At 34.2% G+C, this 230,686-nt stretch carries 193 protein-coding genes, 6 tRNA genes, 6 rRNA genes and 3 pseudogenes (2 of these 208 only partly in view); 52 read left to right on the top strand and 156 right to left on the bottom strand.

The annotated features are described in order from the left end of the window. From lipB to ABZP37_RS00300, 9 genes are all read right to left on the bottom strand, one after another. Positions 1–503: the 5' portion of a lipoyl(octanoyl) transferase LipB gene (gene lipB / locus ABZP37_RS00260; protein WP_366184679.1), read on the bottom strand. Its footprint begins 196 nt before the window's first position; 503 of the gene's 699 nt are visible here — the first part of the coding sequence; it begins with the start codon at positions 501–503; its stop codon lies beyond the left edge, outside the window. Next, positions 503–1,261 carry a hypothetical protein gene (locus ABZP37_RS00265; protein WP_366184680.1) on the bottom strand — a complete coding sequence of 253 codons (759 nt, stop codon included), beginning with the start codon at positions 1,259–1,261 and terminating at the stop codon, positions 503–505. Before ABZP37_RS00265 ends, lipB begins: the two co-directional genes overlap by 1 nt. A gap of 39 nt (positions 1,262–1,300) precedes the next feature. Beyond that, the gene (locus ABZP37_RS00270) at positions 1,301–1,963 is read right to left on the bottom strand and encodes an SCO family protein (RefSeq protein WP_366184682.1); all 663 of its coding nucleotides are present in this window, start codon (positions 1,961–1,963) and stop codon (positions 1,301–1,303) included. Continuing rightward, positions 1,941–2,555, bottom strand: a complete 615-nt coding sequence (locus ABZP37_RS00275; protein ID WP_366184683.1) for a toxin-antitoxin system YwqK family antitoxin — start codon at positions 2,553–2,555, stop codon at positions 1,941–1,943. The genes ABZP37_RS00270 and ABZP37_RS00275 overlap by 23 nt, the downstream gene beginning before the upstream one ends. Before the next feature lie 105 nt (positions 2,556–2,660). Beyond that, entirely contained in the window at positions 2,661–3,413 is a 753-nt protein-coding gene (locus tag ABZP37_RS00280; RefSeq protein WP_366184685.1) for a YHYH protein, read from the bottom strand. Between the two features lie 84 nt (positions 3,414–3,497). Next, entirely contained in the window at positions 3,498–3,980 is a 483-nt protein-coding gene (locus ABZP37_RS00285) for a hypothetical protein (protein WP_366184686.1), read from the bottom strand. A 3-nt stretch (positions 3,981–3,983) separates the two neighbouring features. Beyond that, positions 3,984–4,259 (bottom strand): hypothetical protein, encoded by a 276-nt coding sequence (locus ABZP37_RS00290; RefSeq protein WP_366184688.1) that lies wholly within the window; start codon positions 4,257–4,259, stop codon positions 3,984–3,986. 20 nt (positions 4,260–4,279) lie between these two features. Continuing rightward, on the bottom strand, positions 4,280–4,828 hold the full coding sequence (locus ABZP37_RS00295) for an RNA polymerase sigma factor (RefSeq protein WP_366184690.1): 549 nt from the start codon (positions 4,826–4,828) through the stop codon (positions 4,280–4,282). Between the two features lie 186 nt (positions 4,829–5,014). Then, positions 5,015–5,770 (bottom strand): hypothetical protein, encoded by a 756-nt coding sequence (locus ABZP37_RS00300; RefSeq protein WP_366184691.1) that lies wholly within the window; start codon positions 5,768–5,770, stop codon positions 5,015–5,017. A 344-nt stretch (positions 5,771–6,114) separates the two neighbouring features. Here ABZP37_RS00300 and lysS point away from each other — a divergent pair, with 344 nt between their 5' ends. After that, positions 6,115–7,818, top strand: coding sequence for a lysine--tRNA ligase (lysS, locus tag ABZP37_RS00305; RefSeq protein WP_366184693.1), 1,704 nt, complete (start codon positions 6,115–6,117; stop codon positions 7,816–7,818). A gap of 235 nt (positions 7,819–8,053) precedes the next feature. Here lysS and ABZP37_RS00310 read toward each other — a convergent pair whose 3' ends face one another. Further along, positions 8,054–9,502 carry an IS1182 family transposase gene (locus tag ABZP37_RS00310; RefSeq protein ID WP_366183768.1) on the bottom strand — a complete coding sequence of 483 codons (1,449 nt, stop codon included), beginning with the start codon at positions 9,500–9,502 and terminating at the stop codon, positions 8,054–8,056. Between the two features lie 169 nt (positions 9,503–9,671). On the opposite strand from ABZP37_RS00310, the gene ABZP37_RS00315 reads away from it, so the two are divergent. From ABZP37_RS00315 to ABZP37_RS00360, 10 genes and pseudogenes are all read left to right on the top strand, one after another. After that, on the top strand, positions 9,672–9,884 hold the full coding sequence (locus tag ABZP37_RS00315) for a hypothetical protein (RefSeq protein WP_366184695.1): 213 nt from the start codon (positions 9,672–9,674) through the stop codon (positions 9,882–9,884). 196 nt (positions 9,885–10,080) lie between these two features. Next, positions 10,081–10,947 (top strand): annotated as a pseudogene (locus tag ABZP37_RS00320) (transposase). A gap of 126 nt (positions 10,948–11,073) precedes the next feature. Continuing rightward, a complete protein-coding gene (locus ABZP37_RS00325; protein ID WP_366184697.1) occupies positions 11,074–13,446 on the top strand; it encodes a PAS domain S-box protein in 2,373 nt (790 codons plus the stop codon). A gap of 28 nt (positions 13,447–13,474) precedes the next feature. Further along, positions 13,475–14,458 (top strand): response regulator, encoded by a 984-nt coding sequence (locus tag ABZP37_RS00330; RefSeq protein ID WP_366184699.1) that lies wholly within the window; start codon positions 13,475–13,477, stop codon positions 14,456–14,458. Positions 14,459–14,922: 464 nt separating this feature from the next. Next, positions 14,923–15,165: a hypothetical protein gene (locus ABZP37_RS00335; protein ID WP_366184701.1), complete on the top strand. Its 243-nt coding sequence runs from the start codon at positions 14,923–14,925 to the stop codon at positions 15,163–15,165. Between the two features lie 83 nt (positions 15,166–15,248). After that, the gene (locus ABZP37_RS00340; RefSeq protein ID WP_366184703.1) at positions 15,249–19,520 is read left to right on the top strand and encodes an ice-binding family protein; all 4,272 of its coding nucleotides are present in this window, start codon (positions 15,249–15,251) and stop codon (positions 19,518–19,520) included. Between the two features lie 50 nt (positions 19,521–19,570). Beyond that, entirely contained in the window at positions 19,571–27,214 is a 7,644-nt protein-coding gene (locus ABZP37_RS00345) for a gliding motility-associated C-terminal domain-containing protein (RefSeq protein WP_366184705.1), read from the top strand. A 62-nt stretch (positions 27,215–27,276) separates the two neighbouring features. After that, entirely contained in the window at positions 27,277–28,185 is a 909-nt protein-coding gene (locus tag ABZP37_RS00350) for a type IX secretion system membrane protein PorP/SprF (protein ID WP_366184707.1), read from the top strand. Positions 28,186–28,196: 11 nt separating this feature from the next. After that, positions 28,197–30,134: an OmpA family protein gene (locus tag ABZP37_RS00355; RefSeq protein WP_366184709.1), complete on the top strand. Its 1,938-nt coding sequence runs from the start codon at positions 28,197–28,199 to the stop codon at positions 30,132–30,134. A gap of 301 nt (positions 30,135–30,435) precedes the next feature. Beyond that, entirely contained in the window at positions 30,436–35,352 is a 4,917-nt protein-coding gene (locus ABZP37_RS00360) for an ice-binding family protein (RefSeq protein ID WP_366184711.1), read from the top strand. Between the two features lie 136 nt (positions 35,353–35,488). Here ABZP37_RS00360 and ABZP37_RS00365 read toward each other — a convergent pair. Beyond that, a pseudogene (locus tag ABZP37_RS00365) lies at positions 35,489–36,289 on the bottom strand (IS1595 family transposase). Between the two features lie 348 nt (positions 36,290–36,637). Here ABZP37_RS00365 and ABZP37_RS00370 point away from each other — a divergent pair. The 11 genes from ABZP37_RS00370 (at position 36,638) to ABZP37_RS00420 (ending at position 54,936) form a co-directional block, all read left to right on the top strand. Then, entirely contained in the window at positions 36,638–40,417 is a 3,780-nt protein-coding gene (locus ABZP37_RS00370; RefSeq protein ID WP_366184713.1) for an ice-binding family protein, read from the top strand. A gap of 711 nt (positions 40,418–41,128) precedes the next feature. Beyond that, positions 41,129–46,609 (top strand): ice-binding family protein, encoded by a 5,481-nt coding sequence (locus tag ABZP37_RS00375; RefSeq protein WP_366184715.1) that lies wholly within the window; start codon positions 41,129–41,131, stop codon positions 46,607–46,609. Positions 46,610–46,663: 54 nt separating this feature from the next. Then, positions 46,664–47,197 carry a hypothetical protein gene (locus ABZP37_RS00380; RefSeq protein WP_366184717.1) on the top strand — a complete coding sequence of 178 codons (534 nt, stop codon included), beginning with the start codon at positions 46,664–46,666 and terminating at the stop codon, positions 47,195–47,197. 138 nt (positions 47,198–47,335) lie between these two features. Continuing rightward, on the top strand, positions 47,336–47,593 hold the full coding sequence (locus ABZP37_RS00385; protein WP_366184719.1) for a T9SS sorting signal type C domain-containing protein: 258 nt from the start codon (positions 47,336–47,338) through the stop codon (positions 47,591–47,593). A gap of 135 nt (positions 47,594–47,728) precedes the next feature. Continuing rightward, the gene (locus ABZP37_RS00390; protein WP_366184721.1) at positions 47,729–48,133 is read left to right on the top strand and encodes a DUF2721 domain-containing protein; all 405 of its coding nucleotides are present in this window, start codon (positions 47,729–47,731) and stop codon (positions 48,131–48,133) included. 117 nt (positions 48,134–48,250) lie between these two features. Continuing rightward, a complete protein-coding gene (locus tag ABZP37_RS00395; RefSeq protein ID WP_366184722.1) occupies positions 48,251–49,636 on the top strand; it encodes a DUF1800 domain-containing protein in 1,386 nt (461 codons plus the stop codon). 10 nt (positions 49,637–49,646) lie between these two features. Beyond that, complete coding sequence (locus ABZP37_RS00400; protein WP_366184723.1) at positions 49,647–50,813, top strand: DUF1501 domain-containing protein; 1,167 nt, start codon at positions 49,647–49,649, stop codon at positions 50,811–50,813. A gap of 62 nt (positions 50,814–50,875) precedes the next feature. After that, a complete protein-coding gene (locus ABZP37_RS00405; protein WP_366184725.1) occupies positions 50,876–51,766 on the top strand; it encodes a DMT family transporter in 891 nt (296 codons plus the stop codon). Positions 51,767–51,944: 178 nt separating this feature from the next. Beyond that, positions 51,945–52,223: a DUF2805 domain-containing protein gene (locus ABZP37_RS00410; protein WP_366184727.1), complete on the top strand. Its 279-nt coding sequence runs from the start codon at positions 51,945–51,947 to the stop codon at positions 52,221–52,223. Between the two features lie 94 nt (positions 52,224–52,317). Continuing rightward, positions 52,318–54,174 (top strand): peptidase M61, encoded by a 1,857-nt coding sequence (locus ABZP37_RS00415; RefSeq protein WP_366184729.1) that lies wholly within the window; start codon positions 52,318–52,320, stop codon positions 54,172–54,174. Positions 54,175–54,222: 48 nt separating this feature from the next. Beyond that, positions 54,223–54,936 (top strand): DUF4369 domain-containing protein, encoded by a 714-nt coding sequence (locus ABZP37_RS00420; protein WP_366184730.1) that lies wholly within the window; start codon positions 54,223–54,225, stop codon positions 54,934–54,936. A 156-nt stretch (positions 54,937–55,092) separates the two neighbouring features. Here the strand turns inward: ABZP37_RS00420 and ABZP37_RS00425 are convergent, their stop codons facing one another. Continuing rightward, positions 55,093–56,448, bottom strand: coding sequence for an NAD-dependent succinate-semialdehyde dehydrogenase (locus ABZP37_RS00425; RefSeq protein WP_366184732.1), 1,356 nt, complete (start codon positions 56,446–56,448; stop codon positions 55,093–55,095). Between the two features lie 181 nt (positions 56,449–56,629). Here ABZP37_RS00425 and ABZP37_RS00430 point away from each other — a divergent pair, with 181 nt between their 5' ends. Further along, the gene (locus ABZP37_RS00430) at positions 56,630–56,986 is read left to right on the top strand and encodes a transposase (protein WP_366182372.1); all 357 of its coding nucleotides are present in this window, start codon (positions 56,630–56,632) and stop codon (positions 56,984–56,986) included. Positions 56,987–57,005: 19 nt separating this feature from the next. Beyond that, positions 57,006–57,950: pseudogene (locus ABZP37_RS00435) on the top strand (transposase); the annotation flags it as partial. 205 nt (positions 57,951–58,155) lie between these two features. On the opposite strand, the gene rrf (ABZP37_RS00440) reads toward ABZP37_RS00435, so the two are convergent. From rrf (ABZP37_RS00440) to ABZP37_RS00460, 5 genes are all read right to left on the bottom strand, one after another. Further along, a 5S ribosomal RNA gene (gene rrf, locus ABZP37_RS00440) occupies positions 58,156–58,265 on the bottom strand. A gap of 129 nt (positions 58,266–58,394) precedes the next feature. Then, positions 58,395–61,280: ribosomal RNA gene (locus tag ABZP37_RS00445) — 23S ribosomal RNA — on the bottom strand. Between the two features lie 136 nt (positions 61,281–61,416). After that, positions 61,417–61,490, bottom strand: a tRNA-Ala gene (locus ABZP37_RS00450). Positions 61,491–61,618: 128 nt separating this feature from the next. Further along, positions 61,619–61,692: transfer RNA gene (locus ABZP37_RS00455), tRNA-Ile, on the bottom strand. A gap of 221 nt (positions 61,693–61,913) precedes the next feature. Then, positions 61,914–63,427: ribosomal RNA gene (locus ABZP37_RS00460) — 16S ribosomal RNA — on the bottom strand. Together the 16S, 23S and 5S rRNA genes with 2 tRNA genes alongside form the textbook arrangement of a ribosomal RNA operon. Positions 63,428–64,681: 1,254 nt before the next feature. Between ABZP37_RS00460 and ABZP37_RS00465 the strand changes: the two genes are divergently transcribed. The 6 genes from ABZP37_RS00465 (at position 64,682) to ABZP37_RS00490 (ending at position 67,762) form a co-directional block, all read left to right on the top strand. Next, positions 64,682–65,023 (top strand): transposase, encoded by a 342-nt coding sequence (locus ABZP37_RS00465; RefSeq protein WP_366184734.1) that lies wholly within the window; start codon positions 64,682–64,684, stop codon positions 65,021–65,023. Further along, positions 65,016–65,372, top strand: a complete 357-nt coding sequence (locus tag ABZP37_RS00470; RefSeq protein ID WP_366184736.1) for a transposase DNA-binding-containing protein — start codon at positions 65,016–65,018, stop codon at positions 65,370–65,372. Before ABZP37_RS00465 ends, ABZP37_RS00470 begins: the two co-directional genes overlap by 8 nt. Before the next feature lie 41 nt (positions 65,373–65,413). Then, a complete protein-coding gene (locus ABZP37_RS00475; RefSeq protein WP_366187444.1) occupies positions 65,414–66,409 on the top strand; it encodes an IS4 family transposase in 996 nt (331 codons plus the stop codon). Positions 66,410–66,696: 287 nt separating this feature from the next. Continuing rightward, on the top strand, positions 66,697–67,059 hold the full coding sequence (locus ABZP37_RS00480) for a transposase (protein WP_366187446.1): 363 nt from the start codon (positions 66,697–66,699) through the stop codon (positions 67,057–67,059). Then, positions 66,986–67,231 carry a transposase gene (locus ABZP37_RS00485; protein WP_366187448.1) on the top strand — a complete coding sequence of 82 codons (246 nt, stop codon included), beginning with the start codon at positions 66,986–66,988 and terminating at the stop codon, positions 67,229–67,231. Before ABZP37_RS00480 ends, ABZP37_RS00485 begins: the two co-directional genes overlap by 74 nt. A gap of 18 nt (positions 67,232–67,249) precedes the next feature. Further along, complete coding sequence (locus tag ABZP37_RS00490) at positions 67,250–67,762, top strand: transposase (RefSeq protein ID WP_366184737.1); 513 nt, start codon at positions 67,250–67,252, stop codon at positions 67,760–67,762. A 166-nt stretch (positions 67,763–67,928) separates the two neighbouring features. Here the strand turns inward: ABZP37_RS00490 and rrf (ABZP37_RS00495) are convergent. From rrf (ABZP37_RS00495) to ABZP37_RS00515, 5 genes are all read right to left on the bottom strand, one after another. Next, positions 67,929–68,038: ribosomal RNA gene (rrf, locus tag ABZP37_RS00495) — 5S ribosomal RNA — on the bottom strand. Positions 68,039–68,167: 129 nt separating this feature from the next. Next, a 23S ribosomal RNA gene (locus tag ABZP37_RS00500) occupies positions 68,168–71,053 on the bottom strand. Between the two features lie 136 nt (positions 71,054–71,189). Beyond that, positions 71,190–71,263, bottom strand: a tRNA-Ala gene (locus ABZP37_RS00505). 128 nt (positions 71,264–71,391) lie between these two features. Further along, positions 71,392–71,465 (bottom strand) — tRNA-Ile (locus tag ABZP37_RS00510). Between the two features lie 221 nt (positions 71,466–71,686). Then, positions 71,687–73,200: ribosomal RNA gene (locus ABZP37_RS00515) — 16S ribosomal RNA — on the bottom strand. A gap of 1,288 nt (positions 73,201–74,488) precedes the next feature. On the opposite strand from ABZP37_RS00515, the gene ABZP37_RS00520 reads away from it, so the two are divergent. Both ABZP37_RS00520 and ABZP37_RS00525 read left to right on the top strand, forming a co-directional pair. Then, a complete protein-coding gene (locus tag ABZP37_RS00520) occupies positions 74,489–74,845 on the top strand; it encodes a transposase (protein ID WP_366182372.1) in 357 nt (118 codons plus the stop codon). A 19-nt stretch (positions 74,846–74,864) separates the two neighbouring features. After that, on the top strand, positions 74,865–75,818 hold the full coding sequence (locus ABZP37_RS00525; RefSeq protein ID WP_366187450.1) for a transposase: 954 nt from the start codon (positions 74,865–74,867) through the stop codon (positions 75,816–75,818). Positions 75,819–75,965: 147 nt separating this feature from the next. Here the strand turns inward: ABZP37_RS00525 and ABZP37_RS00530 are convergent. The 8 genes from ABZP37_RS00530 to ABZP37_RS00565 all read right to left on the bottom strand — a co-directional run bounded on the left by ABZP37_RS00530 (position 75,966) and on the right by ABZP37_RS00565 (position 80,804). After that, a tRNA-Thr gene (locus ABZP37_RS00530) sits at positions 75,966–76,039 on the bottom strand. 187 nt (positions 76,040–76,226) lie between these two features. Then, a tRNA-Thr gene (locus tag ABZP37_RS00535) sits at positions 76,227–76,300 on the bottom strand. Between the two features lie 77 nt (positions 76,301–76,377). Continuing rightward, on the bottom strand, positions 76,378–76,644 hold the full coding sequence (locus ABZP37_RS00540; protein ID WP_239867941.1) for a hypothetical protein: 267 nt from the start codon (positions 76,642–76,644) through the stop codon (positions 76,378–76,380). Between the two features lie 56 nt (positions 76,645–76,700). Beyond that, the gene (locus ABZP37_RS00545; protein WP_366184740.1) at positions 76,701–77,663 is read right to left on the bottom strand and encodes a type I phosphomannose isomerase catalytic subunit; all 963 of its coding nucleotides are present in this window, start codon (positions 77,661–77,663) and stop codon (positions 76,701–76,703) included. 16 nt (positions 77,664–77,679) lie between these two features. Then, a complete protein-coding gene (locus ABZP37_RS00550) occupies positions 77,680–78,138 on the bottom strand; it encodes a peroxiredoxin (protein ID WP_366184742.1) in 459 nt (152 codons plus the stop codon). Next, positions 78,138–78,548, bottom strand: coding sequence for a 6-carboxytetrahydropterin synthase (locus tag ABZP37_RS00555; RefSeq protein ID WP_366184744.1), 411 nt, complete (start codon positions 78,546–78,548; stop codon positions 78,138–78,140). The genes ABZP37_RS00550 and ABZP37_RS00555 overlap by 1 nt, the downstream gene beginning before the upstream one ends. An 86-nt stretch (positions 78,549–78,634) precedes the next feature. Beyond that, on the bottom strand, positions 78,635–79,162 hold the full coding sequence (gene idi, locus ABZP37_RS00560; protein WP_366184745.1) for an isopentenyl-diphosphate Delta-isomerase: 528 nt from the start codon (positions 79,160–79,162) through the stop codon (positions 78,635–78,637). A 79-nt stretch (positions 79,163–79,241) separates the two neighbouring features. Beyond that, on the bottom strand, positions 79,242–80,804 hold the full coding sequence (locus ABZP37_RS00565) for an FAD-dependent protein (RefSeq protein WP_366184747.1): 1,563 nt from the start codon (positions 80,802–80,804) through the stop codon (positions 79,242–79,244). A 175-nt stretch (positions 80,805–80,979) separates the two neighbouring features. Here ABZP37_RS00565 and ABZP37_RS00570 point away from each other — a divergent pair, with 175 nt between their 5' ends. Next, positions 80,980–81,219, top strand: coding sequence for a hypothetical protein (locus ABZP37_RS00570; RefSeq protein ID WP_366184749.1), 240 nt, complete (start codon positions 80,980–80,982; stop codon positions 81,217–81,219). A gap of 112 nt (positions 81,220–81,331) precedes the next feature. Here ABZP37_RS00570 and ABZP37_RS00575 read toward each other — a convergent pair whose 3' ends face one another. Then, complete coding sequence (locus ABZP37_RS00575) at positions 81,332–83,527, bottom strand: RecQ family ATP-dependent DNA helicase (protein ID WP_366184751.1); 2,196 nt, start codon at positions 83,525–83,527, stop codon at positions 81,332–81,334. Between the two features lie 85 nt (positions 83,528–83,612). On the opposite strand from ABZP37_RS00575, the gene ABZP37_RS00580 reads away from it, so the two are divergent. From ABZP37_RS00580 to lptB, 3 genes are all read left to right on the top strand, one after another. Continuing rightward, positions 83,613–84,578, top strand: a complete 966-nt coding sequence (locus tag ABZP37_RS00580) for a KpsF/GutQ family sugar-phosphate isomerase (RefSeq protein ID WP_366184752.1) — start codon at positions 83,613–83,615, stop codon at positions 84,576–84,578. Then, positions 84,578–85,381, top strand: a complete 804-nt coding sequence (tatC, locus tag ABZP37_RS00585; RefSeq protein ID WP_366184754.1) for a twin-arginine translocase subunit TatC — start codon at positions 84,578–84,580, stop codon at positions 85,379–85,381. Before ABZP37_RS00580 ends, tatC begins: the two co-directional genes overlap by 1 nt. 91 nt (positions 85,382–85,472) lie before the next feature. Continuing rightward, complete coding sequence (gene lptB / locus ABZP37_RS00590; RefSeq protein ID WP_366184756.1) at positions 85,473–86,213, top strand: LPS export ABC transporter ATP-binding protein; 741 nt, start codon at positions 85,473–85,475, stop codon at positions 86,211–86,213. 290 nt (positions 86,214–86,503) lie between these two features. On the opposite strand, the gene ABZP37_RS00595 is transcribed toward lptB, so the two are convergent. Continuing rightward, positions 86,504–87,361, bottom strand: a complete 858-nt coding sequence (locus ABZP37_RS00595) for a glycoside hydrolase family 25 protein (protein ID WP_366184758.1) — start codon at positions 87,359–87,361, stop codon at positions 86,504–86,506. Between the two features lie 5 nt (positions 87,362–87,366). Next, entirely contained in the window at positions 87,367–88,080 is a 714-nt protein-coding gene (locus ABZP37_RS00600; protein ID WP_366187451.1) for a CDP-alcohol phosphatidyltransferase family protein, read from the bottom strand. A gap of 221 nt (positions 88,081–88,301) precedes the next feature. Here ABZP37_RS00600 and ABZP37_RS00605 point away from each other — a divergent pair, with 221 nt between their 5' ends. Together ABZP37_RS00605 and ABZP37_RS00610 are read left to right on the top strand one after the other, a co-directional pair. After that, on the top strand, positions 88,302–89,339 hold the full coding sequence (locus tag ABZP37_RS00605) for a PorV/PorQ family protein (RefSeq protein WP_366187453.1): 1,038 nt from the start codon (positions 88,302–88,304) through the stop codon (positions 89,337–89,339). A 41-nt stretch (positions 89,340–89,380) separates the two neighbouring features. Beyond that, entirely contained in the window at positions 89,381–90,526 is a 1,146-nt protein-coding gene (locus ABZP37_RS00610) for a DUF4105 domain-containing protein (protein ID WP_366184760.1), read from the top strand. A 7-nt stretch (positions 90,527–90,533) separates the two neighbouring features. On the opposite strand, the gene ABZP37_RS00615 is transcribed toward ABZP37_RS00610, so the two are convergent. From ABZP37_RS00615 to ABZP37_RS00800, 38 genes are all read right to left on the bottom strand, one after another. Then, on the bottom strand, positions 90,534–91,928 hold the full coding sequence (locus tag ABZP37_RS00615; protein ID WP_366184762.1) for an exopolysaccharide biosynthesis polyprenyl glycosylphosphotransferase: 1,395 nt from the start codon (positions 91,926–91,928) through the stop codon (positions 90,534–90,536). An 85-nt stretch (positions 91,929–92,013) separates the two neighbouring features. Next, positions 92,014–93,357, bottom strand: a complete 1,344-nt coding sequence (locus ABZP37_RS00620) for an O-antigen ligase family protein (RefSeq protein ID WP_366184764.1) — start codon at positions 93,355–93,357, stop codon at positions 92,014–92,016. Continuing rightward, the gene (locus ABZP37_RS00625; RefSeq protein WP_366184765.1) at positions 93,354–94,433 is read right to left on the bottom strand and encodes a glycosyltransferase; all 1,080 of its coding nucleotides are present in this window, start codon (positions 94,431–94,433) and stop codon (positions 93,354–93,356) included. The genes ABZP37_RS00620 and ABZP37_RS00625 overlap by 4 nt, the downstream gene beginning before the upstream one ends. After that, a complete protein-coding gene (locus tag ABZP37_RS00630; RefSeq protein ID WP_366184767.1) occupies positions 94,411–95,544 on the bottom strand; it encodes a glycosyltransferase in 1,134 nt (377 codons plus the stop codon). The genes ABZP37_RS00625 and ABZP37_RS00630 overlap by 23 nt, the downstream gene beginning before the upstream one ends. A gap of 14 nt (positions 95,545–95,558) precedes the next feature. Continuing rightward, positions 95,559–96,512, bottom strand: a complete 954-nt coding sequence (locus ABZP37_RS00635; RefSeq protein WP_366184769.1) for a hypothetical protein — start codon at positions 96,510–96,512, stop codon at positions 95,559–95,561. Positions 96,513–96,533: 21 nt separating this feature from the next. Next, entirely contained in the window at positions 96,534–97,541 is a 1,008-nt protein-coding gene (locus ABZP37_RS00640; protein ID WP_366184771.1) for a glycosyltransferase, read from the bottom strand. Beyond that, a complete protein-coding gene (locus ABZP37_RS00645; protein WP_366184773.1) occupies positions 97,538–99,079 on the bottom strand; it encodes a glycosyltransferase in 1,542 nt (513 codons plus the stop codon). The genes ABZP37_RS00640 and ABZP37_RS00645 overlap by 4 nt, the downstream gene beginning before the upstream one ends. A gap of 3 nt (positions 99,080–99,082) precedes the next feature. Beyond that, positions 99,083–100,225 carry a glycosyltransferase family 4 protein gene (locus tag ABZP37_RS00650; RefSeq protein ID WP_366184774.1) on the bottom strand — a complete coding sequence of 381 codons (1,143 nt, stop codon included), beginning with the start codon at positions 100,223–100,225 and terminating at the stop codon, positions 99,083–99,085. A gap of 696 nt (positions 100,226–100,921) precedes the next feature. Continuing rightward, on the bottom strand, positions 100,922–101,797 hold the full coding sequence (locus ABZP37_RS00655; RefSeq protein ID WP_366184776.1) for a hypothetical protein: 876 nt from the start codon (positions 101,795–101,797) through the stop codon (positions 100,922–100,924). Continuing rightward, positions 101,794–102,687 carry a hypothetical protein gene (locus ABZP37_RS00660; RefSeq protein ID WP_366184778.1) on the bottom strand — a complete coding sequence of 298 codons (894 nt, stop codon included), beginning with the start codon at positions 102,685–102,687 and terminating at the stop codon, positions 101,794–101,796. The genes ABZP37_RS00655 and ABZP37_RS00660 overlap by 4 nt, the downstream gene beginning before the upstream one ends. A 9-nt stretch (positions 102,688–102,696) precedes the next feature. Continuing rightward, positions 102,697–104,130 (bottom strand): MBOAT family O-acyltransferase, encoded by a 1,434-nt coding sequence (locus tag ABZP37_RS00665; protein ID WP_366184780.1) that lies wholly within the window; start codon positions 104,128–104,130, stop codon positions 102,697–102,699. Positions 104,131–104,161: 31 nt separating this feature from the next. Beyond that, entirely contained in the window at positions 104,162–105,244 is a 1,083-nt protein-coding gene (locus tag ABZP37_RS00670) for a glycosyltransferase family 4 protein (RefSeq protein ID WP_366184781.1), read from the bottom strand. Further along, positions 105,237–106,631: a hypothetical protein gene (locus ABZP37_RS00675; protein WP_366184783.1), complete on the bottom strand. Its 1,395-nt coding sequence runs from the start codon at positions 106,629–106,631 to the stop codon at positions 105,237–105,239. The genes ABZP37_RS00670 and ABZP37_RS00675 overlap by 8 nt, the downstream gene beginning before the upstream one ends. Continuing rightward, on the bottom strand, positions 106,632–107,753 hold the full coding sequence (gene neuC / locus ABZP37_RS00680) for a UDP-N-acetylglucosamine 2-epimerase (RefSeq protein ID WP_366184785.1): 1,122 nt from the start codon (positions 107,751–107,753) through the stop codon (positions 106,632–106,634). Positions 107,754–108,013: 260 nt separating this feature from the next. Continuing rightward, positions 108,014–108,418: an endonuclease domain-containing protein gene (locus ABZP37_RS00685; RefSeq protein ID WP_366184787.1), complete on the bottom strand. Its 405-nt coding sequence runs from the start codon at positions 108,416–108,418 to the stop codon at positions 108,014–108,016. A 261-nt stretch (positions 108,419–108,679) separates the two neighbouring features. Beyond that, on the bottom strand, positions 108,680–109,723 hold the full coding sequence (locus tag ABZP37_RS00690) for an N-acetylneuraminate synthase family protein (protein WP_366184789.1): 1,044 nt from the start codon (positions 109,721–109,723) through the stop codon (positions 108,680–108,682). A gap of 238 nt (positions 109,724–109,961) precedes the next feature. Further along, positions 109,962–110,654, bottom strand: coding sequence for an acylneuraminate cytidylyltransferase family protein (locus ABZP37_RS00695; protein WP_366184791.1), 693 nt, complete (start codon positions 110,652–110,654; stop codon positions 109,962–109,964). A gap of 26 nt (positions 110,655–110,680) precedes the next feature. Continuing rightward, positions 110,681–111,580: a glycosyltransferase gene (locus tag ABZP37_RS00700; RefSeq protein ID WP_366184792.1), complete on the bottom strand. Its 900-nt coding sequence runs from the start codon at positions 111,578–111,580 to the stop codon at positions 110,681–110,683. Between the two features lie 4 nt (positions 111,581–111,584). After that, a complete protein-coding gene (locus ABZP37_RS00705; RefSeq protein WP_366184793.1) occupies positions 111,585–112,595 on the bottom strand; it encodes a glycosyltransferase family A protein in 1,011 nt (336 codons plus the stop codon). Positions 112,596–112,766: 171 nt separating this feature from the next. Beyond that, on the bottom strand, positions 112,767–113,990 hold the full coding sequence (locus ABZP37_RS00710) for a hypothetical protein (protein WP_366184794.1): 1,224 nt from the start codon (positions 113,988–113,990) through the stop codon (positions 112,767–112,769). Beyond that, positions 113,987–115,099, bottom strand: a complete 1,113-nt coding sequence (wecB, locus tag ABZP37_RS00715) for a UDP-N-acetylglucosamine 2-epimerase (non-hydrolyzing) (RefSeq protein WP_366184796.1) — start codon at positions 115,097–115,099, stop codon at positions 113,987–113,989. The genes ABZP37_RS00710 and wecB overlap by 4 nt, the downstream gene beginning before the upstream one ends. Continuing rightward, positions 115,096–116,034: a glycosyltransferase family 2 protein gene (locus tag ABZP37_RS00720; protein WP_366184797.1), complete on the bottom strand. Its 939-nt coding sequence runs from the start codon at positions 116,032–116,034 to the stop codon at positions 115,096–115,098. Before ABZP37_RS00720 ends, wecB begins: the two co-directional genes overlap by 4 nt. Continuing rightward, complete coding sequence (locus tag ABZP37_RS00725) at positions 116,034–117,053, bottom strand: glycosyltransferase family A protein (RefSeq protein ID WP_366184798.1); 1,020 nt, start codon at positions 117,051–117,053, stop codon at positions 116,034–116,036. The genes ABZP37_RS00720 and ABZP37_RS00725 overlap by 1 nt, the downstream gene beginning before the upstream one ends. Further along, complete coding sequence (locus ABZP37_RS00730; protein ID WP_366184800.1) at positions 117,043–118,290, bottom strand: glycosyltransferase; 1,248 nt, start codon at positions 118,288–118,290, stop codon at positions 117,043–117,045. The genes ABZP37_RS00725 and ABZP37_RS00730 overlap by 11 nt, the downstream gene beginning before the upstream one ends. Then, positions 118,287–119,303 carry a glycosyltransferase family 2 protein gene (locus tag ABZP37_RS00735; protein ID WP_366184802.1) on the bottom strand — a complete coding sequence of 339 codons (1,017 nt, stop codon included), beginning with the start codon at positions 119,301–119,303 and terminating at the stop codon, positions 118,287–118,289. Before ABZP37_RS00735 ends, ABZP37_RS00730 begins: the two co-directional genes overlap by 4 nt. Continuing rightward, positions 119,293–120,198 carry a glycosyltransferase family 2 protein gene (locus ABZP37_RS00740; protein WP_366184804.1) on the bottom strand — a complete coding sequence of 302 codons (906 nt, stop codon included), beginning with the start codon at positions 120,196–120,198 and terminating at the stop codon, positions 119,293–119,295. The genes ABZP37_RS00735 and ABZP37_RS00740 overlap by 11 nt, the downstream gene beginning before the upstream one ends. Before the next feature lie 22 nt (positions 120,199–120,220). Further along, positions 120,221–121,042, bottom strand: a complete 822-nt coding sequence (locus tag ABZP37_RS00745; protein WP_366184806.1) for a hypothetical protein — start codon at positions 121,040–121,042, stop codon at positions 120,221–120,223. Between the two features lie 141 nt (positions 121,043–121,183). Continuing rightward, entirely contained in the window at positions 121,184–122,299 is a 1,116-nt protein-coding gene (locus tag ABZP37_RS00750) for a glycosyltransferase (RefSeq protein ID WP_366184807.1), read from the bottom strand. Beyond that, positions 122,280–122,987: a class I SAM-dependent methyltransferase gene (locus ABZP37_RS00755; protein WP_366184809.1), complete on the bottom strand. Its 708-nt coding sequence runs from the start codon at positions 122,985–122,987 to the stop codon at positions 122,280–122,282. The genes ABZP37_RS00750 and ABZP37_RS00755 overlap by 20 nt, the downstream gene beginning before the upstream one ends. Continuing rightward, the gene (locus ABZP37_RS00760) at positions 122,977–124,146 is read right to left on the bottom strand and encodes a hypothetical protein (protein WP_366184811.1); all 1,170 of its coding nucleotides are present in this window, start codon (positions 124,144–124,146) and stop codon (positions 122,977–122,979) included. The genes ABZP37_RS00755 and ABZP37_RS00760 overlap by 11 nt, the downstream gene beginning before the upstream one ends. Then, entirely contained in the window at positions 124,139–125,263 is a 1,125-nt protein-coding gene (rffA, locus tag ABZP37_RS00765; protein ID WP_366184812.1) for a dTDP-4-amino-4,6-dideoxygalactose transaminase, read from the bottom strand. The genes ABZP37_RS00760 and rffA overlap by 8 nt, the downstream gene beginning before the upstream one ends. Further along, positions 125,263–125,892: an acetyltransferase gene (locus tag ABZP37_RS00770; protein WP_366184814.1), complete on the bottom strand. Its 630-nt coding sequence runs from the start codon at positions 125,890–125,892 to the stop codon at positions 125,263–125,265. The genes rffA and ABZP37_RS00770 overlap by 1 nt, the downstream gene beginning before the upstream one ends. Further along, on the bottom strand, positions 125,889–126,527 hold the full coding sequence (locus tag ABZP37_RS00775; protein WP_366184815.1) for an HAD family hydrolase: 639 nt from the start codon (positions 126,525–126,527) through the stop codon (positions 125,889–125,891). The genes ABZP37_RS00770 and ABZP37_RS00775 overlap by 4 nt, the downstream gene beginning before the upstream one ends. Next, positions 126,528–127,505, bottom strand: coding sequence for an ATP-grasp domain-containing protein (locus tag ABZP37_RS00780; RefSeq protein ID WP_366184816.1), 978 nt, complete (start codon positions 127,503–127,505; stop codon positions 126,528–126,530). Next, entirely contained in the window at positions 127,487–128,326 is an 840-nt protein-coding gene (locus tag ABZP37_RS00785) for an NAD(P)-dependent oxidoreductase (protein WP_366184818.1), read from the bottom strand. The genes ABZP37_RS00780 and ABZP37_RS00785 overlap by 19 nt, the downstream gene beginning before the upstream one ends. Next, complete coding sequence (locus ABZP37_RS00790; protein ID WP_366184819.1) at positions 128,323–130,197, bottom strand: DCC1-like thiol-disulfide oxidoreductase family protein; 1,875 nt, start codon at positions 130,195–130,197, stop codon at positions 128,323–128,325. Before ABZP37_RS00790 ends, ABZP37_RS00785 begins: the two co-directional genes overlap by 4 nt. Positions 130,198–130,203: 6 nt before the next feature. Beyond that, entirely contained in the window at positions 130,204–131,472 is a 1,269-nt protein-coding gene (locus tag ABZP37_RS00795) for an ABC transporter ATP-binding protein (protein WP_366184821.1), read from the bottom strand. Between the two features lie 81 nt (positions 131,473–131,553). After that, positions 131,554–132,423, bottom strand: a complete 870-nt coding sequence (locus ABZP37_RS00800; RefSeq protein WP_366184822.1) for an ABC transporter permease — start codon at positions 132,421–132,423, stop codon at positions 131,554–131,556. A gap of 169 nt (positions 132,424–132,592) precedes the next feature. On the opposite strand from ABZP37_RS00800, the gene ABZP37_RS00805 reads away from it, so the two are divergent. Further along, entirely contained in the window at positions 132,593–133,336 is a 744-nt protein-coding gene (locus ABZP37_RS00805) for a CpsB/CapC family capsule biosynthesis tyrosine phosphatase (RefSeq protein WP_366184824.1), read from the top strand. Positions 133,337–133,725: 389 nt separating this feature from the next. Here ABZP37_RS00805 and ABZP37_RS00810 read toward each other — a convergent pair whose 3' ends face one another. From ABZP37_RS00810 to rpsL, 73 genes are all read right to left on the bottom strand, one after another. Further along, entirely contained in the window at positions 133,726–136,107 is a 2,382-nt protein-coding gene (locus tag ABZP37_RS00810) for a polysaccharide biosynthesis tyrosine autokinase (protein WP_366184825.1), read from the bottom strand. A gap of 7 nt (positions 136,108–136,114) precedes the next feature. Further along, positions 136,115–136,906: a polysaccharide biosynthesis/export family protein gene (locus ABZP37_RS00815; RefSeq protein WP_366184827.1), complete on the bottom strand. Its 792-nt coding sequence runs from the start codon at positions 136,904–136,906 to the stop codon at positions 136,115–136,117. Positions 136,907–136,989: 83 nt separating this feature from the next. Then, a complete protein-coding gene (locus tag ABZP37_RS00820; RefSeq protein WP_366184828.1) occupies positions 136,990–138,945 on the bottom strand; it encodes a nucleoside-diphosphate sugar epimerase/dehydratase in 1,956 nt (651 codons plus the stop codon). Between the two features lie 158 nt (positions 138,946–139,103). Further along, positions 139,104–139,970, bottom strand: a complete 867-nt coding sequence (gene rfbA, locus ABZP37_RS00825; RefSeq protein ID WP_366184829.1) for a glucose-1-phosphate thymidylyltransferase RfbA — start codon at positions 139,968–139,970, stop codon at positions 139,104–139,106. Between the two features lie 12 nt (positions 139,971–139,982). Continuing rightward, entirely contained in the window at positions 139,983–140,843 is an 861-nt protein-coding gene (gene rfbD / locus ABZP37_RS00830) for a dTDP-4-dehydrorhamnose reductase (RefSeq protein WP_366184831.1), read from the bottom strand. Next, on the bottom strand, positions 140,843–141,391 hold the full coding sequence (gene rfbC, locus ABZP37_RS00835; protein ID WP_366184832.1) for a dTDP-4-dehydrorhamnose 3,5-epimerase: 549 nt from the start codon (positions 141,389–141,391) through the stop codon (positions 140,843–140,845). Before rfbC ends, rfbD begins: the two co-directional genes overlap by 1 nt. A gap of 5 nt (positions 141,392–141,396) precedes the next feature. Further along, complete coding sequence (locus tag ABZP37_RS00840) at positions 141,397–142,536, bottom strand: aminotransferase class I/II-fold pyridoxal phosphate-dependent enzyme (RefSeq protein WP_366184834.1); 1,140 nt, start codon at positions 142,534–142,536, stop codon at positions 141,397–141,399. A 33-nt stretch (positions 142,537–142,569) separates the two neighbouring features. Then, positions 142,570–142,851: a hypothetical protein gene (locus tag ABZP37_RS00845; protein ID WP_366184836.1), complete on the bottom strand. Its 282-nt coding sequence runs from the start codon at positions 142,849–142,851 to the stop codon at positions 142,570–142,572. Next, the gene (locus ABZP37_RS00850; RefSeq protein ID WP_366184838.1) at positions 142,841–143,803 is read right to left on the bottom strand and encodes a glycosyltransferase family 4 protein; all 963 of its coding nucleotides are present in this window, start codon (positions 143,801–143,803) and stop codon (positions 142,841–142,843) included. Before ABZP37_RS00850 ends, ABZP37_RS00845 begins: the two co-directional genes overlap by 11 nt. Before the next feature lie 8 nt (positions 143,804–143,811). After that, positions 143,812–144,921 (bottom strand): glycosyltransferase family 4 protein, encoded by a 1,110-nt coding sequence (locus tag ABZP37_RS00855; protein ID WP_366184840.1) that lies wholly within the window; start codon positions 144,919–144,921, stop codon positions 143,812–143,814. 31 nt (positions 144,922–144,952) lie between these two features. Then, positions 144,953–145,738 carry a hypothetical protein gene (locus ABZP37_RS00860; protein ID WP_366184842.1) on the bottom strand — a complete coding sequence of 262 codons (786 nt, stop codon included), beginning with the start codon at positions 145,736–145,738 and terminating at the stop codon, positions 144,953–144,955. A gap of 349 nt (positions 145,739–146,087) precedes the next feature. After that, the gene (locus tag ABZP37_RS00865; RefSeq protein ID WP_366184844.1) at positions 146,088–147,347 is read right to left on the bottom strand and encodes an oligosaccharide flippase family protein; all 1,260 of its coding nucleotides are present in this window, start codon (positions 147,345–147,347) and stop codon (positions 146,088–146,090) included. Between the two features lie 41 nt (positions 147,348–147,388). Further along, on the bottom strand, positions 147,389–147,682 hold the full coding sequence (locus ABZP37_RS00870; RefSeq protein WP_366184846.1) for a GIY-YIG nuclease family protein: 294 nt from the start codon (positions 147,680–147,682) through the stop codon (positions 147,389–147,391). A gap of 1,172 nt (positions 147,683–148,854) precedes the next feature. Further along, positions 148,855–149,763, bottom strand: coding sequence for an NAD-dependent epimerase/dehydratase family protein (locus ABZP37_RS00875; protein WP_366184848.1), 909 nt, complete (start codon positions 149,761–149,763; stop codon positions 148,855–148,857). Between the two features lie 65 nt (positions 149,764–149,828). Beyond that, positions 149,829–150,911 carry a DUF1972 domain-containing protein gene (locus ABZP37_RS00880; protein WP_366184850.1) on the bottom strand — a complete coding sequence of 361 codons (1,083 nt, stop codon included), beginning with the start codon at positions 150,909–150,911 and terminating at the stop codon, positions 149,829–149,831. 75 nt (positions 150,912–150,986) lie between these two features. Continuing rightward, positions 150,987–152,060, bottom strand: a complete 1,074-nt coding sequence (locus ABZP37_RS00885) for a glycosyltransferase family 4 protein (RefSeq protein WP_366184851.1) — start codon at positions 152,058–152,060, stop codon at positions 150,987–150,989. Next, entirely contained in the window at positions 152,061–153,332 is a 1,272-nt protein-coding gene (locus ABZP37_RS00890) for a glycosyltransferase family 4 protein (RefSeq protein ID WP_366184852.1), read from the bottom strand. It abuts the gene before it with no gap. A gap of 333 nt (positions 153,333–153,665) precedes the next feature. After that, positions 153,666–154,562, bottom strand: coding sequence for a glycosyltransferase family 2 protein (locus tag ABZP37_RS00895; RefSeq protein ID WP_366184854.1), 897 nt, complete (start codon positions 154,560–154,562; stop codon positions 153,666–153,668). Between the two features lie 403 nt (positions 154,563–154,965). Continuing rightward, entirely contained in the window at positions 154,966–156,333 is a 1,368-nt protein-coding gene (locus ABZP37_RS00900) for a hypothetical protein (protein WP_366184855.1), read from the bottom strand. Positions 156,334–156,393: 60 nt separating this feature from the next. Continuing rightward, on the bottom strand, positions 156,394–157,230 hold the full coding sequence (locus tag ABZP37_RS00905) for a DUF4422 domain-containing protein (RefSeq protein ID WP_366184857.1): 837 nt from the start codon (positions 157,228–157,230) through the stop codon (positions 156,394–156,396). Continuing rightward, positions 157,227–158,324: a UDP-galactopyranose mutase gene (glf, locus tag ABZP37_RS00910; protein ID WP_366184859.1), complete on the bottom strand. Its 1,098-nt coding sequence runs from the start codon at positions 158,322–158,324 to the stop codon at positions 157,227–157,229. Before glf ends, ABZP37_RS00905 begins: the two co-directional genes overlap by 4 nt. Further along, positions 158,317–159,732 carry a flippase gene (locus ABZP37_RS00915; protein ID WP_366184861.1) on the bottom strand — a complete coding sequence of 472 codons (1,416 nt, stop codon included), beginning with the start codon at positions 159,730–159,732 and terminating at the stop codon, positions 158,317–158,319. The genes glf and ABZP37_RS00915 overlap by 8 nt, the downstream gene beginning before the upstream one ends. 91 nt (positions 159,733–159,823) lie before the next feature. Next, positions 159,824–160,825: a hypothetical protein gene (locus tag ABZP37_RS00920; RefSeq protein ID WP_366184863.1), complete on the bottom strand. Its 1,002-nt coding sequence runs from the start codon at positions 160,823–160,825 to the stop codon at positions 159,824–159,826. A 2-nt stretch (positions 160,826–160,827) separates the two neighbouring features. Beyond that, positions 160,828–162,075, bottom strand: a complete 1,248-nt coding sequence (locus ABZP37_RS00925) for an NAD(P)-binding protein (protein ID WP_366184865.1) — start codon at positions 162,073–162,075, stop codon at positions 160,828–160,830. Between the two features lie 27 nt (positions 162,076–162,102). Further along, a complete protein-coding gene (gene gmd, locus ABZP37_RS00930) occupies positions 162,103–163,185 on the bottom strand; it encodes a GDP-mannose 4,6-dehydratase (RefSeq protein ID WP_366184867.1) in 1,083 nt (360 codons plus the stop codon). Between the two features lie 130 nt (positions 163,186–163,315). After that, complete coding sequence (locus ABZP37_RS00935) at positions 163,316–164,266, bottom strand: GDP-L-fucose synthase (RefSeq protein ID WP_366184868.1); 951 nt, start codon at positions 164,264–164,266, stop codon at positions 163,316–163,318. Between the two features lie 365 nt (positions 164,267–164,631). Continuing rightward, complete coding sequence (locus ABZP37_RS00940) at positions 164,632–165,639, bottom strand: mannose-1-phosphate guanylyltransferase (RefSeq protein WP_366184870.1); 1,008 nt, start codon at positions 165,637–165,639, stop codon at positions 164,632–164,634. Positions 165,640–165,822: 183 nt separating this feature from the next. Then, complete coding sequence (locus tag ABZP37_RS00945) at positions 165,823–167,112, bottom strand: nucleotide sugar dehydrogenase (RefSeq protein ID WP_366184872.1); 1,290 nt, start codon at positions 167,110–167,112, stop codon at positions 165,823–165,825. Between the two features lie 138 nt (positions 167,113–167,250). After that, entirely contained in the window at positions 167,251–168,297 is a 1,047-nt protein-coding gene (gene rfbB, locus ABZP37_RS00950; RefSeq protein ID WP_366184874.1) for a dTDP-glucose 4,6-dehydratase, read from the bottom strand. 34 nt (positions 168,298–168,331) lie between these two features. Beyond that, positions 168,332–168,805: a UpxY family transcription antiterminator gene (locus ABZP37_RS00955; RefSeq protein ID WP_366184876.1), complete on the bottom strand. Its 474-nt coding sequence runs from the start codon at positions 168,803–168,805 to the stop codon at positions 168,332–168,334. Positions 168,806–168,862: 57 nt separating this feature from the next. Beyond that, complete coding sequence (locus ABZP37_RS00960; protein WP_366184878.1) at positions 168,863–170,254, bottom strand: UDP-glucose 6-dehydrogenase; 1,392 nt, start codon at positions 170,252–170,254, stop codon at positions 168,863–168,865. Positions 170,255–170,315: 61 nt separating this feature from the next. Beyond that, entirely contained in the window at positions 170,316–171,305 is a 990-nt protein-coding gene (locus ABZP37_RS00965; RefSeq protein ID WP_366184880.1) for an SDR family oxidoreductase, read from the bottom strand. A gap of 4 nt (positions 171,306–171,309) precedes the next feature. Then, positions 171,310–173,772: a polysaccharide biosynthesis tyrosine autokinase gene (locus tag ABZP37_RS00970; protein WP_366184881.1), complete on the bottom strand. Its 2,463-nt coding sequence runs from the start codon at positions 173,770–173,772 to the stop codon at positions 171,310–171,312. A gap of 16 nt (positions 173,773–173,788) precedes the next feature. Continuing rightward, the gene (locus tag ABZP37_RS00975; protein WP_366184883.1) at positions 173,789–174,577 is read right to left on the bottom strand and encodes a polysaccharide biosynthesis/export family protein; all 789 of its coding nucleotides are present in this window, start codon (positions 174,575–174,577) and stop codon (positions 173,789–173,791) included. 70 nt (positions 174,578–174,647) lie between these two features. Further along, positions 174,648–175,268 (bottom strand): recombination mediator RecR, encoded by a 621-nt coding sequence (gene recR / locus ABZP37_RS00980; protein ID WP_366184885.1) that lies wholly within the window; start codon positions 175,266–175,268, stop codon positions 174,648–174,650. Between the two features lie 63 nt (positions 175,269–175,331). Then, positions 175,332–175,697: a CoA-binding protein gene (locus ABZP37_RS00985; RefSeq protein ID WP_366184887.1), complete on the bottom strand. Its 366-nt coding sequence runs from the start codon at positions 175,695–175,697 to the stop codon at positions 175,332–175,334. 97 nt (positions 175,698–175,794) lie between these two features. Beyond that, the gene (gene ctlX, locus ABZP37_RS00990) at positions 175,795–176,730 is read right to left on the bottom strand and encodes a citrulline utilization hydrolase CtlX (RefSeq protein ID WP_366184888.1); all 936 of its coding nucleotides are present in this window, start codon (positions 176,728–176,730) and stop codon (positions 175,795–175,797) included. A 13-nt stretch (positions 176,731–176,743) separates the two neighbouring features. After that, positions 176,744–177,658 (bottom strand): arginine deiminase family protein, encoded by a 915-nt coding sequence (locus tag ABZP37_RS00995; protein WP_366184889.1) that lies wholly within the window; start codon positions 177,656–177,658, stop codon positions 176,744–176,746. A gap of 78 nt (positions 177,659–177,736) precedes the next feature. Continuing rightward, positions 177,737–179,005 carry a citrate synthase gene (locus ABZP37_RS01000; protein ID WP_366184890.1) on the bottom strand — a complete coding sequence of 423 codons (1,269 nt, stop codon included), beginning with the start codon at positions 179,003–179,005 and terminating at the stop codon, positions 177,737–177,739. Between the two features lie 151 nt (positions 179,006–179,156). Further along, complete coding sequence (eno, locus tag ABZP37_RS01005; RefSeq protein WP_366184892.1) at positions 179,157–180,449, bottom strand: phosphopyruvate hydratase; 1,293 nt, start codon at positions 180,447–180,449, stop codon at positions 179,157–179,159. A 218-nt stretch (positions 180,450–180,667) separates the two neighbouring features. Continuing rightward, the gene (gene carA, locus ABZP37_RS01010; protein WP_366184894.1) at positions 180,668–181,768 is read right to left on the bottom strand and encodes a glutamine-hydrolyzing carbamoyl-phosphate synthase small subunit; all 1,101 of its coding nucleotides are present in this window, start codon (positions 181,766–181,768) and stop codon (positions 180,668–180,670) included. Positions 181,769–182,007: 239 nt separating this feature from the next. Next, entirely contained in the window at positions 182,008–182,502 is a 495-nt protein-coding gene (gene rplQ / locus ABZP37_RS01015) for a 50S ribosomal protein L17 (RefSeq protein WP_366184896.1), read from the bottom strand. Between the two features lie 62 nt (positions 182,503–182,564). Then, a complete protein-coding gene (locus ABZP37_RS01020) occupies positions 182,565–183,557 on the bottom strand; it encodes a DNA-directed RNA polymerase subunit alpha (protein ID WP_035659211.1) in 993 nt (330 codons plus the stop codon). Positions 183,558–183,578: 21 nt separating this feature from the next. After that, positions 183,579–184,184 carry a 30S ribosomal protein S4 gene (gene rpsD, locus ABZP37_RS01025; protein WP_366184898.1) on the bottom strand — a complete coding sequence of 202 codons (606 nt, stop codon included), beginning with the start codon at positions 184,182–184,184 and terminating at the stop codon, positions 183,579–183,581. 93 nt (positions 184,185–184,277) lie between these two features. After that, positions 184,278–184,661, bottom strand: coding sequence for a 30S ribosomal protein S11 (gene rpsK, locus ABZP37_RS01030; protein WP_007803677.1), 384 nt, complete (start codon positions 184,659–184,661; stop codon positions 184,278–184,280). A gap of 8 nt (positions 184,662–184,669) precedes the next feature. Further along, on the bottom strand, positions 184,670–185,044 hold the full coding sequence (rpsM, locus tag ABZP37_RS01035; protein ID WP_126745301.1) for a 30S ribosomal protein S13: 375 nt from the start codon (positions 185,042–185,044) through the stop codon (positions 184,670–184,672). 2 nt (positions 185,045–185,046) lie between these two features. After that, positions 185,047–185,163 carry a type B 50S ribosomal protein L36 gene (ykgO, locus tag ABZP37_RS01040; protein WP_002987490.1) on the bottom strand — a complete coding sequence of 39 codons (117 nt, stop codon included), beginning with the start codon at positions 185,161–185,163 and terminating at the stop codon, positions 185,047–185,049. An 11-nt stretch (positions 185,164–185,174) separates the two neighbouring features. Beyond that, entirely contained in the window at positions 185,175–185,390 is a 216-nt protein-coding gene (infA, locus tag ABZP37_RS01045) for a translation initiation factor IF-1 (protein ID WP_007136545.1), read from the bottom strand. 4 nt (positions 185,391–185,394) lie between these two features. Next, on the bottom strand, positions 185,395–186,741 hold the full coding sequence (gene secY, locus ABZP37_RS01050; RefSeq protein WP_366184901.1) for a preprotein translocase subunit SecY: 1,347 nt from the start codon (positions 186,739–186,741) through the stop codon (positions 185,395–185,397). 14 nt (positions 186,742–186,755) lie between these two features. Beyond that, entirely contained in the window at positions 186,756–187,208 is a 453-nt protein-coding gene (rplO, locus tag ABZP37_RS01055) for a 50S ribosomal protein L15 (protein WP_264617541.1), read from the bottom strand. A gap of 11 nt (positions 187,209–187,219) precedes the next feature. Further along, the gene (gene rpmD / locus ABZP37_RS01060; protein ID WP_026706255.1) at positions 187,220–187,402 is read right to left on the bottom strand and encodes a 50S ribosomal protein L30; all 183 of its coding nucleotides are present in this window, start codon (positions 187,400–187,402) and stop codon (positions 187,220–187,222) included. A gap of 12 nt (positions 187,403–187,414) precedes the next feature. Beyond that, a complete protein-coding gene (rpsE, locus tag ABZP37_RS01065; RefSeq protein ID WP_264617542.1) occupies positions 187,415–187,939 on the bottom strand; it encodes a 30S ribosomal protein S5 in 525 nt (174 codons plus the stop codon). A gap of 5 nt (positions 187,940–187,944) precedes the next feature. Continuing rightward, positions 187,945–188,295 carry a 50S ribosomal protein L18 gene (gene rplR, locus ABZP37_RS01070; protein WP_366184903.1) on the bottom strand — a complete coding sequence of 117 codons (351 nt, stop codon included), beginning with the start codon at positions 188,293–188,295 and terminating at the stop codon, positions 187,945–187,947. 11 nt (positions 188,296–188,306) lie between these two features. Next, the gene (gene rplF, locus ABZP37_RS01075; RefSeq protein ID WP_366184905.1) at positions 188,307–188,849 is read right to left on the bottom strand and encodes a 50S ribosomal protein L6; all 543 of its coding nucleotides are present in this window, start codon (positions 188,847–188,849) and stop codon (positions 188,307–188,309) included. Positions 188,850–188,867: 18 nt separating this feature from the next. Then, positions 188,868–189,266 carry a 30S ribosomal protein S8 gene (gene rpsH / locus ABZP37_RS01080; RefSeq protein ID WP_264617545.1) on the bottom strand — a complete coding sequence of 133 codons (399 nt, stop codon included), beginning with the start codon at positions 189,264–189,266 and terminating at the stop codon, positions 188,868–188,870. Positions 189,267–189,337: 71 nt separating this feature from the next. Beyond that, positions 189,338–189,607: a 30S ribosomal protein S14 gene (gene rpsN, locus ABZP37_RS01085; protein ID WP_026707007.1), complete on the bottom strand. Its 270-nt coding sequence runs from the start codon at positions 189,605–189,607 to the stop codon at positions 189,338–189,340. 3 nt (positions 189,608–189,610) lie between these two features. Continuing rightward, complete coding sequence (gene rplE, locus ABZP37_RS01090) at positions 189,611–190,162, bottom strand: 50S ribosomal protein L5 (protein ID WP_366184907.1); 552 nt, start codon at positions 190,160–190,162, stop codon at positions 189,611–189,613. A gap of 2 nt (positions 190,163–190,164) precedes the next feature. Beyond that, entirely contained in the window at positions 190,165–190,479 is a 315-nt protein-coding gene (gene rplX / locus ABZP37_RS01095; protein WP_366184909.1) for a 50S ribosomal protein L24, read from the bottom strand. Between the two features lie 11 nt (positions 190,480–190,490). Continuing rightward, complete coding sequence (rplN, locus tag ABZP37_RS01100; RefSeq protein WP_108740334.1) at positions 190,491–190,859, bottom strand: 50S ribosomal protein L14; 369 nt, start codon at positions 190,857–190,859, stop codon at positions 190,491–190,493. A gap of 2 nt (positions 190,860–190,861) precedes the next feature. Further along, positions 190,862–191,122 carry a 30S ribosomal protein S17 gene (gene rpsQ / locus ABZP37_RS01105; RefSeq protein ID WP_366184910.1) on the bottom strand — a complete coding sequence of 87 codons (261 nt, stop codon included), beginning with the start codon at positions 191,120–191,122 and terminating at the stop codon, positions 190,862–190,864. Between the two features lie 17 nt (positions 191,123–191,139). Continuing rightward, the gene (rpmC, locus tag ABZP37_RS01110; RefSeq protein ID WP_366184911.1) at positions 191,140–191,331 is read right to left on the bottom strand and encodes a 50S ribosomal protein L29; all 192 of its coding nucleotides are present in this window, start codon (positions 191,329–191,331) and stop codon (positions 191,140–191,142) included. A 13-nt stretch (positions 191,332–191,344) separates the two neighbouring features. Continuing rightward, positions 191,345–191,770 carry a 50S ribosomal protein L16 gene (gene rplP / locus ABZP37_RS01115; protein ID WP_016989325.1) on the bottom strand — a complete coding sequence of 142 codons (426 nt, stop codon included), beginning with the start codon at positions 191,768–191,770 and terminating at the stop codon, positions 191,345–191,347. An 18-nt stretch (positions 191,771–191,788) separates the two neighbouring features. Further along, positions 191,789–192,538: a 30S ribosomal protein S3 gene (gene rpsC, locus ABZP37_RS01120; protein ID WP_108740331.1), complete on the bottom strand. Its 750-nt coding sequence runs from the start codon at positions 192,536–192,538 to the stop codon at positions 191,789–191,791. 5 nt (positions 192,539–192,543) lie between these two features. Next, entirely contained in the window at positions 192,544–192,954 is a 411-nt protein-coding gene (gene rplV, locus ABZP37_RS01125; protein ID WP_366184912.1) for a 50S ribosomal protein L22, read from the bottom strand. A gap of 6 nt (positions 192,955–192,960) precedes the next feature. Further along, the gene (gene rpsS, locus ABZP37_RS01130) at positions 192,961–193,239 is read right to left on the bottom strand and encodes a 30S ribosomal protein S19 (protein WP_007136562.1); all 279 of its coding nucleotides are present in this window, start codon (positions 193,237–193,239) and stop codon (positions 192,961–192,963) included. A gap of 6 nt (positions 193,240–193,245) precedes the next feature. Continuing rightward, on the bottom strand, positions 193,246–194,070 hold the full coding sequence (gene rplB / locus ABZP37_RS01135; RefSeq protein WP_366184913.1) for a 50S ribosomal protein L2: 825 nt from the start codon (positions 194,068–194,070) through the stop codon (positions 193,246–193,248). A 9-nt stretch (positions 194,071–194,079) separates the two neighbouring features. Beyond that, entirely contained in the window at positions 194,080–194,370 is a 291-nt protein-coding gene (gene rplW / locus ABZP37_RS01140; RefSeq protein ID WP_366184914.1) for a 50S ribosomal protein L23, read from the bottom strand. Between the two features lie 6 nt (positions 194,371–194,376). Further along, positions 194,377–195,006, bottom strand: a complete 630-nt coding sequence (gene rplD / locus ABZP37_RS01145) for a 50S ribosomal protein L4 (RefSeq protein ID WP_366184915.1) — start codon at positions 195,004–195,006, stop codon at positions 194,377–194,379. Continuing rightward, positions 195,006–195,623: a 50S ribosomal protein L3 gene (rplC, locus tag ABZP37_RS01150; RefSeq protein ID WP_366184916.1), complete on the bottom strand. Its 618-nt coding sequence runs from the start codon at positions 195,621–195,623 to the stop codon at positions 195,006–195,008. Before rplC ends, rplD begins: the two co-directional genes overlap by 1 nt. Positions 195,624–195,778: 155 nt before the next feature. Continuing rightward, positions 195,779–196,084 (bottom strand): 30S ribosomal protein S10, encoded by a 306-nt coding sequence (gene rpsJ, locus ABZP37_RS01155; RefSeq protein WP_007803605.1) that lies wholly within the window; start codon positions 196,082–196,084, stop codon positions 195,779–195,781. A gap of 11 nt (positions 196,085–196,095) precedes the next feature. Further along, positions 196,096–198,252, bottom strand: a complete 2,157-nt coding sequence (gene fusA, locus ABZP37_RS01160; protein WP_366184917.1) for an elongation factor G — start codon at positions 198,250–198,252, stop codon at positions 196,096–196,098. A gap of 10 nt (positions 198,253–198,262) precedes the next feature. Continuing rightward, positions 198,263–198,739 (bottom strand): 30S ribosomal protein S7, encoded by a 477-nt coding sequence (gene rpsG, locus ABZP37_RS01165; RefSeq protein ID WP_366184918.1) that lies wholly within the window; start codon positions 198,737–198,739, stop codon positions 198,263–198,265. Positions 198,740–198,835: 96 nt separating this feature from the next. Beyond that, positions 198,836–199,219: a 30S ribosomal protein S12 gene (rpsL, locus tag ABZP37_RS01170; protein ID WP_007136570.1), complete on the bottom strand. Its 384-nt coding sequence runs from the start codon at positions 199,217–199,219 to the stop codon at positions 198,836–198,838. A 226-nt stretch (positions 199,220–199,445) separates the two neighbouring features. On the opposite strand from rpsL, the gene ABZP37_RS01175 reads away from it, so the two are divergent. From ABZP37_RS01175 to rlmB, 5 genes are all read left to right on the top strand, one after another. Continuing rightward, positions 199,446–201,098 carry a hypothetical protein gene (locus ABZP37_RS01175; RefSeq protein WP_366184919.1) on the top strand — a complete coding sequence of 551 codons (1,653 nt, stop codon included), beginning with the start codon at positions 199,446–199,448 and terminating at the stop codon, positions 201,096–201,098. 79 nt (positions 201,099–201,177) lie between these two features. Beyond that, the gene (locus tag ABZP37_RS01180) at positions 201,178–204,333 is read left to right on the top strand and encodes a SusC/RagA family TonB-linked outer membrane protein (protein WP_366184921.1); all 3,156 of its coding nucleotides are present in this window, start codon (positions 201,178–201,180) and stop codon (positions 204,331–204,333) included. 13 nt (positions 204,334–204,346) lie between these two features. Then, positions 204,347–206,056: a SusD/RagB family nutrient-binding outer membrane lipoprotein gene (locus ABZP37_RS01185; protein WP_366184923.1), complete on the top strand. Its 1,710-nt coding sequence runs from the start codon at positions 204,347–204,349 to the stop codon at positions 206,054–206,056. 15 nt (positions 206,057–206,071) lie between these two features. Then, positions 206,072–206,968 carry a hypothetical protein gene (locus ABZP37_RS01190; RefSeq protein WP_366184925.1) on the top strand — a complete coding sequence of 299 codons (897 nt, stop codon included), beginning with the start codon at positions 206,072–206,074 and terminating at the stop codon, positions 206,966–206,968. A gap of 66 nt (positions 206,969–207,034) precedes the next feature. Next, entirely contained in the window at positions 207,035–207,769 is a 735-nt protein-coding gene (rlmB, locus tag ABZP37_RS01195) for a 23S rRNA (guanosine(2251)-2'-O)-methyltransferase RlmB (RefSeq protein WP_366184927.1), read from the top strand. A 135-nt stretch (positions 207,770–207,904) separates the two neighbouring features. Here the strand turns inward: rlmB and ABZP37_RS01200 are convergent, their stop codons facing one another. Beyond that, the gene (locus ABZP37_RS01200; RefSeq protein ID WP_366184928.1) at positions 207,905–208,666 is read right to left on the bottom strand and encodes a rhomboid family intramembrane serine protease; all 762 of its coding nucleotides are present in this window, start codon (positions 208,664–208,666) and stop codon (positions 207,905–207,907) included. 215 nt (positions 208,667–208,881) lie between these two features. Between ABZP37_RS01200 and ABZP37_RS01205 the strand changes: the two genes are divergently transcribed. Then, positions 208,882–210,159, top strand: a complete 1,278-nt coding sequence (locus ABZP37_RS01205; protein WP_366184930.1) for a replication-associated recombination protein A — start codon at positions 208,882–208,884, stop codon at positions 210,157–210,159. A gap of 89 nt (positions 210,160–210,248) precedes the next feature. On the opposite strand, the gene ABZP37_RS01210 is transcribed toward ABZP37_RS01205, so the two are convergent. The 5 genes from ABZP37_RS01210 to ABZP37_RS01230 form a co-directional block, all read right to left on the bottom strand. Next, positions 210,249–210,995 carry a hypothetical protein gene (locus ABZP37_RS01210; protein WP_366184932.1) on the bottom strand — a complete coding sequence of 249 codons (747 nt, stop codon included), beginning with the start codon at positions 210,993–210,995 and terminating at the stop codon, positions 210,249–210,251. Between the two features lie 81 nt (positions 210,996–211,076). Further along, positions 211,077–211,766: a YjjG family noncanonical pyrimidine nucleotidase gene (locus tag ABZP37_RS01215; protein WP_366184934.1), complete on the bottom strand. Its 690-nt coding sequence runs from the start codon at positions 211,764–211,766 to the stop codon at positions 211,077–211,079. Between the two features lie 6 nt (positions 211,767–211,772). Then, a complete protein-coding gene (radC, locus tag ABZP37_RS01220; RefSeq protein ID WP_366184936.1) occupies positions 211,773–212,465 on the bottom strand; it encodes a DNA repair protein RadC in 693 nt (230 codons plus the stop codon). A 191-nt stretch (positions 212,466–212,656) separates the two neighbouring features. Beyond that, positions 212,657–214,012, bottom strand: coding sequence for a Mur ligase family protein (locus ABZP37_RS01225; protein ID WP_366184938.1), 1,356 nt, complete (start codon positions 214,010–214,012; stop codon positions 212,657–212,659). A gap of 44 nt (positions 214,013–214,056) precedes the next feature. Then, complete coding sequence (locus ABZP37_RS01230; protein ID WP_366184940.1) at positions 214,057–214,752, bottom strand: hypothetical protein; 696 nt, start codon at positions 214,750–214,752, stop codon at positions 214,057–214,059. Positions 214,753–214,953: 201 nt separating this feature from the next. Between ABZP37_RS01230 and ABZP37_RS01235 the strand changes: the two genes are divergently transcribed. Continuing rightward, entirely contained in the window at positions 214,954–215,943 is a 990-nt protein-coding gene (locus tag ABZP37_RS01235; RefSeq protein WP_366184941.1) for a glycosyltransferase family protein, read from the top strand. A 74-nt stretch (positions 215,944–216,017) separates the two neighbouring features. Here ABZP37_RS01235 and obgE read toward each other — a convergent pair whose 3' ends face one another. The 4 genes from obgE to hpt all read right to left on the bottom strand — a co-directional run bounded on the left by obgE (position 216,018) and on the right by hpt (position 219,590). Beyond that, positions 216,018–217,019, bottom strand: a complete 1,002-nt coding sequence (obgE, locus tag ABZP37_RS01240; protein WP_366184943.1) for a GTPase ObgE — start codon at positions 217,017–217,019, stop codon at positions 216,018–216,020. An 89-nt stretch (positions 217,020–217,108) separates the two neighbouring features. After that, complete coding sequence (locus ABZP37_RS01245; RefSeq protein ID WP_366184945.1) at positions 217,109–218,383, bottom strand: hemolysin family protein; 1,275 nt, start codon at positions 218,381–218,383, stop codon at positions 217,109–217,111. 76 nt (positions 218,384–218,459) lie between these two features. Next, the gene (locus ABZP37_RS01250) at positions 218,460–219,032 is read right to left on the bottom strand and encodes an adenylate kinase (protein ID WP_366184947.1); all 573 of its coding nucleotides are present in this window, start codon (positions 219,030–219,032) and stop codon (positions 218,460–218,462) included. A gap of 27 nt (positions 219,033–219,059) precedes the next feature. Continuing rightward, positions 219,060–219,590 carry a hypoxanthine phosphoribosyltransferase gene (gene hpt / locus ABZP37_RS01255; protein WP_366184949.1) on the bottom strand — a complete coding sequence of 177 codons (531 nt, stop codon included), beginning with the start codon at positions 219,588–219,590 and terminating at the stop codon, positions 219,060–219,062. Between the two features lie 96 nt (positions 219,591–219,686). Here hpt and ABZP37_RS01260 point away from each other — a divergent pair, with 96 nt between their 5' ends. From ABZP37_RS01260 to ABZP37_RS01280, 5 genes are all read left to right on the top strand, one after another. Next, positions 219,687–220,235: a hypothetical protein gene (locus ABZP37_RS01260; protein ID WP_366184950.1), complete on the top strand. Its 549-nt coding sequence runs from the start codon at positions 219,687–219,689 to the stop codon at positions 220,233–220,235. A gap of 108 nt (positions 220,236–220,343) precedes the next feature. Further along, positions 220,344–221,501, top strand: coding sequence for a 5-(carboxyamino)imidazole ribonucleotide synthase (locus tag ABZP37_RS01265; protein WP_366184952.1), 1,158 nt, complete (start codon positions 220,344–220,346; stop codon positions 221,499–221,501). A gap of 56 nt (positions 221,502–221,557) precedes the next feature. Next, a complete protein-coding gene (purE, locus tag ABZP37_RS01270; RefSeq protein WP_366184954.1) occupies positions 221,558–222,037 on the top strand; it encodes a 5-(carboxyamino)imidazole ribonucleotide mutase in 480 nt (159 codons plus the stop codon). A gap of 161 nt (positions 222,038–222,198) precedes the next feature. Continuing rightward, a complete protein-coding gene (locus tag ABZP37_RS01275) occupies positions 222,199–224,226 on the top strand; it encodes a M3 family metallopeptidase (protein WP_366184956.1) in 2,028 nt (675 codons plus the stop codon). Between the two features lie 12 nt (positions 224,227–224,238). Further along, positions 224,239–225,891, top strand: coding sequence for a hypothetical protein (locus tag ABZP37_RS01280; protein ID WP_366184957.1), 1,653 nt, complete (start codon positions 224,239–224,241; stop codon positions 225,889–225,891). A gap of 52 nt (positions 225,892–225,943) precedes the next feature. Here the strand turns inward: ABZP37_RS01280 and ABZP37_RS01285 are convergent, their stop codons facing one another. Beyond that, on the bottom strand, positions 225,944–227,059 hold the full coding sequence (locus ABZP37_RS01285; protein ID WP_366184959.1) for an ATP-binding protein: 1,116 nt from the start codon (positions 227,057–227,059) through the stop codon (positions 225,944–225,946). 124 nt (positions 227,060–227,183) lie between these two features. Next, on the bottom strand, positions 227,184–227,996 hold the full coding sequence (locus tag ABZP37_RS01290) for a hypothetical protein (RefSeq protein ID WP_366184961.1): 813 nt from the start codon (positions 227,994–227,996) through the stop codon (positions 227,184–227,186). Positions 227,997–228,130: 134 nt separating this feature from the next. Here ABZP37_RS01290 and gcvP point away from each other — a divergent pair, with 134 nt between their 5' ends. Then, positions 228,131–230,686, top strand: the 5' portion of a protein-coding gene (gene gcvP, locus ABZP37_RS01295) for an aminomethyl-transferring glycine dehydrogenase (RefSeq protein ID WP_366184962.1). It continues 294 nt past the right edge of the window; only the first 2,556 of its 2,850 coding nucleotides appear in the window; the start codon lies at positions 228,131–228,133; its stop codon lies off the right edge, out of view.

A 230,686-nucleotide genomic window follows, 5' to 3' on the forward strand; every position in this document is an offset into this window, starting at 1 on the left:
CAACGAGAGGCACGCACGCCCATGGCACAAATTTTACGAGCAAAAGGTGTTCCTACTCCAAGCCAAACACCTGTTTCGCCATCACTTCTCCCACATTCTAAACCGTAATCTTGTAGGGTTAGAATAATCGACTCTTCAAGGAAGCGTAGGTATTTATGGATATCGGTAAAGAAATTTTCTAAGTCTAAAATCGGGTATCCCACAATTTGACCAGGACCATGATAGGTAATATCGCCACCACGATTGATTTTGTAGAAAGTTGCACCTTTGGCTTCGAGTTGTTTTTCGGATAGCAATAGATTTTCTAAATCACCACTTTTCCCCAAGGTATACACATGAGGATGCTCCACCAACAATAAATAATTAGGTGTTGCAATTGTGGTTTCTTCTCTTCTGTTTCGGATTTTCAAATCTACTACTGCTTTAAAAAGCTCCTCTTGGTATTCCCAAGCCGCTTTGTAATCCAGACTTCCTAAATCTTGAAGTTGTACGGTTTTGTTCATTATTCAAAGACTACGTTAAGATTTAGCTTTTCAGGATTCTCCATATATTCAGTGAAAGGATATCGAACAGTAATTGTTTTTCTGTCACCACTAAAAAGTGCTTCTGGATTTGAAGTCGATTTTACTGGTTTTGGAAAATGATATTTCAAGGTATAACTTGAGGATGCAAATAACATTTTGGACATTCCTACAGAATCTACTGCTTTTGTTTTTTCCTTTAATAATGCAACTTTACGACTAAATGTTTTTCCATCATAAGTAAAACTCAATTTCGAATTATTATCTCCAAAACTTCCTCCAAAGGGGCTTTTAGCAGTCTCGCTTGTTTTTGATTTTTTTAAATCTTGTAAAACGGTAAAACCCTCCATTAAATCCTGAAGTTCGGCAACTTTATTAAAAGGAGAATTCATGGTAATTAGAAATTCTTTTTTATCGGGATCCATTTTCATGTGCATTACTGTATTTTCCAAGCCTTTGAGTGCGGCTTGTTTTTCTGGACTTAGTTTCGCTATACTATCTTTTTTCTGTTCGAAAATAGTTTTAAAACTGATAACCGAATCCAGCACTTTTTTATCTCCTTTAAGCCCCATCTTTTCACTCATTTTATCACCACCCATAGCCAACAAACCAGAAGCATCTACTTCAACAGAATATTCTCCTGAACCATTTTCCTGAATATCAATACTTTCTGTAAAATTACAAGAAGCTAACAACAGTATCGCAATGAGTAGAATTGTCTTTTGAAAAAATTGTTTCATTTGATTTTTTTTTTCAAAGATACAAACTCCTAACTAAAACTACTTTTCTTTTTTCAGTGTCGTAATATCCTCAATAATCCGATCCATCTCAATAGGCAATGTACCATTATAAACTCCACGAATTCGACGTTTACCATCTACTAAAATAAAATTTTCAGTGTGCAGAAAGTCATTTAATTTACCATAGAACCCTATCGAATCTCCTGCAAAATAATGTTTTTTGGCCAATGTATAAATGGTGTTTTTATCTCCAGTGAGTAAATGCCATTTACCCGAAATACACCCTTTCAAATCGGCATATTCTTTCAATTTCTTGACATCATCCAGTTCAGGATTTACAGAATGAGATAGCAATAAAATCTGCGAGTCATTTGCATATTTATCTTGAAGGATTTTCATGTTGTCCGTCATTCTAGGGCAAATGCTGCCGCAACTGGTGAACATAAAGTTGGCTACATAAATTTTACCCTCGACTGTTTTTTCAGTTATGGTTTGATCGTCTTGATTGGTCAATGCAAATGCGGGAATCGTATGGATTTTAGAAAACTCAGGACTGTCTTTGGCAATCCATTCTGGAGTAAATTCGGGCGTATTAAAAAAAGGCATGCCTTCCTCGGCTTCTGCTTTACTTTTTTGGCAACCAAAAAATGTTGCAATAACTAAAACCCCAACTATTAATCTATTTTTTAGTGACTTTCTCATTTGGGTTTTTACATAATTTGATTCCGATTAAACCGTATTTCTTACCTTTTTTAATCACATAGTTAGCGCGAACACTTCCATCCTCATACCATAAACGCTCACTTCCTTCTTCGTATCCATTTTCATAATGGAATTTTTTAAACAACTGCCCCGTTACATACCATTCTAGAACTTCACCATGATACTCATCGTTAAAAAATTGGTAGTTGAATTTAGGTTTTCCATTTTCCCACCAGCCTTCATGTTTTCCTTCTTTTTTATTCGAAATATAAAGTCTATTTTCTGCCAAAACACCATTATCATACCATTTTTTTTGGTCCCCTTCCAACATACCAAACAAATAGGATTTGACAAAAGCAGTGTCTTTGGAAGGATATAGCATAAACTGCTTACCCGAATATTTATCTGTTTTAAAATACAAGGTATCTTGGTCAAAATGAAATCTTTCATCTGAACCCAAAGTATAAATGGCAGGTACTTTTTGAGGGTATCTTTGAGGCGCAACTATTTCTTTTTGATTACAACTAACCATCAATAGCGTTGCAAAAAAATAAAACAGTACTTTCTTAAAAGAATAAAATTTTAAAAACATAGTATTACTTATCAACTTTAATAGTTGCCACAAAGGCACGAAGACACAAATTTCAAACAAAATCTGACGTCACAATAACTTAGAACCTTAGCGACTTTAAAAAAACTAATTTGAAACAGTTCCTGGACTTCCATAAAAGCCACTTCCGTTGATGTAGGGATCTGTATTGGTAATATGGTAATGGTAAATTCCGTTTGGATAATCGACAGTTGGGGATGTGTGTCCGTGATATGCATCCAATCCTGTTACTGCCGCCCCATTTTCTTCGGGTCCATAAACAGGAAAACCATCCAATAAAAATCCCATCAAGGCAGACTTTCCTTTGGTTTGTGTTAAATATAGTGGCTCAACATGATAATGGTAAATCATTCGCCCTGTCGGATGTCCCGAATACTGATCAAAAGATTGAATCTCATCTGTCAAAGGTTGATTAGGTCCAGCATATTGATTAAACAAAGGTACTCCGTTTATTGAAACCCCAATAGCACCAAGCGGTGTCGAAGCATGAGAACTGGCAGCAACGGGATTCAGAGGTATTTTAAACGTAAAAGCTAAATTAGTATCGATGACATTAGGATTTTTCTTGAAGGTAGATCCTCCAAAAGTAGTTCCGCTAAAAGCTTCATATTTATCGCTTGTAGTTGCATAATAAACACTTTTATGATCGGGTTGACCGTTTGTTTTTATAGTTAGGTAAGTCCCGTCAGAGGTGATACTAGTTGCTCCATAGATTTTTTTGTAAACCTCAGGTATGTTATTGATATCTTCTGTACTAGATGATGGATTATCCGAATTACTGCAGTTCAAAAACAGCAATATTGCGACTAAGGGAGTGATTAAAAAAATAGATTTCTTCATAGTTCCGAACTTAAAATTAGTGTTATTTGATTTTAGACGAAAAAATATTGTAATACGTGCGAACTATCTATACAAATACACCTTCTACTTAACTTCCTTATTAGCTTGGTGCTGTTGCATTCTACGTCTTGAGAATATTTCGCCCAATTTTTTGACCAATTCTTTATAGTTTTCTTGTTGCTCTGGTGTATTGCAAATCTTTTTAACTTTTAAAAAATGATCAAAATGTGCCTTTTCAATTGTTCTTTGATAATCACTCAAAACAGTAATCAAACTGTCTTTTACTCTGGAATTCACTTCTGGAGCTACTAACTGCTCGTACAAATTTTCTTTAGTCAATTTGATTTCTTGGTTAATACTATCAATTTTCGTCGTATGACGTTCGACCAAGGCTACAAATTGCTCTGTTTGTTTTGCATCCAAATCCAATTTTTCGATAATCATTTTCCGAACCCCAGCTCGATGATCTCTATTTCCTTTTGACTTTATAACAAAAAACACTATCATTCCCAGATTGAGAATTACAAGTGCAATCACCGAAATGGTTAATACTTTTATCTTGCTCATAACTTATCGTAAATAAAATTGATTAGAGTCCGAAACTGCTGCTATAAGCACTGTTTCTTCTATCTCTTTTTCTGTTTGTAATTCTTTATAAATCACCCTGATATTGATACTTAACAAAATAATAATCGAAGCGGCGGCGAGCCACACCCATTCCTTAGCTATTGTTTTCTTCACTTTCAATTTATTTTGAATTTTAAAAAACAAGCCATCATCAGGCAAGACTTTTACGATTTGATTCGTACTGTCCATTACTTCGCTTATCCATTTATCTCTTTCCATACTATCTTAGACTGATTATTTTATTTTTTCTTGCGGTATTCTTCAAATTTATTTCCTAATTTCTTCTTGAGGTTGTCTTTGGCTCTAAAAAGTAAAGACTCTACTGACGAAACCGTTAGCTCCATAATACTGGCAATTTCGGGATTACTCAAACCATCGATTTTGGACAAAATGAAAGCTGTTTTTTGGTTTTCACTCAATTCGTTTATAACACCAAAAAGTAATTTAGACTTTTCTTTATTTTCTAACAAAATCCCAGGATGCTCAAAAGTGGAAATATTTTGAATTTCATATTCATTCTCCGATCGTTTTCCAAAAATAAAAAAGCGTTTTTGACTTTTTTTATGCTTTAAAAAATCCAAACTTTTGTTGATTGTAATCCGGTAAATCCAGGTTTTTAAAGTCGAAAGGTTTTTAAAAGTAGCAATCGACTGGTGTAATTGCATAAAAACATCTTGAGTTATTTCTTCTGCATCTTCTACATTTTGGACATAACTCAGCGCCACGTTGTACACGAGGGATTTGTATTGATGATACATTTCTTGAAAACTGGCGGCGTCAAAACTCATTCCAATCGTAGGTAGTGGTTTTTATGAAATTCAAATATAGACGAAAATTGAGAAGATTTCCCTTTTATAACGCAAGATTCATATCTTTACTATTTCATTAACACGGAGTTTTATGGTCTAATTTATAATAGCAAGGCTTCAGATTGTGGGCACGGATTGCAAATCCGCGCTATCTGGTTGTTACAATTATATTTTTGAAATTGGTTTTAATTCAAAATCATAAATCATAGTCGAAATATCAACTATAAACCACTCTTTAAACATTTTGTAATTTCGTTTTTGAGGCCATGCTTTTTTATTAGTATTCCAGCCTACTAACTCAGCTATGAAAATTTTTTCGCATTTTTTCTTGACCCATGTCTCTATATCTTCAATATCTTCATTAATAAGGTATGTATTTGTTTCAATGGGTTTGTGTATATCCTCAGGATACAAATTATTACGCCAATCAATAAATGGTTGCTGGTGTTTGATAATAATTGCCGTTCTATTTATGAATCCTTCATCAAAATCGTTTTCATCTGTTTCTTCAGTCATCGTATCAAACATATTGGCTAAGTACTGTTCCTGCGCTTGTGTTGTTACATTCAAGATAGGATCGCCATCTGTTTCCTTTAACTCATAATCAACTATAAAGTTGGTATATTCTTTGAAATTAGAAATCTTATAGTCAATCATTCTATTTAGTAAATCAAAATCTATTTCATCGCTCTCTATAGAATTAATTGCTGCATCACTTTCTCCTTCTGGAAGTATTTGTTTCATGTTGGCAAAATTCCAAGCATTTACAGCAAAATCGAAAATATCTTCAAAATATTCAGTGTCTTCAAATTCTTTAATAAAATTTTCCAAGAATTTCTCCATTAATACTGAATATTTTACACCTTCATTCTGTACAATAACTGTTGGCTTATTATGCATATTAATTACTTTATTTTTCATAATATAAATGGGGTTTGAAAGTTTATTTTTTCATTCTAAATAGTACTTACAAGATTACATACTTTTTTTGAATTACAAAAGAAACATTTCAACCCTTTCAGAGTTTGGAACTCATAAGGGTTATTAAAAAAACGTCTTAAAAATAAAAAACGTCCTCGCCTAGCCCCGATAGAAACGGCATCCTTTTTTGCTTTTTTCGGCAAAAAAGATACAGTGTATAGCGGGACCAATCGTGACTGAAACCACAATTTTTCGGCTCCTTAAAAAACTTTTTCTTAGAAACTTAGAAACTTTGCATCTTAGCGACTTAAAAAGTATCTTTGCGCTCTTAAAAATAGCATAAAATGGCACTATCAGAACAAGAAATCATTCGAAGAGAGAAACTTCAAGCCCTACGCAACTTAGGAATCAATCCTTATCCTGCGAATCTTTTTCCTGTAAATCATACTTCGAAACAGGTAAAAGAATCCTTTGAGGAAGGCAAGAAGGTCATTGTTGCTGGACGTTTGATGAGTGTGCGTGACCAAGGTAAAGCCTGTTTTGCTGAGTTGCAAGACAGCGAAGGTCGTATTCAATTGTATGTGAATCGTGATGTTTTGTGTACTGGTGATGATAAAACACTATACAACCAAGTGTTTAAAAAATTGACCGATTTGGGCGATTTTATTGGTATTGAAGGAGAATTGTTTACTACCAAAGTAGGTGCGCAATGTATTCGTGTAGATGGTTTTACGTTTTTAAGTAAAACATTGCGTCCTTTGCCGTTGCCAAAAGTAGATGAGGACGGAAAAGTACACGATGCTTTTAACGATGCCGAATTGCGTTACCGTATGCGTTATGTGGATTTGACGGTGAACCAACATGTGAAAGATACTTTTGTAAAACGTACTAAACTGTTCAACGCCATGCGTGGTTACTTTAACGACGCTGGGTATTTGGAGGTGGAAACTCCCGTTTTACAATCGATTCCGGGTGGTGCTGCGGCGCGTCCGTTTATTACGCACCACAACTCGCTGGATATGCCGTTGTACATGCGTATTGCGAATGAATTGTACTTAAAAAGATTGATTGTTGGTGGATTTGATGGGGTATATGAGTTTTCGAAAAACTTCAGAAACGAAGGAATGGACCGTACGCACAACCCAGAATTTACTGCAATGGAAATATATGTAGCCTACAAAGACTACAACTGGATGATGGATTTTACGGAGAAATTGTTAGAACATTGCGCTATTGGCGTAAATGGAACTAGCGAAGCGACTTTTGGTGATCACCAAATTAGTTTTAAAGCGCCTTACGCTCGTGTGACGATGACTGATTCTATCAAACATTTTACTGGTTTTGATATCTCTGGTAAAAACGAACAAGAATTGTTTGATGCTGCTCGTGGTATGGGAATTGACGTGGATAACACGATGGGGAAAGGGAAATTGATTGATGAAATTTTTGGAGCGAAATGCGAAGGAAATTATATTCAGCCAACTTTCATCACGGATTATCCTAAAGAAATGTCACCGCTTTGTAAAGAGCACCGTGACAATCCTGAGTTGACGGAGCGTTTTGAATTGATGGTTTGTGGTAAAGAAGTAGCGAATGCATACTCGGAACTAAATGACCCAATTGACCAAAGAGAGCGTTTTGAAGACCAAATGCGTCTTGCTGCCAAAGGGGATGATGAAGCGACTGGAATTATCGATGAGGATTTCTTGAGAGCTTTAGAATACGGAATGCCGCCAACGTCTGGATTGGGAATTGGAATGGACCGTTTGATGATGTTCTTGACTAATAATGCATCTATTCAGGAAGTATTGTTATTTCCTCAAATGAGACCGGAGACGAAACTAGTTCAAATTGAATTGTCTGATGAGGAAAAATTAATCATCGATTTACTAAAAGTGAACGAGAACAAAATGGACCTTGGCTTACTAAAAATAAAAACCGATTTAAGTGGTAAAAAATGGGATGCTGCTATGAAAGGTTTATCTAAACATGGACTAACGAAGGTGGAAAAAGTTGGAGAAGCTAAGATTGTGGAATTGATAGAGTAATTAATCTATATTATATATTTTAAAAAAGGAACTTCGTGATGGGAGGGCACTGAAAAACCTCGCTTATTTCGATTTGTGTTATTTTTCAAAGATTAAAAAAACGCTTATAACAGGATTTCAAACATCCGTTATAAGCGTTTTAAATTTTACAACTGTTTTTATTTTAGATTTTAGGAGTCTATTTTTTGGCTTAAAATGAGTGTATTTTAGACAATACGCAAGTAGAACGCATTTCCTACATTAGTTTTATGATTCTTTTTAAATTTACTGTAAAAATAGCCATTGCTCCTTGCATTTGCATATTGTTTATGCCATAAGATATCGCTCTGTCAAAACCATGTGCATTTTTTAACTCACTATTCTTCGCTTCTATTTTGTATCGGTGCTTTGCTTTTTCTTTGTAATAGTCTGTTTCTTGAAAGGATATTTGCTCTTGATGTAAATCTGATTTTATGGATACCGAATATGTTTTTGTTTTTGCTCCCTCTTTATAACAGCCTTCTGTTAAAGGACATGATTTACATTTTTCAACATCAAAATAGTAAGTGTCGACTTGATTTTCCCCGATATCTTTGGTTCCACCTCGTGCTTTTCGTATTGCCATATGACCCGCAGGACATACAAACCTATCGGCATCTTTATTGTAATCAAATTTATCCTCGTCTTTTCTAAATCCTTGTGTTATGGATGGGTTTAGTCTGGCCACTACTTTAATATTTTGCTCACTTGTGATTTTAAGATTTTCTTTCCCCGAATAGGCACCATCGCCAATAATAGTATCTACCTCAATTCCATTTTCTTGACTAATTTCTAAGAGTTTTGGCAACTCCGGTCCATCTCCTTTTTCTCCCGATGTTACTACGGCTGCTGTTATGATGCGCTCTTCGGTCATAGCTAAATGAGTCTTGTAGCCAAAGAAAGAACTCTCGGCAGATTTATGCCCAGTTTTGGCATCGGTATCTTTTGATAAAATTAAATTTTCTTGTGTATCTTCGATGGTTTCTTTTAGCAAGTTGAGTTTTTCTTTTACGGCCGGTATCAAACTCACCGAAGGATCTTCTTCTAGTCTTTTCTCTAACTCTTTGCTATAAGCCAACTCCTTTTCTAAATCATTCTCGTTGTTCTTCTCTGGCATACGTTCTTTCCATTGTTCATCAAATGAATAAACCACTTTACGAAGTTGTTTGGAATGTTCTCTCAGTACGTCTATAGCTAAAAATGGATTTGACCTTGATAAAGTATGTGTGGCATCAACTATTATAGATTTAGAACGAATAACACCTTTTTCAATGGCTAAGGCTACCGTTTTGTTAATCAATAAATTCAATAAATCGGTGTCTTTTAAGCGGAGTTTTCTAAATTTTGTCAATGAACTTGGGTTGATAACATCGGCTTCGGGTGTCATATCCAAAAAATATTTAAAGGACATGTCAAAACGAGAGCGATCAACAACATCAACATCCGAGACCGTATAAATCGTTTTCAAAAGTAGATATTTGAACATACGAATAGGACTTTCTGCCATACGACCATTATTTACACAATAGGTATGTATAAGTTCATCGGTGATAAATGAAAAATCAATTAATTCATTGATTTTTCGAAGAAGATTATCTTTAGGAATGATTAAATCATATAACGAGGAATGCTCGCTGAACTGAATTTGTTGTTGCTGAACTAACATCTAAAAAGCCTTATAATTACAGTTAAATATAACCAAAAAGAAGCAGTAAATAAAATTTTACTGCTCCTTTTTTATGCTGATTTTTTGTAAATGACTTTTTCAGTGCCCTCCGTGATGGAGTTCCTTTTTTTATTTAATTAAATACTAATTATTTTCATATTTCTGAGGAATGGAAAGAGCAAAACTTATTCTTAAATATTTTGAACCTCTAAAAAATACAGATGTTGAAGTAAGAGAGATCGTTACTTTTATTGGAACACAAGCTTCTAGGAAAAGTACATTGGCGAAGTTACTTTCTATTTTTGAAGATGAAAATTTCAGAAGAGATAATTCAATTTATTTTGAAGATGAATTAAAAAAAATAATATCTTTTAATATTTAAGAAGCAATACATTTATCAGCTATTCAAAAGGTAATTGTAATTATTGAACTAATCAATACACTAAAGTAAACCCTAGTTAATTACTAAAAAAGTATGCATAGACATAATAGGAACTGATGAATCAACAAGCGAAAAAAACTTTTATTGAGGTCAGTAGGTAATTTCATCTCTTATAAGTCCATAAAGCAAGGGAATTATGGATATATTTACAGAACAAAATATTTTATAGTTTGCTAAACATTTTAAAACAGATAAAAACTGCAAGAGTATTTAACAAATTTAAAATGAGAACCAGGCTTCATTTGTTTAAATTGTAAGCATATAAAGAGTCAAATCCGTAAATATTTCTCTAAAACTTGATATCTGTAGCCACACAGAAACCGCAGCTGTAAACACTTTATTTCATAAGATTAATTTGGTTTACGAAAAGTTTTTTATATGTTTTGAGAGATCAACGAGTACTAAAAATTTATCTGCAAGTTATATGGGAGTTCGCTTTGGAGTTACAGAAAAAACAGTACGTTTATTTATGTACAAAGCTAGGAAGCGATGAAATCTAGTGAGGGTCACTCAATGGAGGAACCGTTCATATTGATTAATTAGTTATTGGTGAAAAAGGGAAAATAGGAAGGAGTTGTGACAGCAACAATAAAAAGATTGTTACCGCAATAGAATTAACAGATAACAAAAAGTTAAAGAATGTATGTTTTAAAATTGACAATTATTCATCCCAATAATTTGAGTCTACATTTGATAAACACATTGATGAAAGCGCAAAAACAACTACAAATAAATGGAAATGCCATCGTCCTTTATTTGAGCATCACAATATCACACAAATAAAAAGTAACAAAGGGATCTGTTTTAATTGCATACCATGATTGTATTGCCTGTTCGACCAAAGCTCTCGAGTCATCATGTAAAATCATGGATTAGAACAATATTTTCTGCCGTTAGTGATTTTATAAAAATAGGTATATTGATGGATTTCACTATCGAATTAATCGTCCTCAAAGTAAAAAACACACCTAACATCATGACAATCAAAATAGTAGATTCGTAAAAAATATATCAATCTGAAATTACATGCTCGTAACTACTGACCTCAAAAATATTAAATTCAGAATTTTAATTATCCTAAAGCAAAGAGCTACAGATAAAAAACAAAATAGAATATATTAAACGAATTATGATTGAATCCAACTCTAAGAGTCTAATCCAGGAATTAAAAGCATGTAATCTTGAACTCACTTTACAGAACCAAGAGCTACAGTTAGCAAAAGACACAGCGGAAATAGTTTCTCGGAAAGCAAAACTGTTTTGTGAACTTTCCCCTGTTGGCCATTATATTATTGATTGTGATAGTAAAATAGTACAGCTTAACAGTTGTGGTTTAAATATTCTGGAGGAAACACATGATGATTTAATTGATTTCCCTTTCATCCATTTTATATCCAAAAAAAACCTTTCTGATTTCAATACCTTTTTACTTAAAGCCAAAGAAAACAATGTTGAAAATCCCTGTGATCTTGAATTAACTTTAAATAATGATAAACTTATATATGTAAGGTTAAATGCTATCTTTTTAGAAAAGGAGCAACAATATCTTATAACTGCCCTTGATAGAACAAAAAAAGAACTATTAATAAAGAAATTTTCGGAAAACGAGGTTATTTTCAAAAAAATTCTGAGGATTGGGAATATTGGTTCCTATAAATTCGACATGTCAACTCAATTTTTAGAATTATCCGAGGAGCTATCGTTACTATTTGGGATCAAACACCAAAAACTAGTCAGTTTTGAATCCTATTACAATATCATTCATCCTGACGATAGAAAAACAATAGAGCAATATTCAATGGACTGTATTGCAAATCACAAACCATTTCATAAGGAATACAGAATTATCCCTAAGAATGACGGTCAGGTTCGATGGGTAGAAGGATGGGGAGAAATTGTTTTTGATAATAAAATAAATGGACTTACTATGATTGGTATGATCCAGGACATCACGGAACGCAAATTATCACTAGAAAAAACCCAAAATGCAGAAACACGTTCTCACCGGATTTTTGAATCATCAAAAGAAGGGATTTTAATTCTTGATGCAATCACTGGTAAGATTACCGATGCCAATCCGTTCCTGATTGAAATGATTGGATTTAATTACGAAGAATTAGTAGGGAAAGAACTTTGGGAAATTGGTGTTTTTAAAAACATTGCGGCCTCTAAAGAAGCTTTTATTCAATTACAAAACAAAGAATACATTCGATTTGAAGATATGCCATTGGAAACAAAAGCTGGAAATTCAATAGCTGTAGAGTTTGTCAGTAATGTATATATGGTAGAGATGCAAAAAGTTATTTTATGTCACATTCGAGATATCTCCGATCGGAAAAAAGCAGATGAGGCATTACAAGAAAGTAGTCAGTTGTATTTTGCTATGTTCGAAAAAAACCAAGCTGCTCAACTGCTGATAGATCCTGTTGATGGCAATATCATCGATGTTAATTCTGCTGCGGCGCAATTTTATGGCTATTCGTTAGAAGAGTTTAAATCAATGAATCTATCAGACATTAGTACTTTCCCTCCAGAAGAAATATTAGAAGAAATGAAAAAATTTGCTTTGGCGGGGCAATCTTACTTCCAATTTATACATAAGTTAGCTTCCGGTGAAACCTGTGATGTTGAAATTTATACTAGTTCATTATCCATTAGCGGACAAAATTTACTGATTTCAACTATAAACAACATCGCAAAACGTAAGCTTGAAGAGGAGCGGTTAGTACAATTAAATCAACAATTGGAAGAAGTAAACGTCTTAAAATCTCAATTTATATCCACCGTTTCTCATGAATTCAGAACGCCATTAGCGGGAATTCTTTCCAGTGTTCAATTATTAAAAATATACAACGATACTTGGGATAAGGACAAAAAAGAAAAAATGTTTAAACAGATATTTGATGCTGTACAACATACTAAAGCACTCCTTGACGATGTTTCTCTTATTGACCAAGAGCAAACTAGTAAATCTTTTTTTAGACCTACAACCATTCAACTTGTCCCCCTCATAAATGAGATTATTGAAGAAAATATAAATATATCCGGCACAAATCACAAAGTAGTTTTAAAGACAAACTTAGATATCGGAAGCTATTATATGGATGCAATTATGATTCGGCACATTTTTAATAATATCATCTCAAATGCTATAAAATATAGTAGCTACAATAAAAAAATCACGATAACCTTAGATGAAACAAACAACAAAGAGGTGAAATTTACAATTAAGGATAGGGGAATTGGAATACCTCAAGAGGAAATAAAATATTTATTAGAACCTTATTACCGTGCTTCGAATATTGGAACTGTAAAAGGAACTGGTTTTGGTTTATCTATTGTAAAAAGATTCATTGATCTTCATAAAGGGATAATTTTAATTGAATCAGTTGTAGATAAAGGAACCAAAGTAACGATTATATTACCATATTTACAGCAGGAAAATCCTGAAAGTAATCTGATAAATAAAACGGAAACCAATATTGTTAGTTTTAATCCATAAAAAACACTCAATATTTTAATTTTTTAAAATGAAAAAAATTCTTATCATAGAAGACGATACAGTCTTAAGAGAAAATACAGCCGAATTTATTAAGGGAGAAAACTTTGAAGTGTTTGTGGCCGAGGATGGACTTATAGGCGTCCAACAAACCTTAAAACATTTACCTGATCTTATCCTTTGCGATATATCTATGCCTAATATGAATGGATATGATTTTTATAAAACAATTAAGCAAATTGAATCTACCTCCACTATTCCTTTAGTGTTTTTTTCTGCAAGAACTGAAAATGAAGATATCAGAGCAGGAATGCAGTTGGGTGCGGATGATTATATTATAAAACCTTTTGACTTTCATGAATTATTGAAAGTGATTAATACTCGCCTCGCTAAATATGATTCTATTGAACAACTTAACAACGAAAAATTCCATGCTCTTATGGATCATCCGACATTAGGTGTTTTTATTTATCAAAAAGATAATTTTATATTTTATAATGAAACATTATCCACCATTTTCGGCTACGATTATGATGAATTTTCTTCAATAAATTTCAGAAAACTTCTCGATGAAAAACATTGTGATAAAACAAAAATTTTAAACGATTTTGATCGCTGTTTAAAAGATACAAAAGGCTCAATATCTTTAAAATTTGAAGCCGTCCACAAAACTTTGAACACCGTATTTGTTGAATTATTTGGATCTGTAATTACCTACAAAGGTCACACGAGTCTTGCTGGCAATATCATTAAATTAGACATTAAAAACCCTACCCCATCTATATTTAAAGATCCAATAGATAATCCCCTAAAACTTAGCAATCGCGAACTTGAAGTGCTTGAATTAATTTGTAAGGGAAAATCTACTTTAGAGACATCTGAAACCCTTTTTCTCGGGCAGCGAACTATTGAAACATACAGAGCTAATCTTTTGGAAAAAACAGATAGCAAGAACATTGCTGAACTTATTATGTATGCAATACGCAATAAACTGATAACAATAGACTTATATTGATTAGAACTTAATTAGTAATACCTTTTGAAGCTTATCAAATAGCACCAATAACTAATTTACACGTATTTAACTACAAAATAGCACGTCTATTCTCAAGACTTTTAATTTTGTTCCATTTCTATTTCTGTTTATAAAAATTTCAAAAGGTTAAAAAAAATTATATTTTTTTTAACCTTTTGAAATTGCTTAGCACCGTAACTAAAGGCCAATTTCAGTATATCCACACATTATATTCCTCACTTAATGTTTAGCTCTACTTTACACTTTCAAAAATACACCTCCGTATTTTTACTGAGCATTCTTTTTTGTTTTTTTTTAAAGGGTATATATACTGAAGCCTTAGACTATTAAAAAGCAGTAATTTGTACGGGAATTACATCATGTAAAACGTTTTTTAATTAATTACAACCCGTTAGTTGGAATTGTTTTTTTGTCATGATGTTTTCTCAATTAAATTATTTATTATGAAAAAATATTTACTCTTCAGTATAATAACAATTACACTACTACTTTTCTCAAATATAAGTTTTTCTAAAACACTTAATTTAGATCCGTCAACCACTCCTACTGTAACTTTTTCAAACGGAGAAGTATTAATTCCCGCAGTATGCCAAATTTCAATGGTAGTTACCGTAACTCTAAACAGAGGAAAAAATGCCTTTACCGTTTTCCTTTTATCAGTACAAAAAGAGCATAGGCAGAAATAAAGCTGCCTTTAATCGGAAAAAACAATTTAAGCCCTTCATTCATTTCACATCTACCGCTTTACTAAGAATTAATACGAACAATTATGAAAATTAAACTCCATTTTTTAGCCATAAGTTTTTTTGCACTACTGTTACCAAATATAAATTTTAGTCAAACAGTTAATTTAGGGATACTTGAATCTTTTGAAGGTTATACCGGAGCCGGAGCTATTACAAATGGAGCCGGAGCGACCTGGAAAGGCGATGCTGGTACAAATATTGGAATCATTAGCGGATTTGGTGGGCCACCATCTTTTACTGGCAACACCTACAATGCTAATACTGTAACAGCTCAGTGCAGATTCGATTTATTTAGGTTATATATTCACCTTAACGATCTTTTTGTCGACTATCCATCCACCCATGCTCCCGCTTTTGGAGGTGGTGAAACACTTACTCCTGGAGTTTATTCCATACCTGGCGCTGGATCGATAGGAGCAGCTCTTACTCTTGATGGAGGTGGAAATCCTGACGCTTACTTTATAATTAAATTTTACGGAGCCATGACAGTAGGAGCTGGTGCAGTAGTTAATTTAACTAATGGAACAAAATCTTGCAATGTTTTTTTTATTGCAGATGGAGCTATTTCTGTTGCAGCAGATGCTAAAATAAAAGGAACTTTATTTGCAAAGATAGGAGCTGTTGGTCTTGGTGCAAATGCCGTTCTTGAAGGAAGAATGCTTTCCTTGCAAGGAGCACTAGTTACTGGAGTTGGCGCTGTTGTAAGACCACCTGCTTGTAAGAGTACCATTCCAATATTTTGTGAAGCAAATTGTAGTCCAGCTCCTGCTGTTGATGTTTTGGGAGTTCTTTCAAATTATGCCCTTTATACTAATTTAGGTGCTGTGGCGAATACTAGCACATCTGGAATTGATGGTAATATCGGTACCGATTCTGGCTCTGTAAGTGGTTTTGAGGATTCAATTGTTATTGGGGATGTTCATACTGCAAATACTAATACAGCACAAGCTAATAGTGATTTAGATACCGCTTATAATGCACTTATGGCATTGCCTAATACAGTACCTTCAGATGCAGGTGTTTTTCCTGTAGTACTTGTTGCCCACCCGGCAGCTTTTGGAGCTGTTGGAGCTGTTGGAGAAACAGTAAATCCTGGAGTTTATTTTATAGACGGTGCTGGATCTTTAGGGGGAACTCTTACCTTAGACGGTCAAAATGATCCCAATGCAATATTTGTTTTTAAGTTTGCCGGGGCATTTTCAGTAGGAGCACAATCAAAAATAATTTTAATTAATGGAGCGCGTCGTTGCAATATTTTTTGGATTGGAGGAGCTGGAGTTGCCACTGGTGCCATTACTATAGGAGCTGGTTCTGTTTTAAAAGGAACTTTTCTTTCACATGGCGGAGCTTGTGGATCAGGAGCTTCTGTATTTCTCGCAGGACGACAACTTTCTACTGGCGGAGCAGTTAACACCTATTCAGGTATAATTTATAACAATCCAGTTTGTGTCACTTCGACATCTTTGACAGCAATTGATGCGGTGACCGAAACCACTCCAGCAATAAACGGAAACACAGGGGGAACAACAACTTCCTTGACTTCAAATGACATTTTAAAAGGAAACCTCGTAGTTATAGGTACCGCTTCTGGTAATGTAACGATGACAACGGGTGCGCTACCAACAGGGATTACAGTTGATACTGCAACAGGGATTGTAACAGTAGCAGCCAATACTCCTGCAGGTAATTATAACGTTGAGTATACAATTTGTGAGGTAGATGACACGGCTAACTGTGATACAGTAACAAGCATAATAACAGTAACAGCAATTGATGCGGTGACCGAAACCACTCCAGCAATCAATGGAAACACTGGAGGAACCACAACTGCCTTAACGTCTAATGATACGTTAAATGGAGACCTAGTAGTTATAGGAACAGCTTCTGGAAATGTAACGATGACAACAGGAGTACTACCAACAGGAATTACAGTTGATACTGCAACAGGGGTTGTAACCGTTGCAGCGAATACTCCAGCTGGTAATTATAGCGTTGAGTATACAATTTGTGAGGTAGATGACACGGCAAACTGTGATACAGTAACAAGTATTATAACAGTAACAGCAATTGATGCGGTGACCGAAACCACTCCTGCAATCAACGGAAACCTAGGAGGAACTACAACTTCCTTAACTTCTAATGATACGTTAAATGGAAATTCAGTAGTTATAGGAACAAGTCCAGGAAATGTAACGATGACAACAGGAACGCTTCCAACAGGGATTACAGTTGATACTGCAACAGGGATTGTAACAGTCGCTGCGAATACTCCAGCTGGTAATTATAACGTTGAATATACAATTTGTGAGGTAGATGACACGGCAAACTGTGATACAGTAACAAGCATAATAACAGTAACAGCAATTGATGCGGTGACCGAAACCACTCCAGCAATCAATGGAAACACTGGAGGAACCACAACTGCCTTAACTTCTAATGATACGTTAAATGGAAATTCAGTAGTTATAGGAACAAGTCCAGGAAATGTAACTATGACAACAGGAACACTTCCAACAGGAATTACAGTTGATACTGCAACAGGGGTTGTAACCGTTGCCGCGAATACTCCAGCTGGTAATTATAGCGTTGAGTATACAATTTGTGAGGTAGACGACACGGCAAATTGTGACACGGTAACAAGTATTATAACAGTAACAGCAATTGATGCTGTAACCGAAACCACTCCTGCAATCAACGGAAACCTAGGAGGAACTACAACTTCCTTAACTTCTAATGATACGTTAAATGGAAATTCAGTAGTTATAGGAACAAGTCCAGGAAATGTAACTATGACAACAGGAACGCTTCCAACAGGAATCACAGTTGATACTGCAACAGGGGTTGTAACCGTTGCAACGAATACTCCAGCTGGTAATTATAGCGTTGAGTATACAATTTGTGAGGTAGATGACACGGCTAACTGTGATACGGTAACAAGTATTATAACAGTAACAGGGTCAGGAATTGATGCAGTAACCGAAACTACTCCCGCTATTAACGGAAAAACTGGCGGAACTACAACTCCCTTAACTTCAAATGACACTTTACATGGAAGCCAAGTCGTTATAGGTACAGATCCAGGAAATGTAACGATGACAACAGGTGTATTACCAACAGGAATTACAGTTGACACTGCAACAGGGATTGTAACAGTGGCAGCCAATACTCCAGCAGGCAATTATAACGTTGAATATACAATTTGTGAGATAGATAACACGGCAAACTGTGATACGGTAACAAGTATTATAACAGTTGCAGCGCCAGGAATTGATGCGGTGACCGAAACTACTCCAGCAATCAACGGAAACACTGGAGGAACCACAACTGCCTTGACTTCTAATGATACTTTAAATGGAAATTCAGTAGTTATAGGAACAAGTCCAGGAAATGTAACGATGACAACAGGAGTATTACCAACAGGAATCACAGTTAATACTGCAACGGGGATTGTAACAGTTGCAGCCAACACCCCAGCAGGCTACTATCCAATAAGTTATACAATTTGCGAGGTGAACAACACAGGAAACTGTGATACGGTAACCTCTACTATTGTTGTTTCGGCTCCGATTATAGATGCCAATAAAGATACTGCAGGACCTATTAATGGTACAACAGGAGGAACCAACGTTGTTAACGTATTAACAAATGATACTGTAAATGGTTCAGATGTTAGTCTAAGTCAAATTCATTTGACAACTGTAACTTCTAACAATAGTTTAACGTTAAATTCTGACGGTTCTGTAGATATAGCTACAAATACTCCAGCAGGAACTTATACCATGACATATCAAATTTGTGAAAAATCAAATCCAACTAATTGTAGCCAAGCAGACGTAACAATAGAAGTTACAAAAGAACTACCAGACTTTTCTACAACAATAGATATTGAAGCTTTAGTCTTCGTATCTGCAGGTGATAAAAAAGATTTTGTTGTAAATATATCTGAAATTAAAGGCGCACCATCAGATGGACAAGTAGTCTTTAAAATCTCAAAACAGTCTGCATTCCTTATTACCTATGGAGCTACAACTAGTATTTCTGCTGTTAATGGTGACGTTACAGTAAATAATAATGACTGGACAATAACTGAAAGTTCCCTATTTATAACAACTACATTAAAAGCAGGTGTTACAATTGGTGCAAATACATTTTCAGCTATTGGTTTTACCATAGAGCGTCAACTAGATGTACCGACTCAAACTTCGCAACCAATTACAGTTACAATTGTAAATGGATCAGGTTTAGATAGTCAGAATTATAATAACACATATAACACTGTTCTTAATGCTCAGTAATTATGACTTTCGTTACCCTAAAAAAAATATCATCGCTAAACAATAAAAACATGAATACTCTATATAAATTAATATTATTGTTTTTGACTGTTTTTACGTTTATACCGAAAGGATATTCACAAAAGAATGCAGATCCAGCAATTTCAATTTTGATGAGTCCAGCAAGTGTGACGCAAGGCTCTACAGGGACCTTGAGTGCTACCGTTGGTAATTATGGTAATGAAACTATAGTTAGTAATTCATTACGAGTTACTATTAGCGTTGGTACCAATGCTGAAATTACAGGGATTTCGTCAGGAAGTGACGGACGTTGGAGTCAATTGAGTTTAACAACTGGATCTGCAAACACAATAACATTAACGAATTCAGCTGGTGGTTTTGGTTCATTTGATGCTGGGGATATTTTGCTTACTGTAAGAGGAAATGTAGTCAGTAGCGCAAAAAAAATTCTAGGTAACATAGTGTATATTACAGCAAACAATCCTTTATTATGCGGAGGTTGTGCTTCACCTCCACTTAATGCTTCGCAAGGAAATGCAAGTAATTCAAATGATAATTCACAAACAAGTTTGGCTGTAAGCTGCTTTAAACCTACTGAGCCAACGAAAGTAAACTGTTGGGATACTTTTACATTCAATACAGCAACCTGTGAATGGGATAATGATGGGACGGCTAAACCTACTGAACCAACAACAGCATTAGCATGTTGGGAAACTAGAAGCTTTGATACAACATCTTGTACTTGGAAAACAACAGGAACACAGCCAGCAGAACCAACAACAGCATTAGCATGTTGGGAAACTAGAAGCTTTGATACAACATCTTGTACTTGGAAAACAACAGGAACACAGCCAGCAGAACCAACAACAGCATTAGCATGTTGGGAAACTAGAAGCTTTGATACAACATCTTGTACTTGGAAAACAACAGGAACACAGCCAGCAGAACCAACAACAGCATTAGCGTGTTGGGAAACTAGAAGCTTTGATACAACATCTTGTACTTGGAAAACAACAGGAACACAGCCAGCAGAACCAACAACAGCATTAGCGTGTTGGGAAACTAGAAGCTTTGATACAACATCTTGTACTTGGAAAACAACAGGAACACAGCCAGCAGAACCAACAACAGCAGTAGCATGTTGGGAAACTAGAAGCTTTGATACAACATCTTGTACTTGGAAAACAACAGGAACACAGCCAGCAGAACCAACAACAGCATTAGCGTGTTGGGAAACTAGAAGCTTTGATACAACATCTTGTACTTGGAAAACAACAGGAACACAGCCAGCAGAACCAACAACAGCAGTAGCATGTTGGGAAACTAGAAGCTTTGATACAACATCTTGTACTTGGAAAACAACAGGAACACAGCCAGCAGAACCAACAACAGCAGTAGCATGTTGGGAAACTAGAAGCTTTGATACAACATCTTGTACTTGGAAAACAACAGGAACACAGCCAGCAGAACCAACGACAGCATTAGCGTGTTGGGAAACTAGAAGCTTTGATACAACATCTTGTACTTGGAAAACAACAGGAACACAGCCAGCAGAACCAACAACAGCATTAGCATGTTGGGAAACTAGAAGCTTTGATACAACATCTTGTACTTGGAAAACAACAGGAACACAGCCAGCAGAACCAACAACAGCATTAGCATGTTGGGAAACTAGAAGCTTTGATACAACATCTTGTACTTGGAAAACAACAGGAACACAGCCAGCAGAACCAACGACAGCATTAGCATGTTGGGAAACTAGAAGCTTTGATACAACATCTTGTACTTGGAAAACAACAGGAACACAGCCAGCAGAACCAACAACAGCATTAGCGTGTTGGGAAACTAGAAGCTTTGATACAACATCTTGTACTTGGAAAACAACAGGAACACAGCCAGCAGAACCAACGACAGCATTAGCGTGTTGGGAAACTAGAAGCTTTGATACAACATCTTGTACTTGGAAAACAACAGGAACACAGCCAGCAGAACCAACGACAGCATTAGCATGTTGGGAAACTAGAAGCTTTGATACAACATCTTGTACTTGGAAAACAACAGGAACACAGCCAGCAGAACCAACGCCAGCATTAGCATGTTGGGAAACTAGAAGCTTTGATACAACATCTTGTACTTGGAAAACAACAGGAACACAGCCAGCAGAACCAACGACAGCATTAGCATGTTGGGAAACTAGAAGCTTTGATACAACATCTTGTACTTGGAAAACAACAGGAACACAGCCAGCAGAACCAACGACAGCATTAGCATGTTGGGAAACTAGAAGCTTTGATACAACATCTTGTACTTGGAAAACAACAGGAACACAGCCAGCAGAACCAACAACAGCATTAGCGTGTTGGGAAACTAGAAGCTTTGATACAACATCTTGTACTTGGAAAACAACAGGAACACAGCCAGCAGAACCAACAACAGCATTAGCATGTTGGAAAACTAGAAGCTTTGATACAACATCTTGTACTTGGAAAACAACAGGAACACAGCCAGCAGAACCAACGACAGCATTAGCATGTTGGGAAACTAGAAGCTTTGATACAACATCTTGTACTTGGAAAACAACAGGAACACAGCCAGCAGAACCAACAACAGCATTAGCATGTTGGGAAACTAGAAGCTTTGATACAACATCTTGTACTTGGAAAACAACAGGAACACAGCCAGCAGAACCAACGACAGCATTAGCATGTTGGGAAACTAGAAGCTTTGATACAACATCTTGTACTTGGAAAACAACAGGAACACAGCCAGCAGAACCAACGACAGCATTAGCATGTTGGGAAACTAGAAGCTTTGATACAACATCTTGTACTTGGAAAACAACAGGAACACAGCCAGCAGAACCAACGACAGCATTAGCATGTTGGGAAACTAGAAGCTTTGATACAACATCTTGTACTTGGAAAACAACAGGAACACAGCCAGCAGAACCAACAACAGCATTAGCATGTTGGGAAACTAGAAGCTTTGATACAACATCTTGTACTTGGAAAACAACAGGAACACAGCCAGCAGAACCAACGACAGCATTAGCATGTTGGGAAACTAGAAGCTTTGATACAACATCTTGTACTTGGAAAACAACAGGAACACAGCCAGCAGAACCAACAACAGCATTAGCATGTTGGGAAACTAGAAGCTTTGATACAACATCTTGTACTTGGAAAACAACAGGAACACAGCCAGCAGAACCAACGACAGCATTAGCATGTTGGGAAACTAGAAGCTTTGATACAACATCTTGTACTTGGAAAACAACAGGAACACAGCCAGCAGAACCAACAACAGCATTAGCGTGTTGGGAAACTAGAAGCTTTGATACAACATCTTGTACTTGGAAAACAACAGGAACACAGCCAGCAGAACCAACAACAGCATTAGCATGTTGGGAAACTAGAAGCTTTGATACAACATCTTGTACTTGGAAAACAACAGGAACACAGCCAGCAGAACCAACAACAGCAGTAGCATGTTGGGAAACTAGAAGCTTTGATACAACATCTTGTACTTGGAAAACAACAGGAACACAGCCAGCAGAACCAACAACAGCAGTAGCATGTTGGGAAACTAGAAGCTTTGATACAACATCTTGTACTTGGAAAACAACAGGAACACAGCCAGCAGAACCAACAACAGCAGTAGCATGTTGGGAAACTAGAAGCTTTGATACAACATCTTGTACTTGGAAAACAACAGGAACACAGCCAGCAGAACCAACAACAGCAGTAGCATGTTGGGAAACTAGAAGCTTTGATACAACATCTTGTACTTGGAAAACAACAGGAACACAGCCAGCAGAACCAACGACAGCAGTAGCGTGTTGGGAAACTAGAAGCTTTGATACAACATCTTGTACTTGGAAAACAACAGGAACACAGCCAGCAGAACCAACAACAGCAGTAGCATGTTGGGAAACTAGAAGCTTTGATACAACATCTTGTACTTGGAAAACAACAGGAACACAGCCAGCAGAACCAACAACAGCAGTAGCGTGTTGGGAAACTAGAAGCTTTGATACAACATCTTGTACTTGGAAAACAACAGGAACACAGCCAGCAGAACCAACAACAGCATTAGCATGTTGGGAAACTAGAAGCTTTGATACAACATCTTGTACTTGGAAAACAACAGGAACACAGCCAGCAGAACCAACAACAGCAGTAGCGTGTTGGGAAACTAGAAGCTTTGATACAACATCTTGTACTTGGAAAACAACAGGAACACAGCCAGCAGAACCAACAACAGCATTAGCATGTTGGGAAACTAGAAGCTTTGATACAACATCTTGTACTTGGAAAACAACAGGAACACAGCCAGCAGAACCAACAACAGCATTAGCATGTTGGGAAACTAGAAGCTTTGATACAACATCTTGTACTTGGAAAACAACAGGAACACAGCCAGCAGAACCAACAACAGCATTAGCGTGTTGGGAAACTAGAAGCTTTGATACAACATCTTGTACTTGGAAAACAACAGGAACACAGCCAGCAGAACCAACAACAGCATTAGCATGTTGGGAAACTAGAAGCTTTGATACAACATCTTGTACTTGGAAAACAACAGGAACACAGCCAGCAGAACCAACAACAGCATTAGCATGTTGGGAAACTAGAAGCTTTGATACAACATCTTGTACTTGGAAAACAACAGGAACACAGCCAGCAGAACCAACAACGGCAGTAGCATGTTGGGAAACTAGAAGCTTTGATACAACATCTTGTACTTGGAAAACAACAGGAACACAGCCAGCAGAACCAACAACAGCATTAGCGTGTTGGGAAACTAGAAGCTTTGATACAACATCTTGTACTTGGAAAACAACAGGAACACAGCCAGCAGAACCAACAACAGCAGTAGCGTGTTGGGAAACTAGAAGCTTTGATACAACATCTTGTACTTGGAAAACAACAGGAACACAGCCAGCAGAACCAACAACAGCATTAGCATGTTGGGAAACTAGAAGCTTTGATACAACATCTTGTACTTGGAAAACAACAGGAACACAGCCAGCAGAACCAACGACAGCATTAGCATGTTGGGAAACTAGAAGCTTTGATACAACATCTTGTACTTGGAAAACAACAGGAACACAGCCAGCAGAACCAACAACAGCATTAGCATGTTGGGAAACTAGAAGCTTTGATACAACATCTTGTACTTGGAAAACAACAGGAACACAGCCAGCAGAACCAACAACAGCATTAGCATGTTGGGAAACTAGAAGCTTTGATACAACATCTTGTACTTGGAAAACAACAGGAACACAGCCAGCAGAACCAACAACAGCATTAGCGTGTTGGGAAACTAGAAGCTTTGATACAACATCTTGTACTTGGAAAACAACAGGAACACAGCCAGCAGAACCAACAACGGCAGTAGCATGTTGGGAAACTAGAAGCTTTGATACAACATCTTGTACTTGGAAAACAACAGGAACACAGCCAGCAGAACCAACAACAGCATTAGCATGTTGGGAAACTAGAAGCTTTGATACAACATCTTGTACTTGGAAAACAACAGGAACACAGCCAGCAGAACCAACAACAGCATTAGCATGTTGGGAAACTAGAAGCTTTGATACAACATCTTGTACTTGGAAAACAACAGGAACACAGCCAGCAGAACCAACAACAGCATTAGCATGTTGGGAAACTAGAAGCTTTGATACAACATCTTGTACTTGGAAAACAACAGGAACACAGCCAGCAGAACCAACAACGGCAGTAGCATGTTGGGAAACTAGAAGCTTTGATACAACATCTTGTACTTGGAAAACAACAGGAACACAGCCAGCAGAACCAACAACAGCATTAGCATGTTGGGAAACTAGAAGCTTTGATACAACATCTTGTACTTGGAAAACAACAGGAACACAGCCAGCAGAACCAACAACAGCATTAGCATGTTGGGAAACTAGAAGCTTTGATACAACATCTTGTACTTGGAAAACAACAGGAACACAGCCAGCAGAACCAACAACAGCATTAGCATGTTGGGAAACTAGAAGCTTTGATACAACATCTTGTACTTGGAAAACAACAGGAACACAGCCAGCAGAACCAACAACAGCATTAGCGTGTTGGGAAACTAGAAGCTTTGATACAACATCTTGTACTTGGAAAACAACAGGAACACAGCCAGCAGAACCAACAACAGCATTAGCATGTTGGGAAACTAGAAGCTTTGATACAACATCTTGTACTTGGAAAACAACAGGAACACAGCCAGCAGAACCAACAACAGCATTAGCATGTTGGGAAACTAGAAGCTTTGATACAACATCTTGTACTTGGAAAACAACAGGAACACAGCCAGCAGAACCAACGACAGCATTAGCATGTTGGGAAACTAGAAGCTTTGATACAACATCTTGTACTTGGAAAACAACAGGAACACAGCCAGCAGAACCAACGACAGCATTAGCGTGTTGGGAAACTAGAAGCTTTGATACAACATCTTGTACTTGGAAAACAACAGGAACACAGCCAGCAGAACCAACAACAGTATTAGCATGTTGGGAAACTAGAAGCTTTGATACAACATCTTGTACTTGGAAAACAACAGGAACACAGCCAGCAGAACCAACAACAGCATTAGCGTGTTGGGAAACTAGAAGCTTTGATACAACATCTTGTACTTGGAAAACAACAGGAACACAGCCAGCAGAACCAACAACAGTATTAGCATGTTGGGAAACTAGAAGCTTTGATACAACATCTTGTACTTGGAAAACAACAGGAACACAGCCTGCAGAACCAACAACGGCAGTAGCATGTTGGGAAACTAGAAGCTTTGATACAACATCTTGTACTTGGAAAACAACAGGAACACAGCCAGCAGAACCAACAACGGCAGTAGCATGTTGGGAAACTAGAAGCTTTGATACAACATCTTGTACTTGGAAAACAACAGGAACACAGCCTGCAGAACCAACAACAGCTTGTTATGAGACAGCGACTTTCAATACAAATACTTGTTCATGGAAAACAACAGGAACACAGCCTGCAGAACCAACAACGGCTTGTTATGAGACAGCGACTTTCAATACAAATACTTGTTCATGGCGAGTAACTGGCGCTCCCGATCAACCAATAACAGCTCCAAATGCAGCTTGTAATTCAGACAGTCAGTTAACTATTAATTTAGAAACCTTATTACCTTCAGGAACTCCAACTAACGGAACTTGGACAAGTACTGAAAACTCAGAGAAATTACAAGGAAGTGTATTCTCACCTTTTGGTTTGAGTACTGGTACATATTCATTTAAATACAGACTTGAAAACAATTGCCCATTAACCCTAAAAATAAAAATTGAGGATGACTGTAGTGGTATTGTATTAGGTTGCGGATCGATAGTTGTCCATAATGCATTCTCACCAAATGGTGATGCTAAAAATGCAGTATTTATTATCGATAATATTGAAGATACCATCTGTTATCCTGATAATACGTTAGAAATTTATAATCGATGGGGAGTATTAGTTTATGAAACTAAAAACTATAACAACGGAACTAAGGCTTTTGATGGGACTTCTCAAGGTAGAACAACAATTAATCGTTCTGTAGATTTACCTTCGGGGACTTACTTTTACATATTGAATTATACTTCAATTGATGGAAATGGTAATACTAAAGTAAATGCAAAAAATGGATACTTAACCCTTGCAAGATAAATTACCTACAAATCTAATAATAACCTGGGCTTAAAACTCCCAGGTTTAATATAACAACTTAAATGAAGACAAAATTATTAGTATTCGCTTTGATATTTACAGTGATGGTAAGTTATGGTCAACAAGATTCACAATTTACACAATACATGTACAATACAATCAATGTCAACCCTGCTTATGCGGGATCGAGGGAAGTCATGAGTATATTTGCATTGCATCGTGCCCAATGGATAGGATTAGATGGAGCACCTGTAACCAATGCTGTATCAATCAATACACCACTGAACAGAAATAATCTAGGTATAGGCGTTTCTTTGATAAACGATAAAATTGGTGCTACTCAAGAGAATAGTATTTCTACCGATTTATCATATACCGTCCCTGCTTCGGAGACTTTTAAACTCTCTTTCGGAATGAAGGTTACAGCAAATATTTTTAACTTGGACGCTACCAAATTAAATCCTGTAGATGCAACCGATGCAAGTTTACAAAATTACAAAAAATTCTCACCTAACATCGGAGCAGGTATTTATTTACATTCAGATAAAGCTTATATAGGTTTTTCTATTCCTAATTTCATTGAATCAAATCGCTATAATGATAATGAAGTTGCTATTTTTAAGGAAAAAATAAATTATTATTTAATCGCTGGATATGTATTTGATTTGAGTGATTCAGTAAAATTTAAACCTGCCATTCTTAGTAAAATGGTTCAGGGTGCTCCACTTCAAATAGATGTTTCTGGGAATTTTATGTTTATGGACAAATTCGTAGCTGGTATCGCCTATAGATGGAGCGCTTCATTAAGTGCCATGGTTGGTTTCCAAGTTTCTGACGGAATGTACATAGGTTATGGGTACGATAAGGAAACTACTAAATTGAGAAACTACAATTCTGGATCTCATGAAATATTTCTACGTTATGAAATATTTAATACTATCGACAAAATTACTACCCCAAGATTCTTCTAAAAACTATTTGTATGAAAAATTATTTACTTTTTTATATAACTATACTAAGTGTTTTTTCATTTAATGGTTATTCTCAAAAATCACAAGTGGCTTCTGCTGACATAAAATATGACAACTATGCCTACATAGATGCAATAAAAACATATGAAAGAGTTGCAGCAAAAGGATATAAATCGATAGATCTGTTCCAAAAACTTGGGAATTCCTATTACTTCAATTCCGATTTAGATAAAGCTGCCAAATGGTATGGGGAACTATTTTCTATGAGTTCTGATCAGCAGCCTGAATATTTTTTTAGATATTCTCAATGTTTAAAATCTGTTGGAGAAACAGATAAAGCTAATATGATACTAGAACAATTTTATCAGAAAGCGGATGATGATAGCAGAGCTAAACTTTTTGAAAAAAATAAAAATTATTTAGAAGATATCAAAGCAAATTCAGGAAGGTACATCATAGAAGATGCAGGAGTCAACTCTAAATACTCTGATTATGGAAGTTCTTACTATAACAACAAGCTTGTTTTTGCCTCTGCAAGAGATAATGGTAGTATAGGACAGAAAAAACACAAATGGACTAATCAGTATTTTACAAATCTATTTGTTGCTGATTTAGGTGAAGAATCAACTCTTGGAGAAATTAATGAGTTTTCAAATACTATAAACACAAAATTTAACGAATCGACTCCAGTTTTCACAAAAGATGGAAAAACGATGTATTTCACACGAAATAATTATTTAGATGGAAAAAAAGGGAAAGATGGAAATGATATAACACTAATAAAAATTTACAGGGCCACTTTTGAGAATGATAAATGGGCAAATATTATAGAATTACCATTTACCAGTGATCAATACAGCACAGCACATCCAGCATTGAGTCCAGATGAAAAAACATTGTATTTTGCCTCTGATTTACCGGGGACAATAGGTCAGTCTGATTTATTTAAGGTTCGAATAAATGATGACGGAAGCTTTGAAACGCCAGAGAATTTAGGTAAAAAAATCAATACAGAAGGGAAAGAAACTTTTCCATTCGTAACAGCCGAAAACGAACTTTATTTTGCTTCAAATGGACATCTTGGACTTGGAGGTCTAGATATATTTGTCTCTAAAATAAATCCCGATGGAACTTTTGACGAAGTGCAAAATGTAGGTGATGGCATAAATTCGAACAATGATGATTTTGCTTTTTTGATTGATACAAAATCAAGAAGAGGTTTTTTTACTTCTAACAGAGAAGGTGGATTAGGATATGATGATATTTACAAATTTATAGAAACTAGAAAACTGATTTACAAAAAGGAATTATTTGGAAATGTAACAGATTTAATAAGTGCACAAATACTGCCTGGTACAACAATAACATTGTTTGACAACCAATTTAAATTAGTAAGTACTACAAATTCGGATCAAAACGGAAATTACTCTTTCAATGTTGACTCTGAAAAAACGTACAATATAAGAGCTGTAAAACAAGAATATACTACCAAAGAGCAAAAAATCAGAATTACAAGAGAAAACGGAAGAACCGAATTGCCAATTACTCTTGAAAAAATACGCTGTAAAGTCACTGTTGGTAATGACTTAGGTGTCTGTTTCGGAATTAAAATGATTTATTTTGACCTGGATAAATCTAACATCAGACAGGAAGCCGCATATGATCTCGAAAAAATATTGGATGTGTTGATACAAAACCCTACAATGAAACTGGACATTCGTTCTCATACTGATAGTAGACAAACTTTCAAATACAATGAAGATTTATCTAATCGCAGAGCAAAATCAACTATAGCTTGGTTAGTTAAAAACGGAATTAATCAAAATAGGTTAATAGGTAAAGGATATGGAGAAACTCAATTGGTAAACAAATGTCTTGATGGCGTGGAATGTACCGAAGAAGAACATCAACAAAATAGACGTAGTGAGTTTATTATCAATAGTCTCTAAAATTTATTGACAAAGTACCTAATAAAAAATATTCTTAAAACCTCGGCTTCAAACTCCCGAGGTTTTAAGAATATTTTTTATCTTTTTTCAAATTATATTACAATTTAGTTAAAAAAACAAAATACATATTTAACCATATCAAAGCATTCCATTTAACCATGATTCTAAAGTAAATCCAAGACATACTACTTTCCGTATTTTTACAGATTTTCACACTTAATTATTTACATAAAAGAGTAGATATACTGATAGTTATGATTTTTTATCCGCATAATTTTGTAAGTAATCATAAAACCAAATTTTGAATAAAAAATTAATCTTATTATTAACTATTCACTTTTTAATACTTCATACTAGTGTAACTTTTGCAAAGTACATTAACCCTACTCCGCCTCCAGTAGGGACTACAAATAATTTTGTTTTATTTACTGCAGCTGGCGACATATCTAATGCGGGAACAACTTCTACCTATTACGGGAATGTTGGCACTAATGCAGGTACGTTAACTGGTTTTGCAAGTTTAATTATACAGCCGACGAATTTATATGCCACTACACCAGAAACAGCTCAATGTACAGACGATTTAAAGCTCCTTTATTCTGATTTAGTAAATAGAACTGGTACTGAGAGATCTGGTGCTTATGGATCAGAAACTTTAACTCCGGGTGTTTATACTACCGCAGGAGCTGCCAGTATAGCTGGTATTCTAACCTTAAACGGTGGTGGAGATCCAAATGCACGGTTTATTATTAAAACTGGAGGTGCTTTTACCATGGGTGCAGAAGCAAAAATATTTTTAACAAACGGTACGCAAGCAAAAAATGTGTTTTGGGTTATCGCAGATGCTTGTGCTATTGCAGCTAATTGTGAAGCAAGAGGTCTGTTTATTTGTTATTCAGGCGCTATAAGTCTGGGCGCAAGTTGCACATTAGAGGGAGGTGCATTGACCATAGCTGGTGCCATTACAACACTGGACGAAATGTCTTTAGCTACAGCAGCTACTAATACAATGGTTTTATCAGAAAGTCAATCAATAGTTTCAGGGACTGTTCCAGCTGATTTAGTGTTAACGGGTAACATCAGTCCTGTTATAAAATGGCAAAGTTCTACGGATCCTAATTTCACAGAATTCACAGATATTCTACATTTTTCAGCCCGACTTTCAGGTTCTTGTATTGGTCCTGTTACTACTACTACTTTTTATAGGGCAGTAATACTTATTGATGGTATTCCTGCATATTCTAATCGTATAAAGATAACTACCACTGTACCTCTTAATACGGGACCTTTAGCACCTTTTGCTTTATTTACAACAGCTGGAGCTGTCACTAATGGAGCCACAACTTCAACTAATAATGGACTTATTGGTACAAATTCTGGGGCGCTTACTGGAACATTTTCAAACATACCTTCCTTACATGCTGAAGATGCTCTTACTCTTACTTGCGCAAATTACTTGCTCCCCTTATTTAATTCCATAAAAAACACTCATACTACGGATATTCATGCAGTTTCTTTTGGTGCTGGCGAAATTTTACTTCCAGGGGTGTACGAAATTGGCTCAGCAGCTACAATGTCTGGAATATTAACTTTAGATAGTCAAAATAATCCTAATTCTATTTTCATTATAAAAATTACTGGAGCACTAGCATTGGCAGCTGGTACAGAAATTAAATTAATTAATAAAGCTTCAAGTGCTAATGTGTTTTGGGTAATGGATGGCGCTTTAGGTGTAGGCGCGTCATGTACCGTTAGAGGAACCTTCATCTGTTTGGCAGGAGCAATCGCCTTGGGTGACAACTGTATAACAGAGGGCGGAATGTTTACAATAGCAGGAGCTATAACATTAGATAATTCCACACTATCAACTCCCCCTACTAATACAATGCATTTATCAGCTGATCAAACTATTGCTACTGGAGCGCTACTAGCTGATTTAGTTTTAACAGGAAACACCAGTCCTGTTATAAAATGGCAATGGGCCATTAACAATGATTTTTCTAACCCAACAGATATATTGCTTTCTTCAACAATTCTTTCAGGGTCTTGCGTTGGTCCACTTATCACTACTACTTTTTATAGAGCAGTAATCCTTATTGATGGTGTTAATGCTTACTCTAATAGTATAAAGATAACTACTTCAGTTACTGCACCTAATCTTGATCCTTTATTTCCTTTTACGTTATTTACGAAAGACGGTGCTATTACTAATGCAGCAGGGATTTCAACTAATAATGGGCTTATTGGTACAAATTCCGGGGCAATTTCTGGAATCTTTTCTAATATGTCTTCATTGCATAAAGAAGATGCTCTTACCCAAACGTGCGCAAATTATTTACTTCCTTTATTTAATTCCATAAAAAATACTCCTACTACAAATACTCACGGCGCTGCCTTTGTCGATGGTGAAAGTTTAGAGCCAGGCGTTCATCACATTGCTAGTGCTGCTACTTTAGGAGGAGCACTAACCTTAAATGGCTTAGGATCTACAAATTCTATATTTATTATTAAAATAACAGGAGCTCTTTCAATTGCTGCAAGTAGTCAAATAGAGTTAACTAATGGAGCTCTAGCATCTAATGTGTTTTGGGTAATCGATGGAGCGTTAAATGTAGGTGCGTCTTGTAAGATCAGAGGAACCTTTATCTGCTTGGCAGGAGCAATCACACTTGGTAATTTAACGATAACAGATGGAGGAATATTTACAATTGCAGGAGCTATAACGTTACAAAACTGCACATTATCAACCCCTATAATTGCCTCGTCAAATCAAGTTGTCGTTTCTGGTTTACAACCCCAAAATTTAACGCTAACAGGTCATATGGATACAGTTTTGAGATGGGAAAAATCAACAGACTCTTTTTTCACAACCCCAATCGCTATTGCAAATACAACTACAACACTAACTGGGTCCCAAATAGGAATACTTCCTAGAACTACCTATTTTAGGGCAGTAGCAATAATCGGAAGCAATACAATACATTCTAATAGTGTAATTATTGCAATTCATCAAGCTACAAATTCCGTGACTCCTGGTGCATCATCATCAATGCCAACCTTATATATTAATACGGTATTAACCAATATTACCCATAGCACAAATGCTGCTACTGGAATTAGAAATGCTACAGGACTACCTCCAGGAGTAACAGCAATTTGGGCGTCAAATACGATCACAATTAGTGGTTCACCAACGGCTTCAGGAATATTTAACTACAGTATTCCGTTAACTGGAGGTTGTGGAAATGATGCAAGAGGAACTATTACAGTCAATCCTAAATTAGTCGTTTTAACAGGAGGACTAATTTCTTCAAATCAGGCATTTTGTTCCACTTCCGTACCTGCCGATTTAAGTTTATCAGGTAATACTGGTTGGGTTGTCAAGTGGCAAAGTTCCTTAACTCCAGATTTTGCAATTGCTGCAGATATTACTTCCAACGACACAACACTAAATGGAACTACTATTGGATATTTAAGTCTTACCACATATTTCAGAGCTGTTGTACAAAGTTGTACCGAGCCTGTTCAATACGCTATCCCCGTAAAAATTTCAATTGCAAGTCTTACAACTTGGAATGGTTCTTCATGGGACAATGGGTTTCCATCTGCTACTAAATCAGTTATTTTTACAGGTAATCTTACTGCTAGTGAAGATATTCATGCCTGCTCTATTACCGTTAATAATGGTGCAGTAGTCATCGTTAATTCTAATTATACCATGACAATAACTAATGAATTAACGGTTTCTGACGGATCCCTAACATTTGAAAACAATGCCAGTTTAGTTCAAATTAATGATGGAGCTATAAATTCAGGAAACATAACTTACAAACGGCAATCTGCTTCAGTTCGTCCCTCAGATTACACCTACTGGTCCTCTCCTGTAGCAGGCCAGACTTTAGCTAGGGCATTCTCGAATTCGCCTTCCAATAGAATTTATTCCTTTAATGCATTCTCAACTACACAAAATTGGAAAAAGGAACTAACATCCACAATTATGTCAATTGGAACTGGTTATATTGTACAAGGACCTCAAGCCAATAGCAGTACTACCACTAGCATTTATGAAACTAGTTTTTTGGGAAAACCAAACAACGGAATAATAGAGATACCGATTGGTCCCGAAGGCACCTCAAATCTTATAGGAAATCCATATCCTTCAGCTATTGATGCAGATACATTTTTGAATGTAAACTCGTCCATTTTAGAAGGCACTATTTATTTCTGGACACATGCAACCGCTATTCAATTAGCCAGCCAAATTTCAAACCCTGGCTCAGGAACTTATGCGTATACTTCTGATGATTACGCTTCCTATAATTTAACAGGAGGAGCCGGAGTCGCCGCCGTTTCTGATGGAATAATGACGATCCCATCAGGTAAAATTGCCGCAGGACAAGCCTTTTTTTCAACAAGCAAAACTAGTAATGCAAATGTTCAATTTAACAATAATATGCGTTTAGCCGGAGGTACATCAGGATCCAATAATTCTCAGTTTTTCAAAATTAATACTACCTCTAAAACTAAACTTTCAAAAGTTATTAAAAAAGATAGAATTTGGTTAAACTTAACTAATAGTCAAGGAGCTTTCAAGCAAACATTGGTAGGATATATAACTGGAGCTACAAATGAATACAACGATAGTTATGATGGAGAAAGTTTTGACGGAAATAAATATGTAGATTTTTACAGCATAAAATCAAACAAAAATCTAGTAATCCAGGGTAAGACTTGGCCATTCGATATAAATGACGAAGTGCCTCTAGGCTTTAAAACTACAATTAATGGAGATTTAAAAATAAGTATTGATCACCTAGATGGCTCATTATTAAATCAATCCATATTTATAAAAGACAACCTAAATAGTACTATATTTAATTTAAAAAACGGGAATTACATTTTCACAACAGCTGCAGGAACATTTAATGACCGTTTTGTTTTGCTATATACAAATAAAAACTTAGGAACTAAAGATTTCAGTACCCAACAAGATACCGTTTTAGTTTCTAGTAAAAACAAACAGATAAACATTATTTCTACAGTTGAAACAATAGATAAAGTACTTATTTATGATGTATCAGGAAGAGAAATTTATCAAAAAAATAACATCAACGATACTGAATTATTAATACCTGATCTGGCTTCAAGTCACCAACCCATATTTGTAAAAACAGTATTACAGAATGAAAAAGTAGTTAACACCAAAGTTTTATATTAAAAGTAACTTAATTACAAAATAACATTTCAACCAGAGATCAATCTTTGACTACTACTTTAAACCCTGTTCTGAAATTAATTTGAAAAACTTATTATGTTTAAAAAAACATAATATAAATACTTTTTGAGGTCAGTAGTTACGAACATATAATTTTAGATTTATATATTTTTTCTGACACGACTATTATTACTATCAGATTAGTAAAGATGCTGTTTTTGCTTTGAGAACGATTAATTTGACAGCAAAATTCATCAAGATACCTGTTTGTATTAAAATTACTTACAGATGAATATGTTGCTCTAATCCATGATTTTACTTGATAAATCATGGTGTGCAATGCCATAAAATTCATGCCTTTGTTACTTTCTATTTGTGTGATATTATAATCCTCAAATAGAGAACGATAACCTTTCCATTTATCTGTGGTTATTTTGCAGTTTTCCCTTATCTGTTAATTCTACTGCCGTTACAACCTTTTTTTTCTTACAGTCAGAACTCCTTCCTACTTTACCTTTTTCCTTTCCACCAATAAAAAATTCATCAATATGAACGATCCCGTACATGGGATAATTCTCATTAGATTTCATCGCTTCTCTAACTTTGTACATAAATAAATGTGCTATTTTTTCTGTAACTCCAAAGCGAACTCCCATGTAACTAGCAGATAAACTTTTGGTAGTAGTTGACATCTCAAAACATATAAAAAAAGCCTTCCGTAAGCCAAACTTAACCTTATGAAATAAAGTATTTGCAGCTGCGGTTTCTGCATGGCTACAAATATTACAAGTTCTCGAAAAATCCTTTCGGATTTGACTCTTTGTGTGCTTACACTTTAAACAAATGAAACCTGTTTCCCACTTGAAATTTGCCAAATATTCCTTGCAGTTTTAAACCGTTCAGCGAACTCTAGAAGGTTTTGTCCTGTAAATAAATCCATAATTCCTTTATTTTATAGACTTCTAAGACATGAAGATATCTACTGAACTCAAAACACTTTAAAACGGACTACTCTAAAATGTAAATAATTTCCAGAGGTTTTTAAATACTTGATAGTATAGCATTTCCAATATTAGGATTATTAAAGTTTAAAAAACACATCCTCTACCTCTACTATATCCGACGCTCCACTTTTGCCTCCATATTATAATTCTACAGTGAATTAGCATGAAACACGCTCCGTATTTTTACTTACTTTTTTAATTACCACCTGCACAACAACCCGTAAATATACTGAAGATAAAGACTTTACATTTTTCGAATTTTGCATAATTAAATTCGACCCCTTTTGAAAACCAAATTAATCCTACTACTAACTAGTGCGTTCTTTATACTTAACGCTAGTGCAACTTTCGCACAGTACAGTAACCCTACTGCCCCTGTAGTGGGTACTACAAGTGATTTTTTATTATTTACTTCAGCAGGGGCAATTACCAATTCAGGAACTAAATCTATATACGCTGGAAATGTAGGAACTAATGGCGGTGCCCTCAGTGGATTCGAAACCTTAGAAACACAACCTTACGGTTTATTCCAGTCTACTACTAAAACAAGCCAATGCGCATCGGATTTGGCATTACTTTACAATGACTTAAGCAACCGAACGGCTGACTTAGGCTCTGCTGCAGCGCATGAATACGGAGGAACAACTATTACACCTGGTATTTATCATAATACAGGAGCCATAGCAGTGACAGGAGATCTTACTTTAGACGGTGGAGGAGATCCGGATGCACGTTTTATCATTAGGTCAGGTGGTGCCTTTACAACGGGTGCCAATTCTAAAATTATTTTAACGAATGGTACGGAAGCTAAAAATGTATTTTGGGTAATTGACGGAGCTGTTGCTATAGCCGCAAATGTAGAAGCAAAAGGAACTTTTATTAATACTGCGGCTATAAGTCTAGGCGCAAGCTGCAAATTAGAGGGAGGGATTTTGACTACTGCCGGAGCTATAACCACATTGGACAACATGTCCTTAGCTTCACCATTTATGTTTCTAAAAGAAAACCAAACAATCACTATTGGGACTACTCCAGCTGATTTACTTTTGACTGGTAATAGTAATCCAATTGTAAAATGGGAAACTGACACGAACAGTGATTTTACAAACCCCATAAAAATTGATCAAAACTCGGCTACCCTTTTAGGCTCTTGTATAGGCCCACTTAGCACTACCACATATTTCAGAGTTGTAGTCTTGATTGACGGCATAAATGTTAATTCTAATACTGTAGAAATCAAAATTATTCCACAATCAACAGGACCTGATCTGGGAGCTACAGCTTCTTTTGTTCTATTTTCACAAGCTGGTGATATTACTAGTGCAGCAGGAACTTCCACAAATGATGCGCTTTTAGGTACAAATGCAGGAACTTTTGCGGGAACCGGAACCTTTACAAGACCCGCTTTATTGCATACACAAGACTCCTCGACACAAGCTTGTAAAGATCGCTTACAGCCCTTATTTGATTCCATAAAAGCTATTCCTACCACAAATAGTCATGCTGCCGCTTTGGGTGCAGGTGAAACATTAACTCCGGGAATCTATCAGATTGCTAGTGCTTCGACTTTAGGAGGAACTCTTACCTTAAACGGACAAGGAGATGCAAATTCATTATTTGTTATTAAAATAACAGGAGCATTATCATTTGCAGCGTCTAGTAAAATAATATTAACCAATGGTGTTATTGCATCCAATATATTTTGGAATATTGATGGTGCTTTAGATATCGGTGCGTCTTCTGAAGCGCGAGGCAACTTCATCTGTCTAGCGGGAGCAATCACTATTGGAAATAACTGTATAGTAGAGGGACGAATTTTCACGATTGCTGGCGCTATAGGATTACAAAACTGTAAATTGTCAATGCCTGTTGTTGCTAGCTCAAATCAGACTATTTCTTTAGGTTCATCTCCAACAGATTTAACACTTATAGGATATATAGATGAAGTTGTAAAATGGGAAAAATCTACAGATAGTACATTTTCAAATCCTACTGCTATTCCTGCTTCTAATACTACAATACTTAGCAGTGAAAAAATGGGGAATATACCTGCTACAACTTATTTTAGAGCTATCGTAACAATAGGAAGCACTACAAAAAATTCTACCATTGCTACAATAACTATTGATCCAGCTACGATTCCTTTAATAGTTTCTTCAAATCAAGAATTTTGTTCTGCAACTCAACCTGAAAATCTAATTCTATCCGGAAGTAATGGATTGGTTATCAAATGGCAAAGTGCTACAGACTCTGATTTTACAACTCCAACGGATATTATAAACACGACAAATATCTTGAATGGAATAGAAATAGGCATTGTGTCTGTAACCACATTTTACAGAGCAGTAGTGCAAAACTGCTCCTACCCTATTAAATACGCTATTCCTGCAAAAGTTTCGATTGCAACGCTTACCACTTGGAACGGTACTTCATGGGACAATGGATTACCTTCAAGGTCTAAATCAATTGTTTTTACTGAAGATTATACTGCTAATGAAAATATTGACGCCTGTTCTGTTACCATTAATAATGGCGCAGTAGTGATCATTAATCCTGATTTTACCATGACAATAACTAATGGATTAACTGTTTCTGACGGATCCTTAACTTTTGAAAACAACTCTAGTTTAATTCAAATTAATGAAACTATTATAAACTCAGACAATATAACATACAAACGAGAATCTACTTCAGTTCGCAACTCAGATTACACCTACTGGTCCTCTCCTGTAGCAGGCCAGACTTTAGCTACGGCATTCTCGAATTCGCCTTCCAATAGAATTTATTCCTTTAATGCATTCTCAACTACACAAAATTGGAAAAAGGAACTAACATCCACAATTATGTCAATTGGAACTGGTTATATTGTACAAGGGCCTCAAACCAATAGCAGTACTACCACTAGCATCTATGAAACTAGTTTTTTGGGAAAACCAAACAACGGAATAATAGAGATACCGATTGGTCCCGAAGGCACCTCAAATCTTATAGGAAATCCATATCCTTCAGCTATTGATGCAGATACATTTTTGAATGTAAACTCGTCCATTTTAGAAGGCACTATTTATTTCTGGACACATGCAACCGCTATTCAATTAGCCAGCCAAATTTCAAACCCTGGCTCAGGAACTTATGCGTATACTTCTGATGATTATGCTTCCTATAATTTAACAGGAGGAGCCGGAGTCGCTGCCGTTTCTGATGGAATGATGACGATCCCATCAGGTAAAATTGCCGCAGGACAAGCCTTTTTTTCAACAAGCAAAACTAGTAATGCAAATGTTCAATTTAACAATAATATGCGTTTAGCCGGAGGTACATCAGGATCCAATAATTCTCAGTTTTTCAAAATTAATACTACCTCTAAAACTAAACTTTCAAAAGTTATTAAAAAAGATAGAATTTGGTTAAACTTAACTAATAGTCAAGGAGCTTTCAAGCAAACATTGATAGGATATATAACTGGAGCTACAAATGAATACAACGATAGTTATGATGGAGAAAGTTTTGACGGAAATAAATATGTAGATTTTTACAGCATAAAATCAAACAAAAATCTAGCAATTCAGGGTAAGACTTGGCCATTCGATACAAATGACGAAGTGCCTCTAGGGTTTAAAACTACAATTAACGGAAATTTCAAAATAAGTATTGATCACCTAGACGGATCATTCTTAAATCAATCCGTGTTTATAAAAGACAAACTAAATAGTATTATTTTTAATTTAAAAAACGGGGATTACATTTTCACAACAGCTGCAGGAACATTTAATGACCGTTTTATTTTGCTATACACAAATAAAAACTTAGGAACTAAAGATTTCAGTACCCAACAAGATACCGTTTTAGTTTCTAGTAAAAACAAACAGATAAACATTATTTCTACAGTTGAAACAATAGATAAAGTACTTATTTATGATGTATCAGGAAGAGAAATTTATCAAAAAAATAATATCAACGATACTGAATTATTAATACCTGATCTGGCTTCAAGTCACCAACCTATATTTATAAAAACAGTATTACAAAACAAAAAAGTAGTTAACACCAAAGTTTTATATTAAAAAACGATATAACAATTCAAACTTAATTCACTCTAAAATGCAGCGGAATTTCACATGTGTTAGAAATCATTTATAAAGACAATTCTTTTTATTTTAAAATATTTAAATTTCAGTAAGTTTTAAACGCTTAATATTATCTGATTTTCAGCATTAGGATTGTTCTGATTAAAAAAAACAAACCTTCAGATATATCCAAGACTTCCATTTCAAATAATATTATAATTCTAGAATAAGTTAAGCACAGAACCTTTTCCGTATTTTTACTTAATTGGTTCATTAAAATTTATCTAATAAAAGAGTAAATATACTGAAACTATTAAAATGGCATTAATCGATTTTTGTACGATTGCAAAATTAAAATTTTTGAATTTGGAAATAAAAATTAGTCCAAAAACAGGCCCTTCTTTTTACTATATTCTGCGTAGCATATACTACTACACTGCACCACAAAAGCTCTTCAAAGTAAAGAAAATCAAGCAACTTCTTATGGCAATGTAAAAATTATCCCTTCAGGGCTTAATCAAATTCCAATTGAATCAAAATTAACAAATACCATAATTCTAAAAGGAGGAGGAAATACCTACTCTATTTTATTTTATAAGAACAAAAAAAGGCATAGATAAAAACTAAGCTACCATTTATCGAAAAATATAACTAAAGCACTTAATTCATTTTAGATTTACTTGGTTATAAAAAATTAATATAACAATTATGAAAACAAAACTACATTTTTTAGCCATATGTTTAATTGTTCTACTGTTGCCAAATATAAATTTTGGTCAAAATTCCGTTACACCTAATTTAGGACCAGCGGCTTCTTTTGTATTGTTTACAAGTAATGGGATTGTTACAGGTGATGGATTAACACCTTTTACCGGTAATGTAGGGACCAATTCGGGAGCTATAGTAGGTTTCGCTAATTTGTCAGACCAATTATTTCATACTCAAGATGCATTAACGGCAGCTTGTGCTAATTATTTGCCTGAATTATTCAGCACCCTAAAAGCTATTCCTAAAACATTTGATTATGCAGCCACTTTTGCTGATGGAGAAATATTAGCTCCAGGAGTATATCAAACTCCAATTGCATCAACAATGGCTGGAACGATAACTCTTGACGGAGGAGGAGATAAAAATGCTGTTTTTATTTTCAAAATACCAGGAGCACTTGCATTAACTGCAGGAACAAATATCAAATTGACAAATGGAACTTCAGCTTCAAATGTTTTTTGGATCATGGATGGGGCCTTTGCAGCTGGAGCAAATTCAGTTTTAGCAGGTACTTTTATCTGTCAATCAGGAATTGTAGGCATTGGAGCTGGATGCACCTTAAGTGGTCATATCTTTAATCTTTCGGGGGCGGTAACAGTTACAAGTTCTAAATTAACTTTAACCAACTCAATGATATTGGGCGAAAGCCAATCGATAGCGCCAGGAACATTAGCCGCTAATTTAACGGTTACCGGAAATACTACGCCCATAATTAAATGGCAAAGTTCCTTAACTGCTGATTTTAATATCCCTACAGATATTGCCAATACAACCACTACATTAACGGGAGCTTCAATAGGAGTTTTATCATTATCAACCTATTACAGAGCGGTAACGACTTTAGATGGCGCTAATACAGGATCAAACGCAGCTAAGATTACAATTACAACACCTACAATCGCACCTAATTTAGGACCAGCGGCTTCTTTTGTATTGTTTACAAGTAATGGGATTGTTACAGGTGATGGATTAACACCTTTTACCGGTAATGTAGGGATCAATTCGGGAGCTATAGTAGGTTTCGCTAATTTGTCAGACCCATTATTTCATACTCAAGATGCATTAACGGCAGCTTGTGCTAATTATTTGCCTGAATTATTCAGCACCCTAAAAGCTATTCCTAAAACATTTGATCATGCAGCCGCTTTTGCTGATGGAGAAGTATTAGCTCCAGGAGTATATCAAACTCCCATTGCGTCAACAATGGGCGGAACGATAACTCTTGACGGCGGAGGAGATTCAAATGCTGTTTTTATTTTCAAAATACCAGGAGCACTTGCATTAACTGCAGGAACAAATATCAAATTAATAAATGGAACTTCAGCTTCAAATGTTTTTTGGGTTATAGATGGGGCTTTTGCAGCTGGTGCTGGCTCTAAATTAACAGGGACTTTTATATGTCAATCAGGAATTGTAGGCATTGGAGCTGGATGCACCTTAAGTGGTCATATCTTTAATCTTTCGGGGGCGGTAACAGTTACAAGTTCTAAATTAACTTTAACCAACTCAATGATATTGGGCGAAAGCCAATCGATAGCACCAGGAACATTAGCCGCTAATTTAACGGTTACCGGAAATACTACGCCCATAATTAAATGGCAAAGTTCCTTAACTGCTGATTTTAATATCCCTACAGATATTGCCAATACAACCACTACATTAACGGGAGCTTCAATAGGAGTTTTGTCATTATCAACCTATTACAGAGCGGTAACGACTTTAGATGGCGCTAATACAGGATCAAACGCAGCTAAGATTACAATTACAACACCTACAATCGCACCTAATTTAGGACCAGCGGCTTCTTTTGTATTGTTTACAAGTAATGGGATTGTTACAGGTGATGGATTAACACCTTTTACCGGTAATGTAGGGACCAATTCGGGAGCTATAGTAGGTTTCGCTAATTTGTCAGACCCATTATTTCATACTCAAGATGCATTAACGGCAGCTTGTGCTAATTATTTGCCTGAATTATTCAGCACCCTAAAAGCTATTCCTAAAACATTTGATCATGCAGCCGCTTTTGCTGATGGAGAAATATTAGCTCCAGGAGTATATCAAACTCCAATTGCATCAACAATGGCTGGAACGATAACTCTTGACGGAGGAGGAGATAAAAATGCTGTTTTTATTTTCAAAATACCAGGAGCACTTGCATTAACTGCAGGAACAAATATCAAATTGACAAATGGAACTTCAGCTTCAAATGTTTTTTGGATCATGGATGGGGCCTTTGCAGCTGGAGCAAATTCAGTTTTAGCAGGTACTTTTATCTGTCAATCAGGAATTGTAGGCATTGGAGCTGGATGCACCTTAAGTGGTCATATCTTTAATCTTTCGGGGGCGGTAACAGTTACAAGTTCTAAATTAACTTTAACCAACTCAATGATATTGGGCGAAAGCCAATCGATAGCACCAGGAACATTAGCCGCTAATTTAACGGTTACCGGAAATACTACGCCCATAATTAAATGGCAAAGTTCCTTAACTGCTGATTTTAACATCCCTACAGATATTGCCAATACAACCACTACATTAACGGGAGCTTCAATAGGAGTTTTGTCATTATCAACCTATTACAGAGCGGTAACGACTTTGGATGGCGCTAATACAGGATCAAACGCAGCTAAGATTACAATTACAACACCTACAATCGCACCTAATTTAGGACCAGCGGCTTCTTTTGTATTGTTTACAAGTAATGGGATTGTTACAGGTGATGGATTAACACCTTTTACCGGTAATGTAGGGACAAATTCGGGAGCTATAGTAGGTTTCGCTAATTTGTCAGACCCATTATTTCATACTCAAGATGCATTAACGGCAGCTTGTGCTAATTATTTGCCTGAATTATTCAGCACCCTAAAAGCTATTCCTAAAACATTTGATCATGCAGCCGCTTTTGCTGATGGAGAAGTATTAGCTCCAGGAGTATATCAAACTCCAATTGCATCAACAATGGCTGGAACGATAACTCTTGACGGCGGAGGAGATTCAAATGCTGTTTTTATTTTCAAAATACCAGGAGCACTTGCATTAACTGCAGGAACAAATATCAAATTAATAAATGGAACTTCAGCTTCAAATGTTTTTTGGATCATGGATGGGGCATTAGCCGTTGGTGCTGGCTCTAAATTAACAGGGACTTTTATATCTCAGTTAGGAATAGTAGGAATTGGAGCTGGATGTAGCGTCAATGGTCACGTATTTACTTTAGCCGGAGCAATAACGGTAACAAATACAAAGTTGAATTTAACGAACGCCATGCTATTGAGTGCAGGTCAAACAATAGCTGTTAATGAAATACCTGCAGACTTGATAATAACAGGAAACACTTCTCCTATTATAAAGTGGCAAAGTTCCTTAACTGCAGATTTTAATAATCCTATAGATATTCCCCATTATTCCGCAAAATTATGCGGCTCCTGCATTGGAGTACTAGATATCTCAACCTATTTTAGAGCAGTAACTCTAATCGATGGAGCAGTAACAAGTTCTAATATTGTAAAAATAACCACTTCAAACGCTACTATTGTACCTAATTTAGGGCCTGCAGAAACTTTTTTACTATTTACTTCAGCTGGAGCGATTGCAAATGCTGGAACCTCTACTTTTACTGGTAATATTGGTACGAATGCTGGAATTATAAGCGGCTTCTCAAATATGTCAGACCCTAAATTACACACACAAGATAACTTGACGGCTAGTTGTGCCAATTACATATTTGAACTATTTAGTAATGTCAAAGCAATTCCAACAACGAATTCAACTCACCCTCCCGCTTTTGGAGGAGGAGAAACAGTTACAGCTGGTGTCTATCAAATTGCAATAGCTTCAACAATGGCAGGTGTATTGACATTAGATGCTGAAAACAATCCAAATGCAGTATTTGTATTTAAGATTAATGGAGCATTAGCATTAGCAGCTGGAGCAGAAATTAAATTGTCAAATGGAGCTTCAGCGTCAAATGTATTTTGGAATATAAACGGTGCATTCAGTGCTGGCGCAAATGCAATTCTAAAAGGAACATTCATTTGTGAAAATGGCATCATTAGTCTAGGCGCTAATTGTACATTAGATGGCCATGCTTACACCAATTTTGGCGCCGTAACTTTATCTAATAGCTCATTAACAGCTGTTGCTAATACAAATAGTATAATTGTCTCTGCCAATCAAAATATAGCCGTAGGAACAATTCCTGCAAATTTAACGCTAACAGGGAACACATCTTCCGTGCTGAAATGGGAAAAATCTTCAGACGCTATATTTACAAACCCAATATCTATTACTAACACAACTACAACACTTACTGGATCAGAAATAGGAGAAGTAACTACTAGTACCTATTTTAGAGCAGTCGTTGCAAGTGGCATCACAACTATATATTCAACAACTGTTGTAATTAAAATTATTCAAAACACAATTCCCGGAATAATATCTGCTAATCAAAATATTCTTGTTGGTGATTTCCCTAAAAACATTACAATAAGTGAAAATAATGGTCCAGTTTCAAAATGGCAAAAATCAACAACTCTTAATTTTACAAACCCAATAGACATTAGCAGCAACTATGCCTTATTACAAGGGTTCGAAATTGGAATTCCTACTGAAACAACTTATATTCGAGCAATAGTGCAAAACTGTATCAGTACAGTTAGTTATACTAATGTACTTACCATTTCAATAGGAACCATATTTGCTAATAAAGCAACTATTGAACCAATTAATGGAGCTGCTGGTAAAACCAACGTAGTAAATGTTTTAACCAACGCCACTTTAAATGGATCAGCGCTTACTATTGATCTAATTAATTTAACAACGGTTACTCCTAATGATAATTTAATATTAAATGCTGACGGGTCTCTAGATGTGGTTCCAAATACTCCAGCTGGTACTTATACGTTAACTTATCAAATTTGTGAAAAACTAAATGCAACCAATTGTGACCAAGCAGAAGTAGTCGTAGAAGTTTTCAGAAAATCACCCGACTTTACTCCAACAGTAGATATTGATAGTTTAGTATTTTCGGCTGACGAATCAACAAAAGATTTTGTTGTAAATATATCTGAAATTCAAGAAGGACTATCAGACGGGCAAGTAGTTCTTAAGATCTCAAAACAATCTGCATTTACTATTACCTTTGGAGCTACGGCAAGCACTTCAAATGCGATTGGGGGTATTCCAGTTAATAATAATGATTGGTTACTAACTGAAAATTCATTATTTATTACAATGACATTAAAATCATCAGTTATAATTGGAATAAATACATTTTCAGCTATTGGTTTTACAATAAAACGTAAACCAAATATACCAACTCAAACTTCGCAACCAATTACAATTACAATTGTAAATGGTTCAGGATCGGATAGTCAGGCTTACAATAACACTTACAGTACTGTTATTGAAGCTCAATAATTATCATTATATTTAAAACTACTATAAAAAATGACATTACTAAACTATAAGAACATGAATAATCTAAATAAATTAATAGTGTTATTTTTTACTGTATTTATGTTTTTAACGAAAGGATATTCACAAAACAACGCAGATCCAGGAATTGGAATATTAATGAGTCCTGCAAGTGTGTTACAAGGCTCTACAGGAACGTTGACTGTTAATGTTGGTAATTATGGTAACGGAACTATAGTTGAAAACTCATTACGAGTTACTATTACCGTTGGTGCCTATGCTGAAATTAAAGGAATTGCATCAAAAAGTGACTCCCGGTGGAGCCAATTGAGTTTAACAACTGGCTCTGGCAACACAATAAAATTAACAAATTCAGGAGGACATTTTGATTCATTTGAACTTGGAGATATTTTGCTTACTGTAGCAGCTAATATGGTGAGTAGTCCCGATGTGATTTTAGGAAATATTGTATATATTACAGCTTACAATCCTAAATTATGTGACGGTTGTGCTTCTCCTCTACTCAATGTTTCACAAGGAAATGCAAGTAATTCAAATGATAACTCAACAACGAGTTTGGCTGTGAATTGAGATCAATATCTACAACTGAACCTTGGTAGACGGCAACTTAATACTCCCATTTTTAATTTAAAAAAAGGGAATTACATTTTCACAACAGCTACAGGAACATTTAATGACCGTTTTGTTTTGTTATATACAAATAAAAGCTTGGGAACCAAAGATTTCAGTACCCAACAAGATACCGTTTTAGTTTCTAGTAAAAACAAACAGATAAACATTATTTCTACAGTTGAAACAAGAGACAAAGTACTTATTTATGATGTATCAGGAAGAGAAATTTATCAAAAAATCAATATCAACGATACTGAATTATTAATACCTGATCTGGCTTCAAATCACCAACCCATATTTATAAAAACAGTATTACAGAATAAAAAAGTAGTCAGTACTAAAGTTTTATATTAAAAATATCGAAATAAAAAATAATTTAAATTTATTCTAAAAGCTGTAAAGTTAGTACCTGCAGCTTTTTTTATTTTATATAAACCGTGATTTTTACCCAAGAATTACGAACTTTGATAATTATAAAACATTCAATAAATGAACTTACAAATAGAAACTCCTGCCCTATTATTCTCTGCCACTTCCTTAATACTATTAGCGTATACTAATCGCTTTCTAACTGTTGCTACCATTATAAGAAGCCTTAAAGACACCTATGAGAAAGAAGAGAGTAACACCATTTTATTAGAAATAAAAAACCTTAATTTACGATTAACACTTATTCGTTATATGCAGTTATTTGGTGTATGCAGTTTATTTTTATCTGTATTTGCAATGTTACTTTTATTTATTAATCAACAAGAAACAGCGCTCTACTTTTTCGGATTTAGTTTATTAGGACTTTTAATTTCATTGGGACTTTCCTTTTGGGAGATTAACATTTCGGTTGAAGCACTACGGGTACATTTAAGTGGCATCATAAAAAACAATTCCATTGATTAAACCTTTTTTATATTTCAGCATCCTATAAAGCAACCAATTAACCAAACTGTTCTATAAAAAAGACGATTTCATTTTTTTTATTAAAACAGAACTATTAACCTGAAATCTAAAACAATTATGAATCGTAATTCACTTTGGTCGCTACGCTTAGGTTTTTCCAACAAACAAGCTCTCGCAATTGAAAAATCAGGAATCAAACAGTTCTTGGAGCAATCTTTCCAAGTACCGTTCGACAAATCCATTCCAAGCCTTCTAGACAGTAGTCCGAAAAGCTATACAGATTTACGAGAATTACGTAAAAAAGCTAAAGATGGAGGTCCAGAAGTATTAAGAGAAATCCAAAAAGAAGGCATCGATACCAACACCGCGATGAAATCTTGGTGGATTAATAAAATGATGACTGATGAATTTCCTTTAAAAGAAAAAATGGTTTGCTTTTGGCAAAATCATTATGTTGCCACGTATCAAAAAGTAAAAGTTAATTATTGGGTTTTTCAACACAATCAAATCATTCGAGAAAATGCTTTTGGTAATTTTAGAGAGTTGACTAAGCAAATTGTACAGTCCAATGCTGTGGTACGTTACTTAGACAATACCGACAATAAAAAAGGAAAAATAAACGAGAACTTGAGTCGGGAATTGTTAGAGCTTTTCACCATTGGAATTGGTAATTACACCGAAGAAGACGTCCAAAACGGAGCAAAAGGATTGGCAGGATTGAATGTTGGAGAACAAAAAGCAGTCTATCGCAAACCCGAAATGGACAATGATCCAATCACTTACTTTGGTCAAAAGGGAGTTTTTAAAATTGACGAGATGGTCGACATCATTTTCAAACAAAAAAGCATGCCTTATTTTGCAACACGCAAAATACTAAAATGGTTTATTTACGATGAACCAAGTGAAAAACTAGTTACTTATTATGGAGATTATTTCAGGTCGGTAGATTTTGAAATCAAACCTTTATTGATGAAAATTTTCACAGAAGAGTTTGATAAAAACACAGCGGGTTCCAAAATTAAGAACCCATTAGAATACAGTTTACAATTAATTTCTGAGTTAAACATCGAAATAAAAAACAATAATTTTTTAGCTTTTTTCCTAAGGCAACAAAATATGGATTTATTCAATCAACCCAATGTAAAAGGATGGGATGGCGGAAGATCATGGCTTACTTCACAAGTTTATTTGCAACGCAACAATCTGTCGTACATGTTAACTAATGGAAAAGTATTGAATCAGAAAATATTAAAAGACAATTCTAAAATGGATAGTTCGAAAACCAAAGAGCAACAGGTTCGTCTAGACTGGAATAAAGGCAACAACAAGCAAATTATAAGTCAGTTGTCTGATAGACTTTTGTTTCAAGTGGAAGAAAACACTCAAAAAGATTTTGAATCTATTCTAAAATATGATTTTGATGAAAATGCAAAAAATGCAGATCAAGCCGTTTTGAGATTATTCAATACCATGATAAAACTACCTGAATTTCAATTAATTTAAAACCATCATCATGAACAGAAGAAATTTTTTAGCCTTAACGGGAACTTTCACTGGTGGTTCATTGCTCCTACCTGATTTTCTACATGCTTTTGGCACGCAACAAAACTTAATTATTGGAGACCAAAGTGTGGTTTTTGTACAACTAAATGGAGGAAATGACGGGCTGAACACTTTTATACCGTTTGAAGATCCTAACTATTATTTTTTACGTCCAAAAATTGCCCTTTCAAAAGATGAAGTTGTGGGTGGTAATAAGGGAATGGCATTTCATCCTGCATTAAAAGGATTTGCTCAAATGCAACAAAACGGAGATTTATCAGTATTGCAAAATGTAGGGTATCCAGAACCCAATCGTTCTCACTTTCGCTCTCAAGAAATATGGCAAACTGCCTCATCTTCAAATCAATACATCAATGAAGGTTGGCTCGGCCGTTATTTAGACTTACAGTGTAAAGAACACAACCCTATTGCCGGGATAAATATTGACAGCACAGACAATTTATCGTTAAAAGGTAAAGAACCAAATTCTATAACCGTAAAAGACCCTACTCGATTTAAAATCAAAAAAGACAAAGAAGATAATGCTCAATTATCAAAAAATCCTTCTTTAGATTTTGTTCGAAAAATTGCCGACTCCGTAATTGAAGGTTCTGATGAAATTCAAAAAGCATTAGCTAAATCAACCACAGAAGCTAGTTATCCGAAATCAGGTTTAGGTAAAAATCTAGAATGGATTGCTCGTTTAGTAAAAGGAAACTTAAATTCGAAAGTATATTATACTTCTCTAAACGGTTTTGACACACATGACAATCAATTGCCTACACATAAAAATAAACTCACGGAGTTGAATGATTCTATTTATAGTTTTTACGAAGATTTAAAGCAAGCTAATTTACTCCAAAATGTGACTGTAGTAGTGTTTTCTGAATTTGGTCGCCGTGTTAAAGACAACAAAAATGGAACAGATCACGGAAAAGCAGCTCCAATGTTTATCATTGGCGGTAATAATAAAGGAAATGTGCTTGGAAATAATCCTAACCTAACCGATTTAGATAATGGAGATTTAAAATATGAAATTGACTTTAGAAGTGTTTATGCTTCTATTTTACAACAAAAACTGAATTTTGATTACACGAAAATTGGTATTAAAAACAAACCATTGAACGGTATATTCTAAAAAAAAAACGATTGTTAACCTAATAACAAAACCCCTATCTTTACCCTGTAATTAAAATAAAAATGTTTAAAAATAGTGTATTAAAAGGGGTTTTCTTAGTTGGATCTGGAGCCATAAGCTATGGTGTTCTAGCCACATTTGTTAAAATGGCTTACCAAGAAGGATACACCACCGCAGAAATTACTACATCTCAATTCATTTTAGGAATCATAGGATTACTTTTAATTAATGGGTTTCAAAAAAGCAGAAATAAAAATCAAACTTTAAAAACATCCAAGAAAAACATTTTCCAATTAATGTTAGCGGGAACTTCCATGGGGTTTACAACCATCTTTTATTACCTATCAGTCAAATATGTACCTGTTTCGATTGGAATTATTCTATTAATGCAAACGGTATGGATGGGTGTTATTTTAGAAATGATTTTGACAAAAAAACTTCCTTCTCCTAAAAGAACAATCTCAGTTTTAATAGTTTTATTAGGAACACTATTAGCCACAAATCTAATAAATACATCAATAGCACTCAATTGGATAGGGATAGTTTTTGGATTACTAGCAGCTACCTCATTTACTATAACAATGTTTACCGCCAATAGTGTTGCCACTTCTATTTCAACAGTGCAACGCAGTTTATATATGCTTCTTGGAGGCGCAGTAATCATATTTGTATTCGCGCTTTATAATCAAAATACATCCTTCCAATTTAATGTTTTTTTTAAATGGGGTTTAGTATTATCTTTTTTTGGTACAATTATACCGCCACTACTTATGAATGCAGGCTTTCCGCTTACAGGTATTGGCCTAGGAAGTATTGTCTCTTCTATAGAATTACCCGTTTCTGTATTAATGGCTTATTTCCTTTTAAATGAAAAAGTTGTACCTTCACAATGGATGGGAATTCTACTCATTATTATGGCTGTCATATTGATGAATGTCAACAAAAAAACTTAAAATATCCTGTTTTAGTAAAAACAAACGCCCAAAAGACCAACTATAACCTAAAATCTAATAATTTTTATAAAAAAAATGATCGTTTCACTACAACCAATTATAATTTTCATTAATATTGGTATATAAATAGAATAATCTAAATAATCATTAAAAACCAATTTGAATTAATTTTCACGTGATGAAAAAGAGTAGCCGCAAAGAACTGAACTGGGAACAAACAGAAAAACTTGTTACATTAGCTCTAGAAGAGAAAAATCCTTTTGAAATTATCAAAAAGGAATTTGGTCTAGAAGAAAAAGATGTTTTGGAAATCATGAAGAAAAAGATGCCTCTTGAAAAATTTGAAATGTGGAAGAAAAAAGCAACTGCAAATAAACCAAAACCAAAACAAATTAAAATTGATGATTTTGACGAAGATTTGGATGGGAAATATTATATAAAAAACAAATTAGATTAATAATTTTAGCCAAAGCACTCCAAACAGGAGTGCTTTTTTTTAACCAGTAGTAAAATACACATTCCTAACTATTGGTAAAAGAAATATCTTGAAAATGAAAAAAATATTCTTAATCCTTACAGCTACTACTTTGTTCTGGAGTTGTAAAACTGCTATTACTAATCAATACTCAAAACAAGAAATACAAGTCAACATTAATCTTAAAGATATTAAAGATGACAAAGTATTAGTAACCCTTACTCCTCCAAAAATAACAATAGAAGAGATCGTTTTTTCTTTACCAAAAATAATCCCTGGCACTTATTCTATCGATAATTACGGGAAATATATTGACGGATTTAAGGCTTATGATAAAAATGGAAATCAATTAGCTGTTACCAAAACTGATGACAATTCATGGTCTATTAAAAACGCAAAGTCGTTAACTAAAATTAGCTATCTAGTAAACGATACTTTTGACACTGAAGAAGGAACTGAGTTTGGAGAAGGTGACATATTTTCGCCGGCGGGTTCAAATATTCTAGCAAACAAAAACATCATGTTAAACACGCATTGTTTTGTTGGATATTTTTCAAATTTGATGACTACACCTTATCGAATCCAAATTTCTCACCCAGCAAAATTATGGGGATCAACCTCAATGATAGACCTAGACGCTAGTGACACTAGTGATACTTTCATTACATCAAAATATTCAGAATTAGTCGAAAATCCTATCATGTATGCAAAACCTAATTTCACTACTTTCACTGTGGATGGAATGGAAATACTAATAAGTGTCTATTCTCCCACTGGAAAAATAACAGCAGAGAGTATTACGCCAAGCATGAAAAGCATGATGACTGCTCAAAAAAAGTTTTTAGGTAACACAAACAGTACTAAAAAATATTCTGTTTTACTTTATTTATCTGATATTAAAACTAAAGACGCACACGGTTTTGGAGCTTTAGAACACCCTACTTCTACCACAGTGGTATTTCCAGAAGTTATGCCAGTAGATCAATTAATTAACCAAATGAAAGATGTGGTTTCACATGAATTTTTTCACATTGTAACCCCCTTAACTATTCATTCAAAAGAAATTCAATTTTTTGATTATAATGCTCCAAAAATGTCGCAGCACCTCTGGATGTACGAAGGAGTAACGGAATATTTCGCTAATCTATTCCAAATCAATCAAGGTTTAATTACTGAAAAGGAGTTTTTCTCCCGAATAGCCGAAAAAATAGAGCGTGCTAAAACTTTAAATGACAACATGCCATTTACAACCATGAGTGCAAATGTCCTTGTAAGCCCATATAAAGAACAATACTTAAATGTTTATGAAAAAGGGACACTTATAGCCATGTGTATAGATATTATTATAAGAGAAAAGAGCAATGGAGAAAGAGGAATTTTAGATTTAATGCAAAAATTATCTAAAGAATACGGTATTACAAAGCCATTCAACGACGACGAGCTTTTTGATAAAATTACAGAACTAACCTATCCTGAAGTTGGTAATTTCTTGAAAACGCATGTATCAGGTCCTACTCCTATATCCTATAATGATTATTTATCCAGAGTTGGAGTTATTCCAACAATCGAAAAAGTAGTGGCTCCAATATTCATGAAAGGTCAATCCCCGTATATCAATATAATTCCAGAAACCAAAGAAATCATAGTACTTCCTGGTATTGAATTAAATGAATTCTTTACAAAGTTAAACCTTAGAGGAGAGGACATTATAGTAGGTATAAACAACACAGCCTACAACCTCGATAATATTTATGACCTACTAGACAAAAGTCAAACCTGGGAACAAAACGACACTATTACCTTAAAAATAAAACGTAATGGGAAAGAACAAATCATAACGGGAAAAGTAAATCTACCTTACGAAGACGGAGAAACATTCAAAACAACAAATACGAATAAAGAAAAATTGAAAAATTCTTGGTTAAAAGAGTAAAAGGAAAAAAAAACTTATTAAAAAATAAAATTAGAAGAAATACAATACATGAAAAAAATAATATTAACAATTACCTCAGTACTAGTTCTTGCAGCTTGTGCTAAAAAAGAAAGCAGTGACAATTTACAAATCACAGGAAACATTAAAGGTCTAAAGAATGGTACACTTTATATACAACGATACAATGATAGCGCATTAGTAATAATTGACACCATTAACATAGATGGTAAATCAAATTTTGAAAGTAGTATCAATATCGATTCTCCAGAAATGTTGTATCTCTATTTAGATAGAGGTGTTACAAACTCTCTTGATAATAATATCTTATTCTTTGCCGAACCAGGCAAAATTAATATCCAAACTGAATTAGATTCTTACTTATCATCTGCAAAAATTACTGGCTCCAAAAACCAGGAAATATATGAGGAATACAAAAAACTAGCATCTAAATTTAACGATGAAAATTTAGACTTAATAGAAGCGAAATTTTATGCTACTAAATTCCAAAATATCTCAAAACTAGACAGCATCAATAATAAAATTGAACAAAACACCAAACGTAGATACCTATATACGGCAAACTTTGCATTAAACCATAAAGACGCTGAGGCTAGTCCGTACATTGTTTTATCTGAGATTCATGATATAAATCTTAAATATTTAGATACAATCCAAAAAACAATGTCCAAAAAAGTAGGTCAATCGTTATACGGCAAAAAACTAACCAATTATGTTATCGAAATAAAAAATAAAAACAAATAATTACATTTTCTAACCTGCTCAATCAAGCAGGTTTTTTTTATAAAAAAAACTTAATGTAATTTTTAAAAAAAATTCTAGAAGTAAATCACTTTGAAGGCAAGAACCAAATGTATATTATAGCACAGAGGACAATTTTTGTTATGTTTACAATTATTACTATTTGACATAAACCGTTTTCCTATTCACAAATTCCATCATTCCATCTTTACCCAATTCGCGTCCATATCCAGATCTCTTTGTGCCTCCAAAGGGCAGTCGAGGGTCAGACTTAACCAATTCATTTATAAAATAAGCACCGTCGCTCACTTCATTGGCTAGTGCAATTGCCTTATCGATGTTTCGTGTACAAACGGTAACACCCAAACCATATTGTGAATTCTCAGAAAGCTCGAAAGCATGTGTTATATCTTTCGCTTTTATCATTGCGGCCAGAGGACCGAAGGTTTCTTGATCAAAAACATCCATTCCAGGAATAACATCTATTAAAACTGTAGGTTCATAGAAACATCCATTTTGACTTCCTCCCAACATTAATTTAGCGCCTTGTTTGATAGAATTCTTAACCTGTTTATCCAGTTGTTCGGCAAGATCAACACGTGCAAGCGGACCAGCGGTAGTATTATCATCCATGGGATCACCTGTTTTCAATCTTTTTACTGCTTCCGTAAACTTCTGAACAAATTCTTCGTAGATACCCTCCACAAGAATAAATCGCTTAGCAGCAATACAACTTTGTCCACAATTGAGCATGCGGGCTGTCAAAGCAATTTGAACACTTTTATCGATATCAGCATCTTCCCATACAATAAAAGCATTGCTACCCCCTAATTCTAGAACTGTTTTTTTAAGGTACCGACCAGCTATTTCTGCTACTGCAGAACCTGCTTTTTCACTTCCAGTCAGTGTCACTGCTTTAACACTATCATGTGAAATAATCGTTTCTATATCTTGGTGAGTAATGATTAAATTTTGAAATACATCTGCAGGAAAACCAGCTTTGGTAAATACTTCCTCTATTAATCCCCCACAACCTAGTACATTTGACGCGTGTTTTAACAAACCTACATTTCCAGCAGTTAGCGTCGGCGCAGCATAACGAAATACTTGCCAAAAAGGGAAGTTCCATGGCATAATCGCCAGAACAGCTCCAATTGGATCGTGTCTTACAAAACTTTTCGAAGCATCCGAATCTCTTATTTCATTCGCTAAAAAGGCATCCGCATTATCTCCGTAATAATCACAAACCCAAGCACACTTGGAAATCTCAGATCTAGATTCCACAATGGGCTTCCCCATTTCCATCGTAATCATTTGAGCATATTCTTCTATATTATCACGAAGCACTTGTCCCGCTCTTTTTATAAGTTGACAACGTTCACTAATTGGAACTTTTCGCCAAGATGTAAAAGCACTTAGGCTTTTATCCAACTTATAATTTAATTCTGTTTTAGTTAACACCGTATATTGACCAACTTCTTTATTGTTATAAGGATTTATACTTTTAAATTTCATAACGAGATATGTGATATAATTACTAAATTTACATTAATTGATGCAACTTAGACGAAAAGATAAGAAGATTTTTTTTCATACAGAAAGACACGAAGTTTTTTATTAAATAAAAATGGATCAAGACAAAAAGTTGTGGGGAAATATTTAAATAAGGATATTTGTATTTTAAAATCTTTTCCCAATGCAAGATTCTTTTAATGAGATCCTAAAATTATTACTACCTGAGATAATAATAAACTATTTTGAACTTACTTCTTATAAAAAGGAAAATGAAGCACTCCATCTTTATCTAAAAGAGATTAATTCACTACCAAAAGAATATCGTCAAAACAAATTAAGTTCAAAAGGATTCTTCGATGAAATAACAGTCCAGGATTTCCCTATCCGCGGTCATAAAGTATATCTTCATATCACTCGTAGAAGATGGCTTAATGAAGACACTGGTAAAGTTGTTTTTAGAGATTGGAATTTAGTAGCAGACGGAACTCGTGTAACACAGGAGTTTGCGTCTTTTTTAAAAGAGATCAATAGATTCTAGTCCAAATGATTGTAATACTATTGCTTCTTTCTATGGAGTTTCTGGTAGAAACCTCCAATGTCAATACAAAGACTTTTTAAGTGATTTTAAAGCTTGGGATCAAATAAAACATGCTAAAAAATGGCTTGTTTTTCCGCAAAACATTGGAAAGAACCTGTCAATAGATGAAACCTCCCTTTCAAATGGCGAACTCTATACTATTTTAACTAACAAATCTGGAAAAGGGAGAAAGGGAACTATTGTAGCTATGATTGCAGGAACTAAAGCCGATACAGTTATTGCAGTTATAGAAAAAATCGCTCTTAAACAACGAAATCTAGTTCAGGAAATAACTTTAGACATGGCGGGAAATATGAATTTGATTGCCAAAAAATGCTTTCCTAATGCAACTCGTGTCACAGATCGATTTCATGTTCAAAAACTAGCTACAGAGGCTTTACAGGAAATCAGGATTAAATATCGTTGGGAAGCTATCGATCAAGAAAATAATGCTATTGAAAAAGCAAAAAAAAGCAAATCTAATTTCGAATCTCAAATACTTTCAAATGGAGATACACTTAAGCAATTACTCGCTAGAAGTCGTTATTTCTTATACAAAAACAAATCAAGATGGACGCATAACCAAACGCAACGTGCCACTTTATTGTTTGAATTATATCCAGACATTTTAAAAGCATACGATTTAGCACAAGATTTGCGTACTATCTTTGAAAAAACAACTGACAAAATCATTGGGTTTGCAAAACTAGCCAAATGGCATGAAAAAGTAGATCAATCCGGATTCAAATCTTTCGGCACAATCTCTCGTACAATTACAAATCATTATCAGACCATATTAAATTATTTTGACAATAGAAGTACTAATGCCTCTGCAGAATCATTCAATGCCAAAATAAAAGCATTCAGATCAAAATTCAGAGGAGTTAGAAATATAGAATACTTCCTGTTTAGACTAACTAATATATGCTTAATTTGTTCCACTCCACAGGTTTTCGTTATGATCCATAAAAATAACATGTTTCTTCATATATGCTTAATTTGTTCCACTCCACAGGTTTTCGTTATGATCCAACAAGCCTTCGTTTTTTATCAAAACAGATATAAAGCAAAAAACCCTTATCCGATTAGGATAAGGGTTTTTAAAGATCCTGAAATAAATTCAGGATAAAGAAAGGCGACGACATACTCTCCCACATAACTGCAGTACCATCTGCGCAGGCGGGCTTAACTACTCTGTTCGGGATGGGAAGAGGTGAGCCCCGCCGCAATAACCACCTTAAGGTCGTTTTGCAATGGGTAAACTAGCTTTTAGCTAATCAACATTACATAATATCTTAACATACTGAGATAAAGAAAAAAGTATTTATTAGAAAGTTTCCCCAGTGCACTTTCGTGCACTGGAAAGGGTGTACATAAGCTTACGGATTATTAGTACTACTCGACTATGACATTACTGCCTTTACATCTATAGCCTATCAACGTGGTCATCTCCCACGATCCTTAAAAGAAATCTCATCTTATGGTGGGTTTCGCGCTTATATGCTTTCAGCGCTTATCCCTTCCAAACGTAGCTACTCTGCGGTGCCACTGGCGTGACAACAGATACACTAGAGGTTTGTCCAATTCGGTCCTCTCGTACTAGAATCAGATCCATTCAAATTTCTTGCGCCCACAGTAGATAGAGACCGAACTGTCTCACGACGTTCTGAACCCAGCTCGCGTGCCACTTTAATGGGCGAACAGCCCAACCCTTGGGACCTTCTCCAGCCCCAGGATGTGACGAGCCGACATCGAGGTGCCAAACCCCCCCGTCGATATGAGCTCTTGGGGGAGATCAGCCTGTTATCCCCGGCGTACCTTTTATCCTTTGAGCGATGGCCCTTCCATGCGGAACCACCGGATCACTATGCTCTACTTTCGTACCTGATCGACCTGTATGTCTCTCAGTCAAGCTCCCTTATGCCATTGCACTCTACGCACGGTTACCAAGCGTACTGAGGGAACCTTTAGAAGCCTCCGTTACTCTTTTGGAGGCGACCACCCCAGTCAAACTACCCACCAAGCAATGTCCTCCGCATAGCGGAGTTAGGCTTCAGACAAACAAAGGGTTGTATTTCAACAATGACTCCACAACGCCTAGCGACGCCACTTCACAGTCTCCAACCTATCCTACACATCATTTGTCCAAAGTCAATACTAAGCTATAGTAAAGGTGCACAGGGTCTTTTCGTCCCACTGCGGGTAAACGGCATCTTCACCGTTACTACAATTTCACCGAGCTCATGGCTGAGACAGTGTCCAGATCGTTACACCATTCGTGCAGGTCGGAACTTACCCGACAAGGAATTTCGCTACCTTAGGACCGTTATAGTTACGGCCGCCGTTTACTGGGGCTTCATTTCAATGCTTCTTCTTGCGAATAACATCTCCACTTAACCTTCCAGCACCGGGCAGGTGTCAGGCCCTATACTTCATCTTACGATTTTGCAGAGCCCTGTGTTTTTGATAAACAGTCGCCTGGACCTCTTCACTGCGGCCAGCATTGCTGCTGGCGACCCTTCTCCCGAAGTTACGGGTCTATTTTGCCTAATTCCTTAGCCATGAATCTCTCGAGCACCTTAGAATTCTCATCTCGACTACCTGTGTCGGTTTGCGGTACGGGTACTATTAACCTGAAGTTTAGAGGTTTTTCTTGGAAGCCCTTAGGTGCACTATCTCTTTGTCCGAAGACGCCGAGTACTATCGTATTTCCCCAAGCCGCGTGGATTTGCCTGCGCAGCTTATAGGTAGGTACTTCAACGAACTATTCCGTCAGTTCGCGGCACTTTCATCACTCCGTCACCCCATCACAGTTAACAGTAGTACGGGAATATTAACCCGTTGTCCATCGACTGTCCCTTTCGGGTTCGCCTTAGGTCCCGACTAACCCACAGCTGATTAGCATAGCTGTGGAAACCTTAGTCTTTCGGTGTGCGGGTTTCTCGCCCGCATTATCGTTACTTATGCCTACATTTTCTTTTCTAACTAGTCCAGCATACCTTACGATACACCTTCAACCCTGTTAGAATGCTCCCCTACCACTTACAATAAATTGTAAATCCATAGCTTCGGTAATATACTTATGCCCGATTATTATCCATGCTCGTCCGCTCGACTAGTGAGCTGTTACGCACTCTTTAAATGAATGGCTGCTTCCAAGCCAACATCCTAGCTGTCTATGCAGACAAACCTCGTTCTTTCAACTTAGTATATATTTGGGGACCTTAGCTGATGGTCTGGGTTCTTTCCCTCTCGGACTTGGACCTTAGCACCCAAGCCCTCACTGTTAGTGAACATTATATAGCATTCGGAGTTTGTCAGGAATTGGTAGGCGGTGAAGCCCCCGCATCCAATCAGTAGCTCTACCTCTATATAACTTTATAACTAACGCTGCACCTAAATGCATTTCGGGGAGTACGAGCTATTTCCGAGTTTGATTGGCCTTTCACCCCTACCCACAGATCATCCCAAGACTTTTCAACGTCAACGGGTTCGGTCCTCCACTTTGGGTTAACAAAGCTTCAACCTGTCCATGGGTAGATCACACGGTTTCGCGTCTAACACTACTGACTAAAGCGCCCTATTCAGACTCGCTTTCGCTACGGATCCGTGGCTTAACCACTTATCCTTGCCAGCAACGTTAACTCGTAGGCTCATTATGCAAAAGGCACGCCGTCACCCCACGAAAGGGCTCCGACCGCTTGTAAGCGTATGGTTTCAGGATCTATTTCACTCCGTTATTCACGGTTCTTTTCACCTTTCCCTCACGGTACTGGTTCACTATCGGTCTCTCAGGAGTATTTAGCCTTAGCGGATGGTCCCGCCAAATTCAGACAGGATTTCTCGTGTCCCGCCCTACTCAGGATACCACTATCTATTATATTCATTACTTATACAGGGCTATCACCTTCTTTGGCTTTACTTTCCAGTAAATTCTAATTCTTCATACATAAAATGTCGTGGTCCTACAACCCCAACATTGCCGTAACAACATTGGTTTGGGCTAATCCGCGTTCGCTCGCCACTACTTACGGAATCACTTTTGTTTTCTTCTCCTCCGCCTACTTAGATGTTTCAGTTCAGCGGGTTTGCCCACCTATCGGTGTACTAGATCTTCAATCTAGTGGGTTGCCCCATTCAGGTATCTACGGATCAATCGGTGTGTGCCCGTCCCCGTAGCTTTTCGCAGCTTATCACGCCTTTCATCGCCTCTGAGAGCCAAGGCATCCCCCATACGCCCTTATTTTGCTTATTGTACCAATCTTAAAATTAATTAAGACCGTTTTTGTTTGTTCTTTACTATTACTAGTAAAAAACGCTTTCTACTTTTAATATTTTTCTTATCTCAATATGTCAATGAACTTTTTCTTTCTACTTTCGTAGATAGATAGTGGAGAATAACGGAGTCGAACCGTTGACCCCCTGCGTGCAAGGCAGGTGCTCTAGCCAGCTGAGCTAATTCCCCATTTTTTAAGTATGAGTTATTAGTTTTGAGTTATGAATTCATATCTCATACATTCTCAACTTCTAAAATTTCCTTTAAGTTTTTTTAAACTTATAAATTATATTTAATAACTTATAACTTTAAATTAGTTGTCTCGGACAGACTCGAACTGTCGACCCCTACATTATCAGTGTAGTACTCTAACCAGCTGAGCTACGAGACAAGGTGATTTGGGATTTATGATTTTAAATTAACGATTGCAGATCTAAATCTGAAATCAAAAATCGTTAATCAACAATCTTAAATCGTTTATCTTTAACTTAAATTTTATTCAATTTTTTTAAATTAACAGCAAGAGTAATAAATTCTTAATATTCTAAATCCTTTAGATTCTTCGTCTTTTTCCCTACCGTGCTTATAAATAAGCTAACACTAAGGCTCTAGAAAGGAGGTGTTCCAGCCGCACCTTCCGGTACGGCTACCTTGTTACGACTTAGCCCTAGTTACCAGTTTTACCCTAGGCAGCTCCTTGCGGTCACCGACTTCAGGCACCCCCAGCTTCCATGGCTTGACGGGCGGTGTGTACAAGGCCCGGGAACGTATTCACCGGATCATGGCTGATATCCGATTACTAGCGATTCCAGCTTCACGGAGTCGAGTTGCAGACTCCGATCCGAACTGAGAACGGTTTTGTAGATTCGCTCCTATTTGCATAGTGGCTGCTCTCTGTACCGTCCATTGTAGCACGTGTGTAGCCCAAGGCGTAAGGGCCGTGATGATTTGACGTCATCCCCACCTTCCTCACAGTTTACACTGGCAGTCTTGTTAGAGTTCCCGACATGACTCGCTGGCAACTAACAACAGGGGTTGCGCTCGTTATAGGACTTAACCTGACACCTCACGGCACGAGCTGACGACAACCATGCAGCACCTTGTAAATTGTCTTGCGAAAAGTCTGTTTCCAAACCGGTCAATCTACATTTAAGCCTTGGTAAGGTTCCTCGCGTATCATCGAATTAAACCACATGCTCCACCGCTTGTGCGGGCCCCCGTCAATTCCTTTGAGTTTCAAACTTGCGTTCGTACTCCCCAGGTGGGATACTTATCACTTTCGCTTAGCCACTGAAATTGCTTCCAACAGCTAGTATCCATCGTTTACGGCGTGGACTACCAGGGTATCTAATCCTGTTCGCTACCCACGCTTTCGTCCATCAGCGTCAATATATTAGTAGTAACCTGCCTTCGCAATTGGTATTCCATGTAATCTCTAAGCATTTCACCGCTACACTACATATTCTAGTTACTTCCTAATAATTCAAGCCCTACAGTATCAATGGCCATTTCCCGGTTGAGCCGGGAGATTTCACCACTGACTTATAAGGCCGCCTACGGACCCTTTAAACCCAATGATTCCGGATAACGCTTGGACCCTCCGTATTACCGCGGCTGCTGGCACGGAGTTAGCCGGTCCTTATTCTTACGATACCGTCAAGCTAGTTCACGAACTAGTGTTTCTTCTCGTACAAAAGCAGTTTACACACCATAGATGCTTCATCCTGCACGCGGCATGGCTGGATCAGGCTTGCGCCCATTGTCCAATATTCCTCACTGCTGCCTCCCGTAGGAGTCTGGTCCGTGTCTCAGTACCAGTGTGGGGGATCTCCCTCTCAGGACCCCTACCCATCGTAGTCTTGGTAAGCCGTTACCTTACCAACTAACTAATGGGACGCATGCTCATCTTTCACCGTTGTGACTTTAATAATGTCTCGATGCCGAGTCATTATACTATGAGGTATTAATCCAAATTTCTCTGGGCTATCCCTCTGTGAAAGGTAGATTGCATACGCGTTACGCACCCGTGCGCCGGTCTCTAGGTCCGAAAACCTATACCCCTCGACTTGCATGTGTTAAGCCTGCCGCTAGCGTTCATCCTGAGCCAGGATCAAACTCTTCATCGTATATTGTGCGTTTGAATAAATTCAAACTATTAATTGTCGACTCAGTTTCTATCGGTTATTATTCGAATCTATCGATTCTATTACTCTTATTCTTGTGCTCTAACATCTCTGTTAAAGCGGCTGTCAATTCAATATGTCTAGGAACGTATTCTTATCTTGTTTGTCGTTTCGTTGTCATGTTAAACATGTTTCTCGAAGCGGGTGCAAAAGTAAAAAACTCTTTTGTTTCTCGCAAGAAAAATTTAAAGTTTTTTTTAGAATTTAAATCCTAATTTCTTTATTCTTTCTTACCAGTATCTCAAGGAACTTTCATCGTTTTGCGGGGTGCAAATGTAATTCGTTTCCTTTAACCTCACAAGCTTTATTTGATATTTTTTTTTGAAGAATTTCTTCCCCTTTATATCTCGTAATCCTTGCCAGTGTGTCAGTGAACATATTCGTTGTTGCGGGTGCAAAAGTACAGAGTCTTCCCCCTTAAACAATACTTTTTAAACGCCTTTTTTTAATCTTTTTTTTAATAGACTGAAAAAGCGGGGTTTGGGATTTGTGGTTTTTTAGGTTTGTAGGATTTTGGAATTATTACGCAGGGTGTTTTGTGGATATTGAATACTACTCTATTCTTGTTCTCGGGGGTTTTGTTCTTTATAAGTCGTGGCTTCAAAGTTTGAATTGGCTTCTTGTGGTTTTATTTCCAGAACCGCAGAACACTTTGATTGTAATTATTATCTTTTCTACCAATAATCAAGACCAATATGATTGCTAAAAGCATTTTCCCTTGTCCGATTTACACATCTATATATAAGTAGGAGTTGATTTTAGGCTAAAGCCCATTCTCTAGTTACTATAATCATCTGGCTAAAGCCAGACGCAATTCAAACACTATTTATCTGCATTCTTAAATCAAGCTTTATTGCTTTGATTAGTGCTCTTTGATTAGATCTAATAACACACAACTTATATATTACGCCCCATAACCCAACACTATGTTTCTAGAAATGCCCAATCCTCACTAGTAGCCCCTATAGCAGCGGCACCTTGTTGTGTTGCGATAGCATAACAACACCTATAGCGAATAGCGGGAATGCTAACTGATAAAAACTAGTCTACCTGCTCCTAAAAAGAAACATCAGGATCTACTTCATATATAATTAACAAAAAATCGGACATATAACAACGTAGAAAAAACGGATCAAGTCATATTGTTGTGGGGAAATATTAAAAAGGAGATATTTGTATTTTTAAAATTAGATAGAAATGCAAGATTTCTACAGAGAAAATATCAAGATACTTTTACCTGCAATTATTGTCGAATATTTCGAATTGACTTCTTATAAAAAAGAAGATGAAGTTTTAAATTTATATTTAAAAGAGATTAATTCACTACCAAAAGAATATCGTCAAAACAAATTAAGTTCAAAAGGATTCTTCGATGAAATAACAGTCCAGGATTTCCCTATCCGCGGTCATAAAATATATCTTCATATCACTCGTAGAAGATGGCTTAATGAAGACACTGGGGAAATTGTTTTAGTCCCGATAGCTATCCTATCGTGTGGACACATCTTTTTATTATTTTTACTTAAAAAAGATGGGTAGAGATTTTAGTGATTTAGATGACTTGCGATTGTTGTATCGAGGTAATAAGATTTTATCTGATTTATTTAGAAAGGGCATTCATTCGATAAGACAGCTTAGCGCAACGGATTCTGACGCTAAAGGGATGTATCGTTTTTTACAAAATGAACGAGTAAGTGAAGATGATATTATTGTAAATATGTCTTCAAATTGCAGAAAAGCTTGCGCTGGCAAATTTGTTGTTTGTATACATGATACTACTGAAATAAATTTAAGTAGTCATAGCAGAAGGATAAATAAGGATGACTTCATTGGAACTACCAATGCAAAAAACAGTCAAGGTTTAGGTTTTTTCTTAACCCGAGCTTAGTTTTTGATGCTCAAAATGGCACTCCTTACGGATAAGCTTCTATAAAAGTTTGGAATAGGCCGTTGAAGTTTAGTTCAAAATTTGAAAGAGGATATAACAGATTACCAATTGAAGAAAAAGAATCATACAAATGGCTTGAGGTGTCTAAAAACACTCAAAATTCCCTAAAAGATGTTGTACCTGCGATGGTTATAGCGCAAGATAGAGAAGGTGATATTTACGAACAGTTTGCCACAATTCCAGATGACACAACAGAACTTCTAGTAAGAGCTAGAACAGACAGAAAATTAAAGGACAAGTCCAATTTATTTAGCAGTGTAGCTACTGAACCCGTACAAGGTTCTTATCAAATTAAAATTGATGCCTGTGCTCAAACCAAAAGAAAGAAACGAAATGCTACCATTGAAATTAGGTACAAAGAAGTTGAATTAAAAAGACCAACAAATGCAAGTAAAACCATAGCTCCAAGTTTAAAATTATACTTTATTGAAGCTTCCGAAACCGGATATAACGCAAAGGATAAAATATGCTGGAGGCTTCTAACCACCATGCATGTCGAGAATGTTGAAATTGCCAAAAACTGCATAGAATGGTGTAGTTGGAGATGGACAATCGAAGAGGTTTTTAAGATTCTAAAAAAAGAAGGTTTTAACATTGAAGCATCTGAATTAGAATACGCTTGGTCAGTAAGAAAATTGAGTTTACTGATTATGGAAGTGGTTATCAAACTATTTTTAATGCGACTTGCATATGCTGAGCCAGAATTAGAAATAAGTTCTAACAGTTGTTTTACAGAAGAGGAAGAAGAGTTTTTAGAACATCAAATAAAACATTTAGAAGGTAAAACAGAGAAGCAGAAAAACCCATATAAACAAAAAGATTTAAAACGATACGTATGGGGCATTGCTAGACTTGGCGGTTGGAAAGGCTATGAAAGCAAAAGACATCCAGGGATTACAACATTATGGATTGGTCTGAAACATTTTAAAGATGCAATGGATGAATGGACCATTTGCAGAAATGTGTCCACACGATAGGATAGCTATCGGGAGGAATTTAGTAGCAGACGGAACTCGTGTAACACAGGAGTTTGCGTCTTTTTTAAAAGAGATCAATAGATTCTAGTCCAAATGATTGTAACACTATTGCTTCTTTCTATGGAGTTTCTGGTAGAAACCTCCAATGCCAATACAAAGACTTTTTAAGTGATTTTAAAGCTTGGGATCAAATAAAACATGCTAAAAAATGGCTTGTTTTTCCGAAAAACATTGGAAAGAACCTGTCAATAGACGAAACCTCCCTTTCAAATGGCGAACTCTATACTATTGTAACTAACAAATCTCGAAAAGGAAGAAAGGCAACTATTGTAGCTATGATTGCAGGAACTAAAGCCGATACAGTTATTGCAGTTGTAGAGAAAATTGCTCTTAAACAACGAAATCTAGTTCAGGAAATAACTTTAGACATGGCAGGAAATATGAATTTGATTGCCAAAAAATATTTTCCTAATGTAACTCGTGTTACTGATCGATTTCATGTTCAAAAACTAGCTACAGAGGCTTTACAGGAAATCAGGATTAAATATCGTTGGACAGCTATCTATCAAGAAAATGATGCTATTGAAAAAGCAAAAAAAAGACAAAGCAAATTTCGAATCTCAAATACTTTCAAATCGAGATGCACTTAAGCAATTACTAGCCAGAAGTCGTTATTTCTTACACAAAAACAAATCAAGATGGACTCAAAACCAAACGCAACGTGCCGCTTTATTATTTGAATTATATCCCGACATTTTAAAAGTATACAATTTAAGGGTCAATCTCAAATGTTGGGGAGGAATCGAAGATTTCATAACTTAGCGCCAAAAAAATCAAGCTTTGGAAAATTACATAGAACTATTAAAACTCATACTTCCTGAATTAATAGTAGAACACTTTGATTTAGTAAGTACTAAAATCGAACAAGAGAAAATGCACTTGTTTTTTGAAGAGAAAAATACTCCTCCCAAAGAGTTTAACAATCGTCAACTAGTCTCTAAAGGATTCTTAAACGAGATCACCATCCAAGATTTCCCTTTGAGAGGTAAATTGGTTTATTTATATATTAAACGACGAAGATGGACAGATAAAGAATCTCAAGCAATAATTCAACGTGATTGGAATATTATAGCACAAGGAACCCGCGTGACTCAAGAGTTTGCGGATTTTTTAAAAGAGATTATGAATACTATTAAAATTAACTATGATTCGATTTTAAACTACTTTGATAATAGAAGTACAAATGCTTCGGCAGAATCTTTTAATGCTAAAATAAAAGCATTCAGAAATCAATTTAGAGGAGTACGAAAAGTGGATTTCTTTCTCTTTAGATTAACTAAATTATTTGCCTAATCCCCAACTTTTGTTCTTCATCCGGTTTTCGTTATGATCGTGCACCAACCACTAAAATAATCTCCTCAACAAGCCTTCGTTTTTTATCAAAACAGATATAAAGCAAAAAACCCTTATCCGATTAGGATAAGGGTTTTTAAAGATCCTGAAATAAATTCAGGATAAAGAAAGGCGACGACATACTCTCCCACATAACTGCAGTACCATCTGCGCAGGCGGGCTTAACTACTCTGTTCGGGATGGGAAGAGGTGAGCCCCGCCGCAATAACCACCTTAAGGTCGTTTTGCAATGGGTAAACTAGCTTTTAGCTAATCAACATTACATAATATCTTAACATACTGAGATAAAGAAAAAAGTATTTATTAGAAAGTTTCCCCAGTGCACTTTCGTGCACTGGAAAGGGTGTACATAAGCTTACGGATTATTAGTACTACTCGACTATGACATTACTGCCTTTACATCTATAGCCTATCAACGTGGTCATCTCCCACGATCCTTAAAAGAAATCTCATCTTATGGTGGGTTTCGCGCTTATATGCTTTCAGCGCTTATCCCTTCCAAACGTAGCTACTCTGCGGTGCCACTGGCGTGACAACAGATACACTAGAGGTTTGTCCAATTCGGTCCTCTCGTACTAGAATCAGATCCATTCAAATTTCTTGCGCCCACAGTAGATAGAGACCGAACTGTCTCACGACGTTCTGAACCCAGCTCGCGTGCCACTTTAATGGGCGAACAGCCCAACCCTTGGGACCTTCTCCAGCCCCAGGATGTGACGAGCCGACATCGAGGTGCCAAACCCCCCCGTCGATATGAGCTCTTGGGGGAGATCAGCCTGTTATCCCCGGCGTACCTTTTATCCTTTGAGCGATGGCCCTTCCATGCGGAACCACCGGATCACTATGCTCTACTTTCGTACCTGATCGACCTGTATGTCTCTCAGTCAAGCTCCCTTATGCCATTGCACTCTACGCACGGTTACCAAGCGTACTGAGGGAACCTTTAGAAGCCTCCGTTACTCTTTTGGAGGCGACCACCCCAGTCAAACTACCCACCAAGCAATGTCCTCCGCATAGCGGAGTTAGGCTTCAGACAAACAAAGGGTTGTATTTCAACAATGACTCCACAACGCCTAGCGACGCCACTTCACAGTCTCCAACCTATCCTACACATCATTTGTCCAAAGTCAATACTAAGCTATAGTAAAGGTGCACAGGGTCTTTTCGTCCCACTGCGGGTAAACGGCATCTTCACCGTTACTACAATTTCACCGAGCTCATGGCTGAGACAGTGTCCAGATCGTTACACCATTCGTGCAGGTCGGAACTTACCCGACAAGGAATTTCGCTACCTTAGGACCGTTATAGTTACGGCCGCCGTTTACTGGGGCTTCATTTCAATGCTTCTTCTTGCGAATAACATCTCCACTTAACCTTCCAGCACCGGGCAGGTGTCAGGCCCTATACTTCATCTTACGATTTTGCAGAGCCCTGTGTTTTTGATAAACAGTCGCCTGGACCTCTTCACTGCGGCCAGCATTGCTGCTGGCGACCCTTCTCCCGAAGTTACGGGTCTATTTTGCCTAATTCCTTAGCCATGAATCTCTCGAGCACCTTAGAATTCTCATCTCGACTACCTGTGTCGGTTTGCGGTACGGGTACTATTAACCTGAAGTTTAGAGGTTTTTCTTGGAAGCCCTTAGGTGCACTATCTCTTTGTCCGAAGACGCCGAGTACTATCGTATTTCCCCAAGCCGCGTGGATTTGCCTGCGCAGCTTATAGGTAGGTACTTCAACGAACTATTCCGTCAGTTCGCGGCACTTTCATCACTCCGTCACCCCATCACAGTTAACAGTAGTACGGGAATATTAACCCGTTGTCCATCGACTGTCCCTTTCGGGTTCGCCTTAGGTCCCGACTAACCCACAGCTGATTAGCATAGCTGTGGAAACCTTAGTCTTTCGGTGTGCGGGTTTCTCGCCCGCATTATCGTTACTTATGCCTACATTTTCTTTTCTAACTAGTCCAGCATACCTTACGATACACCTTCAACCCTGTTAGAATGCTCCCCTACCACTTACAATAAATTGTAAATCCATAGCTTCGGTAATATACTTATGCCCGATTATTATCCATGCTCGTCCGCTCGACTAGTGAGCTGTTACGCACTCTTTAAATGAATGGCTGCTTCCAAGCCAACATCCTAGCTGTCTATGCAGACAAACCTCGTTCTTTCAACTTAGTATATATTTGGGGACCTTAGCTGATGGTCTGGGTTCTTTCCCTCTCGGACTTGGACCTTAGCACCCAAGCCCTCACTGTTAGTGAACATTATATAGCATTCGGAGTTTGTCAGGAATTGGTAGGCGGTGAAGCCCCCGCATCCAATCAGTAGCTCTACCTCTATATAACTTTATAACTAACGCTGCACCTAAATGCATTTCGGGGAGTACGAGCTATTTCCGAGTTTGATTGGCCTTTCACCCCTACCCACAGATCATCCCAAGACTTTTCAACGTCAACGGGTTCGGTCCTCCACTTTGGGTTAACAAAGCTTCAACCTGTCCATGGGTAGATCACACGGTTTCGCGTCTAACACTACTGACTAAAGCGCCCTATTCAGACTCGCTTTCGCTACGGATCCGTGGCTTAACCACTTATCCTTGCCAGCAACGTTAACTCGTAGGCTCATTATGCAAAAGGCACGCCGTCACCCCACGAAAGGGCTCCGACCGCTTGTAAGCGTATGGTTTCAGGATCTATTTCACTCCGTTATTCACGGTTCTTTTCACCTTTCCCTCACGGTACTGGTTCACTATCGGTCTCTCAGGAGTATTTAGCCTTAGCGGATGGTCCCGCCAAATTCAGACAGGATTTCTCGTGTCCCGCCCTACTCAGGATACCACTATCTATTATATTCATTACTTATACAGGGCTATCACCTTCTTTGGCTTTACTTTCCAGTAAATTCTAATTCTTCATACATAAAATGTCGTGGTCCTACAACCCCAACATTGCCGTAACAACATTGGTTTGGGCTAATCCGCGTTCGCTCGCCACTACTTACGGAATCACTTTTGTTTTCTTCTCCTCCGCCTACTTAGATGTTTCAGTTCAGCGGGTTTGCCCACCTATCGGTGTACTAGATCTTCAATCTAGTGGGTTGCCCCATTCAGGTATCTACGGATCAATCGGTGTGTGCCCGTCCCCGTAGCTTTTCGCAGCTTATCACGCCTTTCATCGCCTCTGAGAGCCAAGGCATCCCCCATACGCCCTTATTTTGCTTATTGTACCAATCTTAAAATTAATTAAGACCGTTTTTGTTTGTTCTTTACTATTACTAGTAAAAAACGCTTTCTACTTTTAATATTTTTCTTATCTCAATATGTCAATGAACTTTTTCTTTCTACTTTCGTAGATAGATAGTGGAGAATAACGGAGTCGAACCGTTGACCCCCTGCGTGCAAGGCAGGTGCTCTAGCCAGCTGAGCTAATTCCCCATTTTTTAAGTATGAGTTATTAGTTTTGAGTTATGAATTCATATCTCATACATTCTCAACTTCTAAAATTTCCTTTAAGTTTTTTTAAACTTATAAATTATATTTAATAACTTATAACTTTAAATTAGTTGTCTCGGACAGACTCGAACTGTCGACCCCTACATTATCAGTGTAGTACTCTAACCAGCTGAGCTACGAGACAAGGTGATTTGGGATTTATGATTTTAAATTAACGATTGCAGATCTAAATCTGAAATCAAAAATCGTTAATCAACAATCTTAAATCGTTTATCTTTAACTTAAATTTTATTCAATTTTTTTAAATTAACAGCAAGAGTAATAAATTCTTAATATTCTAAATCCTTTAGATTCTTCGTCTTTTTCCCTACCGTGCTTATAAATAAGCTAACACTAAGGCTCTAGAAAGGAGGTGTTCCAGCCGCACCTTCCGGTACGGCTACCTTGTTACGACTTAGCCCTAGTTACCAGTTTTACCCTAGGCAGCTCCTTGCGGTCACCGACTTCAGGCACCCCCAGCTTCCATGGCTTGACGGGCGGTGTGTACAAGGCCCGGGAACGTATTCACCGGATCATGGCTGATATCCGATTACTAGCGATTCCAGCTTCACGGAGTCGAGTTGCAGACTCCGATCCGAACTGAGAACGGTTTTGTAGATTCGCTCCTATTTGCATAGTGGCTGCTCTCTGTACCGTCCATTGTAGCACGTGTGTAGCCCAAGGCGTAAGGGCCGTGATGATTTGACGTCATCCCCACCTTCCTCACAGTTTACACTGGCAGTCTTGTTAGAGTTCCCGACATGACTCGCTGGCAACTAACAACAGGGGTTGCGCTCGTTATAGGACTTAACCTGACACCTCACGGCACGAGCTGACGACAACCATGCAGCACCTTGTAAATTGTCTTGCGAAAAGTCTGTTTCCAAACCGGTCAATCTACATTTAAGCCTTGGTAAGGTTCCTCGCGTATCATCGAATTAAACCACATGCTCCACCGCTTGTGCGGGCCCCCGTCAATTCCTTTGAGTTTCAAACTTGCGTTCGTACTCCCCAGGTGGGATACTTATCACTTTCGCTTAGCCACTGAAATTGCTTCCAACAGCTAGTATCCATCGTTTACGGCGTGGACTACCAGGGTATCTAATCCTGTTCGCTACCCACGCTTTCGTCCATCAGCGTCAATATATTAGTAGTAACCTGCCTTCGCAATTGGTATTCCATGTAATCTCTAAGCATTTCACCGCTACACTACATATTCTAGTTACTTCCTAATAATTCAAGCCCTACAGTATCAATGGCCATTTCCCGGTTGAGCCGGGAGATTTCACCACTGACTTATAAGGCCGCCTACGGACCCTTTAAACCCAATGATTCCGGATAACGCTTGGACCCTCCGTATTACCGCGGCTGCTGGCACGGAGTTAGCCGGTCCTTATTCTTACGATACCGTCAAGCTAGTTCACGAACTAGTGTTTCTTCTCGTACAAAAGCAGTTTACACACCATAGATGCTTCATCCTGCACGCGGCATGGCTGGATCAGGCTTGCGCCCATTGTCCAATATTCCTCACTGCTGCCTCCCGTAGGAGTCTGGTCCGTGTCTCAGTACCAGTGTGGGGGATCTCCCTCTCAGGACCCCTACCCATCGTAGTCTTGGTAAGCCGTTACCTTACCAACTAACTAATGGGACGCATGCTCATCTTTCACCGTTGTGACTTTAATAATGTCTCGATGCCGAGTCATTATACTATGAGGTATTAATCCAAATTTCTCTGGGCTATCCCTCTGTGAAAGGTAGATTGCATACGCGTTACGCACCCGTGCGCCGGTCTCTAGGTCCGAAAACCTATACCCCTCGACTTGCATGTGTTAAGCCTGCCGCTAGCGTTCATCCTGAGCCAGGATCAAACTCTTCATCGTATATTGTGCGTTTGAATAAATTCAAACTATTAATTGTCGACTCAGTTTCTATCGGTTATTATTCGAATCTATCGATTCTATTACTCTTATTCTTGTGCTCTAACATCTCTGTTAAAGCGGCTGTCAATTCAATATGTCTAGGAACGTATTCTTATCTTGTTTGTCGTTTCGTTGTCATGTTAAACATGTTTCTCGAAGCGGGTGCAAAAGTAAAAAACTCTTTTGTTTCTCGCAAGAAAAATTTAAAGTTTTTTTTTAGAATTTAAATCCTAATTTCTTTATTCTTTCTTACCAGTATCTCAAGGAACTTTCCGTGTTTTGCGGGGTGCAAATGTAAAACGTAAATTCTAATCTCACAAGCTTTATTTGATATTTTTTTTGAAGAAATTTTCTTCTTTATATATCATTTGCTTGTCAGTCTGTCAGTGAACGTAATCGTTGTTGCGGGTGCAAAAGTAGTGAGTCTCTACCGTTAATCAATACTTTTTAATAACCTTTTTTTAATCTTTTTTTTAATAGACTGAAAAAGCGGGGTTTGAGTTTTGTGGTTTTTTAGGTTTGTGGGAATTTGGAGTTATTTTTCCGTGGTTTTATGGTAACCAAGGCCTACTCTATTCTTTTGTTTGGGGGTTTTGTGGTGATTGGCTACTACTCTATTCTTGTTTTCGGGGGTTTTGTTCCTTATAATGGGTGGCTCAGGACTTCGAAATGGTTATTTCTTATCTTGAAGCTAGCGTTTCGAAACGTTTTGATTGGGTTTGTTGGCTTTTTTACCTATTATCAAGTCCAGTGTTGATAGCTAAAGGCATTTTCTCTTGTCCAATTTACTTATCTATATATAGGTAGGAGATGATTTTCGGCTAAAGCCCCTTCTTCACCTATTATAATCATCTGGCTAAAGACAGACGATATTCAAACATTCTTTGTCTGGAGCACTGAATTGATTCGTTTGAAACCTGTACTTTATAGCATACATTATATACTATGACTCCAAAAAAATCTAAAAAACCACCTCGTAGCCCCGATAGAAGCGGCATCCTGTTGTGTTGCGATAGCATAAACAACAGATATAGCGCATAGCGGGACCATGCTTACTGATGAAAACCAATCTTGCTGCTCCAGAAAAGAAACATTCATCTGAAACATAGATGATCAATTAAATTTTTAGACAAGAAAAATAAACGAATACAGTTTTAAAAACTTTTAAATCGAAGCAAATTAGGATCAAGACAAAAAGTTGTGGGGAAATATTTAAATAAGGATATTTGTATTTTAAAATCTTTTCCCAATGCAAGATTCTTTTAATGAGATCCTAAAATTATTACTACCTGAGATAATAATAAACTATTTTGAACTTACTTCTTATAAAAAGGAAAATGAAGCACTCCATCTTTATCTAAAAGAGATTAATTCACTACCAAAAGAATATCGTCAAAACAAATTAAGTTCAAAAGGATTCTTCGATGAAATAACAGTCCAGGATTTCCCTATCCGCGGTCATAAAGTATATCTTCATATCACTCGTAGAAGATGGCTTAATGAAGACACTGGTAAAGTTGTTTTTAGAGATTGGAATTTAGTAGCAGACGGAACTCGTGTAACACAGGAGTTTGCGTCTTTTTTAAAAGAGATCAATAGATTCTAGTCCAAATGATTGTAATACTATTGCTTCTTTCTATGGAGTTTCTGGTAGAAACCTCCAATGTCAATACAAAGACTTTTTAAGTGATTTTAAAGCTTGGGATCAAATAAAACATGCTAAAAAATGGCTTGTTTTTCCGCAAAACATTGGAAAGAACCTGTCAATAGATGAAACCTCCCTTTCAAATGGCGAACTCTATACTATTTTAACTAACAAATCTGGAAAAGGGAGAAAGGGAACTATTGTAGCTATGATTGCAGGAACTAAAGCCGATACAGTTATTGCAGTTATAGAAAAAATCGCTCTTAAACAACGAAATCTAGTTCAGGAAATAACTTTAGACATGGCGGGAAATATGAATTTGATTGCCAAAAAATGCTTTCCTAATGCAACTCGTGTCACAGATCGATTTCATGTTCAAAAACTAGCTACAGAGGCTTTACAGGAAATCAGGATTAAATATCGTTGGGAAGCTATCGATCAAGAAAATAATGCTATTGAAAAAGCAAAAAAAAGCAAATCTAATTTCGAATCTCAAATACTTTCAAATGGAGATACACTTAAGCAATTACTCGCTAGAAGTCGTTATTTCTTATACAAAAACAAATCAAGATGGACGCATAACCAAACGCAACGTGCCACTTTATTGTTTGAATTATATCCAGACATTTTAAAAGCATACGATTTAGCACAAGATTTGCGTACTATCTTTGAAAAAACAACTGACAAAATCATTGGGTTTGCAAAACTAGCCAAATGGCATGAAAAAGTAGATCAATCCGGATTCAAATCTTTCGGCACAATCTCTCGTACAATTACAAATCATTATCAGACCATATTAAATTATTTTGACAATAGAAGTACTAATGCCTCTGCAGAATCATTCAATGCCAAAATAAAAGCATTCAGATCAAAATTCAGAGGAGTTAGAAATATAGAATACTTCCTGTTTAGACTAACTAATATATATGCTTAATTTGTTCCACTCCACAGGTTTTCGTTATGATCCGCAAATTAAACAACAAAGGAAGATAATTGATCTCTAGCCATTCCTGGAGTGCAGCAAACCGAACAGCCTGAAAACAAAAAAACCACCTAACAAAAGTTAGATGGTTTTACGATGAGCCGGCGGAGGGACTCGAACCCACGACCTGCTGATTACAAATCAGCTGCTCTAGCCAACTGAGCTACGCTGGCGTCTCATTTCGGGTGCAAATATAAGCATCATTTTGAAAGATGCAACAAAACGGATAAAAATTTTTATATAAATTTTAAAATAACGGATCCTATATAAATAGCACTTACAAAAGCGCCCTTATGCTTACAATAGAAACTGCCTTAAAACAAAAAAACCACCTAACAAAAGTTAGATGGTTTTGCGATGAGCCGGCGGAGGGACTCGAACCCACGACCTGCTGATTACAAATCAGCTGCTCTAGCCAACTGAGCTACGCTGGCGTCTCATTACGGGTGCAAAGATATACATGATTTTGAATTTACCAAAATAAATCTGCACTATTCCGCAATTTTATTGACTACAAATCGTTGATTTTTGCAATTAATTGATTTGCAGTTTGTTCCAATTCAACATTGATTTGTTTGAAATGTGCTTTTTTATTTTCAACGTTCTTTGCGTTCACTTTTGCGATCAAAACATCAAATGCAGCGATAGCTTCATCGATCAAATTGTTCGTTTCATCAGTTGGTTTTCCTGAAGTAGAGATTTCGAATAAATAAACTGCTTCAATAATATCACCTAAAACGTAGTTGATGTCTTTTTTTAAATTCTTAACGTTTGCCATTTTTTTTTAATTTTAATTTGCGTGTGCAAAAATACACATAATCTTTCTATTCCTTACTATGAAATGTAAATTTCTAAAAGAGAAGCTTTTCCGCTTAGTTCATAGCTTTTTAAACCCGCAGGCACAAGCACAGTATCTCCTTTTTTAAAGGTATACTTTTGATTGTTAGCAATAATTTCAAACTCTCCATCAATACACATATATACTGTAAAGCTTTCCCCTGTTTTATTTATGGTAATTTCACCATCTAGCGGAACTGAATTTGTTGTGAAATACTTGCAGTCTACAATATTATTAGACTCATTAACTCTGTCAGTATAATCTTTATAAGTATCGACCTTGTTATAGTTTATCGCATCTAACGCTAAATCGATATGCAATTGTCTTGTATTACCTTCTGCATCTACTCTGTCAAAATCATAAAGACGATAGGTAATATCAGAGGTTTGTTGGATTTCAGCTACTACCAATCCTGCTCCAATGGCGTGAACCGTACCTGTTTCTAGAAAAAACACATCACCTTTTTTAACCTCAACAGTATCTAGAATTGACAAAAGTGTTTTGTTTTCTAGATTCTGAACATATTCCTTGGCAGTTGAATCTTCTTTGAACCCAACAATTATACGAGCATCACTATCTACTTGCATGATGTACCACATCTCTGTTTTCCCAAATGAGTTATGTCTTTCCTGTGCTAAGGCATCATTTGGATGCACTTGTATCGAAAGATCTTGTTTGGCATCTAGATATTTAAACAACAAAGGAAAATCTGTACCAAATCTTTTATAAACTTCTGTTCCTAAAATTTCGTTTGGGCTTGCATCTATCAGTTCTGTAAGCGATTTCCCTTTTAATTCGCCAGTCGAAACAACGCTTACATCACCTTTGACAGCTGACAATTCCCAACTTTCCCCTGTAACACCTGAAGTAATTGATTTATTCAAGACAGTTTTCAACTTCTCTCCTCCCCAGATCCTCTCTTTTAAGATGGGTTCAAATTGTAATGGATATAACTTCATACTATTCTTATTTAACCTATTTGGTTAGCTCTTTTACTTTTTCTAATGCTTTAATTATGTGATTTTTTCCAAAAATAGAATTAAAAACCATTTGTACAACTCCATCTTTATCTACAACAAAGGTAACTCTAGCCGAAAGTATCCCGAAAAACCGTGAAGAAATACCGAATTGATTTTTTATTTTTTGATCTTCGTCAGACAACAATATAAAAGGAAGGTTATGTTTGGTTGAAAATTCTTGATGTGATTGCTGTCCATCGCTACTAATCCCGATAACTTCTGCTCCTAAATCCTGAAAATCTTGATAGCTATCTCTAAAACCGCAGGCTTGAGCAGTACATATAGCGGTATCATCTTTTGGATAAAAATAAATTACCACTGGTTTTTCACCAATTATGGATTGACTTTCAAAAACGTTCCCTCGTACATCCTTCGCACTAAACACCGGCACTTTATCACCTACTTTTAAAATCATTATTCTCCTTTATAGGTTACAAAATTCCTTGGAGTTTCATACAAAACGATTTCTAAATCTAAATCAGGTTGAATCCTTTTTCTAATTTTATTCCAAATCACCACTACAATGTTTTCTGCAGTAGGATTTAAATTTTCAAAATCGGGAACATCAAGGTTTAAATTTTTGTGATCAAAAGGGTTTTCAACTTCCTCTTTAATTATATCAGCCAAAATCTTAACATCTACAACAAATCCTGTTTCTGGATCAATTGCCCCTGTCACACTCACAATTAACTCATAATTATGTCCATGATAATTAGGGTTATTACATTTTCCAAAAATAGCATCATTCTTTTCGAAAGACCAATCTTTGCGATACAATCGGTGCGCTGCATTGAAATGTGCCTTTCTACTGATCGTTACTTTCATATATTGCTATTTTTATCTTTATTTATTTTACGTTCACATAACATACATTTATATCCATTTTATCAGAATACAATCTTTGCTTTTTTTTAAACTTTATTTTCTTCTATAAAATGATAAAATTGTTCGAAAATAATCTTAAACCATGCTGTATAACTCTCCGGATGCAATCCTATATCTGTTTGTACAGCTTCAATCGTCATCCATTTCCAATCTTGTACTTCTTCCTTATTAACAACTGGAACTTCATTGTAATACCCAATCATCACATGATCTAATTCATGTTCCGTCAATCCGTTATCAAATGGGGCTTTGTATATAAAATGGAATAATTCTTTTAACTCCGTTTGAAATCCCATTTCCTCAAATAACCTTCGACCTCCGGCTTGAAGATTTGTTTCACCTTCTCGCTGATGACTACAACAAGTATTTGTCCAAAGTAGCGGGGAATGGTATTTATGCGATGCTCTTTGCTGAAGCATCATTTCGTTTTTATTATTTAAAACAAAAACCGAAAAAGCACGATGTAAAACCGCTTTTTCATGAGCTTCCAATTTAGGCATTAAACCAATTTGCTCGTCTTTTTCGTTAACTAATATTACATTTTCTTCTATCATAATTATTTCTAGCATTACAAAAATACAAAAAGATAAGTAACAGCGTCAGAATTACTAAATGGATTATCAACCTTGAACCTTATTTTTTAAGACTTTGAGCAATCATCAAAGCGCATTTTTCGCCATCAATTGCTGCAGAGATAATTCCTCCTGCATAACCAGCACCTTCTCCACATGGATACAATCCTTTTATATGTAGGTGTTCCAATGTGATTTCGTCTCTAGGAATCCTTACTGGAGAAGAAGTTCTTGATTCTGGGGCATGAAGAATAGCTTCATTAGTCAAATAGCCTTTCATGGATTTCCCAAATTCGGAGAACCCTTCTCTTAAAATCTGACTTAAAAACCCTGGAAATACTTGTCCCATTTCAACCGAAGTGGTTCCTGGAACATAAGAAGTCTTTGGTATTTCACTTGAAACTTTATTTTGCACAAAATCAACCATGCGTTGCGCAGGGACCTTTTGAGTTTCCCCTGCCAAATGCCATGCTTTTTGTTCGATACTTTTTTGAAACTCCATTCCAGCCAATGCACCAAATTTCGCAAAAGGTTTAAAATCTTCCATCTTTAATTCGATGACTATTCCAGAATTTGCTGTAGCTTGATCCCGCTTGGACGGAGACCAACCATTGGTTACGACTTCTCCAGGACTCGTAGCACAAGGCGCAATCACTCCGCCAGGACACATACAAAACGAGTACATTCCCCTACCTCCTACTTGTTTTACAATACTATAAGGAGCAGGCGGTAAAAGTTCGCCCCTAAAATCACAACTGTACTGAATTTGATCAATTAAAGATTGAGGATGCTCTGCACGAACACCCAAGGCAAAAGGCTTAGCTTCAATGAAGATCTTTTTTCTATCTAATAATTCAAAAATATCACGTGCAGAATGACCCGTTGCTAAAATCATTTTATTAGCCAAAATCGTTTCGCCAGTTTGGGTAACGACTCCTTCTATTTCATCATTTTTAGTCAAAACATCTATTACTCTTGTTCCGAAAAGCACTTTTCCACCACATTCGATTATTTTTTCTCGAATGTCTTGAATGATTTGTGGTAACTTATTAGTTCCAATATGCGGATGTGCTTCTACCAATATATCTGGAGTTGCTCCAAAAGCCACCAGTAATTCAAGAATCCGAGTAACATCACCCCGCTTTTTGGAACGAGTGTATAATTTACCGTCCGAATAGGTTCCTGCACCACCTTCACCAAAACAATAATTGGAATCTTCGTCAACTATATGATCTCTATTGATAGCTTTTAAATCTCTTCTTCTGCCTTTCACATCTTTCCCTCTTTCTATCACGATAGGCCTCAATCCTAGTTCAACCAATTGCAAAGCTGCAAAAAGACCAGCAGGTCCTGCTCCTACAACAATTACTTCTTGGGAATTGACCACGGAAGGATAATCAGGCAATTCAATTTTATTTTCTTGAAAAGTTTCTCCCTTAAGGTAAACAGCTACTTTGAGATTAATTTTGATTACTTTTTGACGAGCATCAATAGATCTTTTTAAAATAACAACATGCTGTATTTCATTTACAGCTACTTTTATTTTTTTACCAATAAAATCTTTTAGTAAAGATTCATTACTGGCTATCTCGGGCGTGACTTGTATGAGAAGTTCTTGAGGCATTTTAATAGGTAGATTATTTTTTTGATACCAATTATCCGATTTTCGAAAACCGCATCAAAGAACAAAAGTAATATATTGAACTGAATTTTTATTCTATAACACTTATTCGAATTTCATTCTTTTTAATAAAAAGAGTATTAGTACCTTTACTTTTTTAAAATTTGAAATAAAATCTATGTCAAGAAAAATAAAAATGATCTGGGATTTTCGAGGTCCCGCTGGAGCAAAAACAGCCGAACACCATGAAATCCATCTAAAAGAATATATTGAAATCGAAAAGCTCTCTTTGAAAATTACTGGATTTGAAGTCAAAAATGAAATGCACGCCATTGCTTTTATGGTTGTAATCGACGAAAATATGTTGCAAGTTCGTGATGCATTGAAGCCACATCGGGCTGAACTGTATGAGCAGTAGCATAAAGTCGCAGTTTTTAGTATTCAGTTCCATAAACAGGAACTATACTATTATCTTAACAAACAAAAAAGCAGTTTAAGCCATACTGAAAACTGCGACTGAAAACTAAATCCTAATTAGCCACTTCGCTTATAAACTTGATACGCATAAAACGTAATTCGTCTAAATCATAGTCTCCATCAAATTCCTTTAAGGCGCCTTCAATGTTATCGGATTCTGACTCCATGAAATAGTCATGGATTTCTTCTTGTTGATCTTCATCCAATAGGTCGTCAATCCAGTATTTAATATTCAATTTAGTCCCTGAATAAACAATTTGCTCCATTTCTTTAATCAAAGCATCCATGGTTAAACCTTTTGCTTTGGCGATATCGTCAAGTGACAATTTTCTATCAATATTCTGAATAATATATAATTTGTTTACTGAATTGGTTCCTGTTGACTTTACCACTAAATCATCTGGACGAATAATATCATTATCCTCTACATATCTATTGATTAAATTGATAAATTCCTTACCATATTTTTTGGCCTTTCCTTCTCCAACACCGTGAATATTTACCAATTCTTCGATTGAAATGGGATATTTCAAAGCCATATCTTCCAAAGATGGATCTTGAAAAACGACAAAAGGAGGGACTCCAATTTTTTTAGCTTCTTTTTTTCGTAATTCGCGAAGCATGCTCATCAAGTTTTCATCAATGGCAGCAGTGACTTTTGAGGCTGAAACAATTGCTTCATCTTCCGTTTCATTATATTCATGATCATAAGACATCATAAACGAAGACGGATTTTTAATAAAATCTAATCCTTTGTCATTTATTTTTACAATACCATAGGTCTCTATATCTTTAGCCAAATAGCCTGCGACTAATACTTGACGTAATAATGCCATCCAATATTTTTCGTCAAACTTTGTACCACAACCAAAGAAAGGTTGTACATCTGTACGATGAGCTTTGATCATTGCATTAACTCTTCCTATTAATGTAAATACTATTTCTTTGGATTTATAAATATGTTTTGTATCCCTAACTACTTCAAGTAATTTAACTACTTGATCTTTGGCTTCTTCCTTTGCTTTTGGATTTCGAACATTGTCATCCATATCCGCACCATCACCTGTTACGTCATCAAACTCTTCCCCGAAATAATGCAATAGAAATTTCCTTCTTGACATAGAAGTTTCAGCATACGCTACTACTTCTTGAAGTAAAGCAAAACCAATTTCTTGTTCAGCCACCGGTTTTCCGGACATAAATTTTTCTAACTTCTCTACATCTTTATAAGAATAGTACGCTAAGCAATGTCCTTCACCTCCATCACGACCAGCACGACCTGTTTCTTGGTAATAACTTTCTAGAGATTTAGGAATATCATGGTGAATAACAAAACGAACATCCGGTTTGTCAATTCCCATTCCAAATGCAATTGTGGCTACCACAACATCAACATCTTCCATCAAAAACATATCTTGGTGCCTGGCTCTTGTTTTAGCATCTAATCCAGCATGATAAGGAACAGCACTAATACCATTCACCTTTAAAACTTCGGCAACGGCTTCTACTTTTTTACGACTTAAACAATATATAACTCCTGATTTCCCTTTATGTTGACGAATAAATCGAATAATATCCGATTCTACATTCTTTGTTTTAGTACGCACTTCGTAAAACAGGTTGGGTCTATTAAAAGAAGCTTTATAGGTAGTTGCATTGGACATATCTAAATTTTTCAGAATGTCTTCTTGTACTTTTGGAGTGGCAGTAGCCGTAAGACCTATAACAGGCACATCTCCTATTTGTTTGATAATATTTTTTAAATTTCGGTATTCTGGTCTAAAATCATGTCCCCATTCTGAGATACAGTGTGCTTCATCAATCGCTACAAAAGAAATAGTTACTCCTTTTAGAAATGCTACATTTTCCTCTTTAGTTAAAGATTCTGGAGCTACATAAAGCAATTTTGTTAGACCAGATGTTATATCTTTTTTAACTTGGGTTATCTCAGTTTTGGTCAATGAAGAATTTAAAACATGCGCTACCCCACTCTCTGATGACAAACTACGAATGGCATCAACTTGATTTTTCATTAAGGCTATTAGTGGTGAGACCACAATAGCCGTACCTTCCTGTATCAAAGCAGGGAGCTGGTAACAAAGTGATTTACCGCCACCAGTGGGCATAATTACAAATGTATTCTGTTTATTGAGTAAACCTTTGATTACTGGTTCTTGTAAGCCTTTGAACTGGCTAAAACCAAAATATTTTTTTAATTCTTTATGGATATCAATTTCGTTTGAATTCATTCTTTATTATCTGGTATTTTATATAAATTTGCACCATATAAAGATAATCATTTCTTTCACACTCACAAATTTTAACTATTCTGTTTTGATAACTAAAGAAAAAATATTGGCAATTGCCAAAAAAACCATTCTATCTGAAAGTGATGCCATTGCAAAACTTACTGATTTTCTTGACGATAACTTTTACAAAGCTACAGAAGCTATTTACAACTCAAAAGGAAGATTAGTCGTTACTGGAATTGGAAAAAGCGCGATTATTGCTCAAAAAATGGTAGCTACTTTTAACTCCACAGGAACCCCTTCTCTATTCCTACATGCCTCCGAAGCTATTCATGGTGATTTAGGAATGATCCAAAATGATGATGTAATCATCTGTATTTCCAAAAGTGGAAACAGCCCTGAAATTAAAATTTTAGTTCCTTTATTAAAACGTTTTGGAAATACTTTAATTGCAATCACAGGAAATACTTCCTCATTTTTAGCCAAAGGAGCCGATTATGTTTTGAACACTACTGTTGACAAAGAAGCTTGCCCTATAAACCTTGCGCCAACAAACAGTACTACCGCTCAGTTAGTGATGGGTGATGCATTGGCGGTTTGTTTAATGGAAATTCGTGATTTCAAACCTGAAGATTTTGCTGTCTATCACCCTGGAGGTGCCCTAGGTAAAAAACTACTTCTTAAAGTAAGTGACATGCTTGAACATACTTTGAAACCAATAGTTGCTCATGATGATTCTATTAAGCAAGTTATTTTTGAAATTTCAGAGAAAAGACTTGGAGTTACTGCAGTAGTTGAGAACAATAAGGTTATTGGAATCATCACTGATGGTGATATCCGAAGAATGCTTAATGATAGAGACTCATTTGCTGATTTGACTGCGAAAGACATAATGACTAAAAACCCTAAAGTGATCCATTCTACAGATATGGTTGTAGATGCTTTAAACATACTTGAAGATTTTAAAATCACTCAATTGATCGTTGTTGATAATGACGAATACCAAGGAGTGCTACATTTACACGATATTTTAAAAGAAGGAATAATATAATGGCAAAGAAAAACCTAAACGAGATGTCTTTCTTAGATCATCTTGAAGATTTAAGATGGTTATTAGTAAGAAGTACCATTGCCATTATTGTAATGGCTTTTTTCACTTATTTCATAAGCGACTACCTATTTGACACTATTATATTCGGTCCTACTAGACCTACTTTCTTCACTTACGTCTATATGTGTGACCTATCACATCAATTAGGCTTTGCTGAAAGTATCTGTATTACTGAAATGCCTTTCATTATCCAAAATACAGAAATGGAAGGACAAGTAAATGTTTTTATTTGGATCTGTCTTTTAGCAGGATTCATCCTTGCTTTTCCATTCATTTTATGGGAAATATGGAAATTCATTAGCCCCGCGCTTTATCAAAACGAAAAGAAGAATGCTAAAATATTCATCTTTTTCTCTTCCTTACTTTTCTTTATGGGAGTCCTATTTGGTTATTTTATAGTCATTCCTATGTCAGTTAATTTTGTGGCTACTTTTACAGTTAGTAGCGTTGTACTGAATCAATTTACGTTGAACTCTTATATTGGAATGGTGAAAACCTCGGTGCTTGCTAGTGGATTATTTTTTGAGTTACCAATAATCATTTATTTCTTAACCAAACTTGGATTAGTAACTCCGAGCTTTTTAAGAACCTATCGTAAGTATGCTATTGTATTAGTACTAATTATTGCTGCAATTGTTACTCCTCCAGATGTAGTAAGTCAAACCATTGTAGCTATTCCGATGTTATTAATTTACGAAGCGAGTATCTTTCTATCGGTATTTGTTCATAAAAATAAAAAATAATCGTAACAAAAAATTAGGATTATAATCTGTAGTTTATTCGTTTATTTGTATAAATAAACAAAGACCGCATAGCTACCCAACAAGAAAAAAAATGATTTTAAGAGCTGATAATTTAATAAAAACATATAAAGGACGTAGTGTTGTAAAAGGCATTTCGGTAGAAGTGAATCAAGGTGAAATCGTGGGGCTTCTTGGCCCTAATGGAGCCGGAAAAACCACTTCTTTTTATATGATTGTAGGATTGGTTAAACCCAATTCAGGAAACATTTATCTTGACGATTTGAATATTACGGACTATCCGATGTACAAACGTGCACAACATGGTATTGGTTATTTAGCTCAAGAAGCATCTGTTTTCAGAAAATTGAGTATAGAGGATAACATTTTGAGTGTTTTACAATTAACAAAACTGTCTAAAGAGGCGCAGATTGCCAAAATGGAAAGTTTGATTGAAGAGTTTAGTTTGGAACACATCCGCACGAATCGTGGGGATCTACTATCAGGTGGCGAGCGCCGTCGTACAGAGATTGCTCGTTGTTTAGCTACTGACCCTAAATTCATCTTGCTAGATGAGCCATTTGCAGGAGTTGACCCAGTGGCCGTAGAAGATATTCAGCGAATTGTAGCACAATTGAAAAACAAAAATATTGGTATTCTTATTACCGATCATAACGTTCAAGAAACGCTAGCGATTACCGACAAAACATACTTAATGTTTGAAGGTGGGATTTTAAAAGCGGGAGTTCCTGAAGAATTAGTAGAGGACGAAATGGTGCGTAGAGTCTATCTTGGACAAAACTTTGAATTGCGTAAAAAGAAAATCGATTTTTAAAAGAACAGCACACAGATGAAACGGATTCGCTATTGCAAAGACACAGATGAAAACTGATTTTTTTTATCATTTGTTCTCTTGATTTTTCTCTTTTCTCTTTTCTCTTTTCTCTTTTCTCTTTTCTCTTTTCTCTTTTCTCTTTTTGCGTGAGGGATAGCAGTGAAAATCCTTTTCTATACTAGAGCGATAGCGGTAGTATAGAAAAGATTGCAACGAATAGCCCGACTCAACAGGAACGATAGTGGAGGTTGAGGCACGCCCAAATGATTATCTATATTTTATTTTCTGTTTTAGTCCACAGTGATAAACTGCAGCTGCTGTAAATCGCCATTATAAATATTGACATCCACACTACCTTTTATTCCTGAAGCAGAAGCTTTTTCAGTGAATTGCCAGAAGAGCCAATCGTCTTCAATTTTTTCTCGGTAAAAGTTGTAATTGGCAATCCAAAACAGGTAATCGCTGAATTCTTTTTTCAAGAAATCATCATAATATTTTTCACCTGTATAGATAATTGGTCTTACTTTATAATGTGACTCTACTCTTTCTAACCAGCGCCTTAACCCTAGTTTTAATCGTTGCATAGATTGATTTTCAGACAATCTTTCGATATCTACCACGGGAGGTAAATCTCCTTTCTTCAAATGAACTGTTTTAATAAACAAATCTGCTTGCTCTAAGGAATTTTCATTGGGTCGGTAATAATGGTAGGCGCCACGAATTAGCTTGTTTTCTTTGGCTGCAGTCCAATTGTCTTTAAATCTTTTATCCAACCGATCACAACCAACCGTAGCCCGAATAAAAACAAAATGAATAGGAAAGTCGTTATCAATCGTTTTTAACTCATTCCAATGTATGTCCCCTTGATATTCAGAAACGTCAATTCCTATAGATTTACCTTCTAGCTTTCCTAAAACTTGATGATTTCGAATATCCGAAAGTCTTTTATTTTCAGCATTTTCCTCTAATACTTTATCTGTTTTGAAACTAAAATAATAGGCTAATCCATTCCGATAATGATACACAATCCCCATTATTAGAGCGCATGAAAAAATCACGACAGAAAGTCGCAATAAGTTTTTATAAAAAATAGATAACTTTTTCTTCTTCCTCGTAACAGGCTTTCGGCGAACCATTTTTTTTCTCATTCTTTCTACTTCTTCTTAACCCATTGATTATTCACCACAGAAAGCAATACATAAAAAAGTATCAATAATGGTATCCCTGCAAAATGAAAAAAGAGCACTAATAGAAAAGAAAAAAGCAGAAAAATGATTTGAACTAGATTGTCCTTTAAGTTGAACTTTTTTAATTTTAGCGAAAACAATGGTATTTCGGCATTAAGAATATAAGCACTTCCTAAGACTATGCTTAAAAGGACCCATTGATTGGTTAAAATTTCTAATGTCAGTAATGAACTGGAGGACTGTAGGACTAGAGGCAAACTCAATATAAACAAAGCATTAGCTGGAGTAGGTAATCCGATAAACGAATCCGTTTGACGTGTATCAATATTAAACTTAGCCAATCGATAACAAGAGCCTAGGGTTACAATAAAACCTAAATAAGCAAAAAGAGGGTTGGCCGTCATTTCATTTTGAGAATTAGACAACATTGAAAACATAACGTACCCTGGGACAACTCCACTGGTAACCATATCAGCCAAAGAATCTAATTGCAATCCTAAAGGACCAGACACTTTGAACATACGAGCAAAAAATCCATCAAAAAAATCAAAAAATATTCCTAAGCAAACAAAGTAAAAAGCAAATTCAAAATTAGATTGGGTAGCAAATACTAAAGCAATACAACCTGAAAAAAGATTCAATAACGTAATTAAATTCGGAATGTGTTTTTTGATAGTAATCATAATTGTCTTTTTTTCTGTTCGCACAAATTTAATATAATAACAGAACGAAACTGATGTTTTTCCCCATAGATTTTCAACAACTATTGTTACTTTTCTTTTTTATTTGCCTGCAAACAGAAATAAGCTCATTAAAAAATTATATTTTTGGGAAAAAATAATAACCTTTGTATTTTAAAACCATACAGTTGAAAAAAATTCAATGTTTCATTTTGTTTTTAATTTGCTCTTCAAATTATAGTCAAACCGTTAGAAAATACTCTAACGAATTTATGAATATTGGTGTAGATGCTGCTGCTTTAGGAATGGCTAATAGTGTTGTTTCATCAACTAATGATGTGAATTCTGGCTATTGGAATCCAGCTGGTTTGGTCAATTTAGAAGATCATCAAGTCTCTTTGATGCATGCCAATTATTTTGCCAACATAGCCCAGTACGATTATATTGCTTATGCTAGTCCCATTGACGAGAACAGCGCTTGGGGAATTTCATTAATTCGTTTTGGAGTTGATGACATTCTAAATACTACTGAATTAATTGATAGCCAAGGAAACATTGACTATAATAGGATTAGTCTCTTCTCAACTGCAGATTATGGATTCACCTTTTCCTATGCAAGACGATTGCCTATAAAAGGATTTCAATATGGAGTAAATGCTAAAATCATTAGACGTGTAATAGGTAAATTTGCCAGTGCTTGGGGGTTTGGTTTCGATGCTGGATTACAATTTGAACGTAATAATTGGAAATTCGGATTTATGGCTAGGGATATTACAACGACTTACAACGTTTGGAATATAAATGAAAAAGAATATAAAAAAGTATCCAATGCTGTTGCGGGACAAAACCAAGAATTGCCTGAGTCAACTGAAATTACAGCTCCAAAATTACAACTAGGACTTTCTAAAAAGTTTATTTTTCACTATGACTACAGTCTTTTGGCTGCGACAAGTTTAAATATGCGTTTTACTCAAACTAATGATATCATCTCAACAAAATTTGCTAGTATTGACCCTGCTATAGGGTTTGAGTTTGGCTATACTGATTTAGTATTTGTTCGCGCAGGAGTGGGGAATTTCCAAAATGTAGAACAATTAGACAGCAGTAAAAAAGTAGAATTCCAACCTAATATTGGATTAGGATTTAAATATCGAGGAATACAAGTTGATTATGCATTGACTAATCTAGGCAATCAGAATACAACTTTGTACTCGAATATTTTCTCATTAAAAGTAGATTTAGGACAATTTCGAAGATAAAACAAGCTATAAATAAGTCTTTGATTAAAAAAACAGCACTAATGAAAACCAACATTTTCAAAATCACCCTTTTTTTTACCCTAATTTTCAGTCTTATCTCATCTCATTCTTTTAGTCAAAACATTATTTTGTCTCAAAATGCGAATGTAAGTATTTTAACTTGCGGGACAGGAAATGAATCTTATTCCTTATTTGGACATACTGCTATTCGGATTTCAGATATTGAGAACAATCTTGATGTCGTGTATAATTATGGTGCTTTTGATTTTAACACCCCCAACTTTGTTGCCAAATTTGCAAAAGGAGATTTACAGTATTTTGCCATCACGCATCATTTTACTGATTTTATTTCACAATATGTTTATGAAAAAAGAAGTGTTTACGAACAAGAACTAGAATTGCCTTACAACCTGAAACAAAAAATTTTTGACAATTTAAATACTTCATTGGCTTCAGGTGATAGTTACTATACTTATAAATTTATCGATAAAAACTGTACTTCAATGGTAGTGGATATCGTCAACAAAACGTTAGGAGAAACTTCTATCATAAAAAAAACAGATACGAATCTTACCTACAGAAGTATTCTTTATCCTTATTTTGACCACCATTTTTACGAAAAATTAGGCACTAGTATCATTTTTGGTACTAAAGTAGATGAAGTAGGCAATCATTTATTTTTGCCATTAGAATTGATGGAAAACCTAAATTTAGCGCAATTCAATAATCAAAAATTAGTTCAGAAAGAAACCAAAACCCTTCTAGAATACAATGAAGCACCTCCTACATCATGGTGGAATAACTATTATTCTTTTATTATAATTCTAGGATCTATCATTCTATTGAATAACAAAACCATCAATAAAATCTACTTTTCAATATTGGGATTAATTGGAGTTCTCTTTATTTTTCTAGGATTCTATTCAGGACATTTAGAATTAGCAAACAACTACAATGTACTTTTATTTAATCCTCTATTAATTATATCTTTTTGGTTTTACACCAAAACAAAAAGCAAATGGATTTATAATTTATCTTTATTAAACTTGTTTTTATTAATTATTTACATAATCATTTTAATTAACAAAATTCATTTCTTAATTGTATTTCCAATGATTTTTACAAATGGTTATCTATTAACTAAACTAGTTATGCATCATAGAAAACCTGTTCCGATAATTATTTAGATCCTAACTATTGTCCTCTGTAAAATAGAACTGTAGTAATCGTTTTTAAAGTAATATTCAAATCAAGATAAAAACTTCTGTGTTTGATATAATACAAATCATATTGTAGTTTAATTAGGCTATCCTCAATATTTTCACCATACGAATAATTGACTTGTGCCCATCCTGTTAACCCTGGCTTTATAATGTGCCTCGTTTCATAAAAGGGCATATTTGCAGCAATTTGATTGACAAACTCAGGACGTTCTGGTCTTGGACCTATAAGTGCCATGTCTCCTTTTATGACATTGATAAATTGTGGGATTTCATCAATTCTCGTTTTTCTAAGGAATTTACCAAAACGGGTTATCCGACGGTCATTTGGAGTAGAAAATACTGCTCTATTATTTTCAGCATTCTTAACCATGGTACGCAACTTCAATATCTTAAAAGGAATGCCATCTTTACCTATTCGTTCTTGATGATAAAATAACGAACCTTTATTCCCCATTAAATTGCACATCCAAATCAATGGTAATAATAACGCTCCAATAGCGATTCCAATAAAAGAAATGGCTAATTCAATAACGCGCACTACAGATAGGTACAATTTATTTTGATTACTTCGACTAAAAGGAAAGAATCGATAAAAATCCATATTGATATACTGTACAGGTATTCGCTGTGTTTTGGACTCATATACTTGGATATACTCTCTAATTATTTTACCCGACTCTAATACTTTTATTAGCTGACGGTATAAATCGGCATCAACTCCTTCCGTCATTTTAGTAGCAATTACGACTTCCGAAACGGAATTGTTTTTCACAAAACTTAACAAATCACGAACTTCAACACGCTCTATATAGGGAATCCCCACGTCAGCTTCAGTAGTATTAAAACTTGCAGCTACGTAGGCTATAATTCTATAATGAGGATCTATATTTTCAATTCCTTGTATTAATCCTGCAACTTGATTTTCATCACAAATCAGTAATGCATTTTGCAAAAATCTATTAGAGGCCAAATACTTCACATAGAAAAAACGCCAAGACATTAAAACCAAGAAAACTACTGTATAGAAAGAGAGTATTTGCAATCGATTCTTGGGGAGTTCAGGAGAAAAAACGGGTGTTAACAAATATATCAAAACAGTAAAAGAAACGGTCAGTAAAGTACTTTTCAATATTTGCAACTCATTACTAGCCACCTGAAGATTATACATTTCAAATACAATCCCAAAGAAAATCAGGTATACTACAAATAGTAAAACACAACTTTGAGTCGACACCACCTCTTTTAAATATTGTACATCAAAAAAGGTCCCAACTAAATACAGTACTAATAAAACAAAAAAAACATCAAAAAGGAGAAGAATCATTTTTCTCTCAGATATTTCAAAATATATTTTATTATTAGCCATATACTCACTTGTTACAGACGCAATTTAACTATTTCGAACAGGTAATTGGCTCAAAAAGGGTCTTTTTTAATTCAAAAATAAAGAACTACTCCTTATTTTTTGTTTTAGGGGAAATTAACTGAACATTCAGCAATGAAAGTGAATATACAAAAGCAGGAACTGCAGTACGCATAGCGGCATGGTTAATGGTTAAAAACCAAAATAAAACAAAACAAATTAAGTACATATTAAACTGATTCTCCAAGTACATAATCAGTGGTGTGAAAAATAAAATAAGCATGGCTATAATTCCTAGGGAACCGTGCTCTGCTAACATTCTGGTGATCTCATCATGAGAAACTGCAAAATTCCCAGTGAGATCTTCTCTAATTTCTGCTCCTTTAGCAACTCCAACTCCAAAAATTGGATTTTCCAAAAACATGTCAATCTCCGTCGAAGCTATATCAGCTCTCCCCGTAAACTTACTCTCTTTGGCCCTTCCCTGTGCATCTTGATTTGCATATCTCTTGTCAATTAACCCACCTGTTTGTAAGGAAGAATATCCCCAAGTAAATACAAGTGCAGTAATCATAATACTCAAAATGTAATTTAATTTCACTTTCCCTTTAAAATTAGTTTTGTAATACATAAAACCCAAAAGAAAAATAATCATAAGACCCCCTGTCAACATTCCTCCTCTTGAAAAAGTAATAATACCCCGATAAGTTATGTTCAAGGCAACAATCAAATTGATGATGAGTAAAAACTTAGTCTTAGATTCTAAAATAATTCTAGAAAAAAAGATAAACATTCCTAAACCTAAAAAAGTAGCTACTTGATTGGGCCCAAACCCTCCCGAGGTAGCAAAATTAGATTGTGTACTAGTAACCACCTCTTTTACATTAGGAGTGTAAAACGTTAAATAAGACATACAGGTTACTATAGGTAGTCCTAAAGCAAGAAGTATATCATTGACTTGTTTTAAAGTAACTTTACGCCTAAAAGTATACAAAGAAGCCATTCCTAAACAAACTGGACCCGAAATATTGAATGCAATTGTTGTTCTTATATTCGTATCAAAATCTAAAACGAAAGTAGAAATAATAACACTCGGCACTAATAAAAGTAGATACAACCAATAGGGAGTAGCTCCTTTAGCAAATCCTTTATAATACATCCCTAAAAGCATAAAAACAATAACTGCATACTTAGAAAATTCATAAGAAACATTACCACCTGTCATCCTTAAAAAAACTTCTCCTCCTGTTACATAAGCAGCGGCCAGCAATACTTCATGATTTTTATTTTGTTTTTTAATGACCAAATAAAATCCTAAAAAAAATCCTAAAAAGCCGTATAATTTTGAAATAAAAGGAAATAGATATACTAAGAACCCAATAAAAAAGTGGGCTAATATCAAATACAAATACGGTAATTCTTCTTTCTTCATAACTCCTGTTTTTTCAACCACTCTAAATACTGATGGATTACTGCTTTCTCCGAGTATTCTTCTTTTATTGTTTGATGAAGAGCAAGACCATAAATGTATCTTAATTCTCTATTATTAACCAATCTCTCTAAAGCAGTATAAAAAGAGTCGACATCGTCAGAAGGCACAACAAAACCATTCTTACCATTTTGAACTAGCTTGGAAATTTCACCAACTGCAGTCACAACAACTGGTTTTTCATACAATCCATATTCCAACAAAACAACTGGTAGTCCTTCGGATTTTGAGCTAAGAATTGCAATGGTTGATTGTGACAAAATATTCCCTATATCTTCCTTTGTACCATAAATAAAAACAGTATTCTGAAGCATATTTTCACTTATCAAGCTTTTAATTTCACTTGAATAACTATCTTCAAAATCTTTACCTACTAAATGAAAAGTCCAATCAGGATAATCCTTTTTCATTTTTATTGCAACATCAATAATCAAATAATGATTTTTTTGTTCTCTTAAATTAGCTAAACAGATAATACGTTTCTCAGATGGTCCTTTCAGGATGGTCTTTACTACAATACTTTTGTTTATAGAAATAAAATTGGGTATATAAATCACGTTTTTAAAATGTAATTTTTTCTGAGCCCAAATTTTCAATTTTTCATTTACCACCACAATTCCATCAAAAAAATAGCATCCAATTTTTAACGCAGCTATTTTTCTTTTTTCCAAAAAATCGCTATTCCCATAATGATCATGCCAGATCAATTGTACGGATGGATAAATCAATTTCAACATAAACGCAATAAAAAAAGAAGTACTATGGGCATGAATTACTGTTATTCTATTTTTCTTTACAAATTTTCGTAAGCGAAACAAAGCGGGAATATCAAATGTACTTTTTTTGTTTAAAAAAAGATACTTCGCTGCATCGTCTAGCTGACTAGCCAAAGCTCCTTCCTTACGGGTCGTAACAAGTCCTGAAAACTCAATTTGACTACAAAGCGCATTAGCATAACTTACAGCCATTCTCTCTGCGCCTCCTGCCTCCAAGGAATCAATTAGTTGAAGAATCCGCATGAATTATTTTTTTAATTTCATTCTCAAAAATCTCAAGCGTATATTTTTGCGACCATTCCAAAGCTTTACAACTTTTAGTATCAAAAATATTTTGGTTTTCTAGAACTGTTTTTACTTGAAGTGAATCATAATCTAGGTTCATTTTTAAGATAACACCTCTCCTTCCATCCTCTAACATATTCGGAATGCAAGATACATTAGTTGCCAATGGTACACAACCCCAAAACATCCCCTCCGCAATCGCCTTTGGCCATCCTTCACTTAAAGAAGGCAAAACTACAAAATGACTTTGTTGATAGGCTGTTTTCAGTACCTCTTTCTTTTGGTTCCCTCTCAACTGAATGAATTCATCTAATTGTTGATCAGAAATGTATTTTTCTAAAATACTCCTTTCGACACCTTCTCCATACAAATCCAAATAAACGTTATACCCATTACGATGAAGTCTTTCTACTAGCTGAATAGCGTACAATGGATTCTTCCCTTTTACTAGTGTTCCCACAAAAACAAAATTAATTTTAGATTTACTTTCTTTTGGAACGAAGGTTGTTTTTTCGAGTTCACTATAAGTTGCTGTAAAAAAGGGTTTTATGTTTTTAGATTGATTCTGCCATTCTCCATATACCAACACCTGCATATTACGAGTTAAAAAAGAGTTATTCAAAATCCATTTCTGCATACAATAACTCCAAGGTTGTTTCGATTTAGGATCCCAATTTCCTGCATATTTGGCTGTTTTAATTTTATTGGGAAATAAAATCTGGACAAAACAAGCTAATAAACCCACGTTCCCAGGACAGCGTAAGTGAATATGATCAGTTTGACGCATGGTTTGGAAAATAATCCAAATCAACTTAGGTAATTTCAAAACTGTTTTTAAAACAGCTACTATTGACAATACATCAAAATCTGGAATTACTTTTAATTTTATTATAGGATGTTTATAGACACATTCAATTGCAGTTCTTTCTTTTTTAACCAAAGGAGCCACTATAGTAATTTCATCTACATATTTTTCCCATATATTCATTTCGCGAACATAGGGCGCGTAAGCATAATATTGATTTTCCTCGTGTATATGTGGAACGTGGGTAATAATAGCGAACTTCATAAATAAATTTAATGTTATTCTATTCCTAAAATAGACGTGACAATATATTGTGCTTGTTTTTCTGGAGCACAAAATTCATCAAAATATTTCTTACCATTGCTTGAAACTTTTTCATGATAAGTAGAATTTTCGATTATTAAATCAAAAACACTTTTATATTGATTAGTGGATTCAATAAAATGTATATTTTTTTTATTAACAAAATCCTCTGGTAATTCAATATTAAAAGGAAATGATAAAACAAATAATCCTTGATTAAGATACTCTGCTAATCTCCAGCTCACTGCTCCACCTACTGCTGGATTATTTAATACTAGTTTAGAACACGAACTTCGTTTAGAAAATTTTCTAGCCGAATATCTCTTCCCATTAATATCTTTTTCAAACCCTAAACTATCACCATCAACCCTAGGCATAAACCCACCTTCAAATTTAATTCTATCTTCATTTTTACAAAATTTGATAAACTCCGATCTAATTCTATTGGCTTCTATTTCCTTTTTCCAAAGTCTTGCTGAAAAAAAAACATAATTATCTTTTACTTTTATTTTTATTTGATTCTTGTAAAATGGTCTCCTTATGTATATATATATTTCACGTATTAAATCTTTAAATTTCAAGTAACGAAACAAATTAACCCCAAAAGTTTTCAGATATAAAAACAAAATATTAACAGGGTAATGAGGAAAAAGCGACTTAACTTTACACTGATTATATGATTGATTATCTCTAAGTTTATTGGTTACAAAATACAAACTCGATAATTCATACAATTCATTAACTACAGATGAAGGATCATCATTATCTATAACTCCGATCTTCCCTTTTACAGTAAATATCAGCAAAGGTTTATTATTAAACTTAATAAATTGTTCTTCTTGTTTAAATCGAATTTTATATTTTAGACTTAAACCAAGTAAATAATATGAAGTATAATAATTTGGAATATTTAGTATATTGATTACCATGTTTTTTATTTATACCTTAATTTAATTCCTTTTCACATTCAAAGGTTTATTAAAACCCAAACTCCACCAACCTACAGTTCTACCTAAGGCTTCTGTAAAAGCCTCTTTACGTTTATGAGTCGTAAATATATTGCTAAATCGAATCATTGCCAAGAGTATGGTAATCGAATGCCACTTCAATTGGTCACTGAACTTCGGATTTGGATTCTTTACGCGCCACACATACCAGCCATTTCGGACGACCATTTTACCATATTGGTATTGATTAGGCCTTCCTGAAGCATCGTGAAAATGATTCAGCTTTGCAGCCGTATTAACATATAACTTCCCTTTTTTCGCCAATCTCAATGAGAAATCAGCATCTTCATACAGGCCATAACCTTCAAAATAAGTCGAAAATTGTTGTGTTTCAAATACTTCTTTTTTAAAGGAAGACACTCCTCCCATAATCATTTCTACTTCATAAATTTTTCCGCTTGGAGGAAGAAAACCAACACTCCTACCATGAGAATACAAAGACGAGTAACCCGGAGGACAATCGCTATCTAATCCTAACTTTTTTCGAAGAACAAATCGAGAACCATCTTTTCGCTTCCAGCCATCAAAATAGAATTCCTTTACTGTTGCTTTATAATCTATGCCAACAGAATCCCATTTGGTTTCACTATTAATATACCCACCGACCCCTAAAGCATCAGGATACTTTTGATAGGTACTCATCAACTGTTCAAAATAATCCCTTTCTAAAACAATATCATCATCCAAAAAGCATACATTATCTATGCCCTTACCTAGCCTTTGAATACCATAATTTCTTTGTCTAGTTAAACCTCTATTTTCAGGGGGAACCGAATAATATACTAAATTTTGAAAAGATTGTTGTTGTAAAACTTTCTCTGTCTCTTGATTCGTAGAACCGTCAATTATTAAAATTTCATCGGGATATAAAGATTGCTCCTTAACTGATTGCAATAGTTTTAGCAAAGGCTCAGGACGCATATAAGTACATACAATTAAAGAGAACTTCATTTTTTTTGATTTAATTGGTTGGCCCAGAATACACTTTGATTCCATTGCGCACCAAAATTCCTCCAGTATAAAATCGGATTTTTAACCTTTTGTCTAAAATAAAACTTCAAAAACAAAATTGTTTTGTATCCTAAAACTTGTTTTTTTGAATTGTGGTTTATTTGATATAACATTACAGTAGGTGAAGGTTTTGGTTGTATTGCATCCTTATACCAATCCAAAACAGGTTTGGTTCTAAAGCCACCCATTGGAGCTTTTAAATGTAAAATAGAAGGTTCCGGCAAATACAAAACATCTTCTCCTAGATTGCGTATTTGCATGCCAAAGTCATTATCTTCTCCATATCCAAATTCATACCCCATGTCAAACTTACAATTTTTCAAAGTTTGAGTATAAACTATACTGCAGCCAGAACCAAAACTTCCCCATTGAAAAATAGTCTTCCATTTGGAAACTTCGTTTTTTTGGTAGCATCTGAAAGAAATCGCTTTAGCACCTTGTTCTTTTATTTTATCAAATGCATTTACTAGAAAATCATTTTCAAATCGAATGTCATCATCGGCCAAGAAAACCCAATTACTCTCTACTTGTGCTAAAGCTAAATTTCTTGCATTACAAGCTCCTGCTTGATGGGTAAAAGTATGTTTTATGGCAAATGGCCAAGTCTCTGTTTTCAAATAATCCAATTCGGATTCCGAATCTTCCAATGGGTTCTGTTCAACAATAATGACATTTACGGGTAGATGTATTTGTCTTTTTAAATCACACAAAACATCATACAAATATTTTTTTCTTCCAATAGTTGGAATAACTACATCTATGGTTTCTAGTCGGAACTCTTGTTTTGATGATTGAACCTTGATGTTTTCTAAATTAATAGCAGTAGCTTTTCTAGGTTGAAACCAAAGAGAAAAGAAAAATGGAAAAACTGAAAACTTCTTCTCGTATAGCAATTGATTTAACATTAACAAAAATATCCATTGTATTTTATAATGTTGTTTTACAAACTTAAAAATAGTCCCAATTGAAGCTATATTCCCTTTATAAGAAGTGGACTTTTTTAAAAGTTTTGGCTCCGAATAACACAACAAACCCAAAGGCATGCATAATTTGGATAACGAGCACAAATAATAATCAAAATGGGCATCGAACGGAATAGAATCTTTAATTTCATTCAAAACTGAGGCGTGAATCATTCCCACCGCACTACTCATTTGCCAAGTTGGAAAACTCACTTTCTTATTCACGTTTACAAATATGGACTCCTCCACATATCCGATAGTCTCTCCAAAATAATTAGAGTTATCCGGACAATAGGACAACATCATTTTATCATGATGAAAAAGAGTATCGAGTGCATTTACATTCAACGTTTTTTTACAATCGATATGACACCAAACTAATTTTTCAGTTCTAAAATCTTGAGCTAACAACCTCAACCCTTCTGCAATTGTAGAAGACACAGGACAAGACAACGATTCGCCTTGACTGTCGGTCACAGCTACAATATTAGTATTAGAATGATAAATAAAAATCAATTTTTAGGATTTTAAGGATTGATAAAATGCCAGACTTTGTTTTGCTACTACTGAAATACTGAATTTCTGGATCACCTTATCTCTAGCCGATTCTCCAAAGTTTTCACGTAGTTGCTTATTCGATAGCAATGTATTAATTTTTGCAGCATATTCCACATGATTTTTTGGATCAACCAAAAAACCATTCACTTCATCATCAATAACTTCACTTGCCCAGCCCACATTGGAAGCCACAATAGCGTTTTGCATCGCCATAGCTTCAATCCAAGAAACAGGCAATGCCTCTGCAAAAGACGGAAAAACACAGACCGAAGCCTGATTGATATAATTTTGAATTTCAGTATAAGGAACACTTCCTGCATATTTGACTTGTTTTGATGCTGCCTCAGAAAACTGGGCTTGCATCATTTTCCAAGTAGAACTCGAACCCGTAATGATATCGGACACGTCTTTCCCTACTAAAATTAATTGCGCTTTCGGGTTTATTTTTACCAATTCATTAAAAATATGAGGTAATTCTAATAAGCCTTTTTTCCGTATCAAACTCCCAAAATACAATACTGTATCTATAGCTTCTTCTATAGTCGGATCTCTTTCAAAAGATTTAAGATCTATAGAATTCGGTATTATGGTGAATTTTTTATTCAGTCCAAAAACTGCATTAGTCATATCTGCAGTAAACTGACTTACCGATAGTAATGCATCAGCATTTATAAGTGCTTTTTTTTCATGAAATTTATTTTTCCATTTTACGGCTCGCCCGTCTAAATGACAAAAATAAGTATCTGAACCATTTAGGCGCATTACAATTGGACAATTGGCTTTAATAAATGAGCTGATTCCCGTCCAATCGGGAACCTCAACCAAATCAATATCATTAGACAGAACCAATTGATTGATGATTTTCTCTATTTTCTTTCTAGTGAAAAACCAAGATAATCCTTTTACTTTTACATTTTTTATTTGCTGAACACAGATTCCTTCATCATCAAAAATGCCTTCTTGCTTTTGTCCGTATACCAAAACTCGTACCTCACAACCTTCTTGTAAAAGTCCTTTAGCTAAATTTTTTATACTAGTACCAATACCGCCTGATGCTCCCGTTTTGGGATGAGGATATTCAGGTGTTAAGAATGCTATTTTCATAGGGTTATTATATTTATGTTGATGCGCAACTCTACTATAGCCTGCCCTGAGTGATAGTCGAAGGGCTGGATGTAGCTGTTCATTATTAACGAGATTCAAACGTCCTTAGCGTCCGCAGTCGAGTGTCAAATGTTTGAAGAATCCGTAAAAAGAAAAGCTGTTTGAGCGTAGCGAGTTCTTTTCTTTTAGGATTCGAAAACTAATTTGACCGACGAGGAGGCGGAAGACTTGATTTTTTTGTTTCTTTTTTGATCAAGCAAAAAAGAAAATAATTAAGTCCTATTCTATACTTTAAATAAAACGTCAATGGTAGTGATTTTATATGATTATGCGAAAGCTTTATTATTTAAAATTGTATCGAGAAGCTCTCTTTAAACTAGAGTTCTTTATACTGGCTTAAAATTTTTCATCACAAATTATAAGTCAACCACCATTGAATCCTTGCATTAACACTTTATTGTTCAAATGCCCCCTAACCCCTATAACTCTAGTTGATATTTGTTTTTGGAATCGTTGAATCTCCGATTTCAAGAGGGGAATTAGAAGTGCAAACATTCAAATAACGTCATTTTATATTGCTTTTTTTAGAATAAAAATTACTCCTCGCTGTGACAACCGTTGTTGAATCAAGATTTATTCTGCCAGGTCGAGTCCTTCGACTATCGCTCAGGACAGGCTATAGTCGAGACCCAAATATCAAAAAAAGTCTTTAATCACTTTATTCGTAAACAATCGTGCTCCAGTATCATTCATATGTCCACAAGATGAGAAGTATTTATCTTCCACAACTACATTTTCATAATTATGAATCTCAGGATAAGCTTTTTTAACTTTTTCAAAATAATTAATCCCTTTGGTATTTTCACACATAGGTGTCATTATGGCTATAAAATTAATATTGTTTTCGGCACAAATAAGTTTGATATCCTCATAATATTTGTTTTTAGTCAAGGGGTTCAAATTCGTTAGATTATTTTTCATACTCCCTTTTTTATTTTTCAACAAAGGATAATACCCTTCATTATTGAGAAGACTACTTTTCTCTTTCTGAGCCGTTTTAATGGTTTCTCTAAATCCTATTTGGGAATCAAACAAAACGTATCGATAAAAAGGCACATAGTACAAATAATTAAAATCTTCTTCATTGGAAAAATGATTTTTAATAGCATCCGTATGATGTAAATAAGGTAAAAACTTAGAAGAAACACCTTCTGCTCTATGATCATTTGACAAATTCAAGTCGGCTTCCAAGATTACGTTTTTAATTTTATAATTACGTTCTACCATTAATTTCAATAACAAATCGGCTTCAAACAAATGACCTCCGCTCATCCCGAAATTGAACGTTATCAATCCCTTCTCTTCAAACAATTGAGGAACAAAATGATTATTGGCACGGGAAGAACCCAGAATAACGACATCATAATTTCTAGGAGGAGAATTATAAACATAGTCTATTTTCCCTCTATCCTGAGAGTGAATATATACTTGTGTAAAAGCAAAGTCTAAAATCATCAATAACAAAATCGATATTGAAAATATCTTAAAAACTAAGAAAATAAAATGTTTCATTGTGGAGTATTAAGTAGCATTTTTTTGATGATCATTTCGGTAAAAAGATTGGCACCATCTTGATTCAAATGAGTACAATTTAAAAATTTTTCATTCTCTTTTATCGCATTTGAAAAATCATAAAAGTTAGGGATTTTATGATTTAAATTTTCTATAAACACTTTGTTTTTCGAGTATTGACAAAAGGGAGCGCAAAAGTAAAAAACAGTTAAATTATTTATTTTTGCAAAGGCATTAATTTTTTCCAAATAAATATTACTAGAGTTAGTTGTACTGGGCAAAGAATAATTTTGATCTACAGCATTACCCAATAGAGGTTCAAATCCTTGATTGGTGACTATTCTAGTTTTAACTTTTGAAACATTCAAAACAAACTCCCTAAATCCAATTTTAGTCTCAAATTTCAAATATCTATAAAAAGGAAAATAATACATCACTCTATCTGTCTTAAAATTCCTGTCGAAATACTCTTTTGTAACTTCATTCTCTCTCACAAATGGCATTAGTTCATACTGAAAGACATTAGAATATCCTTCTTCAACATTAAAATTATAATCAACTTGTACAAAAATTTTCTCTGTTGTAATGTTATAGGCCTTGACCAATTGTAGCACCGTGTAGATATCACTTAATTTTGACGACTGAAAAGCGAAATTAGCAGCTGACTTACCTGTTTTTTCTTCGATTAATTTAGGGTTAATTGCATTCTCAACTCTTGAAGATCCTAAAAACAAATAATCAACTTTTTTATCCTTCAAACTCCTTATATATTGAAATTTGGTCCTTGGTGGTGCATTCTCATACACTTTAGTAAATGAAAAGTCCAACAGCAGCATGATTACTGTCATTATAGCAAAAAGAAATAGTATGCTTCTAAAAAATGATTTCATCTATTGGTATCAAAACTGAAAATATATAAATTCCTTATAATCCGAATAGGTTCCCAACGTCAATAACGCTAGTAAACAAAGTGACAATTTAACTGTACTGTATTTTCCGGAGATTGGCTCTTCTTTGAATCGATTGTTCCATTCGACTAAAACAAACAACGATACCATGATTAACAATTCATAATTGTAACGTTCGTTCTTCAAGTATTGTGATGCAAAGGCACCATTAGTTACAATTCTTTTTAAATACATAACGGCGTCTGTAATCGTTGGAGCCCTGAAAAACACCCAAGCCAAACAGGATAATAAAAAAGTCATAACAATTTGCCCTACTACTCGCAAGGAATCTAGATTCCAATTTAAAGCTACCGTTTCCATATTGTTCCGATTCCGATTCAACAATAATAAAGGTAAAAAATAGACCGCATTGATAAACCCCCAAGCTAGATAAGTCCAATTTGCTCCATGCCAAAACCCGCTGACTACAAAAATGATGAAGACATTACGAACTTGTTTCAATTTAGAGCCCTTACTTCCTCCAAGGGGAATATATAAATAATCTTTGAACCAGGAAGAAAGCGAAATATGCCAACGACGCCAAAACTCAGCTATGTCTCTCGAGAAATAAGGATAATTAAAGTTCTTTAATAAATCGATTCCAAACAATTTAGACATCCCTAATGCCATATCTGAATAGCCTGAAAAATCACCGTAAATTTGGAATGCAAAATAAATAGCTCCTAAAATCAGAGATAGCGAATTCATATTCTCATAATTGTCAAAGATAGCATTAGCGTAGGTAGCACAAGTATCTGCAATGACTACTTTTTTTACTAATCCCCAAAGCAATTGATACAATCCTTGTTGGGCTTTTTCAAAATTAAAGGTTCGTTTTACTTTTACTTGTGGCAATAAATGCGTCGCTCTCTCAATAGGACCAGCAACTAGCAAAGGAAAATAACTCACAAACAAGGAATAATCGATAAAATTATATTCGGCTTTGATTCGTTTGTAATAGATATCTATGACGTAAGACAATCCGTGAAAAGTATAAAATGAAATTCCAACAGGCAAAACCACATCCAATAAAAAAGGACTTGTTTTCAGACCAACACCATTCAATAATTCCGCAAAGGAAGCGGCAAAAAAGTTGTAATATTTGAATACTCCTAAAAACCCCAAGTTAACAATGATACTCAACCAAAACCAGAATTTTCTTGATTGCTCTTTAGTGCTTTTTTCAATTTTATAACCCGTAAAATAATCCAAAAAAGTCGAGAACACTAATAGAAATAAGAATCGCCAATCCCAGCAAGAATAGAAATAATAACTAGCTAGAATTAAAATTAAATTTTGAGTCTTTTTGCTTCTATTAAATACAAACCAATAAAGTATAAATACAATCGGTAAAAAAAGGGCAAATGCAAAGGAGTTGAAAAACATAATTTTATTTAAGCAATTTAAAGGCGCGAAATTACAACTTATTCTCTTGTATTAAAGCAAAATGATTGTCAACCATTTTCTCTAATGAAAAATCTTTTGAAATGGACTTTCCATCAATATCTTGTATTGCTTTTTCTTTGTTTAAAATATTCCTGAGGACCAATTCTAATTCCGTAACATTCGTTTCATCAAACAAAAAACCATTTTTATTTTCCTCGACAAGCCCCAGAACATTCCCCTGATTCCTAGTGGTTATCACGGGTAGATTACTCAACAGACTTTCTACAACTGAATAGCAAAATGTTTCACCATGTGAAGGGTGTATCAGATAATCATACTGAGCATATCTTTCGTAAAGGTCAGCAACACTTCCTTTGAATCTAATTATTTCACCTAGAGAATACTCATGTACCATTTGTTTTAAGGTCAGTTCATAGTTCCCTTTACCATAGACATCAATGGTAAAGCTATATTCTTTCAAATTTTTCACGGCTTCAATTACATCTTGAATGCCTTTTTCCTTTCTCAAGTGAGAAGCTATAATAAAATTAGAATGAGAACTGAAATCTTTTTTCTGAATAAATCGTTCGACATTTATTCCGTTAAAAACTACAATGGTTTTATTTTTTAGATGAAAACCAAAATCTTCTAGCAAAGCCTTTTGAGTAGCCTTGGAGACTCCTACAAATAAATGGATGTATTTTGAATACAGAATTCCTTTTATCTTTTTCTCTACTTTCTTCTTTAACGAATACCCTTTTAACGGTCGTGGATTATGATCAACCGCTATAATTTTAGCCTTTGAAAATCGATTAATTTTATAAAAAAATGGCGTACATAATTCTACAAAGTGAGTAACAATATGACTATAGTTGGATTGATTTTTTTGGCAATATTCTAGAAAAAAAGATTCTACAGTTTGTGTATTACTTGCGAAAATTGACAAATGCGAGTAATTGCCATGCTCCGTTTTATTTGGAAAAAACCAATCTACGGCAACCTTATTTTCTTTGCATTTTTGGTCAAACATCCAAAAAAAATAGTCCATTCCTCCTACCCGTCCTGGCTGAAGTTCATAGTTACATATTACTGCTATTTTATGGTTACTATTCATCTAGATTCGCTAAAGTCGTTGCAATTCTTTTACTTGTTCCTAATAAAGGTTCGCTGATTTGCAAATCAACCATTGCCTTTCTTTGAGTTGATTTATCATTTGGCTTTTTCAAAGCTAAATTGATTTGTTGGATTAATTCGGACTCATTATTAGCTACGCTAACAGCCCCACTGCTAATTACTTTTTTTAGATGTCCATACTGTAAAAAACGTTGATCATTATATAAACCATTTTTCAAATTACCAAAAACCGCATTAATCACTGGCTTATCAAACAGCATAAAATCCAAACTCATAGTTGAACACATATTAATACTTAAATCAACATTTTCTAAAATCGCTCTTAAATCTTGAATATCTTCTCTACTAGGAATTCTTTGTGACCAACTCTCGGCATGATTTTCTCTAGTAAGTATCCATTTTGGATAGTTCCAAATAATCTCAGGGAAATCATTTTTGACTGTTCCAAAGCGTTCAGGGCCTTCAGCAGGTGACGTCCTTACTAAAAGCTGAACTGGCATTTCAATTGATTTGTCACGGATGGCTTGTGCTATCGTTCGAATCACAAGGGGATCATTAGCACCAATACTAGCATCGGCGCAACTAAAACAGATGATTTTAGTATTGATATCTAATTTAAATTTATCTAAAAACAACTTCTTTTCCGATTCGTATTCTGGCATTACATAGGGTTCAAACTGAGGTGTTCCTACTACTTTTATATTTTGTTCTATTACATTTGGATAAAAACTCATCAGTTCTTCTTTCATTAATTGACTCCAAACTAAAAAATAATCAAATGTACCCAACATTCTCCCTTTTGAAGTCAAATTATCCCAACTGAAAATAAAACTACTAACGGGAATTTTCAGTTGTATTGTTGCAGATAAAAAAGGAGCTAAATAAGGAGGTCTTTGATGGGTAAAAAAGACATGTGAAGGAGAATCATTCTTGAGTAATTCAATGTATTCTTGGGTCACCTTATTATTTGCAAAAGTCAAAAACTGTAACTTTTCAATTCCTAAAATACTTCTACTGGAATGAACAAATCGAGTGATTAAGTAAATGATTTTAACCAGAATAGCTCTAGCCGAATTACTCTTAGGATAGCCTGAAATCAAATTATCCTTCATTCCGTAAAAATTGCGAAATTTTTGCAAATGCCCCACCTCTTTCCATTTTCTAAAAAACCAAGTTGTCTTTCCTTCTTTGAATACCGTCAATTCTTTGATTTCAACATTTTCTGGTAAGGCATCAAAAGCCGTTTTGGGTAAACCCGAATAAATAAAAATGGTTTCAAATTGGTTTGAAGCCTCTGTAATAAAATTACTCATTATGAAATTTCTAAAACCTACTCCATCTGTAATTACTACGCCTAATTTTTTCATCTATTTATCTCTAAATTGCTTTTGTTTATCCACATTCCAAATACTATCCATCTTCATAAAATCTAAAAATAGAGATGCGCTATTCCCTTTTCCAAAATCAACGGAATTGACTTGAACAGAATGTTCATCAATGTTATTTAAACCCTTCATAATACTCTCTATATCATAGTCAACATTAACGATATCCGCATCTATGACCCTGTTTTTTTGTCTTGTTCCAATATTAACAATTGGAATTCCATAATAAGGAGCTTCCCGAATTCCAGCGCTGCTATTTCCAATAATAAATTGACTATTTTTTAATAAAGTCAAAAAGTACTCGAAGCGAAGCGATGGGAAAATCCTAAACCTCGAATGTACTTTTAATGCATCATATGCCTCAATAATCATTTGACTACCTAAGTCATTATTAGGAAAAATAACCACATAATTATGATGATCATCAAGTAACACTTTCACAAAATTAGTCACATAACTTTTCATCTGACTAATTTCTGTAGTGACTGGATGGAACATTACAATAGCATAGTCCTCAAAAGGAATTTCATAATATTGTTTCACTTGTCTTAATTCAGGTAAATCGTCCGAAAACATAATGTCTATATCCGGTGATCCAATGGTAAAAATAGATTCTTTCATTTCACCCATTTGCACCAATCTCTTGGCTGCTTTTTCATTAGAAACAAAATGAATATGACTCAATTTACTAACGCTATGCCGAATCAACTCATCTACAGTTCCTGAAATCTCCCCACCTTCGATATGTGCTACTAAAATATTATTTAAAGAACCGACAATGGCTCCTGCCAAGGTTTCTACTCTATCTCCGTGAACAATAATCAAATCTGGCTGAATCGATTTGACGTATGCCGAAAATCCTTCAATAGTTTTGGCAAGCGTCAAATCCATAGTGGTTTCATGGGTATGATTCTCAAAAGTATGAATGTTCTTGAATTGACATCTTTCAATTTCAATTAATGTATACCCATATTCTTGTTGCAAATGCATTCCTGTAACAAAAACAAAAACCTCAAACTTACCGTTGCTTTCTAAAATAGAAATCAATGATTTGATCTTACCAAAATCTGCACGGGTTCCTGTAAGGAATACTACTTTTTTCATTTTGTGATTACTGATTATTTTTCTTTTTTTTGAATGTTACACACCCCTAACCCCTCTCAAGAGGGGAATTCGAATAAGGAAAAATTCAAAATTGTTTACTTATTTTAAATTATTTGTTCAAATCCCAAAATAGCATTTCACCAGCCTAGTCCTCTCGAGAGAGGAAGATGATATGGGAAAGTATTAATTTTTTTACTTATTTGAAATTTTACTTTTTTACAATTATTAATATTAAAACAAATCCTCATTATAAACGCATGCTAACTCCCCTCTTGAGAGGGGTTGGGGGTGTGTTTTTCATATTCCTCTATATAAAACTCAATCGCCCTCATTACGTTTTCCATATCTCTTAATACTTGATAATCTGAAAACCGTAACACTTGGATTCCTAACTCATTCATTCTTTTTTCCTTAATTGAATCTTTCTCTTGAACTTCTAAAAATTCATGTGAATAACCATCTACTTCAATTCCCAACATCAATTCTTGGCAAAAGAAATCTAATATGTAATTATCAATGGGTTTTTGCCTGTGGAAATCATAACCATACATCTGTTTCCCTTTAAGTTTTAACCAAAGGATTATTTCGGATTTGGTTGAATTATTTCTTAGCTCTCTCGCGAATGCTTTAAGATTTGGATTGTATGGAATGATTTTTCTTTTCATTTGCTTGAATTTACACACCCCTAACCCCTCTCAAGAGGGGAATACGAATAAGGAAACATTCAAAATTATTTACTCATTTAAAGATATTAGTTATTTTTTTTTTAGAAATGTAAAAACTAGACTTTTACACCTTGCCCTTCTCATGAGGGGAATACGATTAAGGAAACAAACAAATTTGACATATTAGACAGATATATTATTTACACTAATTCACAACGAAGACCTACACGAACTCCCCTCTTGAGAGGGGCTGGGGGTGTGTTACTCGAAATCTTCAAACCCTAATTGTTCATCATTTTCAATTGTTCTAGTGGCTCTTTTTCCTAAAATACTATTAAAATGTTCCGCTAGAATTTCCCCTGTCCCTGGTCTTTTTACCCAAATATTTGAAATAGACAAAACATCTCCTTTTTTAATATTTTGAATACTGCAAACAGTTGCAAATGCAAAATCAATGGTTACTTGTTCTTCTGGAGCCGGTTGTTTTGTTCCACCACGCATTTGCCAAATTTCATTAGAATTAACAATTAATTCTTTTGTAGCTTGTTCATCCATACTACAAACAATGTCTGGTCCTAAACGCTGCATGTGATCGGTGAAATGACGTTCTAAAATACTTGCGCCTAAAGCTACTGCGCCTAAACAAGCATTATTATTTAACGTATGATCGGACAATCCAAAAATCTTATATGGAAAGGCTTCGTGCAATTGAACCATAGCCCCAAACCGTACTAAATGAATAGGAGTTGGATATAAATTAGTTGTGTGCAAAAGAGCCACTGGAACGTTATTTTTATCAAAAATAGCGACCGCTTTCTTTACACTTTCAATCGTATTCATACCTGTACTCAAAATAACAGGTTTCCCAAAAGAGGCTATATGCTCCAGTAATGGATAATTATTACATTCTCCTGAACCAATTTTATAGGCTGGAACATCAAATTTTTGCAATCTATCTGCGGCGGCTCTAGAAAATGGAGTTGAAATAAAAATCATACCCTTACTTTCAATATATATTTTTAACTCTAGTTCCTCTTCCTCATTGAGTGAACAACGTTCCATGATTTCATAAATAGAGACATCTGCATTTCCTGGTATTACTTTCTTGGCCGCTGCACTCATTTCGTCAGCTACAATATGCGTTTGATGTTTGACCACCTCAACGCCTGCTCTATGGGCTGCATCTACCATTTCTTTGGCCACTTTCAAAGAGCCTTCGTGGTTGATTCCTATTTCGGCAATGACTAATGGAGGATAATCTGGGCCTACTAAACGATTTCCTATTTTTATGGTATTGTTATTCATTGTCTTTCTCTGTTTAGATGTGAACACACCCCTAACCCCTCTCGAGAGGGGAATACGATTGCGAAAATATTACATTTTTAATTCACTAATTTAAATACTGCTTTTATGTTGATTTAAAATCCATAAACTATATTTTCACACCCCTAGCCCCTCTCAAGAGGGGAATACGATTGCGGAAAAATTCCAATTATTTAAAACAATTATAATATTCATTTATAAACCATTCTTTATTCAGCACCTATTCTACCCCCCCCTCTTGAGAGGGGTTGGGGGTGTGTTTTTGGAATAAGTACTCTGCATAATCTAAATCCTCTTGGGTATCTATATCTACATTGGCAAAAATAGAATTTACTTCAAATGGAAAACTTGTATCTGAAATAATTTTTCCTTGTTTTATCAATTTTACTGTACTTATATATAATAAGCCATTTTCAAAATACAAAGGCTCCAAATCCTGTGAACGTTGCCCTATTTCATAATTAAAGGGCTGAAAACCATTTTTTATTATGCGACCTAATTTATTATGATTTCTAGTAACAGTAAATAACCCTTCTTTATCTACTTTTTTATAAGTATTCCAACAATCTTTAAGCAAATGGATCGGACGCAAAGGATTTGTTGGTTGTAGTAAAACTACATGTTCAACAGTTGCATCTACGTTTTCTAAAACATGTTGAATGGCAGTGATCGTTGGTTCAAAATCTCCTGATATATATTCTGGTCTGTCAATGACTTTTGCACCGTATTCAATCGCTATTTTTTTAATTTCTTCATCATTGGTTGAAACATAGATAGCGTCAAGAATATCTGAATTGGCTTTGGCATACAAAATACTATGCGCAATAAGTGGAATTCCTCCCAAGTCAAGAATATTTTTGTGAGGCAATCGTTTTGAATCTCCTCGAGCTGGAATAATGGCTATTGTTTTCATTAATAAACAAACTTAGTTGTAAAATATTAGGCTTTAGGTTTCCAATAAATTTTGGCTGGATTTAATTGTTGGTACGATGACAATTCTTCCTTACTCAATCTATTCCGGTTTTTAACAATTTTAGGCATTGCCAAAAATAAATCAAAGATTGCCAAAAATAAAGCTCCTAAAGCTTTAATATCTCCTTTGAATACCTTTTTCCGTAATTGAATCCAAATGGAATATAGTATTTTTCTTGGAATGAATGAAAGAGGTAAGAATAGAAAAAACAAATACCAACCTGTACTTAAGGAACGCCTCAATCGAGAGATGTAATCTGAATTCTTTTTTCGAGATTTTACGTCAACCCGATGATTGACTAATACTTCCGGCAAATAATGAACTTGCCACTGTTTTTTAAATAATTGATATGAAGCATAATTTTCTTCTCCATAAAAAATAAACCATTCGGGATAATTCGGAATTTCTCTCCAGGCTTTCATTCTCCACACATGTGCACAACCCACAAATCCCTGTACTTGAACAGCTACTTCATCAGATTCTATTTTACTTGGTTCTTGTAATCCCCAAAAAATACGCAATCCAATTAAACCGCATTTTGTGTTTTTATCAAAATATTTTTGAATACTCTCCAACGGGTTATTTGTTACAATATGAGCATCATCATCTAATGAAACAGCAAATTTCGCATGGGTTTCGTTGAGCATTTTATTTCGACAAAAAATATATCCTTTGGTTACTTTATTTTTTTTTACTTTTATATTTGGAAAATATTCAACTACAAAATCATAGGTTCCATCTGTAGAACCATCATCATATACCACACATTCTACCTCAATATTATCAATAAGGTAGTTGATTTTGTTTAGGGTAAATGCAAGATCATTTTTCCTGTTTTTTGTTGTAATCAATATTGAAAATCGCATAGTTTTATCTAATAATACTTTTAATCCATTTTGTTTTACTCATAAAACGAACTTCACTCACTAATTCCACCCAAATTATAACATTAATCCTGCTTACCCCTGATCGTCTCCAATAATTCAAAATTTTTCTAGCCAACATATAGGCTAAACTACTTTTTTCGCTTTCTTCTAAATCTACACTACTTTTTTCATTCAATTTGTTAAAAGCTCGAATAAACACTTTACAATTATTTATGAATTCCGTTTTATAAATTTCATTTTCATTATAATAAAAATCAAAAACTTGTTTAGGTGATAATTCTATTCCAAAATTACTCCAATAATTTGAAATGATTTTAGATCTTTCTAACCAATGTTGCTGTTGTTTTTCAAGCGAACGATGGTTACTATTTTCCAAAACCCGATATTTCATTAAAAAATCAGGTAAATTACACGCTACACCAAACTGAAGCACTCGCATCCATAATTCCCAATCCTCACAGGTAGCTATCGTTTCACTATAACGTAAATTATATTGATTGAAAAAATGACTTCTAATCATTACAGAAGAATGCCCAAAACTTGCTCCAAAAAGCAAATACCTCTGGAGGTATTGATTGTTAAGAGGATACTTCCAACCCGAATTTGGATTTTGACTCATGTCTTTCAACCAATATCCTTGTGTTCCGCAAAGAACAACCTCTTTGTTTTGTTCTAAATATCCGAGTTGTTTTTTAAATCGTTCCGGATAAGACCAATCATCAGCATCCATTCTGGCGATGTATTCATAATGAAGTAAGAGATCCTCTAGCCCTTTATTCAAAGTTTTCGAAATTCCCATATTCACATTATTTCTCTTATAAAATACACGAAAATCTGTATATTTAGAAACGATTTCTGCTGTATTGTCTGTCGAACAATCATCATACACATACAAATCAAAATCCGAAAATGTTTGATACAAAATCGAATCTATACTTTCCTCTAAATAAGAAGCTGCATTGTATGTAGGTAATAAAACCGCCAGTTTTTTCATTTACTATTTAAATTTTTAAACCATATGTTAGATTTATAATAGAACTATCTCATCTTTCGCTGCCTGGTCGAACGAAGCCGAAACCCATTTGAATTTCAAATTTTCATCTGTAAAAGCATCTCGACTACAACCTGTCCTGAGCAATAGTAGAAGGGCTCAATGTGACAAATATCAAGTATTCAATTCTTTTCTAAATAAAACAGCATCCAAATTGGTTTTAAAATTTTCATCACTGAAATAATCCCCGAAAGGAAAAACAGGTTCTTTGGAACTCAATCGCTCCTTTATTAAGCTTTCTAGTTTTAGGATTAATTCTACTTCATTTTTATTCGAACAGATATACTTATCCTCTTTAATTATCATTCTCAAATCACTCCTGTCAGGTGAAATAGAAAGTATCGGCTTATTTAATGATGCTAAAAAAGGCGCCTTACCTACCAATATATTGCAATAATCAACTCCATTTTCTAAAATAATATTGATATCCGCTTTATGTTTTTGTTCATAGGAGGAGTTCGAAAAATCTGTAGGTCCTAAAACAATTATATTTTTACTATTCGAATAGTTGTTATTTAACGTATCTATATCAATCTGATTTTTTACTCGAATAACAAATTCTGTATTTTCTCTATAAATTTCATTTGAGTCGAGTAATTGCTGATAGGCATTTAAAAGTGGGACAATATCTCGCCCAAATTGGATTGCTCCTTGATAACAAATAGTTAGTTTTTTATTTTTCTTAAATGTTATACTACTATCAGATAAATTAAAAACACTTTCTTCATATTGATGTGGGAGTGTAAAAAATTTAGAACTCCTTCCGTATAGGTACCCCATGTCCTTTGTCAAAGTCATTGCGGGAGTAATGCAAGCTTTTGCCTGATGCACCACCTTACTCATTGTTTTTAATCTAAAAAGCTCTAATGATATTAATTTTCTATCATTCCCAGAACACCAAAATAGTGGGTAGGGATCATGAAAATTAATAATCGCTTTTTTTAAAATAGGTAAATCTATTGCCCCAAGAATGGCTTCATATTCTACTCCACAACTCCTTATAAAAATATGATCGTATTTTTGGTAATCAATTTTGGCCATATACAAGCCATACTGTTTTTGAATATGTCGTTCGTTTAATGATATATGAAATAATCGCCAATAGATTTTATTGAACCATCGTGTCATCAAAGGCACTTTTACAGCTACTAAATGTGTCTCGATCTCATCTACAGGCAACAAGTCCAATTGATCCTCACTAGGCTGTTGCTTCAAGTAAAAAACATCAATACTTGAATCAGGATAAACCTTCTTTAATTTAGCAATGAAAGACCTTGAAACTACACCTTCGCTAGTTCCAGAAACCCTTAAATCTTGCGCTATTACTAAAAATTTCATCTGTATGTATTTAATAAAAAATCAACGATAACCTTGGAAGCAATGCCTGTGCCATATGGATTTTGGATGTTTCCAAACCCATTAAACTCTTCTAAATGGTGAATAATTTGTTTTTCAATATCCAGTTGATTAGTACCTACGATAGTTGAAAACCCTGCATCTAAACCTTCTGGTCTTTCTGAAATATCACGAGTAATCAAAACAGGTTTTCCTAAAGTAGGAGCTTCTTCTTGAATTCCTCCCGAATCGGTTACAATTAAAAAAGACTGCATCATTAACCATACAAAAGCAGGATAAGTAACGGGAGAAATGAGATAAACATTTTTCTGATTGGCTAATTTTTCATTGACTATTCCTTTAACATTAGGGTTTAAATGAACCGGATAAACAATTCTAACATCATCTCGTTTTGCAATAGTTAACAATGAATCACAAACATTAGAAAATCCCAAGCCGTAATTCTCTCTACGATGACCTGTAACTAATATTATTTTTTTATCTAGTGGAATCATTTTTTTCAGAAGTACAATCTCTCGATTACAAAAACCCTTTTGTTTTATTTTTTCTATAGTCCATAATAGAGCATCAATTACTGTATTTCCTGTATGCACAATATTATTAAGCTGAATACCCTCATCAAGTAAATTTTGCATTGCTCCTTTAGTTGGAGCAAAATGAATATCTGCTATTTTACTTGTAAATTGTCTATTTATTTCCTCAGGAAAAGGTGCTCGTTTATTATAGCTACGTAATCCTGCCTCTACATGCCCCACTTTGATTCCTAAATGAAATGCTGACAAAGCCACTATTGAAGAAGTTGTAGTATCTCCATGAACCAATACTAAATCAGGTTTTACTTCCTTAAGTACATTATCCATTTTTGATAAAATTGCGGCACTAAGTGTATTCAGTGTTTGATTCGGCTGCATTAAATTTAAATCGTAGTCAGGTACAAGTTCAAAGAAATCCAAAACCTGATCTAACATCTCCCTATGTTGTGCAGTTACACAAACAACTACTTTAAAATCTTTTTGCTTTTTTAATGTATGAATTAAAATAGCCATTTTTATGGCTTCAGGTCGTGTGCCGAAACAAAGTAATATTTTCATGTTTTTTTTCTATTAATCCTTTTTTTTATTCTATATATTATAAGACGTAAAGGTAGCAACATATAAAAAAAATACCATTTTAACTTTTCCAATAGAGATATTTTAAGTTCCGTTATAATACGACAAAACAAATCATATTCTTTAAACTCTATTGATCTAGTAATAAAATAACGTAAAATCAATTTTGAAAGAATTCTTTTTCTTTCCAGATCACTCACTACCAAAATAATAGCCATCGCAAAAGAACTCCTTCTCGTAGGGTTATTTTGATAAAATTCACCTGTATTAGAATTGGGGTGTTTCCTTCCGTAAAATAATGTTTTACTAATTGATACCCCTTTAAAACCTGAAGTAATAATTCTAGAATATAATTCCCATTCTTCAGCATACATAAGTGATTCTTCAAATTTATTTTCTACAAAACAGACTTTCTTCCACATCACTGCACAAGAATTAAATTGAAGTTCGTTTGTCAAAATTCTATAAATATCTTTTTTACCAATATCGAATGAAGTATACGATTTGGAAAAATCAAAAATAGTATAATCAAAATCGCCCGTAAAAACATTCCTTATATAACGGCAAAAAGAGATAGCTGGATCGGCTAATTCGTGGACGCAAAGTTCCAAATTTTGTGGATGGGCAATATCATCATCATCAAAAAAGATAATATAATCTCCCTGTGCCAAATCCAATCCATAATTACGACTTCCTGGTAGACCTTTTTGATAATTATCAGTCCTTTTAAAATACCGAAACCGATTATCCTTTTGTAAAATTGGAGTAAGCACTTCTATTGTATTATCTGTACCCCCATCATCAATAATAATACATTCCCAATCATTAAACACTTGGCTTTGTATTGACTGTAAGGCTTCAACAATAAAATTTGCTCTATTATATGTTGCGACAATGATTGAAACTTTTGGACTCATTAATTCACTTTCAAAAAATATTTAACTAATTTTTTCAACTCATTTTTCCCTAATACTCTCCCATAATTACTTAATACAAAAAATAAATCTGACAACTTAGATTTGCTTGAATTACTTTGTCTTAGCGCATCAATAGTTTTGATTAAAAAAACTTTTTCAATCAATGTACTTTTAATATTAAAATTAGTATTAAGTTTTAAATTTGTTTTAAATTTTTTGATCGTTTCATGATTATTAACAAACCATTCAAAAGCTGTTTTTTGGAATGACAATCCATTTGTTAAAAAAATAGCAATTTCTTCATTTTCTTCATTTTCAACTAAAAAACAAAAGTTAGCATACATTTTTTTAAGATTATTTTTCCACAGTTCTTTTGTCTCATTTATATATTTAACTTGATATGTTAAACTATCATCATGTTTTCTATAATAATATAATTTCTTTTTTATATGTGAAAATTTACTATGAACAATTGCCCGTAACCAAAAATCATAATCTTCAACTAAAAATAAATTTTCGTCATAACCATTATTTCTTTGAAATACCTCTTTTTTATATAAAAATGAAGCACCTATGAAATTTCCAAAAATATTATTTTCAAATTCTCCATATTCAACTTCAGTTAATATGGAGCCAATTTCATTAATCATTATAAAATCACTGTAAACAACATCAGCTTCTCTATTTTCTAATTCATTTACTAAAATTTCTATTGCATCAAATTTATATATATTATCATCACTTGTCCATGTAATAAAATCTCCTTTTGCAATACGATGACCAATATTTAAACTTGCTGGTAATTTTAGATTAATTGGATTATTTAAAACAGTAATTCGATGATCTTTTTCAAGAAATGGAGTTATTACTTCTAAAGTTCCGTCAGTTGAACAATCATTAACAATAATTAATTCAATATTGCTATAGGATTGATTTAAACAACTTTCAATTGCCAAGCTAATATATTTTTCACCATTATATACTGGAAGTATAATTGATATTAATTCATTATTTTTCATTGATTACCTTATTATATATTTTCCTCCATCTTTCATCAATTACACTTTGAGCGTAATTTTCTTTTACAAATGTAACTGCATTTGCTCCCATTTGCTCTAACTGATCGGTTTTATTAGCCAGAATTGCAATTTTATCAACTACAGTTTCTACATCATGTTCCGGACATACAAACCCTGAAATTCCATTATCAACTGTATATTTCACTCCCCCTGAATCAAAAACTACAACTGGCAGCCCACAAGATTGTGCCTCTAAGGTAGCTAAACCTTGTGTTTCTCTTCTGCCGTCAGGCAAAGGAACCGCCATTAACAAATAAACATCATGACACCATAAAGCTTCTCTAATTTCTACAGGTAATTTTTTTCCCAAAAAAAACACTTTTTCTTCTAAACTGTACTTTGTAGTCAAGTTTTCTAGATTTGACTGTTCTTCACCGCCACCAATAATCGTTAATTCAACATCAATTCCTTTATTTATCAATTGTCTAACAACTTCAATAGCAAAAAGTTGTCCTTTCACTTTATCTAATCGACCAACGGTAATTAACTTTAAAATAGAACTCGGGAGTTTCATTTGCTTTTTAGAATAAAAGAAATCAGTATCAACCCCAACAGGAATCAATTGCAACAATGATTTTGGGCAACCTATCTCTATTAACTTATCGCCTAAATAAGGTGTGTTGGCCGTAATTAAATCAGCATATTGAAATAAGTTGTCATAATAACCTTCCTGAGAAATAAATCCATTAATCGGAAAAAAAGCATCATGACCGTGAAAAGTCGCTATGAGTTTTGGTTTAAAAAAACCTATTTTCTTTAGAATATCCAAAGGCTTTGCACCCGTCCCATACTGTACATGAAATAATGCTACTTCGTTCAGCTGTTTATAAAAATACCATTGGTACAACCAGGTCAAACTAAACTGAGATTGCTCTTTGTGAAATTTATAAATGAACTCCATATCCATACTGTTCTTCAACAAGAGCACTATCCATTTATAAAGGCGAGTGAATTTATTTTTAGGAATTTTATAATCTTCCAGTTTAATTTTGTCCATCAAACCATACTGAGCAATCAAACTACTTCTCAAGTTGGGTTCTGTTTCTAGAATTTTGTGAACTAAAATTTCTACCTCATAACCTAAATTAATGGCACTAACAATCTGAGCTACAATAAATGTTTCGGACAAATGCGGGAACTCGCGTAATTTGAAAATTATTTTTTTAGATTTATTCATTTTCTCAATAACCTCTTTCTTATTTCTCTTCCTTTGGTCGTCAACACAAAAAGGAGTTCATTCAATGGCAATAGTAACAAAGCCTTTGCTCTCCATTCTTTAGTTATTCCTGTTTGTTTAAAATACAAACTATAAATCAGACTTCTTCTAATCCTTTTTAAAACTGCTTTAAATTCTTTGTGGGGAAATATACGGGTTTTATCATTTAAAGAAATCAACTCTTTTATCCACTCTAGAAACAAAACCAAATCTTCAATCGATAGTGTAGCATTAAGCAGCCGCATCTTAGTGATTAAGGTATCGGGATATTTATCTTTATCATAGGCTAACTTTTTTAATAATGACAACTGAATCTGAATATCATCTACTATTTGTTGGGGTTTGTAAATTTTGGACGCTTGAGTATCATGAACCCTATAAAGTAATAAGGCTTCTTGAATATTATAAAACTCTCCCTTCCATGCTATTTTAGTCCAAAAATCGTAATCTTCACCGCTATGCTTGTTCTCTTCATAAAAATAGCCTTCTAATTCCTCTCTTCTAAACATAGAGGCTGGCATACAAATGGAACACTGAATCAATAATTCTGATAATATCTCTTCATGCGTTTCTTTAAATTTTATAAGGCTACTCGATTTCCCAAAATGTTGCACCCAACTACTACAAACCAAGATCTTTTTATTCTGTTCCAATATACGAACTTGCTTTTCAAAACGTTCCTTGACAGCAATATCATCTGCATCCATTCTGGCTATATACTTTCCATTGGCTAATCTAAAACCTTCATTAGTAGCGCTGGAAACCCCTTGATTAAGTGTTTTATAAAGGGTTATAATTCTTGGATCAGTATATTTTTTTAAAATATCTGTGGTTCCATCGGTCGATGCATCATCAATAATGATTAATTCAAAATCAGTAAAAGTTTGATTTAAGATACTATTTACCGCCTCTTCTATATATAAGGCACAGTTGTACACTGGCATCACTACTGAAATAAATGGGCTAGGATTCATATTTTAGGATTTGTTTTACTAATCTCTTCAAAACTCTTTTTAATGAAACCCAATCATAAAATTTTAAGTAGGAATAAATTATTAATCCCCACTCGTTCACTTTTAATTTTCGAACTTCCTTTATAGCATTCTCATACCGATCTAATATTCTATGTCTTTGATGTTGATCAAAGGCAGCTAGTTTTGTTTTTACGATGTAATTAAAAAATTCATAATTAGCTTTATTTTTCAAGTCCATATTATCCTTTTTTCCTGAAATACTGCAACTAGAAAGTCGCACAAACACAACCGCTTCATTAATAGTATATAAAGGCTTTTTATCCGAAAAATCAAACCAAGCACGATCATCACTATTCCAAGCCAATGGATAACCATGAAAACCATACTTAAGGTACGAATCTCTTGAAAAAACATACTCCGATAATGAACTTCTGGTTAAATATTCAAATTTTCTGTAAAACGAACTATTTGCACATTCCCAAATGGGATGTATATAAACGGTAGATTTTTCTCCCTTTTCATTAATTAAAATTGAAGCAAAACGTATGACATTAGCCTTATCAACAAAATGATTGTAATGTTTGTACCAAGAAGCAACAAAATTATTATCCAAATAATCATCATCCCCCAATACCATCAACCATTCTTCATCACTTGACAAAGCAATACAACGATCCCACTGTTGAACTAATGAAATACCTCCAAGATTGGTTTCAAATCGATGATAGACAAAAGCAAATTGTCCTTTATATTTCTCTAATAATACGCTTGGATTTTCTGGACTGGCATCGTCCCCAATATACAACTTGAATCTCTTATCCGTTTGATTGGCTAGCGAACGCAAGGTTTCTTCTAAAAATAGAATTTTAAAATATGGAATTACTATAGCTATCATTTACTTATTACAAGAACACATATTAGAGTGATAATCTTTTTTTAATTTTTCGAATGTATCTTTTTATCAAATTTCGATATGAATCTATTTTAAATATATAATGCTCTCTTATTTTAGTATGGTATTTGGGAATTAAAAACCAAAACCATGTTTTATGAAATATTAATTTATTTGTAGCATTATTTACAATGTCATTCCTTTGACCAAAATCCCCATAATTATTGATTTGAATATAGACCTTTTTTATCCATTTTTTCTTAGGAATTATTTCGCATAGCTTACTAATTACTCTATAGTCAGAAGCTTTCCATTGATCCCATTGCGCAAAACCTTTATATTTTGAATGAAAAAGAAAACAGGTTGTGTCAATACATTCTATTTCTATTTTTTCTGATGTAAAGTGCTTTTGCGTAGGCAATACCTTTCCATTTGGATATCGCATTTGCCAAATAAAGAGTGTATCTTCATCAATTTTTTTTATTTCGGATACCATTTCCTCTATCACTTTATTATGAAATAAATGGGTATCATCATCCAGAAATAGAATCCAACCCTGTTCAATATGAGTAAGCAAGGTATTGCAATATAAATTATAAGGAGCATGTAAATATCCGTCAGGATTAATCAATACTTCTCCTTTGTATTTATTTACCTTAACCTTATTTATTCCTTCTTCATTCAAATATATTGCATCAGCTTCATCCTCGTAGCTTACATACTGTTTAATATTTTTGTAAGTCTGTTTTACAATAGATTGTCTGCAATTATAAAATCCAACAGGTCTTCTGGACGTTCGGGTTAATATATTTACTAAAATATCTTTTTTATTTTTATGAGGAATCATAACTAATTCAATTGAGATCTAAATTTAAACTCTTTTTTTAAATAATTTACAAGTAACACAATAACGTTTAATAAAGTAAGTGTTTTATAATATGCGTCTATCGTAAGCAGGAAAAATCATGGAGTTTAAGTAGGATAATCATTACCCCTTAATTGATTGTTCTACTAAATCATCAATAATTGTCAAATGTTTTTGCAGTGAAAAATTCCTTTTTATCACTTCTTTCCCGTTTGCTCCCATTTGTTTAGCTAAAGAAGTATTTTCTATTATTATTTTCATTTTTTCTGCCATTGCATCTACATCATGCTCTTGAACTAAAAAGCCAGTTTCTCCATCAATAATGACATCCGGAATTCCTGCATGATCGGTTGCAATAACAGGTAACCCTGCTGCACATGCTTCCAAAATTGAGACTGGAGTTCCTTCTTGATCACCATTTAAAGCTGTAACCGAATGCTGGACGAAAGCTAAACTCTTTTCCAGATATGCTATAAACGCTTCTTTAGTCAAAACTCCGGGTAACAAAACATTGTTCTCTATTTTATGATATCGAACTAAATTTCTGCATACTTCATACAGTTCTCCTTTCCCTCCTATTACCAATTGGGCATTGGGAAACTGTCCTATAACTTTCTTAAAAGCTAAAATGGTATAATAGGGTGCCTTTTTTTCTACAAAACGTCCTAAACCAATAAAAGTGTTTTCAGTAAATTGTGGATCTACGTTTAAGAAACTATTATCTGGCCCATAAGTATTGTAAATCACTTTTTCAGACGGACAGCCTAATTCAATTAAACTTTTTTGCATGGAACGAGAAACAGCAATGACATAGTTACTGTATTCAAACACTTCCTTGTACTTATTACAGCTTTCAATTACATATCCAATTGAAGCATCATAACCATGGAAATGCGTAATCAACGGAATATTTAATTTTTTACAAATTTTAACTATCCGATTCGCCGTTGGTCCATATTGCGCTAAGACAACTTGGATTTTATTCTTCTTTAAAGAATGAATAAATGCAGTTTCTTCAATATTAAAAGTTTTGAAACCCAGTTTGCGTTTTATTTTTACTTCCCATGAAGCATGCTTACTAGGCAATCTCCCGTACTCTTCTAAATACTGTGGTAAAAAATCGCCGTAATAATAAAACACTTTTCCCTGCAAACCTACTTTTTGTGCTTGAATAAAAGATTCTGAATAAGCATTAAGTGACGGAGAAACCATCGCAATTCTATTTTCTTGCAGTTCCATATAATCCAGTTATCATTTGACCATCTTTGAAAGTTACGGTATTTGGTTTATCTTTTTTAATTAAATACCCAATAATAGGTTTTAAAACCATAGAGAGATATTTGCGCTTTTTATGAGACATAGGACTTCTCCTTACCCATAATCCGAGCATTTGAGCCATAGAAGCGTGCCAACCTCCTGTTGCTTTAATTTCAATTTCACTAAAACCAGAATTTCTTAAATGTCGTTCCAATGAAAAGGGAGTATAACGATATTCATCATGAGGTACTTCGTGTAAATTCCATAAAAAAGGAACCGTAAAAAAAAACACACCATCCTTCTTTAAAATCCTATACACTTCTTTTAAAACTATTTCAGGTTCTGGACAATGCTCTAAAACCTCTGTTCCAAAGGCACACTCAAAAATGGCTTTATCAAATGGCATTGTATTTCCATTCCAAACAAAATCAGGTTTTACAGTTTCATCATAGACTAATGCCTTTTCTATATCCAGACCAACATACTTAGTTACTTTACTATTTTTAAGTATATATTCCTTGTAGGGCATTTTGCCACAACCTATATCTAGGAGATTACCTTTCAGTTTAGGCATCGTAACTTTTAAAGCATTAAAAATTGAATACCTAATATGAAATCTATCTAGATTATCTTTATTGAAAGGTATATTTATAAAATTATCAAATGGCATATATAGCTTCTAGTAGTGAAATGTTTTTATCAATTGAATGATACTCTAAAATATGTTGTTGTTGTTTTGAACCTATAGTACATAATAATTCTTTAGAAGACAATAACATCTTTGTATAAGCTACAAATTGCGTCAAATTGGTAAAACTCTTAAAAACTTCTTCAATAGGACTCTCTGTTTCTAAACTATTAAAATCCCATAAAACCTGCGGTACCGCTCCTAAAGCGATCTCTAAAGCTGCGTATCCTGCCAATTGTTTGTTTGTAGATTGAAACCAAATCAAGTCAAATTTTTCTCTCTTTAAGGTTTCCGGTATGGATTCTACATGACCACAAAAACGAACTCTGTCTTTAAGATATAAATACTCTAACTGCCTACTAAAACCTAAAGCTACTGGATCACCGGCTCCATATACTTTCAACTCTACATCAACTCCTTGTTCTAACAATAATTTTAAAGCATAAAAATAAGGATCTAAAGGTTTCATAAAAGACAATCTCGTAAAGATTCCTATCACCAATTTTTTTCTGTTAAAATCCAAACCTGCACTATAGGGTTGACATTCTAAACTCAATGGTAAATAAGTGTGCTTATAATTTGTAAACTCACTTAATTCCTGCTTTAATCCTTCTAGTTCAAAACCTGAAACAAATTGGTAAAACAAATTTTTATCGTAGCCTTTATAAATGTCAATACCTTGAAATTTACCTGTCAAAATATTAATTAGTGCATTTGCTGGATGTAAACCTCTGCTAATACAAACCGCATTATATACTCCTATTCCAGAAAAATTGACATAATTATACTTTTCAAATAACTTTTCCAAGCAAAATTTTTCTTTTTTCATTCTTTTATCATTAAATAAAATTTTAGAAAATAGTTTTTTACAAATTTTATTTATTTTTTTCTTAAATGGTGATAATTGTTCAATTGAAGTTCTAAATATTTCGGTTAAATTATAAATGGTGCATCCTAAATCAAGAGTAGGTTGGTAATAATATTCATCTTGCCAATTTTTATCAGCATTAAAATCATTAACATGAAGAATATCAATTTGATATTTTTGTTTATCAAGTGCTTTACAAATTTCGTAAACATAGCGTTGACCTCCTGCTTGTACAAAATCAAACACAACCCAAAGTATCTTTTTCTTACTCATTCTTAATGGTATTTATAATCAATTCAATCTCTTTTGCTGTTAACTCATAAAACATTGGTAATCGCAACAAAGTATCCGAATAAAGATCAGTTCTATCTAAAATCCTTCCATCATGTTTACAATTATAAAAAGGACTACTATGCAAACTTAAATAATGAAAAACGGCGTGGATTTCTTTACTTTTTAAACGAGCAATATACTTATTTCTTATTTCTAAAGATTCAAAAACTAAATAAAACATGTGTGCGTTATTAGTAGCGTAATCAGGAATAAGAGGCATCCTAATGGCACTATTATCTTTTAAACCCTCGAAATACTGATTCCAAATTATTTTTCTTCTATCCTGAATCACATCAAGGTATTCTATTTGTGCCCATAAAAAAGCAGCAATAATTTCAGATGGTAAAAAGGAAGAACCTATATCTACCCAACCGTATTTATCAACTTCTCCTCTAAAAAAAGCAGCGCGATTGGTCCCTTTCTCCCAAATAACTTCAGCTCTTTCAGCAAACTGTATGTCATTAATGGCTAACATTCCGCCCTCGCCCGAAATAATATTCTTGGTTTCATGAAAAGAAAAAGCCGCTAAATGACCTATAGAACCTAATGCTCTCTTTATACCATCATTGCCTGTGTAAAAACTATCAATAGCTTGCGCTGCATCTTCAATTACAAACAAATTATATTTTGTTGCCAAATCCATAATAACATCCATATCACAAGCAATACCGGCATAATGTACCGGCACAATGGCTTTAGTTTTAGACGTAATTAATGCTTCTATTTTGGTTGTATCTATATTGGGATTGTTTACACAAGAATCAGCAAAAACAATTGTAGCCCCACGCAAAACAAAAGCATTGGCAGTTGAAACAAAGGTATACGAAGGAATTATGACTTCGTCTCCAGGTTGAATATTTATTAATAGTGCTGCCATTTCTAAAGCATCCGTACATGAAGTGGTCAACAAACATTTTTTAAAACCGTATCGATTTTCAAAAAACTTATGACACATTTGCGTATACTTACCATTACCCGAAATTTTACCCGATGCTACAGCATCAGTTATGTATTTTGTTTCATCGCCTGTTAAATAAGGTTTATTAAATGGAATCATTATCGTATAAATTTTGCTGGATTACCTACATATAATCCTGACTTTTCTATTGATTTTATGAGTACTGTTCCTCCTCCTGTTTGAGTTTTTTCAACAATGGAAATACCGTCTATAATAGTGGTATTTATACCCAAAACACACAATTCTTCAACCTTTACGAAACCTGCAATCGCAACTCTAGGCGACAAAAAACAATGAGAGTTTACAACAGTATCATGAGCAATAGTACAACCAATGTTTAAAATTGTATTTGCTTTTATTTTTACTTTTGCATCAATTAAACAGCCTGGATAAACCACACATCCCTTTTCTATTGTTGCTGATGCGTCTACCCAAGAAGTTGAATGTATAATTTTACCAAAAGGAATTTTCCCTTTCAAGTTATTATAAATTTTTTTCTTTACTGCTAAATGTTTGTAACCAATACCAATTAGAACTTCATCAAAAAGCTTTTCATTAAAAGCGGTTTCAATCTCACTTACTCTACCAACAACTGCAATTCCTACGACTTCTTTCTCAGTAGCAAAATCATCAAAAAAGACCACTCTAGAATAATGTTTATCTGTGAAAGCGTAATGGGCTATTTGCTGTCCCAAATCACCTGAACCAATTATAGCTAGTGTTTTCATTTATTAATAATATTTTTTATTTCAGAAAGAGAACTAATCACATTAACATTGTTTTTATAAAATCCATCTCTATCGATTACAAAAGTAGAAATTCCTAGAGAAACTGCTGGTTCAAAATCCAATTTAAATGAATCTCCAATATACAATATATCTTTTGGATCAATATTAATTTTTTCTAAAGCATATTGATGAAATTCTATCGATGGTTTAGATTTTCCAATAGTTTCTGAAACAAAAATATCTTTGAAAATTGTTCCAAAAAATTGATTTAACTTTCCCTCAAGAGTGGCATTAAAATTAGAAAGTATTCCCATTGGAATTGAAATTTCATGCAACACCTTTGTATCCTCATATTTTTCCCATGGCAAATAAGAACAAGCCTTAAATAACGCTGACACAATTTCTGAAGTAGGAATCACTCCCAAAGAATATAATAATTCGGAATTAAAATAAGAATAGAATTCAATGTCTGTTCTATCTGGAAATTTTATAGTTTCAGACAAAATTTTATGATTGTATTGTATTGTACTTTTATCTATAGAAAATTCAAAATCACTTAAAACGCCCTGAATTCTATCAAATAATGTAGGTTTATATAGAATCGTCCCCGAAACATCTAATAATAAATACTTCATCTAATATACTTTATGTTTACTTGATTTATTATTCAACTCCTTTTCATCTGTTGCATTAGGATATATTATATCGTATAGCAATCTTATTGCAACACCCTCAATTGTTTTTACCTCGTCTGGTTCTTGATTAAATAAATATTCCTGAATGGTATATTTTACATCTTGAAAACCTAAATTATGTCTTATTGAATTTGTCCCCGAAATTCTACAATTTATTTCAAATGGAGTAATTATGTTATTTTCATCAACTATGGATTGAATATTTAAACTTCCTCTTAAACCTTTAGCACTAATCATTTTGAGAATAATTATTTTTAACTTTTCATCATACTCTTTTACCGTTTTAGATTTTGATGTTGCACCATTAGTTAGTTCTCTTTCCATAGAAAAAAGACCATGTAAACTCCCATCTTTTTTAATATAAAAAGCAGTCGTTATTTCTTTCCCTTTGTGCAAGGCTTGAATTAAATAATCATCCGAAAAACTTTTTGGGTTTTCTGGATTTAAAACTATCCCTCTTGAACCTCTTCCTTCTCTTGGTTTTACAATAATTTCAATTTCTTCATTATTGTACTCACTAGGCAACCAACTTTTAGCAAAAGGTATTTGTAGTCCTTGATGATGCAAAAAAGTTTGATATTTATCTAAATATTTTTTTGCAATTCCTGCATCGCTAGCAGCAATTGTTGCTTTAATTCTATTTTTATGAAGCGATAAAAAGTATACTTCATAATCAGTTGTGGGAATTATTAGCTTAACGTTATGCTTGTTTACAATCTCTATAATTTTGTCTATATAGGCTTCTTCATAAGAGTAAGGCACTTGATAAGTTATAGCGCATAAATAATTACCCGCAGTAAATGAAGCAATATCGGTTCCAATTAAGTAAATATCTAAATTTAAATCTTGGATATTCCTCAAAACTCCTTGACCAACATTACCTCCAGTACCAGTTACTATTACTGCGTTTTTTTCCATCCTATATAATTTTTAATACCTTCGTTTAAAGCAACAACAGGCATCCAATTAAATGTTTTTTTTGTTTTTTTATTATTGTAGTTTACTGAATGAGATGTATCTTCATTAACAAATATAATTTCCGATTTTGTTTCATTAGAGATTATAGTTGCAACTTCATAATTAGAAAACTCTTTATCCGAAACTCCTAAAGCAATGAAGCTTTTTTCATTTTGATAATTAATTATTTTTATTATTAAATCTACAACATCATCCACATGAATATAATTTTGAAGCCTTTCCCCTTTCCCCCATACTTCTATTACATTTTTATCAATTGCTTGATTGCAATAATTTGGAATCAAAGTATTCTCTTTCATTCCACTTCCATATAATGATGGCAACCTAACAATTATATTTTTTGTTCCTTTCAAAACTATTTGTTCACCTAAATATTTAGATTTTGCATATTCAGAAACAGGATTTACAATCGTATCTTCATTAATTTCATTTAGGGTATTTCCATAAACCGAAACCGAAGAAACATAAATACACTTTGCCAAAGGAAAATGTTCCATTATCTTTTTTGTTAATGAAACATTTACTTCCAATAATTTATTTTTGCTCATTGATTCTTGACCAGAAACTACAGCTGCATGACACATAACTATTATTTCTGGACTAAATTCAATTAACTCAAGATCATCGAAAGTTTCGATCGATTGATTTATTTTATTTTTTTTATTCTGATTATAAAATCCAATAACACAATTATCCTTTTGTAATTCATTAGCTAAATTACTTCCTAAAAAACCATATATTCCTGTTATTAAAATATTCACTTTTTTTCTTTAATTAAAATTTTTGTCATTTCATCATTCCAACTAAAAACCAAGCTATCTTTTACAAATTCTGCTTGTCCAATTTCAACCCAAGGCTTATCAATTTGTTTTTTTAGAAAATCTTTTTCCCAATTAGAAGGTGTTTCAATCTCCTTAATATATAAAATTATAGACTCATTAGTTAAACAGAATCCCTTTTTAAAATATTTTATATAAGCCAAAATCCCTTTCTCTATTTTAGCTTTTTCTATTTTAGCTGTCACAACATTAAAAGATAAATTCCTCCAAATTATCCCACTAGTATAGCCAAATGGCATACCATCATTATTTATTAAAGGTAAAGTAATGATATTTCCGTTTTTACTTAAGTATGAAATCTTAATCTCATGATTATAATTTACAAAATGGTTGTCTAAAAAAACATCATGCGCAGTTAAACCTATATATCTTTTTAAAAACCCTTTAGAAAAATTATAAGGAACTACCATTATCTTATTAGCATAGTTAACTTTTGGAAAATTATTCTGAACAAAGGAGGTCTGCCAAATAAAAAGTACTTGTCCAAAAAATAAAAACACCAAAATCACTTTCCAAAAAAACTGTGTAATGCTTAATTTATTCAAGCCTTTTATTAATAAGTCATCGGTTTCTCCTACTGGTTTGTGGTAAACAGGTATAGCACAATTTTCGACCGTGCAACGCTCTGTCAATCGATTTCCGGCTATAAACCGATATGCCTTTTGACCAAGTATTGAAATAACTGGAAGTGAAATAAACAAACCAATTGGGTAGCTGTATTTCATTTTTTTTAGCAATTGTACATAAGCCCAAAAACCAACAGAAACTTTACCTGAATTGGTTACGCCGTGAATGTTGATTAATAAATCTTCTTCTGTATAACTTTGCAAGGCAACATCGTTTTGATAATTCCCTTGCACCGTTATGCAATTGATGGTTGCAAGTACATCAAAGTGTTTTATAATAACAACTACCTTATTGCACAACGGACATTCTGCGTCGTAATAAAAAGTATATGTTGGTTTCTTATTTTTAATTCTGTTGGCTATTTTAGACCAAAACCCAACTGGAACCATTAACATATAGGTAGCAATAACAGTCAATGCAAACCATGGAATTGGATATGCAATAAGAATACCGATATGAAAAAAAAGACCTAAGCATAAAAATGGAACTCGAAATCTTTTGAACCAAAAAAGAAAGATAAAAAGTGTTTCAAAAACTAAAACCAAGTATCCCAAAAAGAGCATTAACCATTGTTGGTTGAGTAGTATTGAGGTATCGTTCCAAGTAACCATAGGCAAACTTGATGGCAACCAGACCCCAAGACCATCCATCCACATTTTGCTGGAAAATTTATGAAAAACAGAGTCAAAATAAACCAGTCCTATCGCAGCAAAAACAGGCATGAAATAATTTATTTGCAATACTTTTCTATCTACTGTAAATCGCCTGCCTATACTGGTATATTTAAGTTTTTGAAACAAACTATCAAACGAAAAAACTCTTGCAATAGGGATAAACATCAATAAGAAATTTAAACCTACATAGATATAAAAAACATGGTATTCAAACTTACTCGCAGAGCTAAAAATGATTACCGAAAAGATATAATTTAGTATAGTTGCGAATCGTGTAAATAAACCCAAGAAGAGCAAAAACAAGGTAACAAACCAAAAGTAAAAAAGAAACGTCACATCTAACTCTCCTATGCTTACAAACGGATCTTTATCATAAATAATATTTTTAAAAGTAAACAGTTGCTTTATTTCTAAAAACAATACAATACTATAAAACATCCTGAAAACAGAAAGCCCAATAGCATCAATTTTTAAATTAAAATAATTTTTCATCCGCAGTTAATTCGCAATCCAATTTAATTGTGGCCTCACAAAACCGTTCACTTTACCCAAATACCCTGATTCTCTTTTTATATCTTTAACCTCAAAAGTCAATAATTCAGTATCTTGAAACAAACTATTCATTGCATCGGAGTGAATATAAAAATGAATTTGATAGACATCATCGTTTAGAAAATTGGATGGAATCTGACACGTTAGTTCCGTAATCCTACCTACAGCACAATCAAATTTATTTCCCGAACCAAAAAGCACATCCCCTTTTATTGTTCTCAAATCAAAACCTATAGAAATTTTTTCCTCTTTGGTTTGGTTAACGATTTTCAAACGAAAATCGATAGCAGAAGTCACGTCAATCACATCATCTCTATTTGACTTGGAGGCATTTTCAATTGCCGCATAAAGGATTTTTATTTTTTCATTTCCCCTTGCCTCCTCAATTTTATCAAAACTAATTTTACGTTCCGAAAAAGAACTACTTTGCAAATAGTCCGAAATTACTTTGGTTGGCAAGCCATTGCCCACGATACTTCCATTTTTCATGCTCACTACACGTGTACACAACGTTTCTACAGCCGCCATATTATGACTCACAAACAAAACCGTTCTTCCTTCCCCTTTTGAAATATCCTGCATTTTTCCAATGGCTTTTTTCTGAAATTCGGCGTCACCAACGGCTAATACTTCATCAATAATCAAGATTTCAGGTTCTAAAAAAGCGGCTACAGCAAAAGCCAAACGCACGGTCATTCCGCTACTATAGCGTTTTACGGGAGTATCTATGTATCGTTCACAACCCGAGAAATCTATTATTTCATCAATCTTAGAAGTGATTTCTTTTTTGGTCATACCCAGAATAGCGCCATTAAGGTAGATGTTCTCTCTTCCTGTCATTTCCCCATTAAACCCTGTACCCACTTCTAATAAAGAGGCTACACGTCCGCCAAATTTGATACTCCCAGTAGTAGGTGCAGTTACCCGAGATAAAATTTTTAACAAAGTAGACTTACCTGCTCCATTTTTACCAATGATTCCCAGTACTTCGCCACGCGCTACCTCAAAATTAATATCTTGTAATGCCCATACGTAATCACTTTCTGCTTTGGTGCTTCTATCGTTTACATCGCCTATTTTTAAATAAGGGTCTTTCTTTCCCCGTATTTGATGCCACCAACGATTGATATCGTGGCTTAATGTTCCCGTACCAACAGTACCTAAGCGGTATTGCTTGGAAATATTTTCAGCTTTTAAGATTATGTCTTTACTCATTTTATTATAAGGAAAAGTTTAAACGATTAATCGTTTAAACTGTTAAACATTTTTATGAATCTATCTACAAATTTTCATTTATTACACCGTATCAATAAAACTCTTCTCGGTTTTATTAAAAATCAATAGCCCAACAAAAAACAGAACTATGGTCACTACAACAGTATAGCTTAATCCCAATATAGAAACCTGACCGACGTTCAACAAAAGATAACGAGACGTTTCGATAATATAGGCTAAAGGATTATATTCTACTAGCCAAGCATACTGAGGCATTTTCTCCTTAATCAACGCCATAGGATACACTACTGCTGAGAGGTACATCAACAATTGCACTCCAAAACTGATTAAATAATTCAAATCACGGTACTTAGTTACTAAAGAAGAGATAAACATTCCTAATCCCAATCCTAAAACGCCCATTAATACCACCAAAAGTGGAAATAACAACACTAAAGAATTCAAACTCACTGCAGCCCCATTCCAATAGAAATAGGTGTAAAATGCCAAAAAAATGGAAAACTGAATTCCAAATTTGATCAAATTAGAAATAACAACTGAAAGTGGAGAAATGATCCTAGGGAAATATACTTTTCCAAAAATACCTGCATTGGCCGCAAAGGTGTTCGAGGTACCGTTAAGACAGGCCGTAAAATAATTCCAAATGGTAATCCCAGCCAAATTGAACAAAAAAGGAGGTACGGTTCCTGTTTCAATTCCTGCTACGTTGTTGAATATAATTGTAAATGTTATAGAAGTAAACAAAGGCTGAATTAAATACCAAAGTGGACCTAAAATCGTTTGTTTATAAACTGTAACCACATCACGGCGCACAAAAAGCATCAATAAATCACGATACTGCCATACTTCATTAAGATTGAGCGAGAAGAAATTATTTTTTGGTTTGATTTCGAACAACCAAGGGGTGGTATTGTTTTCTTTATGATTCATTAAATTTTAAATTTTTTCAAATCCTTTTTAGATGAATAAACTTCAACTAAAATACTAGTAATTTTACTTTCCAACAAATATAATTATTTAGCGCTAGTTATAAATGAATTCAATCATTAGAATTCCTAAAATTTCGTTTACTTTGCAATCTAATTAAATATACAAATACGTGCTCTTCTTTTCGAAAAAAAAAACAGTATTAAAGGATTTAATTCCTGATAACCACATCGATATTCACTCTCATCTTTTGCCCGGTATTGATGATGGTGCCCAAAATTTTGAGGAAACTTTATCTATGACCAGGGCATTGCAGAGTTTTGGTGTTACTCAATTCATCACCACTCCCCATATCATTCAACATGTTTGGGATAACACACATGAACAAATTCAAGCAAAAAGAGATACTACGGTACTGGAGTTAGCCAAAAATGATATCCAAATCCCTTTCAAAGCTGCTGCGGAATATTTAATGGACGATCAATTTGTCAAACTTTTTGAGTCTCATGATTTACTTACCCTCAAAGACAATTATGTATTAGTAGAGATGTCCTACATCAATGCTCCTGTTCAATTGTATTCGATTCTATTTGATTTGCAAATCGCAGGCTATATTCCTGTATTGGCACACCCAGAACGTTATTTGTTTTACCATAATAACCCAGATGAATTCAAGAAACTTAAGAAAGCAGGCTGTAAACTCCAACTTAATCTTTTGGCTGTAACGGGCTATTACGGAAAAGAAGTGACTGCCATTGCAGAGGATTTGCTCAAAAAAGGGTTGTATGATTTTGTAGGCTCAGATACACATCACAAAAACCACATAGCCGCATTTGATGTAAGAATTAAAATTAAAGATGATGCCCCTTTGAAAGAAATCATCGCCAACAATCAATTTTTCAAAGTGGATTTATAGCTATTCAAAATCAGTGTCTAAAAGAGAATAACTTAAGAGGTTTAAAACGAAATTTATACCCTTAACATTTAATAGTTCAATTGTCAATTCGAGGAGTAATTTTTATTCTAAAAAAAGCAATATAAAATGACGTTATTTGAATGTTAGCACTTCTAATTCCCCTCTTGAAATCGGAGATTCAACGATTCCAAAAACAAATATCAACTAGAGTTATAGGGGCTAGGGGTGTGTGTTTTTTTTTAGTATATGTAAATCAGGCACTTAAGCTAAAACGTCATAGGTAGCGCAGTTGAGAACCACTATTATATCTTGACTGCACTCGATCTGATAAAAATAAGACCGTAATATATTGTACTAATTTTTGGTATTATTCCTAGGCAAAAACTCTTTTATTTATTATTTAATTTTTTGTACCAAGGTTGGTTTTGTTGGAGATTAACACCGTACCCATAACTATAGCCATATCCTTTAGTAGAATCAGTATCATTCAGCAATATACACATATTAGGTAATTTATTTTCTTTGTACAAGGTATTGGGTATATTCAACATCCTTTTTTCTAAGACATTTGCACGTACTACATACACAAAACAATCCGCATGTTTGGCAATTAATAGGGTATCAGCGACTAAGCTTACTGGAGCCGTATCCACTATGACATAATCAAATTGCTCTCTAACGGTTTCAAAAATAGTATCTACTTTTTTACTCATCAATAATTCAGCTGGATTTGGAGGTATTATTCCAGCAGGAAGCACGTAGAAATGATCATATCCTTCTTGTTTTACTATAAGGCTGTTTAGATTGTCTTCTTTATTACTCAAATAATTAGTCACTCCTCGTTCTGGCAATTGCATATACTCATCTAACCTAGGATTACGGATGTCCATACCAATCAACAACACTTTTTTACCTGAAAGTGCAAAAGTAGCGGCTAAATTCACCGATACAAATGTCTTTCCTTCTTTAGGGAAAGTGGAGGTTAAAAATATTGTTTTAGCCTTTTCATCACTAGCCTTGCTAATCATGAATTCTAAATTAGTTCTAATAATACGAATAGCTTCAGCAGAACTAGATCTACTTTCGGTATTCATAATCTCATGATACGACTCAGAAGTAGGCAGATCACCAATAAAAGGAATTAATGTTTTCCCTTCAATATCCATTCGTGTTTTTACCTTAGTGTCTAATAAATCTATCAGATACAAGATACTAAACGGAATTAAAAGCCCTAGCAATAAAGCCGCGAGCAGAATTATAGAACGTTTAGGAGACACCGGTAGTTTTTGAGCTTTAGCAGCATCCACGACCCTTGCATTAGGTTCTGTAGCTGATAAGGCAATCGCTGTTTCTTCTCTTTTTTGTAATAAATACAGATATAATTCTTCCTTTACTTTTTGCTGTCTAGCAATAGCTCTGAATTGTCTTTCTTGAGAAGGAATTTTGCGAATTCTACTGTCAATGATTCCCTCTTGACTGTTTAAATTCTGCTTTTGAATTGTCAAGGTAGATCTCAAACGCTCCAAACTCGAAACTACATTTGCTCGAAGCGAAGCCAACTGTTGATCCAATTTGATTACAGAAGGATTTTCTAAAGTGGCTGATTTCAATAAGCGATTGCGCTCTAAAACCAACTTATTATAATTTTCTACTAAACTTCCTGAACCTTGATTTTCAGTAATCAAATTAGAAGGCAATAAATCAGAATTAGTAGCTTTCTTAACAAAATCTAACATGGAGTTGGTGACATTCAATTGAATCTCAGCCTCTATCCCTTTTTTATCATATTCACTTGAACCTTCAATAAAAAGTTTCGCTTCTGACTCAATGTCTGTTAGCCTATTAGACTTTTTAAAACTTTCCCCATCTTGTTCAACACCATCCAATTCTTCAGCGATTAAAGCCAAACGAGTTGCAATAAATTTAGAGGTATTACCCGATATTTGATTTTTATCTTCAACGGCATTACTATTGTACAATTCAACTAAGACATCCAGGAACTCCTCTGATTTATCAACTACGCCATCCATCACGGTCAGCTTCAGGACGCTACTTTTTTTACTCAAAGGCGCTACTGATAGTCTTTTGCCAAAACTATCTGCTACATCTTCAACAGTGCTTAAATTAATGGTTATTTCTGATTCTCCATCCCAGGTTTTAGGATCATTAAAATACTTCTCCGCTTTCGTAATTACTAAATCCCCAACGGTTGTCTTGATTGTCTCTCCAAACTGGTATTCACTTTTGGTATTCCGTATTATCAAATCACGATCTTCAACTTCCTTTTCAGTCAAGCTAAAACTATTTGTACCCGTTTTTAAAAGTACTAATTGACTTTCGGATGTGTGAAAAAATTCATTTCTATTTAAAAAGCTTACAATAACAGGTGTCTTTTTATAAACCTCACGACTTACAATTCTCTTTTTAACATACTGACTTATATTCAAATCCAACTTTCTGACAACACTTTCAATTAGCGTTCTTGAATGCAGAATTTCAATTTCATTATCAATATCGTTATTAACACCTCCTAATCCTAGATCAGAAAAAGCGGAGAGCTGAGACATAACACCACCGTTATCATCATCTTTAACTAAAATAGTAGTACTAGATTGATATTGTGGAACAGCAAATTTTAAATAAACTACAGCTAAAGATAGGCACAGAAAAATACTTAGTAAAAACCATTTCCAATGTGAGGCATATTGTTCAATGATCGCTCTTAATTGAAAATCATTTGCATTTTCCTCGTTTAATAGATTATTTTGCATGAATGGATTATTTTGTAATAGAAATAATTAAAGTAACTAAGGTAAGTAATATAGAAGCCGCTGAAATAACGACACTTGTATCAGGTCCAATTTTAGAAGCATTCACTTTGGACTTATTAGGCTCCACATAAATTACATCATTTTGGCTTAAATAATAAAAAGGTGAATTCATAAAATCTGCTTTAGTAATATCTACCCTATTGAAGGTTTTCTGACCATCAACTTCTCTAATTACTAAGATATTATCTCTTTTTCCGTATATGGTTAAATCTTTGGATAAACTCAAGGCTTCAATTAAAGTCAATCGCTCTGAATTGATGGTATAAACTCCCGGAGAATTTACTTCACCCTGAAGTGAAACTTTGAAGTTTGTTATACGAAGATTAATAATTGGGTTTTTAATATAAGTAGCAATTTTTTGACTTAACATCGCAACAACTTCGGTTCTTGTTTTTCCTCCAATTTTAAGCTTACCTAAAATCGGGAAATCTATTGTTCCCTTAGAATCAACTAAATACAATTGCGAAGATTCTCTAGCTGATGAATACTGATTCTCTGGAGCCACTACAAGAATCGCTTTTAAGTTAAAAGGCGCCGCAATTTCAGCATCTTCAGCCGAAACTATAATCATTAACAAATCGTCAGGCTGAATCTTTATTTCGTATGAATTAGTCACTTCTGTTTTTGCTAAACTATCACTATTTTGATAGTAAACAACCTCTTGTTTAGAACCACAAGACATTAATAAACAGATAAAAAACAAAGGGAATTTATTTTTTATTAGATTAAAATATTTCATTTAATTTATTTTTTTTTTACGATTGCGAATATAGAAAAAAACAGTAAGAAAAGAAGTTTATAATCCCCTTTTATACACAAAGATCAAGAGCTTATTTTATCTAATATTTCAAAATTTGAATTCATACTTTTAAATTCCGGCACAATTTGTTTCATTTTCATCACAATATCGTCTTTTTTGAAAGATTTAGAAATCTCAATTAATACGTTTATTTCCTGATGTAAATGGACACATCCTTCCTGAATCTCTTCAGCGATCATTATTTTGTCGTGATAAGTTGGTAGGGTTTTAGAATCATTATATAATAACTCTTCATATAATTTTTCACCTGGACGTAAACCAATTTCTTTAATTTCAATATCTTTTCCTGGTATAAATCCAGCCAACTTAATCATCTTATAAGCTAAGTCAATTATCTTAACCGGTTTCCCCATGTCAAAAATATAAATTTCACCTCCATTCCCCATCGCTCCAGCTTCTAAAACTAATTGGCAGGCCTCCGGTATAGTCATAAAATATCGAATAATGTCTTTATGAGTAATGGTAACAGGACCTCCCTCTGAGATTTGCTTTGTAAACAAAGGAACAACTGAGCCATTGGAACCTAAAACATTACCAAAACGCGTGGTGATAAATTTGGTGCAATCAAGCCCCGCCTTAACATTTTTCAAATGCAAGGATTGTACATACTTCTCAGCTATTCTTTTACTAGCCCCCATAACATTACTTGGGTTCACCGCTTTATCAGTTGAAATCATGACAAATTTTTCAACATGAAACTGACAAGATAAATCAGCTACATTTTTAGTTCCTTCCACATTAGTTTGGATAGCTTGTGAAGGATTTTCTTCCATTAAAGGCACATGCTTATAGGCTGCCGCATGGAAAACAACTTGAGGCTCGTACGTTTCAAATACATGAGTCAAAGACTCTTTGGACCTAATATCTACAATAATAGTTTTGAGCATGGATTTTGATTCTATGCTCTCAAGCTCTAAATTTAAATTGTGTAGTGGCGTTTCAGCCTGATCTAAAAGCATCAACATCTTAGGCTCAAACCTCAACACTTGACGGGCGATCTCACTCCCTATAGAACCCGCTGCTCCTGTTATTAATATCCGTTTATCTTTAAGCTGATTTGAAATTAACTTATTATCCAAAACAATAGGATTTCTGTTTAGTAAATCTTCGATTTGAATCCCCTTAACTTTTTGTGAAATCTCTTTATTATTCTCCCAATCTGAAATCATAGGAACGGTATAAACCTTATAATTATACTCTAAACATTCATCCACAATAACCATTTGCTCTTGTTTAGACAAACTCTTATCGGCAAAAATTAACCCCTGCGCACCTTGACTTCGCATGAGTGTTGGAATCTGTTTTTGTTGTGTCAGAATAGGTAAATCTAGGATTCGTTTGGTACTACTTTGTGCGTTCTTATCAATAAAAGCTACAATTTTAAAACGGGAAGGTGTTTCAAATTTCAAGGCATTGGCCACTGATATCGCATTTGCATCAGCACCATAAATAATAGCTTTAGTCAGACCGTCATGATCCCGTTGGGTGAAATACAATTCAAACGTTTGTTTCACCATTACTCGGTACAAAAACAAACCACAAAAAGACAATACAATATTGATAAACAATGAGGTATTCAAGAAAGCTTTATAGCCATATATAAATTGATGGGTATAATTAAAGCAAAGAAAAACAATTAAAACAGATACCTGTGAAAACAAAAGTTTTACGGCATCAATATAGGAGGAATGCCTAATAATACCCGAATAAGTCCTAAACAACCAAAAGAAAAATAGATTGACTATTACAAAAGCCCCTACAAAAGTAATTACGGACTCCATATTAATATAACGCAATCCCATACCCTTAAACAACAAATAAGTCGCTGAAAACGCCCCACCCAAAACAGCAAAATCAATAATAATTATAATCCACCGTGGAAGATAACTTAAATTATTGAAACGCAACCTCAGACTAAGCTTAGAAAAAAACTGTTCTAAACTTGAATTATTATTCATTTTCAAATTATTCTTTTTATGATTTTATTGGCACTTAATTATCAAAAATACAATTTAAGTTGAGATAACAGATAATGTAGCGATTTATATTATAAGTTTGGCAATCTTAACATTACATTGTACTAAAAAATTGACGATAAATGATTAAGCTTCACCTATTAAACCTCTTTTAAGAGTCCAATAAGATACTCCCCATAACCTGATTTTTTTAACGGCATGGCCAAATCCCTTAACTCTTTATCTGAAATAAACCCTTGACGCCAAGCTATTTCTTCAATACATCCAATTTTCAACCCTTGCCTCTCTTCTATCACTTGAACAAACTGTCCCGCTTGCATCAAGCTATTAAAAGTCCCTGTATCTAACCAAGCAGTTCCCCTACTTAAAATCCCCACTTTTAGTTTCCCTTGTTCTAAATAGGCCTTATTGACATCGGTAATCTCGTACTCTCCCCTTGGCGAAGGCTGAATGTTTTTAGCAATTTTGACAACCGAATTATCATAGAAATACAATCCTGGAACTGCATAATTAGATTTAGGTTTCAATGGTTTTTCTTCAATAGATACGGCAATCAAATCTTCATCAAACTCCACAACTCCATAACGTTCCGGATCTGACACATGGTAAGCAAAAACCACACCTCCATCAGGATTAATATTGGACTGTAATAATTCATCCATATTAGACCCAAAAAAGATATTATCACCCAAAACCAAAGCAACACTATCGCTACCTATAAATTCTTCACCTATAACAAAGGCTTGTGCTAATCCATTTGGAATGGGTTGTTCTGCATAGCTAAAGCGGCAACCGATAGCACTCCCATCACCTAATAATTTCTTGAAATTAGGCAAATCATGTGGTGTAGAAATAATTAATATTTCATTGATCCCCGCAGTCATCAATGTTGATAACGGATAATAAATCATCGGTTTATCATAAACGGGCATCATTTGTTTACTCATTGCTAAGGTCAGAGGATGCAATCGCGTACCCGAACCACCTGCTAAAATAATTCCTTTCATAACTATTATTTATTAAGAATCCTTAAGTTTACCTATCATTTGGACTAGACTTTCCTTATATGGAATAGTCTTAATACCATATACTTTTTCTATTTTAGATTTATCTAATAAAGAAAAGGCGGGACGTTGTGCTGGAGTTGGATAATTCGAAGCAGGAATCCCATTGACTTCACAAGACAACCCAGCGATCTCTTGAATAGCTGTAGCAAATTCAAACCAGCTAATTTCACCTGCATTAGAATAATGGTAAATCCCTGGATTCCATTTTTCGCTTGTTAAGATCGTCAAAATAACTTGTGCTAGATCAGCTGCGTAAGTAGGAGACCCTATTTGGTCATTAACGACTCCTATTGCATCTCTTTCAGTCATCAATCGAATCATTGTTTTTACAAAATTAGCTCCAAATTCGGAATACACCCATGCCGTTCTTATAATAATACTATCCGGGCATAGAGAAAGGCAAGCCTTTTCTCCTTCTAATTTTGTTTTTCCATACACACTTTGTGGATTAGGTGTATCCGTTTCAGTATAGGCTACTGGTGAATTTCCATCAAATACATAATCAGTTGAAATATGGATAAATTTCGCTTGCGACTCATCACACAACTGTGCCAAAGTAGCCACGGCTAAATGATTTACTACATTTGCTATTTCTTGATCTTGTTCTGCCTTATCTACCGCAGTATAAGCTGCGCAATTGATAACTACATCAGGTGCAATCCATTTAAAATTAGACTTTATTTCATCCTGATTCCCTAAAGGAAATTCTTCAATGTCTGTAAAAACAAATTCAAATTCGGAATAATTAGAAGCTAAAACTTTAATTTCCGATCCTAATTGGCCGTTGGCTCCTGTTATTAATATCTTTTTCATTAAAATTGGCTGTTACAGTTTTTAAAATCAGGTAAAATCAAATCTTTCTCGGACACAATAGCGTCTTTTAAGTCCATTCCCCAATCAATATTCAAATCGGAATCATCAAAACGAATACCGCCTTCACTGGCTTTATGGTAATATTGATCACATTTGTACATTACGAGAGCGGTCTCACTAATAACCGAAAAACCATGAGCAAAACCCTGTGGTACTAACAATTGCTTTTTATTTTCAGCATTTAATTCAACACAGAAAGATTGACCATAAGTAGGCGAATTTTTTCTTAAATCTACAGCCACATCAATAATTGCTCCTTGTAATACTCGAATTAACTTGGTTTGCGCATAAGGCGGATTTTGATAATGCAATCCCCTTAACGTTCCTCTCTTAGAAAAAGATTGATTGTCTTGCACAAAGTCGATTTGCACTCCCAGATCCTTCAATTTATTCTCATTATACGATTCCATAAAATACCCTCTTTCGTCTTCAAATACAACGGGGTTTATAATTACTAAATCCTTAATAGGTGTAGATTCTAATTTCATTTTTTTTATTTAAAATATTCCTTTATCACTGTATAAATTCTGTCCTTTTCCTCATTGGTTAAATTAGAACCTGAAGGCAAACACAACCCTTGATTAAACAAATTTTCGGCAACCTTACCTCCATAGTAAGGATATTTTTCGAAAACAGGTTGTAAATGTAAGGGTTTCCACAAAGGACGCGCTTCTATATTTTCTTTTTCTAAAAAATATTGCAAACCCTCATTGCTAAACCCTTTATTCTCATTAGGTTGAATAATAATTACTGTCAACCAACAATTAGCATAAAAATCCTCATTTGGCACTTGGTAAACCTTTACGTCAGGAATTGCATCAAAAAGTTCTAAATAAAAATCATGGATCGCTCTTCTTGAAAGTATGTGTTGCTCAAGCACTTCCATTTGGCCTTGACCAACAGCTGCACAAATATTTGACATCTTATAATTATACCCTACATAACTATGTTGATAATGAGGCGCATTATCTTTAGATTGGGTCGCATAAAAAATAGTTTTATTCTTTATCTCTTCTGACTTCGCTATTAAAGCTCCTCCTCCTGAAGTTGTAATAATTTTATTCCCATTGAAAGACAAGATTCCAATATCTCCAAAAGTACCACATTTTTGATCTTTATAACTACTCCCTAAAGCCTCCGCGCTATCCTCTAAAACGGGAATACTATATTGATTTGCAATGGCATGAATGGCTTCTATTTGATAAGGCACCCCGTATAAATGTACAGCAATGATAACCTTTGGCTTTTTTCCTTTGGCTATTCTGTCTATAATTGCTTTTTCTAAAGCTATAGGACAAAGGTTCCAAGTTTCATCCTCACTATCTATAAACACTGGTGTTGCTCCTTGATACAAAATTGGATTTGCTGAAGCCGAAAAGGTCATACTTTGACAAATCACTTCATCGCCTGCTTGAACCCCTAACAGAATCAAACCTAAATGTATCGCTGCAGTTCCTGAACTTAGAGCAGCAACATGACATTGATTTCCTAAATAGCCTTGCAATTGATTTTCAAATTGATTTACATTCTCTCCTCCAGTTGACAATGCATTATCAGTCAATGCTTGCTGAATGTAATAATTCTCAGTTCCACCTTGATGGATAGAGGACATATAAATGGGTTTCTTACTCATTTATATTCCTAGTGTTTTTTATCCTAACGTGCATCATCTTCTTTTGCTTGACTGAAGGGTAAGGGTTAAAAATGAAATTAATTTAGAATCTTTTTCTAAAGCTACGGTGGCATTCACATAACCGATATTAAACGAACCTGACACACAATAAAAATTTGTGAAATCTAATTTATAGTCTTGCCAACCCCTTATTCGATTTTTATCAGAATTTGTAATTGCATAAAATCGTTCGATCTCTGTAAACTTAAAATCATTTAAGTACAAAATAGAACTTCTAGCATCCGAAAAAATTGCTCCGTCAATACTATGCAGCATATTCTTTTCTTTTTTTAAGCAAATAAAACTTAACCGAATACAGCAGAAAAAGCGGAAGCAAAACGACCAATATAATGACCACATCTGAATAGACTTGATAACACCAAATGACCAAGCTTGAAACTAAGAACTGTAAAAGGGCATACCCTAATGACACTACTCTATGGTCTATTTTATAATCATTACATAAAATTTGATAAAAGTGCCAACGATGCGCTTCTGATAATTTTTCTTTTAAATAAATCCGATGCACAATAGTCGAGGCCGTTTCTACTCCATAAACGGATAAAAACATAATCCAGACAATTGAATTAGTCAGCAAGAATAACTTTAATAACAAATACACGATCCAGAAAGCAACTGCAATACTCCCTATATCTCCTGCAAAACATTTGGCTTTTTTTCTGTAATTAAAAACAAGAAAAACAACCGATGCTATCATGGGATATATAATAAAATCCAAAGAAACAAATGGCACTATAAAATAATTTACATAGCCTAAAGCTCCCAAAACAGATAGCGTGTACAAGCCCGTAATTCCGTTGATCCCATCCATAAAATTATAGGCGTTTATTGTTCCTACAAAAAAGAAATAGGCAAACAAAATACCGTACCATGGAAAAATGACAAAAATATCTAAATCAAAAAATAAGACCGTAATAGCTATAACATGAGCCAGAAAACGTAGTTTACTCGACAAGCTCTGAATATCATCCCAAAAACTTATCAGGCTCACCAAGGTAATCCCTGTGAAAAAAAGATAATTATTTTGACTATTTTGAATAAAATACAATAAGGCTGCAAACCAAAAAATAATTCCGCCACCTCTTAATGTGATTTCGGTATGAGCACTTCTATGGTTGGGTTTATCAATGATATTGTATCTATCAGCAAATTTAAAAAAGACCAGTTCCATAACTAGTAAAAGCAAAAAAAGGACTAAATACATCATTATAAAAATTATTGATTTAAAAGTGACTTAAAAATATTCATATGAAGCTTCACAAAATCCTTTTGATCAAATTCCTTCTCAGCTTTTGCTCTAGCATAATTTCCCATACGCTCTCTATCTTCTGGAGAATTAATCAACTTTTCAATGGCATCAGCTAATTCTTGAATCGATTTTACAGGAACTTTATATCCATTTAAGCCTTCATCCACACATTCTCTACAACCAATAGCATCAGTGGTTACAATTGGTTTTCCCGCTGCGCAAGCTTCTATAAGTACGGTAGGCATTCCTTCTCTATAGGACGGCAACACAACTATATCTGAGTTTTGATATTCCGATAAAATATCATCTTGAAACCCTTCCCATTTTAAATAATCCTTGATTTCAATACCTTCTAGATATTGTTGGGGAATACCTTCCTTATTATCTAAATCTATCATGCCACATAATTTAAAAAAGACTTTCCCAAAATACTTGTCTTTTAATAACAAAGCAGCATCAACAAATTCTTTAACTCCCTTGTCCCACAACATGCGTGTTGGAAGCAGAATAACTAATTTCTCATTCTCAACACTCTCAACAGGCTTAAAGGATTCTAAATCAGCCCCCACACCCTTAGTAAAGAAAACTTTATTTTTATCACTAACAATTCCTAACACTTTCAATTCATTATAATCATCTTGATTTTCAAAAAGCAAATAACATTTGTTAGTAGAGAAACCCAAACGCATTAATTTCGCCATTACATTTTGGACAAAACCTCTTCTACTTTCAGTGAAATTATATCCTAAACCACTAATTGCATTGACCGTATTAATGTTCAAAATTCTGGAAATGATGGAGCCATAGATTACTGGTTTCATCGTCACGTGATACACTACTTCAGGCTTAACCGATCTATATAACCTGAACATTTCAAAAATCAACTTAATCTCCGTAAATACATTAATTCCTGAACGAGACATATTCAAATTAACAAAATCAAGTCCTGCTTCTTTTATTCTATTTGAACTTCCTGTATCTTTAGTAGCAACAACTACCTGAAAATTTTGCAATAATGCCTCTTTACCAATGCTTAAGCGATGCATGAGAAACAACCAATCGACATTGGTTACCATTAAAAGTTTTTTATTATTCATTTAAAAGCAATTAGTTTTGGATTCTATTAAAATTAATCGATTTAATAAAAAAATAAAATAAAAATGGTAAAAACATAACTCTCATTCTATTACCTAATCCTAAATTATATAAATATGCTCCAAATAAAATAATAAGAAGTAAACTAGCTACTAATGCAAATTGAGTATCAATAGACAAATTTCTATATCTAAAAGGTGTTTTTATCCAAAAAAACAGTACCACAACTACTCCAAGTACTAAATAAACATTCTCAATCGATAATAGTAGTTGAAAATTATTAGTGAATTGATATAAAAAAGGTAATGGCATAAAAATCAAATAAAAAATACGAGTAAGAATAGTTGTGTTTTCAATACTTATAGCGCTAGCCCCACTATCTGTTTTTGAAAAACTCAAAAAGCTTTCTCTATAATTTTCAATTGATTCTAAATTTAAGTTATCAATTTTTAGATAATATAAAATAAAAACCGCTACCCCAATTACGATCGCTAAAAATGTAAATAAAATAATTTGCATTTTATACTTTTTTGAAAACTCCGTACTAAACAGAGCTACAATTATGATTGCACCTATTAAAACTATAAAAACATGTGGCCGTATGAAAAAAATAAAAAGCAAACTTGTCAATATCCTCCAATCATAATTTCTTTGTTTTATATTTTGCAATAAAATTACCATCAACCAAAATAACAATGCCTCTTTTCCTAAAAATCCAGTCCAAAAATGCAGGGAAGGAATAAAAAAAAGAAGAAATAAAATAGCATTATTGTTTTTTATAACTTCTAATTTCAACATATTAAACAAAATTAAAAATGCTTTAAAACTTATCGATGCATATAATAAAAAAAGTACTGTTATATGAATTTTCAATTTCACAAACGGATAAGTAATAAAATACATGAATTCATGCCCAAACCCAAACAAATGCAACCAACCATCTGACTTAGAGGCTATTTCATAAAAGTCTTTTGGATCATTTATAAAACTCATATCATATAAAAAATAGGCAAAAAACAGACTAATGCTAAAATGTAAAATACCAAAAGAAACCAACCCTAGTTTATAATAGTTATTTGGTAACTCTTTCAATGTAACAAAAACTAAACGTACGTTGTACATCAGTATAACTAGTATAAATATGAAATTACTTACTATTTCCATCGTGCTGTTTTTCTAATCTAACTATTTTATTAAAATGATAAAAAGATAATAATGCATAAAGCGCTCTTCCTATTACAAACGTAATAGCGCCTCCCAACACAGGAAATTTTGGAATTAAAAAAAAACTACTTAAAACAATAAAAAATGTTGTTGAGACCGTAATTCTTCGATACAATTTATCTTTCAAATAGACTAACAATCCATTAATTCCATAACTAGAGATTACCCCCATTAAAAAAGGAATAGGACTTAAAATCTGAACAATTTGGACGGTATATTCAACATCGATTTCTTGTTCTAGATGCAACCAATTAGAAATTAAAAAAGGACTTCCCAAGTACATTAATATACTTAAGCAAAATCCAATTCCTAATAAGACATATCGAGTAGGTGGCATGTTTTTTTTCTCTCTGTTCACCATTGGATAGAAAACCGTGGTCAAAACTGTATTTACCGTAGCAAATGCGCTAGTGACTTTCACCCCTACTTGCGTTAAAGCAACAGCGTAAGGCATTCCGAACACACCAACCAAAAAAACGATCAATACACCCGTAGTTGAAGGCAGTAACAAATTGACATAAGCATTAAAATGGAGTCGTAAATAGTCTGTTATTTTCTTTATGGAAAGTAATTGTATCGTTATTTTAAATTCCTTTACTACCCATACAAAAGCAATTCCTGAAATCACAAACAACCCTATAGCTTCTGAAAATGGTATCCAAATAAAGTCATTCTTTTCATTGACTAACAACAAAACCAGACTTACATAAATAATAGTCGAAAAAAAGGAAATTAGCGTAATGAATTTCATTTTCTCCAAACCTAAAAAAAACCATCGCAACGAAAACAAATCACCCAGCAACAGCAAGGAAGCTGAAAAATATAAAACATTCCCATCCTTAAATTTAGGCACAAAAAAAACCAATATAAAAAGGACTAGGTAAACCAACAACAATAAAAAAAGTTTCACCGAAAAAACCTCATTAAACAATTGATTTATTTTAGCTGTATTGTCTTTATTCTTTGCTAATTCGCGCACAACAGCTAAATCAAAACCATAATTCAAAACATTTACAAAAAACAACATCAATGCCATGGCAAAAGCATAAGTCCCGTAATTAGCAATTCCTACTTTCAAAATCAAGTAAGGAATTAGGCCTAAAGTTAAAGCTAAATCCAGTCCTTTTACCGTAAATAAAGAGACTAAGTTTTGCGAGAAATGATATAGCTTGTTTTTATTCAATGGTAATTTTATTATTATACGCTTAATGATTGATAATCATTTTATTTGTCAAAATTCTTCTTTGCTAAATTTATTAAGGAATCATAATCCCCTTTTATCAATGCTTCTTTCTTTAATCTCGACCATTTTTTAATTTGTTTTTCTTTTTCAATTGCTAAATTGATATCCGTAAATTCACAATAAAAAACCAAATCTAAAGGTCTTTTATCAAATGTATAACAAGTTGGATAAAAGCCTATGTTATGTTTAAACAATCGATCTGTTAAATTACTAGTTACTCCAGTATAATAACTTCCGTCTGAACATTTTAAAATATAAACATAGGAAAGTTTCATTGAATTTTATTTTTCACCAAAACTTCTCGATACGTTTTAGGTCCATGTCAGTTCGAGTGATGGTTTGCTATAGCGAAAGTAAACCATCGTATCGAGAACCAGGTGAATGAATCCCTACTATTATTCGAACTCATCCAAATCAAAACACTCGAAGAGACGATTCTTGTCGAAGTGACGATTGTCTTAGAATTGACGCACCAAACGTAAATACTACCACCGTCAGTTCGAGTGAGGATTTACTGCAGCGATAGCGGAAGTAAAACCTCGTATCGAGAACCGAGAACCTCGTTAAGTGTAACCAAAACTTCTCGATACATTTTGATTTATCGAATCCCTACTATTATTCGAACTCATCCAAATCAAAACACTCGAAGAGACGATTCTTGTCGAAGTGACGATTGTCTTAGAATTGACGCACCAAACGTAAATCCTACCACCGTCAGTTCGAGTGAGGATTTACTGTAGCGATAGCGGAGGTAAACCCTCGTATCGAGAACCGAGAACCTCGTTAAGTGTAACCAAAACTTCTCGATACATTTTGATTTATCGAATCCCTACTATTATTCGAACTCATCCAAATCAAAACACTCGAAGTGACGATTCTTGTCGAAGTGACGATTGTCTTAGAATTGACGCACCAAACGTAAATCACACCACCGTCAGTTCGAGTGAGGATTTACTGCAGCGATAGCGGAAGTAAAACCTCGTATCGAGAACCGAGAACCTCGTTAAGTGTAACCAAAACTTCTCGATACATTTTGATTTATCGAATCCCTACTATTATTCGAACTCATCCAAATCAAAACACTCGAAGAGACGATTCTTGTCGAAGTGACGATTGTCTTAGAATTGACGCACCAAACGTAAATCCTACCACCGTCAGTTCGAGTGAGGATTTACTGTAGCGATAGCGGAAGTAAACCCTCGTATCGAGAACCGAGAACCTCGTTAAGTGTAACCAAAACTTCTCGATACATTTTGATTTATCGAATCCCTACTATTATTCGAACTCATCCAAATCAAAACACTCGAAGAGACGATTCTTGTCGAAGTGACGATTGTCTTAGAATTGACGCACCAAACGTAAATCCTACCACCGTCAGTTCGAGTGAGGATTTACTGTAGCGATAGCGGAGGTAAACCCTCGTATCGAGAACCGAGAACCTCGTCCTCTACTCTCTAAACGATTTAAATGTTTTCAATAATCCCTCTTTAGACGACAACGGCAACTCAATCCCTAATGCTGTTTTGATTTTTGCATTGCTCACCACATAATTTTTAGTAAGTTTTTGCAGTCGTTCTGAGTTAATAGGTATGGGTAAAACATCTCCTATTTTGGCGATGGTTTTAATGATACCTTTGGGAATAGCTAAAATAGATGCTTTACGTGCCAATGAATCTCCTACCAAACTTACAATATCAGTGGTAGATAAAGACAAATCATCGGCTATATTATAAACTCCTGAGGCAATCTTATTTTGCAATAGTTTTTCAATAACAAAACAAAGATTTTCTACACTCAAAAATGATCTTTTATTATGATACGCTCCCAACGGATAAGGAATTCCTTTTGAAACAATACTATAAAGTAAATTTAAATTCCCTTTATTTCCGGGTCCGTGAATCATGCACGGACGCAAAATATAAACTTCTTTATCCTGTGGGAGATTTTGCAAAATATATTCCTCCGCCATTAACTTAGATTTTCCGTAAACTGTAATAGGATTTGGAATTACTTCTTCATCCAAAATACCCGCTACCGTATCTGCAGCTGCTTTAACAGAACTGATATAAATAAATTTTTGAGCGGTTGATTGTAAAAACTGATAGTATAATCGTTTCGTTAGTTCATAGTTGACTTGGTAATATTCCGCATCGTCCGAAGTTTTTTTTAAGTCATGGGCTTTACCTGCTAGATGAACTAAAGTATCATAATCCGTCTCTTGTTCGAAAAAACGATCATACGTTAAGGCATCAGTCGTCTTTCTAGAAATTCCAGTGACAGTATAATCTGAAAGCAAATAAGAGCATAGGTTTACACCAACAAATCCCGATACACCAGTTATGTATATACTTTTCATACTAACTATGATATTACAATATAAAAGAACAAATTAATTAAAACTAAAAATCAAACATGATCAACTTATTTAAATATTTTAGCATATTTATTAGTTATAATCTCCCACGTATATCTCCTATCGGCTATTTCCTTCATTTTTAAACCAATATTACCTATGTCAATCAAACCTTTATTGTGTTTTTTTAAAACTTCAATCAATTCAGAACTGTTATTAAAATATATTGCTGAATTCTCTGTAGTTTCCACATTATAATCAACGTTAAAGGATACAATACACAATTCTAAATTCATAGCTTCAACTAATGATGGATTAGTGCCTCCAACACTATGACCATGAATATATAATGCACAATTAGACCTTAATTCATCAAGTATTTTTTGATCATAAATAGGATCTAATAAAATTATATTTTTGCAATTACTATAATTGATTTTTAAATTCTTACCAAATTCACTATAATTCCAATTACCAATAATTACAAGTTTTGTTTTCCCTTCAATTTTAAAAGCTTCCAAAATCAAATGAATATTATTTTCTGGTTCTATTCTACATACTTTAAAAGCATATTTATTTGCTTCTATTTGATATTTTTGAGCAGTCGCAACACTTAACGGAATTTTAAGTACGTGATCACCACCATATTCTATCAAAACAGATTCTTTTTTATATTGTTCTAACAAATATTCTTGGATTTTTTTATTATCCGCCACGACTATATCTGCATACTTAACGCCTAATTTTTCAGAAACCTTGAGAAACCATCTTATAAAACCAGACCACTTTTTCCTTTTCCATTCTTGACCGTCTGGATTTAAAATAATTCTCTTTCCAAACAACCTCATAAATGGTAGTGCAATACATCCGGAAGTCCCACATATATATAAAATATCGCATTTAAAACAGGCATGCAACATGGAATAAATATCATAGGGAATACTTTGAATACCGTTTGCTTTCAATTTCACAATCTTTAATTTTGCTCCATTGTATTCTGTAAGACCAGGTTCTGCATTATGAGAACTAGTATATACCAAAAAAGAAAACTTCTTTTCAAGATTTTTTGTTAAGTGATTTACTAATTGATCCCAGCCCCCATATTTACCAGGCAATCCATTAGTTCCAATAATAGCAATTTTATTTTTCATTATATTATTTTAAAAATTTTATTTAAAAACACCAATAACTATTCTTATCTGTCTCGTAAACATCTAACTTACAGCCTATTGAATCACGAGCTTTACTTTACTTATAAAAGTATCGTAAGAGAAGTTTTTAGAAAAGTAGATTGATGCATCTGACATCTTTTTATATTTTAATTCATCATTCAAAATCAACTTTATTTTCCTTATTAATTCTGTTGTTTCACGAGAATCAACTTTATATCCGTTTGATCCCTCTTGTACAAGTTCAGTTATCCCTCCAACTGGTGGAACAATACAAGGAATTCCATAAGTCATTCCTTCTAAAATAGTGAGACCAAAAGTCTCTATAAATAAACTTGGAATTGAAAAATTGACTATTAAATCAGTTTTAGAGTAAAATGGATGCAAATTTGTTTGTGTTTCTACAATTTCAAGATTGCGAATTGTTTTGTAGTCATGAAACAAAAGTAAAATATCTTGTTTTGAAGCATCACAAACTAGTGTAAAATCATATTCATCAAGTAAAATTGCCAATTTACAGAATTCGAATATTCCTTTGTATTCTCTGGCTGATGAAACCATTAATATCCTTTTTCGACTAGCCACTTTAGGTACCTTAATTTGCTTATCAAAATAATCTGAGGAAAGACTATTATGTATTACAATTGCTTTTTTTTGACACTTATCATTTAACTGATTTAAAACATACTCTGAAACACAAATAATTTCATTTGCAGTGATTTCCACTACGAAATAAAGGAATTTAGTAAATAATGACATTTTGGGATAAGACTCATGAAAATGATAAATAATTCTATTTCCCTTTAATTTAGCAATCACTGCTGGAAAAAATGGCTGTATAGTATTTAAATAAATAACGTCTTTTTTGTTAATCCCAAACAAAAAAATACCTGAAAATAACTGAAATTTCAAAAATTGAATTAATCTTAAAAATTTATTTTTTTTAAAAATATATGAAATATTCTTTTTGCGCGAACAATTCACATTTGACAAAAAACCACTATTATTGAAAGATGTGACTAGTGCTACATCATAATTTTCATTAAACAATCCTTGTACGACAGTCGCCAAAACATTGGGACTTCCAGTAAAACCATTATTAACATGAAAACAAACTATTTTATTTTTCATTTATACTCTCTTATTTTTCCAATTTTTAATAGCTAAATCATAAATATTATTAAAAAAAACTCCGCGAGTATCCCATGTATATAACTTTGCACATTCCACAACCCCAGCATTTAATTTTATAATTGTATCTGGATTATCAATTAAAAAATCAATTTGGTTTGCTAAATCATCGACTACTTGTTCATAGTTATCAATCTTGATTTTAATACCACATTTTTCGCAAATTGTATCGTGCATTCCACAATGATCCAACGACATTGTTGGTACTCCAACACTCATTGCTTCCCAAATTACTGTAGTATTCGCTTCACTTACACTAGTAATAATGTGTAAATCGGATTGCGACAATAACTCCATAACAGCAGTACGCTTTACTGAACCAACCCAATCTATATATTCATTTATATTATTATTTATTGCAAACAACTGCAATTCTTCCTTTAATGGTCCTTCACCAACGACTTTTAAATTTACTTTCTTAATATTCTTAACTCTTAATAATGCTCTTAATAAAGTTATTAATGCTTTCCGTTCATCAATACTACCTATCCAAATAATATTCAAATGATTTAAAACGTCATACTTTTTATTAATAGCATCAATATTTCCTACAATTCCATTTTCAGGTAGATATATAGAATCCACACCAAAATATTTTTTAATATTTATTTGATTCTCAGTTGTAGCTGTCATTAATACATCTGCACTTTGGATTGCTTTTTTAATTCGATTATTACACTTAAGTTGTATATTATTTGCTAGAGCTCTAAATCCTAATTTTAATTTCCCTGCAAAAGGTAATGACTTAATTAATTTATTAGAAACATTTGATGTTCCACCAATTGGCCCCCAAATATAAGGGAGCTTTAGTTTCCAAAGATAACCTGGTTCACGATAACCAATTGGTCCTAAAAAGTGAATTAAATCAAAATTCTCTTCTTTTAATAATTCTTTTGCTTTATTATAAACTTGCTTATGCCAATATTTGTAAGCAATATAAAAAGTATAAACTAGGATATTATTTCTATTAAGTGTATTTATTAAACGTGCTATTCGATTTGGTTTAATTGCCACAAATCTCACGTTAGGCAGTGGATTTATTCTAATAAAATCTTCTATCTCGGCAATTTCTCCCATGTGGTTACCAGACATACCATATAAAACAACAAGCATGTTGTCTTTTGACATATTTATTACATAATTCCAGGCTACTGAATATTCAGATCCACGAGTTGGAGAAATAGCATAAGCCAATACTAGAATTTTTTTCATAAATTAATAAGCTTTTATATTTTATTTTAAAAAATTATATTCATAATAAATTTTAACTTAAAGAATCTATAACATAGTTGTGTATTATATAGAATACTTTATCTATTGGCATCACTAGTAAGGAAAAATTAGTTACTTCAGTCTTTTTGATTAAATCCAATCTGAAAACTAATTAAAAAAACGTGTTATGATTAATAAGTCATCTACGTTTCATAACCTCTAAATAATGTATATTTTATTTTAAGGTAAATGAAATTGAAATTTGTCGATAAATTATAGCTACGCAGACTTAAATTAAATCGCATCTAAACTAAATTTTATAAACTGAAATAATTAATTTGTAAAAAAAATTAATTTTAATGATTTCAATTTTTCTTTCGTTGTAAATCGACTCTCGAAAAGAATTGTTAATCTAATAAACATCATAAATACTCTAAAACTAAGATAATTAATGCCCTTGAAATGTTTTTTTATATAAATATGTAAACTTGTTTGACTAAGAGCAAATCTTTTGTATGAAAATTTAAACGACGATGTAATACTTCCGCCTTCTAAATGAATTATTTTTGTGTGTGGGATTATCATTCTTTTATAACCATTCAGATCCATCCTCTTTTGCAAATCAGTCTCTTCATAATACATAAAAAAATCAGCATCAAACAAACCAATTTTTTCGATTACAAATTTTGGAATAAAAAGATCAGCACCAATAATATAATCAACATCAAATACCGATTCATTTAAAAGTTGCGATGAACTTGTATTCTTGTTTAATAACTTATCTTTTATTTTATTTTTAATATAATTCCATTCACTATTAATGCTAGGAAAATCGCCAAAAGACATTGTGGGCTTATTATCGACATCAAGCAATACCCCTCCTATTGCTCCTATTGAATTGTCGGAATTATGTAATTCCATAAATTCAAAAAACATTAAAACGGCATTATTTAAAAGTATTGTATCAGAATTAAGAAGAAAGATATACTTTCCACAGGCAGCATTAAATCCTAAATTATTAGCTCGACCAAACCCTAAATTACCCCCGGCCTCAATTAGCTTTACCCAAGGGTAATTATCTTTAATCAACGAAACAGAATCATCTTGTGAATCATTATCCACGACGATTACTTCATACTCAACACCTATCGTTTTTTCCTTAATCGAATCCAGACAATTAGCAAGCAGTTGTCTTGTATTATAGTTTACTATTATTATAGAAACGTTCATTTTCCTTTATTAAAATTTAAATTCCACAAATTGATTAGTGCACTACTATCCGTTTTAGCTCACTTATTTTGAACAAATTAAAGAGGATCAAATGTAATTATATATCCCATTGCATCGATTTTTCTTTAATTTCACCTGCAATACCAATGAATAATGATTAGTACAATGCAATACTATATGTTAGGACCAAACCACAATTATTATTTTAATAGACTGATCAGTATTCCAAATAAAAGCCACTTCTTCTATTGCTATGTACAAGTTTGACAGTAGTACTATATTCTAAACCCAGAAAGAACTATCTTTTTAGATCTAAATTATCTTAATATCTTAATAGACAAAAAGTGTTTTTATTACAAGATCAACATTTCAAATCTAATCCTACTTACTAATGCAGTCGTAATTAATTTTTTATTACATCTGTTTGTTCGAGTAAACTCATTTTTATAGTAGCTCCCAATAAAATTAAAAGTTCAAAAGGAATTGTCGTTGTAAAAATACCATGAACTACAAAAGTTCGGAACAATATAGTAAAAACGACAGCTTGTAAAAGCAAGACTATTAATTGACGGTATTTATCGAAACTTGAATTAATTACTCGGAATGCCTGAACCAAAAGTTTATATAAAAAAAGAAAGAAAAATAGCAAACCAATTATTCCTGTTTTCAATAATATTGTAATAAAGCCATTATGAAACATGGGTAAAACATCGAGTCCGCTGAATTGCTCATCTCCTTCATAAATCCAGTATGGAGTATAAGTAACAGCTCCAAATCCTTGTCCTACCAGAAGCTCAAAAACATTACCTTCATAAAATTTAGAAAGTCCTAAAAACGCCTCATAACCACGCCAGTTTTGCATTATCTCAAATCTTGAATCATAATCTTTCACGATGATTTCATCTAATGAATGACTCATTTTTGATTCAAATGTAACATCTTGCGAAACATCTTCTTTAACCGTTATAAAAAGACCTCCAAAAATAACAAATAAGGCAAAGAAAACTGAAACCCAATACATTTTTAAAATATTCTTATAATTATGTATATAATAGAGGCTAATCATTACTAGCAGTAAAATATAAAATGTTCTAGAAAATGATATTAGTACTGAGAAAAATGAAATGCTCATGATTAATAACTCGACCGAATTTTTAAACATTTTAATATTAGCTTTTCTTGTGTAAAACAGTATCGTGAAAATCAACAATGCCGAAGGATTAGACAAATTATAATTCGTTCTTGTTACTAGGCCTAGTTGCAAAAACAAAGATGGATCCTTCACTAATTCTAGCAATAAATAAAGAGTTACTATAAAAGACGTTACAATAATAACTTTGAGTAAATATTTAAAATCAAAAAAACTATTACAAAGACATATTCCTATAATGATAAACATAGGAGCTTGTATAAAATAAATTATATCTCTAGCAACATAATACAAATTATACTCTGTAAAATGAAAAAAAACAACAATAAACCCTAAAGCAAGAATACGATATAAAAATTTTATTTTTTTAATTGCAAGAAAACTAGTTTTAGTCATAGTAAAAACCAGATGAAATAGCAAAGGAAGTGCTAAAAACGGAATTGCTTTCGAATATGGCGTAAACGAAACAACCATTAAAATAGCTATGTATAAAAATATTATTTTATTTGTTTTTTTCGGATTTACACATTCTGTGAAAATGCTACTACTATTTCTCAATTTTATTTTTTTATTTATATAATTTAGTACTTGTAGTTTTAAAAACAGGACTAAAATATCCAAAAACAGTCTAGCTGTTTAAAAATATTAATATTTAAAACCTATTTGTGACAAACTCAATTATTACATGGTTTTGGTTCTTTCTTTCCCAATAAAAAAAGAAAGATTAAACCGCACAATTCGAGCTAATCTTGTAGCTAATGATGGATTCTTCAAATTATCATCAATCAAATATATAGGATATTCTTTTTTGCGTAGTTTATTATGATATATGTATAGATTAAATAATCTTTCAGCAAGAAACCCCCAAACTCTAGATTGTCTATTATTATAATATGAAATATTAATTTGATTTTCTGCTTCCCCTAGAACATCAAACAGCCATATACAATAATCATTATAATCTTTCCATTTCATAATCATCATATTGCAAGGCGATAATCTATTTGAAGCTTTAAACACTGCAAAAACAGAATCTTTATATTCAGGTTTTTTTTCAATTATAATATTTAAAACAGTATTCAAATCTTCACTAAAGTGATCAACACAATAAGCAGTAAATAAAGAATAACGTAATACAATTGGTTTGGTTACAATAATATCATGTTTTTCAAAGAGTAATTTAGGGTCAGGAATAGTTAAATTTATTTTATCAAATTCTGAGGTAGAAATTACTTCAGAATCAGAAAACAGAAGCCCTCTTTGATGAAAGTTAAAATACCTTCTATAATGGCACAATCCTATATAATCTACATTTTTCAAGTTCTTCCAAGCCCAATACATTGCTGTTAATTCACAATAACTCCCGTTTTTGGAACTAATATTATCTCCAGTATTATCACCCTGAAAAGGTAAATCTAGGTCACTTACATTTTTCCCTACGTGAATAGGTAAAAAAATATCGCTATCCGGAAATTGAGCTTCCTTATGCGTTGCAACTAATATCTTTATTGCACTCATATTTCTTTATTTATTCGATCCAATGCAACTTCAATCACTTTATGCATATCATAATATTTGTACTCTGCTAATCTACCTCCAAAAATAACATTAGTTTCTTTATCAGCCAACTCCTTATATTTATCATACAATACATTATTTTTATCATCGTTTACAGGATAATAAGGTTCATCACCTTCCTGCCACTCCGAAGAATACTCCTTGGTAACAACTGTTTTCTCCTGTGTTCCAAATTCGAAGTGTTTGTGCTCTATAATACGCGTATAAGGAACAGACTTCTCTGTATAATTTACAACCGCATTTCCTTGAAAATTTTCCTGATCTAGCACTGAATGTTCAAATTGTAAACTTCTATAATCAAGTTTTCCAAAACAATTATTAAAATACTGATCTATCATACCCGTATATACAATCGTTTTTGCTTGTTTTGTTAATGTTTCTTTATTTTCAAAAAAATCAGTATTTAATCGTACTTCAATCCCTTCTAATAATTTTTCAATTAATTTTGTATATCCACCAATTGGAATTCCCTGATAGGTATCGTTGAAATAATTATTGTCAAAAGTAAATCGAAAAGGCAAACGGCGAATAATAAATGCAGGAATTTCAGTAGCTGGACGCCCCCACTGTTTTTCTGTATATTCCTTAATCAACTTTTCGTAAATATCACGACCACCTAATACCAAGGCTTGTTCTTCTAAATTTTTGGGCTCTGTAATATGTAGAAATTCGGCACGCTGTTCCTCTATTTTTTTTCGAGCTTCATCAGGGGTTTTTACTCCCCAAAGTTGGTAAAAAGTATTCATATTGAAAGGCAAATTATAAAGCTTTCCCTTATAATTGGCTACTGGTGAATTAGTATAGCGGTTAAACTCAACAAATGAATTCACATAGTCCCATACCTCCTTATTACTAGTATGAAAAATATGTGCCCCATATTTATGTACATTTATACCCTCCACATTTTCGGTATAGACATTTCCCCCAATATGTTCGCGTTTATCTATAATCAAACATTTCTTCCCTTTCTTTGTGGCTTCATGCGCAAAAACTGAACCAAAAAGACCTGCTCCAACTATCAAATAATCATACATACTTTAATCTTTTTTTCACAATTGTTATAAATTCAACTACTAAGCTTTCTTTCATTATCAAAAGTGACCCAAAATAGAATAGTGAACCTACAGGAACAATGATAAGAAGTCGCAACCAAAACAGTCCTATTTCCATTTTAATAACAAATATGACCAGCATTAATACTAGTGTAGCAAATAAATATTTTAAAATAGTTTTAAAAGGCATTAGCATCCTGTATTCTTTTGCTATCAAAAAAAACATGACAATAAGAACAACTAATTCTGAACATAAAGTTGCTATTGCAGCCCCAACATAAGTAAAGTGAGGAATCAGTGATAAATTTAGGATAAGTGATAAAATAGCCCCAACAGCTACTGCAAAAACGACCTCTTTATCTTTACCCATAGGATAGAGTATTTGAATTCCAAATATATTAGTCAACCCAATAAAAAGTATTATCGGTGATGTAATTATAACACAAATTGAGGCAGGAAGGTATTGTTTTCCAGCAAACAACATAATAATTTCGTCGCTTAACAACATCATACCTCCAACTATAGGCAAACAAAAGATCCAAATTACTTCAAATGATTTTTTAAGCATTCGATTAAATTCATCGTTCATATCATTAGCAATAAAATAAGAAAGCCGAGGAAGCAGAACAACTCCTAAAGAAGTCACTAAAGCTAATAATGTCCTATTCAACTTTAAACCAGCAGCATAATAACCTACATTTTTGGCAGTCGACATAAAACCTAGCATAACCATATCTAGCTGGATATAAATACTGATAATGAAATTCATCAGATAAACCATTCCCAATGGTTTAATATGTCTTTTAAAATCCCAAGTCTCTGTTCTTTTTGCAAATAATGTTTTACGAGCATTATAAAAATTTAGCACTGATGATCCTAAGGAGGCAAATACAGTAATCGCTGCACTAATGATATAATCCTCCTTGTTATGAATAAATATAAAAATAGCAATAGTTGATATCGTTGAGAAAATGATACTTCGTGTAGTTATATACGAATACTGCTCTAGTCCCTGATAAAACCATTCCATACCTAATGAAGTAAGTATAATGGACAAGCTAACTATAAAAAACAATGTTTTTTCATCCGATAATTTTCCGTTTAAAAAAACTACTGCTATAAATATCAATGACACAATTACCGAGGTAATAAATTGCATTACAAATAATTCTTGCGTCAACTCAATCAGTTTTTTTTTATCATTTCTAACACGGGCTATTTCACGTATTCCGTACATAGGAATTCCAATTGAAGCTAGCAAGATGAAGTACCCTACAAATGATGCGGCAAAACTCACTTTCCCTATCCCTTCTGGACCTAAAACACGTGAGGTATATGGAAATGTTATCAAGGGAAATATCATAGTAGATACAGTCCTTACGATATTCATTATGGTATTAATTTTAACCGATTTCTGTTCCAAACTATTTTTATATCTGGTTTATTTTTTTTTATTTAAAATAACATTTACTATTCTAAATCTAATTGAAAGTAAAACTACTTTTCAATAATTCAATTCGCGCTTTGGTATTATGCTTGTTTAAGTATTCATTAATAGCATCATTAGACTGCTTATCATAATTTTTCAACCTAGTATCTAATTGTTTTTTGAATTCTATATAAGTATCTATAGATGCTCCCTGGTTATTCATCTGATAAAAATCAGTATCATCGTTTTTAGGGTATCGTGCCATGACCGTACAGCCTGCAGCAATAAATTCTAAATATTTGGGTGTCACTGGATTAAAACCATTTGTCCTTTGTTCCCCACCATCAATTCCTGGCGTACCATAAAGAGCCACTTTTGAATCATTTGCCAATTGCATATAATCTTCTCTTTCATGAAAATCGCCAATAATCCCTCGTTTATTACTCTTATATTTTAACCGACCATCAATTTGTACTTGAAAAACGTATTCAATTTCAGGATTTTCCTTTTCGTATTGTTGAAGGTAATCCCATAAAATTTCATTTTTTCGGCCTAAAACAATCACATCAATATCCCTTTTTTTTTCGCTTATAGCCCCTTGGTATTTACTAGGAAGACTTAAAGGAAAATGTTTTATATTTACCTTAGAATTATTCTCTTTTAAAAAAGTATATACTTCCTTACTACTAATTAATACCAATGAACATTTTTGATAATATTTATCAAATAGCTGAATATCCTTAATCCAAAAATCAATAATTATAGGAATCGCTCGCTCTCTGTTTGAAAAACTGACAAATTGCATTGGATACATCGAAAAATACAAGTAAAAATTCTTTCGTCCTGATAAAAGTTCGCCAAGTGAAGTTAGATCATTTTTAAATATTTTTTCAGCTATTTTTGTTATCAGACGAAATATGTTTTGTTTGGGAATTGGACTTTCTACAATTTTTATCCCTAATCCTTTTGCTATTTCATCTTCCCACTCGTAAACGATCTGATGACTAGGCCATTTTTGAAAATGCCTATCGGAATAAATTGCATTTATCCTCATAATCAATTTTTTAGAAATGTATCTGACAAGTCCATTGCAGCTCCCATAGCGGCATCCATATTGTAATACTCCCACTCTGCAAAACGACCAGTCAAATACAATTCGTTTTTTTCTGTGACTTTCTTAATTTGTGAAATGAATTCGCGTGTATCTACATCCTGGATAGGATAAGTATATTTGGTATACCTATGATCTATGTATTTTGGAGCAAATGGAATATTTTTTAACTGTTCTTTTAAATCTGCTTCACTCATGAAGTCTGTAAATTCAATTGTCGCAGACAGTATACCTTCTCTATTATTATTCTTTGAAAAATTACCTGTACAAATTATACGGTGTGCATCAAATTTTGTATCCGGTAGGTAAATCCAACTAAAATCATTTACATTTATTTCACACAGTACAGAGGTAGTTCCATGAAAATCCAGTTTTTCAATATTTTCTTGATACTCATTTAAAAAATTATTTTCTAACATCAGCGGCAGTGCTTTTATATTGCCTGCAAAAATTACAATATCAAATTCCTTATCAGAATTCACCAACCATTTCTTTGTGATGTCGTTTTTAAATAATGTTTCTACAGGTGTATTTAAATTTATATTTAAACCTTCTGCCAAACGATTAGCCAAAAACTGAGACCCATTATTTTTAGGATAGAAAAAAGTACTATGAACCATTTTTGTTTCTTGTTCCTTCTTTATATTATTGTAAATTATCTCTTCAACCTCTGGCATAGGTAATTTACCTTCTAACCAAGACAATGGAACTTTACTAAGATCCTTTTTCCAAATCTTTTCATTATAGGGTTTAAAATATTCTTCATATAATGTGAGTCCAAATTGTTTCTTAAGAAACTCTTCAAAATTTTTTGGATTATCACCCTTTTTTAAACTAAGCTCAAGTAATTCATTTATCACTTTTTTAATTATATCATCACCCATTTGATAAAGATGATTCTCAACAGGGTAGCCTATAGGTTTCTCCATGAAAGCTACAGCATTTCTAGTACTTTTTGTAAACTCCTTCTCTTTATCAAAAAAACTCCAAAACCAATCTAATACGTCCTGCCTCTTTGAATTGAATACATGACCACCAACCATATGGTATAAATTACCCTCTACAACATCACATTTTATAAGTCCTCCAGGTTTTGAGTCTTTTTCAAATAATTCGACATCGTAGTTGTTTTTTAGACAGTGGCCAATTGTCATTCCAGAAATTCCTGCACCGATTATTGCAATTTTTTTCATCTACTCAAAATAATTGATTTTATTTTATTAATACAATTTCAAATCACTTTCCACCATTTCTTTCACCAATGCAGCCAAATCATATTGAGGCACCCATCCCAATTGCGTTTTAGACTTAGTAGGATCTCCAATCAATAAATCAACTTCGGTAGGACGGTAATATTCTGGATCTACACGAACTACTACTGTACCTAGTTCTAATTGATATAAAGGGTTATTACAAGCTGCTACAGTAGCCGTTTCGCTTTCATTTTCTCCTTCGAAAGTCAATTCAATACCTACTTCAGCAAAAGCCATGATTACGAAATCTCTAATATAAGTAGTTACACCCGTAGCGATTACATAGTCTTCTGGTACATCTTGCTGTAAAATTCTCCACATTGCTTCTACATAATCTTTGGCATGTCCCCAGTCTCTTTGAGAATTCAAATTTCCTAAAAACAAACAATCTTGTTTCCCTTTGGCGATAGCCGCAGTAGCCATGGTAATTTTACGCGTTACAAAAGTTTCTCCACGTCTTGGTGACTCATGGTTAAATAAAATACCGTTACAAGCAAACATATCATAAGCTTCACGGTAATTCTTGGTTATCCAATACGCATAAATCTTAGCTGCTCCATAAGGAGAACGAGGGTAAAATGGTGAATTTTCATCGTAAAAACCGGCGGCATTTTTATTTTCAGCTAAACCTCCGTACAATTCAGAAGTCGAAGCTTGATACACTCTAGTTTTTTTACCTAATCCTAAAATCCTAACGGCCTCTAAAATTCTTAAAGTTCCCAATCCATCCACATTAGCCACATATTCTGGGGAGTCGAATGATACTTTTACATGAGACATCGCTCCCAAATTATAAATTTCATCTGGTTGTACTTCTTGAATGATTCTAATAATATTAGTAGAATCTGTCAAATCACCATAATGCAATTTAAAATTCACATGTACTTCATGTTGATCTTGATAAATATGATCAATACGTTGTGTATTAAAAGATGACGCACGGCGTTTTACACCATGAACCATATATCCTTTTTCTAATAATAATTCTGCTAAATAAGAACCATCTTGACCTGTGATTCCTGTTACTAAGGCTACTTTTTGTGTTGTCATAATCCTGTTTGTTTTTGTATCCTAAAAAAACACACCCCTAACCCCTCTCAAGAGGGGAATAGCTGCATGTATATATATTTAAAAATATTGTTGTTGTTTTGAAATTTTATGAATTATAAAGTCAAGAATCCTACAATTTAACTTGCTTATATTTCCCTTCATTCTCTAAAAACCAAGCATAAGTCTTTTGAATCCCTTCTTCTAATGCTACTTGATGTTTCCAACCTAAACTGTGCATTTTGGAAATATCCATTAATTTTCTTGGAGTACCATCTGGCTTAGTGCTATCCCAGTCAATTGCTCCTTGATGACCAATGACTTTTTGAATGGTTTCTGCTAGTTCTTTAATCGTTAAATCTTCACCAGTACCTACATTGTACAAATGTTCAGGCAATTTGTTTTCTAACGCAAAAACAACAGCTTGTGCCATATCATCTACAAAAAGGAATTCACGCATAGGTGTTCCACTTCCCCATAAAGATACAGTAGCATTATTGTTCAATTTAGCTTCATGAAATTTACGCATCATGGCAGGCAACACATGTGAAGACGTCAAATCAAAATTATCGTGTGTCCCATATAAATTAGTAGGCATCAAACTCACATAATCCTTTCCAAATTGCTTTCTAATCGCTTCACAAGCCTTAACTCCTGAAATTTTAGCAATAGCATACCATTCGTTAGTCGGCTCTAAAGAATCCGTCAATAAATAATCTTCTTTTAACGGTTGTGGAGCTAGCTTGGGATAAATGCAAGAACTACCTAAAAAAATAAATTTTTCAATTCCAGCCTCAACTGATGAGCTGATTAAATTGTTTTGAATTTGCATGTTTTCCATAATAAACTGGTATGGAAAATTATTATTGGCTAAAATCCCACCTACTTTGGCAGCGGCATCAATAATTACTTGAGGCTGTTCTTTTTGTATAAAGTTTTTCACTTCTAGCTGATTGCGCAAATCCAAGGTTTTACTAGTTGCTCCAATTAAATTACAATACCCTTTTGCTTCTAAAGCCCTCCAAATAGCACTTCCCACCATGCCTTTATGTCCTGCAATGTAAATTTTAGTCTCTTTATCCATACCCTAAATATTATTTATTTTTTGAAATTCCAATTCCAGTATTCTATTTTCAAAATAGATACATCATTATATTGTACGCTCACCTAATGGTCTGAAAAATTATTCGCCTTCAGAAATTGACACGAAAAACTCCATCCCCTCTCTTTTTTATCATGGCTTTGCCCTTCACACTCCCAAATTGAGAGCTGAAACCGTAATTTTAAGTATGACAAATATAATCAGTTTATTTTAGTATATTGCAATAACTACAATTTACAATACCCTCTAATATCCTTTACACTCTAAGCACCAATTGAATTTGAATTAGTAAACAAAAAAAATACCACTAGGTTTAGTGATATTTTTAATATTAACCTTATAAATTCCTAGTTCAACAAAGGTGACTGTTCTTTTTCCAATGCATTATAGACGTATTTCACGTCCTGAGAAGATTTCTTTTTCAAAATTAAATTAGCATCTTCGGTAAAAACAAAAATTGTGTCTTTAGTCCCTACAAATGCTGTATAATTTGTAGTACCAATGGCCATATTACCATTTTTATCGACCGGATGACCTTTAGATACTAAATAATCATATACTGACTCGAAAGAGCCCAAATCAGACCAAACAAAATCAGCCGCAACAACTTTAATCTTTTTGCTGCGCTCCATCACAGCATAATCCACACTAATAGACGGTATCTCTAAAGAAAGTTCTAAATCTAAGACACCCTCTTTATTATTATCCCATGCAATTTTAGATTTTTCGTAAACCTCTGGCTGAAAAGCTTTTAATTCTTCCAAAAACACACTGGCTTTGAAACAAAACATGCCACTATTCCATAAAAAATTACCTCTAGAAATAAAATTCATGGCAGTAATTTGATTTGGTTTCTCTCTAAAGGAAACCACATTATCTCCCTTACGTTCTATATATCCGTATCCTGTTTCTGGTTTCGTGGGTTTAATTCCAAAAGTTACAATAAATCCATCCTCAGCTTTAGTAATCGCATCATGTATTGCTTCTTCATATTTATGCATTGCATCTATAATATGGTCGGAAGGAGTAACGATTAAAATTGTATCTGGATCAGAAGCAAAAGCTGCAAAAGCGATGGCTGCAGCTGTATTCCTCGGAGTTGATTCAACAATATTGACATAAGGTAGTTTTGCCTTATCCATTACCTTTTGGCTCAAATGACAGTTGTCTACATTACCAATAACCATCACAGTATCAGCAATGGTTCGATTGCGTTCAACTGTCAATTCAAATAATGATTTCCCTTCAAACAAAGACAAATATTGCTTGGGCTGGCTTTTACGAGAAAGCGGCCACAATCGACTGCCTATACCTCCAGTTAAAATAACATGCGTTACAGATTTTTTATTTTCCATTTTTATGTTTTTTATGTTTTTACATAGCATCTATATTTTTATACAAAACAGAGATTTTATTTTTTTAATTATGTCTTTTAATCGTTTGATTTAACATTCTTCATTCATTATAAGTATTTGAATCACGTGGTCATCGAAAGACTCATAATGACAATTATACTAGACCAATCCCTTACTTTCATATTACAATCGACCATCAACACCTTCTTTTAAGACGCCTTTCACATCATAAAGAATATTTCTCTCTTTTTTAAATTGAGATAAATCTAAACTTAAAAAGTCACTATGCGCCACTCCTAATACTACGGCATCAAACTTAAAATCAGGTGGGGTATTTATTGTTGTTATTTGATATTCTTTCTGAACTTCCTCTGGTTTAGCCAAGGGATCAAAAACCGTAACTTGAATACCATATTCCTTTAAGGATAGTATCAAGTCAACTATTTTTGTATTACGAACATCGGGACAATTTTCTTTGAAGGTAATCCCTAACATTAAAAGACTTGCTTCATTGACTGTAATCCCTTTTTTGATCATCAACTTCACAATTTGAGAAGCTACATATTCTCCCATGCTATCGTTCAATCGTCTTCCTCCCAGAATAATTTCTGGATGATAGCCTATTTCTTGTGCTTTTTGAGCCAAATAATAAGGATCAACGCCTATGCAATGTCCACCAACTAATCCTGGTTTAAATGGCAAAAAATTCCATTTGGTTCCAGCAGCAGCCAAAACTTCATGGGTATCAATATCCATCAAATTGAATATTTTAGCTAATTCATTGACAAAAGCAATATTAATATCCCGTTGAGAATTTTCAATCACTTTAGCCGCTTCAGCTACTTTAATAGAAGGAGCCAAATAAGTTCCTGCCGTAATTACGGATAAATACAACTCATTTACCTTTTGTCCAATCTCTGGAGTAGAGCCAGAAGTGACTTTCAATATCTTATCAACAGTATGTTCTTTGTCTCCTGGATTGATTCTTTCTGGAGAATAACCCGCATAAAAGTCCACATTAAATTTTAAACCAGATATTTTTTCCAAAACAGGCACACATTCTTCTTCAGTAACTCCTGGATAAACGGTTGATTCATAAATTACGATATCTCCTTTTTTCAAAACCTGCGCAACGGTTTCCGATGATTTGTATAAGGGAGTTAAATCAGGACGGTTATTTTTATCTACTGGTGTTGGTACTGTTACAATATAATAATTACAATCAGCAATATCCTCAATATTAGTAGTACAAAACAATCCTTTACCATTCATGCAGGGGTTTTGCTCCAAAAGCACCGTTTTCAACAATGCCTCATCAATTTCAAGTGTACTATCCAGTCCTGAATTTAATTCGTCAATTCGATTTTGATTAATATCAAAACCTACTACTGCATGCTTTGTTCCAAACAGCCGAGCCAAAGGCAATCCTACATAGCCTAAACCGATCACTGCAATTTTCATATCTAAATTCATGCTGTTCTATTATTCTCTTTACGCTTCCTTTTCGCCTTTATGACTTATTGTACTTATACAAAAAACGAAGCAAATATATACATTCCACATTAAATGCAACTACCCATTTAATGCTCTAACTTATTTCAACAAATCCCTTTATTGATATTGTTTTTCATAATAGGCTGCATATTCACCCGAAGTAATATGCGATAACCAATCTGAATTGTTTAAATACCAATTTACAGTTATTTCTAACCCTTGTTCAAAAGTAACAGAAGGAGACCATCCTAGTGCTGTGTTTATTTTGGAAGCATCAATAGCATAACGCAAATCGTGCCCTGGTCTGTCTTTTACATAGGTTATCAACTTAGACGACTCTCCTGATTCACGACCTAATTTAGTGTCCATGATACCACATAACAAACGAACCAAATCGATGTTTTTCCATTCATTAAAACCTCCTATATTATAGGTTTCGTGATTTTTTCCTGTATGAAAAACTAAATCAATGGCACGAGCATGATCAATGACAAAAAGCCAATCACGCGTATAATTTCCATCTCCATAAACAGGCAATGGCTTGTTGTGAATAATGTTATTTATAAATAAAGGAATTAATTTTTCAGGGAAATGATTTGGGCCATAATTATTAGAACAATTGGTCAACACATAAGGTAATCCGTAAGTTTCACCGTAGGCACGTACAAAATGATCTGAACTCGCCTTTGAAGCTGAGTAAGGTGAATTAGGGTCGTAAGCAGTAGTCTCAGTAAACAAGCCTTCAGCTCCTAGACTCCCATACACTTCATCTGTACTAATGTGGTAAAACATTTTACCTTCAAAATTTCCATGCCAAATTTTTCTAGCAGCATTTAACAAATTCACTGTTCCTATTACATTGGTTTTCACAAAAGCCATAGGATCTTCAATAGAACGATCTACATGTGACTCAGCCGCTAAATGAATAACCCCATCAAATTGGTGCAATTGAAACAACTCTGAAATAAAATTTTCATCAGTAATATCTCCTTTTACAAAAGTGTAGTTTGATGCTTTTTCAACATCTACTAAGTTCTCTAGATTCCCAGCATAAGTCAAGGCATCTAAATTATAAATTTGATAATCTACATATTTAGCAACAAACAAGCGCACTACATGTGAGCCAATAAATCCTGCACCTCCTGTAATTAGAATCTTTTTCATATTTATTATTTTACTTTTAGCCACGTGAGAGCTTTCAACTACTTTTATTTATATCCATCTTTAAAACACAACCTAATGATTCTAGAACCAAAATACAATGCGTTTTATTCACCTCTTGTATAACTGCTTCTTGATCTAAAAACGGACCAGACTCTAATATTATTTTATCTCCTTTTTTATAAGGCAACATAGTAACATCTATTGCATTAGGTTTTTCTAACCAATATTTAATGGTTTCTATTTCTTCCGCTCTTACAATGGCTGGTTTTCCTAGCCAAAATAAATAGCGCACAACACCTACAGACTGAAAAACTAAATTTCTATCAGCTTCTTTTAATCGAACAAAAACATAGGAATTAAACAAAGGGACTTCAATCTTTTTTTTACGATCTGACCATTGTCGTTCTTTTATCACCAAAGGGCAATAACATTCTATTTCCAGTTTTCTTAATTGTTCTGCTACTTTCTTCTCCCATTTCGGTTTTGTATAAACTACATACCAATTCATCTCTTTTTGTATATTAAAACAATAATTCAAAAGAACTTTGCTACTCTATTACACCTCTTAAGATCCAACTGAATGGTAAACAAATCCAATTGCTTCCATTTCAGAACGATTTAACACATTTCGACCATCAAAAACAAAGGCTGGTTTTTGCATCGAATGATATATTTTTTTCCAGTCATAAGTAACAAATTCATCCCATTCAGTCAATATTGCAATGGCGTGTGCCTTTTCACAAGCTTCGTAAGGGTTTGTAACTACTGTTAGACTTTTTTTATTTTTTTCTGAACTTCTTGTTTCTAAATAATCCAAGTCCGCTTGTACTTTATCTGCTTGTACTTTTGGATCAAAAACAACTATTTTTGCTTGTTCATTGATCAAGTCATCCGCTATATAAATCGCGGCTGATTCTCTTGTATCATTAGTATCTTTCTTAAAAGCCCATCCTAAAAAAGCAATTTTTTTGTCGGCTACAGTATTATATAACGTTTGCACCATTTTATTTGAAAAACGTCTTTTTTGATGATCATTCATAATGATTACCTGTTCCCAATAATCTGCTACTTCATTTAATCCGTAGGATTTAGCAATATACACTAAATTCAATATATCTTTTTGAAAACATGAACCTCCAAAACCTACTGAAGATTTTAAAAATTTTGGTCCAATTCTGCTATCCATTCCAATCGCTCTCGCCACCTCATTGACATCAGCACCTGTTTTTTCACACAATTCAGACATGGCATTGATAGAAGAAATTCGTTGCGCCAAAAAAGCATTAGCCGTTAATTTTGATAATTCTGATGACCATACATTCGTAGTCAAAATTTTATCCTGATCGACCCAATTTGCATAGACGTCTACCAAGGACTGAATCGCTTCTTGCCCATCAACGGAACTATCTCCTCCAATAAGAATTCGATCTGGAGATAATAAATCTGTAACGGCAGTTCCTTCGGCTAAAAATTCAGGATTGGATAAAATTTGGAATTGAACTCCATTTCCGGTGTGATCCAAAATACTTTTTATCGCCTCAGCTGTACGAACTGGCAAAGTTGACTTTTCAACAACAATCTTGTTGTCCTTAGCTACTCTTGCAATTTGTCTGGCGCACAATTCAATATATTTCAAATCAGCGGCCATTCCTTTTCCTTTTCCAAAAGTCTTAGTAGGCGTATTTACTGAAATAAAAATTATTTGTGCTTCATCAATTGCCTGATCCACATTAGTAGAGAAAAACAAATTTCGTCCTCTAGCCTCACCTACAATTTCAGAAAGTCCAGGCTCATATATAGGTATATTATTGACATCTTCATCATTCCAAGCTGCAATTCTGTCTTCATTCAAATCTACAACCGTCACTTGAATGTCCGGGCATTTTTGAGCTATGATTGCCATTGTAGGCCCTCCAACATATCCAGCTCCAATACAACAAATTTTTGTAATCTTCATCTTCTATCTTCTATAATTTATTTAAATTCAAAATGTTTTATATTTCTTAAAAAAAACTTACTTAACGTAAATTATCCCAATACCAAGCCACAGCTTCTTGCAATCCTTTTTGCAAAGAAAACTGAGGATTATATCCTAATAGTGCCTTAGCTTTATCAATGCTTGCAAGTGAATGGGGGATATCTCCAGCCCTACTTGGTCCGTATTCAATAGCTACATTTGCTATTCTTGAATCATACTTTGACAAATATTCTTTCAAATAGTTCACCAAGTCGTTTAACGTATTTCTATCGCCATAAGCGGTGTTAAAAACCGTATTGATTGCTAATGGATTATCGGTCACCATTGCCAACTCATTCATCTGAATCACATTGTCAATGTAAGTGAAATCTCGAGAATAATTTCCATCTCCATTAATTACGGGACTTTCCAGTTGCATCAATTGCATCACAAATTTAGGAATAACTGCTGCATAGGCTCCGTTAGGATCTTGTTTTCGTCCAAAAACATTAAAATACCTCAAGCCAATTGTTTCCATCCCATAAGTACTACTAAAAATCTCAGCATACAGTTCGTTTACATATTTAGTAATTGCATAAGGTGAAAGTGGTTTCCCTATCACATCTTCTACTTTTGGCAATCCTTGAGAATCGCCATAAGTGGATGAACTAGCGGCATAAATAAATCGTTTAACCTTAGCATCTCGAGATGCTACTAACATATTTATAAAACCCGAAACATTGACATCGTTAGTGGTTACGGGATCTTGAATAGAACGAGGAACAGATCCTAATGCTGCTTGATGCAACACATAGTCTACCCCTTGAACTGCCTTTTGACAATCCTTTTCGTTTCTAATATCACCTTCAATCAAACGAAAATTTACATTCTCTTCAAAAGCCTTCAAATTATGCTTATGACCTGTGGCAAAATTATCCAAACAGACCACTTTATACCCTTTTGACAAAAAATATTCACATAGATTAGAACCAATAAAACCAGCTCCTCCAGTGATCAACACGGTACTATTTACAAATACTTGCTCCTTCATTTTTTTAACTTTTATTCAACTTTCGAAACTGATGTCTAATTCTTTTTATCCAACTTTTAGGTCCTTCATCATCATGATAGCCGTTAGAATAAGCTCCATAACCATAGCCGTAGCCATAGCCGTAAGCTGAACCATACTTGGCTTTATTTTCGAATCCATTAAAAATAATACTCGTATTGGTTAGTTCTTTTCTTTTCACCCTATTATTTAATAAAGTAATCATTTCCTTTTTAGAAAAGTTCTGACGTACAATATACAAACTAACATCTACATATTGAGATAATTCCAAGGCATCTGAAACTAAACCTACAGGAGGCGTATCCAATATTATATAATCATATTTATTCTTTAATTCCTTCATTAACGACTCCATGCGATCACTCAAAATCAACTCGGATGGATTAGGCGGTATAGGACCCGAAAGAATGACATCCAAATAAGGGATGTGTGTTTTATTAATTATATCATCGACTCCCTTTTGATTGATTAAATAATTAACTACTCCTACTTCATTCATCAAATTAAACTCGTCAGATAATTTAGGTTTTCTTAAGTCTAATCCAACAATAACCGTCTTCTTTTCGCTCAATGCAAAAACAGTAGCTATGTTAACAGAACAAAAAGTTTTCCCTTCCCCACTGACCGAAGAGGTAATCATAAGTGTTTTAGCTCCATCTAAATTTTGCTGTTTGTACAAGAACTGCAAAGAGGAACGAATTGCCCTGAATGATTCCGATAATGCTGATTTAGGTTTCTCAAATACTGCCAAATCAGAACCTGACTTATTATAGCCAACAACCCCAATTAGAGGTATCTGCGTAAGACTATGGATGTCATCTGTATTCTGTATCGAATTATTAATAAAGAAAATCGTAAAAACAAATATCAATGGAAATAATATCCCTAGAAATAATGCCAATACATAATTGACGGAGGTTTTAGGCCCCAATAATCCTCCACCAATATCTTTAGCAGGATCAATAAAATGAATATCGGATAAATTTGCCGCTTTAACAATATCTGCTTCGCTTCGTTTTTGCAGAAAGGTACTGTAGATTTTATCACTTAAATCATACTTCCTTTTTATTTTAATCAACTCCTGCTGATCGTCAGGTAGTTTTTTAATGGTATTTTCTGCTTGATTAATTTTATTATTAACAAGCGTCAGGTCGTATTGCAAGGAAGTCTTAGCTGTTGAAATGTTCTCTAACAGAACATTCTTAATAGCATCCATTTGAATATCAAAATCTTTGAAAATTTTATCACTTTTTACAGCATAAGCCATTTCAGAGCGTTGTGTGGAAAGTGAAATCAATTTAGAAATAGCCGAAACAACATTAGGGTCGTCTATCCCAGCGATAGATGGTGCTGGAAGCTTAGAATAATCAACACTATTCTTTAAATAGGCTTTTAAGGAATTATAATAGGCTATTTTACGAGCTATTTCATCTTTCTGAACATCATATCCATAGATTTTATCCGAAAATTTTTCACCGCCCGCTTCAATATCATAAATGTTTTTACTTTTTCTAAAAGTCTTTAATTCATCGCCTGTTTCTCTTAATTGAGATTCCATTGCAACAAGGGTACTATCAATAAAACTAATGGTATTGGTTGCAAATCGATTTTTATCGTCCAATTGTCTTTTGCTGAGCATTCTTACCGTGGCATTCAAGTACTCAACCATTCGGGCTTTATTCGTCCCTTGCATACTAAGAGTGATTATGGATCCCGCTCTATCGTCAACGCGAACATTAACCCCTTTAAACCTAGATACTGTTCCGTCAAAATCATTGAACTTTACAAAATATTCATTTCCATTATAAAAACCTGGATTGTCTTTTATTTGTAATTTCCAATTTAAAAAAGGCAACGACACCTGCGTCCCTACTTTATATCTTTTGACAAAATCTCCTGGAACAACTGCAGTATTTCCATAGGAGTTATTAGAATAAGATACTAATCTAACTCCATTAGAGGCAAAAGGAATCCGAATTTCATATTCACTTTCACTTATAAACTTAATCCCGATAAGCGTATTTACAATTTGACCTTTTGTCTTATCAATATTTACATAAAAAGGAACAGCGCCATAAGCATCTACTAAATTGTATTTGCCTTGCGCTAAATAATCGATATAAAATTGTAGTTTTTCAACAACCAGTTCATTATGAGATCTCGACTGAAATATCGTAGAAATTGTACTCACCTGATCTGAAATCCCTCCCCAGTTAAAGACCAAACTAGTGTTAGAGGTAAAAAGAGGATTACTTTCTTCCTTTACAGAAATAAGCGTCTCCATACCGTAAATTTTTTCTTTCCGAATGTTAACTTGATATGCAATTGTAAAAGTGATAATCAAACTGATTAAAAACCACTTCCAATAGCTTCCTATTTTAATTAAAAAACCTTTAAAGTCAAAACTTACTTGGTTTTCAAAAATTGAAAAATCTTTTATATCTAACATTCTTCTACCTCTCTTTTTATTTTGTTAACAGAAAAAACGTCGTAGTTGCCAGTGACAGCAATGTAATAAAGGTACCCAAAGACTCTAAACCTGTTTTCCCTGTCCCCCATGTCTTTTGTTTCAATGGCTTTATATAGATATAATCATTGGGTTGTAAATAATAATAAGGGGATTTCATCACATTAATATCGGTAAGATCAATATCATGCATTTGGACTCCAGTTTGAGTTTGCCTAATAATAGTAACCGCCTTCCTGTTTCCTGTAATAGAAATATCACCCGCATTTGCAATCGCCTCCATAATGTTTACATGATCTTGAAATAAAGTTTTTGTCCCTGTGCTTCCTATTTCTCCATTGATTGTATATTTGAAACCTGCTAATTTGACGGTTACAAAAACATTTGCTTCCTTTTTAAAATAATCAGCTAACAATTGATTTTCAATTCTTTGTCGAATCTCATCAAGCGTATATCCAATAACGTTCATTTCTCCCAAAACAGGAATTCTAATATTACCATGATCATCAACAGTATAACCGTCAAAATAAAGCCCTGTGGGAGATTTACTCACAGCACCATCATTAACGGTACTGAAAATTGAGACTAATTTAGGGTCTATTGTTTTTATACTAATACTCATTACATCATTAATCTGTAATCGATACGGCTTAGAAGCAACAACAGCTATTGATGACTCAGTGTCAACACCATCTTTTTTTTGCAAATAAATTAATTCCCGTGTAGAAATACAGGATGTAAATAACATAGTTACACCTAAGAATAAAAAGAAAATATACTTGTTCATTTTTCTATTTTAGACAACAAATATAGCTTTTCATTTACTATATTAAAAGTTTGATTTTAGTTAAAGCTAATTAATTACTCTTGAATGATTTTTCGAAGGGAATTCTATGCAATATACTTCTCCCTAGAGTCACTTCATCTGCATATTCCAACTCATCTCCTACGGCAATCCCTCTTGCTATAGTTGACATTTCGACTCCAGAATCTACAATTTGTTTGTAAATATAGAAATTAGTCGTATCTCCTTCCATCGTAGAACTTAACGCAAAAATAATTTCTAAAACATTCCCGGATTTTACTTTTTCAACCAGTGTCGGAATCTTTAACTGACTAGGCCCTACTCCTTCAATTGGAGAAATCTTTCCGCCCAAAACGTGATATACACCTCGAAATTGCCCTGTACCTTCAATTGCCATCACATCACGTATGTCTTCAACCACACAAACAATTTGCTTATTTCTATTAGGATTGGCGCAAATTTCACAAATTTCACTATCCGAAATATTATGACAACTGTTGCAATACTTAATATCAGTTCGCATATTTACTAATGCTTGAGATAAAAATTCCGTTTGCTCTTTTGGTTGTTTTAACAAATGAAGCACTAAACGCAATGCCGATCGCTTGCCTATTCCTGGCAACTGTGCAATCTCATTAACCGCTTTTTCAATTAATTTTGAAGAAAATTCCATAGGAATAAAAGTAAACAATTTAAAAAGTCAAAGGTATGTTTGACTTTTTTATAGCACGAGTTTTTAATATTTATTGGTAGCCAACAAAGTCAATGTACAAGCTACTTCCGATTTAATATTATTTAATTCTAATAGTTGATAAAATTCTGGGTTTTCTGTACCTGGATTAAAAATTACTCGCTTTGGACTCGCTTCTACGATATAATTGTAATAATCACGTTGACGTGCTGGATTCAAATACAAACTAATTGTATCAATGTTTTTTAAAGGAATCGCCTTGGTTTGAATTTTTACTCCTGCTACTTCTCCTGCATTTTGTCCTATTGCTAGAACAGAGTGACCTTTAGCTACCAAATCATTGATTGCTTTACAGGAAGCCCTTTCAACTTTTGCAGAAGCGCCTAGAATTAATGTTTTTTTATTTCTCATTATTTTTGATCCAATTATTTTTTGTGCTACAAAAGTAACTCTTTTTACCGCTTGAATAATTCAAACTCCTAATCTTTGATTAATAACTTCTAGTGAGTTATTTTCTTTCTAAAAAAATCTCTGCCATCATACAACGAGCACTACCTCCACCACAAGCTTCAATAGTATCTAAACTGGAATGTAAAATCTCAGCATGACTTTCTAATTGTTCTTTTTGTTTGGAAGTCAATGATTCAAAAGCAGCGGAACTCATTACTAAATACTTTTTATCATTAGCCCCGATAACTTGTAACATATTACCAGCAAAACTGTCCAATTGCTTTTCAGAAATTAAAATAATCTCTTTATCATCTTTCTTTAAGTTCTCCAAAACCATTTTTCGTTCTTGCTTATCATCTATTGCTTCCGCACATACAACTGCAAACGTATCTCCAATACACATCATTACATTGGTATGGTAAATCAATTTACGCTCACCATCCACCGTTTGGAATGCTTCAAAAATTACAGGTGCGTAATCAAAATCTTCACAAAACTCAATAAACAACTCTTCATCAGCACGAGGTGAGAGGGCACAATAGGCTTTTTCATTAACCCTGTCCAACACTATACTACCGGTTCCTTCCAAGAACAATTCGTCTTCTTCAGCAGAAGAATAATCTACTATATTTTCAATCGAGAAACCTTTGTCTTCTAGTATATCTAAAATATCTTCTCTTCTCTCTAATCGTCTATTTTCAGCAAACATTGGATAAAAAGCTACATCATTATTATGATGTAAAGAAATCCAATTATTAGGGAAAATGCTATCTGGCGTACTTGGATTTTCAGTATCATCTACTACTACAACATTCACACCTACAGCTGCAAGCTTAACGACTAAAGCATCAAATTCTTGCTGCGCCTTAGCGTTTACAGTTGCCGGAAGCAGCCCGTCAATTACTTTTTGATAATAATTATTGATAGCTGTTTGTTCATTCATTCGAAACGCCACGGGACGAATCATCAACACTGAATTGGTAATTTGTTTCATTATATATTATTTTTTAATCTCTTATTAATGGTAAAGTCGAACAACGCAACAATCCTTCTTGTTTGGCAATTTCAGCGTAGGGAACTTCCTCTACTACAAAACCCCTTTCTCGCAACCAATTATTTAGTCTTTTGAATTTTTTCTCAGAAACAACAACATTTGTGTCAATTGAAAAAATATTAGAATTCATATTATACATTTCATTGCGTTTTATATGAAATAAATTTTCTTTCCCAAAAAGATCAACCAAATACATATAATCTGCTTCTTCACGAAAACCTCTTTTATAAATAACCCCTTTGTCTTTTCCTATGGGTTGAAAACAACAATCTAAATGCAACGCATTATCTCTGGCTTCCAATTTAGATTTAATTAAATCAAAACCCTTTACAATCTTGTTCGGGAACAATGCTTTAATATACTCCACACCTTGCACATTAGTTCTTGCTGTTATATAATTTTTATAATCACTTCCTTTGTATGTCCCTACAAAAACATGATCTCCCCACAACATCACATCTCCACCTTCTATATGAACTTCTTGAGGCGGTCTCACCACTTTTAGTGGATTAATCCCATCAATGACATACTGAATTGCGACCAACTCGTTTTCTCTTTCAGGTAAAATATTAGATTTTATAAAAACATCTTCGATCACAAAACCAATATCTCTTGCAAATATTTGATTGTAATTATTAATAAGCTTCGGATGATATACTTTAACATCATATTTCAAGAGAACCTTTTCAAATGATTTCATCTCCATAACCATATCTTCCTCCAATGGGTAAGTCCCTGCCAAAATATGTTCCTTCGACTTAGGATCATAGGCTTCCTCAACTTTTGGTATTGGACCATTGCTATTCGCAGTACCTAAAACAACTGCTCTTAATCTGGAAGTTTCATTATGTATATTTAATTTCATCATATATTTAACTACTTTAAACAAAGGTAAAAAAAAAGCTTCACCTATAGTGAAGCTTTTTCTGAATTGATTGTATGCTTATTATTTAAATTCTCTTAAAGGAGAACCTGTATAGATTTGTCTAGGTCTTCCAATAGGTTCCTTATTTTCACGCATTTCTTTCCATTGCGCAATCCAACCTGGTAATCTACCAATAGCAAACATTACTGTAAACATATCTGTTGGTATCCCTAAAGCTCTATAAATAATTCCAGAATAGAAATCTACATTAGGATAAAGGTTTCTAGCTTTAAAATATTCATCTTCTAATGCTGCTTTTTCTAACTTTCTAGCAATTTCTAGAATAGGGTCTTCAACTCCTAAAGTAGCTAAAACTTCATTAGCCGCTTTTTTAATTATTTTAGCACGCGGATCAAAGTTCTTATAAACTCTATGACCAAATCCCATTAACCTAAAAGGATCTGCTTTATCTTTTGCTTTTGCTAAATATTTATCTGTATCTCCACCATTATTATGAATTTCTTCTAACATTTCAAGAACCGCTTGATTTGCTCCACCGTGTAAAGGTCCCCAAAGTGCAGATACACCTGCGGAAATTGAAGCAAATAAACCTGCATGTGAAGAACCTACCATTCTAACCGTTGAAGTAGAACAATTCTGTTCGTGGTCAGCATGAAGAATAAACAATTTATCCAAGGCATCAATAACCGTTTGATTTACTTTATATGGCTCAGTAGGGATTTCAAACATCAATCTCATGAAGTTCTCTACATATCCTTTAGTATTATCATAATAATTCATTGGATAACCCATATTCTTTCTGAAAGTCCAAGTAGCTATAACAAGGAATTTCCCCATAGTTTTACAAACTGCACAATACATATCTTTTTCATTCTCTACATCTACTGATTTAGGATTAAAAGACGTCAATGCACTAGTCATGGCAGCCAAAATACCCATCGGGTGAGCAGTTTTTGGAAAACCATCCAAGATGCTCTTCATTTCTTCATTCACTAGAGTATGTTTGCGAATATCATTCTCAAATTTGTCTAATTGAACAGCTGTTGGTTTTTCGCCAAAAATTAAAAGATAAGAAACCTCAAGAAAATTAGCATTTTCAGCTAAATCTTCGATTGCATACCCTCTGTAACGTAAAATTCCAAGTTCCCCATCCAAGAACGTAATTTCACTTGTACATGAACCTGAATTTTTATAGCCAGGATCTAGAGTAACCATCCCAGTTAAATCTCTTAATTTCTTAATATCGATAGCTTCTTCGTTTTCGCTTCCTTTGAAAATTGGAAACTCATACTTTTTACCATCAATTTCTAATATAGCTGTTTTTGACATAATACTTTGGAAATAAATCTTATTTTTAATAAAGCTCAAATCTAAGGAATTTCGATTTAATTAAAAAATGAATAATCTAATGAAATTGTTAAAACTCAAAAAAAAAGCCATTTACTTTTAGTAAATGGCTTTAAAATAATTTCAAAAACAATTATTTCTGTTTGAATGCATTCTTTCCAGGGAAATAAGCTGTATCTCCTAACTCTTCTTCAATTCTAATTAATTGATTGTATTTAGCCATACGATCAGAACGTGAAGCAGAACCAGTCTTAATTTGACCACAGTTTAATGCTACTGCCAAATCCGCAATTGTATTATCTTCAGTCTCTCCTGAACGGTGAGACATTACAGAAGTATAACCTGCATTTTTAGCCATATTAACTGCTGCAATAGTTTCCGTCAAAGTACCAATTTGATTTACTTTTACAAGAATTGAATTAGCAATACCTCTTTCAATACCAGTTGACAAACGCTCTACATTAGTAACGAATAAATCATCACCAACTAATTGAACTTTATCACCAATTTTTTCTGTTAATAATTTCCAACCATCCCAGTCATTTTCATCCATACCATCTTCAATAGAGATAATTGGGTATTTAGCAACTAATTCAGCTAAATAATCTACTTGTTCAGCAGAAGATCTCACTTTACCAGTTTCACCTTCAAATTTAGAGTAATCGTATTTACCATTTACATAAAATTCAGCAGCAGCACAATCTAAAGCAATCATGATCTCGTCACCAAATGTATATCCAGCGTTTTCAACTGCTAATTTAATGGTGTCCAAAGCATCTTCAGTACCACCAGCTAAAGTTGGAGCAAAACCACCTTCGTCACCTACAGCAGTACTCAAACCTCTATCGTGTAATACTTTTTTCAAACTATGAAAAATCTCAGTACCCATTTGCATTGCATGACTAAATGAAGTTGCCTTAACAGGGAAAATCATAAATTCTTGAAAAGCAATCGGTGCATCTGAATGAGAACCACCGTTGATAATATTCATCATTGGAACCGGCAATGTATTCGCAGAAACACCACCTACGTATCTATATAATGGCAAACCTAATTCGTTAGCTGCCGCTTTTGCAACTGCAAGAGAAACACCTAAGATAGCATTTGCACCTAATTTTGATTTATTTGGAGTACCATCTAAATCGATCATCATTTGATCAATTACATTTTGTTCAAAAACAGATGTTCCAACAAGTTCTTCAGCAATAAGTGTATTAACATTTTTCACTGCATTTAAAACTCCTTTTCCTAAATAGGCTTTTCCTCCATCACGTAATTCCACAGCTTCGTGTTCTCCAGTTGAAGCTCCTGATGGAACTGCAGCTCTTCCTAAAACACCACTATCAGTGATTACATCTACTTCAATAGTAGGATTCCCTCTAGAATCGAAAATTTGTCTTGCGTGAATTTTAATAATTATGCTCATACTTCTTTAATTTTTAATTTTAATATACAAATATATTCTATCTATTCTAATGATAATGCAAAAAATACTGAATGTTATTAACGAAAACGATGTATTCTATTTTTTCAAACAAAACAACCTTAGTATTTTACAAAAAAAAAAAAACTAAGACAATATCATTACATTAAAACCGAAAAGCTAAATTAAAACTTAAATGACAAGTTCTAATTAACTAAATATTATCCTTTTAAATTTTCAACAAATTGATCAAACAAATAAGAGGAGTCATGTGGCCCAGGGCTAGCCTCTGGATGATACTGAACTGAAAAACAATTTTTATTCTTCAAACGCATACCTGCAACAGTTCCGTCATTTAAATGAAGATGGGTGATTTCTAAATCAGGATTAGCCTCTAACTCTTCTTTATTCACAGCAAAACCGTGATTTTGAGAGGTAATCTCTCCTTTACCGGTAATCAAATTCTTCACCGGATGATTAATTCCTCTATGCCCGTTGAACATTTTATATGTTGAAATTCCGTTAGCTAAACCAATTACTTGATGTCCCAAACAAATTCCAAACAAAGGTTTGTTATTTTTCAAAATTTCTTGAGCTACACTAATAGCACTTGACAAAGGCTCTGGATCACCAGGTCCATTTGACAAGAAATATCCATTTGGATTAAAAGAAGCTAAATCAGCGTAAGTAGCATCATAAGGAAATACTTTAACGTAACAATCTCTTTTAGCTAGATTACGAAGAATATTAGTTTTAACACCTAAATCTAAAGCAGAAATTTTATAAGTTGCGTTTTCATCACCATAAAAATAAGGCTCTTTTGTTGAAACCTTAGAAGCCAGCTCCAAACCTTTCATATCAGGTACATTCGCCAAAGCTGCTTTTAGTTCTTCAATAGGCGTTCCATCAGTACAAATAACAGAGTTCATAGCACCATTTTCTCTGATATAACTTACCAAAGCTCTAGTATCTACATCCGAAATACAAATCAAATTTTGTTTAACAAAATAATCCTCTAAACTTCCAGAAGCATCTACACGAGAATAATTAAAACTAAAGTTTTTACAAACTAAACCAGCAATTTTAATCCCTGTTGATTCAACTTCATTATCATTAACCCCGTAATTTCCAATATGCGGATTGGTAGCAACCATTATCTGACCAAAATAAGAAGGATCAGTAAAAATTTCCTGGTAACCCGTCATACCTGTATTAAAACAAACTTCACCAAAGGTTGTTCCGCTAATACCAATAGATTTTCCGTGAAAAATAGTTCCATCACTTAATAAAAGTATGGCGCTCTGTCTTGTTGTATATTTCATTCTTTGATTTATAATTTAATAGCTTAGTGAAATTCGCACAGCTACACTCGTTTGTGGATAAATATTGTGCAAATTTAATCCATTAATACAATGGAAACAAATTTTTAAAAGGGATTGTAAAAAAATAAGCAAGCATAGCAATATGTTACTCTATTTTTAAAATCTCATCATTAGACAAAAAAAAAGGATAAACTATAAATAGCTTATCCTTAATTTTTATTGAATGATTATCTTCATAACTATTCAGTAGCCTCTGTAGTAGTTTCAGAATCACCTTCAGCAACAGGAGCATCAGTAGCTTCGTCTGCTTTTTTAGCTTTTCCACCACGACGGCTTTTTGCTTTTTTAACTTCTTTTTTACCTCCGTTGTAAATTTCATTGAAATCTACTAATTCGATCATTGCCATATCAGCATTATCTCCTAAACGGTTTCCAACTTTAATGATACGAGTGTATCCACCTGGACGGTCACCAACTTTAGCAGCTACGTCTCTGAACAAATCAGTTACAGCATATTTGCTACGTAAGTAAGCAAAAACAATACGACGATTGTGCGTAGTATCATCTTTTGATTTTGTTATTAAAGGCTCAACAAATTGTTTAAGCGCTTTTGCTTTAGCAACAGTAGTGTTAATACGTTTGTGCTCAATAAGAGAACAAGCCATATTAGCCAACATAGATTTTCTATGCGCAGTCTGTCTGCTTAAGTGATTGAATTTCTTTCCGTGTCTCATGACGTGTTTTTTTAAACCCTCATCTTGCTACTATCCTCTATGGAGAGCAAAATATGAGTAATTTATTCTTTATCTAGTTTGTATTTTGCTAAATCCATACCGAAAGTTAAATTCTTCACAGCAACAAGTTCATCAAGTTCTGTTAAAGATTTTTTACCAAAATTACGGAATTTCATTAGATCATTTTTATTGAACGATACTAAATCACCAAGTGTATCAACTTCAGCCGCTTTCAAGCAGTTTAATGCTCTCACAGATAAATCCATATCAACAAGCTTAGTTTTAAGCAATTGTCTCATATGTAATGATTCCTCATCATAAGATTCTGTTTGTGCAATTTCATCAGCCTCGAGTGTAATTCTTTCGTCAGAGAATAACATGAAATGGTGAATTAAAACTTTTGCAGCTTCAGTAAGAGCATCTTTAGGATTGATAGAACCATCAGTTTTGATTTCAAAAACTAATTTTTCATAATCTGTTTTTTGCTCCACACGGAAGTTTTCAATTGCATATTTTACATTTTTTACCGGAGTAAAAATTGAATCTGTAAAAATAGTACCAATTGCAGCGTTTTGTTTTTTGTTCTCCTCAGCGGGAACATATCCTCTACCTTTTTCGATTGTTAAATCTAGGTTAAGTTTGATTTTACTATCTAAATTACAGATAACTAGTTCTGGATTCAAAACTTGGAAACCTGAAATGAATTTTTGAAAATCACCAGCTGTTAATTGATCTTTACCAGTAACAGAAATACTAACTGATTCATTATCTATATCTTCAATTTGACGCTTAAAACGTACTTGTTTAAGATTAAGAATGATTTCGGTAACATCTTCAACAACTCCTGAGATAGTAGAAAACTCATGATCTACACCCTCTATGCGGACAGATGTAATTGCATAACCTTCTAATGCTGAAAGCAAAACTCTTCTAAGTGCATTACCAACAGTCAATCCGTAACCAGGTTCTAAAGGTCTAAACTCAAATTTACCTTCAAAATCGGTTGAATCGATCATGATAACTTTATCGGGCTTCTGAAAATTAAATATTGCCATAAATTTCGACTAAGTCAATTATTATTTGTTGTACAACTCTACGATTAATTGTTCTTTAATGTTTTCTGGAATCTGAAGTCTAGCTGGCACAGTAACAAAAGTACCCTCTTTAACGTCATTATTCCAAGTAATCCATTCATAAACATGACTTGAATTAGACAAAGAACGTTCGATAGCCTCTATAGATTTAGATTTTTCACGAACAGCAACTTTATCACCAGGCTTTAAATGGTAAGATGGGATATTTACAACATCACCGTTAACAGTGATGTGTCTGTGGGAAACTAATTGTCTAGCACCTCTTCTAGAAGGAGCTACACCCATTCTAAAAACAACGTTATCCAATCTTGCCTCACACAATTGTAAAAGAACCTCACCTGTTACACCTTTAGTAGCAGATGCTTTTTTAAATAAACCTCTGAATTGTTTTTCTAAAATTCCGTAAGAATATTTAGCTTTTTGCTTTTCCATCAACTGGACTGCATATTCAGATTTTTTACCTCTTTTTTTAGCCATCCCGTGTTGCCCAGGAGGGTAATTTCTTTTTTCGAAAGCTTTATCATCTCCGAAAATTGCCTCGCCAAATTTACGAGCAATTCTAGTTTTTGGACCAGTATATCTTGCCATTTCTATGAATTAATTAAGGTAGAGATTATGAATTCAGGTCATATCCTTCGATAATCGTTATTTCTACCTAGTTATACTTAAATTATTTATTTTTTAAACTCTACGTCTTTTTGGAGGACGACATCCATTGTGAGGCATTGGAGTAACATCAATGATTTCAGTTACTTCAATTCCACCGTTATGTATAGAACGGATAGCAGACTCACGTCCGTTTCCTGGTCCTTTTACATAAACTTTCACTTTTTTAAGTCCAGCCTCAAGAGCTACTTTACTACAATCTTCTGCTGCCATTTGAGCTGCATATGGAGTGTTCTTTTTAGAACCTCTAAAACCCATTTTACCAGCTGAAGACCAAGATATAACTTCACCTTTTTTATTAGTCAAAGAAATAATGATGTTATTGAAGGTAGCAGAAATATGAGCTTCACCCGTTGATTCAACGATAACTTTACGTTTTTTTGCTGTTGCTTTAGCCATATTACTTATTATTTAGTTGCTTTCTTCTTGTTAGCAACAGTTTTTCTTTTACCTTTTCTAGTTCTAGAGTTATTCTTAGTTCTTTGCCCTCTTAAAGGAAGACCAGATCTATGACGAATACCTCTATAACATCCAATATCCATTAAACGTTTGATGTTCAAAGAAACTTCAGAACGTAATTCTCCTTCAATTTTGAAAGTTGATACCGCTTCACGAATTGCTCCGATCTCCTCATCATTCCAATCTTGAACTTTTTTATCTTGGCTTACTTGAGCTTTTTCTAAAATCTCAATAGCTCTACTTTTTCCTAATCCGAAGATGTAGGTAAGTGCTATAACACCTCTCTTGTTTTTCGGGATATCTACCCCTGCTATTCTTGCCATAATTATCCTTGTCTTTGTTTAAATCTAGGATTCTTTTTGTTTATTACGTATAATCTTCCTTTTCTACGTACGATGATGCACTCGGCACTTCTCTTTTTTACTGATGCTCTTACTTTCATTGTGAATTCTTTTAATATCTATAAGTAATTCTTGCTTTCGACAAATCGTAAGGACTCATTTCTAGTTTCACTTTATCACCAGGTAATAATTTGATGTAATGCATACGCATTTTTCCAGAAATATGAGCAATTACAATATGTCCATTCTCTAATTCTACACGGAACATCGCATTTGATAATGCTTCAATGATGCTACCGTCTTGTTCGATTGCTGATTGTTTTGCCATAAAATTAAGCTACTGCTTTTCTGTTTTTACCAGTTTTCATTAAACCGTCATAATGTTTATTTAACAAATATGAATTGATTTGCTGGATTGTATCAATCGCAACACCAACCATAATTATCAATGAGGTACCCCCAAAAAACATTGCCCAAGATTGTTGAACATCCATAAGACTTACGACAATTGCTGGGAACACAGCTATTAGAGCAAGAAATAAAGACCCTGGAAAAGTAATTAAAGACATCACTTTATCTAAAAATTCAGAAGTTTCAGCTCCAGGCCTAACACCTGGAATAAAACCACCACTTCTCTTCAAATCGTCAGACATCTTGTTAGTAGGTACTGTAATGGCAGTATAAAAGAAAGTAAACACAACAATTAATGTTGCAAAAACTAAATTATACCAAAATCCAAACATATTACTAAAAGCGCCAACAATAGATTGCGAAGCGTCTGATTTAGATAATCCAGCAACAGCTGCAGGAACAAACATGATTGCTTGAGCAAAGATAATCGGCATAACTCCAGAAGCATTAAGCTTTAAAGGAATCCATTGTCTATTACCACCCAACATATCTTGTTCATAATCTCCTGAAGCAGTACGGCGAGCGTACTGAACTGGTATCTTTCTTATTGCCATAGTCAATAAAACACAAGCAACAATAACTAATAACCAAATAATGATTTCGATAACCAATAACATTGGTCCACCATTGTTATTAGTAACTCTCGTTGTAAATTCTTGAATAAATGCTTGAGGAAATCTTGCTAAAATACCCACCATAATTAAAAGTGAAATACCATTTCCAATTCCTTTATCAGTTATCTTTTCTCCTAACCACATGGCAAAAATTGTACCTGTAACTAAAATAACAACTGAAGAAAATAAGAATTCAAAAGAATTAAACCCTAATAAAAATGCGCTACTAGGTAGAGTTCTATAAAGATTGTAGATATAAGTTGGCCCTTGTACTAAAGTAATAACTATAGTTAACCAACGAGTAATCTGATTAATCTTCTTTCTACCACTTTCACCATCACTTTGTAGTTTTTGCAAATAAGGAATCGCAATTCCCATAAGCTGAACAACAATAGATGCCGAAATATAAGGCATGATTCCTAAAGCAAAAACTGATGCTTGTGAAAATGCACCTCCAGTAAACATGTCAAGAATTGAACCAATCCCTTCTTTAGTTTGACCCGCTAAATTAGCTAATTGAGTCGCATCGATTCCAGGAAGTGTTACTTGAGCTCCAAAACGATAAACCAAAAGCAAACCTAATGTTATTAAGATTCTATTCTTGAGTTCTTCGATTTTCCAAACATTACTAATTGATTCAATAAATTTCTTCATACTTAATTGAAAAATTATATTGTTACAGCTTCTCCACCAGCAGCTTCAATAGCAGCTTTTGCAGTAGCAGTAAATTTGTGAGCAGTTACTTTTAATTTTGCTTTCAATTCTCCTCTTCCTAAAATCTTAACGATTTCATTCTTAGTTGCCAAACGGTTTGCTACATAAGTTGTCATATCGACAGCATCTGTAATTATACCATTATCAACTAATAATTGAAGAGTATCTAAATTAACACCTTCGTAATCTTTACGATTGATGTTTGTGAAACCAAACTTAGGCACACGTCTTTGAAGTGGCATTTGCCCACCTTCAAAACCAATCTTTTTTGAATAACCAGAACGAGATTTTGCTCCTTTGTGTCCTCTTGCAGAAGTACCACCTTTTCCTGAACCTTCTCCTCTACCTAATCTTTTATTTTGATTGTGTGTTGACCCTTCAGCTGGTTGTAAGTTACTTAAATTCATAACAGTATTTGTTATTTAGCTTCTTCAACAGAAACTAAGTGTTTAACTTTGTTTATCATCCCAAGGATTGCAGGGTTTGAATCATGTTCTACAACCTGACCCATTTTACGTAGACCTAAAGCTTCTAATCCTCTTTTTTGAGTAAGAGGACAGTTGATTTTACTTCTAACTTGTTTTACTAATAATTTAGCCATAATTTCCTTGAATTAACCTTTAAAAACTTTTTCTAATGAAAGTCCTCTCTGTTTTGCAACAGTATAAGCACTTCTCATTTGTAATAAAGCATCAAAAGTTGCTTTTACTACATTGTGAGGATTTGATGATCCTTGAGATTTAGATAATACATCATGAATCCCTACTGATTCAAGAACTGAACGAACAGCTCCACCAGCAATAACTCCTGTACCGTGAGAGGCAGGAATTAAGAATACACGTGCACCACCAAATTTACCTTTTTGTTCGTGAGGTACTGATTGACCGTTCAAAGGAATTTTTACTAAATTTTTCTTAGCATCTTCTACCGCTTTTGCGATTGCTTCAGAAACATCTTTAGATTTCCCTAATCCATGTCCTACAACACCATTTTCATCACCTACAACTACGATAGCAGAAAAACCAAATGCTCTACCACCTTTTGTAACTTTAGTAACACGATTTACACTTACCAAACGGTCTTTTAATTCAAGACCTCCTGGTTTTACTAATTCTATACTTTTGTATTTATTAGACATACTTATTAGAATTTAAGCCCAGCCGCTCTCGCGCCTTCTGCTAATGATTTAATACGACCGTGATATAAATAACCCCCTCTATCGAAAGTTATAACTTCTATCCCAGCTTTTAATGCTTTTTCCGCAACAAGTTTCCCAACTGCAGTAGCAACCTCTACGTTCGTACCTTTTCCTATTTCTTTTTCTCTTGATGAAGCAGCTAATAAAGTAACTCCATTTACGTCATCAATAAGTTGCGCGTAAATTTCTTTATTACTTCTAAAAACAGATAGTCTTGGATTAGTAGCTGTACCACTAATTGTCTTTCTAATTCTGAATCTAATTCTCTGTCTTCTTTCAGGTTTTGTTAATGACATAATCTTATTTTTTAAGCTGATTTACCCGCTTTTCTTCTTAATACTTCACCTACAAATTTAACACCTTTTCCTTTGTATGGCTCAGGCTTACGGAAACCTCTAATTTTTGCCGCAACTTGACCTAAAAGTTGTTTGTCAAATGATGTTAACTTCACAATTGGGTTTTTACCTTTTTCAGATATTGTCTCTAAAGTTACTTCGGTAGCAACTTCTAAAACAATATTGTGAGAAAAACCAAGAGCTAACTCTAATCTTTGTCCTTGATTAGAAGCTCTATAACCAACTCCAACCAACTCTAAAGATTTTGTAAAACCTTCAGTTACTCCAATAATCATATTATTGATTAAAGATCTATATAAACCATGTTTTGCTCTTTGGTCTTTGTGATCAGACGATCTTTCAACTTGAACTTGATCGCCTTCAACCGCTACAGTTACGTCCGAAAACTCCTGTGTTAGTTGACCGTTTTTTCCTTTAACTGTAATAATACCTTCTTTAACTTCAACAGTTACTCCGGCAGGGATTGCAATTGGACTTTTACCTATTCTTGACATCTTCTTATCGTCTTTTAATTAGTATACGTAACAAATTACTTCTCCACCAACGTTAAGTTGTTTCGCTTTTTTCCCAGTCATCAAACCTTTCGATGTAGAAACAATAGCAATTCCTAATCCGTTAAGGATTCTTGGAATAGAAGCAGAACTTGAATATTTACGTAAACCTGGTTTACTAATTCTTTGGATATCTTTGATTACAGGCTCTTTAGTATCTTTATCATACTTCAAAGCAATTTTGATTGAACCCTGAACAGAGTTGTCTTCAAATTTGTAACTTAAGATATAACCTTGATCAAATAAGATCTTAGTAATTTCTTTTTTAAGATTAGATGCAGGGATCTCAACAACTTTGTGGTTTGCAGCCACAGCGTTTCTAACCCTTGTCAAATAATCTGCAATAGGATCTGTATACATATGTATAAATTTGCGATTATGGTTTTCTCCAGACTATCTGTCGAACCTTTAACCAATTAAAATTCAATTTTTTACCAGCTGGCTTTCTTAACCCCTGGTATCAATCCATTATTAGCCATTTCACGGAATGTTACACGTGAAATACCGAATTGACGCATATACCCTCTTGGTCTACCTGTCAATTTACATCTATTATGTAAACGAACTGGTGAAGCATTTTTCGGTAATTTCTGCAAACCTACGAAATCTCCAGCTTCTAACAAAGCTTTTCTTTTCTCAGCATACTTTGCTACCGTTTTTTCTCTCTTAACCTCACGGGCTTTCATTGATTCTTTAGCCATATCTTAATTCTTTTTAAAAGGTAATCCTAATTCAGCCAATAATGACTTCGCTTCCTTATCAGTTTTAGCAGTAGTAACAAAAGTAATATCCATACCAGATATTTTGTTTACTTTATCAATATCAATTTCCGGGAAAATGATTTGCTCTAAAACTCCAAGGTTGTAGTTTCCTCTTCCGTCGAAACCAGTAGCTTTAATACCACCGAAATCTCTAACACGTGGTAAAGATGAAGTAATAAGTCTATCTAAAAACTCATACATTCTTTCTCCACGCAAAGTAACTTTTGCACCAATTGGCATTCCTTTTCTCAATTTGAAAGACGCAACGTCTTTCTTAGAGATAGTAGATATCGCTTTTTGACCAGTTATCTTTGTCAACTCATCAACTGCATAGTCAATTAGTTTTTTGTCAGAAACTGCTGCTCCAACTCCACGGCTTAAAACGATTTTGTCCAACTTAGGAACCTGCATTACGTTTACATATCCGTACTCCTCTGTAAGAGCAGAGATAACTCTACTCTTATATTCTTCTTTTAGTCTAGGTATATATGCCATTACTATAGTACTTGATTAGATTTTTTTGAAAATCTTACTTTCTTATCTCCTTCAACTCTAATACCTACTCTTGTTGCTTCCTTAGTTTTAGGATCAATTAGAGAAAGGTTAGAAATTTGAATAGAAGCTTCTTTTTTTACAATTCCACCTTGAGGGTTTTTTGCACTTGGTTTCGTATGTTTTGAAACCATGTTTACACCTTCTACGATAGCTTTGTTTTTCTCACGGTCAACACGTACTATTTTACCTTCTTCACCTTTATGGTCTCCAGCAATTACTCTTACGATGTCACCTGTTTTTATTTTTAGCTTTATCATCTTAAAACGAATTAAAGCACTTCTGGTGCTAATGATACAATTTTCATGAATTGTTTTTCACGAAGTTCTCTTGCTACCGGTCCAAAAACACGAGTTCCTCTCATTTCCCCTGCAGCATTCAATAGAACACATGCATTGTCATCGAAACGGATATAAGAACCATCGGCTCTTCTCACTTCTTTTCTGGTACGTACTACAACTGCAGTTGAAACCGCTCCTTTTTTAACGTTACCGTTTGGAGCTGCATCTTTTATAGAAACTACAATCTTATCACCAACTGAAGCATACCTTCTTTTGGTACCTCCTAAAACACGGATAGTTAAAACTTCTTTAGCTCCTGTGTTATCTGCTACTTTTAGTCTTGATTCTTGTTGTACCATAATTATTTAGCTCTTTCTAGGATTTCAACTAATCTCCAACATTTTGTTTTACTTAAAGGACGCGTTTCGCTAATCCTTACAGTATCACCAATGTTACAATTGTTCGTTTCGTCGTGTGCATGATACTTTTTAGTTTTCAATACAAACTTACCGTATAACGGGTGCTTTACTTTAGTAACTTGCTCAACAACAATAGACTTATCCATTTTGTTAGAAGTCACAACACCTATTCTTTCTTTTCTTAAATTTCTTTTTTCTTCCATCTTTCAGCAGATTACAATTATTGCAATTCTCTTTTAGTTAACTCAGTGGCTAATCTTGCAACTGTTCTTCTTAAACTTCTAATTTGAAGCGGATTCTCAATTGGAGAGATAGCATGAGCCATTTTTAGGTCAGCATATGTTTTCTTAGCCTTGCTAAGGTTTTCTTGCAACTGTGCTGCAGAAAGATCTTTTATTTCTGATTGTTTCATAATATAATATAGATTATGCTTCGAAATCTCTAGCAACAACGAATTTAGTTTTTACTGGAAGCTTTTGAGCTGCAAGACGTAACGCCTCTTTAGCAACTGACAAAGGTACTCCTCCAACTTCAAACATAATTCTTCCGGGTTTAACAACGGCAGCCCAATACTCAACTGCACCTTTACCTTTACCCATACGTACCTCAAGAGGCTTCTTAGTAATTGGTTTGTCTGGAAATATTTTGATCCATAATTGTCCCTCTCTTTTCATGAAACGTGTTGCAGCGATACGTGCAGCTTCAATTTGACGAGAAGTTAGGAACATTCCATCTTCATGTACAGATTTAATACCAAACATTCCATTAGAAAGTTCATGCCCTCTTCCAGAGTTCCCTTTCATTTTACCTTTTTGTACCTTACGGTATTTTGTTCTTTTAGGCTGTAACATTTTTCTTTAATTTAAAAATTACTTTCTTTTACGAGCGTCTGGTTTTCCACCTTTATTAAAGTTAGATTTTCCACGAGGAGAATCTCCACCTTTTCCGCCAGCTTGTTTTTTGTCCATTCCAGCAAGTGGAGAAAGATCTCTCTTTCCGTAAACTTCACCTTTCATAATCCACACTTTGATACCCATTCTACCATAAGTAGTATGCGCTTCAGCTAATGCATAATCAATATCGGCTCTGAAAGTTGATAAAGGAACTCTTCCTTCTTTGAAACCCTCTGAACGTGCCATCTCAGCACCATTCAAACGACCAGAAATTAAAACTTTGATACCCTCAGCGTTCATACGCATAGAAGCAGCAATAGCCATTTTAATTGCACGTCTGTAAGAAATACGGCTTTCGATTTGACGACAGATGCTTGTAGCAACTAGATACGCGTCAAGTTCAGGTCTTTTTATTTCAAAGATGTTGATTTGAACCTCTTTGTCAGTAACTTTCTTAAGTTCTTCTTTTAACTTGTCTACCTCTTGCCCACCTTTTCCGATAATGATACCAGGTCTAGCAGTAGTGATAGTAACGGTTACAAGTTTCAAAGTTCTCTCGATGATTACTTTTGATACACTAGCTTTTGATAAACGAGCATGGATATACTTTCTGATCTTATGATCTTCAGCGATTTTATCACCGTAATCATTTCCACCATACCAGTTTGAGTCCCATCCTCTGATGATACCAAGTCTATTTCCAATTGGATTTGTCTTTTGTCCCATCTTTATTAAATTGCTTGTGTGTTATTAATAGATCCAAGCACGATTGTTACGTGATTAGAACGTTTTCTAATTCTATGTGCGCGACCTTGTGGAGCTGGACGAAGTCTTTTCAACATCATTCCACCATCTACTCTAATCTCCTTAACAAATAATCCTGCTTCTTCAATACTAGCTTCAGCGTTTTTTTGCTCCCAATTGTTGATTGCAGACAAAACTAACTTTTCTAATTTTCTTGAAGCTTCTTTAGAACTGAATCTTAAGATGTTAAGTGCTCTTTCTACCTTCTGACCTCTTACCAAGTCCGCTACTAAGCGCATTTTTCTAGGTGAAGTAGGGCAGTTATTCAATTTTGCGAAAGCAATAGACTTATTAGCCTCTTTTCTCGCATCTGCTGTTTCTCTTTTACGAACTCCCATTGCTTCTTATTTTTTACCTTTATTTTTTGCTCCAGCATGACCTCTAAAAGATCTAGTTGGTGAAAATTCTCCTAATTTGTGACCTACCATGTTTTCTGTTACGTAAACTGGTACAAATTGACGACCGTTATGAACTGCGATAGTTTGCCCAACGAAGTCAGGAGTAATCATAGAAGCTCTAGACCAAGTCTTTACCACTCCTTTATTTCCACCTGCGATGTTTTCTTGAACTTTCTTGTCTAACTTATAATGAACGAAAGGTCCTTTTTTTAATGAACGTGCCATATCTTATTATTTCTTTCTACGTTCTACGATATACTTGTTACTCGGGTTTTTCTTAGAACGTGTTCTATAACCTTTTGCTGGTATTCCATTTCTTGAACGTGGATGTCCACCAGAAGAACGTCCTTCTCCACCACCCATTGGGTGATCAACAGGGTTCATTGCAACAGGTCTTGTTCTAGGTCTTCTACCTAACCATCTTGATCTACCTGCTTTTCCAGATACAACTAATTGGTGGTCAGAATTAGATACCGCTCCAATTGTAGCTGAACAAGTTAACAAGATCAATCTTGTTTCACCTGAAGGCATTTTGATTGTAGCGAATTTTCCATCTCTTGCCATTAATTGAGCAAAAGTTCCAGCAGAACGAGCAATTACTGCTCCTTGACCTGGTCTTAACTCAATACAAGAGATTACAGTTCCCAATGGGATTCTGCTTAAAGGTAATGTATTACCAATTTCAGGTTGAGATTCCGGACCAGAAACTAATTTCTGACCAACTTTCAATCCATTTTGAGCAATAACATAAGTTTTCTCACCATCAGCATAAGCTAATAAAGCGATAAACGCAGTACGATTTGGATCATATTCGATTGATTTCACTGTAGCTGGAATTCCTTCTTTTGTACGTTTGAAATCAATAATACGATATCTCTGCTTGTGACCACCACCCGTATAACGCATGGTCATCTTTCCTTGACTATTTCTACCTCCAGAGTTTTTTATCGGCGCTATCAAAGAGCGTTCCGGCTTATCAGTTGTAATAGCGTCATAACCATTCACAACTCTAAATCGCTGACCTGGGGTAATAGGTTTTAATTTTCTTACTGACATTTTTCTATCTTAGATATTGTTGTAAAAATCAATTGTTTCTCCTTGCTGTACTTGTACAATTGCCTTCTTAATTGCATTTGTCTTTCCACTTATCAAACCACTTTTAGTGTACTTAGTAGTTCTATCTGGTCTTACATTCATTGTATTAACACTTAACACAGTTACTCCATAAGCAGCTTCAACAGCTTTCTTAATCATAACTTTGTTTGCTTTTTTGTTAACAACGAATCCAAAACGGTTTAAAACTTCACTTTCTTTGGTTACTTTTTCCGTTACTATAGGTTTAATTATGATACTCATATCCTATTATTTACTTAAATTTTCTTCAATTACTTCCAAAGAACTCTCCAAAAGCACTAAATTACTAGCATTCAAAATAGCATAAGTACTTAATTCTAAGCTACTTACTACACTTGAGCCCTTTAAATTGCGTGACGACAAATATACATTTTTATTTGACTCACCCAATACAAATAGTGATTTTTTATTATCTAACTCTAAAGCTTTCAAAACGTTAATGAAATTCTTAGTGCTTGGCGCTTCAAATTTAAAGTCTTCAAGAACGATAATATTTGATTCTTTTGCTTTTATTGAGAAAGCAGATTTTCTTGCCAAACGTTTCAAGTTTTTATTCAATTTGAATGAATAACTTCTTGGTCTTGGTCCGAAAACCGTTCCCCCACCTTTAAACAATGGATTCTTCATACTACCCGCACGAGCAGTACCAGTTCCTTTTTGTTTTTTAATCTTACGTGTACTTCCCGCAACTTCAGCTCTTTCTTTAGCTTTGTGCGTTCCTTGTCTTTGATTAGCTAAATATTGCTTCACATCAAGGTATACAGCGTGATTATTTGGTTCAATTGCGAATACTGAATCAGAAAGTTGAACTTTTCTTCCAGTATCTTTTCCGTTGAAATCTAATACTTTTACTTCCATTACTTCTCGATGATTACATAAGAGTTATTACATCCAGGAACACATCCTTTAATAACAAGTAGATTCTTTTCAGCAACTACTTTTAAAACTCTAAGGTTTTGAACTTTTACATTATCGCTTCCCATTCTTCCAGCCATACGCATTCCTTTGAATACTCTAGATGGATAAGAAGACGCTCCTACAGAACCTGGCGCTCTTAAACGGTTGTGTTGACCGTGAGTTGCTTGACCAACACCACCAAAACCGTGACGTTTTACAACCCCTTGAAAACCTTTACCTTTAGATACACCCTGTACATCTACAAACTCTCCTTCAACAAAAATAGAAACATCAATAAGATCTCCTAATTTTTTTCCTTCTGCAAACTCCTTGAATTCAACGACTTTTTTCTTAGCTACAGTTCCCGCTTTTTTAAAGTGACCTAAAGCCGCTTTTGTGGAATGTTTCTCGTTTTTGTCATCGAAACCAAGTTGCAACGCTTCATACCCGTCAACACCTTTGGTTCTGACTTGGGTAACAACGCATGGACCAGCCTCAATTACAGTACAAGGAATATTTTTCCCGTTCTCGTCAAAAAGACTCGTCATGCCGATTTTTCTACCAATTAACCCAGACATAATTATTAATTATTAATTATTAAATATAAAAATAGAACACATCATTTAAGTGAACCCTTATTTTTAAAGTGGTGCAAAAGTATAACTTATTTACACACAATCCAAAAAAAGTTTTCACTTAAACAAAGTGCTCTCAATTTCTCTTACTTAGAAACCTAAACTTTGATTTCTACTTCAACTCCACTAGGCAATTCTAATTTCATCAAAGCATCAATTGTTTTAGATGAAGAAGAATAAATGTCAATTAATCTCTTGTATGACATTACTTCGAATTGCTCTCTTGCTTTTTTATTAACGTGCGGAGAACGTAGAACAGTGAAAAGTTTTTTGTGAGTTGGTAATGGAATTGGACCTGTAACAACTGCACCTGTAGTTTTAACCGTTTTTACAATCTTTTCAGCAGACTTGTCTACCAACATGTGATCGTAAGATTTTAGTTTTATTCTGATTTTTTGACTCATTTTCTTAAAGATTAAGCGTTTCCTTTTGCTTTTTTGATTACTGCTTCTGAAATATTAGAAGGAGTTTCCGCGTAATGTGAAAATTCCATAGTAGATGTTGCTCTACCAGATGACAACGTTCTTAATGTCGTAACATAACCAAACATTTCTGATAATGGCACATCAGCCTTAATAGTTTTAGCACCAGCTCTATCACCCATGTCATTAACCTGACCTCTACGACGATTGATATCACCTACGATATCCCCCATGTTTTCTTCTGGTGTAATAACTTCCATTTTCATGATTGGCTCAAGAATAACAGCTCCTGCAGCTTTAGCAACTTCTCTATAACCCATTCTTGCCGCTAACTCAAAAGAAAGCGCATCAGAATCGACAGGGTGAAAAGATCCGTCAGTTAAAGTAACTTTTAAACTATCCACTTGATAACCAGCCAAAGGACCAGTCTTCATAGCTTCTCTAAAACCTTTCTCTACAGATGGAATATATTCCTTAGGCACATTACCACCTTTTACAGCGTTAACAAATTGTAATCCTTTTGGAATTTTACCTTCAACTTCATCAGCTGGCTCAAGTTTAAATACGATATCACCGAATTTACCACGACCCCCTGATTGTTTTTTATATGTTTCTCTATGAACAGCAGATTTTGTAAAAGCTTCTTTGTATTCAACTTGAGGCTCACCTTGGTTAACTTCAACTTTGAATTCACGACGCATTCTATCAACCAAGATATCTAAGTGAAGCTCACCCATACCCGAAATAATAGTTTGCCCTGAAGCCTCATCTGTTCTAACTGTAAATGTTGGATCTTCTTCAGCTAATTTAGCCAATGCCATACCCATCTTATCTACGTCAGCTTTAGTTTTAGGCTCAATAGCGATACCTATTACTGGCGCAGGGAATTTCATAGACTCAAGAATAATTGGGTGCTTTTCATCACACAATGTATCTCCAGTTTTAATATCTTTAAATCCAACTGCCGCTCCAATATCACCAGCCTCGATATAATCGATTGGGTTTTGCTTGTTAGCATGCATTTGGTAGATACGAGAAATTCTTTCCTTATTTCCTGAACGAGTGTTCAACACATAAGAACCTGCATCTAAACGTCCTGAATAAGCACGAAAGAAAGCCAAACGACCTACGAATGGGTCAGTAGCAATCTTAAATGCTAAAGCAGCGAATGGCTCTTTAACATCTGGCTTACGCAAGATTCTAGTCTGATCCTCTTCCAACAATTCAGCATCATCAGGATGAATTCCTTCGATACCATCTTTATCCATTGGAGAAGGCAAATATTTACAAACTGCATCCAACATAAATTGAACACCTTTGTTTTTAAAAGAAGAACCAGCAATCATCGGGATGATAGCCATGTCCATAACAGCTGCTCTTAATGCAATGTTGATTTCTTCCTCTGTAATAGAGTTTTCATCTTCCATGAATTTTTCAAGCAAATTCTCATCATAGTCAGCAACTGCTTCAATAAGAATCGATCTGTATTCCTTAACTTCTTCAAGCATATCATCAGGAATAGGCACAATATCATAAGTAGCCCCTAAACCTTCTTCATGCCATACAATAGCTTGATTTTTAACCAAATCCACAACACCCCTGAAATCATTCTCTTCACCAATTGGCAAAGTGATCGCAACTGCATTTGATTTCAACATATCTCTTACTTGCTGACATACCATCAAAAAGTTAGATCCTTGTCTATCCATTTTATTAACAAAACCAATACGAGGTACTTTATACTGATCAGCAAGTCTCCAGTTAGTTTCCGATTGAGGCTCAACACCATCAACAGCACTAAATAAGAAAACCAAACCATCCAATACACGTAACGAACGATTTACCTCTACGGTAAAATCAACGTGACCTGGAGTATCAATAATATTAAAGTGGTAAGGCAATGTTTCTGGTAAAGGTTTTCCTTGTGTAGTTGGAAAATTCCACTCACAAGTTGTAGCAGCAGAAGTAATTGTAATACCTCTTTCTTGCTCCTGAGCCATCCAGTCCATTGTTGCTGCACCATCATGCACTTCACCAATTTTGTGTGATTTACCAGTATAAAAAAGAATACGCTCCGTTGTTGTCGTTTTACCAGCATCAATGTGAGCAGCAATTCCTATATTTCTTGTATATTTTAAGTCTCTAGCCATTTCTTATGAATTAAAATCTAAAGTGAGAGAAAGCTTTATTAGCTTCTGCCATTTTGTGAGTATCCATTCTTTTCTTAACAGCTGCTCCCTCTTCTTTAGCCGCAGCTAAACATTCCGAAGCTAATCTTTGAGCCATTGACTTTTCGTTTCTTCTTCTTGCATAAAGAATTAACCATTTCATAGCCATAGAAATTTTTCTATCTGGTCTAATTTGCATCGGAATTTGGAAGGTAGCACCACCAACTCTACGACTACGTACTTCTACGTGAGGCATAACATTAGTTAAAGCATCTTTCCATATCTCTAATGATGGTTTCTCTGCATCTTGCTTTTTAGCCTCAATGATGTCAATCGCATCATAAAACACTTTAAAAGCTGTTGATTTCTTACCGTCCCACATTAAGTTGTTCACAAAACGCGTTACCAATTGGTCGTTAAACCTTGGATCTGGTAAAAGTGGTCTCTTTTTTGCCGCTCTTTTTCTCATTTCTTTGTTTTTAAAAAAAGTTTAAATCTAAAACAATAAAAGCCTAGTCTATAAACATAGACAAACTTTCAGAATCTTAAAATCCTAACTAATTAATTACTTTTTTGCTTCTTTTGGGCGTTTAGCACCGTACTTAGATCTTCTTTGCGTTCTTCCTGCTACTCCTGACGTATCAAGGGCACCACGAACGATGTGATATCTAACACCTGGTAAATCTTTTACCCTTCCACCTCTAACTAATACTATCGAGTGCTCTTGTAGATTGTGTCCTTCTCCAGGGATGTAAGCATTTACTTCATTACCATTTGTCAAACGTACACGCGCTACTTTACGCATTGCAGAGTTTGGTTTTTTTGGTGTAGTAGTGTAAACACGCGTACAAACCCCTCTTCTTTGAGGACAAGAATCTAAAGCAACCGATTTACTCTTCTTAGTTATCTGAGTTCTTCCTGTTCTTACTAATTGTTGAATTGTTGGCATAATTAATACTAAAAATTATTATGATATTAAATTCCCGCTTTTTACGGGGTTGCAAATGTATAAAATATTTTTTACTCTACAAACGTTAATTCATTAATTTTCAACAAGATTATTTAAGTTTTTGATTTTAATCTCAAAGAGATGATATTTACATTACTTTTATAAAAATATTTCTTTTTTGAAACGATTGCTATTTCTCTTTCCTTTAATTCTTTTCGGACTGACAATGTCAGCCCAAAACTTCTATTTACATATCGACGGAAATACTAATACAGAAAGCAAAATAATAGATTCACTTGGTTATAGCTCAATACACAAAGGAGCCAAGTCTATTCAAAATGAAGTCAATAGAATCTCACAAAAATTATCTCAACTAGGATTCCTAGAAAACAACATCCATTCATTAGATAAAAAAAATGACTCCACATATACTAGCCTATTAATTATTGGCAAACAAATAAAATCTGTACATATATATATAGGTGAAAATTCAGAACTGAACCGTTTCATATCCCAGAACCAAGACAGCATATTCATTCCTTTCCCTGATGTGGAAAATTTTTTAAATCAAACACTTCAGAAAGCAGAGCAAAAAGGATTTGCCTTAAGTGAACTAAAATTAGACAACATAAAACAAAAGGATCAAATTTTATTTGCTACGCTCAATTTCAGCTTAGGCAATCCACGAACAATAAACACAATCGTCGTAAATTACTCCAATTCAAATACCATAAAAGAAGCACTCCCAAAAGGACACCTCAAACAGTTAAATAAAAAGTATCAAAAACAGACATTCAACAAAAACACTATTCAAAAAATATATCGTGATTTTGAAAAATTCAGATTCGTAAGTCAAGTCAAATACCCCGAAACATTACTATTAAAGGACACTACTAAAATATACGTCTATTTAGAAAGGCGGCAATCAAACAATTTTGACGGCTATATAGGTTTCAACACAGACAGTAATAGCAAATTAATTCTCAACGGCTATCTAGATTTAACACTTGAAAACACCATAAAAGCGGGAGAACAATTTTCATTATACTGGAAAAGCGACGGGAACAACCAAAAAACTTTTAGAACAAATCTAGAACTTCCTTATATTTTCAATACTAATTTTGGAATAAAAGCACAAATCAATATATTCAAACAAGATAGTATTTTTCAAAACACAAAAACCGCACTGGACTTAGGATATCTAATCAACTACAATACTCGAGTTTATTTAGGATATCAATCAACTGAATCTAGTGATATTCAAAACAGCAATAGTAATTCTATACAGGATTTCAATAACTCTTATCTTACCGCCAATTTAGAATATATCGATTTAGATTATGAAACTTCACTTTTCCCTGAAAAAACTAAAATCTCAATCAAAACAGGTATCGGAAAAAGAACCAGTAACATTTTAATCGAGGACACAGAGTCTATCAAGCAGTTTTACATAGATATAAAAGCATCCTATACATTTGAATTTAACAAAAGAAATTACTTTAACATCAATAGCCAAAATTTCTATTTAAGCAGTAGTCATTATTTAATAAACGAGTTATACAGATTTGGTGGCACCAAGTCACTCCGAGGATTTGCAGAGAATAGTTTCCAAGCCCAATACATTAACACTATACTAACAGAATACAGATATATTGTTTCTTCCAATTTATACGTCCATTCAATTTTTGATTATTCAATTTTCAAAGATCCATTTTCGCCTGAAAAAAGAACAGAAAACCTATCTGGTATTGGGCTGGGAATCGGACTGTTAACCAAAAATGGATTATTAAAAATAACACTGGCCAACGGTATTGAAAAAAATCAAAAAACTGACTTTTACAGTACCATTATAAGTTTAAATTACAATATTCAATTTTAAATTACTAAAAAAGCAATTCTTCATTAGGATAGTTAACATATTTTTAAGAATTTTGGGACACTAATTCAAATTTTTTAAAATGAAACTAAAATTCAATGGAGTCTTGGTTCTTTTTCTTGTATTTATTACACAAATAACATTTGCCCAAGAAAGAATCATCACTGGAGTTGTTTACGACGACACAGGTATACCTTTGCCAGGAGCAAGCATACTCGTTAAAGAAACAAAATCCGGTACGCAAACAGATTTAGACGGAAAATTCACAATCAAGGCCTCCGCAAAACAAATACTACTATTTAGTTATATAGGAATGGAAACGACCGAAGCTAAAGCTTCTTCTACTTCTTTAAATATAAAACTAAAATCGACTGCTACCGACCTTGAGGGTGTTGTAGTCACCGCTTTTGGAATTAAAAGGAATGCTAAACACCTTGGATACTCCGTAAGCACAATCAAATCTGGTGAAATCACAGACAATTCAGAACCAGACTTAATTCGTTCACTAGCGGGTAAAGTAGCGGGTGTAAACGTAAACACTTCTAATGGTACAGCCGGAGCAGCAAATCAAATTACCATTAGGGGGATTTCAACTTTCACTGGTAACACTCAACCATTAATAATTGTAGATGGAATTGCCTATGACAACTCTCAAATCAACACTTCTTCAAAAGTAACTGGTGGTGGAGGTGGCGCTTATGAGTCAGCATTATCCAGTTTAGACCCTAATAATATTGCCTCCGTAAATGTTTTAAAAAGCACAACAGCATCTGCTCTATATGGGTCACGTGCTGTAAATGGTGTAATTGTTATTACAACCAAAACCGGTTCAATAGGCACGAAAAAATCTGAGAAGTTTAAAATCAATTTTGGTTCGTCAACTTATTTTGAAACAATTGCTAATTTACCAGACTATCAAAATACTTATGGTGCAGGATCTAGATTTGAATACCAAAATGTAAATGGTTCTTGGGGACCACGTTTTGACTCATTAGAAACGATTCCTACTTGGCCTACACTTTTAGAAGCTTTTCCAGAAACTGGACCAACGATTCCTTATGTTGCCAAGCCTAACAATGTAAAAGACCTGTTCAGGACGGGGAAAGTCCAAGAAAACACAGTAGGTTTTAATTATTCTGGAACCGAAGGAACATTTGGAACTACAATATCCAATTTAAAACAAGATGGTTATATTCCTTACAACAGTTTTGACAGAACTTCTATATCGATAGGAGGGAATTTTAAACTTTCCAAAAAACTAACATTTGGAGGAAATATGAGTTATTCAACAACTGACCAAATTGGAGGATTTACTGGAAACCAACAGTTTGATGGAAACTCATCTTCATTTGCCCGCTCATTATTTTTAGCACGTAACTGGGATTTAAGTTTACCTTTTGAGAATCCTGTAACTGGTATTTCGATTACACCTAATGGATCCGAATTTGATCATCCATTTTGGTCCCTAAAACATGACCAAATTATAACAAATACCAACAGAACGGTTTCAGGTATCAATATAAATTACGAATTCAACAAAAACATATCAACTTCCTATAGAGCGGGTATAAATAGATATAGCTTAAATAGAAAAGAAATACGAGACTTAAATTCGAAAGCCGATAGTAGTCTTGGATCTTTAAAAACAGATCAATTTACCAATGAAGATATTGAAAGCACCTTTTTAGTCAATTTAGATTACCAATTGACTGAAAATTTTAGATTAAAAACTATTCTTGGTCATAATATTCTACAAAACAAAAACTCTCGATTATCTAATTCCGGAAAGCAGTTTAAAGTCCCTGATGTCTTTAATTTCAGTAATGTCTTATCGATTGCAAATCTTATCGATGAAAAATTTGAAAAAAGAAATATAGGTGTTTTTGCAGATTTAACGTTATCCTTTAGAGACTATTTATTCATCAACGCAACAGGAAGAAATGATTGGAGCTCTACGTTACCTAAAGATAATAATTCTTATTTCTATCCTTCGATAAGCACTTCGTTTATTGTAACTGATGCATTAAACATCGAAAGTAAGGTCCTTACTTTTGCAAAGATTAGGGGTGGATATGCTAAAACTGCAAGAGATGCAGCTTCAGAATTCTTGAACACTTCCTTTATCTTAGGGGATTCTTACAATAGCATTCCAACAATTGGGAACTCAGTATCTTTATCAGACCAAAATATAAAGCCTGAATTTACCACTGAATTTGAAATTGGAACTGATCTAGAGTTCTATTATAGAAGAATAGCTATTGACGTAACTTTATACAATAAAACAACTACTAATCTAATTACACCAATTACTGTTCCTGAGTCAACTGGTTACCAGAAACTCAACACTAACCTCGGTGAAATGCAAAACAAAGGTATAGAAATCGGACTTACACTAGTGCCAATACAAACGGAGCAATTTAAATGGACACTCTATAGTACTTTTACAAAAAACAAAAACAAAGTGACTAAATTGATCGAAGGTCTAGATCGTTTTGCTCTTGATATTGACGAAGTAGCTTTTGTAATTCCAGGTGAGGCTTTTGGAGTTTTTTACGGTACTAAATTCGCTAGAGATAATGAAGGTAACTTCCTAATCAACAAAGCGACTGGAGGAATTGTTGAAGCACAACAAAATGGTATAATTGGTGATCCGAATGCCGATTTCAAAATGAGTTTCATTAATACTTTCAGCTATAAAGGTTTCACTTTAAAATCTCAATTTGACTGGAAACAAGGTGGCGATATTAAATCTGGCACCATTACAGACTTATTAGGACGTGGTGTAACTAGAGACACCGAAAATAGGGAAGGTACTTTTATCATTCCTGGATTTTACAGTGACAATCAAGGAAATCTTATTTTAGATTCTTCTGAAAACAAAATTCCAAACACTACACAAATAAGCATGAATGAGCTCTACTTCTCCCCTTCAGGTTCTAATACATTTGGAAGCAACAGTGTTGACCAAGCTTCAATCTATGACGGAACAGTATTTAGATTAAGGGAGTTAAGCCTTACTTATGATATTCCATCTAAATATTTAAAGAAAAGTCCATTTGGACAAATATCATTGAGCGCAGTTGGAAGTAACTTATGGTATTTTGCGCCAAATGTACCTAAGTACACCAATTTTGATCCAGAAATAACAAGTTACGGTTCGTCAAACTTACAAGGTATCGAAGTTACAGCTGCACCTACAGCAAAACGATACGGATTTAAACTAAACCTAACTTTCTAATACACAAAACATCATGAAACTTTTAATAAACAAAAAGAATCAATATAATAAAATGATCGTGTTTTTAGGAACATTACTATTAACCGTAAGTTGTAGTGACTACCTAGATGTCAATGCTGACACAGACAATCCTAAAACAGCACCTCTTGATCTTTTACTTACTAACACCCAAGTAAGCCTAAGTAAACTTGGCGATTTTGATCTTTACTCTGGTAGTGTTCTTGAAGTATATACACACCAAATGACAACTAGGGCTGATCACGACCAATACAACACTAAGCCAAACAATTCATTCTTGTCTAATGACTGGAATACGGTTTACCTAACGCTATCAGACATAGAAACATTAATACAGCAGTCCGAATCATCTGGAAACCTAGTCTATTTGGGAATTGCACAAATGCAAAAAGCATATTTATTAGCTTCAGCTGTTGATTTATGGGGAGATGTACCTTACAGCGAAGCTACACAATTGAAAAATAACACTATCAGTCCAAAATTTGATAACCAAAAAGAAATATACAATTCGGTTTTTAAATTAATTGAAACTGCCAAGACTAATCTTTCAAGTAGTCAAGGTTCTAAAAAACCAGGGAAAGATGATTTATTCTACGGAGGAAAAGCTTCTAAATGGATTAAATTTGCTAATACTTTTAAACTTAAATTATACAATCAAACTCGATTAATTAGTGATTTTGACCAAGTAGGTTTTGATGCCCTTATATTAGAAAACAACTTCTTCACTTCGAATGCAGATGATTTCCAATTTAACCATACAGCTAACGTAACTCCAAGTGATGAAAGAAACAGGTATTTTTATCAATCATACAATAGCACTCAATTTGAAGCTTATCAAAGCCCTTGGTTTTATGAAATACTAATGGGTATGAATCCTAAAATCCACAATGACAATCCCGATCCAAGAATAAAATATTACTTCTTCAATCAATTAAAAGTGGGAGATTTCCCTCCAGATCAAGGTGATGTTGCGACTGGAAATCCAAAAGCAGATTATTGGGACAAAACCACTGGATTTTTTAGCATTAGATTTGGAAGTATAGGACCAAACAAGGACAGTAGCGCAGAGAAATCCTATACTTATCCTGGTGTTTTTCCTGCCGGAGGAAGATATGATGATGGTAAAGGAGGTTTAATGAGCTCTACAACAGCAACTGGAATTGCTCCACATCGTATATTGACCTACGATGAATTTTTATACGTTCAAGCCGAATTGATTTTGGCAACTAAACTACCCGGAATTACTGGTACAAAACTAAGAGAAGCAATGGAAGCTAGTTTTGCTAAAGTTGACCAAGTAGTCAAAAACAACAAATCAACTCAAGTGATCCCCGAGCTAGTAGGTAGCACAGAAGCAGTAGCCTTCATGGATAACGTAATAACAGAATACAATTCTGCAATAGATAACAGTACGAAATTAGAAATCATCATGACTCAAAAATGGGTCGCTACTTATGGAGATCCTCTAGACCAATACAATGATTACAGAAGAACCGGTTTTCCTATTCTTGCTAATCCAAATTCAACTTTGCCAGAATACCAATTAGATAATGATGATGGATTCCCATTGATTGATTCACAAACAGTTCTTAACAGTCCTTATCAAGTATCATTTTTTTGGCCACAAAGTGAGCTAAATGTAAACAAAAACTCACCAAAGCAAAAGAATGCAACTACGTATAAAATCTTTTGGGACGTAGACTAATCAATATAAAAAATCATGAAAAATATAAAAAACATATTTAAATTCATTGCATTCTCATTGCTACTCATGGGATGTGAAAATGATGGGGGAGACTCAAAATTAACATTAGAACAAGGAGCTATTCCTAATTTTCAAAAGACAGCAACATCGGACAGTTTTATCAATTTAGTTGATTTGAGCAATGACCAACCTATCAAGTTAGAACTAAATGTATCAACCGTATATGGCGACATTAGCTCCATGGACATCATTGGGTTTTACACCCAAGATGATAAAACTTACAGAACGGTATTAAAAGCAAATCAAACAACTTTCCCAATTACGCTTAGCTTCACGATAGAAGACATTATAAACTCCTTCCCTATTCTTAATTCTAAAGATGATTTCAAAATAGGTAATAAACTTCTTATTTCTGCTGATATAAAATTAAAAAATGGGAAAATCTACAAGATTTATGATGATAATGGGCAACCTAATTTTGGCTCACACGTTGCAACTTCCGTACAATATAGCGTTAGCCAATCATTTCTAGTATCTTGTCCTTCATTTTTAGCAGGAACGTATAGCTTTAGCACTACAAACATAGGAGATGGAGTAAATTTCACAACCGAAACCTACACTGGAACTGTAACTTTTACAGACAAAAGTGGAGGAAGCTACAATATTTCAGATGCATCGTTTGGAGGTTACACTTATTTGTATGACGTAGCAGCAACAGGTTTACAATTACAAGATATCTGTAATAAAATTACATTTAAAGGGGTAAATCAATATGGTGACAGTTTCAGTATGAGCAACCTCGTTGTAAACGGGAATAAATTAAGTTTTCACTGGGAAACCTCTTATGATGAGTATGGAGATACAGTTATTACTAGAACTGACGGCACAAATTGGCCTGATTTAACATTATAAAAATAACCAATGTTATTTTAAAAAAACCATCCACAAAAAGGATGGTTTTTTTTATATCTTTGCGCCATGGAAAAAGAACATCAAATATTTGGTATTAGAGCGATAATCGAAGCGATTCAAGCAGGAGCAACAGTTGATAAAGTATATATTCAGAAAGAAGCTTCGGGCGAATTAATGAAAGACTTAATGAAAGTGATGAAACGTGGAAATATTAATTTCTCTTACGTTCCAGTAGAAAAACTAAACCGACTAACACCTAACAATCATCAAGGTGCGGTGGCAAGCATCTCTCCTATTTCCTTTTTTGACTTAGAAACTTTGATTGAAACAGTTGTAGAAAACGGGAAAGCACCTTTATTTTTGATTTTGGATCAAATATCTGACGCTCGTAACTTTGGAGCTATCATCCGTACTGCTGAATGTACAGGTGTAAACGGAATCATTGTACAGAAATCTGGTTCAGCTCCTGTAAATGGGGATACTGTCAAGACTTCGGCTGGTGCGGTATTTAATATTCCGATTTGTAAAGTAGAGCATATCAAAGACGCTATTTTCTTATTGCAAGCTAGCGGAATCAAAACTGTTGCTGCTACTGAGAAAACGGATAAAAACTTATATGACGTTTCGTTAAAAGAGGGAGTTGCTATCATCATGGGTTCTGAAGATCGTGGTGTAAATCCATCTGTTCTTAAAATTGTAGATGAAAAAGCAAAGTTGCCAATGTTTGGAACTATCGGTTCTTTAAATGTATCTGTAGCATGTGGAGCCTTTTTATATGAAGCGGTGAGACAAAGAAGCTAAATATTTTTGATTGTTTATTAACGATTATCGATTTCAGATTTATAAAACCGAATTAGTCGCTAGCGAGATTTTTGATTTAGGATGAACAGCCTGGACCTTCAAATTTATTTCATATTTAAAAACGCACAAAACGAATTAGGACTCCGGTTCTGATTCGTTTTTTTCGTTTTTAATCAATTCATAGTTCACATTCCAATCGGAGTAATAGTACTCCTCGGGCTCTGGTTCTGGAATTGGTGGATTGACAAAATTTCCGTTTTCATCAAAGCGTTGCATGAACTTATCTTCTGTAGCATCATATTCTGGCCTTTCCCAATCATACTTAATTGGTTTGTGATATTCGGGAGTTTTTTTGACAAAAGCCAAAGCTAAACCTGTGATTAACCCTGCGAGATGTCCTTCCCAAGAAACGACTTCATCTACTTTAGGAAAAACATACCAAACCATTCCGCCATAGACCATAATAACGGTTAATGATAAGGCTACAAGTCGATAATATTTGGTTCGAATTCCTTTGAAGAAAATAAAACTAAACAATACATATATTAATCCGCTGGCGCCAATGTGGTAACTAGAACGACCAATCAACCAAGTTCCTAAACCTGAAAACAGGATTCCAAGCACGATTACTGAAGTTGATTCTTTGGCATAAAAAAATTGCAAGGCGGCCAACAAAACTAGTAAAGGCAAAGAATTATTATACAAATGGCTTAAATCGGAATGGATAAATGGGCTAAATATAACGCCTTGTAATCCCGAAAAAGTACGTGGATAGATACCGTTGTCAAAAAAATCAAAATCAAAACGAATTTGGAGCCAATAGACAATCCATAGCGAAAGCACAAAAAAAAGTGGCAATCCCCAAACGCTATTGGTGTATTTAAAATCGTTGTCCATAAATAATTTTTAGCACAATTGAATCAATAATGAATCCAAAGGCAATTTAGTGCAATTTTGTCATATCTTCCAGGAACAAATTATCTTTTTTACTTCATTCGTTAATGGAGACAGGAGTTTCTTTTTAGCCCAGCTCCTAATTAAAAATAGAATCCTTAATTTTACAAAATCCAGATTAAAGAACGGATTACGAATTTTTATCTCAGATTAAACAAATGGAAGCACCATTAGCAGAACGCATACGCCCACAATCCTTAGAAGAATACATCAGTCAGGCGCACCTTGTGGGGCCAAACGGCTCGTTGACACAGCAAATATCGAGGGGGCTCATCCCTTCACTCCTGCTGTGGGGACCTCCTGGAACTGGAAAAACGACTTTGGCACAAATCATTGCACAGGAATCTAAGCGACCGTTTTATGTATTGAGTGCTATCAACTCGGGCGTGAAAGATATTCGAGAAGTGATTGACAAGGCGAAGCAAAGTGGTGGCTTATTTACAACCAAAAACCCAATTTTGTTTATTGATGAGATTCACCGTTTTAGCAAATCGCAACAAGATTCTTTATTGGCAGCGGTGGAAAAAGGTTGGATTACTTTGATTGGTGCTACGACAGAAAATCCGAGTTTTGAGGTGATTCCCGCTTTACTTTCTCGCTGTCAGGTTTATGTTTTAAATCCGTTTACCAAAGAAGATTTACTATCATTATTGGAAAGAGCACTTAAAACCGATCCTTATTTACAGACAAAAACTATAGAACTAACTGAAACAGAGGCCTTAATGCGCCTTTCGGGTGGTGACGGGCGTAAGCTATTAAATATTTTTGAGTTGGTCGTAAATGCTTCCTCTGGTGACGAAATTAAAATTACAAACGAGCGTGTTCTGCAATTAGTACAGCAAAATACGGTATTGTATGACAAAAGTGGCGAACAACATTATGACATTGTTTCGGCTTTTATTAAATCGATACGTGGGAGCGATCCTAACGGAGCCGTTTATTGGCTTGCCAGAATGATTGAAGGCGGCGAAGATGTGAAATTTATTGCGAGACGCATGCTTATTTCGGCTAGCGAAGATATTGGTAATGCAAACCCAACGGCCTTAATTATGGCTAATAATACGTTTCAGGCGGTCACTACAATTGGCTATCCTGAAAGTAGAATTATATTGAGTCAGTGTGCCGTTTATTTGGCTACTTCTCCCAAAAGTAATGCGAGTTATATGGCTATTAATCAGGCACAACAATTGGTAAAACAAACGGGAGATTTATCGGTTCCTATTCATTTGCGAAATGCGCCGACTAAATTAATGAAAGAATTGGGCTATGGTGATGAGTATAAATATTCTCACGATTATGCTAATAATTTTGAAGTACAAGAATATTTACCAACAGAATTATCTGAAACTGTTTTGTATAATCCAGGTCAAAATTCTCGAGAAAATACAACCCGAGAATTTCTAAAAAACCGCTGGAAAGATAAGTATGGGTATTAAATTTTGAGTTAAAAGTTATGAGTTATGAGGTTAAAGGTTTGGATTACGTCATCGGACTTCCTACTAAGGACATTGGACTAAAAACTAACTTAAAACTTAACCAATACAACTTCAGAAACTAAAACATTATTTTTATAGGAATCAAAAACCCATTGATTGTCTTTTAGAGACAAAATCCCTTGAACATCTCCTTTGATGGCGATGAACGAATTTGGATTTCCTGTTTTCATTAACTTCATCACTACTTTTGGTGTTTTGTCAATCAATTGAAAACCGTTTTCTGTAGGTTGTGCATAAAGTACCTCAACGTTAGTATTTACAACTATAACAGATGAAGCTGGAATATTATTTACCACCTCTTTTACAACTTCAGATTTAGCAACTACTTGTCGTGTTTTAGCAGCTGTCGTGTTACCATTGTATTTGTATTCTAGTTTGTTAATAGATTCAAATGCATCATTTAAAGCTTCTTTATAAGCTGTTCCAAAATCTTTTTCCTTGCTTTTCCCAACTTCGGAAGTGTATATTACCTTTCCATAACAATCCTTAAATTCAACATATAGTTTAGTTGTCAAAAACCCGGAATCTTTAATAACATCTACATTAAGAACACTACATCTATCCGGATATTCGTTTGAAAAATTCACGTTTGAATAAACACCAACAAAACCAGCTTTTTCCAAATTATATTTGGTAATTGTAGAAAGTCTATATTCATTTTCTTCATTTTGAAAACCAAACTTTACGGGAACAATTACGGCTGCATAATCATTAATTGATTGTGCTATTATTGAATTTGTAATCAGAAAAAGGAAAAGAGCTATTTTAGTTTTCATATTATATATTAATTTTATTGTTGTTGATCAGCTGCATCTCACTTTTGTTTTTATGACGATCATGAATACAGTTTGTTATTTTTATAAATATTGTTTTAGTTCTAATAAATGAGTAATTTGTTTGATGTTCAATCCGTTGTCTGAAATTGTTCCGTTAAAATAGATTGCATCTAATCCTATATCCAACGCACCTTGCACATCTGCATCTAAAGAATCTCCAATCATAATGCTAGTTTCTTTTTTGGCTTTGGCCAAATTCAAAGCATATTCAAAAATAACTGGATTTGGTTTTTTAACTCCGGCCATTTCTGAATTGGTAATTGTTGTAAAATAGCTTGTTAATTGGGCATTATTCATTTTCTTATATTGCACTTCCGCAAAACCATTTGTAATAATATGCAACTTATATTTAGATTTTAAATAATCCAAAATTTCAAATGCACCCTCAAAAAGGTGATTGTGATCTGGCAAAATTTCAATATATTGATCTGAAATACGGTCAATTTCTTGATCTGTTATTGAATAATTTAAGGCGTCGAAAGAATGCTTTAAGCGATTATAACGCAGTTCTTCGTGAGTTATTTTATTATATTGAAACAACTTCCAACAAGATTGATTGATTGGAATATACTCTTTTATGAAAGAATCAATTTCGACCAAAGGATGACTTTGTTCAAAAATACGCTCAAATGCCAAAGTAGAATTTTTATCAAAATCCCAAAGAGTATGATCCAAATCAAAAAAGACGTCTGTGATTGTATTTACTCCCATTATTAATTAAAATATACCTTCATCTACAAAGCTAAAGTAATTATTCTCAGTTACAATCAAATGATCCAAAACTTTAACTTCTAAGCTTTCCCCTGCGGTTTTCAATTTTCTTGTAATGTTTTTATCTGCTTCACTGGGCACTAATGTTCCGGAAGGATGGTTGTGGCAAAGAATTAGTGACACAGCACCTATTTCAAGTGCATTTTTGAACACTAAACGCACATCGACTAGCGTTCCTGTGATCCCTCCAATACTCAATTGTCTTTTTGAAATAATTTTATTGGAATTATTCAAATACAAAATCCAAAATTCTTCATGAGGTAACTCTCCAATGATGGGTTGCATAATTTCGAAAACTAACTTGCTCGATGTCACTTTGATTAACTCTACCGCATCCTCTGCTCTGCGTCTGCGTCCTAATTCTAAGGCTGCAATTATGGAAATGGCTTTGGCTTCTCCAATACCTTTAAACTGGATTAACTGTGCTAAAGATAATTTACCTAATGCATTTAAATTACCTCCAACTGAATTTAAAATACGCTTACTCAACTCCACTGCCGATTCATTCCTACTTCCCGAGCCAATAAGTATGGCGATTAATTCGGCATCACTCAAAGCGCTTTTGCCTTTGAGCATTAACTTTTCGCGAGGCCTATCGTCCTCAGACCAGTGAGTAATTGGGAAGTGATTGTTTTCCATAAATTAAAAATCAGTTGTAAAACATTTAGTTAGCTAAATATAAAACTACTGATTTTTAAAACACATCTTGTTTTTATTTTATAAATTATAGACCTTTCTAAATACAACAAATATTAAAGTTTGAAGCTTTTTGATTTCAGAAGTAAAAAACTCCTATAAATCAACAACTTTATATTGATATCCACAAAATCTTAAATCATTAACCCTTTTACCTCATCAAAATTCAAACCACCATAGTTTCCTGAGCTCATTAATAACAAAGCTGAATTATCAAAATTTAGCCCAAATAAATAAGATTTAAATTCATCTGGATTGGTATAAATAATTAAATCCTTTCGATTAAAAGCAGTTGCGATTTGATCATAAGTTACTTCTTCTAATTGTTTGATTTTTACTGCATCTGGCGAGTAAAAAACTACGGCAACATCTGCGTATTCCAAAGCTCCCTCGTATTCTTTCAGGAACTCAGCATTCAAACTGCTATAAGTATGCAATTCTAGACAAGCAACCAAAGTTCTCTCAGGATATTGTTCTTTCACTGCTTTAGTTGTTGCTGCTACTTTACTTGGAGAATGTGCAAAATCTTTATAGGCAACATTTCTTTTGCTTTCGGCTATTTTCTCCAAACGCTTAGAAGCTCCTTTGAAACTAGCGATGGCTTCGTAAAAATCAGCTTCATCAACTCCCATATTTTGACAAATCCATTTGGCTCCAGCCAAATTATTCAAATTATGGGCACCAAAAACTTCAATTGGCATATCGCCTTCTGGAGTTTCTAATAAAGTGGTTCCGTTATCCACTCTATAATTTGGTGTTGTGTAAGGCAATTTTCGAATTGGACAATTAGCCGCTTCAGCCACACGTTTTACTTCAGGATCTTCTTCATTGTACACTAAAATCCCACCGTTAGTAATCTTAGCAATAAAAATTTCAAACTGTTCTACATAATTTTCATAAGTAGGAAACACATTGATATGATCCCAAGCAATTCCAGAAATCAAAGCAATATTGGGTTGGTACAAATGAAATTTTGGTCGTCTATCAATTGGCGAAGACAAGTACTCATCTCCTTCTAAAACTATAAAATCATTTTTCTCAGTAAGGTGTACCATGGTGTCAAAACCTTCCAGTTGTGCTCCCACCATATAATCTACTTCAATATTATGATAATGCATTACGTGCAAAATCATGGAAGTAATCGTTGTTTTTCCATGTGACCCACCAATGACTACGCGAGTTTTGTTTTTGGATTGCTCATACAAAAATTCAGGATAAGAATATATTTTCAAACCTAATTCTTGTGCTTTCAATAACTCTGGATTATCAGCTTTGGCGTGCATTCCTAGAATTATCGCTTCAATATCCTGCGTAATTTTTTCAGGAAACCAACCCAATTCAGCAGGCAGTATTCCTTTTTTATCCAAACGTGATTTAGATGGTTCAAAAATAGCATCATCACTTCCTGTAACTTGATATCCTTTATTATAAAGAGCCAAAGCAAGATTGTGCATGGCACTTCCACCTATGGCAATAAAATGTGTTTTCATTTATTTGTTTTCTTAATAGTTTTACAATTGAATTGAACCGAATTTCAATTCACTGTGTTTTTTTCTTTGTACTGTTCTAAAATTGTACGAGCCTTATCCGGAGCATCCATTTTATTTTTATAAAGATTTGCCAATGTCTGATAAGAATGTTTTGAACCTCCTACTGTAATTGCTTTTTTATAATAATTTTCAGCTGACTTAAATCGGTCATAATATTCCTCAATATGACCTCTAGAAAGATAGCCATCTACTATTGAAAGCGTTAATAACTGATTGGAATATTCAATTGCTTTGGACTCACTCCCCCCTACAATTGATGGTAATTTAAGATACAATTCTATTAAAGCCCAACGGGCATCAATGTGCCTAGAATCCAGCTGAATGGCTTTTTCAAAAGAGCTTTTAATATCTCCAATCAATCCTAAAGCTCTAAATTTATTTACTTCAAGTGCTTTCATTCCTAATGACCCACCATATTTATAATAAAAATTAGCCTCAGATGGTTTCACGGTTTTAAGTTTACCATAATACTGGACCGCTTTGTCCCAAGATTTATTGAAACCGGCAATATCTCCCAATCCTTCTAATGCTTTTACATTATCAGGATCAGTTTTTAAAATTAGTTCGTACTGTTTCTGAAAACGTTCCTGTTTTTCTATATCAAAAGATTCTTTGGCTTTCTCAAAATTTGATTGAGCCAACAATAACATAGGGAATAGTAAAATTAAAATACCTTTCATTCTTCAAAAATAAAAAAAATATTATTGGTATTCTCTATTTTTTTAAGAACCTCCATCATAAAAGTGATACTCAAAATCATAACGGTAATAAAAACTTAAAGAAACCTTTTCCTAACAATCAGGACTTACTTTAGTTGAATCAATTTAGAGCTTAAATTTTTAATCAAAAAAAACATTTTTAGCTTCAATTATCAAAACTAAATGAAAATATTTTATGCCATCCAAGCCACTGGAAACGGACACATTAGCAGAGCAACACAACTCTATCCTTATCTCAAAAAATTTGGCGAAGTAGATTTCTTTTTAAGTGGTAACAACGCCAGTTTAGACCTAAATTTACCTGTAAAATTCAAAAGTAAAGGGTGTAGTTTGTATTATAGCAAATGTGGTGGTTTACACTACCCTAACATTGTAAAAAACATCAGGCCTCGACAAATCTACAAAGATGCCGATAGTTTACCGCTAAAGAATTATGACGTTGTAATTAATGATTTCGATTCGGTTACTGCTTTGGCTTGTAAGATGCAAAAAGTACATTCAGTCCAATTTGGTCATCAAGCAAGTTTTATTTCAGCTAATACGCCGAGACCTGAAAAAAGAAGTATAATGGGAGAATTTATTTTTAAAAACTATGCCCCTGCTCCTCAAAACCTAGGACTACATTTTGAAAATTATGATTCTTTTATTCGTCCTCCCATCATCAAAGACGAGATTATCAACACTATTCCACAAAACCTAGGTCACATATCCGTTTACCTTCCTTCTTTTGACAAAGACTGCCTAGAAAAAGCATTTAAATCTATTCCTGACGTACAATTTCATTGGTTTTTGGATACCGTAGAAAAAGTTCATACTATTGGTAACATTACTTATTTCCCTGTCAATCAAAATCAATTTAACAAGAGCTTAATCAGTTGTGAAGGAATCATCACAGGTGGTGGATTTGAAACTCCTGCCGAAGCTTTATATCTTGGCAAAAAAATCTTATCCATTCCTATCAAAAATCATTACGAGCAAGAATGCAATGCGGCTGCTCTCAAAAAAATAGGAGTTCCTGTTTTGAATGAAGTTGGCAATAATTTTGGAAAAATTATCGAAAATTGGCTCACTATGAACATTATTTATCCAAAAATGCAAGCGAATAACATTCCTGAAACTTTGGAATATTTATTTGACACTTATAAACAGTAGTTTGTACTAAATGCAAAAACGGCTATTAATCATTAGGATTAATAGCCGTTTTAATATATCAAAAACCGTTTTACTTATTCATTCAACATCTTCCAAAGCTTGTCTTTCAACTCGGTCAAACCTTGTTGGGCTACTGAAGAGATGAACATATAAGGAACGTCTTTAAACGCTACGTCTAATTCTACTTTAAGTTCTGCTTTAAGTTCATCATCTAGCATATCACATTTAGAAATCACTAACAGACGCTCTTTGTCAAGCATTTCAGGATTGTATTTAGTCAACTCATTAACTAAAATATCATATTCTCCTTTGATGTCTGGCGTATCTACAGGAACTAAAAATAATAGTGTAGAATTACGTTCAATATGACGCAAGAAGTAATGTCCTAAACCTTTTCCTTCGGCTGCACCTTCAATAATTCCAGGAATATCTGCAATTACAAAAGATTGGAAATCTCTATAAGCTACAATTCCTAAGTTTGGTTTTAAAGTTGTAAAAGGATAATCGGCAATTTTTGGTTTTGCAGAAGTTAAAACAGACAGCAAAGTCGATTTACCCGCATTTGGAAAACCCACTAAACCAACATCGGCAAGAACTTTCAGTTCCAAAATTACATCCATTTCTACTCCCGGCAAACCTGGTTGTGAATATCTAGGTGTTTGATTGGTTGAACTTCTAAAATGCCAGTTTCCTAATCCACCTTTACCACCACGAGATAGTACTTGTTTTTCACCGTCATCTGTAATTTCAAAAAGGATCTCTCCTGTTTCTTTGTCTTTTACAACCGTTCCTAATGGCACTTCGATAAATTTATCATCACCATCAGCTCCCGTACTACGATCACCTCCACCATCACCACCGTGACCAGCTTTTATATGACGTGCAAATTTAAGGTGGAATAAAGTCCATAAACTTTTGTTCCCTACCAAGAAAACGTGACCACCACGTCCACCATCACCACCATCTGGACCACCTTTTTCAATAAATTTTTCTCTATGTAAGTGTGTAGATCCTTTTCCACCTTTACCAGATGAAACAAATATTTTTACGTAATCTACAAAATTTCCTTCTGTCATGTGTTTGTGTTTGTTTCAGGTTTATTTGTTTCAAGTTTCAAGTTCTTGACGCACGCATCAAAACTTGAAACTTAAAACTTGAAACCTATTTAATGAGTAATGTTTCTCACCATTACCTTATCAATCTTTGCGCCATCCATATCGATGACTGTTAATTCCATTTTTTGCCAAATCAGGATTTCTCCTTCTTTGGGTATGTGTGTCAACTCAGTCATGATTAATCCACTTAATGTGGTGACTTCGTAATCATTTATTAATTCATCTAGCTCAAAATACGTTAGAAAATCATGTAAGGAATAATGTCCATCCACAAGCCAGCTTCCGTCTGGGTTTTCAACCAATTGAAATTCTTCTTTATGAAAATCGGATGCGTCACCAACCAAAGCTTCTAAAATATCATTCAACGTAATTATACCTTGAAAAACACCATATTCATCAGACACTAAAGCGTAACGAATACTCGATTTTTTAAATTTTTCGAGCGCTTTGTAGGCAGAGGTGTACTCCATCATATAATGTGCATCGTTCATAATATTTTGCAAACTAAAATCTTCATCATCAATCGTTGCAAAAATATTCTTCAACTCGACAACTCCAACAATATCATCGTAATTTTCTCCAAAAACAGGGTAAATAGAATGTAATTCTTCTATAACACTAGTTCTTACTTCAAATTTGTTAGACTTCGCAGGCAACAACACAACCGATTTACGATGCGTCATTAACGAATTCACTTTTCTATCGCCAATATGAAAAACACGCTCTACAATGTCTTGTTCAATTTCTTGCACTTCACCACCTTCCGTACCTTCTTTGATGATGGCTTTTATTTCTTCTTCAGTTACTCTACCGTCAGCGGAGGGTTTAATCTGCAATACATTCAATAAAAACTCCGTCGAATTTGTCAATAACCAAATAAAAGGTGCTGTAACAATGGAAACCATTTTCATAGGCATTGCCACAGCTTTGGCAATTGATTCCGGGTGATTAAGACCAATTCTCTTAGGTAACAACTCTCCTAATACTAAAGAGAAAAAAGTCAATATTACCACTACAATTCCAACAGCAACCGAATGCGCATAGGGTTCTAAGATTTCAAAAGTGCTTACAAAAACTTGAACATCTGTAGTGATTTTATCGCCACTATAAATACCCGTCAAAATACCAATTAAGGTAATTCCGATTTGGACTGTAGACAAAAATTCATTGGGAGAATTAGCTAGTTTCAAAGCAATTTTAGCACTTTGATTTCCTTTTTTGGCTGATGATTCTAATCGGGTTTTTCTAGCTGAAATCAATGCAATTTCGGACATGGAGAAAATTCCATTAAGCAGTATCAGAAAAAATATGATGAGTATTTCCATGTTTTGTTTAAAGTCTAATGTTTAAATCTTAAAGTTAAAAATAAGAACTTTAAACATCCAACAATCTTTTTTTGAATTACAAATTATCAATAATTTGGGTTAACCTTTGTGTAATTTCTTCGATAGTTCCAATTCCGTTTACGGACTGAAACTTGTTTTGTTCTTTGTAATAACCAATAAGCGGCGCTGTTTTCTCATTGTATTCGTCGTAACGATTACGGATTTTCTCTTCGTCCTGATCGTCAGCTCTTCCTGAAGTTTTCCCTCTTTCTAATAGACGAGCGACAAGGATATTGTCATCTGCTTCCAAGGCTACCGTTGCAGTAATGCTCCAGCTTTTGGTTTGCAAGAAAGCGTCAAGAGCATCGGCTTGAGCGATAGTTCTAGGAAATCCGTCAAACAAAAATCCTGATGATTGTGGGTTTTTATTCACCTCATCTTCTAGCATTTTGATGGTCACTTCGTCAGGAACCAGTCCACCTTGTTCGATGTATGATTTTGCCAATTTCCCTAAATCGGTGTCATTTTTCATATTGAAACGAAAAATATCTCCTGTAGAAAGGTGTGTCAAATTGTACTTTTCTTTTAAGAATTCGGCTTGAGTTCCTTTTCCAGCTCCTGGTTTCCCAAATAAAACAATGTTAATCATAGTGGTGCGTGTAATTATTTTTAATTTCTATTCGTTTAACTGATATACTTCAGGCAAATTGCGTCCCAACTCGTTGTAATCGAGTCCAAATCCTACTATGAATTTGTTTGGAATTCGGATGCCTATGTAATCAATTTTTATATCTTGCTTGTATGCTTCTGGTTTTAAGAAAAGCGTGGCAATCTTGAAATGCTTAACGTTTTGTGCTTTAAGCATCGCTTTTAACTCCACCAAAGTGTTGCCCGTATCGATAATATCCTCGATAAGTACGACGCTTCTTCCTTCTAGATTTTGATTGATCCCAATAAGTTGTTTAACCTCATTGCTTGAAGAAGTGCCTTCATACGAAGCCATTTTCACAAAACTCAATTCACAAGCGCCTCGATAATGTTTCATAAAATCGGAAACGACCATAAACGAGCCGTTGAGAACACCGATAAAAACGGGTATTTCGCCCACGAAATCATTCTCAACCATTGCTGCAATTTGTGCGATTGCAAAATCTATTTCTTGAGCAGAAATAAAAGGCACAAAGGTTTTGTCGTGTAGCTGTATCATTTTTGCGTTTTAAAATAATGCGCAAAGATACAGAATTCGGATTTGAGTATAGCAATTCATTCTTAATTTGTATTTTTAAAGCCAATTCAGAAAAAAATGAACGAATTAGCCACAATTATTGTAGCGACAACGGGTTACAAAAACAGCCGTCAAAAAACGGCTGACTATATACTTTCACATCCCGAACTGTTGGCCGATTTTATGAAAATTTGTTTCGAAATTAAAAACCCAGACCATTACAAAGCCTGTTGGGCACTGGAGTTAATCTCCTATGAAAAACTGGAATGGCTACAAAAACACTTACCTTTGATTTGTTCGAAAAGCAAGTTGTTAACCAATGAAAGTGCCATAAGACCGCTTGCCAAAGTGCTGTTTTTGTTACTAGAATCACATTATAAAAAGGCTGAAAACGGAATATATTTTAGTGATTCGCAACGACAAGAAATGATTGAACTCAATTTTGACTGGCTAATTACCGATTGCAAAGTAGCCGCCAAAGTGTATGCCATGCGCTGTTTGTTTCTTTTGGGTCAGGAATATGATTGGATTCACCCCGAACTACATACCATTCTACTCAAAGACTTTAGCACACATACAGCGGGTTACAAAGCGGCTTCTAAGCATATTTTGAAGAAAATAAAATAGCACTTTTCAATTTGACCTATATAAAGTATCTTTGCCACAACAAACAATACTACAATGACACGAGCGCAGCTACTGCATTTGACCGTTTATAAACAATAACTAAAACAAATGAATTATTTTTCTTCTGATTTTAAACTAGGAATTCTAGGCGGCGGACAGCTTGGAAAAATGTTATTATTTGACACTCGTAAGTTTGACATTCAAACCTATGTTCTAGACCCAAGCGAAGATGCACCTAGCAAGGTAGCTTGTAATCAATTCTTTCAAGGGGATTTGATGGATTTTGAAACCGTTTACAATTTTGGAAAAAAAGTTGATGTATTGACTTTCGAAATTGAATTGGTAAACCTTGAAGCGCTAGAAAAACTAGAAGCCGAAGGATTGCCTGTTTACCCTTCGCCAAAAACTTTGCGTTTGATTCAGAACAAAGGAATTCAGAAAGATTTTTATGTTCAAAAAAATATTCCATCAGCGCCTTACACTCGCTTTGCCGATTTGAAAGCCTTGCAACATGCGGTGGAAATGGAAGAAATATTGATTCCTTTTGTATGGAAATGTACCGAATTTGGGTATGACGGAAATGGTGTGAAAGTCATTCGCGCTACCTCGGACTTTGAAAACATGCCGAATGTAGAATGTATTGCCGAAGAAATGATTCCGTTCAAAAACGAATTGGCGGTGATTGTTTGTCGCAATCCATCAGGCGAAATCAAAACGTATCCTGTGGTAGAAATGGAATTTCATCCTGAAGCCAACCAAGTCGAATATGTGATTTGCCCGGCTCGTATTGATGATGCTGTAGCTGAAAAAGCCAGAGCGATTGCCTTGAATGTTTCTGAACAGTTTAACCACGTTGGTTTACTAGCGGTAGAAATGTTCCAAACGGAAGACGATGAAATCCTGATCAACGAAGTAGCTCCTCGCCCACACAACTCTGGACATTACTCAATCGAAGCGAGTTATACTTCGCAATTTGAAAATCATTTGCGTGCGGTACTTGACTTACCACTAGGAAATACCGAAAGCAAGGTAGCCGGAATCATGGTTAACTTAGTTGGTGAAGAAGGTCATTCTGGAAATGTGGTTTATGAAAATATAGAAACAATCTTAGGTTGGAACGGTGTGACGCCACATATTTATGGTAAAAAACAAACCCGTCCCTTTAGAAAAATGGGTCACGTTACGATTGTGAACTCTGATATCAAAGAAGCTAGAAGAATTGCTGAAGATGTGAAGAATACTTTGAGAGTGATTAGTGCTCAGTAAGCAGTTTGCAGTTTTGAAATTATTTAATTAGATATATAATAAAAACATCAAAAAAAATGAAAGTAGCCGTAATCATGGGAAGCATCTCTGACATGCCTGTTATGCAAGATGCCATCGATATATTAAAATCATTCAACATTGAAGTAGAAGTAGATATTGTATCTGCTCACAGAACACCTGAAAAATTATTCGATTTCAGCCAAAACGCTCATACACGTGGGATAGCTGTAATTGTAGCAGGAGCAGGTGGTGCAGCTCATTTACCAGGAATGGTGGCGTCTATGTCTCCGCTACCTGTCATTGGAGTACCTGTAAAATCAAGTAACTCTATTGACGGATGGGATTCTGTTTTGTCTATTTTACAAATGCCAGGTGGAGTTCCAGTTGCAACGGTAGCTTTGAACGGAGCTAAAAACGCTGGAATCTTAGCCGCTCAAATTATTGGTAGCAGTAATAAAGAGGTTCTTGACCGTATTATTGCGTATAAATTAGAATTGAAAGAAGCCGTGATTAAGGCTTCGGCTAGTTTGAAGTAATTAGGCAGAGGTACACAAAGACGCACAGAGTTTCATAATGTCTTTTCATCAGTACTTTACCAAACAAATAAAAATATATAGAAGGCACAAAGTATCTCAAAATTGTTTTGTGAATCTTTGTGCCTTCTTTGAGAATCTTTGCGAAACAAAAAAATAACGACATGAACATTTTAACGAAATACTTCAAAACCAAACACAATACTGCGCCTTTTTCGCAAATCAAAAACGAAGATTACTTACCTGCTATTCAGGAAGGAATTGCTTTAGCAAAAGCTGAAATTGATGCCATTGCAAATAATCCTGAAGCACCAACTTTTGAAAACACCATTGTCGCAATGGATTATTCTGGCGATATTTTGGATAGAGCATCGAGCATTTTCTTCAACTTAAATTCGGCTGAGACGAATGACGAAATGCAAAAAATAGCTCAAGAAGCTTCACCTCTTTTGTCTGATTTTGGAAATGACATCACGCTGAATCCTGTTTTGTTTGCTCGTGTAAAAGCGGTTTACGATTCGAGAGAATCATTAGAACTTACACCAGAGCAAGCCACTTTATTGGACAAAAAATACAAAGGTTTTTCTCGAAATGGTGCTAATTTACCTGAAGATAAAAAAGACCAATTGCGTGCTATTGATAAAGAATTATCGAAATTAAGTTTGCAATTTGGCGAAAATATTTTGGCTGAAACGAATGCTTTCGAAATGCATTTGACAGATGAAAACCACTTAGCAGGTTTACCAGAAGGAACTATCGAAGCCGCTCGTTCTTTGGCGAAAGCCCAAGAAAAAGAAGGTTGGATTTTCACATTAGATCATCCAAGCTACGTACCTTTCATGACCTATGCTGATAATCGGGATTTGCGTAAAAAACTAGCGATTGCTTTTGGAGCAAGAGGTTTTCAAAATAACGAATTCGATAATCAAGAAATCGTTTTGAAGATTGCCAAATTGCGTTTTGACCGTGCTCAATTATTAGGTTACGCTACTCACGCCCATTTTGTTTTGGAAGAAAGAATGGCACAAAGTCCTGAAAAAGTATTGTCGTTCTCGAATGATTTATTAGCAAAAGCAAAACCGGCTGCGCTAAAAGAATTTGAAGAGTTGACGGCTTTCGCCAAAAAGTTAGACGGAATCGAACAATTGGAAAAATGGGACGGTGGCTATTATGCTGAAAAATTAAAACAACAGTTATTCAATTTGGATGACGAAAAGTTGAAACCATATTTCCAGTTAGAAAAAGTGTTAAACGGTGCTTTTACGATAGCTGATAAATTATACGGTTTAACATTTACCGAAATATTTGACATTGACAAATACCATCCTGAGGTAATGACATATGAAGTAACCGACGAGAAAAAAGATTTAGTCGCTATTTTCTACGCTGATTTTTTCCCTCGAAAAGGAAAACGTAACGGTGCTTGGATGACTTCCTTCAAATCACAATATGTAAAAGACGGCGTTAACGAAAGACCTCATGTATCTAACGTTTGTAATTTCACCAAACCAACTGAAACTAAACCATCGTTATTAACATTTAATGAAGTTACTACTTTGTTTCATGAATTTGGACACGGATTACACGGAATGTTAGCCAACACCATTTACCCAAGTTTATCTGGTACATCGGTATTTTGGGATTTTGTAGAATTGCCTAGTCAAGTGATGGAAAACTGGTGTTACGCACCAGAAGCTTTGGCTTTGTTCGCAACGCATTACCAAACAGGCGAAGTGATACCGCAAGAATTTGTAGAAAAAATCAAAGAAAGCGCGAGTTTCCACGAAGGATTGGCTACCATGCGTCAGTTGAGTTTTGGACTTTTAGACATGGGTTGGCACGGACAAGATCCTTCGGGAATTACTTCTATCAAAGCATTCGAAACCCAACAATTTGAATCGACTAGATTATACCCTGAAGTTGCCGAAAATGCTATGAGTACGGCTTTCTCACATATTTTTCAAGGTGGATATTCATCAGGATATTATAGTTATAAATGGGCTGAAGTTTTGGATGCAGATGCTTTTGAATTCTTCCAAGAAAAAGGAATTTTTAATAGAGAAGTTGCTACCAAATTCAAAGACAATGTCCTTTCTAAAGGTGGAACAGAACCACCAATGGAATTGTACAAACGCTTTAGAGGACAAGAACCTAAGCCTGATGCTTTGTTGAAAAGAGCGGGGCTAATTTAAAATGTAATACAAATGACTTTAGCCGCTTTTATAAAAGAAAATCATTCGAAAATAAAAACTGCATCTAAATTACACGTTAGAGATTTAGACCAGTTAAGTGAATTTGAAACAGTTGCGTATGTAGATGATGCTGCAAATAGTTACGATGTTAAAATTGTAATTAATAGCCGAAAAAACATTGTAGACACTATTTGCGACTGTGAAGAAGGCGGCGTTTGCAAACATATTGTTGCACTTGTTTTGCATATTTCTGAAAATAAAACAGAAAAAAAAGTACTTAAAAAACCCAGAGCAAAAAAGCTATCTGACACTGATACCATATTAAATTCTCTAGACAATGAAAACTTACGTTTTTGGATTTCTGAGCTTTTGAATACTAATAAAGAATTGGCGTTTTTGTTTAAAAATCATTTTGGAGCCAAACAAGTGGTATTTGACACTCCGTTTATCAAGGAACTCGTTAAAGAAAGTTTACAATCGGTAATTGGCAAGCGACGAAAAATTGAAACCAATGAAGTTAAAAAATTTATAGATGCTCTCGCTTTATCTAGCAAAGATTTAGTGGAGCATTTATGTTTTCCTCCTATTACGCCTAAAAAATATGAGCTAATATCCTTTTTGATACGAGAACTTCATATAATTGATCAAAATTACTACGTTACTAGCAGTAGAATCAAGCGCTTTAGCGAAGTTATTTTGGAGATTTTAATAAAAAACCTATACACTATAAAGGACATAGAAATCTGGAAACAAAGTGTTCAGTTCTATTTTTCGTTAATCTTTAAAGAAAATCACTTTACACATGAATTAACACAGTGTAAAAAAATATATGATTTTTCGAGTACTAATGCTTTACAACAGAAATTAGTGGTTGAAGAATTAGAAAACAATCTTACTTTAATTAGCGAGAAATCAGAGCTACCCTATTTTAAATTCGGGATCGAAATACAAGAATTCATATTAAAAATTATTATCGAAAACGATATATTCGAAAAATACGCTTCGAAATTTAGACCTCGATTATTTGAAAACGATTTCAATATCAAACTGCTAGACGAGTTGATGAAAATCGGTCACCATGACTCTGTAGAACTGTACTGTGAAGAAATTATAGCTCGTAATTATCAAGAAAAATTCAACATCCCTTATCTTAAATATTTAGTTACCATTTATAAAGCTACCAATGACAATAAAAAGCTAGCCAAATTATATAGTGTTTATGGTAAATTCATATATGACATTGAAGTCTATTTATTCATCAAGGAAAATTTAACGATAGATGAATTCAAAAAATATAGAATGTCTGTTTTTAGCTATGCCCGTAGTAGTTATCAAAGTGGAGATTTGGAAGCATTTAATTTTTATTTTGAGATTAAAAAACTAGACGGTAAAGAGCAAGACTTGCTTGACATGCTGCAAAACAGCGCTAATTTAACATTTGTAAATGAATATAAAAAAATAGCAATTGGTTTAAATGAGTCTAAATTTTTTAAGCTTTTATTCAGATTTGGTTATGAGTACAGAAATAAAACAGAGGATATAGAAAGTATAATAAACTACATTTATAACAATGTAGATAAAACAAAAATACAATTCTATTTAAAACAATTTCCGAGTTATAGTCATTCGAATATGTATCTAAAAATATCTAAATTGGTGAATTAACACTTAGACAACCTCATCCTTGCAAAACCGAAGTAGTGCTGCTCCGGTTTTTTTATTTCACAAACTCCCTAAAATTCTCTTTAGTAACCACCAAATATTCAGGATGATAAGCTTCATCAAATGATTTTGGAAGTTTTACTTTTTTCAATGGAGACCATTTGAACTCAAAAGCACTCACTGCATCGGCATTCGCTTCTATATAATCAATTTCTTGTTGAGCAGTCGTTCTCCAAAAATAAGGACGAGCTAAACTATCGGCATAAGACAACTTTTTCATTCGCTCAGAAACCAAAAAATTCTCCCACAATGCGCCTTTGTCTTGCCGGAACTCTAAGGAATTGAAATTACCAATAAGCATGTTGCGCACTCCATTATCATAAAAATAAATTTTTCGATTGGCTTTGATTTCGTTTCGAATGTTTTTACTAAAACTATTCAATCTAAAAATCACAAAAGCTTTTTCGAGCAAATCAATATAATTACTGACCGTGTTTTTATCTACGCCTACTAATTGTGCAATTTCGTTATAACTCACTTCGCTCCCAACTTGTAACGCCAAAGCTTGCAGGATTTTCTCCAACACTTCCGATTTTCGAATGCCCGCCAAACTCAAAACGTCTTTGTACAAATAACTGGAAACTAAGTTTTTCAAAATTTCATATTCGTTTCCAAAATTGGTGATCACATCTGGATACATTCCGTACAACAAACGCAGTTCTAATTGCTGCTGCGCTTTAATGTAACCCACATTGTTCTCGAATTCATTCCACGAAATCGGGAATAAATGATACTCAAATTTGCGACCAGTAAGCGGTTCTTGGGTAAGGTGATTGATATCAAAAGCAGAAGAACCACTCACAATCACTTGCACATCTTTTATTTGGTCCACAATAATTTTCAATTTCAAACCAATATTTGGAATCCGTTGTGCCTCATCAATAAAAACGTATTTGTAATTCCCGATGATACTTTTTAGGGTTTCGGTATTGGCATTCGCCAAAGTATCGACCACGACAGCATCATCTCCATCTAAAAACAGAAATGGAATTCCCTCTAACAACGCATTGACCAAAGTAGTTTTACCAACTTGCCTTGGTCCAATAAGCAGGATTGCCTTGCCTTTGTTTAATTTTGCTTTTACTCGCTCTGTTAATTCTCTTAAAATCATGACACTATATTTAAAACAAAGGTAGTGTTATAATTCCTATTCACCAATTTTATAGTGTTTTTGGTGAACGTATTCACCAATTTTATAGTAATTTCGGTGAACGTAATCACCAAAATCACATTTTTCACAGAAAAACAACCATTAACCACCAAATAATCGGAACGCTTTCGACCCAAAAAGAAGTGTAATATCTCGAGCGTTTTTCATTGGCGAAGACCAAGAAAAGTGACAAAATAACCACCAATATCAAATTGACAACCAACTGCTTTTCGATAAAATGGGATTTAAAAAATTCTAAGAAATAAAAAGGCAGTAATAATAACAATCCTAATAGTTTGGTGCGCTTCACTCCTATCTGCTGTGGAACGGTTTTTAAATGAGGGTCATCATTTTTTAAGTCTATTATTTCGAAAATTAAAATAAGGTCGAAAACTAAAATAAACCTTTGAATGCATTTTAGGTAAAAATCAAGTCCTAAGCCCTGATGTGCGTCCACCAAAGGCAACAATAAAGTCACCCCTACCCAACACAAAGAGACAATATAAATTTTAACACCTGCCCAATTGCGAGCATTCTTTCGATTCGGAAAAAAAGGTAAAGTATACAACATGGTTAAAATCAAAACACCCACCGCTACCATTTGTGTCACTCGCTCTAACATAAAAAAACTTACCCCAACAGCTACGAAACATAAGAAACTAAATGCTGCAATAACTTTCAATTCCTTGCGCATCTGTCTTTTCTTGGCTCTTGCCAAAGCATCATACTTCACAAAATTATACCCTACTATGGTTCCGAAGAACGCAAAAAACGAAATCGGTTTATCATACGGAATTTCGAACATAAACTGCGTCATTCGTACCAAAGCATAAACCGACAAAGCGACGTGAATGCTGGATTTAATATAGAAATCGAAAAGTGATTGAAGACGAAACATCTAACAAAAATAGGGATTTTACAATACTATTTGTTAAATCATTTTACACATATAAAATGAATCCTAAAAAACCATGATTTAAAAAGTAATTATGTTTATTTTTGCACCACGAAAAAAACATATAATATCTTCGAATGAAAACAGATGCTTTTGCTTTAAGACACATAGGTCCAGAGGAATCCGATGTACAGAAAATGTTAAAAACAATCGGAGTGGACTCCATAGAACAACTCATCTATGAGACACTTCCGGATGATATTCGTCTAAAAGCACCTCTGAAATTAGATCCTGAAATGACGGAATATGAATATTTAAAACATATTACGCTTTTAGGAAATAAAAATAAAATGTTCAAAACCTATATAGGTTTAGGATACAATCAAGCTATCGTTCCAGCTGTTATTCAAAGAAATGTTTTTGAAAACCCAGGATGGTACACGGCCTACACGCCATACCAAGCCGAAATTGCACAAGGTCGTTTGGAGGCAATTTTGAATTTCCAAACCACGGTAATCGAATTGTCGGGAATGGAAATCGCTAACGCTTCGCTTTTGGACGAAAGTACCGCTGCAGCAGAAGCTATGGCATTGTTATTTGACGTTAGATCAAGAGACCAAAAGAAAGCCAATGTTTGTAAATTCTTTGTTTCGGAAGAAATCTTACCTCAAACTTTATCAGTTTTACAAACGCGTTCTACACCGATTGGAGTGGAATTAGTAATAGGAAACCACGAAACTTTCGACTTTTCATCTGACTTTTTTGGAGCAGTGCTTCAATATCCAGGGAAATTTGGACAAGTAAACGATTATACCGAATTTATTGCAACAGCTGCTGCAAACGAAATTAAAGTAGCCGTTGCTGCTGATATTTTGAGTTTGGCAAAACTAACTCCTCCGGGAGAAATGGGCGCTGCGGTCGTTTTTGGAACTACACAACGTTTCGGAATCCCGTTAGGTTACGGTGGTCCTCACGCGGCTTATTTTGCTACAAAAGATGATTACAAACGTTCGATGCCAGGAAGAATCATCGGAGTTACCGTTGACACTGATGGAAATCGTGCACTACGTATGGCGTTACAAACCCGCGAACAACACATAAAGCGTGACAAAGCAACGTCTAATATTTGTACAGCGCAGGTTTTACTATCTGTAATGGCAAGTATGTATGCTGTTTTTCATGGGCCAAGAGGATTAAAATATATTGCCAACAAAGTACATGCTTCAGCAGTGACTTTGACAAATACTTTAGCAAAATTAGGATTTGAGCAAACCAATACAGCTTTCTTTGATACTATTGTTATTAAAGCAGACGCTAAAAAAGTTAGAGAAATCGCCGAGGCAAATGAAGTGAATTTCTTTTACCCAACTGAAGATACGGTTTCTATCTCCTTGAACGAGACTATTGGTTTTGGAGACTTGAACAAAGTTGTTTCTATTTTTGCTGAAGCAAAAGGAGTGGAAACCATCACCGTTAGTAAATTATCTACTACCAATCATTTTCCAGAAAGTTTAATCAGAACTTCATCGTTTTTACAACATGAAGTATTTAATAAATACCATTCGGAAACCGCTTTGATGCGTTACATCAAAATGTTGGAGCGTAAAGATTTATCTTTAAATCACTCCATGATTGCTCTAGGTTCTTGTACGATGAAATTGAATGCTGCTGCCGAAATGTTGCCATTAAGCGCACCAAGCTGGAACAGTATTCACCCGTTTGCTCCTTTGGACCAAGCGCAAGGATACCAAGAAATGTTGAAAAAACTAGAAGAGCAATTGAACGAAATCACTGGTTTTGCAGCAACTACTTTACAACCCAATTCAGGTGCACAAGGAGAATATGCAGGATTAATGGTGATACAAGCATATCATGAGTCTAGAGGTGACAACCACAGAAATATCGCTTTGATTCCATCTTCTGCTCACGGAACCAATCCGGCATCTGCAGCGATGGCAGGAATGAAAGTAGTAGTTACCAAAACACTAGAAAACGGAAATATCGACGTTGAAGATTTACGCGAAAAAGCGATTTTACATAAAGACAATTTATCTTGTGTGATGATTACGTACCCTTCGACTCACGGTGTTTACGAAAGTGCGATTAAAGAAATTACTAAAATTGTTCACGATAACGGAGGACAAGTGTATATGGATGGTGCCAATATGAACGCTCAAGTAGGATTAACAAATCCTGCTACTATTGGTGCTGACGTATGTCACTTGAACTTACATAAAACATTCTCTATTCCTCACGGTGGTGGTGGACCTGGAGTAGGACCTATTTGCGTTGCGCCACAATTAGCACCATTTTTACCAACAAACCCAGTTATCCCTACTGGTGGAGACAGTGCTATTTCTGCTATTTCTGCAGCTCCTTGGGGTTCTGCTTTAGTATGTTTGATTTCTTATGGTTATATCAAAATGCTAGGTGCCGAAGGTGTAAAATCAGCTACAGAACACGCTATTTTGAATGCGAACTATATTAAAGAAAAACTAAGCGGTCACTACGATACTTTATATTCTGGCGAAATGGGTCGTGCGGCTCACGAAATGATATTGGAATGTCGCCCTTTCAAACAAAAAGGAATCGAAGTTACCGATATCGCTAAGCGTTTGATGGATTATGGTTTCCACGCTCCTACAGTTTCTTTCCCAGTAGCCGGTACTTTGATGATTGAACCAACAGAAAGT

This window comes from Flavobacterium ovatum, assembly GCF_040703125.1.
Classification (GTDB): Bacteria; Bacteroidota; Bacteroidia; order Flavobacteriales; family Flavobacteriaceae; genus Flavobacterium; species Flavobacterium ovatum.

Bases quoted from the DNA above. Each gene is read 5' to 3' on its own strand.
- ABZP37_RS00265 (WP_366184680.1), bottom strand. From the start codon at position 1,261: ATGAAACAATTTTTTCAAAAGACAATTCTACTCATTGCGATACTGTTG.
- ABZP37_RS00270 (WP_366184682.1), bottom strand. From the start codon at position 1,963: ATGAGAAAGTCACTAAAAAATAGATTAATAGTTGGGGTTTTAGTTATT.
- ABZP37_RS00275 (WP_366184683.1), bottom strand. From the start codon at position 2,555: ATGTTTTTAAAATTTTATTCTTTTAAGAAAGTACTGTTTTATTTTTTT.
- ABZP37_RS00280 (WP_366184685.1), bottom strand. From the start codon at position 3,413: ATGAAGAAATCTATTTTTTTAATCACTCCCTTAGTCGCAATATTGCTG.
- ABZP37_RS00285 (WP_366184686.1), bottom strand. From the start codon at position 3,980: ATGAGCAAGATAAAAGTATTAACCATTTCGGTGATTGCACTTGTAATT.
- ABZP37_RS00290 (WP_366184688.1), bottom strand. From the start codon at position 4,259: ATGGAAAGAGATAAATGGATAAGCGAAGTAATGGACAGTACGAATCAA.
- ABZP37_RS00295 (WP_366184690.1), bottom strand. From the start codon at position 4,828: ATGAGTTTTGACGCCGCCAGTTTTCAAGAAATGTATCATCAATACAAA.
- ABZP37_RS00300 (WP_366184691.1), bottom strand. From the start codon at position 5,770: ATGAAAAATAAAGTAATTAATATGCATAATAAGCCAACAGTTATTGTA.
- lysS (WP_366184693.1), top strand. From the start codon at position 6,115: ATGGCACTATCAGAACAAGAAATCATTCGAAGAGAGAAACTTCAAGCC.
- ABZP37_RS00310 (WP_366183768.1), bottom strand. From the start codon at position 9,502: ATGTTAGTTCAGCAACAACAAATTCAGTTCAGCGAGCATTCCTCGTTA.
- ABZP37_RS00315 (WP_366184695.1), top strand. From the start codon at position 9,672: ATGGAAAGAGCAAAACTTATTCTTAAATATTTTGAACCTCTAAAAAAT.
- ABZP37_RS00325 (WP_366184697.1), top strand. From the start codon at position 11,074: ATGATTGAATCCAACTCTAAGAGTCTAATCCAGGAATTAAAAGCATGT.
- ABZP37_RS00330 (WP_366184699.1), top strand. From the start codon at position 13,475: ATGAAAAAAATTCTTATCATAGAAGACGATACAGTCTTAAGAGAAAAT.
- ABZP37_RS00335 (WP_366184701.1), top strand. From the start codon at position 14,923: ATGAAAAAATATTTACTCTTCAGTATAATAACAATTACACTACTACTT.
- ABZP37_RS00340 (WP_366184703.1), top strand. From the start codon at position 15,249: ATGAAAATTAAACTCCATTTTTTAGCCATAAGTTTTTTTGCACTACTG.
- ABZP37_RS00345 (WP_366184705.1), top strand. From the start codon at position 19,571: ATGAATACTCTATATAAATTAATATTATTGTTTTTGACTGTTTTTACG.
- ABZP37_RS00350 (WP_366184707.1), top strand. From the start codon at position 27,277: ATGAAGACAAAATTATTAGTATTCGCTTTGATATTTACAGTGATGGTA.
- ABZP37_RS00355 (WP_366184709.1), top strand. From the start codon at position 28,197: ATGAAAAATTATTTACTTTTTTATATAACTATACTAAGTGTTTTTTCA.
- ABZP37_RS00375 (WP_366184715.1), top strand. From the start codon at position 41,129: ATGAAAACAAAACTACATTTTTTAGCCATATGTTTAATTGTTCTACTG.
- ABZP37_RS00380 (WP_366184717.1), top strand. From the start codon at position 46,664: ATGAATAATCTAAATAAATTAATAGTGTTATTTTTTACTGTATTTATG.
- ABZP37_RS00390 (WP_366184721.1), top strand. From the start codon at position 47,729: ATGAACTTACAAATAGAAACTCCTGCCCTATTATTCTCTGCCACTTCC.
- ABZP37_RS00395 (WP_366184722.1), top strand. From the start codon at position 48,251: ATGAATCGTAATTCACTTTGGTCGCTACGCTTAGGTTTTTCCAACAAA.
- ABZP37_RS00400 (WP_366184723.1), top strand. From the start codon at position 49,647: ATGAACAGAAGAAATTTTTTAGCCTTAACGGGAACTTTCACTGGTGGT.
- ABZP37_RS00405 (WP_366184725.1), top strand. From the start codon at position 50,876: ATGTTTAAAAATAGTGTATTAAAAGGGGTTTTCTTAGTTGGATCTGGA.
- ABZP37_RS00410 (WP_366184727.1), top strand. From the start codon at position 51,945: ATGAAAAAGAGTAGCCGCAAAGAACTGAACTGGGAACAAACAGAAAAA.
- ABZP37_RS00415 (WP_366184729.1), top strand. From the start codon at position 52,318: ATGAAAAAAATATTCTTAATCCTTACAGCTACTACTTTGTTCTGGAGT.
- ABZP37_RS00420 (WP_366184730.1), top strand. From the start codon at position 54,223: ATGAAAAAAATAATATTAACAATTACCTCAGTACTAGTTCTTGCAGCT.
- ABZP37_RS00425 (WP_366184732.1), bottom strand. From the start codon at position 56,448: ATGAAATTTAAAAGTATAAATCCTTATAACAATAAAGAAGTTGGTCAA.
- ABZP37_RS00430 (WP_366182372.1), top strand. From the start codon at position 56,630: ATGCAAGATTCTTTTAATGAGATCCTAAAATTATTACTACCTGAGATA.
- ABZP37_RS00465 (WP_366184734.1), top strand. From the start codon at position 64,682: ATGCAAGATTTCTACAGAGAAAATATCAAGATACTTTTACCTGCAATT.
- ABZP37_RS00470 (WP_366184736.1), top strand. From the start codon at position 65,016: ATGGGTAGAGATTTTAGTGATTTAGATGACTTGCGATTGTTGTATCGA.
- ABZP37_RS00485 (WP_366187448.1), top strand. From the start codon at position 66,986: ATGCTATTGAAAAAGCAAAAAAAAGACAAAGCAAATTTCGAATCTCAA.
- ABZP37_RS00520 (WP_366182372.1), top strand. From the start codon at position 74,489: ATGCAAGATTCTTTTAATGAGATCCTAAAATTATTACTACCTGAGATA.
- ABZP37_RS00540 (WP_239867941.1), bottom strand. From the start codon at position 76,644: ATGGCAAACGTTAAGAATTTAAAAAAAGACATCAACTACGTTTTAGGT.
- ABZP37_RS00545 (WP_366184740.1), bottom strand. From the start codon at position 77,663: ATGAAGTTATATCCATTACAATTTGAACCCATCTTAAAAGAGAGGATC.
- ABZP37_RS00550 (WP_366184742.1), bottom strand. From the start codon at position 78,138: ATGATTTTAAAAGTAGGTGATAAAGTGCCGGTGTTTAGTGCGAAGGAT.
- ABZP37_RS00555 (WP_366184744.1), bottom strand. From the start codon at position 78,548: ATGAAAGTAACGATCAGTAGAAAGGCACATTTCAATGCAGCGCACCGA.
- idi (WP_366184745.1), bottom strand. From the start codon at position 79,162: ATGATAGAAGAAAATGTAATATTAGTTAACGAAAAAGACGAGCAAATT.
- ABZP37_RS00565 (WP_366184747.1), bottom strand. From the start codon at position 80,804: ATGCCTCAAGAACTTCTCATACAAGTCACGCCCGAGATAGCCAGTAAT.
- ABZP37_RS00570 (WP_366184749.1), top strand. From the start codon at position 80,980: ATGTCAAGAAAAATAAAAATGATCTGGGATTTTCGAGGTCCCGCTGGA.
- ABZP37_RS00575 (WP_366184751.1), bottom strand. From the start codon at position 83,527: ATGAATTCAAACGAAATTGATATCCATAAAGAATTAAAAAAATATTTT.
- tatC (WP_366184754.1), top strand. From the start codon at position 84,578: ATGGCAAAGAAAAACCTAAACGAGATGTCTTTCTTAGATCATCTTGAA.
- lptB (WP_366184756.1), top strand. From the start codon at position 85,473: ATGATTTTAAGAGCTGATAATTTAATAAAAACATATAAAGGACGTAGT.
- ABZP37_RS00595 (WP_366184758.1), bottom strand. From the start codon at position 87,361: ATGAGAAAAAAAATGGTTCGCCGAAAGCCTGTTACGAGGAAGAAGAAA.
- ABZP37_RS00610 (WP_366184760.1), top strand. From the start codon at position 89,381: ATGAAAACCAACATTTTCAAAATCACCCTTTTTTTTACCCTAATTTTC.
- ABZP37_RS00615 (WP_366184762.1), bottom strand. From the start codon at position 91,928: ATGGCTAATAATAAAATATATTTTGAAATATCTGAGAGAAAAATGATT.
- ABZP37_RS00620 (WP_366184764.1), bottom strand. From the start codon at position 93,357: ATGAAGAAAGAAGAATTACCGTATTTGTATTTGATATTAGCCCACTTT.
- ABZP37_RS00625 (WP_366184765.1), bottom strand. From the start codon at position 94,433: ATGCGGATTCTTCAACTAATTGATTCCTTGGAGGCAGGAGGCGCAGAG.
- ABZP37_RS00630 (WP_366184767.1), bottom strand. From the start codon at position 95,544: ATGAAGTTCGCTATTATTACCCACGTTCCACATATACACGAGGAAAAT.
- ABZP37_RS00635 (WP_366184769.1), bottom strand. From the start codon at position 96,512: ATGGTAATCAATATACTAAATATTCCAAATTATTATACTTCATATTAT.
- ABZP37_RS00640 (WP_366184771.1), bottom strand. From the start codon at position 97,541: ATGAAGTTCTCTTTAATTGTATGTACTTATATGCGTCCTGAGCCTTTG.
- ABZP37_RS00650 (WP_366184774.1), bottom strand. From the start codon at position 100,225: ATGAAAATAGCATTCTTAACACCTGAATATCCTCATCCCAAAACGGGA.
- ABZP37_RS00655 (WP_366184776.1), bottom strand. From the start codon at position 101,797: ATGAAACATTTTATTTTCTTAGTTTTTAAGATATTTTCAATATCGATT.
- ABZP37_RS00660 (WP_366184778.1), bottom strand. From the start codon at position 102,687: ATGAAATCATTTTTTAGAAGCATACTATTTCTTTTTGCTATAATGACA.
- ABZP37_RS00665 (WP_366184780.1), bottom strand. From the start codon at position 104,130: ATGTTTTTCAACTCCTTTGCATTTGCCCTTTTTTTACCGATTGTATTT.
- ABZP37_RS00670 (WP_366184781.1), bottom strand. From the start codon at position 105,244: ATGAATAGTAACCATAAAATAGCAGTAATATGTAACTATGAACTTCAG.
- ABZP37_RS00675 (WP_366184783.1), bottom strand. From the start codon at position 106,631: ATGAAAAAATTAGGCGTAGTAATTACAGATGGAGTAGGTTTTAGAAAT.
- neuC (WP_366184785.1), bottom strand. From the start codon at position 107,753: ATGAAAAAAGTAGTATTCCTTACAGGAACCCGTGCAGATTTTGGTAAG.
- ABZP37_RS00685 (WP_366184787.1), bottom strand. From the start codon at position 108,418: ATGAAAAGAAAAATCATTCCATACAATCCAAATCTTAAAGCATTCGCG.
- ABZP37_RS00690 (WP_366184789.1), bottom strand. From the start codon at position 109,723: ATGAATAACAATACCATAAAAATAGGAAATCGTTTAGTAGGCCCAGAT.
- ABZP37_RS00695 (WP_366184791.1), bottom strand. From the start codon at position 110,654: ATGAAAACAATAGCCATTATTCCAGCTCGAGGAGATTCAAAACGATTG.
- ABZP37_RS00700 (WP_366184792.1), bottom strand. From the start codon at position 111,580: ATGCGATTTTCAATATTGATTACAACAAAAAACAGGAAAAATGATCTT.
- ABZP37_RS00705 (WP_366184793.1), bottom strand. From the start codon at position 112,595: ATGAAAAAACTGGCGGTTTTATTACCTACATACAATGCAGCTTCTTAT.
- ABZP37_RS00710 (WP_366184794.1), bottom strand. From the start codon at position 113,990: ATGAAATTTTTAGTAATAGCGCAAGATTTAAGGGTTTCTGGAACTAGC.
- wecB (WP_366184796.1), bottom strand. From the start codon at position 115,099: ATGAAAATATTACTTTGTTTCGGCACACGACCTGAAGCCATAAAAATG.
- ABZP37_RS00720 (WP_366184797.1), bottom strand. From the start codon at position 116,034: ATGAGTCCAAAAGTTTCAATCATTGTCGCAACATATAATAGAGCAAAT.
- ABZP37_RS00725 (WP_366184798.1), bottom strand. From the start codon at position 117,053: ATGAAAAATAATGAATTAATATCAATTATACTTCCAGTATATAATGGT.
- ABZP37_RS00730 (WP_366184800.1), bottom strand. From the start codon at position 118,290: ATGAATAAATCTAAAAAAATAATTTTCAAATTACGCGAGTTCCCGCAT.
- ABZP37_RS00735 (WP_366184802.1), bottom strand. From the start codon at position 119,303: ATGAATCCTAGCCCATTTATTTCAGTAGTGATGCCAGTGTACAACTGT.
- ABZP37_RS00740 (WP_366184804.1), bottom strand. From the start codon at position 120,198: ATGATAGCTATAGTAATTCCATATTTTAAAATTCTATTTTTAGAAGAA.
- ABZP37_RS00745 (WP_366184806.1), bottom strand. From the start codon at position 121,042: ATGATTCCTCATAAAAATAAAAAAGATATTTTAGTAAATATATTAACC.
- ABZP37_RS00750 (WP_366184807.1), bottom strand. From the start codon at position 122,299: ATGGAACTGCAAGAAAATAGAATTGCGATGGTTTCTCCGTCACTTAAT.
- ABZP37_RS00755 (WP_366184809.1), bottom strand. From the start codon at position 122,987: ATGCCATTTGATAATTTTATAAATATACCTTTCAATAAAGATAATCTA.
- ABZP37_RS00760 (WP_366184811.1), bottom strand. From the start codon at position 124,146: ATGAGTAAGAAAAAGATACTTTGGGTTGTGTTTGATTTTGTACAAGCA.
- rffA (WP_366184812.1), bottom strand. From the start codon at position 125,263: ATGATTCCATTTAATAAACCTTATTTAACAGGCGATGAAACAAAATAC.
- ABZP37_RS00770 (WP_366184814.1), bottom strand. From the start codon at position 125,892: ATGAAAACACTAGCTATAATTGGTTCAGGTGATTTGGGACAGCAAATA.
- ABZP37_RS00775 (WP_366184815.1), bottom strand. From the start codon at position 126,527: ATGAAGTATTTATTATTAGATGTTTCGGGGACGATTCTATATAAACCT.
- ABZP37_RS00780 (WP_366184816.1), bottom strand. From the start codon at position 127,505: ATGGAAAAAAACGCAGTAATAGTAACTGGTACTGGAGGTAATGTTGGT.
- ABZP37_RS00790 (WP_366184819.1), bottom strand. From the start codon at position 130,197: ATGAAAAATTATTTTAATTTAAAAATTGATGCTATTGGGCTTTCTGTT.
- ABZP37_RS00795 (WP_366184821.1), bottom strand. From the start codon at position 131,472: ATGAGTAAAGACATAATCTTAAAAGCTGAAAATATTTCCAAGCAATAC.
- ABZP37_RS00800 (WP_366184822.1), bottom strand. From the start codon at position 132,423: ATGAATCATAAAGAAAACAATACCACCCCTTGGTTGTTCGAAATCAAA.
- ABZP37_RS00810 (WP_366184825.1), bottom strand. From the start codon at position 136,107: ATGCAAAATAATCTATTAAACGAGGAAAATGCAAATGATTTTCAATTA.
- ABZP37_RS00815 (WP_366184827.1), bottom strand. From the start codon at position 136,906: ATGAAATATTTTAATCTAATAAAAAATAAATTCCCTTTGTTTTTTATC.
- ABZP37_RS00820 (WP_366184828.1), bottom strand. From the start codon at position 138,945: ATGAATAATAATTCAAGTTTAGAACAGTTTTTTTCTAAGCTTAGTCTG.
- rfbA (WP_366184829.1), bottom strand. From the start codon at position 139,970: ATGAAAGGAATTATTTTAGCAGGTGGTTCGGGTACGCGATTGCATCCT.
- rfbD (WP_366184831.1), bottom strand. From the start codon at position 140,843: ATGAAAAAGATATTAATAACAGGAGCCAACGGCCAATTAGGATCGGAA.
- rfbC (WP_366184832.1), bottom strand. From the start codon at position 141,391: ATGAAATTAGAATCTACACCTATTAAGGATTTAGTAATTATAAACCCC.
- ABZP37_RS00840 (WP_366184834.1), bottom strand. From the start codon at position 142,536: ATGAGTAAGAAACCCATTTATATGTCCTCTATCCATCAAGGTGGAACT.
- ABZP37_RS00845 (WP_366184836.1), bottom strand. From the start codon at position 142,851: ATGCTGCATAGTATTGACGGAGCAATTTTTTCGGATGCTAGAAGTTCT.
- ABZP37_RS00850 (WP_366184838.1), bottom strand. From the start codon at position 143,803: ATGATGTATTTAGTCCTTTTTTTGCTTTTACTAGTTATGGAACTGGTC.
- ABZP37_RS00855 (WP_366184840.1), bottom strand. From the start codon at position 144,921: ATGGTAACCAATGTCGATTGGTTGTTTCTCATGCATCGCTTAAGCATT.
- ABZP37_RS00860 (WP_366184842.1), bottom strand. From the start codon at position 145,738: ATGTTGAAATTAGAAGTTATAAAAAACAATAATGCTATTTTATTTCTT.
- ABZP37_RS00870 (WP_366184846.1), bottom strand. From the start codon at position 147,682: ATGAAACTTTCCTATGTTTATATTTTAAAATGTTCAGACGGAAGTTAT.
- ABZP37_RS00875 (WP_366184848.1), bottom strand. From the start codon at position 149,763: ATGAAAAGTATATACATAACTGGTGTATCGGGATTTGTTGGTGTAAAC.
- ABZP37_RS00880 (WP_366184850.1), bottom strand. From the start codon at position 150,911: ATGAAAAATAAAATTGCTATTATTGGAACTAATGGATTGCCTGGTAAA.
- ABZP37_RS00885 (WP_366184851.1), bottom strand. From the start codon at position 152,060: ATGAAAAATAAAATAGTTTGTTTTCATGTTAATAATGGTTTTACTGGA.
- ABZP37_RS00890 (WP_366184852.1), bottom strand. From the start codon at position 153,332: ATGAAAAAAATTCTAGTATTGGCTTATGCTATTTCTCCAACTCGTGGA.
- ABZP37_RS00895 (WP_366184854.1), bottom strand. From the start codon at position 154,562: ATGAACGTTTCTATAATAATAGTAAACTATAATACAAGACAACTGCTT.
- ABZP37_RS00905 (WP_366184857.1), bottom strand. From the start codon at position 157,230: ATGAGTGCAATAAAGATATTAGTTGCAACGCATAAGGAAGCTCAATTT.
- glf (WP_366184859.1), bottom strand. From the start codon at position 158,324: ATGTATGATTATTTGATAGTTGGAGCAGGTCTTTTTGGTTCAGTTTTT.
- ABZP37_RS00915 (WP_366184861.1), bottom strand. From the start codon at position 159,732: ATGAATATCGTAAGGACTGTATCTACTATGATATTTCCCTTGATAACA.
- ABZP37_RS00920 (WP_366184863.1), bottom strand. From the start codon at position 160,825: ATGAGGATAAATGCAATTTATTCCGATAGGCATTTTCAAAAATGGCCT.
- ABZP37_RS00925 (WP_366184865.1), bottom strand. From the start codon at position 162,075: ATGAAAAAAATTGCAATAATCGGTGCAGGAATTTCTGGAATGACAATT.
- gmd (WP_366184867.1), bottom strand. From the start codon at position 163,185: ATGACAACACAAAAAGTAGCCTTAGTAACAGGAATCACAGGTCAAGAT.
- ABZP37_RS00935 (WP_366184868.1), bottom strand. From the start codon at position 164,266: ATGGATAAAGAGACTAAAATTTACATTGCAGGACATAAAGGCATGGTG.
- ABZP37_RS00940 (WP_366184870.1), bottom strand. From the start codon at position 165,639: ATGGAAAATAAAAAATCTGTAACGCATGTTATTTTAACTGGAGGTATA.
- ABZP37_RS00945 (WP_366184872.1), bottom strand. From the start codon at position 167,112: ATGAATTTAGATATGAAAATTGCAGTGATCGGTTTAGGCTATGTAGGA.
- rfbB (WP_366184874.1), bottom strand. From the start codon at position 168,297: ATGAAAAAGATTCTAATTACAGGAGGTGCAGGATTTATTGGCTCACAT.
- ABZP37_RS00955 (WP_366184876.1), bottom strand. From the start codon at position 168,805: ATGAATTGGTATGTAGTTTATACAAAACCGAAATGGGAGAAGAAAGTA.
- ABZP37_RS00960 (WP_366184878.1), bottom strand. From the start codon at position 170,254: ATGAAGATTACAAAAATTTGTTGTATTGGAGCTGGATATGTTGGAGGG.
- ABZP37_RS00965 (WP_366184880.1), bottom strand. From the start codon at position 171,305: ATGAAGGAGCAAGTATTTGTAAATAGTACCGTGTTGATCACTGGAGGA.
- ABZP37_RS00970 (WP_366184881.1), bottom strand. From the start codon at position 173,772: ATGTTAGATATAAAAGATTTTTCAATTTTTGAAAACCAAGTAAGTTTT.
- ABZP37_RS00975 (WP_366184883.1), bottom strand. From the start codon at position 174,577: ATGAACAAGTATATTTTCTTTTTATTCTTAGGTGTAACTATGTTATTT.
- recR (WP_366184885.1), bottom strand. From the start codon at position 175,268: ATGGAATTTTCTTCAAAATTAATTGAAAAAGCGGTTAATGAGATTGCA.
- ABZP37_RS00985 (WP_366184887.1), bottom strand. From the start codon at position 175,697: ATGAGAAATAAAAAAACATTAATTCTAGGCGCTTCTGCAAAAGTTGAA.
- ctlX (WP_366184888.1), bottom strand. From the start codon at position 176,730: ATGAAACAAATTACCAATTCAGTGTTGATGATTCGTCCCGTGGCGTTT.
- ABZP37_RS00995 (WP_366184889.1), bottom strand. From the start codon at position 177,658: ATGATGAAATTAAATATACATAATGAAACTTCCAGATTAAGAGCAGTT.
- ABZP37_RS01000 (WP_366184890.1), bottom strand. From the start codon at position 179,005: ATGTCAAAAACAGCTATATTAGAAATTGATGGTAAAAAGTATGAGTTT.
- eno (WP_366184892.1), bottom strand. From the start codon at position 180,449: ATGAGCATAATTATTAAAATTCACGCAAGACAAATTTTCGATTCTAGA.
- carA (WP_366184894.1), bottom strand. From the start codon at position 181,768: ATGAAATATACAACAAGACAGAGCGCCATACTTTTATTAAGTGATGGA.
- rplQ (WP_366184896.1), bottom strand. From the start codon at position 182,502: ATGAGACACGGAAAGAAATTCAATCACTTAAGCAGACAGACTGCGCAT.
- ABZP37_RS01020 (WP_035659211.1), bottom strand. From the start codon at position 183,557: ATGGCAATATTTAATTTTCAGAAGCCCGATAAAGTTATCATGATCGAT.
- rpsD (WP_366184898.1), bottom strand. From the start codon at position 184,184: ATGGCAAGATATACTGGTCCAAAAACTAGAATTGCTCGTAAATTTGGC.
- rpsK (WP_007803677.1), bottom strand. From the start codon at position 184,661: ATGGCTAAAGCAACAGCAAAAAAACGTAAAGTTATCGTTGAATCAACG.
- rpsM (WP_126745301.1), bottom strand. From the start codon at position 185,044: ATGGCAAGAATAGCAGGGGTAGATATCCCGAAAAACAAGAGAGGTGTT.
- ykgO (WP_002987490.1), bottom strand. From the start codon at position 185,163: ATGAAAGTAAGAGCATCAGTAAAAAAGAGAAGTGCCGAGTGCATCATC.
- infA (WP_007136545.1), bottom strand. From the start codon at position 185,390: ATGGCAAAACAATCAGCAATCGAACAAGACGGTAGCATCATTGAAGCA.
- secY (WP_366184901.1), bottom strand. From the start codon at position 186,741: ATGAAGAAATTTATTGAATCAATTAGTAATGTTTGGAAAATCGAAGAA.
- rplO (WP_264617541.1), bottom strand. From the start codon at position 187,208: ATGAATTTAAGTAACTTACAACCAGCTGAAGGGTCAACACACAATCAA.
- rpmD (WP_026706255.1), bottom strand. From the start codon at position 187,402: ATGGCTAAATTATTAGTAAAACAAGTTAGAAGTAAAATCAACTGTCCT.
- rpsE (WP_264617542.1), bottom strand. From the start codon at position 187,939: ATGTCTAATAAATACAAAAGTATAGAATTAGTAAAACCAGGAGGTCTT.
- rplR (WP_366184903.1), bottom strand. From the start codon at position 188,295: ATGTCATTAACAAAACCTGAAAGAAGACAGAGAATTAGATTCAGAATT.
- rplF (WP_366184905.1), bottom strand. From the start codon at position 188,849: ATGTCAAGAATAGGTAAAAGTCCAATTGCAATCCCTGCCGGAGTAACT.
- rpsH (WP_264617545.1), bottom strand. From the start codon at position 189,266: ATGTATACAGATCCTATTGCAGATTATTTGACAAGGGTTAGAAACGCT.
- rpsN (WP_026707007.1), bottom strand. From the start codon at position 189,607: ATGGCTAAAGAATCAATGAAAGCCCGTGAGGTTAAGAGAGAAAAAACG.
- rplE (WP_366184907.1), bottom strand. From the start codon at position 190,162: ATGGCATATATACCTAGACTAAAAGAAGAATATAAGAGTAGAGTTATC.
- rplX (WP_366184909.1), bottom strand. From the start codon at position 190,479: ATGATAAAGCTAAAAATAAAAACAGGTGACATCGTAAGAGTAATTGCT.
- rplN (WP_108740334.1), bottom strand. From the start codon at position 190,859: ATGGTACAACAAGAATCAAGACTAAAAGTAGCAGATAACACAGGAGCT.
- rpsQ (WP_366184910.1), bottom strand. From the start codon at position 191,122: ATGGAAGAAAAAAGAAATTTAAGAAAAGAAAGAATAGGTGTTGTGACT.
- rpmC (WP_366184911.1), bottom strand. From the start codon at position 191,331: ATGAAACAATCAGAAATAAAAGATCTTTCTGCAGCACAGTTGCAAGAA.
- rplP (WP_016989325.1), bottom strand. From the start codon at position 191,770: ATGTTACAGCCTAAAAGAACAAAATACCGTAAGGTACAAAAAGGTAAA.
- rpsC (WP_108740331.1), bottom strand. From the start codon at position 192,538: ATGGGACAAAAGACAAATCCAATTGGAAATAGACTTGGTATCATCAGA.
- rplV (WP_366184912.1), bottom strand. From the start codon at position 192,954: ATGGGAGTTCGTAAAAGAGAAACAGCAGATGCGAGAAAAGAGGCTAAT.
- rpsS (WP_007136562.1), bottom strand. From the start codon at position 193,239: ATGGCACGTTCATTAAAAAAAGGACCTTTCGTTCATTATAAGTTAGAC.
- rplB (WP_366184913.1), bottom strand. From the start codon at position 194,070: ATGTCAGTAAGAAAATTAAAACCTATTACCCCAGGTCAGCGATTTAGA.
- rplW (WP_366184914.1), bottom strand. From the start codon at position 194,370: ATGAGTATCATAATTAAACCTATAGTAACGGAAAAAGTAACCAAAGAA.
- rplD (WP_366184915.1), bottom strand. From the start codon at position 195,006: ATGGAAGTAAAAGTATTAGATTTCAACGGAAAAGATACTGGAAGAAAA.
- rplC (WP_366184916.1), bottom strand. From the start codon at position 195,623: ATGTCTGGGTTAATTGGTAGAAAAATCGGCATGACGAGTCTTTTTGAC.
- rpsJ (WP_007803605.1), bottom strand. From the start codon at position 196,084: ATGAGTCAAAAAATCAGAATAAAACTAAAATCTTACGATCACATGTTG.
- fusA (WP_366184917.1), bottom strand. From the start codon at position 198,252: ATGGCTAGAGACTTAAAATATACAAGAAATATAGGAATTGCTGCTCAC.
- rpsG (WP_366184918.1), bottom strand. From the start codon at position 198,739: ATGAGAAAAAGAGCGGCAAAAAAGAGACCACTTTTACCAGATCCAAGG.
- rpsL (WP_007136570.1), bottom strand. From the start codon at position 199,219: ATGCCAACAATTCAACAATTAGTAAGAACAGGAAGAACTCAGATAACT.
- ABZP37_RS01175 (WP_366184919.1), top strand. From the start codon at position 199,446: ATGTCAGCCCAAAACTTCTATTTACATATCGACGGAAATACTAATACA.
- ABZP37_RS01180 (WP_366184921.1), top strand. From the start codon at position 201,178: ATGAAACTAAAATTCAATGGAGTCTTGGTTCTTTTTCTTGTATTTATT.
- ABZP37_RS01185 (WP_366184923.1), top strand. From the start codon at position 204,347: ATGAAACTTTTAATAAACAAAAAGAATCAATATAATAAAATGATCGTG.
- ABZP37_RS01190 (WP_366184925.1), top strand. From the start codon at position 206,072: ATGAAAAATATAAAAAACATATTTAAATTCATTGCATTCTCATTGCTA.
- rlmB (WP_366184927.1), top strand. From the start codon at position 207,035: ATGGAAAAAGAACATCAAATATTTGGTATTAGAGCGATAATCGAAGCG.
- ABZP37_RS01200 (WP_366184928.1), bottom strand. From the start codon at position 208,666: ATGGACAACGATTTTAAATACACCAATAGCGTTTGGGGATTGCCACTT.
- ABZP37_RS01205 (WP_366184930.1), top strand. From the start codon at position 208,882: ATGGAAGCACCATTAGCAGAACGCATACGCCCACAATCCTTAGAAGAA.
- ABZP37_RS01210 (WP_366184932.1), bottom strand. From the start codon at position 210,995: ATGAAAACTAAAATAGCTCTTTTCCTTTTTCTGATTACAAATTCAATA.
- ABZP37_RS01215 (WP_366184934.1), bottom strand. From the start codon at position 211,766: ATGGGAGTAAATACAATCACAGACGTCTTTTTTGATTTGGATCATACT.
- radC (WP_366184936.1), bottom strand. From the start codon at position 212,465: ATGGAAAACAATCACTTCCCAATTACTCACTGGTCTGAGGACGATAGG.
- ABZP37_RS01225 (WP_366184938.1), bottom strand. From the start codon at position 214,012: ATGAAAACACATTTTATTGCCATAGGTGGAAGTGCCATGCACAATCTT.
- ABZP37_RS01230 (WP_366184940.1), bottom strand. From the start codon at position 214,752: ATGAAAGGTATTTTAATTTTACTATTCCCTATGTTATTGTTGGCTCAA.
- ABZP37_RS01235 (WP_366184941.1), top strand. From the start codon at position 214,954: ATGAAAATATTTTATGCCATCCAAGCCACTGGAAACGGACACATTAGC.
- obgE (WP_366184943.1), bottom strand. From the start codon at position 217,019: ATGACAGAAGGAAATTTTGTAGATTACGTAAAAATATTTGTTTCATCT.
- ABZP37_RS01245 (WP_366184945.1), bottom strand. From the start codon at position 218,383: ATGGAAATACTCATCATATTTTTTCTGATACTGCTTAATGGAATTTTC.
- ABZP37_RS01250 (WP_366184947.1), bottom strand. From the start codon at position 219,032: ATGATTAACATTGTTTTATTTGGGAAACCAGGAGCTGGAAAAGGAACT.
- hpt (WP_366184949.1), bottom strand. From the start codon at position 219,590: ATGATACAGCTACACGACAAAACCTTTGTGCCTTTTATTTCTGCTCAA.
- ABZP37_RS01260 (WP_366184950.1), top strand. From the start codon at position 219,687: ATGAACGAATTAGCCACAATTATTGTAGCGACAACGGGTTACAAAAAC.
- ABZP37_RS01265 (WP_366184952.1), top strand. From the start codon at position 220,344: ATGAATTATTTTTCTTCTGATTTTAAACTAGGAATTCTAGGCGGCGGA.
- purE (WP_366184954.1), top strand. From the start codon at position 221,558: ATGAAAGTAGCCGTAATCATGGGAAGCATCTCTGACATGCCTGTTATG.
- ABZP37_RS01275 (WP_366184956.1), top strand. From the start codon at position 222,199: ATGAACATTTTAACGAAATACTTCAAAACCAAACACAATACTGCGCCT.
- ABZP37_RS01280 (WP_366184957.1), top strand. From the start codon at position 224,239: ATGACTTTAGCCGCTTTTATAAAAGAAAATCATTCGAAAATAAAAACT.
- ABZP37_RS01285 (WP_366184959.1), bottom strand. From the start codon at position 227,059: ATGATTTTAAGAGAATTAACAGAGCGAGTAAAAGCAAAATTAAACAAA.
- ABZP37_RS01290 (WP_366184961.1), bottom strand. From the start codon at position 227,996: ATGTTTCGTCTTCAATCACTTTTCGATTTCTATATTAAATCCAGCATT.